Source organism: Candidatus Bathyarchaeota archaeon (assembly GCA_026014725.1).
Lineage (GTDB): Archaea > Thermoproteota > Bathyarchaeia > Bathyarchaeales > Bathycorpusculaceae > Bathycorpusculum.
Genome location: JAOZHV010000059.1, coordinates 115,343 through 337,557 on the forward strand (window position 1 = coordinate 115,343; position 222,215 = coordinate 337,557).

The 222,215-nt window shown below is 44.4% G+C and carries 228 protein-coding genes, 5 tRNA genes, 1 rRNA gene, 1 other RNA gene and 2 riboswitches (1 of these 237 cut by a window edge); of the genes, 94 read left to right on the forward strand and 141 right to left on the reverse strand.

Annotated elements, in window-relative coordinates; genetic code table 11:
• Positions 1 to 37, reverse strand: the beginning of a protein-coding gene (locus NWE95_12455) for a sodium-translocating pyrophosphatase (GenBank protein MCW4004712.1). 2,039 nt of this gene lie to the left of the window's left edge; only the first 37 of its 2,076 coding nucleotides appear in the window; it begins with the start codon at positions 35 to 37; its stop codon lies off the left edge, out of view.
• 141 nt (positions 38 to 178) lie between these two features.
• Here NWE95_12455 and NWE95_12460 point away from each other — a divergent pair, with 141 nt between their 5' ends.
• The 4 genes from NWE95_12460 (at position 179) to acs (ending at position 8,636) form a co-directional block, all read left to right on the forward strand.
• The gene (locus NWE95_12460) at positions 179 to 3,007 is read left to right on the forward strand and encodes a cation-translocating P-type ATPase (GenBank protein ID MCW4004713.1); all 2,829 of its coding nucleotides are present in this window, start codon (positions 179 to 181) and stop codon (positions 3,005 to 3,007) included.
• Between the two features lie 152 nt (positions 3,008 to 3,159).
• On the forward strand, positions 3,160 to 5,925 hold the full coding sequence (locus tag NWE95_12465) for a cation-translocating P-type ATPase (protein MCW4004714.1): 2,766 nt from the start codon (positions 3,160 to 3,162) through the stop codon (positions 5,923 to 5,925).
• Positions 5,926 to 5,983: 58 nt separating this feature from the next.
• Positions 5,984 to 6,580, forward strand: a complete 597-nt coding sequence (locus NWE95_12470; GenBank protein ID MCW4004715.1) for an acetate uptake transporter — start codon at positions 5,984 to 5,986, stop codon at positions 6,578 to 6,580.
• A 97-nt stretch (positions 6,581 to 6,677) separates the two neighbouring features.
• Positions 6,678 to 8,636: an acetate--CoA ligase gene (gene acs / locus NWE95_12475; GenBank protein MCW4004716.1), complete on the forward strand. Its 1,959-nt coding sequence runs from the start codon at positions 6,678 to 6,680 to the stop codon at positions 8,634 to 8,636.
• An 18-nt stretch (positions 8,637 to 8,654) separates the two neighbouring features.
• Here the strand turns inward: acs and NWE95_12480 are convergent, their stop codons facing one another.
• The gene (locus NWE95_12480; GenBank protein MCW4004717.1) at positions 8,655 to 9,599 is read right to left on the reverse strand and encodes an FkbM family methyltransferase; all 945 of its coding nucleotides are present in this window, start codon (positions 9,597 to 9,599) and stop codon (positions 8,655 to 8,657) included.
• 150 nt (positions 9,600 to 9,749) lie between these two features.
• Here NWE95_12480 and NWE95_12485 point away from each other — a divergent pair, with 150 nt between their 5' ends.
• The 3 genes from NWE95_12485 to NWE95_12495 all read left to right on the forward strand — a co-directional run bounded on the left by NWE95_12485 (position 9,750) and on the right by NWE95_12495 (position 13,041).
• Positions 9,750 to 10,631, forward strand: a complete 882-nt coding sequence (locus NWE95_12485; GenBank protein MCW4004718.1) for a hypothetical protein — start codon at positions 9,750 to 9,752, stop codon at positions 10,629 to 10,631.
• 393 nt (positions 10,632 to 11,024) lie between these two features.
• Positions 11,025 to 11,534, forward strand: coding sequence for a PH domain-containing protein (locus NWE95_12490; GenBank protein ID MCW4004719.1), 510 nt, complete (start codon positions 11,025 to 11,027; stop codon positions 11,532 to 11,534).
• A gap of 100 nt (positions 11,535 to 11,634) precedes the next feature.
• Positions 11,635 to 13,041, forward strand: coding sequence for a glycosyltransferase family 39 protein (locus NWE95_12495; GenBank protein MCW4004720.1), 1,407 nt, complete (start codon positions 11,635 to 11,637; stop codon positions 13,039 to 13,041).
• A gap of 33 nt (positions 13,042 to 13,074) precedes the next feature.
• Here the strand turns inward: NWE95_12495 and NWE95_12500 are convergent, their stop codons facing one another.
• On the reverse strand, positions 13,075 to 13,434 hold the full coding sequence (locus NWE95_12500) for a hypothetical protein (protein ID MCW4004721.1): 360 nt from the start codon (positions 13,432 to 13,434) through the stop codon (positions 13,075 to 13,077).
• 484 nt (positions 13,435 to 13,918) lie between these two features.
• Between NWE95_12500 and NWE95_12505 the strand changes: the two genes are divergently transcribed.
• Positions 13,919 to 14,071 (forward strand): hypothetical protein, encoded by a 153-nt coding sequence (locus NWE95_12505; GenBank protein ID MCW4004722.1) that lies wholly within the window; start codon positions 13,919 to 13,921, stop codon positions 14,069 to 14,071.
• Between the two features lie 285 nt (positions 14,072 to 14,356).
• Here NWE95_12505 and arsM read toward each other — a convergent pair whose 3' ends face one another.
• The 4 genes from arsM to NWE95_12525 form a co-directional block, all read right to left on the reverse strand.
• Positions 14,357 to 15,112 carry an arsenite methyltransferase gene (arsM, locus tag NWE95_12510; protein ID MCW4004723.1) on the reverse strand — a complete coding sequence of 252 codons (756 nt, stop codon included), beginning with the start codon at positions 15,110 to 15,112 and terminating at the stop codon, positions 14,357 to 14,359.
• Positions 15,113 to 15,222: 110 nt separating this feature from the next.
• The gene (locus tag NWE95_12515) at positions 15,223 to 16,500 is read right to left on the reverse strand and encodes an alkaline phosphatase family protein (GenBank protein MCW4004724.1); all 1,278 of its coding nucleotides are present in this window, start codon (positions 16,498 to 16,500) and stop codon (positions 15,223 to 15,225) included.
• A gap of 64 nt (positions 16,501 to 16,564) precedes the next feature.
• Positions 16,565 to 17,509, reverse strand: coding sequence for a hypothetical protein (locus NWE95_12520; protein MCW4004725.1), 945 nt, complete (start codon positions 17,507 to 17,509; stop codon positions 16,565 to 16,567).
• Between the two features lie 91 nt (positions 17,510 to 17,600).
• Entirely contained in the window at positions 17,601 to 19,052 is a 1,452-nt protein-coding gene (locus NWE95_12525; protein MCW4004726.1) for a M56 family metallopeptidase, read from the reverse strand.
• Between the two features lie 291 nt (positions 19,053 to 19,343).
• On the opposite strand from NWE95_12525, the gene NWE95_12530 reads away from it, so the two are divergent.
• Positions 19,344 to 19,724: a response regulator gene (locus tag NWE95_12530; protein MCW4004727.1), complete on the forward strand. Its 381-nt coding sequence runs from the start codon at positions 19,344 to 19,346 to the stop codon at positions 19,722 to 19,724.
• 27 nt (positions 19,725 to 19,751) lie between these two features.
• Here the strand turns inward: NWE95_12530 and NWE95_12535 are convergent, their stop codons facing one another.
• On the reverse strand, positions 19,752 to 22,154 hold the full coding sequence (locus tag NWE95_12535; protein MCW4004728.1) for a hypothetical protein: 2,403 nt from the start codon (positions 22,152 to 22,154) through the stop codon (positions 19,752 to 19,754).
• A 61-nt stretch (positions 22,155 to 22,215) separates the two neighbouring features.
• Between NWE95_12535 and NWE95_12540 the strand changes: the two genes are divergently transcribed.
• Positions 22,216 to 23,577 (forward strand): hypothetical protein, encoded by a 1,362-nt coding sequence (locus NWE95_12540; GenBank protein ID MCW4004729.1) that lies wholly within the window; start codon positions 22,216 to 22,218, stop codon positions 23,575 to 23,577.
• A gap of 42 nt (positions 23,578 to 23,619) precedes the next feature.
• Here the strand turns inward: NWE95_12540 and NWE95_12545 are convergent, their stop codons facing one another.
• Both NWE95_12545 and NWE95_12550 read right to left on the reverse strand, forming a co-directional pair.
• Positions 23,620 to 26,274 (reverse strand): hypothetical protein, encoded by a 2,655-nt coding sequence (locus NWE95_12545; GenBank protein ID MCW4004730.1) that lies wholly within the window; start codon positions 26,272 to 26,274, stop codon positions 23,620 to 23,622.
• A 27-nt stretch (positions 26,275 to 26,301) separates the two neighbouring features.
• Positions 26,302 to 27,195, reverse strand: a complete 894-nt coding sequence (locus NWE95_12550) for a hypothetical protein (GenBank protein ID MCW4004731.1) — start codon at positions 27,193 to 27,195, stop codon at positions 26,302 to 26,304.
• A gap of 326 nt (positions 27,196 to 27,521) precedes the next feature.
• On the opposite strand from NWE95_12550, the gene NWE95_12555 reads away from it, so the two are divergent.
• Both NWE95_12555 and NWE95_12560 read left to right on the forward strand, forming a co-directional pair.
• On the forward strand, positions 27,522 to 29,339 hold the full coding sequence (locus NWE95_12555) for a cellulase family glycosylhydrolase (GenBank protein ID MCW4004732.1): 1,818 nt from the start codon (positions 27,522 to 27,524) through the stop codon (positions 29,337 to 29,339).
• A 124-nt stretch (positions 29,340 to 29,463) separates the two neighbouring features.
• On the forward strand, positions 29,464 to 30,393 hold the full coding sequence (locus tag NWE95_12560; protein MCW4004733.1) for a ribbon-helix-helix domain-containing protein: 930 nt from the start codon (positions 29,464 to 29,466) through the stop codon (positions 30,391 to 30,393).
• 14 nt (positions 30,394 to 30,407) lie between these two features.
• Here NWE95_12560 and NWE95_12565 read toward each other — a convergent pair whose 3' ends face one another.
• From NWE95_12565 to NWE95_12585, 5 genes are all read right to left on the reverse strand, one after another.
• On the reverse strand, positions 30,408 to 30,887 hold the full coding sequence (locus NWE95_12565; GenBank protein ID MCW4004734.1) for a phosphopantetheine adenylyltransferase: 480 nt from the start codon (positions 30,885 to 30,887) through the stop codon (positions 30,408 to 30,410).
• Positions 30,884 to 31,819 (reverse strand): hypothetical protein, encoded by a 936-nt coding sequence (locus NWE95_12570; GenBank protein MCW4004735.1) that lies wholly within the window; start codon positions 31,817 to 31,819, stop codon positions 30,884 to 30,886. Before NWE95_12570 ends, NWE95_12565 begins: the two co-directional genes overlap by 4 nt.
• Positions 31,812 to 32,588, reverse strand: coding sequence for an ECF transporter S component (locus NWE95_12575; GenBank protein MCW4004736.1), 777 nt, complete (start codon positions 32,586 to 32,588; stop codon positions 31,812 to 31,814). Before NWE95_12575 ends, NWE95_12570 begins: the two co-directional genes overlap by 8 nt.
• Positions 32,589 to 32,678: 90 nt before the next feature.
• Positions 32,679 to 33,002, reverse strand: coding sequence for a pyrimidine dimer DNA glycosylase/endonuclease V (locus tag NWE95_12580; protein ID MCW4004737.1), 324 nt, complete (start codon positions 33,000 to 33,002; stop codon positions 32,679 to 32,681).
• A gap of 64 nt (positions 33,003 to 33,066) precedes the next feature.
• A complete protein-coding gene (locus NWE95_12585) occupies positions 33,067 to 33,408 on the reverse strand; it encodes a hypothetical protein (GenBank protein MCW4004738.1) in 342 nt (113 codons plus the stop codon).
• A gap of 568 nt (positions 33,409 to 33,976) precedes the next feature.
• Here NWE95_12585 and NWE95_12590 point away from each other — a divergent pair.
• Positions 33,977 to 35,350, forward strand: a complete 1,374-nt coding sequence (locus tag NWE95_12590; protein MCW4004739.1) for a hypothetical protein — start codon at positions 33,977 to 33,979, stop codon at positions 35,348 to 35,350.
• Here NWE95_12590 and NWE95_12595 read toward each other — a convergent pair.
• Positions 35,347 to 37,410: a PAS domain S-box protein gene (locus NWE95_12595; GenBank protein MCW4004740.1), complete on the reverse strand. Its 2,064-nt coding sequence runs from the start codon at positions 37,408 to 37,410 to the stop codon at positions 35,347 to 35,349. The genes NWE95_12590 and NWE95_12595 overlap by 4 nt on opposite strands.
• Positions 37,411 to 37,826: 416 nt before the next feature.
• Between NWE95_12595 and NWE95_12600 the strand changes: the two genes are divergently transcribed.
• The 3 genes from NWE95_12600 to nadX all read left to right on the forward strand — a co-directional run bounded on the left by NWE95_12600 (position 37,827) and on the right by nadX (position 41,546).
• Positions 37,827 to 38,192, forward strand: coding sequence for a hypothetical protein (locus tag NWE95_12600; protein ID MCW4004741.1), 366 nt, complete (start codon positions 37,827 to 37,829; stop codon positions 38,190 to 38,192).
• Positions 38,193 to 38,330: 138 nt separating this feature from the next.
• Positions 38,331 to 40,805, forward strand: a complete 2,475-nt coding sequence (locus tag NWE95_12605; protein ID MCW4004742.1) for a valine--tRNA ligase — start codon at positions 38,331 to 38,333, stop codon at positions 40,803 to 40,805.
• A 3-nt stretch (positions 40,806 to 40,808) separates the two neighbouring features.
• Positions 40,809 to 41,546: an aspartate dehydrogenase gene (nadX, locus tag NWE95_12610; protein ID MCW4004743.1), complete on the forward strand. Its 738-nt coding sequence runs from the start codon at positions 40,809 to 40,811 to the stop codon at positions 41,544 to 41,546.
• Positions 41,547 to 41,599: 53 nt separating this feature from the next.
• Here the strand turns inward: nadX and NWE95_12615 are convergent, their stop codons facing one another.
• Complete coding sequence (locus NWE95_12615) at positions 41,600 to 43,057, reverse strand: CdvA-like protein (GenBank protein ID MCW4004744.1); 1,458 nt, start codon at positions 43,055 to 43,057, stop codon at positions 41,600 to 41,602.
• Between the two features lie 412 nt (positions 43,058 to 43,469).
• On the opposite strand from NWE95_12615, the gene NWE95_12620 reads away from it, so the two are divergent.
• Both NWE95_12620 and NWE95_12625 read left to right on the forward strand, forming a co-directional pair.
• On the forward strand, positions 43,470 to 43,862 hold the full coding sequence (locus tag NWE95_12620) for a PadR family transcriptional regulator (GenBank protein ID MCW4004745.1): 393 nt from the start codon (positions 43,470 to 43,472) through the stop codon (positions 43,860 to 43,862).
• A gap of 59 nt (positions 43,863 to 43,921) precedes the next feature.
• Positions 43,922 to 43,999 (forward strand) — tRNA-Lys (locus NWE95_12625).
• A gap of 69 nt (positions 44,000 to 44,068) precedes the next feature.
• Here NWE95_12625 and NWE95_12630 read toward each other — a convergent pair.
• Both NWE95_12630 and thsB read right to left on the reverse strand, forming a co-directional pair.
• A complete protein-coding gene (locus NWE95_12630; protein MCW4004746.1) occupies positions 44,069 to 44,680 on the reverse strand; it encodes an Hsp20/alpha crystallin family protein in 612 nt (203 codons plus the stop codon).
• Positions 44,681 to 44,714: 34 nt separating this feature from the next.
• Complete coding sequence (gene thsB, locus NWE95_12635; GenBank protein ID MCW4004747.1) at positions 44,715 to 46,358, reverse strand: thermosome subunit beta; 1,644 nt, start codon at positions 46,356 to 46,358, stop codon at positions 44,715 to 44,717.
• A 291-nt stretch (positions 46,359 to 46,649) separates the two neighbouring features.
• Here thsB and NWE95_12640 point away from each other — a divergent pair, with 291 nt between their 5' ends.
• A complete protein-coding gene (locus tag NWE95_12640; protein ID MCW4004748.1) occupies positions 46,650 to 47,789 on the forward strand; it encodes an MFS transporter in 1,140 nt (379 codons plus the stop codon).
• Positions 47,790 to 48,303: 514 nt separating this feature from the next.
• On the opposite strand, the gene NWE95_12645 is transcribed toward NWE95_12640, so the two are convergent.
• The 3 genes from NWE95_12645 to NWE95_12655 are packed head-to-tail and all read right to left on the reverse strand — an operon-like array spanning position 48,304 to position 50,334.
• Positions 48,304 to 48,609: a hypothetical protein gene (locus NWE95_12645; GenBank protein ID MCW4004749.1), complete on the reverse strand. Its 306-nt coding sequence runs from the start codon at positions 48,607 to 48,609 to the stop codon at positions 48,304 to 48,306.
• A 57-nt stretch (positions 48,610 to 48,666) separates the two neighbouring features.
• A complete protein-coding gene (gdhA, locus tag NWE95_12650; GenBank protein MCW4004750.1) occupies positions 48,667 to 50,007 on the reverse strand; it encodes an NADP-specific glutamate dehydrogenase in 1,341 nt (446 codons plus the stop codon).
• A gap of 18 nt (positions 50,008 to 50,025) precedes the next feature.
• Complete coding sequence (locus tag NWE95_12655; protein ID MCW4004751.1) at positions 50,026 to 50,334, reverse strand: hypothetical protein; 309 nt, start codon at positions 50,332 to 50,334, stop codon at positions 50,026 to 50,028.
• Positions 50,335 to 50,537: 203 nt separating this feature from the next.
• Here NWE95_12655 and NWE95_12660 point away from each other — a divergent pair, with 203 nt between their 5' ends.
• Positions 50,538 to 51,029: an Lrp/AsnC family transcriptional regulator gene (locus NWE95_12660; GenBank protein ID MCW4004752.1), complete on the forward strand. Its 492-nt coding sequence runs from the start codon at positions 50,538 to 50,540 to the stop codon at positions 51,027 to 51,029.
• On the forward strand, positions 51,016 to 51,480 hold the full coding sequence (locus NWE95_12665) for an Lrp/AsnC family transcriptional regulator (protein ID MCW4004753.1): 465 nt from the start codon (positions 51,016 to 51,018) through the stop codon (positions 51,478 to 51,480). Before NWE95_12660 ends, NWE95_12665 begins: the two co-directional genes overlap by 14 nt.
• Positions 51,481 to 51,667: 187 nt before the next feature.
• On the opposite strand, the gene NWE95_12670 is transcribed toward NWE95_12665, so the two are convergent.
• Complete coding sequence (locus NWE95_12670) at positions 51,668 to 51,970, reverse strand: hypothetical protein (protein MCW4004754.1); 303 nt, start codon at positions 51,968 to 51,970, stop codon at positions 51,668 to 51,670.
• A gap of 340 nt (positions 51,971 to 52,310) precedes the next feature.
• Between NWE95_12670 and NWE95_12675 the strand changes: the two genes are divergently transcribed.
• From NWE95_12675 to NWE95_12690, 4 genes are all read left to right on the forward strand, one after another.
• Positions 52,311 to 53,084 (forward strand): creatininase family protein, encoded by a 774-nt coding sequence (locus NWE95_12675; GenBank protein MCW4004755.1) that lies wholly within the window; start codon positions 52,311 to 52,313, stop codon positions 53,082 to 53,084.
• 72 nt (positions 53,085 to 53,156) lie between these two features.
• The gene (locus NWE95_12680; protein ID MCW4004756.1) at positions 53,157 to 53,924 is read left to right on the forward strand and encodes a zinc ribbon domain-containing protein; all 768 of its coding nucleotides are present in this window, start codon (positions 53,157 to 53,159) and stop codon (positions 53,922 to 53,924) included.
• A 129-nt stretch (positions 53,925 to 54,053) separates the two neighbouring features.
• Entirely contained in the window at positions 54,054 to 54,389 is a 336-nt protein-coding gene (locus tag NWE95_12685) for a hypothetical protein (GenBank protein MCW4004757.1), read from the forward strand.
• A 118-nt stretch (positions 54,390 to 54,507) separates the two neighbouring features.
• Positions 54,508 to 54,936: a hypothetical protein gene (locus NWE95_12690; protein MCW4004758.1), complete on the forward strand. Its 429-nt coding sequence runs from the start codon at positions 54,508 to 54,510 to the stop codon at positions 54,934 to 54,936.
• A gap of 12 nt (positions 54,937 to 54,948) precedes the next feature.
• Here the strand turns inward: NWE95_12690 and NWE95_12695 are convergent, their stop codons facing one another.
• From NWE95_12695 to NWE95_12705, 3 genes are all read right to left on the reverse strand, one after another.
• Positions 54,949 to 55,596, reverse strand: a complete 648-nt coding sequence (locus NWE95_12695; GenBank protein ID MCW4004759.1) for a dienelactone hydrolase family protein — start codon at positions 55,594 to 55,596, stop codon at positions 54,949 to 54,951.
• Positions 55,593 to 56,291 (reverse strand): phosphoribosyltransferase, encoded by a 699-nt coding sequence (locus NWE95_12700; protein MCW4004760.1) that lies wholly within the window; start codon positions 56,289 to 56,291, stop codon positions 55,593 to 55,595. The genes NWE95_12695 and NWE95_12700 overlap by 4 nt, the downstream gene beginning before the upstream one ends.
• Positions 56,292 to 56,470: 179 nt before the next feature.
• Positions 56,471 to 57,604 carry a sodium:calcium antiporter gene (locus tag NWE95_12705; protein ID MCW4004761.1) on the reverse strand — a complete coding sequence of 378 codons (1,134 nt, stop codon included), beginning with the start codon at positions 57,602 to 57,604 and terminating at the stop codon, positions 56,471 to 56,473.
• Between the two features lie 143 nt (positions 57,605 to 57,747).
• A riboswitch (TPP riboswitch) is annotated at positions 57,748 to 57,860 on the forward strand.
• On the opposite strand from NWE95_12705, the gene NWE95_12710 reads away from it, so the two are divergent.
• Positions 57,852 to 58,385 (forward strand): energy-coupled thiamine transporter ThiT, encoded by a 534-nt coding sequence (locus tag NWE95_12710; protein MCW4004762.1) that lies wholly within the window; start codon positions 57,852 to 57,854, stop codon positions 58,383 to 58,385. (Overlaps the previous riboswitch by 9 nt.)
• Before the next feature lie 29 nt (positions 58,386 to 58,414).
• On the opposite strand, the gene NWE95_12715 is transcribed toward NWE95_12710, so the two are convergent.
• From NWE95_12715 to NWE95_12730, 4 genes are all read right to left on the reverse strand, one after another.
• Complete coding sequence (locus NWE95_12715; GenBank protein ID MCW4004763.1) at positions 58,415 to 59,293, reverse strand: RimK family alpha-L-glutamate ligase; 879 nt, start codon at positions 59,291 to 59,293, stop codon at positions 58,415 to 58,417.
• A 115-nt stretch (positions 59,294 to 59,408) separates the two neighbouring features.
• Positions 59,409 to 59,897: a hypothetical protein gene (locus NWE95_12720; protein ID MCW4004764.1), complete on the reverse strand. Its 489-nt coding sequence runs from the start codon at positions 59,895 to 59,897 to the stop codon at positions 59,409 to 59,411.
• Between the two features lie 41 nt (positions 59,898 to 59,938).
• Positions 59,939 to 61,891 (reverse strand): cation-translocating P-type ATPase, encoded by a 1,953-nt coding sequence (locus NWE95_12725; GenBank protein MCW4004765.1) that lies wholly within the window; start codon positions 61,889 to 61,891, stop codon positions 59,939 to 59,941.
• A gap of 103 nt (positions 61,892 to 61,994) precedes the next feature.
• Positions 61,995 to 62,978: a fructose-bisphosphatase class II gene (locus tag NWE95_12730; GenBank protein ID MCW4004766.1), complete on the reverse strand. Its 984-nt coding sequence runs from the start codon at positions 62,976 to 62,978 to the stop codon at positions 61,995 to 61,997.
• Between the two features lie 152 nt (positions 62,979 to 63,130).
• On the opposite strand from NWE95_12730, the gene NWE95_12735 reads away from it, so the two are divergent.
• Complete coding sequence (locus NWE95_12735; protein MCW4004767.1) at positions 63,131 to 63,982, forward strand: hypothetical protein; 852 nt, start codon at positions 63,131 to 63,133, stop codon at positions 63,980 to 63,982.
• 242 nt (positions 63,983 to 64,224) lie between these two features.
• Here the strand turns inward: NWE95_12735 and NWE95_12740 are convergent, their stop codons facing one another.
• The gene (locus NWE95_12740; GenBank protein ID MCW4004768.1) at positions 64,225 to 64,860 is read right to left on the reverse strand and encodes a TatD family nuclease-associated radical SAM protein; all 636 of its coding nucleotides are present in this window, start codon (positions 64,858 to 64,860) and stop codon (positions 64,225 to 64,227) included.
• Positions 64,861 to 64,974: 114 nt separating this feature from the next.
• The gene (locus NWE95_12745; protein ID MCW4004769.1) at positions 64,975 to 65,259 is read right to left on the reverse strand and encodes an Lrp/AsnC family transcriptional regulator; all 285 of its coding nucleotides are present in this window, start codon (positions 65,257 to 65,259) and stop codon (positions 64,975 to 64,977) included.
• Between the two features lie 142 nt (positions 65,260 to 65,401).
• Here NWE95_12745 and NWE95_12750 point away from each other — a divergent pair, with 142 nt between their 5' ends.
• Both NWE95_12750 and NWE95_12755 read left to right on the forward strand, forming a co-directional pair.
• Complete coding sequence (locus NWE95_12750) at positions 65,402 to 65,620, forward strand: ribbon-helix-helix domain-containing protein (GenBank protein ID MCW4004770.1); 219 nt, start codon at positions 65,402 to 65,404, stop codon at positions 65,618 to 65,620.
• A 10-nt stretch (positions 65,621 to 65,630) separates the two neighbouring features.
• Entirely contained in the window at positions 65,631 to 65,888 is a 258-nt protein-coding gene (locus NWE95_12755) for a type II toxin-antitoxin system RelE/ParE family toxin (protein ID MCW4004771.1), read from the forward strand.
• A gap of 154 nt (positions 65,889 to 66,042) precedes the next feature.
• On the opposite strand, the gene NWE95_12760 is transcribed toward NWE95_12755, so the two are convergent.
• Positions 66,043 to 67,308, reverse strand: a complete 1,266-nt coding sequence (locus NWE95_12760; protein MCW4004772.1) for a hypothetical protein — start codon at positions 67,306 to 67,308, stop codon at positions 66,043 to 66,045.
• Between the two features lie 71 nt (positions 67,309 to 67,379).
• On the opposite strand from NWE95_12760, the gene NWE95_12765 reads away from it, so the two are divergent.
• The 5 genes from NWE95_12765 (at position 67,380) to NWE95_12785 (ending at position 70,100) form a co-directional block, all read left to right on the forward strand.
• Complete coding sequence (locus NWE95_12765) at positions 67,380 to 67,541, forward strand: hypothetical protein (protein ID MCW4004773.1); 162 nt, start codon at positions 67,380 to 67,382, stop codon at positions 67,539 to 67,541.
• 120 nt (positions 67,542 to 67,661) lie between these two features.
• Positions 67,662 to 68,063, forward strand: coding sequence for a hypothetical protein (locus NWE95_12770; GenBank protein MCW4004774.1), 402 nt, complete (start codon positions 67,662 to 67,664; stop codon positions 68,061 to 68,063).
• Entirely contained in the window at positions 68,060 to 68,308 is a 249-nt protein-coding gene (locus tag NWE95_12775) for a hypothetical protein (GenBank protein MCW4004775.1), read from the forward strand. Before NWE95_12770 ends, NWE95_12775 begins: the two co-directional genes overlap by 4 nt.
• Before the next feature lie 14 nt (positions 68,309 to 68,322).
• On the forward strand, positions 68,323 to 68,670 hold the full coding sequence (locus tag NWE95_12780; protein MCW4004776.1) for a hypothetical protein: 348 nt from the start codon (positions 68,323 to 68,325) through the stop codon (positions 68,668 to 68,670).
• On the forward strand, positions 68,667 to 70,100 hold the full coding sequence (locus tag NWE95_12785; GenBank protein ID MCW4004777.1) for a terminase family protein: 1,434 nt from the start codon (positions 68,667 to 68,669) through the stop codon (positions 70,098 to 70,100). The genes NWE95_12780 and NWE95_12785 overlap by 4 nt, the downstream gene beginning before the upstream one ends.
• A gap of 1,432 nt (positions 70,101 to 71,532) precedes the next feature.
• Here NWE95_12785 and ffs read toward each other — a convergent pair.
• The 9 genes from ffs to NWE95_12830 form a co-directional block, all read right to left on the reverse strand.
• Positions 71,533 to 71,847: signal recognition particle sRNA (gene ffs, locus NWE95_12790), an RNA gene on the reverse strand.
• 67 nt (positions 71,848 to 71,914) lie between these two features.
• On the reverse strand, positions 71,915 to 72,718 hold the full coding sequence (trpA, locus tag NWE95_12795; GenBank protein MCW4004778.1) for a tryptophan synthase subunit alpha: 804 nt from the start codon (positions 72,716 to 72,718) through the stop codon (positions 71,915 to 71,917).
• Positions 72,715 to 73,911, reverse strand: coding sequence for a tryptophan synthase subunit beta (gene trpB / locus NWE95_12800; protein ID MCW4004779.1), 1,197 nt, complete (start codon positions 73,909 to 73,911; stop codon positions 72,715 to 72,717). Before trpB ends, trpA begins: the two co-directional genes overlap by 4 nt.
• Positions 73,908 to 74,684: an indole-3-glycerol-phosphate synthase gene (locus NWE95_12805; GenBank protein ID MCW4004780.1), complete on the reverse strand. Its 777-nt coding sequence runs from the start codon at positions 74,682 to 74,684 to the stop codon at positions 73,908 to 73,910. Before NWE95_12805 ends, trpB begins: the two co-directional genes overlap by 4 nt.
• Positions 74,677 to 75,735, reverse strand: coding sequence for an anthranilate phosphoribosyltransferase (trpD, locus tag NWE95_12810; protein MCW4004781.1), 1,059 nt, complete (start codon positions 75,733 to 75,735; stop codon positions 74,677 to 74,679). Before trpD ends, NWE95_12805 begins: the two co-directional genes overlap by 8 nt.
• Entirely contained in the window at positions 75,732 to 76,322 is a 591-nt protein-coding gene (locus NWE95_12815; GenBank protein MCW4004782.1) for an aminodeoxychorismate/anthranilate synthase component II, read from the reverse strand. The genes trpD and NWE95_12815 overlap by 4 nt, the downstream gene beginning before the upstream one ends.
• Complete coding sequence (gene trpE, locus NWE95_12820) at positions 76,319 to 77,686, reverse strand: anthranilate synthase component I (protein ID MCW4004783.1); 1,368 nt, start codon at positions 77,684 to 77,686, stop codon at positions 76,319 to 76,321. The genes NWE95_12815 and trpE overlap by 4 nt, the downstream gene beginning before the upstream one ends.
• A 273-nt stretch (positions 77,687 to 77,959) precedes the next feature.
• Positions 77,960 to 82,711 (reverse strand): hypothetical protein, encoded by a 4,752-nt coding sequence (locus NWE95_12825; protein MCW4004784.1) that lies wholly within the window; start codon positions 82,709 to 82,711, stop codon positions 77,960 to 77,962.
• 250 nt (positions 82,712 to 82,961) lie between these two features.
• Positions 82,962 to 83,282, reverse strand: coding sequence for a divalent-cation tolerance protein CutA (locus NWE95_12830; GenBank protein MCW4004785.1), 321 nt, complete (start codon positions 83,280 to 83,282; stop codon positions 82,962 to 82,964).
• A gap of 117 nt (positions 83,283 to 83,399) precedes the next feature.
• Between NWE95_12830 and NWE95_12835 the strand changes: the two genes are divergently transcribed.
• Positions 83,400 to 83,900, forward strand: a complete 501-nt coding sequence (locus NWE95_12835; GenBank protein ID MCW4004786.1) for a DUF5752 family protein — start codon at positions 83,400 to 83,402, stop codon at positions 83,898 to 83,900.
• On the opposite strand, the gene tsaA is transcribed toward NWE95_12835, so the two are convergent.
• On the reverse strand, positions 83,897 to 84,364 hold the full coding sequence (gene tsaA / locus NWE95_12840; GenBank protein ID MCW4004787.1) for a tRNA (N6-threonylcarbamoyladenosine(37)-N6)-methyltransferase TrmO: 468 nt from the start codon (positions 84,362 to 84,364) through the stop codon (positions 83,897 to 83,899). The genes NWE95_12835 and tsaA overlap by 4 nt on opposite strands.
• Before the next feature lie 193 nt (positions 84,365 to 84,557).
• Here tsaA and NWE95_12845 point away from each other — a divergent pair.
• A tRNA-Lys gene (locus NWE95_12845) sits at positions 84,558 to 84,635 on the forward strand.
• 6 nt (positions 84,636 to 84,641) lie between these two features.
• Here NWE95_12845 and NWE95_12850 read toward each other — a convergent pair.
• Positions 84,642 to 85,196, reverse strand: a complete 555-nt coding sequence (locus tag NWE95_12850; GenBank protein ID MCW4004788.1) for a flavodoxin domain-containing protein — start codon at positions 85,194 to 85,196, stop codon at positions 84,642 to 84,644.
• Positions 85,197 to 85,341: 145 nt separating this feature from the next.
• On the opposite strand from NWE95_12850, the gene NWE95_12855 reads away from it, so the two are divergent.
• The 8 genes from NWE95_12855 to NWE95_12890 all read left to right on the forward strand — a co-directional run bounded on the left by NWE95_12855 (position 85,342) and on the right by NWE95_12890 (position 89,407).
• Positions 85,342 to 86,265 (forward strand): hypothetical protein, encoded by a 924-nt coding sequence (locus NWE95_12855; GenBank protein ID MCW4004789.1) that lies wholly within the window; start codon positions 85,342 to 85,344, stop codon positions 86,263 to 86,265.
• 98 nt (positions 86,266 to 86,363) lie between these two features.
• Complete coding sequence (locus NWE95_12860; GenBank protein MCW4004790.1) at positions 86,364 to 86,741, forward strand: hypothetical protein; 378 nt, start codon at positions 86,364 to 86,366, stop codon at positions 86,739 to 86,741.
• 156 nt (positions 86,742 to 86,897) lie between these two features.
• On the forward strand, positions 86,898 to 87,482 hold the full coding sequence (locus NWE95_12865) for a hypothetical protein (GenBank protein ID MCW4004791.1): 585 nt from the start codon (positions 86,898 to 86,900) through the stop codon (positions 87,480 to 87,482).
• Positions 87,483 to 87,514: 32 nt separating this feature from the next.
• On the forward strand, positions 87,515 to 87,760 hold the full coding sequence (locus NWE95_12870) for a hypothetical protein (protein MCW4004792.1): 246 nt from the start codon (positions 87,515 to 87,517) through the stop codon (positions 87,758 to 87,760).
• A gap of 171 nt (positions 87,761 to 87,931) precedes the next feature.
• Positions 87,932 to 88,396, forward strand: a complete 465-nt coding sequence (locus NWE95_12875; GenBank protein ID MCW4004793.1) for a 30S ribosomal protein S19e — start codon at positions 87,932 to 87,934, stop codon at positions 88,394 to 88,396.
• 4 nt (positions 88,397 to 88,400) lie between these two features.
• Positions 88,401 to 88,730 carry a DNA-binding protein gene (locus NWE95_12880; protein ID MCW4004794.1) on the forward strand — a complete coding sequence of 110 codons (330 nt, stop codon included), beginning with the start codon at positions 88,401 to 88,403 and terminating at the stop codon, positions 88,728 to 88,730.
• Between the two features lie 2 nt (positions 88,731 to 88,732).
• Positions 88,733 to 88,891 carry a 50S ribosomal protein L39e gene (locus NWE95_12885; GenBank protein MCW4004795.1) on the forward strand — a complete coding sequence of 53 codons (159 nt, stop codon included), beginning with the start codon at positions 88,733 to 88,735 and terminating at the stop codon, positions 88,889 to 88,891.
• A 219-nt stretch (positions 88,892 to 89,110) separates the two neighbouring features.
• On the forward strand, positions 89,111 to 89,407 hold the full coding sequence (locus NWE95_12890; GenBank protein ID MCW4004796.1) for a 50S ribosomal protein L31e: 297 nt from the start codon (positions 89,111 to 89,113) through the stop codon (positions 89,405 to 89,407).
• A gap of 60 nt (positions 89,408 to 89,467) precedes the next feature.
• Here the strand turns inward: NWE95_12890 and NWE95_12895 are convergent, their stop codons facing one another.
• Positions 89,468 to 91,009 (reverse strand): ATP-binding protein, encoded by a 1,542-nt coding sequence (locus NWE95_12895; GenBank protein ID MCW4004797.1) that lies wholly within the window; start codon positions 91,007 to 91,009, stop codon positions 89,468 to 89,470.
• Positions 91,010 to 91,242: 233 nt separating this feature from the next.
• Between NWE95_12895 and NWE95_12900 the strand changes: the two genes are divergently transcribed.
• Together NWE95_12900 and NWE95_12905 are read left to right on the forward strand one after the other, a co-directional pair.
• The gene (locus tag NWE95_12900; GenBank protein ID MCW4004798.1) at positions 91,243 to 91,875 is read left to right on the forward strand and encodes a hypothetical protein; all 633 of its coding nucleotides are present in this window, start codon (positions 91,243 to 91,245) and stop codon (positions 91,873 to 91,875) included.
• Between the two features lie 71 nt (positions 91,876 to 91,946).
• Complete coding sequence (locus NWE95_12905) at positions 91,947 to 92,876, forward strand: trypsin-like peptidase domain-containing protein (GenBank protein MCW4004799.1); 930 nt, start codon at positions 91,947 to 91,949, stop codon at positions 92,874 to 92,876.
• Between the two features lie 163 nt (positions 92,877 to 93,039).
• On the opposite strand, the gene NWE95_12910 is transcribed toward NWE95_12905, so the two are convergent.
• A complete protein-coding gene (locus tag NWE95_12910) occupies positions 93,040 to 94,062 on the reverse strand; it encodes a hypothetical protein (protein MCW4004800.1) in 1,023 nt (340 codons plus the stop codon).
• Positions 94,063 to 94,124: 62 nt separating this feature from the next.
• On the opposite strand from NWE95_12910, the gene NWE95_12915 reads away from it, so the two are divergent.
• Positions 94,125 to 94,571 carry an HIT family protein gene (locus tag NWE95_12915; GenBank protein MCW4004801.1) on the forward strand — a complete coding sequence of 149 codons (447 nt, stop codon included), beginning with the start codon at positions 94,125 to 94,127 and terminating at the stop codon, positions 94,569 to 94,571.
• Between the two features lie 69 nt (positions 94,572 to 94,640).
• Positions 94,641 to 95,918 carry a winged helix-turn-helix domain-containing protein gene (locus NWE95_12920; protein MCW4004802.1) on the forward strand — a complete coding sequence of 426 codons (1,278 nt, stop codon included), beginning with the start codon at positions 94,641 to 94,643 and terminating at the stop codon, positions 95,916 to 95,918.
• Here the strand turns inward: NWE95_12920 and NWE95_12925 are convergent.
• The gene (locus tag NWE95_12925; protein MCW4004803.1) at positions 95,907 to 96,428 is read right to left on the reverse strand and encodes a class I SAM-dependent methyltransferase; all 522 of its coding nucleotides are present in this window, start codon (positions 96,426 to 96,428) and stop codon (positions 95,907 to 95,909) included. The genes NWE95_12920 and NWE95_12925 overlap by 12 nt on opposite strands.
• Before the next feature lie 89 nt (positions 96,429 to 96,517).
• On the opposite strand from NWE95_12925, the gene nucS reads away from it, so the two are divergent.
• The gene (gene nucS, locus NWE95_12930) at positions 96,518 to 97,315 is read left to right on the forward strand and encodes an endonuclease NucS (GenBank protein ID MCW4004804.1); all 798 of its coding nucleotides are present in this window, start codon (positions 96,518 to 96,520) and stop codon (positions 97,313 to 97,315) included.
• Between the two features lie 37 nt (positions 97,316 to 97,352).
• Positions 97,353 to 97,895 carry an inorganic diphosphatase gene (locus NWE95_12935; protein ID MCW4004805.1) on the forward strand — a complete coding sequence of 181 codons (543 nt, stop codon included), beginning with the start codon at positions 97,353 to 97,355 and terminating at the stop codon, positions 97,893 to 97,895.
• Here the strand turns inward: NWE95_12935 and NWE95_12940 are convergent.
• Entirely contained in the window at positions 97,870 to 99,474 is a 1,605-nt protein-coding gene (locus NWE95_12940) for a PQQ-dependent sugar dehydrogenase (GenBank protein ID MCW4004806.1), read from the reverse strand. The two genes, NWE95_12935 and NWE95_12940, sit on opposite strands and share 26 nt — an antisense overlap.
• Positions 99,475 to 99,619: 145 nt before the next feature.
• Between NWE95_12940 and NWE95_12945 the strand changes: the two genes are divergently transcribed.
• A tRNA-Pro gene (locus tag NWE95_12945) sits at positions 99,620 to 99,697 on the forward strand.
• 188 nt (positions 99,698 to 99,885) lie between these two features.
• Here NWE95_12945 and NWE95_12950 read toward each other — a convergent pair.
• Together NWE95_12950 and NWE95_12955 are read right to left on the reverse strand one after the other, a co-directional pair.
• The gene (locus NWE95_12950; GenBank protein MCW4004807.1) at positions 99,886 to 100,359 is read right to left on the reverse strand and encodes a shikimate kinase; all 474 of its coding nucleotides are present in this window, start codon (positions 100,357 to 100,359) and stop codon (positions 99,886 to 99,888) included.
• Positions 100,360 to 101,147: 788 nt separating this feature from the next.
• A complete protein-coding gene (locus NWE95_12955) occupies positions 101,148 to 101,282 on the reverse strand; it encodes a hypothetical protein (protein ID MCW4004808.1) in 135 nt (44 codons plus the stop codon).
• Positions 101,283 to 101,586: 304 nt separating this feature from the next.
• Between NWE95_12955 and NWE95_12960 the strand changes: the two genes are divergently transcribed.
• Both NWE95_12960 and NWE95_12965 read left to right on the forward strand, forming a co-directional pair.
• The gene (locus tag NWE95_12960) at positions 101,587 to 101,817 is read left to right on the forward strand and encodes an AbrB/MazE/SpoVT family DNA-binding domain-containing protein (protein ID MCW4004809.1); all 231 of its coding nucleotides are present in this window, start codon (positions 101,587 to 101,589) and stop codon (positions 101,815 to 101,817) included.
• The gene (locus tag NWE95_12965; GenBank protein ID MCW4004810.1) at positions 101,810 to 102,193 is read left to right on the forward strand and encodes a PIN domain-containing protein; all 384 of its coding nucleotides are present in this window, start codon (positions 101,810 to 101,812) and stop codon (positions 102,191 to 102,193) included. The genes NWE95_12960 and NWE95_12965 overlap by 8 nt, the downstream gene beginning before the upstream one ends.
• 5 nt (positions 102,194 to 102,198) lie before the next feature.
• Here NWE95_12965 and NWE95_12970 read toward each other — a convergent pair whose 3' ends face one another.
• The 12 genes from NWE95_12970 to NWE95_13025 form a co-directional block, all read right to left on the reverse strand.
• Positions 102,199 to 103,650 carry a terminase family protein gene (locus NWE95_12970; GenBank protein MCW4004811.1) on the reverse strand — a complete coding sequence of 484 codons (1,452 nt, stop codon included), beginning with the start codon at positions 103,648 to 103,650 and terminating at the stop codon, positions 102,199 to 102,201.
• Positions 103,568 to 104,017, reverse strand: a complete 450-nt coding sequence (locus tag NWE95_12975) for a hypothetical protein (protein MCW4004812.1) — start codon at positions 104,015 to 104,017, stop codon at positions 103,568 to 103,570. Before NWE95_12975 ends, NWE95_12970 begins: the two co-directional genes overlap by 83 nt.
• A 193-nt stretch (positions 104,018 to 104,210) precedes the next feature.
• The gene (locus NWE95_12980) at positions 104,211 to 104,510 is read right to left on the reverse strand and encodes a YhbY family RNA-binding protein (protein ID MCW4004813.1); all 300 of its coding nucleotides are present in this window, start codon (positions 104,508 to 104,510) and stop codon (positions 104,211 to 104,213) included.
• Positions 104,503 to 104,835: a ribonuclease P gene (locus tag NWE95_12985; GenBank protein MCW4004814.1), complete on the reverse strand. Its 333-nt coding sequence runs from the start codon at positions 104,833 to 104,835 to the stop codon at positions 104,503 to 104,505. The genes NWE95_12980 and NWE95_12985 overlap by 8 nt, the downstream gene beginning before the upstream one ends.
• Before the next feature lie 58 nt (positions 104,836 to 104,893).
• Positions 104,894 to 105,784, reverse strand: a complete 891-nt coding sequence (gene rfbD, locus NWE95_12990; GenBank protein MCW4004815.1) for a dTDP-4-dehydrorhamnose reductase — start codon at positions 105,782 to 105,784, stop codon at positions 104,894 to 104,896.
• Positions 105,781 to 106,788 carry a dTDP-glucose 4,6-dehydratase gene (gene rfbB, locus NWE95_12995; protein ID MCW4004816.1) on the reverse strand — a complete coding sequence of 336 codons (1,008 nt, stop codon included), beginning with the start codon at positions 106,786 to 106,788 and terminating at the stop codon, positions 105,781 to 105,783. The genes rfbD and rfbB overlap by 4 nt, the downstream gene beginning before the upstream one ends.
• 6 nt (positions 106,789 to 106,794) lie before the next feature.
• A complete protein-coding gene (locus NWE95_13000) occupies positions 106,795 to 107,325 on the reverse strand; it encodes a dTDP-4-dehydrorhamnose 3,5-epimerase family protein (GenBank protein MCW4004817.1) in 531 nt (176 codons plus the stop codon).
• A gap of 41 nt (positions 107,326 to 107,366) precedes the next feature.
• Complete coding sequence (locus NWE95_13005; protein MCW4004818.1) at positions 107,367 to 108,425, reverse strand: glucose-1-phosphate thymidylyltransferase; 1,059 nt, start codon at positions 108,423 to 108,425, stop codon at positions 107,367 to 107,369.
• 90 nt (positions 108,426 to 108,515) lie between these two features.
• A complete protein-coding gene (locus NWE95_13010; GenBank protein MCW4004819.1) occupies positions 108,516 to 110,099 on the reverse strand; it encodes a flippase in 1,584 nt (527 codons plus the stop codon).
• 162 nt (positions 110,100 to 110,261) lie between these two features.
• Positions 110,262 to 111,539, reverse strand: a complete 1,278-nt coding sequence (locus NWE95_13015; protein MCW4004820.1) for a hypothetical protein — start codon at positions 111,537 to 111,539, stop codon at positions 110,262 to 110,264.
• A gap of 136 nt (positions 111,540 to 111,675) precedes the next feature.
• The gene (locus tag NWE95_13020; GenBank protein ID MCW4004821.1) at positions 111,676 to 112,797 is read right to left on the reverse strand and encodes an acyltransferase family protein; all 1,122 of its coding nucleotides are present in this window, start codon (positions 112,795 to 112,797) and stop codon (positions 111,676 to 111,678) included.
• A gap of 125 nt (positions 112,798 to 112,922) precedes the next feature.
• On the reverse strand, positions 112,923 to 113,501 hold the full coding sequence (locus NWE95_13025) for a hypothetical protein (protein MCW4004822.1): 579 nt from the start codon (positions 113,499 to 113,501) through the stop codon (positions 112,923 to 112,925).
• Between the two features lie 346 nt (positions 113,502 to 113,847).
• Between NWE95_13025 and NWE95_13030 the strand changes: the two genes are divergently transcribed.
• On the forward strand, positions 113,848 to 114,351 hold the full coding sequence (locus tag NWE95_13030; protein ID MCW4004823.1) for a hypothetical protein: 504 nt from the start codon (positions 113,848 to 113,850) through the stop codon (positions 114,349 to 114,351).
• Positions 114,352 to 114,482: 131 nt separating this feature from the next.
• Here the strand turns inward: NWE95_13030 and NWE95_13035 are convergent, their stop codons facing one another.
• Positions 114,483 to 115,412, reverse strand: a complete 930-nt coding sequence (locus tag NWE95_13035; GenBank protein MCW4004824.1) for an SDR family NAD(P)-dependent oxidoreductase — start codon at positions 115,410 to 115,412, stop codon at positions 114,483 to 114,485.
• A 367-nt stretch (positions 115,413 to 115,779) separates the two neighbouring features.
• Between NWE95_13035 and NWE95_13040 the strand changes: the two genes are divergently transcribed.
• Positions 115,780 to 116,766 (forward strand): hypothetical protein, encoded by a 987-nt coding sequence (locus tag NWE95_13040; protein ID MCW4004825.1) that lies wholly within the window; start codon positions 115,780 to 115,782, stop codon positions 116,764 to 116,766.
• Positions 116,767 to 116,783: 17 nt separating this feature from the next.
• On the opposite strand, the gene NWE95_13045 is transcribed toward NWE95_13040, so the two are convergent.
• Positions 116,784 to 117,674 (reverse strand): hypothetical protein, encoded by an 891-nt coding sequence (locus tag NWE95_13045; GenBank protein MCW4004826.1) that lies wholly within the window; start codon positions 117,672 to 117,674, stop codon positions 116,784 to 116,786.
• A gap of 175 nt (positions 117,675 to 117,849) precedes the next feature.
• Between NWE95_13045 and NWE95_13050 the strand changes: the two genes are divergently transcribed.
• Positions 117,850 to 118,677, forward strand: a complete 828-nt coding sequence (locus tag NWE95_13050) for a hypothetical protein (GenBank protein MCW4004827.1) — start codon at positions 117,850 to 117,852, stop codon at positions 118,675 to 118,677.
• Between the two features lie 22 nt (positions 118,678 to 118,699).
• Here NWE95_13050 and NWE95_13055 read toward each other — a convergent pair whose 3' ends face one another.
• From NWE95_13055 to NWE95_13125, 15 genes are all read right to left on the reverse strand, one after another.
• Entirely contained in the window at positions 118,700 to 119,179 is a 480-nt protein-coding gene (locus NWE95_13055; protein MCW4004828.1) for an AIR carboxylase family protein, read from the reverse strand.
• Between the two features lie 53 nt (positions 119,180 to 119,232).
• A complete protein-coding gene (locus tag NWE95_13060; GenBank protein MCW4004829.1) occupies positions 119,233 to 119,721 on the reverse strand; it encodes a hypothetical protein in 489 nt (162 codons plus the stop codon).
• A gap of 116 nt (positions 119,722 to 119,837) precedes the next feature.
• Positions 119,838 to 120,035 (reverse strand): hypothetical protein, encoded by a 198-nt coding sequence (locus NWE95_13065; GenBank protein ID MCW4004830.1) that lies wholly within the window; start codon positions 120,033 to 120,035, stop codon positions 119,838 to 119,840.
• Between the two features lie 87 nt (positions 120,036 to 120,122).
• A complete protein-coding gene (locus NWE95_13070) occupies positions 120,123 to 120,401 on the reverse strand; it encodes a helix-turn-helix domain-containing protein (GenBank protein ID MCW4004831.1) in 279 nt (92 codons plus the stop codon).
• Between the two features lie 96 nt (positions 120,402 to 120,497).
• Positions 120,498 to 120,983: a hydrogenase 3 maturation endopeptidase HyCI gene (locus tag NWE95_13075; protein ID MCW4004832.1), complete on the reverse strand. Its 486-nt coding sequence runs from the start codon at positions 120,981 to 120,983 to the stop codon at positions 120,498 to 120,500.
• 73 nt (positions 120,984 to 121,056) lie between these two features.
• Positions 121,057 to 121,425: a nitrous oxide-stimulated promoter family protein gene (locus NWE95_13080; GenBank protein ID MCW4004833.1), complete on the reverse strand. Its 369-nt coding sequence runs from the start codon at positions 121,423 to 121,425 to the stop codon at positions 121,057 to 121,059.
• 102 nt (positions 121,426 to 121,527) lie between these two features.
• A complete protein-coding gene (locus NWE95_13085; GenBank protein MCW4004834.1) occupies positions 121,528 to 122,982 on the reverse strand; it encodes a Ni/Fe hydrogenase subunit alpha in 1,455 nt (484 codons plus the stop codon).
• Positions 122,979 to 123,965: an oxidoreductase gene (locus tag NWE95_13090; GenBank protein MCW4004835.1), complete on the reverse strand. Its 987-nt coding sequence runs from the start codon at positions 123,963 to 123,965 to the stop codon at positions 122,979 to 122,981. Before NWE95_13090 ends, NWE95_13085 begins: the two co-directional genes overlap by 4 nt.
• Complete coding sequence (locus tag NWE95_13095) at positions 123,962 to 124,855, reverse strand: CoB--CoM heterodisulfide reductase iron-sulfur subunit B family protein (protein ID MCW4004836.1); 894 nt, start codon at positions 124,853 to 124,855, stop codon at positions 123,962 to 123,964. Before NWE95_13095 ends, NWE95_13090 begins: the two co-directional genes overlap by 4 nt.
• Positions 124,845 to 125,408: a 4Fe-4S dicluster domain-containing protein gene (locus NWE95_13100; protein ID MCW4004837.1), complete on the reverse strand. Its 564-nt coding sequence runs from the start codon at positions 125,406 to 125,408 to the stop codon at positions 124,845 to 124,847. The genes NWE95_13095 and NWE95_13100 overlap by 11 nt, the downstream gene beginning before the upstream one ends.
• 228 nt (positions 125,409 to 125,636) lie before the next feature.
• A complete protein-coding gene (locus NWE95_13105; protein ID MCW4004838.1) occupies positions 125,637 to 126,842 on the reverse strand; it encodes an MFS transporter in 1,206 nt (401 codons plus the stop codon).
• Positions 126,843 to 126,900: 58 nt separating this feature from the next.
• Positions 126,901 to 127,212 carry a DUF190 domain-containing protein gene (locus NWE95_13110; GenBank protein ID MCW4004839.1) on the reverse strand — a complete coding sequence of 104 codons (312 nt, stop codon included), beginning with the start codon at positions 127,210 to 127,212 and terminating at the stop codon, positions 126,901 to 126,903.
• The gene (crcB, locus tag NWE95_13115) at positions 127,209 to 127,598 is read right to left on the reverse strand and encodes a fluoride efflux transporter CrcB (protein MCW4004840.1); all 390 of its coding nucleotides are present in this window, start codon (positions 127,596 to 127,598) and stop codon (positions 127,209 to 127,211) included. Before crcB ends, NWE95_13110 begins: the two co-directional genes overlap by 4 nt.
• Positions 127,585 to 128,421, reverse strand: coding sequence for a hypothetical protein (locus NWE95_13120; protein MCW4004841.1), 837 nt, complete (start codon positions 128,419 to 128,421; stop codon positions 127,585 to 127,587). Before NWE95_13120 ends, crcB begins: the two co-directional genes overlap by 14 nt.
• Positions 128,422 to 128,433: 12 nt before the next feature.
• Positions 128,434 to 128,502, reverse strand: a riboswitch (Fluoride riboswitch).
• A gap of 54 nt (positions 128,503 to 128,556) precedes the next feature.
• Positions 128,557 to 129,114, reverse strand: coding sequence for a YkgJ family cysteine cluster protein (locus NWE95_13125; protein MCW4004842.1), 558 nt, complete (start codon positions 129,112 to 129,114; stop codon positions 128,557 to 128,559).
• Between the two features lie 514 nt (positions 129,115 to 129,628).
• Between NWE95_13125 and cysS the strand changes: the two genes are divergently transcribed.
• Positions 129,629 to 131,029, forward strand: coding sequence for a cysteine--tRNA ligase (gene cysS, locus NWE95_13130; GenBank protein ID MCW4004843.1), 1,401 nt, complete (start codon positions 129,629 to 129,631; stop codon positions 131,027 to 131,029).
• On the opposite strand, the gene NWE95_13135 is transcribed toward cysS, so the two are convergent.
• The gene (locus tag NWE95_13135) at positions 131,026 to 131,811 is read right to left on the reverse strand and encodes a lipoate--protein ligase family protein (GenBank protein ID MCW4004844.1); all 786 of its coding nucleotides are present in this window, start codon (positions 131,809 to 131,811) and stop codon (positions 131,026 to 131,028) included. The genes cysS and NWE95_13135 overlap by 4 nt on opposite strands.
• Before the next feature lie 135 nt (positions 131,812 to 131,946).
• Between NWE95_13135 and NWE95_13140 the strand changes: the two genes are divergently transcribed.
• Positions 131,947 to 132,729 carry a sugar phosphate isomerase/epimerase gene (locus tag NWE95_13140; GenBank protein ID MCW4004845.1) on the forward strand — a complete coding sequence of 261 codons (783 nt, stop codon included), beginning with the start codon at positions 131,947 to 131,949 and terminating at the stop codon, positions 132,727 to 132,729.
• On the opposite strand, the gene rnz is transcribed toward NWE95_13140, so the two are convergent.
• From rnz to NWE95_13155, 3 genes are read right to left on the reverse strand one after another with little or no spacing between them, the layout of a single operon-like run.
• Positions 132,718 to 133,638 (reverse strand): ribonuclease Z, encoded by a 921-nt coding sequence (gene rnz / locus NWE95_13145; protein ID MCW4004846.1) that lies wholly within the window; start codon positions 133,636 to 133,638, stop codon positions 132,718 to 132,720. The genes NWE95_13140 and rnz overlap by 12 nt on opposite strands.
• Positions 133,635 to 134,684, reverse strand: a complete 1,050-nt coding sequence (locus tag NWE95_13150; protein ID MCW4004847.1) for a TRM11 family methyltransferase — start codon at positions 134,682 to 134,684, stop codon at positions 133,635 to 133,637. Before NWE95_13150 ends, rnz begins: the two co-directional genes overlap by 4 nt.
• The gene (locus NWE95_13155; protein MCW4004848.1) at positions 134,677 to 135,567 is read right to left on the reverse strand and encodes a ribose-phosphate diphosphokinase; all 891 of its coding nucleotides are present in this window, start codon (positions 135,565 to 135,567) and stop codon (positions 134,677 to 134,679) included. The genes NWE95_13150 and NWE95_13155 overlap by 8 nt, the downstream gene beginning before the upstream one ends.
• A 195-nt stretch (positions 135,568 to 135,762) precedes the next feature.
• Between NWE95_13155 and NWE95_13160 the strand changes: the two genes are divergently transcribed.
• Both NWE95_13160 and NWE95_13165 read left to right on the forward strand, forming a co-directional pair.
• The gene (locus tag NWE95_13160) at positions 135,763 to 136,845 is read left to right on the forward strand and encodes a hypothetical protein (GenBank protein MCW4004849.1); all 1,083 of its coding nucleotides are present in this window, start codon (positions 135,763 to 135,765) and stop codon (positions 136,843 to 136,845) included.
• Positions 136,846 to 137,250: 405 nt separating this feature from the next.
• Positions 137,251 to 138,567, forward strand: a complete 1,317-nt coding sequence (locus tag NWE95_13165) for a restriction endonuclease (protein ID MCW4004850.1) — start codon at positions 137,251 to 137,253, stop codon at positions 138,565 to 138,567.
• 55 nt (positions 138,568 to 138,622) lie between these two features.
• Here the strand turns inward: NWE95_13165 and NWE95_13170 are convergent, their stop codons facing one another.
• Positions 138,623 to 139,141, reverse strand: coding sequence for a YkgJ family cysteine cluster protein (locus tag NWE95_13170; GenBank protein MCW4004851.1), 519 nt, complete (start codon positions 139,139 to 139,141; stop codon positions 138,623 to 138,625).
• Between the two features lie 719 nt (positions 139,142 to 139,860).
• On the opposite strand from NWE95_13170, the gene NWE95_13175 reads away from it, so the two are divergent.
• From NWE95_13175 to NWE95_13185, 3 genes are all read left to right on the forward strand, one after another.
• Positions 139,861 to 140,031 (forward strand): chorismate-binding protein, encoded by a 171-nt coding sequence (locus tag NWE95_13175; GenBank protein MCW4004852.1) that lies wholly within the window; start codon positions 139,861 to 139,863, stop codon positions 140,029 to 140,031.
• A 120-nt stretch (positions 140,032 to 140,151) separates the two neighbouring features.
• Positions 140,152 to 140,814: a signal peptidase I gene (locus NWE95_13180; GenBank protein MCW4004853.1), complete on the forward strand. Its 663-nt coding sequence runs from the start codon at positions 140,152 to 140,154 to the stop codon at positions 140,812 to 140,814.
• A 67-nt stretch (positions 140,815 to 140,881) separates the two neighbouring features.
• Positions 140,882 to 141,442 (forward strand): TATA-box-binding protein, encoded by a 561-nt coding sequence (locus NWE95_13185; GenBank protein ID MCW4004854.1) that lies wholly within the window; start codon positions 140,882 to 140,884, stop codon positions 141,440 to 141,442.
• An 8-nt stretch (positions 141,443 to 141,450) separates the two neighbouring features.
• On the opposite strand, the gene pyrE is transcribed toward NWE95_13185, so the two are convergent.
• The 4 genes from pyrE to NWE95_13205 form a co-directional block, all read right to left on the reverse strand.
• A complete protein-coding gene (pyrE, locus tag NWE95_13190; protein ID MCW4004855.1) occupies positions 141,451 to 142,077 on the reverse strand; it encodes an orotate phosphoribosyltransferase in 627 nt (208 codons plus the stop codon).
• Between the two features lie 5 nt (positions 142,078 to 142,082).
• Positions 142,083 to 142,772: an MBL fold metallo-hydrolase gene (locus NWE95_13195; protein ID MCW4004856.1), complete on the reverse strand. Its 690-nt coding sequence runs from the start codon at positions 142,770 to 142,772 to the stop codon at positions 142,083 to 142,085.
• A 116-nt stretch (positions 142,773 to 142,888) separates the two neighbouring features.
• On the reverse strand, positions 142,889 to 143,608 hold the full coding sequence (locus NWE95_13200; GenBank protein ID MCW4004857.1) for a DUF996 domain-containing protein: 720 nt from the start codon (positions 143,606 to 143,608) through the stop codon (positions 142,889 to 142,891).
• Positions 143,609 to 143,660: 52 nt separating this feature from the next.
• Positions 143,661 to 144,689: a hypothetical protein gene (locus NWE95_13205; protein ID MCW4004858.1), complete on the reverse strand. Its 1,029-nt coding sequence runs from the start codon at positions 144,687 to 144,689 to the stop codon at positions 143,661 to 143,663.
• 190 nt (positions 144,690 to 144,879) lie between these two features.
• Between NWE95_13205 and NWE95_13210 the strand changes: the two genes are divergently transcribed.
• Positions 144,880 to 145,986, forward strand: coding sequence for a glycosyltransferase family 2 protein (locus NWE95_13210; protein ID MCW4004859.1), 1,107 nt, complete (start codon positions 144,880 to 144,882; stop codon positions 145,984 to 145,986).
• A gap of 370 nt (positions 145,987 to 146,356) precedes the next feature.
• Here NWE95_13210 and scpB read toward each other — a convergent pair whose 3' ends face one another.
• The 3 genes from scpB to NWE95_13225 are packed head-to-tail and all read right to left on the reverse strand — an operon-like array spanning position 146,357 to position 151,231.
• Entirely contained in the window at positions 146,357 to 146,995 is a 639-nt protein-coding gene (gene scpB, locus NWE95_13215; protein ID MCW4004860.1) for an SMC-Scp complex subunit ScpB, read from the reverse strand.
• Positions 146,967 to 147,680 carry a hypothetical protein gene (locus NWE95_13220; GenBank protein MCW4004861.1) on the reverse strand — a complete coding sequence of 238 codons (714 nt, stop codon included), beginning with the start codon at positions 147,678 to 147,680 and terminating at the stop codon, positions 146,967 to 146,969. The genes scpB and NWE95_13220 overlap by 29 nt, the downstream gene beginning before the upstream one ends.
• On the reverse strand, positions 147,680 to 151,231 hold the full coding sequence (locus NWE95_13225; GenBank protein ID MCW4004862.1) for a chromosome segregation protein SMC: 3,552 nt from the start codon (positions 151,229 to 151,231) through the stop codon (positions 147,680 to 147,682). Before NWE95_13225 ends, NWE95_13220 begins: the two co-directional genes overlap by 1 nt.
• A 210-nt stretch (positions 151,232 to 151,441) precedes the next feature.
• On the opposite strand from NWE95_13225, the gene NWE95_13230 reads away from it, so the two are divergent.
• Positions 151,442 to 152,155 (forward strand): glycosyltransferase family 2 protein, encoded by a 714-nt coding sequence (locus NWE95_13230; protein MCW4004863.1) that lies wholly within the window; start codon positions 151,442 to 151,444, stop codon positions 152,153 to 152,155.
• 14 nt (positions 152,156 to 152,169) lie between these two features.
• Here NWE95_13230 and NWE95_13235 read toward each other — a convergent pair whose 3' ends face one another.
• Entirely contained in the window at positions 152,170 to 152,535 is a 366-nt protein-coding gene (locus NWE95_13235; GenBank protein ID MCW4004864.1) for a hypothetical protein, read from the reverse strand.
• Between the two features lie 72 nt (positions 152,536 to 152,607).
• Positions 152,608 to 152,681, reverse strand: a tRNA-Thr gene (locus NWE95_13240).
• Positions 152,682 to 152,775: 94 nt separating this feature from the next.
• Between NWE95_13240 and thiL the strand changes: the two genes are divergently transcribed.
• The gene (gene thiL / locus NWE95_13245; GenBank protein MCW4004865.1) at positions 152,776 to 153,810 is read left to right on the forward strand and encodes a thiamine-phosphate kinase; all 1,035 of its coding nucleotides are present in this window, start codon (positions 152,776 to 152,778) and stop codon (positions 153,808 to 153,810) included.
• Here the strand turns inward: thiL and NWE95_13250 are convergent.
• The 5 genes from NWE95_13250 to NWE95_13270 form a co-directional block, all read right to left on the reverse strand.
• The gene (locus NWE95_13250; GenBank protein MCW4004866.1) at positions 153,800 to 154,363 is read right to left on the reverse strand and encodes a tRNA (pseudouridine(54)-N(1))-methyltransferase TrmY; all 564 of its coding nucleotides are present in this window, start codon (positions 154,361 to 154,363) and stop codon (positions 153,800 to 153,802) included. The two genes, thiL and NWE95_13250, sit on opposite strands and share 11 nt — an antisense overlap.
• A gap of 55 nt (positions 154,364 to 154,418) precedes the next feature.
• Entirely contained in the window at positions 154,419 to 155,099 is a 681-nt protein-coding gene (locus tag NWE95_13255; protein ID MCW4004867.1) for a TIGR00289 family protein, read from the reverse strand.
• A gap of 49 nt (positions 155,100 to 155,148) precedes the next feature.
• Positions 155,149 to 156,330, reverse strand: a complete 1,182-nt coding sequence (locus tag NWE95_13260; GenBank protein MCW4004868.1) for an ACT domain-containing protein — start codon at positions 156,328 to 156,330, stop codon at positions 155,149 to 155,151.
• 76 nt (positions 156,331 to 156,406) lie between these two features.
• Positions 156,407 to 156,685, reverse strand: coding sequence for a hypothetical protein (locus NWE95_13265; GenBank protein MCW4004869.1), 279 nt, complete (start codon positions 156,683 to 156,685; stop codon positions 156,407 to 156,409).
• A gap of 28 nt (positions 156,686 to 156,713) precedes the next feature.
• Complete coding sequence (locus NWE95_13270; GenBank protein ID MCW4004870.1) at positions 156,714 to 158,069, reverse strand: serine hydroxymethyltransferase; 1,356 nt, start codon at positions 158,067 to 158,069, stop codon at positions 156,714 to 156,716.
• 178 nt (positions 158,070 to 158,247) lie between these two features.
• Here NWE95_13270 and NWE95_13275 point away from each other — a divergent pair, with 178 nt between their 5' ends.
• The 3 genes from NWE95_13275 (at position 158,248) to NWE95_13285 (ending at position 161,375) form a co-directional block, all read left to right on the forward strand.
• Positions 158,248 to 158,961, forward strand: a complete 714-nt coding sequence (locus NWE95_13275; GenBank protein ID MCW4004871.1) for a metal-dependent transcriptional regulator — start codon at positions 158,248 to 158,250, stop codon at positions 158,959 to 158,961.
• Positions 158,962 to 158,981: 20 nt separating this feature from the next.
• Positions 158,982 to 160,940, forward strand: coding sequence for a ferrous iron transport protein B (gene feoB, locus NWE95_13280; GenBank protein ID MCW4004872.1), 1,959 nt, complete (start codon positions 158,982 to 158,984; stop codon positions 160,938 to 160,940).
• Between the two features lie 195 nt (positions 160,941 to 161,135).
• Entirely contained in the window at positions 161,136 to 161,375 is a 240-nt protein-coding gene (locus NWE95_13285) for a hypothetical protein (GenBank protein ID MCW4004873.1), read from the forward strand.
• A 10-nt stretch (positions 161,376 to 161,385) separates the two neighbouring features.
• On the opposite strand, the gene NWE95_13290 is transcribed toward NWE95_13285, so the two are convergent.
• Complete coding sequence (locus NWE95_13290) at positions 161,386 to 161,862, reverse strand: transcriptional repressor (GenBank protein ID MCW4004874.1); 477 nt, start codon at positions 161,860 to 161,862, stop codon at positions 161,386 to 161,388.
• A 69-nt stretch (positions 161,863 to 161,931) separates the two neighbouring features.
• On the opposite strand from NWE95_13290, the gene NWE95_13295 reads away from it, so the two are divergent.
• Positions 161,932 to 163,374, forward strand: a complete 1,443-nt coding sequence (locus NWE95_13295; protein ID MCW4004875.1) for a catalase — start codon at positions 161,932 to 161,934, stop codon at positions 163,372 to 163,374.
• 72 nt (positions 163,375 to 163,446) lie between these two features.
• Positions 163,447 to 163,680: a NifU family protein gene (locus NWE95_13300; protein MCW4004876.1), complete on the forward strand. Its 234-nt coding sequence runs from the start codon at positions 163,447 to 163,449 to the stop codon at positions 163,678 to 163,680.
• 243 nt (positions 163,681 to 163,923) lie between these two features.
• Here the strand turns inward: NWE95_13300 and rbcL are convergent, their stop codons facing one another.
• Positions 163,924 to 165,147, reverse strand: coding sequence for a type III ribulose-bisphosphate carboxylase (rbcL, locus tag NWE95_13305; GenBank protein MCW4004877.1), 1,224 nt, complete (start codon positions 165,145 to 165,147; stop codon positions 163,924 to 163,926).
• 91 nt (positions 165,148 to 165,238) lie between these two features.
• Here rbcL and NWE95_13310 point away from each other — a divergent pair, with 91 nt between their 5' ends.
• A complete protein-coding gene (locus tag NWE95_13310; protein ID MCW4004878.1) occupies positions 165,239 to 166,783 on the forward strand; it encodes an AMP phosphorylase in 1,545 nt (514 codons plus the stop codon).
• 11 nt (positions 166,784 to 166,794) lie between these two features.
• Here the strand turns inward: NWE95_13310 and NWE95_13315 are convergent, their stop codons facing one another.
• The 3 genes from NWE95_13315 to NWE95_13325 form a co-directional block, all read right to left on the reverse strand.
• On the reverse strand, positions 166,795 to 167,163 hold the full coding sequence (locus NWE95_13315; GenBank protein MCW4004879.1) for a DUF5518 domain-containing protein: 369 nt from the start codon (positions 167,161 to 167,163) through the stop codon (positions 166,795 to 166,797).
• Positions 167,164 to 167,296: 133 nt separating this feature from the next.
• Positions 167,297 to 167,668, reverse strand: coding sequence for a DUF5518 domain-containing protein (locus NWE95_13320; protein MCW4004880.1), 372 nt, complete (start codon positions 167,666 to 167,668; stop codon positions 167,297 to 167,299).
• Positions 167,669 to 167,717: 49 nt separating this feature from the next.
• Positions 167,718 to 168,416: a TIGR00266 family protein gene (locus NWE95_13325; GenBank protein ID MCW4004881.1), complete on the reverse strand. Its 699-nt coding sequence runs from the start codon at positions 168,414 to 168,416 to the stop codon at positions 167,718 to 167,720.
• A gap of 84 nt (positions 168,417 to 168,500) precedes the next feature.
• Between NWE95_13325 and NWE95_13330 the strand changes: the two genes are divergently transcribed.
• Positions 168,501 to 169,217 carry a hypothetical protein gene (locus NWE95_13330; protein MCW4004882.1) on the forward strand — a complete coding sequence of 239 codons (717 nt, stop codon included), beginning with the start codon at positions 168,501 to 168,503 and terminating at the stop codon, positions 169,215 to 169,217.
• Here the strand turns inward: NWE95_13330 and NWE95_13335 are convergent.
• Entirely contained in the window at positions 169,198 to 169,914 is a 717-nt protein-coding gene (locus NWE95_13335) for an NERD domain-containing protein (protein ID MCW4004883.1), read from the reverse strand. The two genes, NWE95_13330 and NWE95_13335, sit on opposite strands and share 20 nt — an antisense overlap.
• Positions 169,915 to 170,062: 148 nt before the next feature.
• Between NWE95_13335 and NWE95_13340 the strand changes: the two genes are divergently transcribed.
• On the forward strand, positions 170,063 to 171,001 hold the full coding sequence (locus NWE95_13340) for a LamG domain-containing protein (protein ID MCW4004884.1): 939 nt from the start codon (positions 170,063 to 170,065) through the stop codon (positions 170,999 to 171,001).
• Positions 171,002 to 171,024: 23 nt separating this feature from the next.
• Entirely contained in the window at positions 171,025 to 172,197 is a 1,173-nt protein-coding gene (locus NWE95_13345; GenBank protein MCW4004885.1) for a radical SAM protein, read from the forward strand.
• A 121-nt stretch (positions 172,198 to 172,318) separates the two neighbouring features.
• Here the strand turns inward: NWE95_13345 and NWE95_13350 are convergent, their stop codons facing one another.
• The 3 genes from NWE95_13350 to NWE95_13360 form a co-directional block, all read right to left on the reverse strand.
• Positions 172,319 to 172,795: a class I SAM-dependent methyltransferase gene (locus tag NWE95_13350; protein MCW4004886.1), complete on the reverse strand. Its 477-nt coding sequence runs from the start codon at positions 172,793 to 172,795 to the stop codon at positions 172,319 to 172,321.
• A 42-nt stretch (positions 172,796 to 172,837) separates the two neighbouring features.
• Positions 172,838 to 173,164 (reverse strand): hypothetical protein, encoded by a 327-nt coding sequence (locus NWE95_13355; protein MCW4004887.1) that lies wholly within the window; start codon positions 173,162 to 173,164, stop codon positions 172,838 to 172,840.
• Between the two features lie 112 nt (positions 173,165 to 173,276).
• Entirely contained in the window at positions 173,277 to 176,150 is a 2,874-nt protein-coding gene (locus NWE95_13360) for a DEAD/DEAH box helicase (GenBank protein MCW4004888.1), read from the reverse strand.
• A gap of 426 nt (positions 176,151 to 176,576) precedes the next feature.
• Between NWE95_13360 and NWE95_13365 the strand changes: the two genes are divergently transcribed.
• Entirely contained in the window at positions 176,577 to 176,867 is a 291-nt protein-coding gene (locus tag NWE95_13365) for a hypothetical protein (protein ID MCW4004889.1), read from the forward strand.
• 386 nt (positions 176,868 to 177,253) lie between these two features.
• Here the strand turns inward: NWE95_13365 and NWE95_13370 are convergent, their stop codons facing one another.
• On the reverse strand, positions 177,254 to 178,543 hold the full coding sequence (locus tag NWE95_13370; GenBank protein MCW4004890.1) for a tRNA (N(6)-L-threonylcarbamoyladenosine(37)-C(2))-methylthiotransferase: 1,290 nt from the start codon (positions 178,541 to 178,543) through the stop codon (positions 177,254 to 177,256).
• Between the two features lie 211 nt (positions 178,544 to 178,754).
• Here NWE95_13370 and NWE95_13375 point away from each other — a divergent pair, with 211 nt between their 5' ends.
• The 3 genes from NWE95_13375 to NWE95_13385 all read left to right on the forward strand — a co-directional run bounded on the left by NWE95_13375 (position 178,755) and on the right by NWE95_13385 (position 179,972).
• Complete coding sequence (locus NWE95_13375; protein MCW4004891.1) at positions 178,755 to 178,910, forward strand: ribbon-helix-helix domain-containing protein; 156 nt, start codon at positions 178,755 to 178,757, stop codon at positions 178,908 to 178,910.
• The gene (locus NWE95_13380) at positions 178,903 to 179,187 is read left to right on the forward strand and encodes a hypothetical protein (protein MCW4004892.1); all 285 of its coding nucleotides are present in this window, start codon (positions 178,903 to 178,905) and stop codon (positions 179,185 to 179,187) included. Before NWE95_13375 ends, NWE95_13380 begins: the two co-directional genes overlap by 8 nt.
• A gap of 74 nt (positions 179,188 to 179,261) precedes the next feature.
• On the forward strand, positions 179,262 to 179,972 hold the full coding sequence (locus NWE95_13385; GenBank protein MCW4004893.1) for a DNA alkylation repair protein: 711 nt from the start codon (positions 179,262 to 179,264) through the stop codon (positions 179,970 to 179,972).
• A gap of 656 nt (positions 179,973 to 180,628) precedes the next feature.
• Here NWE95_13385 and NWE95_13390 read toward each other — a convergent pair.
• Together NWE95_13390 and NWE95_13395 are read right to left on the reverse strand one after the other, a co-directional pair.
• Complete coding sequence (locus NWE95_13390) at positions 180,629 to 181,084, reverse strand: hypothetical protein (GenBank protein MCW4004894.1); 456 nt, start codon at positions 181,082 to 181,084, stop codon at positions 180,629 to 180,631.
• A 66-nt stretch (positions 181,085 to 181,150) separates the two neighbouring features.
• Positions 181,151 to 181,444, reverse strand: coding sequence for a hypothetical protein (locus tag NWE95_13395; protein MCW4004895.1), 294 nt, complete (start codon positions 181,442 to 181,444; stop codon positions 181,151 to 181,153).
• A gap of 170 nt (positions 181,445 to 181,614) precedes the next feature.
• Between NWE95_13395 and NWE95_13400 the strand changes: the two genes are divergently transcribed.
• Positions 181,615 to 181,842, forward strand: coding sequence for a hypothetical protein (locus NWE95_13400; protein MCW4004896.1), 228 nt, complete (start codon positions 181,615 to 181,617; stop codon positions 181,840 to 181,842).
• On the opposite strand, the gene NWE95_13405 is transcribed toward NWE95_13400, so the two are convergent.
• Positions 181,843 to 182,124, reverse strand: a complete 282-nt coding sequence (locus NWE95_13405; GenBank protein MCW4004897.1) for a hypothetical protein — start codon at positions 182,122 to 182,124, stop codon at positions 181,843 to 181,845.
• Positions 182,125 to 182,241: 117 nt separating this feature from the next.
• Between NWE95_13405 and NWE95_13410 the strand changes: the two genes are divergently transcribed.
• The 3 genes from NWE95_13410 to NWE95_13420 are packed head-to-tail and all read left to right on the forward strand — an operon-like array spanning position 182,242 to position 183,882.
• On the forward strand, positions 182,242 to 182,637 hold the full coding sequence (locus NWE95_13410) for a methionine-R-sulfoxide reductase (protein MCW4004898.1): 396 nt from the start codon (positions 182,242 to 182,244) through the stop codon (positions 182,635 to 182,637).
• Between the two features lie 56 nt (positions 182,638 to 182,693).
• Positions 182,694 to 183,506: a mechanosensitive ion channel family protein gene (locus NWE95_13415; GenBank protein MCW4004899.1), complete on the forward strand. Its 813-nt coding sequence runs from the start codon at positions 182,694 to 182,696 to the stop codon at positions 183,504 to 183,506.
• A 31-nt stretch (positions 183,507 to 183,537) separates the two neighbouring features.
• Positions 183,538 to 183,882: a cupin domain-containing protein gene (locus NWE95_13420; GenBank protein ID MCW4004900.1), complete on the forward strand. Its 345-nt coding sequence runs from the start codon at positions 183,538 to 183,540 to the stop codon at positions 183,880 to 183,882.
• On the opposite strand, the gene NWE95_13425 is transcribed toward NWE95_13420, so the two are convergent.
• From NWE95_13425 to lsrF, 3 genes are read right to left on the reverse strand one after another with little or no spacing between them, the layout of a single operon-like run.
• Complete coding sequence (locus tag NWE95_13425) at positions 183,879 to 184,493, reverse strand: nitroreductase family protein (protein MCW4004901.1); 615 nt, start codon at positions 184,491 to 184,493, stop codon at positions 183,879 to 183,881. The two genes, NWE95_13420 and NWE95_13425, sit on opposite strands and share 4 nt — an antisense overlap.
• 33 nt (positions 184,494 to 184,526) lie before the next feature.
• Complete coding sequence (locus NWE95_13430) at positions 184,527 to 185,555, reverse strand: zinc-dependent dehydrogenase (protein MCW4004902.1); 1,029 nt, start codon at positions 185,553 to 185,555, stop codon at positions 184,527 to 184,529.
• A 26-nt stretch (positions 185,556 to 185,581) separates the two neighbouring features.
• Positions 185,582 to 186,379 (reverse strand): 3-hydroxy-5-phosphonooxypentane-2,4-dione thiolase, encoded by a 798-nt coding sequence (gene lsrF / locus NWE95_13435; protein MCW4004903.1) that lies wholly within the window; start codon positions 186,377 to 186,379, stop codon positions 185,582 to 185,584.
• 187 nt (positions 186,380 to 186,566) lie between these two features.
• Here lsrF and NWE95_13440 point away from each other — a divergent pair, with 187 nt between their 5' ends.
• Complete coding sequence (locus NWE95_13440) at positions 186,567 to 187,001, forward strand: fasciclin domain-containing protein (GenBank protein MCW4004904.1); 435 nt, start codon at positions 186,567 to 186,569, stop codon at positions 186,999 to 187,001.
• Between the two features lie 23 nt (positions 187,002 to 187,024).
• On the opposite strand, the gene NWE95_13445 is transcribed toward NWE95_13440, so the two are convergent.
• Both NWE95_13445 and NWE95_13450 read right to left on the reverse strand, forming a co-directional pair.
• Positions 187,025 to 187,240: a hypothetical protein gene (locus NWE95_13445; GenBank protein ID MCW4004905.1), complete on the reverse strand. Its 216-nt coding sequence runs from the start codon at positions 187,238 to 187,240 to the stop codon at positions 187,025 to 187,027.
• 60 nt (positions 187,241 to 187,300) lie between these two features.
• Positions 187,301 to 187,843 (reverse strand): DUF4184 family protein, encoded by a 543-nt coding sequence (locus NWE95_13450; protein ID MCW4004906.1) that lies wholly within the window; start codon positions 187,841 to 187,843, stop codon positions 187,301 to 187,303.
• A 144-nt stretch (positions 187,844 to 187,987) separates the two neighbouring features.
• Here NWE95_13450 and NWE95_13455 point away from each other — a divergent pair, with 144 nt between their 5' ends.
• Positions 187,988 to 188,692, forward strand: coding sequence for a winged helix-turn-helix transcriptional regulator (locus NWE95_13455; protein ID MCW4004907.1), 705 nt, complete (start codon positions 187,988 to 187,990; stop codon positions 188,690 to 188,692).
• A 38-nt stretch (positions 188,693 to 188,730) separates the two neighbouring features.
• Positions 188,731 to 189,423 carry a Type 1 glutamine amidotransferase-like domain-containing protein gene (locus tag NWE95_13460; protein ID MCW4004908.1) on the forward strand — a complete coding sequence of 231 codons (693 nt, stop codon included), beginning with the start codon at positions 188,731 to 188,733 and terminating at the stop codon, positions 189,421 to 189,423.
• Here the strand turns inward: NWE95_13460 and NWE95_13465 are convergent.
• Both NWE95_13465 and NWE95_13470 read right to left on the reverse strand, forming a co-directional pair.
• A complete protein-coding gene (locus NWE95_13465; GenBank protein ID MCW4004909.1) occupies positions 189,370 to 190,131 on the reverse strand; it encodes a hypothetical protein in 762 nt (253 codons plus the stop codon). The genes NWE95_13460 and NWE95_13465 overlap by 54 nt on opposite strands.
• A gap of 132 nt (positions 190,132 to 190,263) precedes the next feature.
• Positions 190,264 to 190,488, reverse strand: a complete 225-nt coding sequence (locus NWE95_13470; protein ID MCW4004910.1) for a hypothetical protein — start codon at positions 190,486 to 190,488, stop codon at positions 190,264 to 190,266.
• A gap of 140 nt (positions 190,489 to 190,628) precedes the next feature.
• Here NWE95_13470 and NWE95_13475 point away from each other — a divergent pair, with 140 nt between their 5' ends.
• Positions 190,629 to 191,531, forward strand: a complete 903-nt coding sequence (locus NWE95_13475; protein MCW4004911.1) for a hypothetical protein — start codon at positions 190,629 to 190,631, stop codon at positions 191,529 to 191,531.
• A gap of 230 nt (positions 191,532 to 191,761) precedes the next feature.
• On the opposite strand, the gene NWE95_13480 is transcribed toward NWE95_13475, so the two are convergent.
• The 10 genes from NWE95_13480 to NWE95_13525 form a co-directional block, all read right to left on the reverse strand.
• Positions 191,762 to 192,181 carry a DNA-binding protein gene (locus NWE95_13480; GenBank protein MCW4004912.1) on the reverse strand — a complete coding sequence of 140 codons (420 nt, stop codon included), beginning with the start codon at positions 192,179 to 192,181 and terminating at the stop codon, positions 191,762 to 191,764.
• A gap of 102 nt (positions 192,182 to 192,283) precedes the next feature.
• Positions 192,284 to 194,899, reverse strand: coding sequence for a PQQ-binding-like beta-propeller repeat protein (locus tag NWE95_13485; protein MCW4004913.1), 2,616 nt, complete (start codon positions 194,897 to 194,899; stop codon positions 192,284 to 192,286).
• Between the two features lie 189 nt (positions 194,900 to 195,088).
• A complete protein-coding gene (locus NWE95_13490) occupies positions 195,089 to 195,880 on the reverse strand; it encodes a hypothetical protein (GenBank protein ID MCW4004914.1) in 792 nt (263 codons plus the stop codon).
• 321 nt (positions 195,881 to 196,201) lie between these two features.
• Complete coding sequence (locus tag NWE95_13495) at positions 196,202 to 196,951, reverse strand: ABC transporter permease (protein MCW4004915.1); 750 nt, start codon at positions 196,949 to 196,951, stop codon at positions 196,202 to 196,204.
• Positions 196,952 to 197,815: an ABC transporter ATP-binding protein gene (locus tag NWE95_13500; GenBank protein MCW4004916.1), complete on the reverse strand. Its 864-nt coding sequence runs from the start codon at positions 197,813 to 197,815 to the stop codon at positions 196,952 to 196,954. It abuts the gene before it with no gap.
• An 18-nt stretch (positions 197,816 to 197,833) separates the two neighbouring features.
• Entirely contained in the window at positions 197,834 to 198,592 is a 759-nt protein-coding gene (locus NWE95_13505) for an adenosylcobinamide amidohydrolase (protein MCW4004917.1), read from the reverse strand.
• Positions 198,589 to 202,359: a cobaltochelatase subunit CobN gene (gene cobN, locus NWE95_13510; GenBank protein MCW4004918.1), complete on the reverse strand. Its 3,771-nt coding sequence runs from the start codon at positions 202,357 to 202,359 to the stop codon at positions 198,589 to 198,591. Before cobN ends, NWE95_13505 begins: the two co-directional genes overlap by 4 nt.
• 12 nt (positions 202,360 to 202,371) lie before the next feature.
• Positions 202,372 to 203,193, reverse strand: a complete 822-nt coding sequence (locus NWE95_13515) for an ABC transporter ATP-binding protein (GenBank protein ID MCW4004919.1) — start codon at positions 203,191 to 203,193, stop codon at positions 202,372 to 202,374.
• A complete protein-coding gene (locus NWE95_13520; protein MCW4004920.1) occupies positions 203,190 to 204,266 on the reverse strand; it encodes an iron ABC transporter permease in 1,077 nt (358 codons plus the stop codon). The genes NWE95_13515 and NWE95_13520 overlap by 4 nt, the downstream gene beginning before the upstream one ends.
• Positions 204,263 to 205,201: an ABC transporter substrate-binding protein gene (locus NWE95_13525; GenBank protein ID MCW4004921.1), complete on the reverse strand. Its 939-nt coding sequence runs from the start codon at positions 205,199 to 205,201 to the stop codon at positions 204,263 to 204,265. The genes NWE95_13520 and NWE95_13525 overlap by 4 nt, the downstream gene beginning before the upstream one ends.
• Here NWE95_13525 and NWE95_13530 point away from each other — a divergent pair.
• Positions 205,194 to 205,397 carry a hypothetical protein gene (locus NWE95_13530; protein ID MCW4004922.1) on the forward strand — a complete coding sequence of 68 codons (204 nt, stop codon included), beginning with the start codon at positions 205,194 to 205,196 and terminating at the stop codon, positions 205,395 to 205,397. The two genes, NWE95_13525 and NWE95_13530, sit on opposite strands and share 8 nt — an antisense overlap.
• 93 nt (positions 205,398 to 205,490) lie before the next feature.
• On the opposite strand, the gene NWE95_13535 is transcribed toward NWE95_13530, so the two are convergent.
• From NWE95_13535 to NWE95_13560, 6 genes are all read right to left on the reverse strand, one after another.
• A complete protein-coding gene (locus NWE95_13535) occupies positions 205,491 to 207,500 on the reverse strand; it encodes a putative cobaltochelatase (protein MCW4004923.1) in 2,010 nt (669 codons plus the stop codon).
• 261 nt (positions 207,501 to 207,761) lie between these two features.
• On the reverse strand, positions 207,762 to 208,142 hold the full coding sequence (locus NWE95_13540; GenBank protein MCW4004924.1) for a hypothetical protein: 381 nt from the start codon (positions 208,140 to 208,142) through the stop codon (positions 207,762 to 207,764).
• Between the two features lie 22 nt (positions 208,143 to 208,164).
• Complete coding sequence (locus tag NWE95_13545) at positions 208,165 to 209,331, reverse strand: ABC transporter permease (GenBank protein MCW4004925.1); 1,167 nt, start codon at positions 209,329 to 209,331, stop codon at positions 208,165 to 208,167.
• Entirely contained in the window at positions 209,332 to 210,075 is a 744-nt protein-coding gene (locus NWE95_13550) for an ABC transporter ATP-binding protein (protein MCW4004926.1), read from the reverse strand.
• Between the two features lie 130 nt (positions 210,076 to 210,205).
• The gene (locus tag NWE95_13555; GenBank protein MCW4004927.1) at positions 210,206 to 211,099 is read right to left on the reverse strand and encodes a winged helix-turn-helix transcriptional regulator; all 894 of its coding nucleotides are present in this window, start codon (positions 211,097 to 211,099) and stop codon (positions 210,206 to 210,208) included.
• Between the two features lie 132 nt (positions 211,100 to 211,231).
• A tRNA-Gln gene (locus tag NWE95_13560) sits at positions 211,232 to 211,304 on the reverse strand.
• A gap of 381 nt (positions 211,305 to 211,685) precedes the next feature.
• On the opposite strand from NWE95_13560, the gene NWE95_13565 reads away from it, so the two are divergent.
• Positions 211,686 to 212,624, forward strand: a complete 939-nt coding sequence (locus tag NWE95_13565) for a transcription initiation factor IIB (GenBank protein ID MCW4004928.1) — start codon at positions 211,686 to 211,688, stop codon at positions 212,622 to 212,624.
• Here the strand turns inward: NWE95_13565 and NWE95_13570 are convergent.
• A complete protein-coding gene (locus NWE95_13570; protein MCW4004929.1) occupies positions 212,621 to 212,857 on the reverse strand; it encodes a hypothetical protein in 237 nt (78 codons plus the stop codon). The genes NWE95_13565 and NWE95_13570 overlap by 4 nt on opposite strands.
• Positions 212,858 to 212,897: 40 nt before the next feature.
• Positions 212,898 to 213,206, reverse strand: coding sequence for a translation initiation factor (locus tag NWE95_13575; protein MCW4004930.1), 309 nt, complete (start codon positions 213,204 to 213,206; stop codon positions 212,898 to 212,900).
• A gap of 260 nt (positions 213,207 to 213,466) precedes the next feature.
• Here NWE95_13575 and NWE95_13580 point away from each other — a divergent pair, with 260 nt between their 5' ends.
• From NWE95_13580 to NWE95_13590, 3 genes are all read left to right on the forward strand, one after another.
• Entirely contained in the window at positions 213,467 to 213,730 is a 264-nt protein-coding gene (locus NWE95_13580; GenBank protein MCW4004931.1) for an AbrB/MazE/SpoVT family DNA-binding domain-containing protein, read from the forward strand.
• 12 nt (positions 213,731 to 213,742) lie between these two features.
• Positions 213,743 to 214,132, forward strand: coding sequence for a PIN domain-containing protein (locus tag NWE95_13585; GenBank protein MCW4004932.1), 390 nt, complete (start codon positions 213,743 to 213,745; stop codon positions 214,130 to 214,132).
• A 187-nt stretch (positions 214,133 to 214,319) separates the two neighbouring features.
• Complete coding sequence (locus NWE95_13590) at positions 214,320 to 215,354, forward strand: DNA adenine methylase (GenBank protein ID MCW4004933.1); 1,035 nt, start codon at positions 214,320 to 214,322, stop codon at positions 215,352 to 215,354.
• Positions 215,355 to 215,367: 13 nt separating this feature from the next.
• On the opposite strand, the gene NWE95_13595 is transcribed toward NWE95_13590, so the two are convergent.
• Genes NWE95_13595 through NWE95_13605 form a run of 3 tightly spaced genes read right to left on the reverse strand, consistent with a single transcriptional unit; the run spans position 215,368 to position 218,552 of the window.
• The gene (locus NWE95_13595; GenBank protein MCW4004934.1) at positions 215,368 to 216,123 is read right to left on the reverse strand and encodes a hypothetical protein; all 756 of its coding nucleotides are present in this window, start codon (positions 216,121 to 216,123) and stop codon (positions 215,368 to 215,370) included.
• Positions 216,120 to 216,857, reverse strand: a complete 738-nt coding sequence (locus NWE95_13600; protein MCW4004935.1) for a hypothetical protein — start codon at positions 216,855 to 216,857, stop codon at positions 216,120 to 216,122. The genes NWE95_13595 and NWE95_13600 overlap by 4 nt, the downstream gene beginning before the upstream one ends.
• Positions 216,858 to 218,552, reverse strand: coding sequence for an ATP-binding protein (locus NWE95_13605; GenBank protein ID MCW4004936.1), 1,695 nt, complete (start codon positions 218,550 to 218,552; stop codon positions 216,858 to 216,860).
• A gap of 224 nt (positions 218,553 to 218,776) precedes the next feature.
• Here NWE95_13605 and NWE95_13610 point away from each other — a divergent pair, with 224 nt between their 5' ends.
• Together NWE95_13610 and NWE95_13615 are read left to right on the forward strand one after the other, a co-directional pair.
• Positions 218,777 to 219,463, forward strand: coding sequence for a diphthine--ammonia ligase (locus tag NWE95_13610; protein MCW4004937.1), 687 nt, complete (start codon positions 218,777 to 218,779; stop codon positions 219,461 to 219,463).
• Positions 219,464 to 219,495: 32 nt separating this feature from the next.
• Positions 219,496 to 220,254, forward strand: a complete 759-nt coding sequence (locus tag NWE95_13615; protein MCW4004938.1) for a serine/threonine protein phosphatase — start codon at positions 219,496 to 219,498, stop codon at positions 220,252 to 220,254.
• Between the two features lie 12 nt (positions 220,255 to 220,266).
• Here the strand turns inward: NWE95_13615 and NWE95_13620 are convergent, their stop codons facing one another.
• On the reverse strand, positions 220,267 to 220,992 hold the full coding sequence (locus NWE95_13620) for a hypothetical protein (GenBank protein MCW4004939.1): 726 nt from the start codon (positions 220,990 to 220,992) through the stop codon (positions 220,267 to 220,269).
• A 552-nt stretch (positions 220,993 to 221,544) separates the two neighbouring features.
• Positions 221,545 to 222,215, reverse strand: a 16S ribosomal RNA gene (locus NWE95_13625); the annotation flags it as partial.

Here is a 222,215-nt window from a genome sequence, read left to right on the forward strand (position 1 = left end):
TTAATGCAGCTATTGGTGCTATTAACCATGGTTCCAAATTTTTCACCTTATTTTATCGCTAGCTGTTCGTTTTTATTGTAAGTTGTTTATTAGCTTTTTTTAAACCTATCAAAAATATTATAAGTAGATAGCAAAGCAAAGCATTAGATAATAACTTGTTAGAGAGAGGAGAGCGCAAGTGGCGAAACAATGGCATGGTAAAACGCTTGAAGAAGTAACAGGCGAACTAAACGTTACAAATAAGGGATTAACTAGTCAAGAAGCACAAGAACGACTCAAGAAATATGGTTACAACGAACTCGTGGCAAAGAAACGCCGAACCGCTCTCCACATGTTCCTCGACGAGTTCAAAGATGTTTTCATTCTCCTTTTAATCGCTGCCACTATAATTTCGGCAGTTATCGGATATTACGACATACTTACTGGCACGGCAGAAGGCGTTTTAGAAGCCTTCGCTGACGCCTTAATTATCGGAATAATTGTGCTTTTAGTCGCCATTACAGGGTTTGTGCAGGAATTCCGCACTGAAAAAGCCTTGGACGCTATGAAAAAGCTAACGGCGCCCAAAGCGCGGGTAATTCGAGACGGGCAAGAAGTTATCATTCCAGCCAAGGAACTTGTTCCCGGCGACATTTTGGTCTTGGAATCAGGCGACCATGTGCCTGCAGACGCACGAGTTATGGAAGCCATTGAGCTTAAAACAAGTGAAGCCATCTTAACAGGTGAATCGACACCGGTAAATAAGGGCACAGCAGTTGTAAACGATGAAACTCCTATTTCTGAAAGGCGCAACATGCTGTTTACAGCTACGCATGTTGTTTATGGAAGAGGAAAAGCTGTTATAGTCAACACTGGCATGAACACGGAGTTCGGCAAAATCGCTGAAATGGTTCAAACAACCGAAGACGAGGAAACCCCCCTGCAGAAGAAACTCAACAAATTCGCAGGGAAACTAGCAAAGATTGTAGTTGGAGTTTGCGTCCTAATATTTGTCCTCGAAATCTTCGATGTCATCAGAACGGGCCAACTCATAATTAACGATTTCATCTTAGCCTTCATGTCAGCCATATCGCTGGCGATTTCCGCTGTCCCAGAAGGCTTACCCGCCATAGTTACGGTGGCTTTGGCTCTTGGAGCACGCGAATTTGCAAGACGTAACGCCATCGTTCGCAGACTATCCTCTGCTGAGAGCCTTGGTGCGGTGACAGTTATCTGCTCTGACAAGACGGGTACGATAACAAAAGGTGAAATGACTGTTCGAGAAGTATACGCTGATAACGAATTCTTAGAGCTTACGGGTGTTGGTTATGAGCCGAAAGGAGAATGTACACAGAACGGAGCCGCTGTTAAACCTAAACCTGAAGCAGAACTGCTCTTCAGAATGGGTGTCTTAAACAATAACGCTCAACTTCGAAAGAAGAGCGATAATAGTGGTTATGAAATCTTTGGCGACCCAACCGAAGGCGCCTTAATTACTGCTGCTGAAAAAGCATGTGTCCTAAAGCAAGAGGTTGAGAATGCTTATCCACGCATCAGGGAAATTCCTTTCACCTCTGAGCGCAAACGCATGACCACCTTGCATAAAACCCCTGAGGGCAAAGTTGTGGCTTACACGAAGGGTGCTCCAGAGACCATACTGGAGAGATGCAAGTTTATTCTTGAGAACGGTAAAGAAACGAAACTTACAAAGGCAAAAGCAGACAAGATTTTAGAAGCAAACGCAAAACTGGCCGGGGATGCACTACGTGTTCTAGCTTTCGCATACAAATCTTTGCCAGAGCAGAGTGAGGAAATCAGCGATGATGCGATTGAGCAAGACCTTGTTTTTGTAGGCTTACAAGGCATGATTGACCCACCCCGACAAGAGGCCATTGACGCAAACAAAACTTGCCGCAAAGCTGGAATAAAAACAGTTATGATAACGGGCGACCACAAACTTACTGCTGTTGCAGTTGCTCGTGAAGTAGGCATATTCCAAGAAGGCGACTTGGTCTTAACTGGAACAGAACTAGACCAACTCAATGATGAAGAATTTGCTGAGAAAGTTGAGAAGGTCTCAGTTTACGCACGTGTGTCGCCAGAGCACAAATTGCGTATTGTGAACGCATTAAAGAAAAGAGGTCACATTGTAGCCATGACAGGCGACGGCGTCAACGATGCACCCGCAGTCAAAGCCGCTGATGTTGGCGTTTCAATGGGCATAACAGGCACCGACGTAACCAAAGAAGCCTCCGACTTAATTCTGACAGATGACAACTTTGCCACTATCGTTAAAGCCGTGGAGGAAGGCAGAGTCATTTACGACAACATACGCAAGTACGCGCGTTTCCTAATCTCATGCAATTTCGATGAATTATTAGTCATCGGATCATTCGCACTCTTAGGCGGAATCTTCGGCAACTGGCTATTCCCATTGCCGTTGCTCCCTGCGATGATACTCTGGATAAACCTCGTAACAGATGGCGCCCCAGCAGTGGCTCTCGCAACCGACCCGCCTGATGTCGATGTCATGAGTAGACCACCTAGGAAACCTAATGAGGGCATATTGCATGGCATGGGCAGATTCATCGTGCTATCGTTTATTTTGCAGTCAATCGGAACAATTTTAGTGTTCAGTTTGGAATACTACATATTCCCGTCACACCCATGGATGATAAACGGTGTAATCGACGAAGCAGCAAGACAACTAACCTATGAAGAAGCGACAACAACAGCGTTCGTTCAAGCAGCCATGTTTGAGTTACTGGTTGTCTGGAACTGCCGCTCAGAAAAACGTAGTGTCTGGCGCATGGGAAGAGACGCGTTCAAGAACAAGTTCTTCGTCATTGCAGAAATAATCTCTATCGCTGCAACATTAGGCATATGCTACTTACCAATTACACAGCAACTCTTCCACCTTGTACCCTTGAGCATCACGGACTTAGCGTACGTAATCGGCATTTCAGCGTTGGCACTATTGGTGTTACCTGAATTTACAATGAACAAGAAGCTTTGGAAGTGGAGCTAGCGAAATAATAATCGCAAAGCAAATCGTTAAAAGTTCAATGCATTACTCCTTTTTCTTTTCTTGTATTTTACCATGGAAAAATCCAAGGAAACAAATATTAAAAGAGATGCCCTTTTTCAAAGGAGCGGTAATAATTAAGGGTTGGAAGTGCAATATCGAACGTTTGGCATTCATTTGAAAAAGAAGAGGCTTTAAGGGCGCTTAGCTCTGATGAGGCTGGTTTGGGTTTTGAAGAAGCAAAAAAGCGTTTAGCTCAATATGGACCTAATGAATTAAGGAAAGAAAAAGGCAAATCGCCGCTCAAACTTTTTGTGTCACAGTTCACCGACATTCTCATGGTCATTCTTATCCTTGCCATGCTCTTGTCTTTAAGTTTAGGCATCTACGAAAACTCAATGGAGGAAATATACGGTGCAATCATTATCTTCGCCATTATCCTTGCCAGCGCAGCATTAGGCTTCACGCAAGAATTCCGAAGTGAAAAAGCCGTCGAAGCACTAAAACGCATGACCGCTCCAACAGCCAGTGTTCTTCGTAACGGAAAAGAAACAAAGGTTCCTGCCAGCGAGCTTGTTCCAGGCGACATCATTGTACTTTACACTGGTGACAAGATTCCTGCAGATGCCAGGCTAATCGAGGCAGTTAACCTCAAAGTTGATGAAGCTGCATTAACAGGTGAATCAGCTCCAGTTGGTAAATCTACTGAAGCATTGCCTGAAGATACTGATCTAAATGACAGACAAAACATGGTTTTCACTGGAACAATCGTTGCTTACGGAAGAGCAAAAGCAGTGGTTACAACCACAGGAATGGCTACTGAATTTGGCAAAATCGCAACAATGGTCCAGTCAACAAGCCAAGAACAAACCCCCCTTGAAAGAAGAATGGGCAGTGTTGGCAAATGGATAGGCATACTAGCCATAATTGTTTGCATCAGCGTTGCCGCCCTTGGAATTATTCAACAAAGAGACATACTCACCATGATTCTGTGGGCAGTAAGCCTAGCCGTCGCGGCTGTCCCTGAAGCGTTACCTGCAATTGTAACTGGCGCTCTTGCAGTAGGTATGTATCGAATGGCTAGAGTCAACACCATCGTTAAACGTCTTCCAGCTGTTGAAACTTTGGGGTCAACGAGTGTAATTTGCTCAGACAAGACAGGAACAATGACTAAAGGCGAAATGACCGTTCAACGCATTTACATCAATGGCAGTTTCATCAAAGTTACAGGCATAGGCTACGCTCCTGTAGGCGAATTTCAATGCGAAGGAAAAACCATCTGTGCAGGTGACGAGTTAAAGATGCTTTTGCGAGCGGGAAACTTATGCAACGATGCCAAACTCCAAAAAGAAAAGGAAAAATGGACAATTAACGGTGACCCCACAGAAGGCGCTTTAATAGTTGCCGCCGCAAAAGCAGGTGTCTCTAAAGAAGAGCTTGAGGCGCAAGAGCCCCGAATAGCGGAGATTCCGTTTTCTTCCGAGCGCAAACGCATGACGACAATCCATGAAACCAAAGACAAGAAAAGAATTGCTTACATGAAGGGTGCTCCTGAGGTTGTGCTGGAAAAATGCTCAAGCATCCTCAAAGACGGCAAGGTTGTAGAGTTATCAAAGGAAACTCGTGTTGAACTGTTAAAAGTTACTGAAGCCATGGCGCTCCAAGCGCTGAGAAATTTGGGCTTTGCCTATAAGGAACTGGGTTCTGGCTCAAGCTTTGAAGAGAAGGATGAGCATGATTTTGTTTTCGTTGGCATTGTAGGTATGATTGATCCTCCACGTGACGAAGTTAAACAAGCCATTCATCTTTGCCGTGATGCCGGCATTAGAGTTGTTATGATTACTGGCGACCATAAATTAACTGCTACAGCGGTTGCTAGAGAACTCAACCTCGTCGGCGAGGACGATCAAGATAAAATCCTAACAGGTGCGGAGCTTGATAAAATTAGTGATGAGCAGTTAGTTGAGATGGTGGATAGGATTTCGATTTATGCGCGGGTTGCTCCTGAGCACAAGACCAAGATTGTTAAGGCTTGGAAGGCAAAGAATCAAGTTGTAGCAATGACTGGTGACGGCGTTAACGACGCTCCTGCGCTGAAGATGGCTGATATTGGCATTGCGATGGGGATAAGCGGCACCGAAGTCACCAAAGAAGCCTCAGACATGGTTCTTGCTGACGACAACTTTGCATCCATAGTTAAGGCTGTGCGCGAAGGCAGAGAGATTTATGATAACATCAAAAAATACCTAACTTACCTGTTGCGCTGCAACATTATGGAAATTATTGTTATGTTTGTGGCGGTGATTTCTGTACCTTACATTGCTGCTTTGGTTTCGCCAGGCGCAGATGTCGTTGCTATTGGTGAGGCTACTATTGCTTTAACTGCTGTTCAGATTCTGTGGGTTAACTTGACGACTGATGGTTTGCCAGCTATTGCTTTAGGTCTCGACCCTGGCGACCCAGATTTGATGCAACGTAAGCCTCGCGACCCAAAGGAGAGCCTATTCACACGTGATGTCAAGATTTACCTCACTGCTGCCCCGATACTGATGAGCGCATTGCTTTTGTTAGGTTACTTCATTTACAGACCGTGGGAGGGGGCTCAGCAATTGATTGAGGCGCGTACGCAATTGTTCACGGCAATTATCTTGATGGAGTTGGCTAATGCTTTGGCTGCGCGGTCATTGAAGTACCCGACGGTTAAGGTTGGCTTGTTCAAGAACAAGTTCTTGTGGTATGCGATAGCCTCGTCTATGGTGCTTCAGCTAATAGTACTCTATGTTCCTGGTGTTCAGGGTATCTTTGGTGTAGCGCGTCCAGAGTTGATGGATTGGGCATTGGCGATTCTGTTTGCAGGTATTGCGTTTGCCGCGCTGGAAATCGGCAAATACATTGGTTGCAGAAAAGCAAAGGCATGTTAGCGTTAGAAAGTGTTATATTGAAAAACCGTTACACACTTGGACTTAAAAGTGATTGACTATGACGTTAGTTGAAAAGTTAGCGAATCCTGCTCCTTTGGGGCTGTTGGGCTTTGGCTTAACGACGGTACTGTTAAATTTGCATAATGCTGGCTTGTTTGGGCTTGACTCGATGATTGTAGCTATGGGCATTGCTTACGGCGGTTTAGCGCAGGTTATCGTGGGCATCATGGAGTTTAAGAAGGGAAACACGTTTGGTACTGTTGCGTTTACGTCCTATGGGCTTTTCTGGTGGTCTCTGGTGACGCTTTGGGCTGTTCCGCGTTTGTCATTCTTTAATGCTGGTGGTTTAGCGCCAATCGGTGCTCCGTCGAACACGGCGATGGCGGCGTACTTCTTTATGTGGGGTTTGTTTACCTTTGCTATGTTCTTTGGAACGCTTAAGGCTAATCGTGCTTTGCAGTTTGTGTTCATGAGTTTGGCGGTACTGTTCTTTTTGCTGACGGCGCGTGAGTTGCTTGGCAACCCACAATGGTTTAACACAATCGTAGGAATTGAAGGCGTAATATGCGGTTCCAGCGCAGTTTACCTTGCATTTGCTGAAATCTTAAATGAAACGCACCAGAGAACGATTTTGCCGATATGCCCAGTTGACTAAAAAACAAACCAGTTTACTTTTTTATTTTATCTATTTCCTTGAAAAAACTTATATGCTCTGAGGCTTATTTTCCCAGCAAATTTAAGGTTGAATTATAATGTCCGAGGCAAGTTTACCTTTCGACGAGAAATATAGCCCAAGCATTGTCCATGTTTCGTTTGGAGACAAAAGGAAACAAGAATGGGAAAAATCAATCAATAATCCTCAAGAATATTGGAGTGAAAAAGCTAAAGCAATCGACTGGTTTAAGCCCTTCACCAAGGTTGTTGACGATTCTAATCCGCCATTTTTTAAGTGGTTCCCTGATGGCGAATTAAACATCTCATATAACACGCTTGATAGGCATGTCAAGACTGCCCGCAAGAACAAGCTTGCCTACATTTGGGAAGGCGAAATGGGTGAAGTGAAAACTTACACTTACTACCAATTGTACCGTGAAGTAAACAGGCTTGCTAAAGTACTCAAGGATTATGGTGTAAAGAAAGGTGACCGTGTTGCTGTTTTCTTGCCTGTTATCCCCGAGTTGCCGATAACTTTGCTTGCGACCGCAAGAATTGGCGGTGTCCATGCGGTTGTGTTTTCTGGTTTTAGCGCTGAAGCCCTCGCAGACAGGGTGAATGATTGTGGCGCTAAGATTTTGGTGACTTCTGACGGTTCGTTCCGTCGTGGAAAACCAGTTGCAATCAAAGACACAGCAGACCGCGCATTGCCAAACATGCCGGGCATCGAGAAAGTCATCGTTGTCAAACGCACTGGTCAGCCGATTCAGATGCAAGAGGGAAGAGATGTTTGGTACCATGAGGCTTTGGCGAACGTTGGCGCCAATGTGTATGTTGAACCAGAAAGCATGAAGTCAACTGACCCCTTGTTTATCTTGTACACTTCTGGAACCACAGGCAAACCGAAAGGTGTCCAGCATGGCACGGGCGGTTATCTGGTTTGGGCTTATTGGACACTTAAGTGGGCATTCAACCCCACTGACGAAGATATTTACTGGTGCGTTGCTGACATCGGTTGGATTACAGGACACACATACAACGTGTATGCCCCTCTCAGCCACGGTATAACCGCATTCCTCTTTGAGGGCACACCTGACTACCCAGCCCAAGACCGCTGGTGGGATATGATTGAACGCCACGGCATCACCATCCTGTATGGAACCCCGACTGCTGTGCGCATGTTCATGAAGTTCGGTGAAGAATGGGTCAACAAGCACGATTTGAGCACTCTGCGCGAGTTAGGCTCTGTTGGCGAACCCATTAACCCAGAAGCATGGAAATGGTACTACCGCGTCATAGGCAAAGAAAAACTCCCAATCATCGACACCTGGTGGCAAACAGAAACAGGTGGATTCATGATCTCCCCTGCAGCAGGCATAGAAATAACACCGCTAAAACCAGGTTCAGCCACGTTGCCCTTGCCAGCAGTTGACGCTGACATCTTCGATGAAAAAGGCCAATCAGTTCCACAAGGAACCAAAGGCTACCTAGTAATCAAGTCACCTTGGCCAGGAATGCTTCAAACCATCTGGAAAGACCCTGACCGATTCAAACAAACATACTTTGGCAGGTGGCCAGGAATCTATTATGTCGGCGACTACGCAATCCGTGACCCTGACGGCTACTTCTGGCTACTAGGCAGAGCTGACGAGGTTCTCAAAGTTGCTGGGCACCGCATCGGAACCGTTGAATTAGAAAGTGCGTTGGTTTCGCATCCAGCAGTGTCCGAAGCCGCAGTCATGGGCAAAGAAGATGCAGTGAAAGGCGAAGTCCCAGTAGCCTTCGTAGTGTTGCGCGGCGGATTCACGCCCTCAGACGAGCTTCGAGCTGAACTCATAAAACACGTGCGAACAACCATTGGACCAATCGCAACCCCAGACGCAATCGTCATGGTTAACAAGCTACCGAAAACACGCAGCGGCAAAATCATGCGCAGGCTCCTCAAAGCAGTATTGTCAGGCGCGCCATTAGGCGACACCTCAACCATCGAGGACGAAGGCTCAATCGAAGACATCAAAGCCACATACAACGAACTACGAAAGCAACTCACCAAATAAACAATTTTTTCTTCTTTTTTAATCTACTTTTTCGAATAGAATATTTGGGCTAGCGAGATGAGCATTTTCGTAAACGATTTTCTTTAAGTCTTGTATAGAAATATTGGATGCAACAAACGGCAAATTCTCTCCAGCTTTTCTGAAAAGAAGCCGTGAGACCAAGTTCTCTTCAACTTTACGCTCATATACAACAAACTTTGCCCTGAATCTATTTTCCTCAAGAATCTGAAACATTTTCTCAAGCTTTTCTGGTCTTAAATAGGATGGTAGCGGGTGGAGTTCTAAGAGGATATTTATTTTGTCTTTTAGAGTGTTTGGCATTCCCTTAATGATTTCATATTCATAACCTTCAACGTCCATCCGTATGAAGTTCGGGGGCGATTTATCCTTAACAAACTCATCCACCGTCATCACGGTTACATTTTGCAAGCCCAAGATTTCTCCGCCGACTGCCTCTTTATTCATGGCGCATAAGTTAGATTTGTCAGAAACAAAGATCTCTGCTTTGGTATTATTTTCGCCAAAAGCCAGCTGAAAAGTGGCAACATTACTGAGATTATTCAATTTCACGTTTTTTTCTAGCAATTCAAAATTGCTACAAACGGGTTCAACACCGTAGACTTTTCCCCCGTTTCCCACAAGGCGAGATTCAAGCAATGCATAGTAACCTATGTTAGCACCAATGTCTAATACAACGTCATTTTTCTTGATTACGCCTGAATTTATCAGGTAGTCAGTACAGAGCGGTTCCCGTTTTTTATATAAAAATAAGTCGGCATGAATAGCACCTTTTCTGGGAAAAACCATCATTTTAGACCGATTAATCTCTAAAATTATTTTTTCGGGACGATATTTTAGATGCTCTGTAATTGTTTTCAAAGCCGTTGCCAAAATCAAAGCAACGGTTTTGACTAAACCTTTCGTTTTTGTTTGTTTTAAAGTTCTAGAGAAAGGTATTCTCATCCATCATCCCTATTTAGGCTTTAACGAGGCATCCTCAAATTATACCTCAATTGAAGCTTTGTCAAAGCAGGAGAAAAAGTGCAGAATGTAAAATTTAAAAGGGTATAACGTACAGACTGCACGTACATTAGCCGCAGTTTTGGTTAAAATTTGGGAAAACGTTTAAACGCATTTCAAAAGGTAAACCCACCCGTGGCCTATGTGATCTACTCGAACCAAGAAAAAGTATTAACAAGTTTGGGGCTGACCATTTCACAGGCCAGAGTTTATCTGGCTCTTGCCTCCAACGGCCCTTCAAAAGTAGCGGCTATTTCGCAGATTTCGAGAATTCATAGGACTCACCTGTATGAAGTTCTGAAATTTCTTGAAAAACAAGGGTTGATTGAAAAACAGCTTGAGTCTGGAACATATGTGGCTATTCCTATTAAAGAAGCTGCTCAATTTTTAGTTGAACTCAGAAAAAAGGAAATTTTAAGGCTTGAAAGCCAAATTGAAGAAATTGCTGACACACTTCCTAAAAAGAACAGCGCGGTTCAGGTTAAACGTGAAATTCTGCTAACATCCAGCAAAGTCTACACTTTAAACAGAGGTAGGAAATATTTGGAAAAGGCAAAATTGCATGTTGATCTATTGCAGACGTGGAAACGGTTTACGCAGCTTTGGCAAAATTATGAAACAACATTTGAAGAGCTTATGAATAGAGGCGTGAAGGTAAGACAGATTGTTGAATTCCCACCTGACGGCATTCAAGGCCAAAAATTTTTAAATAAACAGTTATTCAAAAGCAACCAATTTGAGTTAAAGTTTATTCCTAAGACTGGAGGAAACTTGCTGATAATAGATGATGAAATGCTTCTGATAAGTACTACGCTGGAGAAAAACCTTGGAGAAAACCCCATACTATTTTCAAACTATGACGGCTTATTGGGATTGATGCAAAACTATTTTGCCTACTCGTGGAATCACGCTTACAACTGGAAAAAAGAGCCCTTATATGAACAACAAGAAAACGCAATAAGCACCCAACCATAAAACCCAACGTCTTTTATTAGTAGATCAAAAAAATAGCCGCTTTGCTTTTGTACAGTCCGCCACAACCAGCCAGCAGCCCGAAACAGACGCAAAAACAACAACAAACTGCACTGCCAAGCCCAAAAGAAGATGAAGAAACAAAGCCAAGTGTTTCTTCTTCTTTTAATAGAAAAACAAAACCAAACAAAAATCTTGATTCCTGTTATATAGGGGGATAGGGGTCTTTAGCAGAGCAACAGTTTTTCCAACATGTGTTTTCTATTAATGACCTTCATGTAAGTTAACCTGCTCTGAACTCATTTCAACGCGGGGCTCTTAAATTTTTTAACTGAGCGGTTGTAAAACACGCTTAAATACACTTTTTACCATGGTCTATGCTGGTGGGCTTTTTAGTTGTATTTTGATAAGCATGGTAGTGTTGTTTGGGTTAGTAAACCATGGATTGCCCCGGAAGCCATTGTTCGGACATTTTTTGTTGGGCTTATTGCTGTTTTGGTTTTCTGGTTCGAGTTCTCTTATAACATTGGCTTTTCTCAGTTTGCAGGGTTAACCCTTTTCGATTTAACTTTACTATTCTTCATTACAGTTTGGCTGATTGGCATAGTGCAATTGGTGATTTCTTGGGCTTCAAACACATATATTCTACGGCAAGACGAACTGGAAGTTAGACAGGGAATTTTAGCGGCGCGTTCGTTTACGGTCAATGCAAAAACTTTTGGCGAGTTAACTATTTACCAATCAATTGGCGGGTGGCTCTTTGGTTATGGCGATTTAATTGTTACATGCAAAGGTCAACCTGAAACCAAGTTATCACTGTTGCGTTCCCCTTTCTTAACGGCAAGCACTCTACGTCAGGTTATGGGTAAGCCTCTTGTGAAGATGAATAGCCACATAGATAAGTAGAACATTTGCAAAGTTTTATTTTCCAAGCGTTCCTTATCAATGAACGTAAACAAAACTCGCTCCTACAAGTATCAGCTCAACTGAAGAGGCAATAATTAGCATGTCGGGCAGGCACAGCTTCAGAAGAGTGCTGAGTAAATATTACCCTCTGTTAGCAATTATAATCGGCGTCATACTTGTATCTCTTATAATGGGTCCTTATCAAACACTCGATACAGAATTAGAATACAACACCACCCGTGGCGTTCTTCGATGGGGTTATCCGTACTTGGACAGGTTCGGCGAGCCACATCAAGATAGTTATGGCGACCTTTTCAACATGCCACCGTTAGGATTCTACACACAAGCTCTGTTTTTCCGCATTTTCGGTCAAGCCTTAGAGAATGGTATAGTCTTGATAACGCTATTTGGAATAGCCAGCGTGGTTATGGTGTATAAACTGGGAAAGGAACTGTACAGTGAAGCAACAGCGTTGTTTGCCGCTGCGCTTTTTGGCTTGGCACCATGGCAACTAGTACTTACTCGAGCGTTCCTTATAGATGCGCAATGCCTGTTTCTGAGCCTGCTTTACTTATATGTCGGAGTCTTGGCTATACGAAAGAACTCGATTAAACTTGCCGCTGTTTCAGGCGTATTCTTCGCCGCTGCCCTACTTACCAAGCAATATGCTGTTTTTATGCTGATTCCGTTATTGCTCTTGTATGTTTACCATAGACCAAAAAAACCAAAGATGGTGCCCAGTCAAGTAGTCGCTTTTAGTTTGCCAATGGTTTTTTCTTCGTTATTGTGGTACCAAATCATCCTTGGAAAGGAACTGTTTTACTTGTTTAATCATAATGATTTTAAGGACATAAACTTCCCAGAGGTTGTTCCCTCTTATTCTTTCATGTCTACTTTTTTGGTTGATTACGGCTTAGGAATCTTTTTTGTAGTTACATTTGTTTTTTCATTAATTGTTGGTTTTTGTTTTTGGAAACGCTTTCAGAAAAAATCAGTTGTTTCAGACTTGGTTTGCTTGGTAACAATCCTGTCAATTTTAGGTATAGTCATGTATTTGGCTGTGAATCTAAACTTAAAAGCACCCTACACCAGCGCCATCAAGTACGTTTATCATTCTTTGCCGTTCTTTAGCTTGGCCACCGCATCATTAGCCAGCAAAAGTTTTTCATTGCTAAAATTTGCTAAGCAGTCGGTTAAAGTTACAAGAGTCGTCCTGTTAAGTGTCGGCATCACAGGGCTTGTCTTGTTAGTAATGTCACTAATTGCCGACTTCTATGCTGCACGGCAATTAGCGACAGCCTCATTCCTTATTTTCCGAGTGCAACCCAACCAAGATGTAGGTTATTCTTTCCATGTCGCAGAGCCGCTGAGTCAGAATGACCCCTTGCTTGCCGTTCAGTTTATTGGGTTTATAATTTTGACGTCGGGAATTTTGTGGGCGAGTAGACACTTCACAGTTGAAGCGGTTAAATCGATTCGGGCTGAATTCAAGAAAATAGCAAGATAAACATGGTGCGTTAACACTGCTGTTGAAGTGTCGTTAGATATTACATGCGTTGAGGAACAGCCAAAACTCTTCTACACTGTAAATTTTGCGTAGTTCTAAGTATTCAGGTTTAAAGCTATTGCTTTCACCTGTTGATTCTTTAAAGTATCCTACTGTATGGGGATAGCCATTTTCCACTTCTTGGCTATCCAGAAACTCACCAAGCATAGTTGGCGGACAGTTTTGGTTTGCAGTTTCTGGCGTTTTAAGCTGCACTTGGTAGGTGCGGTATTTTCCTTGGTTACCTTGAGGTGGGAAGTAGATTATTTTGTTGATTTCTTGGAAGTGGAATTTTTTTATTTGAAGATTTTCTTGGAACAAGTTACTCTTCTTAGTATATTGATGATTTATCATTTAAGGGTTACATTGCTCTTCTATTGGGCTGTTTCTATTTGTTTAGTATTGCTTTCATTAATCGTTCATAAGTGCTAAAAAATTGCCATTTTACTTAACTTTTGTAATGTTTTTCTTAATTTGTATGAACAGTTCTCAAATCACTTTATATTAGCGATCACATAAGCTTGTTTAGAGCAAAAATAAAAGACGGTGAAATGGCGTGTTGGATTTAGCAATCCCGATATTGGCGTTAGGCTTGTTTGCCTTACCCTTTGTGTTTCTGGGGTATGTCCGCTTACAGGTTCAACGTGCGCTTAAAGTAGCTTTCAAACGAGGCGAGCTAACTTGTTTAGCACGATAGTGTTGGATTGCCAGACCAAAAACGCCATCCCCTGCTCGGAGGGCTGCATCGCCTACAAAACCTGCATCGCACGCAAGAAACGTTAGTGTCTGTATATACATGCATATTACATAATCTTATAAGATGATTTTCCTATGGTGCATGCCTAGCAAGGAGGCGAAAAAGCAAGTGCTAAGTAGAGACTGTGATGGTTGCAGTTTGCAACACATGTGCAGCGAACGCTACAGGCTTGTAGGCAAGAATGAGAAAGTGTACTGCCCAGATGGCACAGCACATCTCGTAGACCAAAACTAAAGTTCGCTATCTTTGTTTATTCCTTTTCTTGTTCATAAATCCTTAAAAATAATAGCCACACCAGAAAGCATGTTTCTCTATTTTTGTGCCTGCGCTCGGTTATGCGCGATTGACTCTAAACTTATTTGTTTGCTTTACCGTGACCCCCTATCCCCCCTATTTAAAGCATCGATTTTTCGGCATGCTTTTGGCTTGAGAAACCGCCACTACCCCCTATAGGTTTCAACATAGAACCACTATAGGCGGCAAATATGTTGAGGGGGTGATTATTCACTAATTTCTTTTCTATTTTAGTGCTTCTATTTTTATGCTTTCAAGCGGCAACCCGCCGTACTGGGTCTTGCTTATGTTTCTGTCTTCGCCTATGATGTTAACTGTGAATCCTGCCTGCCTAATGGCGTTAACGTAAGCGTCTTTTTGCATAGCGCCCGAAACACAGCCACAAAGCAATTCTTCGTCGTTTAGTTGTTCTTCCGTCAGCTTTCCAAGAAGGACAATGTCGGAAACGTACATTTTGCCGCCGCTTTTGAGCACGCGGTAGGCTTCCTTGAAAACCTTTGATTTGTCTGGTGCAAGGTTAATCACGCAATTGCTAATTATAACATCAACCGAGTTGTCCTCAAGCGGTATTTTTTCGATGTCGCCTAGCCTGAACTCAACATTTGAGTAACCGTGCTCTTTTGCAAGTATTCGTGCCTTGGCAATCATTTCTTCCGTCATGTCTAAGCCTATGACTTTGCCTGATTTACCAACTTTCCGAGATGCCAAAAAGCAGTCAAAACCAGCGCCACTGCCCAAATCAAGCACGATGTCGCCTTCTTTTATTTTGCTAAAAGCAGTTGGATTTCCGCAGCCTAAGCCAAGGTTCGCTTCAGGGGCAACGTTCATTTCTTCTTCAGAGTAGCCGATGCTTTTTGATATTCTTTTGGCGACTTCGGTGTTTGCGCTTTCGCAACCGCAAGAGCAACAGCAAGAATTGTTACTGGTTGCGATTTTTGAGTAGGCTTTTCTTACAGCTTTCTTGACGTCTGTATCCTTCAACTCTTTTCACCGATTACGCATTCAAATATATAACAATATATAAAAGTTGTTATAAATAAGCCACGATACTGATGAACTTCACTTCTAAAAACTAAAAGAACTTGGATAAGCTATTTTTTGAGTAGCTCCATCAGTTTAGGCATCAATTCGCATCCACGCTCCAAAACGCCAAGACTACCTTTAGCGCATTCCCTCTCAGAAAACTTGCCTGCTTTTCCGTTGCCAACTTTATCACCTGAAAGCAGCACTGGAACCATAGTGTCGCTGTGCACTTTCAAACTGCAAGGCGTCGCATGGTCAGTTGTGACGCAGACAAGAGTATCCTCCAGAGAAATCTGCTCCAGCAACGGACCAAAAAAGTACTTGTCAATGGCGGAAATAACCTCTGTCTTCAGCACACAGTTCCCATCATGCCCAGGTTCGTCTGGACCTTTAAGGTGAATGTAGAAGCAGTCATATTTCGGCAACGCATCAAGAAGCGCTTTCACTCTAACCGCCATGTCTTGTTGCAGGTTTCCTGAAGGCGGAGGGAGAAGGGAGGAATCCATACCTGCCAACTGAGCTATACCGCGTTCAGCGTGCATATCCGCTAAACAAGCAAAGCGCACCCCATATCGTTCATTGATGTTGAAGAATTTTGGCAGTTCGTGCCCAGCATCCCTTGTTAAGACAACGTTTGCTTTAAGTTTGCCCTCAGCGGCACGCTTTACGTTGATGGGATGACTTTCCCATAACTTGTGAGTTTTCTCGATAAACTCGTTAACCAAAGCGGCAGAAACCCTCGCAGCTTCAGTATCAACGACAGGTTCACAAGTTTTCAGAACCATGTCAACATCAAGCTTTGCTACGCCAAGACCATTAACAAGGATATATGCTGGGTCGCTGTTGGTTATTTCGCTTGAGAGAGGTTTAGCCTTACTCTTTATCAGCAGCACTGCACGGTGCCCCAGCGTGTTGCGGAACTCAAACGTCGCGGGGTAAGATTCAAGCTTGATTTCCTTGTTAGCGGCTTCCGCTAGCGTGGTGGCTTCTTCAGTTGTTAAGCTTCGGGCTACACGGCGGTCAAGTATGGCTTTTCCCTGACCTAGCGTGGCGAAATTACATCTTAACGCTAAATCTCCATCTTGCATCTTCAGGCCTACACCAGCAGCTTCAATGACGCCTCTGCCAGTGCTGTACATGAAGGGGTCATAGCCTAGAAGTGAAATAACCGCTACATCACTTTCAGGTGCCACACCCTGCCTAACTGTGTACATTAAGCCTGTCTTTCCGTTTTTGGCAAGGGAATCCAAGTTTGGCGTTTCAGCCGCTTCAAGGGGGGTTTTGTTGCCTAAAGATTCAATCGGCAAATCGCCCATACCGTCAATTGCAACGTAAATTAACTTCAAACCCTTTTTGTCTCCTTCAGGTTAGAGCTAAATAGTTTCCTTTATTATTTTTTGCATCCAAAAACTATGTTTCTAAAGAAAGAATCCTTCGAATCTCGCTCTGAGTCCGCTGAGGCGTATCAGTAGTGTTCACAAGGAAAACGCTACTTTGTTCGAAGAGCCTTCGAAAGAAGTTTTTTCTCAAAACGATTTTTCGGTTGTCTCGCGTCAATTGGTGAGGATTACAAAAATTATTCTCCAGCAAATATTGCACTGCTTCGTCCGTGTTCAGCGGTGTCACAATGTTCTTGTCTGATGAATCACGTTTAAGCATGATTATTCGCTTCATCGTTGTCAGAGGAATCACGCCGCCACTACCTACAATCCACCGCACGTTAACGATTGCCCTGCCACGGTTGTCAAATTGGGCTTTATCAACCAAACGTTCGTACTCATTCCAAATTTTGCCTATATCAGCTTGAATGTAACAGTTCTTTTCCGAACCAAACGCTAAGGGTTCACGACTACTGAGCCGCACGAAATACCAATCATCAGAAACCAAGCGCGCGTTCGGAATCCGCAACAAACCCCATGAATGCGTTGTCTTGCCTGTGCCTGAAGGCGCAATAATTGAAACACCCAAACAACTAATGTCAATTGCCGCACCATGCACAGAGTAGATTCGGTGCGCATCCTCCAAAATGTCACCAGCTACTGCAAGCGCAATGCTTTTCACCCAACCGTAATAGTCAACGTTAACCAAAAAAGCTGTTTTTGTGTAAGGGTCATATTTTACTGTTAAAGGTTGTTTCGGCTCGTTTATAACTATGAGCCTGCCATGAGAGCGCGTGTTTTCGTTCGCTGTGAAAAAATTGTCTTCCCACTTGTTTAGTATTTGCTCGGAGTCAGTCAATAGTTTTATGCAACAACCGTAAATGTCAGCTTTGTTCGTATAGAGTAATCTATGCTCGTAAGCTTCAAAGAGGCGGTTTTTTTCGTCAGCGTCAATCAACTGCACGGAGTAACTCATGCTAAAACATCTCTTGAGATAATTATCTGCCATATTTTGAATTAATCCTAATGCATAAGGATTTCTACTATCTAAAAAATGAAGCAGGATTTTAGCTTTTTAATGTGGCAATAAACGCGTTTGTCACATCTCTAATGGAACGAAGTAACGGATGCTTAATTTTCTCAGATGTGAGCTGCTCAAGACGATTCACTCTAAAGTAAATGGGCGGGTGGGGGTCAAGACCAATCCATTCTTGAACACGATAAGAAGGCGCCCGCTCAGACAGCAACCGTTGATAACCAATTTTCTCCAAAGACCTTGCTAAAACATGTGGGTTACCAACCAACATGGCGGACACTAAGTCTGCTCTAGCCTCAAAGAATTTAGCGATGAAAAATATCAAGACCATGACAGACCAGAAGTAAGCAAAAAACAAAAATGAAGAAAAAATCAGCGGAAGCAACGGAAACAGTACGTAGAACCTGAACAAAAACTCAGAGGAGACTAATGCGTACAAAATCAGCGGGTCTCGTCCTTTAAGATGCCCAAACTCATGGCCCAGAACGCTTAAAATTTCGTTCTCTTGGAGTTGAGCAAGAAGCCCCGTTGTTATCAAAACTAGCCCGCGTTTGGGGCTTGAACCTGAAGTAGCAGCATTAGCAACCATAGTATTGGACACAACAATCTTGGGCACGGGAAAACCAAACTTGTCAGCGACTTTTTTGACAAGTTCGTAAACGTTGACTTTTTTCACCTTCAGATTCTCCAGCTCGCAGGGCACACCATGTTTGAGAAAAATTTTTCCAGCGGCTTCAGTGTCAACTTGACCTTGCTTAGCGATTATTTCCTTGTAGATTTCTTTTTTTATTGTTGTCAACTTTTCTCGCGAATACTTTTTGTTAAAGTCGCTTTCACAGTCGGGCAAGAAATATTCTAAAAGATGAATAGTTGGGTTGGCTTGTGTAATTTGCCAATCAGCTGATTTTTCAATGAAGTGATTAGAGAAAAAAAAGAAACCAAACTGAAACGCTATAAGAATTAAAGGGGCAATCCAAAAGATGTCAGGTGATACTGTTGCTATGGTCAAAAATACAGTCATACCCAAAAAAATGAACACTGCAAAGAAGATAAGCTGCACCTCAAAAAGGAAATGATTGAAGGATTTTTTAGCTTTCATATAAGCCTCAGGAACTATTTCTTCGCCTTCACGCCATGCAAAGGAAACAGTTGAGTTTTTGGCGTTCTGGGAGAAGATTTGCATCGCAATTAGAACGTCCTGTTTTGCTTCATCAAGGGTTGACTGCGTAACTGAAGGGTCTATGGGAGTTACCTTCAATTCAAAGGGGTTGCCGCTTTTAACTTCCACTTGAATAGACCGCTTCTTCCGCATGTCATTAATAACATACGAGAGAAATTCACCTTGACTTGTCGTTTCTCTAGAAACATCTACAAATCGATGCTTCTGAGGAAGCACATACTGGGTATGAATAAAATCAAGTAGCTTATTGTAAAAACTATGCGGCACTTCTGGAGTATAACTATAAAAAATAGGCTCGGTCATCTCACTGACTCTGACCTTTTCGCCACTAAATCAAGAGCTTCTCCACGTTATAACGTTATGGTGTATCATGTTGGCACTACAAATGTCAGTTCAATTAGGCGAAATAGCTATAGCCATCAAGGAGGTTACGAAGAGGACAGCGTTTATAAATCTCGGAAAACATCTGTAGAGTTGCCGCAAGGTGGCAAGTCTTTGTTACATCAAATTAAATAATTGATGTTACGTTGACTTGACACTTCACCTTCCAGTGAAGCAAAAGGCGAGATATTCACAATAAAAGGATGTTGAAAAGTGTCGGAGCCCAAAAAAACAATACTAGTTGTTGATGACGACAAATCTATACTTCGCACCTTCAGCCGTATACTCCAAAAGAGCGGTTATGAAATTGACACGGCGGAAACGGGCAAAGAAGCTATGGAGAAAACGGAAAAACGCCACTACGACCTAGCCCTAGTAGACATCAGACTCCCAGATATTGATGGCACAGAGTTGCTTGCAAAACTCAAAAAGCCACTCCAGCAAACCGTGAAAATAATGATTACTGGATTTCCGTCGCTTGAAACTGGTGTCAAAGCCCTCGATGAAGGTGCCGATGCTTACCTAGTTAAACCTGTCAAACCTCAAGAACTGTTGGCTCTTTTAGAAGAAAAATTGAAAAGCCAAGAAGCATGAAGCTTAGTTTAGTTTTGTTGAGTTCGCTTATTTCCTTCTGGTTAAAATCAGGTTGTCTTTATCGAAGGCGAACTCGCCATACCTTTGCGTGTAATAGAGCCTCAGGTATTCTCCAGCGAATTGAGGCTGAAACGGCAGATCCCTTGGTGTTAACTTCTCTTTCTCTTTAAGTTGCTCCTCTATGGCTGCTTCCGCCAATGGATAATTGAGCAATAATTCTTTGCGTTCGCTGTAAACCGCCAACGTCTGCACAGCCTCATCCATGTAAGAGAGGTAAGTCGGCAGGTTCTCCATTATCTGGTTGATTTTGAATTTAGACGGATTGGAAAGCGTTTCAGTTGCTACCTTGAGGCGCTCGCGCAAGGTTCCATTCTTTTCCCAAATGTAATCCTTAGTTGGCAGCAAGCGTTCAATGGTTTCTTCCTCGCTGATTAATTCAGCATAAAGCATGGAAAGTACATCGTTTGACATAGCAAGAGAAGTTTGGACATCATCCTTAAATGCGAACAAATCCACCATGCTCAGTTCTTCCTTGGCGATTCTTTGCGCCGCTACACTCTTCATATCCTCAGCCTTCTTTGAATAAGCAAGCACTTTAGGGGTGTTATCACCAAAAACCCATGGCAAAACATCAGCTTGCCCACTCAAATAAGCCAGCGGCGACAATGACTTATGCAGATAACGCATAGACGCTCGGATTTCAGAGCCATACTGCCGCTTCCAATTATTGAGCGCATTATAGAGAGCTTCTATAGCAATCCAAGGTGCTTCATTAGTCTGCAACTTCTGAGAAGCAAACTCAACTACTCGGCATTTCTCTGGAAGCGACGGATCATACAATGGCTTAATTATGCCATAAAGTGGGTCTGCAACCACAATAACCTCTTGAGTAAGAGCACGCCCAGCCTCTAAAACTGCCTTGATAGCCACAACTCTCTCAGCCACAGAAAGCTCTTTGTGATACTCAGCGTTTAATGTGGTTTTGACATCCAAGCCAGCTTCCTTGAGTTTTCCAACCCAATTTGAGAATTCACAGTTGACAAAGACTTGGTACTCGGCCAATGTGGCGTTAAGCTCAGCCTCTGCAAATTCGAGGTCAGCGTTCAATTTGCCTAACGCATCAAAAGTGGGGTCCAGTTCTGACTGGTCGTAATTGTCGGTTTCTATTTTTTTGAACAATTCATCAAATGAATCCCCAATCACCAAAGCCTTGCCTTCCGAGGAAGCCATACTTACGGGGATATTCTCTTTGACGTTTCTTATTTGCTCGTTAAAGAGTCCTAGCCGTTCCTTGAGCGCTTGAGCTCTTTCCCTAACCTGAGTTATCGTCACTGTCTGCTTAGGCGTGACATCCATGAACACCACAGGCAAAGTAAACAATAACGTTGCTAAACTGCCAAACACAATCGTGCCAGCGCTGATGTCCGCCGTGTAAGCCAGCGGTCTCTCAAGAGTATCCAGCAAGATGAAGAACATGACTGCCGCAAACGTAGCAGTTAAACAGGGAAACAGTTTATCAGCAAGGCTTCCACTGCCGCCGCTGACCAAAAGGCGCGTAAAGAAAACTAATGCGAAAGCAAGCCCGGCCACCATAATTACAAACATAATGATGCCAGGAAGTGAATCAAGATATTGCGATAGCGCATCCTTAATGGTTCTCCCCACCCAATTAGGCTCCCAAGTAGTCTGCCCAGCAATATCATAAATAATCTTGGACGTATCGTACAAGCGAAACTGGCTCATCGCTGACGTGAGGTCTTTTCCGATTAAATTCAGTGGAACCATAAGTGGCGGAGCAGACCCAGGTTCAAGCCACCATTCTACCCGTTTAATCGGCAGGACAACGTAAGTGAAATACTGCATTATTTGCAATGGTATCGAAATTAAAGCATAATAAATGACGGATAGGACGCCGTTCTTCTTGAAAAACACGATAGAGGCTAAAAGCAACGGCACAGCCAAAAAATAGGTTGGTGCAAAGAATAGTACTGTCACCGCCAATATGCCGAAGTCAAAGGCAAGAGCACTTTTATAACTATTAAAAATCAGGGGTAAACCAATAAACATCGCCATCCAAATAATTATGAAGGTTATGCGGATAAGGGTGTCTCCCAAGAAGGAAATGAAGTATAGTTTTGCCAAATTATTTAGTAACCCTAAGCCGATGATGGCGCCAGCGATTGGCATTCCATACAAGGGTTTTATGAACGTGACAAACGCTATTAATATCGCGATTAAAATCGGCAATGGTTGAGGAAACAGCGGCAAAAACGTTGTGCCCAGCGCAACCGCAACCAAGGTAACAATTAACGTGACTATTTTGAGAAAGGGAGTCTCAAGAATACGCTCGCGCTCTGTTTTTTTCTTCCTCTGTTCCTTTCGTGTTTTATACCACCCGTTTAAGCGAGAAACCTTCGGAGTCTTCGTCAAGCAATCTACCTAAAACCTTATTTTGACTGAATTACTCTTAAAGCTTATGTAGGTACCTCTGATGACGACTAGCACAGGCTCTTTTAACATACTAGCAAGCATTGAAAAGCACGTTCAAGCCCTAAAACCGTTACTACCCAAACAAGCCATTGTATGCATCGGCGAATACCCCATTAAAATTCTTCTAAGGGAGCCGGGCATAACCAAAACAGACTGGATAATGCCGATTTTGATTGAAAAATCAAGCGATGAAATCTATGAATGGCTTCCAAAGGGCTTTAACCCCCACTTCATCTTAGACTTCGAAGATGCCAAAATCAAAATGCACTTCTGGTACAATGTCTTGCCGTACATTTCCAAGGATGAGTCTGTCCCTGCAAGTTTAAAGAAAAAATCTCTTGAAAGACTCCACGGCGCCCTAATTTGTGCGTCACTATGGGACGGAGTTGGCAGTGCTTCTCTACCAACATTGATATCTAAATTTAAAGCATTAAATATTGAGTCGTTATCTGTAGCCTTTTTGCCCTCGAAGTTGCAGTCTGCAGACGCCCACTTTAATTGTTATGCTTCTCTGCAGATGTGCTTGCGCACTGATGGGGCAGTGGTTTTGCTTTTGGATAGAGACCACCTTGAAAGCTATTCTGGTGTAAATCGACAGGGAGAGTCAATTAAGGGCAATGTGGTCGCCAATCATTTGGTTAACCTGCTTTTAGCTAAAGATATGCTTGTTGAAGAACTTTCAGAGTTATCTCGAACTTTCAACAGCAAGCTGTTCACTGCGCTTTTTGTTACGGGTGCAAGTTACAAGATTTACGGTTCTTTAGATAACATGCTAAAAACAGCACTGTTAAAGCCTCTATTAACGTTTGACTTGTCAAGCACTGCCGTGCTCTATGTTCTCTTGCGTATGCCCCTGAGCCTCAAAGATAAGCTTCCGAGAGCAAAAATTGAGTTAGCCATAGCTAGCTGGTTTGAGGACAAAGCAAACCTCAAGTCAATGTATATTACTGAACCTGTGTACACCGAAGACATGAGTGACCGAGTAGACATAGCACTTCTTGTTGGCGGTTTTGACACCACTGAAATATTTAACAAATTAGACAAAAAAGTAATGTCACTCAAGAATCAGGCAGTCGAGAAGGGTTTGATAACTGAAGATTGGCAAGTTATAACTAAAGAAAAGCCAGAGGTACCTACAAACGCAGTAGAGTCTCCTGCACCCCTTGAGTCTTTACCACTTATTGAAGAGCCAACAGTTGAGCGGGAACCCTTAGTTGCCAAAGAGAAAAGTGAAAGCACTCTTGAGAGCATCGCTGGAATCCAAAATATCGAGGAACAAAACTCCACAGTTGCTGAGAAAACAAGGGGTAAAAAGCCAAAAAGAGCACGTAAAACAAAAAGGCAAAAACAAGAAGTTAGTTAAAAAAATAAACAAGCATGAGTAGCAAAAACTGCTACCCTACGCTTACTTGCTTTTCGCGTTGATATTGTTGGGACCGTGGTTGTTTATGTCTCTGATGACTTGTGTAGCGTGCAGTCCATGTTCAAGCAGGTATGAACGCGAGAGGTACCTTTCGAAATCGTTTGATTTACTGTAGAGTAACTGCATTTCATCGTATGCTTCCATGTCTTCAGGTTTTCCTCTTCCACCGACTACCAGTATTTTGGTTTCCCATGCATCGCGTGATTCAATAACTCGCACTGTTATGGTTCTAGAAACTTCGCTGGTTACATATCCTGCTAGTGCAGTGTAGACTTCTTGGGACATATCCTCAGTCCACATGTTGGGCGGTGTAGAGACTGTTACCCAGATGTAGTCTGTCTTGTATGTGGGTTTGAAGCCCATGATGCTTGGTGTTTTGAAAGCTCTTACAACGCTTTTCATATAGTCTTTAAAGTGGTCCATGTCAAGGATTTGTTTGAATATGATATCTCGCGTTAGCGTGTCTTCTTGTTCCGTCAGTATTTTGAAGATTATTTTGAGTTGTTCGCCCTCTGTGAGGTCTGCACATTTTTCAAAGTAGCGTTTTGGCGCTGCAATAGCGGCAATTTTTTCTTTGTATTCTTTTTGCAATTCAACGATTTTGTTTAATCGTTTTCGGTATTCAGAGACTAATTCAAACCGTTTTCCTAATTTCTCGTAGAGTTTGATTGTGCTGTCAATTTTCTCGAGGTTTTCAATGGCAAAGGCTTCTTCTTGCTCTATGCGCTTGAGGTCACGCTCCAACTGTAGAAGTTGTTCTCGGGCATAGCGTTTACTGCTGAGGAACTTTCTTACTTGAGCTTCCATTTTTGATTTGTCGAATTCTTTGCGTTTCTTTGTCTCTTGGACTCGCAGGACTTCGTTGTCAAAATTGCCTCTCTTCTGCATTCTATTTGCCAAAATTCCGTTGATGTAAGCCAAGTGTTCATCAATCATTCTGGATTCGTCTGATGGCGTTCGAAGCATGAGCTGGATAACCAGGTAGATTGTTGCTAGTTCTGTTTGGATGTCTTTTAAATCCTCTAATTCTGCTTTGCATTCTGGAAGAACTTCATAGTATCGTATTAGCGCCTCAGTGAGGTATCTGGTTTCATCGTAGAATTTGAGGATTTTTAGTGATCTCTCAGCTAGCTCTGCGATGTTAACTAAGTCCTCTAAAACTTTCTTTTGTCTCAGAGTGAAAATTTGTGAGCTTGGAATCAACTGGTTTAACCGCTCGATGATTGTTGCTTTTTTGTTAGAGAAGTCTAAATGCGTCTTTGTCAGGTTCACAAGCAATGCTTCTAGGTTGTCTAATTTTCGTGAGCCCTCTTTACGCAATGTCAAGTTGATTATGGCTTCTTCGATTGGTCCAACTTTTCCCATTAATTTTATGGTTGAGAGAAACTGCATGATTTCGTTTAACCAGTTTTTCACTTGGATTTCTATTCCTTTAACATGTAAGGCTATGTCATCTTCAAGCCGCGGGTTGCTATTTATGACATTTTTTAGTTTCTCATCAAATTGTTCTTCATTGAAAGTACCCGTCTTGATAAGGTAATTTTTAAAGAGGTCGCGAGTGACATCACTGTCTACTTTTATGACATTGTTGATTTCATCAAGAATGCACAGTTTCTCTCTTCTTGACTCCTGCATAAGCTGCATGCCTTCGAAGTTCAGTTTGAAGGCTTGAAGGTAATCTTCCACTGGATATGTTACCTTCATCATGCCTAAAGTGTGCGCTGAATTGTTTGTTAGCCCTACTTCGGTGCCTATGCCGCCTAGGAGGTCTGCTAAGTCAAAGTCCATTAATAGGTATAGTAGGTCTACGACCATTTCGTCCATTTCTCTTCGGGCGCTAATGATGTTGCCGACCTTTGAGAAAGCAGGAAGCAAGGGCAGATAGATCAGGGCGTTGAGGGGATTTCGGTAGTAATCACCATATTCATTGCACACATATTCGTTGTAGTCTTTATTTAGTAAAAGTGAAAGCTCATTCATGGCTACGAATGCAGAGCAACCTTTTGCTGGTGGGTCATCTCCGCCACAGGGCGTGATGACAAATGCTATGATTGGTATGCCTGAACCTAGCACTTTTCGGAGGTGTCTTGCAAAGTCAAAGAATACTCCGCTTCCAGTGCCACCGCCCAAGCCATAGACTAAAACTACGGTTGGCGTAATTATGGAGGAAAGGGCTTGCTCTTTAAAGGAGTTAATGCAACTTCGAATTATACCTAGTTGATAATAGTTTAAAGCATAGATTGCTTTTGCTAGAGCGCGTCTTCTGCCTGCGCCGCCAGCCATCGGTGGAATAGCCATTGTTGATTCTAGCCATGGGTGGAAGTTAACTTTAGCTCCTTCTCCTACAAGGTATTCGCCGTATTTCTGGTTGATGAAATCAAACATTGCCTCAGCAGTGGGGAACTTTACTGATTGAGCAATGAGGCGCATTCTTTCGCGCGGTATACCTGCTTTAACCATTGATTTTAAAATTTGTTCATGGGTTTCTTGTAGAGCGCGGATTTCAGGGTCAGCGATGTCGATGGCTAAAAGAGAGAGCCTTGTTATGTCATTCTGCAATAGCTCTTTCGTTTTTCTGTTAGCCAAAAAAGCTTCAACAATGTTTGTACCGGCTGAACCGAGCCCTATCAATTGCACACTGTTTTGGTAGATTCGCGTTGGTTATCACATCCCGACTAATCTTTTGAGTCTGTCTTTTACTGATTCTAAGCTTGACGACATTGTTCTGTCAATTTTAGATGCACGAAGCGTCAAGCCTTCTAAATCCTTAATTTGGTCTTCAACCACAAGCTGGAAGTAACTTACTTTTCCTCTAAGTCTGAGGAACAGAACCGCAAACAGAACGGCTACTATGGCTGTGATTGCGATGATTGGTAGAAACATCATTTGCATAACTGAACCCGCTGGAGGATTGGCAACATCTATGCCATTTAAGAGGGCAATCGCATTTTCGACATCTCCACCATTAGCTACGTCTTGAGATATTTCGAGAACTTTTTCGAAGGCAGCAGTGAAGCCTGCATCAACACCGCTGTCTTTTAGTGATTGAAGTTTTTTCTCTTTCGCTTCATAGAGTGTTAGGTAATTAGACATCTCGGCGGTAGTTGCTGTAATTGTAAGTTTGTCAATCTGCTTTCCTGAAGGCCCAGCTAACGAAACAGCATCGATTGATTTTGCGCTACTAGTGGTGGATGGAACCTTTCCGTTCAAGGTGATTTCAAATTCGCCTGCAACCCAGTTAAAAGAAGTGGTTGCAGTATTAGGGCTAAAGGCAGCTCCTAAATCGTAAGTGTCGTCATAACTCCAATATGCGCCAGATGAGGGTTTTGCCAAATACGTCGTTAGTTTTAAGTTGCCTTCACCCGAGGCGATGACATTTACAGTGAACGTGATTTTAATGTCTATCCCAGGAACTATTGCGCCTAAACGGGTAGTTTCGTTTGTGGATGCGTCATACTCTAACAATACCTGATCTGTCTGAGCATTCACAACTTTGTAATCAGTTATCCATTCTGCATCTCCTGCAGCCTTTACTGGTGAAGCGGATATTACAATCATAATTGTTAAACTTAATAAAAGACCTAAAGTAAGGATTTTAGTTCTCGTTTTTAGTCCTCCCCTGAATTTTTCTTATGAAACCATACATATAACACTTGTGCTTATCCGCTTTAACAACCAAATTTTAAGACAAAAATGCCCTCTCACCCAATTGATTACCTGAAAACAACGAAGAAAACCTTGCGACGCTTGCCTGCTTTTCCTTTTTGTTAACTTGACTTTGCAAACCAACCGTTAGATTTGGCAATTCCGTTAATTGGTTTTTTCAAAAACTATAAAATAGGTTTCCATCGATAACGTGTTTTCAAATTCAGGAAGAGAGAGGTATGAATACAATCGACCTTGCAAAAACACGTCAGGCCCTAAACCTCAAAAAACTCGCCAAGCCAATCGCCATTTGCATCAGCGCACTATTCATCATAAGCATGATTTCTATGCTCTCAGCAACTTCAGTGCAAGCAGCCACAACCACATCCCCACTGCATACGTCGGGCCACTTAATCCTCGACGCTAACAATAACCCTGTTTACCTGCGAGGCATCGGCAGAGCAGGAGACATCGATTCCCTAAGTGGCATCTGGAGCGGCCCAGGCGATTCCGTTTATAACTATGGAAACAAATGGCAAACTGACTTCACTGTCCTAGCGCAAAAAATGGATGCAACATTTGCGTGCTACCGAGACGTTTGGAAAGTTAACATGATTCGCGTCTTTGTACCTGTTGACTGGTGGTGGGACGACAAAATAAACCCTGCACAAGCATACGGTGAAGGACCAAATCAGGTAATGAGTTACAAAAACTACATAGAACTCATCGCGCAAGAAGCAGACAAATACGGCATATACGTTGACTTCTGCCCCTATTCAGTGCTTAACTACTACAAAAACCAAGGCAACTGGGATGGAATCCCAGGCAGCTTGGGCACAGCAAGTTTAGCCTACATGCAGAAAATCAACCAGAATGAAATAACTGCATGGCGAATGTGGTGGACAAGCGTAGTTGAAAGGCTAGGAAAATATCCTAACGTAATCTTTGAAATGTGGAATGAACCCGACAATGACAAACAAGCGTACTACAACTATATGATAAACGCATACCAAGCAATCCGCGCAACAGGCAACACCAACCTGATTTTCATGCAATACTACCTCGGCTTAGTTCCAGGATACAATGAACTCACGTGGGTACCAGAATTCCACAACCAACTCAAAAACGCCCTCGGCAAAGAACCATTAAATGTTGCATACACCACACACCCCTACAGACGGGCACCATACCCCAACCTCGTATGGTCAACAACCTGCCAAGGCGTTAAACAACAACTCAGCGCAGCCACAATGATTCCAGCAACACGCTCAAACGGCATAGATGTTCCGTTGGTTTTCAACGAGATGGGAGTTATGCTTGAACCATCCATGTACAGCAACGACTACTTCCCAGACGCACAAAAACCCGAGAGCACTCTTACCGTGGAACAGAAGATGCAAAATGAATTAGCATTCTGGGATGCAATACTTCGCAACGCTTACGAAATGGACGTGGGCGTTTGCTCCTACTACTGGATGCAGACAGGCGTCTGGTGGGGTTCAGAAGCACTAATATCCCAAGCTAATTGGCCAGCGAATGCAGCGTCACCAACACCCTCACAAACGGGACAAATATTCATCAACAATTACGTGGCTAAAACACCAGTAAACCCGACACCAACCACTACACCATCACCAACCCCAAACCCGACACCAGTACCGATACCGACACCAGTGCAAACTCCAACGCCGACAGCAACGCCCACCCCAGAACCCACACCAACACCTACTCCACAACCAACACCAACCCCTTCATCAACTCCTATTCCGACACCAACACCAACGCCCACCTCGACAGCGCCAACTCAGTCGCCAGCGGAAACCCCAACGCCTCAACCAACACAACAAGCAAACGTGACACCAACATCTACAGAAAAACCAACAGCACAGTCACAAGAATCCAGTCCAAAGCCAACACAGACGCCGACAGAACCCCCAAACTCATCTGCAGAGCCAATACCAACATTCCGTATACAACCAACATATCGTAACCACTGGAGCGCATGGTACCTGTTTAAATGGGGTCGCTTTAACGCGTGGTTCTTTTACTTCCGCTAAAACCACCAACCAATTCCCTTTTTTGTTTTCAAGCACCTAAATTTAGTCACAGTTTTTAAGGGACAAACAATAAGACCTAAAACACACTACGATTGTAATACATGACATGCGGTGAATACAAACAATGGAAATCATAAATGTCCGTTTGCCCGATAAAGTCGTCTCAGACATAGATAAACTCGCAAAAAAGCATGAACTCACCCGCTCCGAAGTCATGCGCCAAGCATTAACCATCTATCTACACTTGACTGAAAACGTCGGCGCCATGCTAAGACCAATAGTTTTCCAAGTAAAACCCGCACAAATAACCTACACGCGAAGAGGCGACGTATCAATCCTGAAAATGCCGACAGGGCACGCCATAGTAGCTGGCTCAACCTCAACAGGCGCTGTGGGTCCTAAAGAAATGGATAAAGTAAAAGTGAACGGTCGGGTTCTGGGGAAGTTTCTGGGGAGGGTTGCTTTGATGGATGTGACAGCCACAGGTGCGTTTCCTCTGTTGTTGTCTGTAACGTTAGGTGTTGAGAGGGAACCCACAGGCAACGAAATTCTCGAAGGCATTAAACGCGAAGCCCGAAGCATCGGATTAGACCCCAACCAAGTGTTGATGGAGAACACTGAGGATAATTTTGAAACGGTGCAAACAGGTGCTGGGTTGACCGTCATTGGCTTAGCAAACGAGGACGAGCTAAGACTTGGAAAAACATGCCCAGGCGACTTAATCGTAGCAATCGGCAAGCCTAAAGTTGGAGACGAAGTAATTGCGGCAGAAGCCAGAGGCGAAATCGCCGACCTCAAAAACGTCACACAGCTCTCGCAGAGAAAGTACATTCATGATATTCTGCCTGTCGGAGGTTTCGGTATAGCAAATGAAGCAAAAATGATGGCATACGGGGTTGGCAGACAACTTAAACTTAACGATGTCCAAGGCTTGGATTTGAACAAGCCTGCAGGTCCAGCCACGGTAGTTCTTGCCACTGTTGATAAGGACAGGCTTGAGGATTTAGTAGCTTTGATTCCTAAACCCATCACTGTTGTGGGAGAAATATTGTAGCCTAAACTTGCAAACTATATTGCACTTTTTAGTAAGTGTCCATTGCGGTCGATTTCTCCACGGCGTATTCGAGTAGTAGAAATGGGAGTTTTATTTTCCGCTGGAACCATGTTTACAGTGAAAATTTTTAATGGCGGAAGCCCTGCGTGTTGGCGTCTCTGGTTAATAACAAGTGCTGTTTTTTCTGTTTCTTTGCTTACAACTAAGGCTTCTAAGCCCTCGCCAGAAATGGTTGAGCCGTAGGGGTCATGTAAGGGAACGATTTCAAATCTTCCAGCTAAGCCTAGACTTTCCAGAAAAGCCGTCAGCTCTCGGAGACGTTCACCGTAGGGTGCGGTCTTGTGGGGTTTGCCAAGTTTTGAGACGAATTCATCTGAAGTTAAGCCGATTACGACTTTTTCGCCTACCTCAAAGGCTTTGCCGAGCAGAGCTTTGTGTCCCTTGTGAAGTTCATCGAATGTTCCGCCAACCGCTACTTTTTTGAATTCTTTCATTTTAACAGCCTTGCGCCTTGGAAGTCGACTTTGCTAACTATCACCTGTTGTGTGGGTAACGCTTGTTTAAAAGCTTCTGCCACCTGCTCCACGTTTTCTTCAAGCACTAAAGCGTGTACTGCTTCGCCAAGCATGTTCTGTGCCGCGCCAACAGCGCCATTTTCTTTTGCTAGGCTTACGAGTTGATGGACGTTTTCTGTTGCAAACCCTGCCTTTTGTGCGAATTCCCAGCAGCTGTCCAAGAAGTTCTCTAGAGTTGGCTTTGCCAGAATGGCTTGCAGGGTTTTTCTGCCGTAAAGGTTGATTTGCTCTTTCCGCTGGGGGGATGATAGCACGTGTTTTTTTGGCATATTTGATTGACAAAAGCCAGCTACTATCATGTAGTTAGGGGTTATTGGTATGCGGTCGACTTGGCAAATACCCGGCGCGCCTGGTTCAACAACCAGCACGCATCCGCCGCTGAATGTTAACGCGCTTACTGTGCCTAAGCCTGTTTGGCTCTCAATCTCAGCTACATGTGCGATTTTTCCGATTTGATTGTATGTTAATGGCAATTCTAATGCGTGCTTTAGTGCTAAGCCAGTTGTTAATGCTCCACCTGCACTGGTTCCAAATCCTGCTCCGATTGGAACTGCGATTTGGTGTTCGATTGTAGCTGCGTATTTTTTGTTTGTTTGGGCTAGAAGTGTTTCTGCAACTTTTTTTGTCGTTTTTGCTTCCACAACAAGCTTCGAGTTGATAAAAACTTCTATACTACACTTTTCTGCTTCTTGAACGGTTACTTTGGTGTGCACGCCTTTCTCAAGCCCAAAACCTCCACCGACTGCACCCACTCTTTCTAAATCTGTTATGGGTTTGCCATTTTTTGTGTCGCAGACTTCAAAAAAGCTGGAGATTGCTCCTGGTGCGAAAGCTTGGGCAGTTCTAATCAATGGGGCCGCCTATTTTTTGTGGTTTTAACCTTTTATATCTGAGTGATGGGAATGCCTTGTAGCAAGCTTTGATGATAGGTGGACCCACAAGGAGGACAAAGGGAACTTCTGTTATAAACGTCCAAACAAAGAGGATTGGAATGAAAGTGGCTGGTAGAGCTTCTTTGACATATCCTGCTGGGTCAAAGAATAGTTGGCTGTATCCCCAGTAAGCAACGGAGAGTAATGCGGCTCCTGCAGCCATTCCCACCACGGATCCGACAGCGTATTTGCGCCATTCTTGCCAGCGTTTGGAGACAACCAAGATTACTATTAAGCTTAGCACGACTGTTGAGGTGAAAAGGGCAAGTATCTGTGTGGTGGAGAGCCTTGTTGCGGCAGCAAATTCGGTTGGGGCTATTATAGTGGGGACTAGCAATCCTAAAGCTACAACTATGCTTGCTAAGAGGGCGGTTATGATGAGTTTTCTTGTGTTGATATCTGTGAATGTGACGTAGCCGATGATGAAGAATACGATGAAGTTTGGTGGGACGCCTGCTGTTAAGCTGAGGAATGGGTTGCCGTGAAAGAGCATGTCTCGGATGAATATGCCGATGGCTGCGCCGAAACCTCCAACCCATGGTCCGAAAAGAACGGCGAAAACTGCGGGTACAATTACGGCTGGGTAGAAGGCTACTCCTAGAAAGTTGAGTCCGAGGTCTGTTAAGCGTCCGACTACAGCATATATTGCTGCGGAGATTCCGATTACTGCTATTGTTTGGGCTTTCAAGGTTGGTCACGTTGATAGAGCTAAAAAGTGGAAACTGAGCTTGCAATTAAGTATTCCGTATAGAATGTTTAAACATGATTAAACATGATTTTATCGCTTGGCTGGTTTCTGTTGACGTTTAGCTAGTTCAGCGTGGTCTCGCGTGTACTCTTCTTTTGTGCAAATGTAAGGTTGATTGCTCGCTGGCAACAGCGAGTTGTGTTTGTAGCCGCGTTTCTGCATCTCCTGCACCTGCTGTTCATGGCGAGTGTAGAGTTGTTCGATGCGGTCTTTAAAACGCAGGGTCTGGGGATGGTTTTGATAAGCTTTGTATTTGCCTTGCAGCGCGCCTACTATGCAGTGGAGTTCTGCGTGTTCGCCTAGGAGATGTTGGCGGTCAAGTTCCGAGACGGGAACGCACCAGATACGAACCATTCCTAAAACCTAATAATTTAAGAAGGAATCAAAGGGAAAGAAAGCTTGTGCCTTTATTTGGCGGTTACTTCTTGTGCCTTTTGATTCTGTCTTGCCGTTGCTCTTTTCTTCGCCAGTCCTTCTTTCGTTGTGTTTGGGGCATTGAAAATCTTTCTGGTCGCGGGACTTCAATTTTTCTGTAACTTGAGATGTTTAGGTAGAATGTTGCGGAGTCGATTTTGTTGTCTTTTAGGTCTTGGATGTTTTGGTTTAATGTTTTTCGGGCTTGTGGGTTGGTTGTTTTGTCGAATGTTTCTGAATAAACCATGTATGCGGCATGGAACTGGAAGTTTTGGGGGTTGTCGATTAAAAGTTTCTCGGTTTGTGGTTGGGTTTGGTTGTTTTGTTGGTTTGGTTCTTGCGTCATACATATTCAGCTTTGATGTGAAGCATGATTGTTTTTCCCTCTTTTATAGGTGTGCCTTGTAAAAGTGTTGTTTTTGTTGATGTTGGGTTGGTTTGGCGCTTGGTGTGCTTGTTTTTCCTAGTAGTTGTTGAGTAGCCCCTCCCCCTTACAACAACAATCAGCAGGTTGTTTTGAACGCGTTTTTTTGTGTTATGCCTGTTTGTGTTTTCAGTAAAAATTGCAGTTCTTAACAACGATTTTTGCTTTTTCAGTGGACCAAGTTTTAACCCGATTAAGCTTTGCCTAATCGCCCCGCGAGGGGTTTCGGTTGTTTACAGCCAACCGAAAGGTTGTTCTTGGTGCACTGCTGGGGAGATTGGATTGCTTTAGGGGTATTCTAAAACTGCGGCCCCAGTGTAGTATTACGTTTTTTTAAAAAAGTGTTACTTAGATATAAGCGTTACCCTGCTAAAAAGAAAAAACGAATAGTTGAATCTGCTTATTGGCATGTTTAGTTGTTTTGCCTCGGATTGCGTAAATTAAATAAGCCAACATTTGCACCTATCCAAGACCGCTTGGGTGCTGGCTGATGAACCGAAGGAAAATCATAGTAGCCGCAATAATACTCGTAGTGTTGATTGGCTCAGTTGTCGTTGTCAGTTGTATTTATTTGAAAGGTTCCAAACCGTTCTATGTCGGCGTTACCTACGGTGGAGACAACGTTGCCGACGCAAAACAGTTAATCGACAAAGTAAAAGACTACACCAACCTCTTTGTGTTGCTATCAGGGGAAATGCAGGACAACATAACCGCAATCAACGAGGTCGGCGACTACGCAGTTGATTCTGGTTTAAACTTCATGGTTTATTTTGGAACAGACAAAGCATTGCTATCAAAAAATTGGCTTGAGACCTATGATGGTCGCTGGAACGCAAGCTTTTTGGGATATTATTACGGCGATGAAATGGGCGGAAAAATGCTAGACAACGAACGACAATTCTATGACAACAAAAAACAAACCACTATTATGAAATTTGCTGATGGAAGAATTTCAAGCAGGATTGACGCTAACACGAGGGTTGATTACAAACCTGATGGCTCCATAGTAACGACGCTTAATAACCAGTCAGACCCTAAAGGTTGGTCATATACAACATATTACCCCAACGGAACCGTCGTTTATACAACTTCTATGTTCAGTGGTGAAGAAACCATAGAATACCTTACAAACGCGCCCTACACTTATGAAGAACTATTGAATGCTCGCCCCCTCCAGAATTTTAACGAAACTGCCGAAATATTTGTTCACGAAATCAATTTTGTAATAAACCGTTTTGGTCCAAGAGCCAACTTCACTTATCTAACATCAGATTATGCCCTCTACTGGTTTGACTACCTCGGAGGCTACGATGCAGTGCTTGCTCAGTTAGGCTGGAATCACACGGTGGAACAGGATATTGGGCTTGTACGTGGGGCGGCAAATCTGCAGAACAAAAGCTGGGGCACGATTATTACGTGGAAATACACTCAAGCGCCATACCTAGCGAGCGGTCAAGAAATTTACGACCAAATGCGCCTTTCATACGAGTGTGGCGCTAAATACGTTGTAGTCTTCAACTATGCCGATGACATGACTGGTCCCTACGGCACACTTCAGCCTGAGCATTTCCGAGCTCTTGAACGTTTCTGGCGTGACACGGTTCAAAATCCGTTTGTGTGGCATGGAACCGTTAAGGCTGAGGCGGCGTTGGTTTTGCCTAAGGATTATGGGTGGGGTATGCATAAGCCTGATGACACGATTTGGGGTTTATGGAGCGCAGACAGCACTTCAGGGCAGATTTGGACGCAACTGCAAAGCAAACTGCAACAGTACGGCTCAAAACTAGACATTGTTTACGATGACCCAGCATATCCAGTGGCGGGAAAGTACTCCAACATTATCTACTGGAACCAAACAGGCTAAACCCTGCTCTTCCGTGCCGTATCAATTCTGTTAGCTATTAGGCTGTGGCCGTTCGCTGGCACGTTTATCAAGGTTTCAAATTCAACTTTGCATTGAGGTTCAATTGGTAAAGTCACAGTGAACACTGAGCCTTTGCCTAGTGCGCTTTTAACCGTGATTTTGCCGCCGTGTGCTTCCACGAAACGCTTGCATACAGCTAAACCGAAACCCATGCCCTGCGCTTTAGTCGTAACCAACGGCGTGAAAAGCTTGCTCAACTCCTCTTTAGGTATGCCCACTCCAGTGTCAGTAAACGAAATTCTCACACAATCACCTCTGCGAGCGCTCTTTACCTTCAATGTCCCGCCTTGTGGCATTGCTTCAAACGCGTTCTTGGTGAGGTTGATGAAGACTCTTAATAATCGGTCTTTGTCAGCGCTAATCAAGGGTTCTTCCAAAGTTTCATCTTCGATTCTTACGTTGTTGGGAACCTGCAGGTGAGAAAGTGCCTCTTTTAAGATTGATCGTATTGAAAATTCTGTTATTTCTAAGTGGATTTCATGCGAATAATCGAGAAGGTCATTTATGATTTTGTCTGAGCGTAAAATGGCGTTGTCTATAGCTCCAAGCATCTCCTGTTTTACGCGGTTAGAGATAGTGTCCTGTTTAACTCGAAGATAGTACACAGCGTTTCTGATGGCTGACAATGGATTACGCAAGTCATGCCCAACCATCCCTGCTAACTCACCAATCGCCGCAAGCTTCTCAGCTTTAACTAGTTTAGCCTGCGCCTGCTGTAACTGCTTAGTTCTTTTTGCGACCAGCTGTTCCAGCTTCTCTGAATACATTTTCAGTTTGTTTTCCAAAAGCTTCTTTTCAGTTATGTCAACAGTCAATTCTAAAGCCGCTATAATGTTTCCAGACTCGTCTTTAAGTGGAGTAACAATAAGCTCAGCCCACATTGGACTGCCATCTATACCTATGAAAGCATATTCATGCCTATCGAAACTAACGCCGTTTTCAAAAACCTTTCTAACTCCACAATCAGGACAAATAGTATCTAATTTGTTAAAAGTTGAATAACAAGGCTTGCCTTCGCAGCCTGGATTATACTTCTTTAGGTAACTGTTCACCCACATTATCCGATAGTCTCTGCCGATAATTCCAAGTCCAGCTCCAACATTATCTGTGACGGCTTCCAGCTTGTCACGTTCAAGTTTAAGCGCAGTTTCAAGTTTCTTCTGCTCGGTAATGTCACGCGTAATAATATGGAAAAACTTCTTTCCCGAAAGCTCGATTACCTGCACCGTGTTTATGACATCTCTGATTTCCCCGCTCTTGGTTCGATGCTTTGTTTCAAACTCTTCTCTGCCTTCCCTCAAGATTCTTTTTATACGCTCTCTTGTTTTTTGGGGAGTTTCAATCACTTCATAATCAGAAACACTCAGCTTTGCAAACTCTTTGCGTGAATAACCGAGTTGCCGATGGGCTTCATCGTTGAATTCTACCGCCTTAGTAGTTTGTAGGTCTAGTATTAGAATGCCCAACGGTGCCTGATCAAACAGAGCCCGATAACGTTTCTCCGCCTCTCGAATTTTTAGTTCTGCTTGCTCGCGTTTAGTAACAGCTTCTCTAATGTCTTTGACTTTCTCTTCGACAAGTGCTTCCATTCGCTCAGCGTATTCTTGAAGTTTCCGCTCAGTTTCTTTTCTCTGTGTAACGTCATGAAAAACCACAAGGTCAGCAGGTTGACCATCAAAAGTTATTCTTTTTCCTTTTATCTCCACAACCTTTTTTTCGCCGCTTGGCACGCTAAAATAAACTTCATAAGGGTCAACACGGCTACCGCTCAATCTCTTAGTAAAGTTTTCCAACATCATTTTTTTACTTTGCTCGGTCAAACAGTCAACCGTTAGGAATAATTTTCCAATCAGATCCTTTCGGTTTAGAGAGGTGACTTTCCAAAACTCGTCATTCGCCATAATTATAATACCGTTATGGTCAATTATCATTGCAGGGTCAGATAGCAAGTTTAAAAGTATTCGAACTTTGCCTTCAAGTTTGGGGCTTTTCATGGTCATTTTGCAATCCTCCTCGGCAATTGAATCTGTAGTTTAACCCTCACAAGTTTCGGAAAAACTCCGTTTTGCCACCCAAGTGTTCCAAAAAGCTGATGCTGACGTAATCTTTGGAGAGACCATTTACGCCTACATATTGCTTCGTTAACGTAGACTGCTATGCTTTGGACATTATTTTTATCGTAGCGTTGTTTAGCCAACTCTCGTTGGGCTCCTGCCCTGTTTACTTCTATCTTCGATGCCGATGGTACCTTTATAGGTGTACGAAGCTGCCATAAAGGACTTATGAATCAGTAATCTTCATCGAAAATTAAAGGTTAAAACATGTGAAATATCGAATGGAAATACTTGAAAGTGTTTTTTCCAAAAGGTAAAAAAGAAAAATAACATGCAAACTAATTAGCTAAGAGGTTACCGATGTGAAATGTGAACGTTGTGGTGTCGCATTACAGGAATCTGAGGTTTGCACTTTTCAAGGCAAGGTTCTATGTGAAGACTGCTGTTTTGATTTGATGAATCCACCTAAAGTTTGCGACCCAACCGCCGTGTCCTCAACATTAACCATACGCAAGCAACTAGGTCAATCAGGCACCGAAGGCTTAACAGAACTGCAAAAACAAATCTATGAAACCGTAGTTGCCAAAGGTAAGATTAGCAGGCAAGAACTCATGGAGTCATTAAAGTTAACGCCTCAGGAGTTAGAGAAACAGTTTGCGGTTCTTAGGCATTGTGAACTGCTAAAATCCTTCAAAGAAGGAAACACCATCTACCTAACAAAATACTAACCCGCTTGCCCAACTGCTACGGTTTCTTTTCAAATATAGCAATCCTTTGCTGTGAGTCAGGGTAATGTTTTTAGGTGCTTCCTTAGTTTTGCATAGTCAAATAGTAATAGTAGTAACAGTAATCAAGGATTGATATGCATGCAGCCTATGCCTAAAGAATACAACTTCACAGAAATCGAACGCAAATGGCAAGCTAAATGGGAAGAAATGGGCATCTACCGCTACGACTGGAACGACAAAAAACGCACACCCTACAGCATAGACACGCCTCCGCCCTACCCCTCAGGCGAACTCCACATGGGCAACGTCCTAAATTGGACATACTTTGACATGGTAGCAAGATACAAACGCATGCAAGGCTACAACGTGCTCTTCCCCCAAGGCTGGGACTGCCACGGCTTAGGCATAGAAATCCAGGTGGAAAAACAAAACAACATCCGCAAACGTGACTTGCCGCCTGACCAGTTCCGCAAGTTGTGCATGGAGCTGGTTGAAAAGTACATAGCCATGATGAAAGACGGCATTTTAAAGCTTGGAACCAGCATAGACTGGACCACCGAGTACCGCACCATGGACCCCGATTACTGGCGGCGTACTCAGCTCAGTTTTATTCTTCTGCAAAAAAGCGGCTACATGTACCGAGGCACACACCCCGTGAACTGGTGCCCACATGACGAAACAGCCATAGCCGACGCCGAAGTTGACCACATAAAACGCGAAGGCACCCTGCACTACATACGCTTTCCACTAGAAGGCGGCAGTGAATACTTGCTCATAGCAACTTCACGCCCAGAATTCATCCCAGCATGTGTTGCCGTAGAAGTCAACCCCACAGACGAGCGCTACAGCAAATACATCGGCAGAAAAATCTCAGTGCCTCTGATGAACCGAGAGGTCACCATCATTGCCGACGAAGCCGTTGACCCCCAGTTTGGCACAGGCGCAATGCAGATTTGCACCTACGGCGACAAGGAAGATGTGAAAACCGTCATAAAACACAAACTCCCAGTTATCCGACTCATAACTGAGAACGGTAGAATAAGCGAGGCAGGCTACAAATACGCTGGATTAACCATTAACCAGGCAAGAGCCGCCATAGTTGAAGACCTCAAAGCGGCTGGTCTGCTTGAGAAAAGTGAGAAAATTCAGCAAGAAGTTGGTGTTTGTGACCGATGCAAAACACATGTGGAAATTCTTGAGCAAAAACAGTGGTTTATGGATACACGCAAATTAACTGATGATGTTGTGAAAGCTGCTAGTGAAATGGTTTGGTATCCTGATTACATGAAAAACCGCTTAATCGACTGGGCAAAGGCTCTAGATTGGGACTGGGTGATAAGTCGCCAACGATTGTTTGCCACCCCGATTCCAGTTTGGTACTGCAAAAGCTGCGGAGAAGTCATCGTTGCCCAAGAGAGTTGGGTGCCAATTGACCCTAGAATGGAAAAACCCCGAATTGACAAATGCCCCAAGTGCGGCGGAACCGATTTTATGGGAGAAACAGACGTCTTTGACACATGGATGGACTCCTCAATCACTTGCGCAGTTCACGCAGGCTGGCCTGACCGAGCTGACTGGAAACACCTGTTCCCCGCCAGCATTCACCCCTCAGGCACCGACATCATCCGCACATGGGCATACTACCTCATAGTACGCCACTTAGCACTCTTTAACGAGAAACCCTTCCACAGTGTCCTCATAAACGGCATGGTGCTGGGCTCAGACGGTAGAAAAATGAGCAAATCCCTCAAAAACTACGCCGCCGCACCCGAAGTCCTCAGCAAAAACGGAGCTGACGCCACACGGCAATGGGCCGCAGGCGGAGGAGCAACAGGCTCAGACATCCCCTACCGCGCACAAGACGTCGAGTACGGCAGGCGCTTTTTAGTTAAACTGTGGAACGCTTCAGGATTTGCCAGCAAACTCTTAGCCGACTACAACCCCCAAACAAACGCAACCATCAAACTCCAATTACTTGATGAATGGATAATTAGCAAAACAGAAAACCTCACAAAAAAAGTCACCGAAGAATTCGAAAAATGCCAGTTCAACGTCGCAGTCGAAGACATCCGCAACTTTACTTGGCACGTTTTCTGCGACAACTACTTAGAAGCAGTAAAAGACCGCCTCTACCGCCCTGAAGCACACGGACAAGACAGCAAACTGGCAGCACAATTCACTCTCTACGAAGTGCTATACCGCATACTGCAACTTTTAGCACCCATCACGCCACATGTAACTGAGGAGATTTACCAGCACATGTTTGCTGAAGGCAAAGGCTACAGTAGCCTGCAAATCACGCCTTGGCCAAAATTCAACCCGCAACTGGCAAATGACGAAGCCGAAGTACACGGCGATTTAATCGTGGCAATAATAAGCGAAATAAGACGCGACAAAGCAGAAAAGAAACTGCCCCTCAACACTCCAATCCAAAACCTAACAGTCTACGCTGTTGACCCTCACACAGCAGAGGTCGTTGAATCCGCATCCGCTGACATAACCTCAACCATGAAAATCGACAAAATCAACATCTTACCACAAAAAACAGAGCAAGGCAGACAAGTGGGACAAACTGGCGTTTACATTCAAATCAAATACTGCGGAAGCGAATAATCCTTGACAAAAAAGGTCGGTTTAATTGGCTGCGGTGCCATCGGCACGGTTCTGGCAGAAGCTATAGAACGCAAAATAGTCGTCTGCGATGAACTTGTCGTGTTCGATGTTGACCCATCCAAAGCCCAGAAACTGAAGAAGTCGCTTAATTTTCCAGTAACCATAGTCGCAAACGTAGACGAGTTACTAGCTACCAAACCCAAAGTAGTTGTTGAAGCCGCGTCTCAGCAAGCAGTGAAGGAATACTGTGAAAAAATCCTGTCTCAAAACATAGACTTAATCGTCATGAGCACAGGCGCGCTCCTTAGCCTCAACATCCAAAGCCCCAAGCTTCATTTTCCCTCGGGCGCAATCGGCGGATTAGACGCACTCGCAAGCACCACCAACGCGGGCATAGACAAAATCACCTTGGCTTCTCGCAAAAACCCCAAAGCGCTGGGGAAAACCAACACGCAAGAAAGCATCATCTACGAAGGCTACGCAGAGGAAGCCGCCAAGCTTTTCCCCAGAGAAATGAACGTCGCCGCAACCTTGGCATTAACCGTTAAGCCTGCAAAAGTTTTGGTGCAAGTCATCTCTGATCCAGCGGTAAAGCGTAACACTCACGAAATCCAAGTGAAATGGCGCTATGGTGAAATGTTCTTGCGCTTTGCCAACGACCCACACCCAGACAACCCGCACACCAGCGCGCTAGCAGCATGGTCAGCAATTAGACTACTTCAGACATTACTACAAGACTAAAAACAAAAAAATCAGTAAAGATTAAAAAAGAAAAAAGAAGATTCTGTTTCTGTTTACTCAGTTGTGTTTTCGTCGTTTTCGTCTGCTTGGGAAGTGTCGCTGCTTTGGGCTTCGTCCATTTGCTCCAACGCTATTTCGGTAGGCGCCTGATGAGGCGCTAATGAAGGGTGGGCCGGGGGGGCTAAGTCCTCCACTATTCCCTGTTCAACCGCGGGTTCAAGTGTTTGCTGTATTGCAACTTCTTCTGGCGCAACTTCGAAGTCTTCGCTTACTTTGACAGTTTCAACTGGTTGCTCCGTCTCTGGAACAACCTCTGGAACGGCGGCTTCTTCGATAATTACTGGTTCCTCAGGTGTTGACTCTTCAATTTCTAGTTCTTGAGGTGCAATCTCAGGGGTGGGTTCGTTTATTTCTTCTACTTCTGGTTCAGGGGGGACTATCGGAGCGGTTTCCTCTTCGGTTACTAGCTCAACAGCCTCTGCTTCTTCTGGCTCAGCCTCAATTGGAGCTTCCTCAATGGCTACAGGTGCATCTGTGGCTTCTTCAACTGCAACTGGCTCATCTGCAACTATTTCAACTGGCATAGCTTCTGTTGGCGTTTCTTCAATTGGAGCAGCGGCTTCTACTGTTGCCTCTTCGATTGTGGGCGTTTCTTCCATGGCTTCTGCTGTTTCAATAGGCGCTGACTCTACTGGGGCTTCTTCTACGGCTGGAGCAGTTTCAAGCGGAGCCTCGACTATTAAAGGGGCTTCCTCTACCTGCGTGGCTTCTGCTGGCGTCTCTTCTATGGGCACTGCTTCTTCCATGGGGGCAGCTTCGGTGGTCTCAATTGGAGCGGTTTCCTCTGGAAGGGTTTCAATGGGTGCTTCGGCTGGAGCTGGTTCAACTGATGGTACTTCTGCTGTCGCAGTTTCGATTGGAGGAGCTTCAACTGGAGCGGGTTCAACTGGCGCTGGTTCTACAATTGTTTCTGCAGGAGCCTCTTCAAGCACTACTGTTTCTGCAACAGTTTCTACTGGAGCTTCAACTGGAACTGGTTCTACTGGCGCTGGCGCAACTTCCGCCTCGATCACTGGAGCAGCAACTGGTTCTGGAGCCGTTGGAGCTTCTAAGGGTTGAGGTGACGGATAAAGCTCGTTGACGGCTTGCTTTATCACGCCTAATTCGATTCTTGTCGTTTCCAAGCTGGTTACGAGGAGATTTATTTCTCGTTGGTAAATATCGTCATCGATTTCTCCGACAACATGTTGAATTTCGTAGTTAGCGAGGAGGGATTCGAGGGTTTTTATTTGGTTTTCCAGCTCTGTTGTTTTTATCTGCATTTTGTCTGCTAGTTCTTTGCGTTGTTTTTCAATCTCTTGGATTGCTGCGGTAATATCGCCTGTGAAGGAGTCGCGAGTGGCTTGAGAAATTTTTCCTGTCTCGAAAAGATTGTCAAGAGCTTGCTTCTTCTTCTTGGCTATTTCATATTCTTCGTTTAATCGTTTAAACGTATACTTCCATGAAATCACGTTTAGGCACCGTTAGGTGTGTAGCGCAAAATTAAAGATAACATTTGTTAACATGCACATATATCGGTAAGTATTAAAACCAAACAATAGAGCAAAAAAATAGAATTTTTAGAATCAACTATCATAGGGATTCTCTAACTTTATATATACAAACAATGTAATTTTTCTTGAAAATATCCCTATGATATTTACAGTTTTATGTAAACTCCCGCTAGCAAATCCCTGCATTATGGCATTATATGTGCAAAAAGTCTGGGCTTGTTTGTTTTCATTTTGCTGTTGGCGTGGTGGCTTAGTCGCGTAGAAAGCTACATAAGTTTATACTTTTTAATCTTTGTTACAACTTTCTATTCGAAATCTGAATAATACTTATATATCTAAACAAGAATAAACATTACTGAGCGTGCAAAACATGGTAGCCCTAACAATTACAGTCAACGGCGAAAAGTCAGAAGCAAGAATAATCAAAAAAATGAATGAACGAGTAATCAAAAGCTTCATGGACACAATCATCCTGGCAGAACTCCAAAACGGACCCATCAGCGGATACGACGTAATTACATACATACACCACCGCTTCGGCTTCCTAGTCAGCTCAGGCACCGTCTACTCACTTCTCTACTCGCTCGAACGCAACGGCCTAGTTGAAGGAATCTGGATTGAACGCAAACGAGTCTACAAACTAACCGAAAAAGGCGCAAAAACCATCGAAACAATCATCAACTCACACGACAAAATCAAAAGCTTCCTGTCTACAATCCTCAAAACGCCGACAACCACTAAACCTACACTTTTTTGCCACTAATTGAATCGAAATACTAAAAAACCCCTTCTCATTTTCCTATAGCCGCATCGAATCTTTGCGGGTCCGTAGCTCAGTCAGGCTAGAGCACCGGACTTTTAATCCGGGGGTCGCGGGTTCAATTCCCGTCGGACCCGCCAGGGTTGGGGAAGTGAACCTCGGACGAAAGTGTACCCCTGAACGTGGTGTTTATAGTGGATTTTAAAAAACTAGTCAATCTTTATGGATACGCCTTTGGGTTCGTCCTTGCTGTACGTTGGTAAAGTTACTTCAAGTACACCGTTCTTAAAAGTCGAGCGCGCCTTTCTAACATCAACTTTTTGCGGCAACTTAACTTCCTTATGGTAACTGCGCTCAGGGTTGTCTACAGAAATTGTTAAAGAGTCTTCAGTGCCGTGAAGTTTTATGTCGCTTTTGTCAGCGCCAGGTAGTTCAGCTACGACTTTAACGTCGCCATTTACGACTGTCACGTCAATTAATGGTTCTCTTTCCTTTTTGACGTTTATGGTGGCTTTGCCGAGTTGAGGTTGCCGTTTGATGTTACCGAATTCGTGGATTTCTGGCTTACCGTCTTGCCCAATCCTCACTGAGTACCCATAGACAAAGGGTCCCCACTCTTCGACTTTGGTTCCATCAGGCAGCACGCGAGTTTTGTGCAAGTCCTGTGGAGCGGCTTTAGTAAGCTCGTCTAATTCACGTTGCATGCGTTCATGCATACGCATGACTTTCTCTTCAAAATCGTCGAAAAAGCTTCTGCTTGGGAATGGGTAGCGCCTCCGATTGAACCAGCTTGGCATCCAATCGTCTTCGTCTCTAAACATGTTTTTTCACCTCCAAAAAAGAAAAGGGTGGTGTTTAATCGTAGCTTGGCATTTCATGCGATTTTTGCCCTTTCGGTTCTTTGTCCATGCCTTTAGCTGCGATTAGGTCGTCGATTTTCAGTATCATGTTTGCAGCTTCAGTGGCTGATTTGATTACTTGTTGCTTGACACGGACTGGTTCTACAACGTTAAGTTCAAGCATGTTCTTGATTTTGCCAGAGAAGACGTCGACACCAAAGCTTGGGCTGTGGTTGCTTTCATGTTCCGCTCTCAACGCGACCATGATGTCTATGGGATCTAAACCTGCATTTTCAGCCAGCATCAGAGGAATTGCTTCTACAGCTTCAGCATAAGCCTCTATAGCCAGTTGCTCTCTTCCGCCAACTTTAACAGCGTAGCTTCGAAGTTGCCTTGAGATCTCAGCTTCTGAAGCACCGCCCCCTGGAACGATTTTGCCATCTTCAATAGCGTTGCGGACCACGCAAAGGGCGTCATGAAGTGAACGCTCGGCTTCAGCGGTAACGTGCTCTGAGCCGCCTCGGATAACGATGGTTACCGCTTTGGGATTCTTGCACTCTCGGACATAAAGGAGTTTATCGTCGCCGATTTTTAGTTCTTCAACTGCTTTTGCTGTGCCTAAAGCATCTGCTGTTAGGTCTTTAATGCTTGCGATGATTTTGGCGCCTGTAGCGCGTGCGAGTTTCTCCATGTCGCTGCTGCTTACACTTTTCACTGCAAGTATTCCTGCTTTTGCCAAGAAGTGGAGTGCCATGTCGTCTATGCCTTTTTCGCAGAATAGAACGTTAGCCCCTGCGTTGCGCACTTGTTCTACCATTTCTTTAAGCATGCGTTCCTCTTCATCGAGGAAGAGCTTCATCTGGTCTGGTCTTTCGATGTTGATTTTAGCGTCAAACTCGGTTTTTTCTATCTCAAGTTTAGCATTGAGCAAAGCAATTTTTGCGTCATGTATATGCTTTGGCATTTGGCTGCTAGCAACTTCTTTGTCGATAACCATGCCCTTGACAAGTTCAGTGTCTTCTAGGCTCTTGCCATGTTTCTTTACTACTTTAATTAGGTCGATGTCGGCTTTGATTTTTCCATCCCGCTCTTCAGCGACTTGTTTAACTGCGTCTACTGCCAGCCTTGCGAAGTGTTCTTTTGAGCCAGTTATGCCTTTGCTGCCCATAGAAGTCAGGGCGACATTCAATAAAACTGAGTCGTCTTTCATACTAACAGGCATTGCTATATTGTTTAGGACTTCTTGGGCTTTGTCGCTTGCTTTCTTGTAGCCATCAATGATTACTGTTGGGTGGATATTGTCGTCTAAGAGGCTTTCAGCTTTTGACAATAGTTCCCCTGAGAGAATCACGGAGGATGTAGTGCCGTCTCCAACCTCGTTGTCCTGCGTCTTTGCCACTTCGACTAGCATTTTTGCTGCTGGGTGCTGTACATCGAGTTCTTTGAGGATAGTGGCACCGTCGTTGGTAATGGTAACGTCGCCGATGCTGCTGACCAGCATTTTGTCCATACCGCGTGGTCCAAGGGTTGTTTTCACGGTTTCAGCCACAATCTTGGCTGCCATAATATTGTTTTTTTGCGCTTCTTTTCCAGTTGTTCTTCCTGTACCTTCCTTTAAGACGAGTACAGGTATGTTTCCTTGTTGAGATATAGCTGCCATGTTAAATCACTCTCCTACCAAATTTTTTAGGTTCGCTAGAAGCGAAACTCAACACAGCAATTTTATCGAAATGGCAGAAAAAAAATAAAAATTTTTCGGAGATTAATTGCGGAAGCATGCATCTATTTTTGTACCTTAAAACTAAATAATAAAGATGGAAAGATAAAAGTACGTGTTGGCGGGCAAGTGCTACTGGTTGCAAAAGGTGAATAGATATCCTAAAACTCGACAAGCAACGCAATTTCGGTCAAGCTTTCAACACTGAAGAGGAAAACGGAGCCGCATAATTGTTTGATACGAATTAACGTTATCTCTTTCCTAAATTACCTGGTGTCTGGCGCATTAACCCTTCTTATTCCCTTATTGCTGATTGAACGAAAAATGAACATTGCAGAAATCGGCATGATACTCTCAGTTCTTCCACTGGTCTTTCTCGTTGCTCGTCTCTCTTTTGCCTCAATCGCTGACTACGTAGGCTGGTCACATATTTTTCTATTTGCCAATTGGCCGACCTCTGTAGGCTCAATAATTATCTATTATTTCGCAACTTCATCCCCTATCTTTCTTGCTGGAAAAATTGCGGAGGGACTAAGAGAATCATCGTATTGGGCAGTAATCCGCACAGCCATTTATCAGGTTGCGCCCCAGAAAGCAGCAAAAGAAGCAACAAAAAATAACGCCATCCTTTGGATTGCCACTGCAGTCGGCAGTGCAGTAGTTGGATTGAGCATCGGTTACATTGGTTTTTCACTATCGCTTGCTGTTTTAGCTTTGATTTCCTTATTCATTGGCATCCCAGCATTGATGCTTTGGAAAAGTAATAAAAAAATCGATGTATCAAAAAATGGGAAGGCTTTCGCTGCGCTTATCCCAAAAGGGAGAACAAAACTTTTCTGGATAGGGTCGTTGGCTTTGATGTTTAACAGTTTATCTGCGTATCCGCTGGTGACGCTGTTGCTTCCAGCGTATATGAATCTAAATTTGGGATATGATTACCTGACCATAGGTTTGCTTTTCTTGTTTTATAATGCCGTGGCAGGGGTAGCTGCCTTCTTTAGTCTTAGAAAGCCATTGAGTTCACGACTGGCGTTAGCATTAACGGTGCTTAGTATTGTTGCGTCTGTTTTTCTAACTCTTTACAGCATAGCTTTCACCATAGCACTTTTGGTGTTGGCGTTCGTGCGTGGATACGGTATAGGCTATTTTGAGTACACGATAATCAAGGTGACAAAGAACAGCAGCAACATATCCGTTGACATAGGCTTAATCCACATGCCCCAGAGAATCGCAGAATTCGCATCGCTCATGTTTGCAGGTTACCTTGCACAAACCATAGGTTATGCACCAGTCTTCGTTGCCCTAGGGAGCTGTTTTGGTCTCTACGCGTTAATTGCACTCTACGTCATTAGAAGAAGCGATGTCGCTCATTGACAGAAAGCCATCAACAACAGCCACAAAATTGTAAGGCGGCAAGATGAAGTATTTTTTCGGTGTTCTTTCTTACATTGCTTACCTTAGAAAAACTGATTTTTTGAGCTACTCCTCTTTAGCCCAGTATGCTATTTCGTTTCTGTAACAATCAAGACACAATTGTCTATCTTCAAGGACGTATTCAGGATTTTTTTTACTACACCCAGCGCACTCGTTAATCCTAACAGCGCTAACGCAAATAGCCCTCTTACGTACTTGCACATGTTTACTGTTTTCTGTTTTTTCCCTAGAAATTCTTTGTGCCAATTTTTTCAACCAATTTCAATTGTCCAAAAATAGAATAAATATTTATCCAAAGTTAAATACATATAAATATACGAAACATTTATCCGCTCGCTGTTTAGCTGGCGAATGACTGTTTGTTAATTATTCTTCGACAAAAGTGTTAGCAATAGACCGCTCAGAGAAGGTTTTTCAGCTAAAAGATGTACATACTTGGCTGTTCTTGTTATGCTCATTTGTTTTCCGATTGTTGTTTGCTCGTATTTGCATGCTTACAGTAAACATTGTTTAGCATGTTTGATACGTCGAATTGATATATTAGAGTACACCTGCAAAGGTGACCTACTTCTTCTTGAACCAAACTGCCTTCTGCCGCAGGCCTTGTGTCATAAACTGGGCCATAAAGGGGGTGAATTAGTTGTTTAGGAAAGGGGTCGCCAGCATGTAAAATCCATGTATACCCTTCCAGTGCCTTGCATATGGGGCATACTTGTGAATCTTCTTGTGTTTTCCAAATGATTCTAAGGCTGATAGACATAAACTGGCTCCCTTGTTTTTAGTTATGTATTTTTTGGCAGGACATTTCTCTCATCGATTAGACGATACCTTGGTCCAGCATAGCGTCTGCCACTTTAACAAAGCCGCCGATGTTTGCACCCTTTACGTAGTTGATGAAGTCGCCTTCTTTGCCGTATCGCACGCAGGTTTGGTGAATCGATTTCATGATTAAACGGAGTCGTTCATCTACTTCCTGTCGAGTCCACGATAGTCGCATGCTGTTCTGAGACATTTCCAGCCCCGATGTCGCTACACCGCCTGCGTTCGCCGCCTTTCCTTGACCATACAATACTTCGTTTTCAAGGAAAACTCTGACGCCCTGAGGTTGGGTCGGCATGTTAGCGCCCTCACATATGCAATAGCAATCGTTCTTTATGAGAGTCTTAGCATCTTCTCCGCTGATTTCATTTTGGGTAGCACAGGGCAATGCGACATCGCATTCGATTTCCCATGGCTTTTTGCCTTCCAAGTAGTCTGCGCTCTTGTATTTACTTATATACTCCTTTATGCGCCCCCGCTTGTTATTCTTTAAATCCATTACAAACGCAAGTTTTGCACCTGAAATACCGTCTGGGTCATAGATGGTTCCATCGCTATCTGATAAAGTAACTACTTTGCCACCGAGTTCAGAAACTTTTTCTGCCGCATATTGGGCAACATTGCCCGAACCAGATATGACAACAACTTTGCCCTCGAAGGTTTCTTTTCTTGTCTTGAGCATTTCTTCAGCAAAGTACGTAACACCATAGCCTGTGGCTTCTGGGCGGATTAAGCTGCCGCCCCAGTTAATGCCTTTGCCAGTTAATACACCCGTGAATTCATTTTGAATTTTCTTGTACATCCCAAATAAAAATCCGATTTCTCGCCCGCCAACTCCGATGTCACCTGCTGGAACATCAGTATCTGCACCTACATGACGTGAAAGTTCGAGCATAAAGTTCTGGCAAAAACGCATCACTTCAGCGTCGCTTTTACCTTTCGGGTCGAAATCTGAACCGCCTTTGGCACCGCCCATAGGCAGGGTTGTCAGTGAATTCTTAAACACCTGTTCGAATGCGAGAAACTTTAGGACACTAAGATTGACACTTGGATGGAAACGCAAGCCGCCTTTGTATGGGCCAATGGCGCTGTTCATCTGAATTCTGTAGCCTTTGTTTACTTTAATTTCGCCTTTGTCGTTAACCCAAGTTACCCTGAACATGATTGTTCGTTCAGGCTCAATTATTCGCTCTAGAATGTTGGCTGATTGGTATTTGGGATTATTTTCAATTATTGGCCAAACAGAAGTTATGACTTCCTCAACTGCTTGGTGGAATTCAGGCTGATGTGGGTTTTTTTCTTTTACATATACCATAAAGTCTTCAGGGGATTTATACATGGTCTAATCACTGCTCGTTTAGGTTTTTCTGACTATACGTATACCATCAAAGCTCAATGGTGCATCTTGGGCATCGTTGGAAAAGTTAATTTCATACGCATCCTTAGAACCGCACGCAGGGCAAGACCTGATTCTGTATTTACAGTTTTGGCAGACTTCAGATTCCATGCCCAGCTGAAAATACATGTCTTCTTGACCATCTATGTTTCCAGCAAATAATCCAACTATTTCAACCCAAGTCTTACCACAGTGGGCGCAAGCAAATCTCTTCTTGAGACCGACCTCAAAGTTATGCTCGACTTGATCAAACACTTTTTCTAGTCGCATGTGTAGCAAACCCATTAGCCTAAGATAATTGAATTGGTATATAAGATTTTGTAGAATAAATAAAGAAATAAAATCCAAACTTTCAGATACTATTGCTGAAAATAGCGCTGATTTCGACGCGCATCTCCAACCTTATCAATCACAAATTTTGTAAACAGAATTATATATGAATCAACTACTAACTAGCTGGTGAAGAGCTAAACATGGGTGCAAAACTCGACGAGGTAGACATTGCTATTATCAGGGCCCTGCAAAAAGATGCCCGAGCTAGCTTTGCTGCAATCGCCAAAAGCTGCAATGTCTCTGTTGACACAATAAGTAAAAGATTCAAAAAAATTGAGAATTCAGGCGTTGCAAGAGGAACAACTGTTCTACTGAACCCTAAAAGTTTTGGTTGTGACTGCATGGCAAGTTTTGGAATAAGAGCCGACTTTTCTCACATAGAAGAAATACTTCGGTTTCTTAAAAAAATGCCTGATATTATTTTCTCTACTCAAACAATGGGGAGGCATAGCATATTTGCATTAGCCATTGTTAAAAATGTTACAAAACTCAATCAAGTTAAAGAGGCAATTAAAGGGCATCCCATGGTTAGGGAGGTAACTACGAGCATATGGGTTAGCGAGATACTGTTATGCCCTGAGAACTTCGAGTTGCAAGCAACTACAGGAGACCGCCTAATTGGACAACGTTGACCTCTTCATAATTGAGGCATTGACCAAAGATGCTCGTACCTCCTTCCGCCAAATTGCAATGAAATTGAACGTTTCACCCGATACTATCATTGACCGCTACAACGCTCTTCAAGAAAAAGGGGTTATTCGTGGGTCAACAATTGTGCTCAACCCTAAAGAAATAGGTTACAATGCAATGGCAGTTTTTATGATTGACATTTCACCAGCAGAGGACAGCAAAAACCGCTTTGATTCTTCAGCGATTTTAGAGACTATAATAAAAATGAAAAACATAATCGTGGCTTCCAAAACTGTTGGAGACCATGATTTGATGGCTATTGGAGTAGTGAAGGATTTTCGGCATTTGTTTGATGTAAGAAACGAAATTGCCGCCATTCCAGGCGTCAAAGATATGGAAGTATCTTTTTGGAGCGAAATAACTGAACTTTCCCCTAAGTACTTTGTCATTTAACCCTCTTATGCATGAGTTAATGGTTCGATGCTTGCATGTAACCCTTCCATACAGAGATTGAATAATCGTTAGACGTTTTCTTTGTGCGTATGCAATAGTAGGGCGGCGGCTACTGCCTTAACTTAAAGCGATTTTTCAGATAAGTGTTGTAGCAGGTAGCCAAAGAAAAAGGAGAGATTAAATTTTATCAAAATAAGGTGGGGTCACTTGCTTTTTGTAAGACTTGTTGAGCTAATTCTAGACGAATTTGTATAGCTGTATGCTGCTGAAGAAGAGTATTATCTTTTAGCATTTCTTTATGGTTTTTCACATGGTTTTCAATAGCCTCGTTCATCTTTCTCAATGTTGGAATCATGAGAATTTCTTCGCCACAATCTGGACACTTAATGAATCCCTTTCGCGGGCAATCGTTTGCTCCTGTGACTACTTTTAGGTACATTTCTTGGAGATTTTCGTTGCTGTTTAGTTCTTTGATTTGAATTTCAGCCATTTCATCCAATCCCCTGTCGTGATACTCCTATAACAAATCTGAATTAACAATACATATTATAAAATAATTCATAATATCAACGTATATACGTGCCAATGATGACTACGCGTATTTCAGAGCATAAATCGGTTGCAAGTGGTAAAGAAACCTTAAATTATGCACCATTCAATGTCCTTGTTTTGCATCGTTTATGGTGAATATTTTTTTATGCGTTTTGAGCTAAACTTATCCACCTTCTGCTAGATTTTTGAGTGGAACCTAAAAAATTTGAACATGCAAACGGCAAAGAGGTTTGCCTCTTGCCATAAGATAGAAAAAGAGCTTCTGCTGACTTATAATTATGACAAAGACGCACAAAGCCCCAAAGCAGTGCCTGTGGCTTGACCAATTAAGCACCAAAGAAGCCGCGCCAGCTACAAAAGATGGAGCAGTTGTGATTTTCCCAATTGGAAGCGTCGAAGAGCACGGCGACCATTTACCCTTGTGCACAGACAGCATACAATCCGAATACATCGCGCTTGAAGTTGCCAAGAAAACAGGTTGCTTAGTTGCGCCCCCGTTGAGGTATGGCATCTGTAATGCAGGGCGCAATTTCGCTGGAACAATAACGATAGAATTCGATACGCTGTACAAGTTAGTGCACGACGTTTTGTCAGAGCTGGTTCGCAATGGCTTTACCAGAATTATCGTTTTGAGTGGGCATGCGGGGCAGTCGCACATGGTTGCGCTGAGACTAGCGGCACAGAACATAGTTGTAAAAAATGATGAAGCAAAAGTAGAGCCGAAAGTGCGAATTATGGTTCTCTCTGACTTTGATTTTGCAGAAGAATTAACGCCCAAGTATGCTTCGCCGAAGGACGGACATGCAGGCACCATTGAAACCTCTCGGGTGATGGTCATTGCGCCTGAACTAATCAAAGCAAAGGGCACGGCTAGTTTTCCCAAGATGCCGCGCTTCGAAGTTGTGGCGCATCCTGAACTGTTTTTTCCAAGCGGAGTCAACGGTGACCCAACCGCAGCATCGGTGAAGAAGGGGCAAGAAATCAACCAGTACATCATTGAACAGTTGGAGAAATTGGTTAAAGAGTTAAAACAGCCATCTGATTATCCTTGAGAAACGTTCATGTGTCAAGATAGCTTTAAATCGTTAGCAGAACAATCGAATTACATTTAGGGGAAATATTTCATGCCTTATTGTGAAAACTGTGGATCACAAGTAAATCCGAACGCAAAATTTTGCGGCAATTGTGGTGCAGCCCAAAATCAACAAACCGCAAGCCAGTCTCCAGTTAATGCTCAACCAAAACCTCAGCAGCCTTCCTACTACTCGCCGCCTTCCACCAGCGCCTTTGCTCCGCCTCCTCCACCGCCTCCGATGATGCAAGCTCCACCTGCCCAAGAGCACCCGAAAATCCCACCAGCGGCAGCAGCACCTGCTCTCCAGACCAGTTCCGAAAGCACCATTGGTGTGATTCTTTTGCGGAAGCCTAAATCTCTTGGAAGATATGACACTTACACTGGCGTATTGACCAATCAACGAGTGATTTTTGCTCAAATGACCAGTGAAATGCTCACGCAAGCGGCGCAACAAGCAAAAGAGCAAGCTAAAGCAGAAGGCAAGGGCTTTTGGGGGCAATGGTCTGAACAGCTTAAGGGTACGTTTGGCTACACGAAAAAGTACTTAACTATACCGCCTCAAGCGATTTTGGCTGAAACACCCGGCAACTTTGCATTAAACAACAACGCCATAAACGAAGTTAAAGTGCACTTGAAGGGGGCAAACCAGCAAAACCAGAGACGAGAACTCGAAGTTGAATTCTGCTCAAACTCAGGAAAGCATGTGTTTCGCATGGACGAGAACAGCGACTTTACAGGATTGCTAAAGCAGGTGTACGGTGATAGGGTTAAGATGCCCTTTGGGTACTTCTCAAAATCTATTAACATCAAATTGTGAAATACCCCTTTTTTGTTTTTATCTTGCAATTTGCGCCTCAAGAAGCCTTTGACTGTATGCGCTTATGATGTGCGGCGAAACAAAGCTTATATTTTGAACGGTAGAAATAGAGCGCTTGGAGATTGGAGTATGAAGGGAGCAATAGTATTCTTAGCTGTCTTTGCTTTGCTAGTGGTGCTGACTTTAGGAAACACTTCGATTCCACCTGGACAGGCTATATACAATGCGTTTTTGCCTGGCACTGAAGCGGCTTCAGGTTATCTCATTGCTGGTAGTTCTGTCGATGCTGTCACAGCGATAATTGCGGTATTCAACGGCGTAATCTATGGTTTCGTTGCGTGGCTAATATTCACCTTGTTGATGATGGGCAGAGGAAAAGACAAGAGACCGCAGAACATTCAGCAAATCGTCAACGTCAATGTCGGCGAGAAGAAAGAGGAATCGCCTCCACCGCCACCCCAGTAACCTAAGAGCTTTGAGAGCTTACGAGCCCTGATTTTTTTCTTTTCACTCGCTAGCTGTTGCTATTGACGAATAGAAACAGTTATAGCTTTTGAAAAGAATAGTTGAACAGTGATTTGTTATGCAGTTTTTTACAGTTACAGATGAATCTAACATTAAACATAAGGTTCTTGTTATCCCGTTAAGCCAAACAGAAATGAACCGCTTGGTAGGGCAGTGCGAAAAATGTTTACCCTCAATCTCCATCTCTTCTTTGGTTCAAGCTGGTCATCCATACGTGATTGTTGACTTCGGTGCAGATGCGTGGAAAACAGCCATACCGCTTGATGAGGAATCCGAGGATGGGCACAAGATTGGTGATGAACTGGCGGTTGGAGATGTTTTGAATGTGATTTTAACGTCTGATGCAAAAGCCATGAGGGTTTCAAGAGATAAAGTGTACATGAATGTGCCCTTGGAGAGCATTTTAGCCTTTAGCTTTCTCTACACTGCGGATATAGCTGAGAACTATGCGCTGTTCAAAATGTACAAGCAGCCCAAAGCCGAATAAGCCAACGCAGTGTTAACGCAGGTACCGCAAAAACCAATCTTTCGAGAGCGCGGCAACCTCTTCTAACTTACCCCTTTCCTCAAAAAGATGAGTCGCGCCAGAGATGAGGACGAGTTTGTTTTCGTTTTTCATCTGTGCCATGGCTTGACGGTTAAGCTCAATCACGACTGTATCTAAACTGCCTACCAGCAAAAGCGTCGGTGCCACCACTTGCGAGAGGTAGCCTTCTGCTAAGTCAGGTCGACCTCCACGCGAAACCACAGCTGAGATGTCGTTTGGAAGTTTCGCCGCCGCAATCAGTGCCGCAGCTGCCCCTGTGCTTGCGCCGAAGTAGCCGAGTTTGTAGTTTTCTGTGGTTTGGTTGTTTCTGAGCCATTTGGTTGCTCCTATGAGGCGTTCTGCCAGCAGGGGAATGTTGAATCGGTATTCTGCTGTGACTATGTCTTCCTCTTCCTCCTCTGGGGTAAGCAAGTCAAACAGCAAGGTTCCGATGCTTGCTTTGTTGAATTCTTTTGCGACGTATTGGTTTCTTGGGCTGAATCGGCTGCTTCCGCTTCCGTGCGCAAACAGCACTATGCCCTTGGCGTCTGAGGAAACTGTTAGGTTTCCTTCGACTTTCACGTTGCCTACTGGGATTCTGACAGCAGTCTCTTGCATCATACTGCGGTTACTCCTGACTTTTGGGCGAGGTTTTGCCTGTTTTGTTTTAGCAGTTGAATTACTTCTTCGTCGCTGGTTTGGCTAAAATCGTCGTAGAATTGCCCTATGGCTTGGAAGTATTCAGGCGTATAGGGACAAATCACGCGGTCTGCTTGGTTTTTTAGTTCTTTGATGGTTGAGGGTGGACCCACTGGAATCGCTACTGTTATGCTTGCGGCACCCTTGTTTCGGACTGAGGCTAGTGCTGCTTTCATGGTTGAGCCTGTAGCTATACCATCATCCACAAGAATGACCCTCAGTCCCGTCAGGTTGGGGTAGGGCGCGTCTTGCCTGTAGAGTTTGAGCCTGCGCTGGATTTCCTTTTTTTGCCGTTCACTTTCTTGTTTGATGTACTCTTGGCTCACATTCATGTAAGCGATTAAATTGTCGTCTAAGAACGTGGTGCCGTCTTCCGTGATTGCGCCGATGGCTAATTCAGGATTGTATGGTGCACCGAGCTTGTGCGGAATAATCACATCCAAAGGCAAGCTCAGAGCATTGGCTATCTCGTAGCCAACGACCACTCCGCCTCGGGGAATCGCCAGCACTATGCCGTTTTTTCCAGCAAAATCCCTAAGTTCCAAGGCTAAGCGCTTTCCAGCGTCAACGCGGTCAGAAAAGTAAGCCATCTGCCTCATTACCTCGCAATCTACCATTTTATTAATGCGTTGGAACTGATATAAGAAGTGGTTGCATCAGCGTGTACTCACAAAACTTTATGATGAGCCTCTGGAGAAGCCGAGGTGCAACGCTGTAAAGGCTTTGGGTGATTAGGCGGTTAGAGCGATACTCCCTTTGCATTTTGAAAGAGCAGAGCAATGATACTCCAGACGGGTTAGACCAAGCCCAGTGTAGCATACAAAAACAGCCCATACACAACCAGCAGTACTATGCCTTCTTTTTTACTTAACCTCTTTTTAGACAAGAAATAGAGCAAAAGCAGGTTAGTGACAAGTGAAAAAGCTGCCAAGTAAAGCAACACTCTTGTGTCTATCTGTATTGGCGAACCTGCAAGCGCAGAAACAAAGAAGGCAACCCCTAAAACAACAGTGGTGTTAACGAAACTGCTGCCGGCGATGTCACCAAGAGCAAGGTCGGAATGCCCTCTTAAAAATAACTTCATATCTAGAACAAGTTCAGGCAAACTAGTGCCAAACGCAACCACCGTGGCACCAATCACTGCTTGCGCAACTCCAACTGACTGTGCTATAAAAACTGCTGACTCCACGAGAAAATATGCACTGCCCGCCACACCAAGAATACCCACCATTGTAAAAAGCAGGTACCGTTTCAATCTGTGCTTCTCTTCAACTGAGACGGTTTCGCAGTTTTCAGGGGGTACTCTAACTCTTGAGAGGCGATAGGTATAGACAACAAAAAGCAGTATCAACGCCAAACCCAAAAGCCAAGATGCTGACGAAACAAAAAGCAGCAGTACTGGCACTGCACAAGAAACTAGAAGCCCAAAACGTATGCTGCTTAATTCAGGCTTCGCAAAACAAGGCACCACATTACACCCAGCAGATGCTCCTGCACCGTCGAACGCAACCGTTTTTCGGCGCTTCATCAAAAACAGGACAAAAGGTGCTAAACCTAAAATGACGCAGACTATTGCTATGTTTGCGCCTAAAACGTTCCCGACAGAAATTGCCGCGCCCCCGCTCAATGCTGCTATAAGGGCGACGGTTAATTCGGGCAGGTTAGTTAAAAAGCCAACGAGGCTAAAGCCGATTATGGTTTTTCCAAGGCGTGTTATGTCGGCTACTTTGCAAGCGTTTTTTATCGTAAGGTTGCTTGCCCAATTGAGAATAACAAAGGATACGCCCATAACTAATACGCTTAAAGCAATTTGGGTAAGCAACACCAACATCCTCTGAGGGTCTTTTGGAAGCTCTATTCTTTCAACACACATAAAGTATACGCTGGCTAAGAGCTGCACTTTGCAACAAATAATGGCGCTCTCTGCCACAAAGTGCACCGCTTATACAACGTCCACAAGAAACCAAAAACCAACGCTCACACACAAACCCCTGCTTGTTGTTGCAAGGGGGAGAAGGAGTTGCACACAACAACTAAAGAAAAAACTAATATGCAACATAGCCGCATTACTCTTTTCAGTTCTTGGGGAGCTGGGAAACGACCCGGCTGAGAGGACAGTACCTTCTGTCGACCCGATGAACCTGAACCAGGTAATACTGGCGGAGGGAAAAAACAGTTTGAACACCACTAGTCAACTTAAAATAGAGTCTAAAACCCGAATACTAGCCGAAGCAACAATATTTATCGCACTGTCAATCGTGCTTAAAGACGTTCTGCCACCAATATTTGAGATGCCGCAAGGAGGCGCAATCACTATCGCAGGTCTGGTGCCGCTACTGTGGTTTGCGCTCCGCAGAGGACCAAAATACGGAATGCTCGCAGGCTTCACATACGGCTTAATACACGCAATCCTTCCAGGCGCATACATCATAAACCCACTACAAGGCTTTCTTGACTACCCACTGGCTTTTACTGCGTTAGGCTTAGCTGGCTTCATAAAAAAGATACCCATAGCAGGAATCGCTCTCGGCATAGTCGGCAGGTTCCTCTGCTCGTTCACTGCAGGCATAATCTTCTTCACAACACTCGACCTTGACGGCGTCGCAGGCTCAGCAATCTACAACGGCTTCTACTTAATCCCAGAATTCATCATAACAACGGTTGTCATCTACATACTGCTGAAGCGAAAAATACTCTACATATACATGTAAAAAGCTTCGCTAGCACCATTTTTCTTTTTTTATTTCTTTATTTCCGAGAGCACAAACTTGACGATTTCATCCGCGATATTAACGTCGGTAACTACCTGCAAGCCTTTCCAGCCTGGCTGACTGTTCACGTCAACAATTCGTGGCCCCTCTGGCCCTTCCAAGATGTCGACACCTGCAACTTTGCAACCCACCGCCTTGGCGGCTTTTATGGCTATGTCTTCGAAGTCTTTGCTGATTTTTGTTGGCGCGGGTTTGGCTCCTTGGCTGTAGTTGGTTTTCCAGCCCTGAGCAACGCGGCGCATCGAGGCGACGACACGGTTGTCTATGACGAAGGCGCGTATATCGCTGTAGCCGTGCTGCACGAATTCTTGCATGTAAATAACCCCGTGGTGGAACGTTATGGCTTTGAAAATCGTGTCTGCTACGTCTATGTCGTTGACGCGTGTGGCGCCTTGTCCGCGTGAGCCAAAGATGGGTTTTACGACTATGTCGCCGCCGAGTTCGTTGAAGGCTTTTATGGCTTCGTTAACGCTTTCAGTGGCTAATGTACGTGGTATGGGGACACCTGCGTCTTCGAGGATGGCTAGTATGTCGTATTTGTCGACGCAGTGCTCGATGGCTTCAGGCGGGTTCACCATGTAGAAGCCTTGGCGCTGGAGCTTGTAGAGCATGTCCATGCGGAAAACCAGTTCTTCTAGGCTGCCGCGTCCAATCGGGCGAATGATAAGCGCGTCTAGGTCTTCTAGGATGCTTGTGCCGTTGATTTTGAAGTAGGGTTTGTATGCTAGGCGTGCCACGAGCCGCGGGAAAGTGAAGCATTCGTATTGGATGCCGCGTTTGGTTAGTGCTTCACGGACTTGCGTGCTGCTCCATGCTTCCGGGTTGCGCGTCATGATTCCAAATTTCATTGGTGCGTTCTTCCTTGCCGAGTCTTTGAGAAAGTGCTGAGTGATTTGTGTTCTTAAAGCTTATGGGGAAAATGAAGAGGATTAGCGCCAATAAATCCGTGATAGCAATCAGGGTTTATTCTTGGTTTCTGCCGAGGTATGCTTGCACACTTTTGTTTCTACCTATCAATTCGCCGATGAAAGCTCCAATGGTTAAGCAGATTGCTAAGCTGGTAACTGCAAAGAACTGCTCACCCAGAGAATTCACTATTTGCGCCATAATTCCAGCGGAGTTTAGGTTAAGCACGATTGCTGCCCAGATGCTAAAGCCGATGATGGATGCGCCGACAATGAGGAGAGCAGCGCGCTTGCCAAGTGACAGCTTTGAGGGGGTGACTCGGATGAAGCCTACAAAACCAATCAGCACCACAACCGTAAGCACTAAAAAAGCTGTTTGCGCCAAACTGATACCCATCACCACTCCGAAAACCGCAGACACAACAGCCAACACAGTCGTCAGAGTTATCCAATAGGATTTCTTAGATGCAAAACTCGGCGTCTCTGGCTCCGCTTTGCCTTTGGGCTTGGCTTTCTGCTTAGGACGAGACTTAACAGACTTAGGCATAACGATTAATTTCAGGTTCAGCCCTAATTAACATTTCACAGCTACTTTACTCTTTCAAGCCGTAGTGTGTTGAGCAAAAGAAGCATTGTGACGCCGTCGTCGCCTGCCGCCACCGTGAACCACAACGGCGTCAAGCCAAGCAAGCCTAAAGCGCCCAAAACGAACTTGACGATTAGTGAGCCCGCAATGTTTTGTTTAGCAATAACCATGGTTTTCTTGCTCAAGTTGATTAAGTAGGGGATTTGCGCAAGCTCATCTTTCACCAGCACCACGTCTGCCGATTCAAGGGCTACATCGACTCCGCGTGCGCCCATGGCAATTCCGACATCGGAAGAGGCAAGCGCGGGAGCATCATTAACGCCGTCGCCGACCATGGCTACTAAGCCTTCTTTGCCCTTCATTTCCTCGACAATGCGCAGTTTGTCTTCAGGGAACAGTTCCGCATGCACGTCATCAATGCCCAGCGACTGCGCAGTATCTTTAGCAATGTCTGCCTTGTCGCCCGTCAACATGGCTGTTCTGATGTCTGCCCGTTTGAGGGCACCTACTGCTTTGAGAGCGTCTTCCCTAACCTCGTCAACCACACAGACCGCGGCTAAACCTGTCTTGCCAACCGAAACACAAACCGCAGTGTGAATGTCGCCCTCGGTGATTTCGAAGGCTTCGGTGCAGTCGCAGCCCAACTCACGCATGAACTCGACGTTGCCGATGGCTACGTGTTTATCGTTCACTATGCCAACAATGCCTTTGCCTGGCACCTCTACAACGTCAATAACTTTGACTTTGCTTAAATCGATGCCTCGCTCTACAGCTTTACGCACGATAGCCTGAGCAATGGGATGGTTAGAAAACTGGTCAAGCGCCGCGGCGTAAGTCAGCGCTTCATCTTCAGCCTCCGAGACGTGGACTCGCCGCACTTCATGAACCGCTTGCCGCCCAAGCGTTAACGTACCTGTCTTATCAAAGACTACGGATTTTACTTTGGCTAGTTTTTCGATAAAGATTCCGCCTTTTATTATGACGCCTCGTTTTGCAGCGATTGTTATAGCGATGAAGACGGTTGCGGGAACAGAAATAATGAATGCACTGGGACATGAGACTACCAGCAAGATGAGGGAGCGGTAGAACCAAGTTTCAAATGTTCCGCCTAAAAGAAACGGCGGCACCACAGCGGTGAAAACTGCAAGTGTAATGACGATGGGTACGTAAATTTTTGCGAACCTGTCAACTAAGCGTTCTATGGAGGCTTTACGTTTCTGTGACTCAACAACAAGCTCAACGATGCGTGACACTAAGGTTTCTGTTGCCTTCTTAGTCACCGCAATCTTGAGCACGCCGTTCATGTTCATTGTGCCAGCGAATACGCAGTCGTTAACTTTTTTCGGCACAGGCACCGATTCACCCGTGACCAGTGCTTGGTCAACATGTGAGAAGCCTTCAATTATGTTGCCGTCTAGGGGGATTCTTTCGCCTGGCTTGACGAGGATAACTGCTCCTGATTCCACTTCTTTCACGTTTACGGTTTTTTCGGTGCCGTTTAGCACGCGTGCTGTTTCGGGGATGACTTTGGATATTTTTTCCACGGTTCTTCTTGCCCTGTCTTGGATGTAACCTTCAAAATACTCTGCCAGCGTGTAGAGAAACAGGACTGTCGCTGCTTCGAAGCGGTAATCCAAAAACAGTGCGCCCAGACCCGCGACAGCCATCAAAAACTCAACGCTGAAGCGTCTTTCAATAAACAGTTCTTTTAAACCGATGACTCCGATGTAGACGGCTGAAGCAAGAATTGCTGTATAGTAGAGAACCATTGATACGCTTGCTTCCACGTTGATGACGGGTACTGTGAAGCCAAGAGGGATGCCTTGCACAAACAGGTCCAGCAAACCGCTGATGACGATGGTGAGGATTAGCCAAATGCCCAGCCCAATCAGCACTTTCTTATGTTGCTCTTCTTCGGTTGATTCTTTTTTCGGTTTCTCTTCACATGCAGCCATTCAGCCTCAAGACCGTGGTATCGTAGAAAACTCGCTTGATAATACTCTTACTGAGAGTAGAATGGTAAGACGCATTAAAAGTCTTCTAAAAAAGAAGAGAAAATTAGGGTAAGAATTGCTTGTAGACGGGGTGCCCTTTGAAACGCAGAATAGTCTCAGATTTCTCGATGGTTCCGCTCGGTAGCCGCATACAAATTGACTGCACAATTGCGCCATCACGAATTAAGCGTACGCCGTCTAATAGTTCGCCTTTTGTTACACCTGAAGCGGCAAACACTAGTTCTTGCCCTTTCGCCAGCTCATCTTGGTTGTAGGTTTTGTTTACATCCACGCCTGCTTTAGTTAAGCGTTCCATGCGTTGGGGGTCTTTTTTGTCATCCCAAACTTTCACAAGCATGGTTCCGCCCATACACTTGACTGCTGTTGCAGCTATAGTTGCTTCTGGACCTGCGCCTGCACCTATGAGCAAGTCAACACCTGACTGCGGGAAGCATGAAACCACTGCGGCAGCGATATCTCCGTCGGGGATTTGTATTATTCTTACGCCTAGTTTTCGTAATGTTTTTAGAATTTCGTTGTGTCTTTCACGGTCCAACATGATAACGGTGAAGTTTTGTAGTGGCATGGATTTTTCGCGTGCTACTGTTCGCACGATTTCTTCGATGCTCATGTCCATTGATAGTTTGCCGATGGAGTGGTGGTCTGTTGCGATTTTAAAGTAGTAGCCGTCATCTGGTAGGACTTGGAAGCATCCTGCTGGTGCACAGGCAAGTGCTGATATGGCGTCTTTTCTGCCTTTGCTGGCTGCTGTGGTGCCGTCCACTGGGTCTACGATGAATTCTACTTTAGGACCTTTTTGTGTTCCGACTCTTTCTCTGAAGTTGAATGCTGGTGCGTGGTCTTTTGGTCCTTCACAGCAGATTACTTCTCCTTCGATATCTGTTTGTGCAAGAACGGCTCTTGAGAATTCAACGGCGTTTTTATCAACTAAGTCGCAATCTCCTTGTCCGACGTGAAAGGCTGCGCCTACTGCTGCGGCGATGGTTATTCTTGTTAATGATGGGGCTAATGCTCTTAGAGAAACCAAATTGTTTTCCTCATTAGCTCTGATGTGCTGTATTGAGTTAGGCAACTGATTATTAAGTTTGCGCGAAAAAAACCAGAACTTTTCATTGGAAGACCGATGCTTCTCGGGAGTTAGCAAAGGGATAAAACCAACCTTTGACCATAGATTTTTTAATGAACCAAAAGTCTGCAGTAACTTTCATCTTGGCACTTTTGTTTTTAGCGTTAGCTACAGTGCAGTGCGTCGGTTTTGCATCTGCCAACCCCACTGGTTCAAGCCTCATGCTTTCCATGCCAGCGGAGCACATTAATTACACTATCACACGCATCAACGGGACTCTGTGGGCAAAAATCGACGGCAACTACCCCATCAGCATCCAAACCGAGCCAGACTGCGAAATCGGCGGCGACTTGCCCATGGTTTACCCCATGCCACCACAAACCACAAATATTCACGTGTGGCTGGGCGACAGCGAACTCACTTGGAGCAATTACACGCAAGCGTATCCTGAAGCTTTGCATCACACTGCCCTTGGAGACTGGTGGATGATTTACACTGTTCTGCCAGACGTTTCAGACTCTTTTGTGCTCAAAATTCATTATGAGCATCCGCTCCAGAGAGTCAACAACAGCTACGTGTTTCTCTATGACCTAAACATCAGTCCATACCTTTCGCCAGAAAACAGCGTCTCCACCGCTTATTTTACTGTGCGTATGGAAGCAAACACCACTGACGTGCGGGCTTACACTACAGGCATGTCTGATGCGCCAAGCGACTGGAATCCTGCAGACTACGCTGTTACAAAACAGGATGGCTGGGATGTTGTTGCGATAGAGTTACGTTCGGAATACAATAATTTGCTGGGAGATTTAGTAGTGGTGTTTTCTGACGCTGATGAAATACCTGAATTCCCCCTGTGGGCTCTGGCGATTTTGGCTGTGACTTTGTTGCTGCTTGCGGTTGTGCTTTATGTTAACAGGCGAGCGGTTGGCGCTTCTTTTAGTTTGAGAAAAACATCTATCTAAAACAATCCCAAGGTTTGAGGCGCCTTAGGGATTGCGGGTTTATCGTGGTTCTTTGTGGTAAAAAGCGAGTCCGATTGGGGGTTTTCTGTAGCGTGGAACTTCGAACTCGAAGAGCGGAGTTTTTTTCAGTTTTTTTCTCTCCAACAAATGGCATGGTTAGTGTTGCTTTATAACTTTTTTGCTCTGCCTGTAGTGTTCTGCAAGGGAAACTTGGCACTAAACAGTGTTTAAGCACGATTTTTTCAGAAGAAGCAAGGGATGTACTCGCGCACTCTAAACGGCACGCCTAAATCGTCGGCGACTTTTTGCACGCGGGCTATGTCAACTTCGGGCAAGCGCACTGCCGTCACCTCAACGTCAAGCATTGCTTTGGCTTTTTTGATGAAATCAAGAACTGCCTCGTACGCGTTGGGGATTGCGGGTTTGCAGATTTCCTCATACGTTGCCCTGTCAGGCGCGTTGAGGCTCACGTTAACCTTGTCCACTCCTGCCGCCTTGAGTTCAGCCGCCACAGCTCTGCCCTTGTTGAGCACGTAGCCGTGCCCGTTAGTGTCGAGGCGAATCTGTAGCGGTCTGCCATAGTGCGCTCGCACCCACCGCGCCACCTCCAAGAGCACATCCAGCCGCTGTGTAGGTTCGCCGAAACCGCAGAAGACCAGCCCATCCCAGCTTCGCATGTGCAAGACTTTTTCCAGTTCAGTTGTGATTTGCTCTACTGTAGGTTCGGCTGTGAGTTTGAGGTTGAAGCCTCCGACGCCTTGGCGGTAGCGCCGCAGGCAAAAGTAGCAACTGTTGCTGCACTGGTTGGTGACGTTTAGGTAGAGCGTGTTGTCTAACCAGTAAACTGTTGCTGGGGCTTTGTTGTCTTGTTGTGGCATATGTTTTTCTGAAATGTACCTAAGGCTGAGATTCTTTATTTAGTGTTTGCGGAGTAGCCGCTTTTTGCAGAGTAAAAGTGGCAGGGTTGGTGTGAATAGAAAAAGTGGGTTTGATTATTGTTTTGTGTAGTCTTTGATGGGCGAGATTGGAATCGTTAGCGTTTCTAGGACGCCTTCGACGAGGCGGATTTTGTCGCCAACAAAATGCAGTGCGGCAGCGTTAGAGTCGGCTTCGAAGAGGATGGCGAAGTCCCATCTGCCAAACACTTGATACGCCTCTTGGAGGCGTACGCCTTCGATTGGTTGGGCTTCGAATTCCATGAGGGGCTCGTAGAGTTTTGCTGCCATGTTGGGGCTGATTTTGATCATGGCGAGGTATTTTTGTTTAGAATGAGCCAACTTTGTTTTTCACCAAGAAGTGTATTGTGGGGTGGGGTATAAAACGATTTTCTGTTTTTTTGGTGTGGTGCGTGTTGGTTTTGTGTGGGGGTTGGGGTAAGGTTTAAGTGTGTTGTAAACATTTCTGTTTACGGTGAACTTCGTGGCTCAAGTGCAACTTAGACTCCCAGAAAAAACTCTCGAGCAAATTGATGCGTGGGTAGCTGAAGGCAAATTCAAAAGCCGAAGCGATGCCATAAAAACCATAATCAGCCTTTATGAGGAACGGGAAAAAACCCGCAATTTCTACGAGATGCTGCAAAAAGAGAGCCAGCAAGCCAAAGAGCACCCTGAAGAGCTCATCCCCTTAGAGGACCTCTGACTTGTATAGGGTGCTTCTGCGACCTAAAGCGGCGAAGGCATTCCAAAAAATAGATAATAAAAACCAAGAACGCATAAAACAAGCACTCCGAGAGCTCGCCGTTGATCCCTATAAAGCTGGAGAACAATTACACCCAGCCCACTTTTGGAAAACAAGAGCAGGCGATTACCGAGCCATCTACGAGATAAACAAAGACAAAAAAGAGGTAATCGTGCTATTTGTGGGACACCGAAAAAACGTGTACGGCAACTTCACAAAAATACTCTAACAAACACAAACCTTCCGCGCACGCCGTACCCCAGCCCCAAGCCCTGCCACACACTAAACCCTTCCACAAAAAACCCCAAACCGTCATCTTACATTACAACTAAAACTAATTAAAGAAAAAGCAAGTGAGACACTAGAGCATGGTTCGTTGAACACTAATAGTTTTTTGTCTTTCGATAGTACTTTTTCCATTTTTCGGTATACCGCTTAAGAATGATGTCAAAACTCCCGTATTTTGGCAATTGCATTTTAACCCATGGTAAAATACGGAGTTTATCGTAGTCCTGAGGCGGTAATCTTGCTGAATGCATCAGTTTTTCTGCCACCATGCTTTCATAGCTTTTCTCTTCCTCACGCATTTCTCTCCAAATTTCTTTGCCCAATTTATCTTCTGGTTCTTTGATTGCCCAAGTCATCGCTTCATAAAAAATGTGCTCAGGAGTATAATACTGGTTCATCGTTGCAGGATGGCGTGTGAGTATAACCGCAAAGTCCTCCAAATTAGTCTCAAGAGCCTGTACAGCCATGACAACTTGCGTTAGAATTGCCATTCGATAAGTATGTTCAAGTTCTGATTCTTCCTTGCTGTAGGAGAAACCATTATTTTCTTCCAACTCTTTTTTGTGTTTCTCCTGAATATTTCTTTCAATTTTAACATATTTATCTTTCAATTGCCCAATATCATATTTATCGATATCTAAATGAGCAACAGTTTTGAGATATTTTTTATTTTCTTCAACATTCTCAGTGAGGATATCAAAAAAGATATCGTCACCTAATTCGTTGTCGATGTTGTTGCTTTGTCGTTTGTTTGCCAACCATAATTGATTAATTGTTTTTTTACTCTCTGCATCTAACGACCGAGTATACTCTTTAATTATATCTTTAACGTCTTTTCGGTGCATATCCCTTAAAGCGAGACCTACTATCGTTTCTTGAAGTACGTCTACAGGCAGTGAAAGGTGTTCGAGCCCACATCTTCTTTTAATTATCGTATTTCTTAGGTAAAATAATGCTGAAAATAATTCAGCTAGTCTTACTGTGAGGATATTCATTGAGATTTTTTCATCAGAATTTCGTACTAAAGTTTCATCGAAGTTAAGATAAGTAAGCGCACTTATATGTGAAAAAAACTCGCCGACTTCTCCCTCATAAATATTCTTGTTAAATTTTTGTCTTAAGTCATTAAGGTAATCGAAAACATGATACTCATTAGGCTTTGTCACCAAAGCATAACCTTCGGAGGTTTTTTCTAAAATGCCTTCACCGACTAGCTTTCTTAACCATCGGGATAGCGATCGATCATTTGTCTTAGTGATAATTTCTTTGCTGACTAAATATTTTTTAATTTGAGAATACGCGAGCACTTCACCCTCTTTCTGCCATGCAGAGACTATGGCATCTACTTTAGTAGTTTGCATAGTTGCTATTTAATAGCACAGTTTTATTTAATTCTGCCTTTTTGATAACATAGTGACAGAGAGGTGAAAAAATGCTACAAGCAATAATAAAAATATTCGCCAAAAATCCACCAAGCATAGCAATTGCCCTCGCAGGGACTTTAGCATTGCTTGGTCGATATAGCGAAGCCACTAGCTTTCTCTTTGGTGGAATACTGTTGCAGGTACTTTGGCTCTTCCTAAGACGCCACTAACTTTAGAAATGACATGTGCATTCCTCGCTCGTTTACCAATTGGTAAATTTTGCAATTGGTGAATTTCGTGAGTATTTATATATACGATATGCACTCCCTTCCCTCGGAGGAAGAAAGGCTTTGAAGGAAGCAATCAGTCAAGTTAAAAGTTTAGTTGCAGGCGACCTCGTCTGCATAGAATGGTCAGACGCCAGCATAGGCAAAAGCCTAAGCAACGGCATAGGTGGCATAGACGTGCCTGTCAAGAGTTGGGGCGTGTTCATCGGCGTCTTGGGCAAAAGAAGGGAGCATGTGATTTTAGCTCAAAACGTGTTTTGTTTTAGTGATGGGCTTTATGACATAGACTACACTGCCATCCCTCTGCCGTGGGCGACAGGCGCAACCGTTGTCGAAAAAGCGCATGTCAATGCAGAGGAAGCCAAAGTTTTGTTGCACAGTTTCACTATCAACGAGAAGGCAAAGAGCGAGAAAACTACGTACAACCGTTCAAGATGTAGCCAGCGGAGGCTTAGAAACCATTGACCGATTGGGTAAAACGTGCGCTTACAAGCAAGAGAAACGGCAAAAAAGGTTTGGCAGAGGCTGTGGAGCCCGATGAACGGTTAGTGCTGGGCACAAAAGTCGTAATTGCGTTAACCTTTAGTTTAACTGCTTTGGAGATTGCACATTTAGCGATTTTGGGTACTTGGAACAGTGAAGTTTTCGCGGCAATAACGGGCTTGATTGGAACTATCACAGGGATACTGATTTCTCAGAAGGCGAGTTGAGGAGACGAACATATTTGGAGCCTATTAGAAACTCTATGCACAAACCTATAGGGGGTAGGTCAAAACGCCGCTCCACACGTTTCATAGAAAAGAGAATCTCCAACTTAACCGAGAGATTTGATGGCAATACACAACGGATGCGTGCTCAACTAATAATGGAACTTAAAGCACTTCAGGAAACGGCTGTTGACCAAGTTCAGTCAACACGCGGCAACAAAACAGCCGAACAACAGAACTGGGCTAGACTCGCAACTTACATTAGCCAAGTTATCAACAGCATAACCAAAACTTACGATATTAGCCAAATCAAGGATGAACTTGAGGAGCTAAAGAAGATTGTTGGGGAACTTGACAAGCAGTGAGTATCTCGCAGTTCAAGCGGGATATTAAAAAAATAAAGCAAACAGTCGCCTCAAAACAAAAATTCACTGTTTCGCCTGACCCGCTAGTTTTCTGCAAAGACACCTTAGGCTTCACACCAACAACATACCAAACAGAACTCATAAACCAGTTCCAAACAAACCAGTTCATAGCCGCAAGGTGGGCACGCCAAACAGGAAAAAGCCACACCATAAGCGCACTTCTGCTCCATTATGCGCTAACACATCCCGACACAAACATCGGCATAGTTGGTCCAAGCTGGAGACAAACAAAACTAATCATAAAACACATCAACAACTTCCTATCAAAAATCCCAAAAACTCAATACAAAAAACCCCAAAAAACAACTGTAACACTCACCAACGGCAGCAACATCGAAGCCTACCCAAACAACCCCGAAACCATCAGAGGACCAAAACTCCACATCGTATACGCAGACGAATTCAACTTCATACCAAACGATGAAGAACTCTACGACGCCATGCTCTTCACACTGGGCACAACAAACGGCAAATTCATCGCTACAAGCACACCATGGCACACCGATAGCATCTTCTACAAAATCTTCCACAACCCAACCTACCAAGACTACGCAAAAACACACGTAACATACCAACAAGCACTAGAACCAAACGGACCACTAAAACAACAAATCCTAAACCGCATAAAACGCCAACTCGAAGGCGGCCCCAGCCGATGGCAACGCGAAATGCAAGCAGAATGGTCAGAAAACCAAAACGTCTGGCTAACCCAAGCCCTAATCACCCAATGCATCGAACACACCCTCGACTACATCAACTTTGAAACAACAGTCAGAGGCACTTTTTACGCTGGATTAGATTTAGGTAAACACCAAGACCCAAGCGTGCTAGCCATCGTAAAGGCAGACCAGCAACAACTAAGCCTCGTCCACCTCCACAAGTTCCCACTAGAAACACCCTACGCAAGCGTCATCGGCTACGTCAAAACCATCAGCGATAGATGGCAAACCATCAGAAAAACACTAGTCGACCAAACAGGCGTAGGAGAATACATCACCGAAGACATGAAAAACACAGGACTCCACAACACAGAAGGCGTAACTTTCACACCAGAAACCAAACAGGAAATGGCACAACACCTAAAACAAGCCATGACCGAAAAACGCCTCCAAATCCCCTACGACAGCCAACTCATAGCAGAACTAAACCTAGAAACCTACGAACTAACCAAAGACGGCAAAATCCGCCTTAACCACCCACTGGGAACACATGACGACCGCTTCTGGGCACTCGCCCTAGCAACTTACGCCGCAAGAACACCGCCCACACCAAAACTCTGGATAGTAAACAAAACCTTCAGAGCAAAAAACACCCTGCGCGGTCTGCGGCAACGACTACAAACCCACAAAACAGGAGGTGAAACAAGATGAGACACCGAAGACCCGAACATTTCCACATACGCAGCCTCAAACGCACCTATAATCGGCAAACCAGCACATTCACAATAGACATCAGCTACACCACAGCACCACCCATACTAACAGAACGCACAAAAGAGGTTGCAGAAGCATTCGGGCTCGGTGCAGACCAAACAAGAAAATTCACGCTATTCGACAGCATCAGCATTTGTATAAAACCAACAGACATCGTGCTAATCACAGGAGACAGCGGAAGCGGAAAAAGCGCACTCCTAAAAGCCATCAAAGCCGACCTCGGCACAGAAGCCCAAGACACAAAAGACCTACAAATCAACCACGACCAACCCATCATCGAAACCATAGGCAACAACACCACACAAGCAATCCAAGCCCTAAGCCAAGTCGGACTAAACGACGCATTTCTATTCCTACGACCATACAAACAACTAAGCGACGGACAAAAACACCGCTACCAAATCGCACTCCTAGCAGCACAACAAAAGCCGTTTTGGCTCCTAGACGAATTCACAAGCACACTAGACCGCGACACAGCAAAAATCGTCGCCTACAACCTACAACGCACAGCACGCAAAATGGGCAAAGCAGTCATCGCCGCAACCACACACAAAGACATCCAACGCGACTTCGCACCAAACGTACACATCCACAAACGCTACGGCAAAGAAGTCACCGTAACATACCACCCAAAAGCCACAGCAAAACAATGCACCCTAACAAAACAAATCAAAATCCAACCCGGCACAAAACAAGACTACCAACAACTAAGCCAATTCCACTACCGCACCACACGGCTACCACCAACAAGAAAAATCTTCACCCTAAAACACAAAAACCAACTCTGCGGAGTAATCGTCTACAGCTACCCCACACCCACAAGCTTCGGCAGAAGCAAAGTCTGGAAAGGCAACATAAAACAACTCCAAACAGAAGTCAGCGCAATCAGCCGCGTAATCATCCACCCAAAATACCGAAGCATCGGCTTAGGAGAAAAACTCGTACACGACACACTACCGCTCGCGGGAACACCGCATATCGAAACCGTAGCAGTTATGGCAAAATACAACCCGTTCTTCGAAAAAGCAGGCATGCAAAAAATCGCACAAAGCACACCCAACAAACACGTCACAAACGCGCTACAAGAACTAGAAAAACTCGGCTTTGACACAGCACTCATGGCATCAACAAACTACAACCAACAAAAAATCCAGCAAACAGGCACACAACCAATCATCAACATCCTAACAAACCTCTCCAAACACGACCCAACCATACGCAGAAAACTCGCACCCACAAAAAACATCTACCCAAAACACCAAGAATTCACACAAAAAATCCAAACCCAAACCACCACACAACTCGCAGAAACACTAAAAAAACTCAGCTTCACAAACCAAACAAAAACCTACCTACACTGGCAAAGTAGCGATGGACCACTGCGGTTCGACGCCCAGAATCCACCTACGTCTCCAAACCCTACACTCATACCCGCACCCCCTTGAGCGCATAACGTCCAAACTTAGGTTGCTCTCTCCCGAGCCTAGCCAGATTCGCCTGCCAAACGATGAAACAACTCCCCTACGGAAGCTACCCACCGACCGCCAGCCCCAAAGGACGGATACTCAACGCTTCGGAAATGAAGACCCAAGCGGCCACGAACGCCTCATCCGCAGATGTCAGCCCGTCATGTAGAGGATTTACGGAAGTAATGGACCCCTAACCCACCGCCTAAGATCCATCGCCGCACATAGAAGGCTCAATCAAACTTTAAAACCTTCCCGAATAAACCGCCACCATTTCGGGGTGTTCTACAACTTTTCAGAAGCAACCTTTAAGGTTCGAGCAACTGCTTCCAACTCGCTTAGCATAGTTTTACTGTTTTTCTGAATAATTTTAATGAACGCACTCCCCACGATGGCTGCATCCGCACCTGCCGCAATCACAGTTTTCACATGCTCAGGCTTGGAGATGCCAAACCCAACCGCCAACGGAATCTTCCCCGCCGTAAAAGGCGCAACACGCTTAATCAGCTCAACCGTAGACTCCTCAACAGTTGTTTTAGCGCCCGTAACGCCGTAATGCGAAACCAAATACAGAAAGCCCGATGAAGCGTTAACAATCTTAGTTAAGCGCTCGTTGCTCGTGGACGGCGTAGCCAAAAAAATCGTATCCAACCCATGCGCTTTCGCGGTTTTCTTGTATTCATCGGCTTCTTCCACAGGCAAATCAGGCACAATAAACCCATCAACCCTATGCTCCCTTGCAACACCCAAAAACTTGTCCAACCCAATCCGAAACACAGGATTATAATACGTCATCACAACCACAGGCGCATCATGCCCGCTCTTGATTTTTTTAGCAATTTCCAAAACCTTCATCGGCGTGGTTCCCGCATTTAGAGCACGCAAACTCGCAGCCTGAATCGTCGGCCCATCCGCAATCGGGTCAGAAAACGGCAACCCCAACTCCAAAATATCCACTCCCCCACGAAGGAGCGCATCAGCGATCCGCGGCGTTTGCTGTGGCGTTGGGTCACCAGCAGTAATGTAGCCAATAAGCAAACCGTTCCCGCGATTTTTCGCTTTGTGGAATGCTTTTGCTATCGCATTCATATTTTTTCACCCATAAAATCAGCGATTGTTTCCACGTCCTTGTCTCCGCGCCCAGACAGGGTAATAACAATCGATTGGCTCTTTTTCATTTTTGGCGCAAGCTTCATCGCGTACGCTACGGCATGTGCAGATTCCAACGCAGGCAAAATCCCCTCTGACCTGCAAAGAGCCAAAAAAGCCTCCACAGCTTCCTTATCAGTCACAGAAGAATACTGCGCGCGCTTGGAAATTTTCAGAAAAGAATGCTCTGGACCAACGCCTGGGTAGTCTAAGCCTGCAGAAACGCTGCTGGTAGGCTGAATCTGCCCGTTGCTGTCTTGCAGCACGTAAGTTAACATGCCATGAAAGACGCCTTCTGAACCTGCACCAAGCGACGCAGCATGTTTGCCTGTTTCTAAGCCTTCACCCGCAGCTTCCACCCCGTAGAGCGCCACCTCCTCGTCATCCTCAAACTGGTAGAACGTGCCCATTGCGTTGCTTCCGCCGCCCACACAAGCCACCAATGCATCAGGCAACCTTCCTTCTTTCTGCTTAAACTGTTGCTTGAGTTCCTTGCCGATTACGCTCTGGAAATCACGAACAATCATCGGGTAAGGATGAGGCCCAACCACTGAACCAATCAAGTAATAAGTGCATTCAAGGTTGGTTACCCAGTCGCGGAATGCCTCGTTAATCGAGTCCTTGAGCGTTTTGGAGCCCGTTTCCACAGGATGCACCTGCGCGTTCAGCAACTTCATGCGGAAAACGTTAAGCCGCTGGCGCTCGCAGTCTTCGGTGCCCATGTAAACTTCAGCCTTCAACCCCAAAACAGCACATGCAATCGCTGTTGCCACTCCATGCTGCCCAGCACCAGTCTCGGCGATGACGCGAGTTTTGCCCATGCGCTTGGCAAGAAGCGCTTGCCCGATGGTGTTGTTGATTTTGTGTGCTCCGCCGTGCGCGAGGTCTTCACGTTTAAGGTAGATTTTTGCTCCGCCAAGTTGGCGTGTGAGGTTTTCTGCAAAGTACAGTGGTGTTGGTCTGCCCACGTATTCTGAGAGGTAGTAGTCTAGTTGTTTTTGGAATTCTGGGTCTTTTTTGGCGTTTATGTATGCTTCTTCAAGCTCGTTGATTGCTTCCATGAGGATTTCGGGGACGAACCTGCCGCCGTATTTGCCGTATTTTCCATCTACGGGGTAATTGCTTAGTTTCATGCGTTCACGAACTCCGCAACTTTTTCCTCAATATTTTTTGTTAGCATGATGCTTGAGCCGATAAGGAAAGCTGAAGCGCCATACTCGCCCAAAAACTTCAAATCCGAAGGCTTTTCGATGCCGCTTTCACTTACAACCGTTAAGCCCCTAACACTATTTTTCTCAAGGATTTTTTTAGTTACGTTCAAATCAGTTTTAAGGGTTGCAAGGTCACGATTGTTTATTCCAATCATGTCAGCATTGGTCGTTATTGCAGTGCTGAATTCGTTTTCTGTGTGAACTTCGAGCAAAACCTCAAGACCATGACTGTGAGCCAGTCTAATCATTTCTTCTAGGCTGGTTTCGCCGTAGCCTCGGTCAAAAAGCGCTTGGATTAGTAAGATGGCGTTTGCTCCAATCTGCTCGGCAGTCTCTATCTGCATGGGGCTTAGGATGATGTCTTTCATAAGAATGGGCAGCTTCACCGCTAGTCGCGCATCTATAAGCGCAGTTAATGAGCCGTTGAAGTGTTTAGGCTCCGTTAACACAGAAATACCAGTTGCTCCACCTCTCGCCATCGCCAAAGCCACCTCACCTACATCAACGCTCTTTCGGATTACCCCCAGCGAGGGGGAAGCAGTCTTAATCTCGGTGATAACTGGGTTCTTTTTGCATGCAAGGATGGCTTTCTTTAAGCTCACATAAAAATCGTACACTGGTGTAAAGATTTGATAGTAACCACTACGAATGGTTTCTTTTGCGTCAACTGCAAGTTTATCAAGGAAGTCACTCATATTTGGCTTCTAACTCCTCAAGCTTCTGCAGGTTTCCGTCACTCGCTTTCACCAAAGCTTTGAGTTTCGCGAGTGCTAGTCCGCTTTCGATTGATTCTTTGGCGCACTCCATGGCTTCCAAGTAATTATGTGCTTTTCCGCCTATAATAATTCCTGCGGCGCTGTTAACAAGTACAATCTCGGCTTTAGCCTCGTTAGTTATATTGCCGCACAGGATTCTAAAGAGTGTCTCAGCGCTCTCATCAGAAGCTGATAACTGCAAATCGGTTGCTGTTGCTTTTCTTATGCCGAAATCGCGTGGATGGGTTTCTTTTTTGATTATGTTCCCGTCTTTTACGTGTACAATCAGGGTTTTGCCAACCGTTGAAATCTCATCTAACCCATCAAACCCATGAACAATCATAGCCTCTTCACAGCCCAGTTTAGCTAGAGCACAAGCCATAGAAACTGCCATTTTTGGGTCGTAAACGCCCAACAGTTGAGTGTTGGCACAGGCGGGATTTGTTAATGGTCCAAGCATGTTGAATACTGTGCGGATGCCGATTTCTCGTCTGGCTTCGGCAACGTATTTCATGGCTGGGTGGAAAGCTGGCGCGAACATGAAGCCGACACCAACCCGTTCGATTATACGTTCTACCGCTTTTGGTTCTAAGTTGAGGTTTAGCCCCAACTTTTCTAGTACGTCTGCGCTACCGCTTTTGCTTGTGACTGCCCTGTTGCCGTGTTTAGCTACTGATATTCCAGCGCCAGCGATGACGAAGGCTGCGGCTGTGCTTACGTTGAAGGTTTTTAGTTTGTCGCCTCCTGTTCCGCATGTGTCAACTAGTCGTCCTTGTACGTGGGGCTGGATTTGCTGGCAGTTTTTTCTCATGACAGAGGCAAAAGCGATTAGTTCTTCTGGTGTTTCGCCTTTCATTCGCAGAGCCGTTAGGAAAGCGGCAGTTTGGGCATTTGTTGCTTTTCCTGTCATGATTTCGTTCATGATTTGGGCTGATTCTTCGTAAGTTAGGTTGTTGCCTTCGATTATTTTTTGTATGCCTTCGCGTATCATCTGCCGTCTTTGCCCTCCAAGAAGTTTTTGATTATCAGTTTGCCGTCTTCGCAAAGGATTGATTCTGGGTGGAATTGTACACCGTAAATTGGATACTTCACGTGCCGTATACCCATGATTTCTCCATCATCTATGGCTTCAGCTGTAATCTGTAGGTTTGGCGGAATGGAATCTCGCTTGCCCGCTAGCGAGTGGTATCTCGTTGCAGAGAAGGGATTGCGGACACCTTTGAAGATGCCTTTTTGGTCATGTTTTATGATGCATGTTTTTCCATGCATGAGCTTTTTTGCATGAGTGATTTTTCCGCCGAAAGCGTGGATTATGCCTTGGTGACCTAGACAGACGCCTAATGTCGGTATGCTTGGGCTTAGGGTTTGCAGTATCGCGGTGCAGACGCCGAAGTATTTTTCGTCTTCTGGTGTGCCTGGACCTGGCGAAATCACGATTCTGTCGGGTTTAAGTTTGATTAATTCTTGCAGGTTGACTTGGTCGTTTCTGTAAACGATTGTTTCTGCGCCAAGTTCGCCTATGTACTGTACGAGGTTGTAGACGAATGAGTCGTAGTTGTCGATTATTAGTACCTTCATGTTTTTGTGTCTCCTGCGGCGTGTTCAAGCGCTTTCATTAGTGCCTTTGCTTTGTGGTCGGTTTCAAACCACTCTTTTTCAGGTATTGAATCAGCTACTATGCCTGCGCCAACTTGAATGTAAGCTTGGTTGCCTTCTGAGAATAGCGTGCGTATGGTTATGGCAAAATCAGAGTTGCCGTTGCATGAGAAGTAGCCGACTGCTCCAGCGTAAGGTCCACGGCGTGTTGGCTCAAGTTCTTCTATGATTTCCATTGCGCGAACTTTGGGTGCACCTGAAACAGTGCCAGCTGGGAACACCGCTTTTAGGGCGTCGAAGCTTTCTAACTCGTCTTTTAAGTCGCCGATAACTTGGGAAACGATGTGTTGGACGTGGCTGAACTGGTGGACTTGCATGAAATCGGGAACGTTTACGGTTCCGTATTTGCTGATTCTGCCCAAATCGTTTCTTGCTAAATCAACCAGCATAACGTGTTCTGCACGTTCTTTTTGGTCTTTTAGCAGTTCTCTGCCAAGACGCAGGTTTTCTTGCGGGTTTGTCGTGACGGGCGTTGTGCCAGCGATTGGGAAAGTTACGACTTTTCGGTTGTCAACACGAACCAGCATTTCTGGGCTGGCACCGACGATTTGGCGTTTGTCGGATTTGTAGAAGAACATGTAGGGTGAGGGGTTAATCTGGCGCAGACTTTTGTAGAATGTCAGAAGGCTGCCTGTATATTTGAATTGGAAGCGTTTTGATAGGACAACTTGGAATATGTCGCCTGCAGTGATGTATTGTTTGGCTTTTTTTACTGCTTTCTGGAAAGCCTGTTTTGTTGTGTTGACTTCGGGTTTGGTGTAGGTGAACGGTTCTTCTTCTACCGCTGGCTCTTTGAGTAAATCTTGAATTTCTTTGAGCCTGTTTTCACTTCTAAAATAGTAGTAAGCTTGATTTTGTGCGTGGTCAAAAACAAAACCATCCTCAAAAATGCCCATTTCCACATCAGGAAACTTTAGATCGTCTGGTTTTTGGCTGGGCAATTTTTCGATGTATCTGATGGCGTCATAGGATATGTATCCTAATGCTCCACCGACAAAACGGAAGTCAACCATGTGGTTTGTGTAGGGTTGCAGGTGCTCTTGGATTAGTTTGAAAGGGTCATGGGTTTGTTGGGTGGTTGTTTGGTTTGTTTTGGTGTTGGTTATGGTGACTGTGCCGTTTTTGGCTGATATGATTATTTTTGAGTCGAACCCTAAAAATGAGTAACGGGCTAGTTTTTGTGGTCCTTCGATGGATTCGAGGAGGTATGCGGTTTTGTATTTTTGGTGGAGTTTTGAGAATATTTCTAGGGGTTGGTTTGTGTAGTTGAATTTAACATAGTTTATTGGATTGATTGTGAGTTGTGTTTGTGTTGGCGTTTTGCCAAAGATGATACCCCATTTTAATCATGCTCCAAATTAGTTCACAACAATACAGCAATGACTTATTTAAGGCTTACTTGTACAAAAATGTACATTAAATCTGATTTGAACCTGAACCCGACCACAATCAGCAGTTTTGAAAATATTCAGGTTCAAACCACAAGGTCATCCTCAGAAGGGTACTCAGGCTCGGGTCGGTGCCTGCATAGTGAACTGGTAAAAACATTTGCGACGTGTTTACTTCTTTCTTCGTAGAATGGTAAGGAGTGCCATGACAACGATAACTACGACCACACCCCCAATAATGTAGAAGGCGTACTCATGTGATCCATTCCCTGCAGAAGATGTAGTTCCGATTGTGGAAGTAGGCGTAGTCATGCCTGTGGTGGGCGAGTTTATAGGGGCGGTTGGAGTTGGGGTTGGGTTTGCAGTTGAGGGCGCGGTCGGTGTAGGTGAAAGGGTTGGAGCTAATGTGGAGGTTGGTGTTGGCGATGGCGGGGGAGTGAGAGTAGTGGCTGTCCAAACAGTAGTCACGACCTTAGGAGCGTCCATTAGGACGTTTACAGAAGTGGACGATGAATTCACAGCCCCAGTCCATCCTTTGAATACCATCATGAGTGTGGAGTTAACGACGACAACCGTTTCCTTGATAGAGATTGACGCGTTTGACCCTTGGTTATACCAGTCTGAGCCAGAGGCTGTGCCGAACTGAGAAACAACCATCAAATAGTATTGTCTAGTCCAACTTTCGGTCAGATTAAGTGGTGCGTTAACTCGTATAGTCATAGATGCAGTGTCACCCCCCGCACCCGTCCAGCCAGCAAATACATCGCGGGTGTTATTATCGATCTGCATAATTGACTGGAAAAGAGTAACGGTTGATCCCTCGTCATACCAGCCGCTACGACTGGTATTGTCATAGGTTGACAATATGGAGACAAAGAACTGAGTTCGGTATGTAGCCTGAAGCGTTCGGTTCTGATATAACCTCATGGACTGTGAGGATTGATTTCCCCCATTGAAGGATTCGAACTTCAGCCTGATGTTGGAAGAGATTTGAACGTATTGTGGGAGGGTGATATTGTAGTTCGAAAAGTAGCTCAACTTTGCCAAGAGATTTCCATGAACATCTGTGTTGAACTGGTTGCCGTTGATGCTTAAGGGAACGTTTGGAACGTTGGTTTTTAACGTGAGCCAGACGTCTACAAATCCTCCATTTGGCTTGACTAAAGGATAGTAATCAATGCCGTTTGGGTTTATGGAGTATGGTATGCCTCCGACGCCATCTCCCATCTCAGTTCCCATGTAATCACTCCAATAATTCCCCCTTCCAGCCCAGTTCCACTGGTTAGCTTGGCCTCCGTCGTATCCATTAATAAAGTTGTTGAAACTGTTCAAAGTAATGACATTACCATTTCCAGAGACAGATATTCCGAAAGTGCTCTGTGAAACATTATTTGCTCTGACCCAGTTATAGCTAGCTACACCAAAGATCTGAATGCCAGTCGAGTCGGAACCTGAAACCATGTTGGCTTGAATGAAGTTATGTTCAGAGTCCTTGACAGCTATGCCCCAATAGTTTTGCGACATCATGTTTCCGTCAATACCTGTACCAACATAATTTCCTGTGATGGAGTTGTAGTTAGCGAAACCCGTTATGGTCACACCTACGCTACCTCCAACAATCAAGTTCCCCTCGCCCGAAGCAATGCCACCGATAAAGTTGTGATAGGATCCAAAATCCAACCTGATGCCCTTCTGCGAGCTTTGCAAGACCTTAGTCCCAGTGATGTCACTTCCAATATAATTCCCTATTACGATATTACCAGTTGCTATAGGCCATTGTACGAAGCTAATACCGTCGTTAGTGTTTCCACTTATCACATTTCTATCAGAAGGAGAGACCCCTCCAATTAAGTTAAATGATTCAAAAACCACAATGCCATCGTAGTTACCCAACACTTTGGTGCCAGTCACATCCGTGCCAATAAGATTGCCTGCCACAACATTCCCTTCTGCACCAGCGTCGCCAATCGTAATTCCTGCCGAGTTTCCGCTGATTACATTGTTGCGAATTGCGTTACGTGGTCCGCCCTCTATGGTGATGCCAGTACCACGGTTTCCCAAAACTGCCTCACCTGCCGCGTCTGTACCAATATAGTTTCCTACCACTTTGTTATCGTGACCCCATAGGATGCTTATGCCCGCTCGAACATTACCAGCTATTACATTCTTGTATCCCGGCGACATACCTCCTATCGTGGTATGCGAGGCTTTATCAAGCCAAATACCAATACCCTGAACACCTAGCGTGCGCTCCCCAGTAAAATCTGTCCCTATGTAGTTGCCGAGGATCCTGTTGAAGTCAGAGACGCCCCTAATGTTATTGAAAGGGATATCTGTAGACAGCGCCTGAATATTTTCAACAATACTAATGCCAGCAATCACGTTGCCACTGATGACGTTGCCCTCGCCAATTGTATGATTACCGCCTATGACGTTGTAAGAGCCGTTAGCAATACCTATTCCAACCGACGGGAAATCTACAACCTGTAATCCCATTATGACATTATGGTCAGAAGTGATTACCAATCCGTTGCTCCTCGAAGGCATGTCTGTTCCGTTGAGAATCACTCCTGCCCCGACTGCGCTGATCATGATGCTTCCTTGGCTGATTAGGGGAAAGGCAGTCTTAGGCATTATCGTAGCTGGATTTGTCGGCTGGAATACGGCAGGATCAAAAACAATCTTGTCTCCGGTTTGAGCATGTTCAAGGGCCCACCTGAGTGTAACAGGGCTACTGCTGTCAGCTGTGCTGTTTACAATCCATGTCGTGCGACCGCCAGTCGCAATAGTCTGTGAAGATGCGGCGATGCCACCTGCCAAGATTCCTGTCTGTGACTCCACTATTGTCAGTGGCTCTTCTGCGAAACTCTGGAGTGCAGCAACATTGTAGTTTGCATTGAATTGCCCACTTGAGAAGCCGGTGGCAGCATGGTTTGGAGCGCCAACAACGAACAAGCCTTCCTCACCGCATCCAACGTAAACAGTGCCGGATTCAACTGCCACGCCTAAAGCTCGACCGTGCAACGCAATGGACTCCGTAAGAACTGGGTTGGCGGGGTCTGTGATGTCTATGATCTGGAGACCTTGGCCTCCTGCAGCTATATACAGACTAGTTCCGTAGATTGCTACACCACATCCCTCACCAGGGATCTGCAACCTAGACACCTCTTTTGGCTGATTGGGCTTCGAGATGTCAATAACCATAATATCCCCTGCAGGGCCTATGAGGTAGAGAAAATTACCAGTGATAAAGGAAGACCACGCTCTTATGAAACCTGACAGTTCGTAGGCCGAAATTATGCTTGTCCTCGTGGGATCGGAGACATTTATCGAGTAAAGTATTCCGTCGCAAGTTCCGTAAGCTACGCCGTCAGAGGCGGTAACCGAGCCTGGAACAAGGGTCTGATTAGCTCTTCCGAGCCCTCCTGTGAAATCATGCAGTGTTCCCAAGAATGCTGGTGCTGCTGGATTTGTGACGTTAACCATCTCCCAATCGTATTCGGTGGTGACGTAGGCGATACCGTCGCAGATGTTCATTCGAGCAGTAGGCGAATATACGTCTACTGTAGAAAGGAGAGCCGGTGCCGATGGTGTGGAAATGTCAAAAATCATAATTGCGTTCGGACTGAGCAGATACGCAATGTTACCTTTGACCTCGATTCCTCGGTAATTTTCTGCGAACCTTATAGGAGAATTGTAAGTGTACGATATTACACTTGGATAATAAGGGTTTGTTAGATTCACCACCTTGAGAGGGGCATCTCCTGCCGTGACACCAACCACGTAGCCATAATTTCCAGAGACTCCAATTTCGCCTGCATAACCAAACTCACTGAATAAACCGATCTGCATAACGCCACTTGGCAACCGTGAAATATCTATTATCCGGAGGCCGAGCGTTCTGTCGGCAAGGCAAACTGCGTTTCTAATCAAAGCTAAGTCTACCGCTTGTCCCATCCCCCTGCCTCCCTTCTCATGAGGGCCCTCGCCAAAGATTTGTGTTGGATTAGTTGTATTGGAAACATCAAGCACAGTCAGTCCAGCGAATTCATCAGCCACATAGGCTCTATTGTCGCTGACGATAACTCTCATAGCCCAGCCCTCTGTTGGAGTCGACCCTAATGTGTATGGTTGAGCTGGGTTGGACACATCGGCGATATGAAGACCTGCCCAGCCGTCAGCGATAAATGCGGTGCTATCTAAAACAGCGATTCCATATGAATAGCCAGGTGTGTCCAATGAACTTATCTCGGATGGGTGTGTCGGAGCTGAAACGTCAGCGACGAGCAGTCCAGCCCCTCCAGCGGCAACATACACGTAATTGCCAGCCACAGCCACGTCGAAAGCATAATCGAGAATGTAGGCAGAGCCGACCTCACGTGGGTGAGTGGGGTCAGAAACATCTATTACTCGGAGCCCGCTTGGGCCATCAGCGAGATAGGCAAAACGTCCTGATACTGCCACTTTCTCGGCATAGCCAGTGGTGGTGCACTTGCTTATGATATTTGGATTGGTCGGGTGAGAGATGTCCACGAGGTACAATCCGCCCACACCATCAGCCACATACGCAATGCCGTTTGAGATTGTTATTCCTTCCACATCAGATGCCAGAGGAGCAGTCATCGCTACTTCTGCAGGCTGCGAAGGATTTGAGAGGTCTATCACCACCAATCGCAAACCGATTCCAACGTAGGCATAGTTGCCGTGGACCACTACTGACTGGGTTGGTCCGCCAATCTGACCTACTATCGAGAGGTTATTTGTAGAAGATGAGAACGATGCTGAAGAGGGAAAAACCGCCCAGAGAGATTGCCTCGTAACAGTGTCCAGGAAAAAGGGAGATAACACCATGAGCACAATGAAGGCATAAGGTACACTTACTCGCTGAATTGTACTGAACGCCTTTTGTACGCGCGTTTTCATGCACCCCGAACTGTTCAAGAAGGTAGGTGTTATGTCTGCTATTACAAGGAGCGTTATTTATAATTTACCTGCAAGATGACTTGAGAATGTGAGATTTGGGTTTTTGGTTTGCTGGCAATTATGATGAAGAGACTGATTGATCATATAAATGACTAAGTAGAATGCCTGAGAAAAAACCTAACTTAAAGCATCGTTATGATTGAACCTAGCAATATCACCAAAATAGACCCATAACACGCAATATGCATTGCTACCTCAGGATGCTGCCTATCCATGATAAATAACTCTCAGAACCTTCCACTATTGGGAGTGCAAGGATTTCAGGCACTTCATAACTGTGCAGGCTCTTAACACGGTCAGCTAATTCCAAAAACAAGTCCGCACGCGATTTCATAATTACCAAACATTCCTCTGCTTGGTCGATTTTGCCTTGCCAGTGAAAAAACGAAGTTACTGGAGAGATTATGTTTGCGCATGCAATCAGTTTGTCTTTTAGTAGCGCTTGAGAGATTTTTTCGGCTTCTGCCCTGTTTGCGGTTGTAACTAAAACAATAACGAAATTAGTACTCATGGTCGTTTCACAATTTAATGTTGGTTTGTGGGAAATAAAACCTTGCCATGCCACAGGGAAGCGTTAATACATTTAAATTCCCATGTACAAGTATAAAGTATTGTTGAGGTGGCACTTTTGAAAGAGGAACAATTCAAGATTCTCAAAACTATGAGTGAAGCAAAAAATCGTATGGACCTAAACATGTTTGCGCAAGCCGTAAACTTAAGTCCTGACCAAGCGATGGCTGAAATTCAGGAACTTGCAAAAGAGGGCTTTTTACGCAAGGTCGGTAAAGGGTATAGCTTGACAGTGAAAGGCAAGAGTTTCCTTAAAGTTTTTCAGATTGTTTCAAGTGAAATGAGCTTTCAATTCTACGAGCGCATGGATAAGCCACTAGGGTTAACTGCCAAGTCAATAGAAGAGTTCTACAAGGCAATCAAGCAAGTGTGCACTGATTCGCTGGAGTTCCACCTGTGCAGAGGCGACTTTGAAAGGTGGCTGAGCGATGTTTGCGGGGACAAGAAATTAGCCCAAGAAATCGCAGCGCTAAAGACTGATGAGTTGAAGGGTGAAGAACTAAGAACAGCCTTGCTAAAAACCATCGACGCAAAATACGCCATCGAAGAATTCCTCTAGGCTTTTTTCCGCTCTGACTCTAGTTTTTTCCACCAATCGGGAACTTTCGCATCAGCAGCAATATCCCACATATCAAACGGCTTAACATCCAACACTGGAGTATCATCGTAAGCATCTAAACCCTTAACCGTCAAAACGTTACCTTCCACTTTCAAAAGTTCAACCAACGTCAAGGCAATAGGGTTTGGTCTGAGCATGGTTCGGGTGGCGAAAACTCCAAGCAACGGCAAGTCCATTCTGCCTCTGAGGTGAACCTTTAGGGTTTTTCTTTGCTCGCTTGAGAGTTGGTTTAGCCAAAACAGCACAAACAAATGTGAAAAACCATCAATACTCTCTAAACCATCAACCAACTCACTGTTAAGGATAATCTGTGAGATGGCGGTTTTATCTTTAATTTCATCGCCAACAGCGCTGGTTTTGACATAACCAATCGGTTGCAAAACAACTTTTTCTCCAATAGCCATGTGTTTTCACCAAACTTTTGATTGAATAAACCAAACATATAAGCCTTCAATCTATCGCTCAGAAAAAACTATACCCACCTTATTTATACTCCCACAGTTGCCCGTAATTGAGCTTTGCCTGCATCAAGCCACAACAACAAAAACCGCAATCTCTATATTACTCCATGAAAACTTTCTCAAAACAGCCACTTGCGGGCCCGTAGCTCAGTCAGGCCAGAGCGGCGGACTCTTAATCCGTAGGTCGCGGGTTCAATTCCCGTCGGGCCCGCCAAACAACTTAGATTTTAGTTGCGAGTCCCTCTGCCCACTTTTGTATTGCTTGAACGTCTCTTGTGTCATAAACGTCTGGTTCAGTTTCTTTGTAGTTTGCGGCAAGTTTGGGGCGTTCATTCTCCATGCCCTTTTTCATAATCCAACTCATCGTGTTAAAATTGTATATTGCCCCAAAAAAGCCCAATGCAACTGGTTTAAGGTTGTACTTGGCTACTTTTTCGTCAAGGTATTTTGTTTTTGCGTTTGTTGCTATTTCAGGTTTATCAGGGTTCATCTTTTCAGCGGCAGAACCGCAATTGACAAACAACGCCACCTTCTTTGTGCTTAGCTCTTTTTGGAACTTTTTAAGAAAATCCTCTGGCTCTCCAGTCCAGCGTCCAACCTGAATGCCGCTGCCCACAATAATCAGGTCATACTCGGCGATGGATTTGATTTTTTCTTTTTTCGCATTCACAACCTTGGCTTCTACGCCTTGCTTTTGAAGTGTTTGGGCGATGTCTTGGGCGGTTACCGCGGCTGTTCCTGTTCTTGTTCCGTATACAATCAAAGCTTTTGACATGAAATATCCCTTTTTTAGTATAGTTCAGAGGTGTCTAATGTATTTTGGCATGCTTGATTTATACGCGCCTGAGCAGTGCATACTTGCCAGCGTCTCGACCAAGAGTACAATTTTTTAAGAAGAAAGAAATAGTTATTGAGTTAAGATGAAAGCAAAAATCTTTCTGCTACTTGCAATGGTAGCATTGTCTTTTCAAATCTTTGTAGCGCCCGCCCAAGCTCAAGATTGGCTGAGCATCCAAAATGAATACTTCATAGTCAAATACCATTCTGGCTATGAAGCAGACGCTAATGTCACGCTAAATACAGCCATGATTGTTCGCAATATCACTCTTGAAAAATACCCTCATGTGCTTAGCTCAAAAGTCGTGATAGAAATATACGCTAACCCGCAAGAACTAGGATACCCCACAGCAGTTGCAGTGGTAGACGCACATAATGCGACCATTAAAATCTTACGACCATCTTGGGAAGGAAGCTGGGGTGGTTATGAACAACTCGATAACCCTTTTAGAAGGGTGTTAAATCATGAATACGTGCATGTCCCATTTTACATAGACCTCTACTCAAAGCCTACAGGATACGATAATCCGCCCTCTTGGTTCAGCCAAGGAATCGCTGAATACATAAGTCAAAATTACCTCCCCATCTATGAATATAGGGTTCGAGAGGCTGTAAAGAACAACAAATTCACCATAGAAGAACCCTACTCATGGGGGCTCTACATTCTTGAATTCATGTACCACGAATATGAGCAAGAAAAAATCGTCAAACTAATCAAAAGCAACGCATTAACCTTCGACGACGCGCTAACCAGAGAATTAAATGAAACAACATCAGAATTTGAAAATAAATGGAAAACATATTTAATGGAAAAATTCCAAGTTTCGCCAACGCCAAGCTCTACACCAATAATACCAGAAGCGCCACCATTTGTTGCCGTTGCAATATTAGCTACTCTAACTTGCATTATTGCATTGATGCGGGCTAACCGAAAATATCGTAAAAATTTTTTTCCAGCGCAACTTAACGCTTTCATAGCGCTGATGATGATTCTCCAAATGTCTTGAGTAACAGGTTTAAATGCCGCATTTGATTCACAAAAGTCTGTGCTTATGTAAAAGTTAAAAAAGACAAACAGCGAATTATAAGATGGGGAGGCAGTGCGTTGAGCGAGCGCAAAGAACTGCTGAATATGCTCAGAGTCATGTGGAGGAAAGGCGACTCGCCTCTTCGACGGATTTATTCCTCTTGGGAAGAATTGGAAAGCAACACAGAAATAATGCTATATAAAAACGAGCCAAAAGAGGTGTCAGCCCGTAAGTCTTGCCCTTACTGCGGTGCACTGCAGAAAATTGTAAAACCAATTGACGAGCTGTTTCCATACGGCGATTGTGAATCATGCAAACAGACATTTCATATCAACAATAATTTAAGCGTCAGAAAATTAACCGAGGAAGAGAAAGAAAACATGCCTGCTGAATGGGTGCGGATACTGGAAGACCTAAAAAACAAGAAGTTAGCGATAGTGTTCAAGTTAGACTAACACTTGAGCTTCTCTCTAAACAGCACTAAAAAGCGATTTTAAACCCCTACTTAGGAAAACACCCTACAGACATAGTCTTTTAAATGATATGCGAGGTTCCGCCAACTAACAAAAATATTATTATCAAAAAGCAGCAAGTACTTAGCGAGTGCTAAAATGAAGAGAAAAACGGTCGCGCTGGCAGTTGTCTTTGCGTTATATGCCTCATTAGTGTTCGGAGTGCAGACAAATGACGCGGTGAGAGCAAATCCTATCAACACACACCTGATACCTAGCATAGAGATTGGTTTTCCTGATACTTCAATCGGCGGCTACGTCAACAGTACCGTCGGATTCAGAATCTACGTCTATATGCCCATCGAATCTCCAGCACTCAACAGTATAACCTACATCCTAGACGGAGGGTCATCGACTAACATTCAAGACTTAAAAGTCACCAAAAATCACGATGATGGCGCTGGGATTGATTACAAAACGTACACAGCGCACATCACCTTAACAGGCTTATCTGAAGATACCCATTCACTGGTAGCTTACGCTGGAAACATGTCTGATTCTAGAGACTTCACTGTAAACTCTTTTTACCATGTTACAGCACTTTATGTCGTTTCACCAAATAACCAAATATACTCCACGACCGTGCCATTGACATTTACTTTTACTGGGGAAATAAAGAATGCTCATTACTACTTGTATAATGGTAAGAAAATAGTTTCTGAAAACCTCTCAGCGGAAACATAACCTTAGACAACCTTCCAGATGGAAGTTACACCATGTACCTGTTTGTGACAACACAGTATGGACAGGATTCAAAACAAGTGCATTTCTATATAATTAGTAACTATACGCTCACAATCGTTGCAATTGTACTAGCATTACTTGCCATTTCGATTTGCGTGTTGGTTTACTTTAAAAAGTTTAGACCGAAAAGTGTTGTAACAAACGCCACAACCAGCCTGCAACGCACCTCAAACGCTGACACAAAAAAGCAGCTCGCCGCTAAACCCACTGGTAGATGATGAATAAGGGCGACACTCTCTTCTTCTACTACTAGAAAAAACAAAAAACTGTGGCAAACAGGAGCGCTTTAGGCTAAGGCGACCACTAATGTTTGCTTTTGACGCCAGAGACATATTTATATTAGGCTTCATTGTTTTACTGCAAGGAAAAACTAAAGGGATAGAGACTCTTTGACTACTCCTCACGACGTTCCAGCATCAAAATTCATCGACCGCTTATCACGGTACATTAGGGAAAACATTGACGAAGTTCAACCGCCTACATGGGCAACCTTCGTCAAAACAGGCACACATGTCGAGAAACAACCCCAAAACCCTAACTGGTGGTACACCAGAAGCGCAAGCATACTCCGCAAAGTCTACGTTCACGGGCCAATCGGACTGGAGAATTTGCGCTCTGACTACGGCGGAAGAAAAAACAATGGTGTTAAAAAGAATCACGTCACCAAAGCAGGCGGAAGCAGCATCCGCAAAATCCTCCAGCAACTTGAAAGTGCTGGTTTAATCCAGACTGTCAGGCCCAAAGGCAGGGTTATGACTCCTAAGGGTCGAAAGCTTATGCAGGAAGTTGCTGGCGACTTAGCAAAAGAAATGGTTAAAACTGCCCCTGAACTCAAGAAGTATCAAGGCGAATAACGCGATGTCGGATGATGAGCTTGAGCAAATTCGTAAACGAAAACTTTTGTCGATGCAAAATCGCCTAAGCGAGGAGCAACGGCAAGCTCAAGTTGAACAACAAATAGAACAGCAAAAACAGGCGCTCTTAGCAAAGATATTGTCGCCTGAAGCTCGGCAAAGACTAAATAACCTTAAAATGGTTAAACGTGAGTTCGCTGAGCAAATCGAGTTGCAACTCATCGAGATGGCGCAATCTGGAAGGTTGCCGATGCCGCTGTCGGATGTGCAGCTCAAACAAATCCTAATTCAGCTTCAATCAAGGAAGCGAGAAACAACAATCAGAAGGATATAAACATGGCACGAGTAAAACCAACCGCAAAGAAACTCAGGTTAGCTAAAGCTGGCAGAGAATCACAGTCTGTTCCAACATGGGTTATTGCCAGAACTGACGGTAAAGTTAGAAGCAATCCTAAACAGCGCCGCAACTGGAGAAGCAGAAAAATAAAAGCATAGGAGAACCAGAAAACCATGGCTAAAGAAACTAAACAAGAAGAGCAAATACCTGAAGATGAAGAATTAGAAGAATTAGCAGACTTACCTGACGAAGAAGCAGAATTGGAAGAAACTGCTGAACAAGAGCAGGCTCCAGTTGAAGAGCAACCAGTAGCCGAAGAGGAAGAAGCGGCAGAAGAAGAGAAAGGAAAGCCTGCGAAAAAGAAAAAAGAAGAAGAAATCGTAGAGGAAAGATTCTACACAATACCGCTACAAAGGGCATTGGTGCGTCCACCCAAAAAACGTGCTCCACGTGCAGTACAACTGATTAAAGCATTCATAAACAGACACATGAAGGTTGAAACACAGGTTTCCGAAGAAGAGGAAGAAGAAGAGCTATCCCGACTGATTATAAGCGAAGAAGTTAACGAGAAAATTTGGGGAAAAGGCATAGAGAAACCTCCACGCAGAATTAAAGTGCGCGCAACCAAAGATAAAGACGGCAACGTAACAGTCTACTTAGCCGAAAACCAGTAAACCTTTACAACTCTCTATCCTTCACATCTTCATTTTTTTTAAATACTATCTCTAACAGTTTTAGTTATAATGCCTTTTAAGCGGAATCTCGATTATAAACGTCGTTCCTTCCCCAACAGTGGTTTCGAAGCTTACATTTCCATCCAAGGCTTCGACTAGCTTCTTCACAACCGCCAAGCCAAATCCTTGACCTTTAGACTTAGTCGTAAACAAAGGCTTGAAAATTCTGCTCTTGACCTCCTCAGTCATACCTTTACCAGTGTCTGAGACAGCTATGATTACAGCATTTTCTCTTCGGAAAGCGCTTATGGTGAGGTTGCCACCTTTCTCTTCCATAGCTTGTATGCCGTTACGAACAAGATTAACTAATATACGCTTCAAAAACGAAGGGTCAACTTTAAGCATTGGAAACGACTTCTCTATTTTATAGGACACGCTAACGTTTTCGGGCGCATCTAACTCCGAGAGTACGTCTTGGATTATTTCTTCAAGGCACGTTTCTTGGATAGTTGCAGTTAAGGGTTTAGCGTAATCCTGCAGGTCGGTTACGATTTTGTTTATGTACATTGTTTGTTTCTCAATACAGTTAATGCTTGATGTCAAGTTCTTTCTTGCTTCGCACTCAGGCAACCCGTTTATTTCTTCTTTCGCTAAAAACAACTCGCAAATAATCGTCTGCAACGGATTACGAATATCATGACCAACCATACCTGCGGTTTCGCCAATAGCCGCTAAGCGCTCAACACCTTTCATCCTCTCAGTTCGGATTTTTATTACTTCTTCAAGGCGCTTAGCATACTGCTCCAGCGAGTCTTGAAGCTTCCTGCGTTCGGTTACATCTTTCAAAAGCACTGATATTCCATCGCCTGTGGGGTAAACTTGAATTTCAAAGAAAAACTCTCCATCACAATTGGGTAGATTGCCAACCCATGTGCGCGGCTTTTTTGAATGCATAGTGGAAAGAAAAACCTTAACAAACTTTTTTGTCGCTTTACTTTTTCCGAAAACATCAAAATAATGCTTATTCACAGCTTCTTTAATGTCGATTCCAGTTAGTTTCTCAATTGTCTTATTCCAATAGTTAATCTTTAAACTTGAATCCAACGCAAAGAAGGGGTCAGTGATGCTCTTTGCTATTTTTCTGTACTGCCTCTCGCTTTGCCTTAGCGCTTGCTCAGTTCTCTTTCGTCCAGTTATGTCTTTGATTATCATTACGAAATGGTCTTTTTCCGGGCAATAAGCGCTAATCGAAAACCATCTGTTGAGTGCTGGGTAAGCGCTCTCAAACGTTAAACTTTTACCTGTATGGGCTACTTTGCCACATTTTTTAATCCACTTTAACGGTTCACTTTCCAGTGTGGAAAATAGCTCCGTAGCTTTTCTGCCCACAACAGGTTTATGCAGACGTGCAAGTTTACGACATAGTTTATTCATATCATAAAAAACGTAATCCTTAGCGTTTCCAAACTCATCAAAAATGACCTTGCAATAAGCAAACCCGTAATTCATGTGCTCAAATAACCCATCATACACATTTTTACCAAGCGATGTTAATGTGGAAAGAACCTCATCGCTTAGTTTGGCATCTTGCATTTGAGGCATATCTAACATCCAAATCCTTCTCCATTTTTAAGCAAAGAAGCACTCTACAATTAGACCTACACAGCTCTCCTGAATTAGCTGTACAACCTACTTATCACTAGTAATACAGGGTTCATTAAGCTTTTCTCTTAACGAAACTTGTCAATAACAAGCCAAACGTCTCCATTGTCCATGTTATTTTTTACATAATCGGAGTAACATTCAAAAGCGACCCTTACGCAAACATTAGAATAATGATACCTGTTCTGAACGTTAATTGGCAAAGCCTACCATCCGACTACTCGCCTAGCGAACGCGATGCAGACGTGCTGGCACTCATCGAAAACGAAGACTTAGCCACGTTCACGTTTGATGGCCTCAAACGCAGAACAGGTTTACATCCAGAAACACTCTCACGCATCCTGAACCGACTGGAGCAGGAAGGCATCATCAAAAAAGAACATGAAGGCTACCGTGTAACCCCAAAAATAACTAAACTGAAACTGCATCAGCCAAGCAAAGAAACACCTACAACCCCGCTCATACAAACTTTCTTGCCCTCAGACTTAATTACGCCACAGCTTATTTTGGGGCTTAAGGGCAAATGGTTCGGCTTGCTCCGCTGGGTAGGCATTTCTGAAAACGCTCAAGGCGTCACGCTAAAATGGATAACCGAGGACGGTGGAATCCAAATATCCGCCCACATCCAAGGCACAGCCCTAAACATTGAAGCCAAATTCTTAACCAACAACAACCTCAACTTGGCACTGAAAGCTTCCTACCAACTGATGTCCCTCATCGGCAGACTGTGCATAACTTCGCAGTCACAAAGACATGCCGTAGCCCGAAACGTAGCTTACTTTGGCGACTTTATGTTGCCATCATAAGTTTGTGACTAACTATGGGCATTCCTTAGTCAACAAATACTATTTTGCCCATTTAGTCTTCTGTGAAAAATATGACTCAACTAGTTAACTCACTTGAAATCCTAAAATCAGTCTCAGAAGCAACCAGCAACCTAATCAAAAAAGCTTCAGAATCAGTGGTGGCAGTAAAAGCGCAGATGTCACGGGGCACAGGCGTGGTTTTAACCAGAGACGGTTACATCGTCACCTGCAACCACGTTCTTGCAGGATGCAACACCGTCAAAATAGGACAAGGAGAGAAAACGCTTAACGCAAAAATCGTGGGCATCGACCCATACAACGACATAGCCTTACTTAAGGCAGAGAGAGGCGAATTCACACCCATAGAAATGGGCGATTCAGAAAAACTAAACGTAGGACAATACGTTTTAGCATTAGCTAACCCATTCAACCGCCAGCAACCAACCGCCACCAGCGGCATGGTCACAAGCGTAAACAGCACTCTGCGCGGATGGCGCGGAACACACATGGAAAACATCATCGCCACCGACGCCCAGCTAAACCCAGGCTTCAGCGGCGGGCCACTCATTGATGTTGATGGCAAACTCATCGGCATAAACACTGCTTACGTTTGGCAAAGAGGCATCGCCATACCTATAAACAAAGTCAAAACCATAGCTGACCGCTTAATGACTGGACGCAGCGCTCAACGCGGATACTTGGGCATAATCGCTAACACAGTTGCCATACCGCAAGAAATCGCTGACCAAATCGGCTTAGATCAAGAAACAGGCGTCATGATATTCTCAGTCGAACCAGACTCCCCAGCACGCAAGGCAGGATTAGCCATGGGTGATGTGATAGTCAAATTCAACGGCAAACCCGTCAACGACTTCTACGACCTGCCAAGCCTGCTCGCTGAAGACGTAATCGGCAAAGAAACCAAACTAACCATCATACGCAGAGAAAAACTCCTCGAAGGCACAATTACTCCAGCAACTTACGGAGGCGAAGAAGACTGATTAGCAAAATTCCCTTAGAACTTGAACCGCCCTCACCGATGTCGCCGCCGCCACTGCGCAGACGCCCCAGCCCGATGCCGCAAATCAGCATGACCCCAACCGAAAAGCCAACGCTCAGACTATTCTTAAACGAACGATGGAACTAAACCCAACAACTTTTTCTTTAGGCTTCTTTAACTGCTTTAACAGTTCGCTTTAACAATAATTCCGCTACTTCTTGGCTTGGCCAGCTTCCTAAGCCGCAGTCAGGCCCCGTAAACGTCATGCGCTCGCCATATTTTTCTTTAGCAAACCTGTAGCGTTTTTTTATGGTTTCCACTGTTTCAACCAACTGTTCATTTGTTGGTTTTGTGATGCCTCTCTCGTAGAGTTCAGCCCATATGGTGTCGATGTCTGTTCGGGTGATGCCGACGCGGATTTGTTTGTCTGCCTTCTCAAGCATGCTTTTTGATACAGCTTCTATGTTTTTTGGGGAGGCGCCGTACTCAAACGATAAAACATCAAGCCCCCTAACAGGAAGTAAATCGTGAATTGCTGTGCTGAAGTGAAGATGAATCTGTTTGATTGGTCCTTGAAAGTTATAGGCTGTTTCAAGCGTTTCACGAATCAAGTCAGGTGTCGCTGAAAGGTTGGTGTGTCCAAGGCTGGGTTCATCTATGGAAACCACTTTGGTTTCTATGTACTTGTTATTTAAGATGGAATTCTTCGCAAAGCGGTTTATCGTTTGGGCAATCCCATCCAACACATCTGGGAAAGCTGTTGTCCCAACCTGTTGCAGGTACTGTTCGATTGCGCCAAAAATGGAAACCCGCAACTGAATTTTCTTGCCGAATTCTTCGCTTAGCTTTTTTGCTTCTTGGTTAATGACGTATATTTCTGGCAGAACGGCTTTTTCTTGGTCAACAATAAAAGAGCCCTTTTCCATCGCGATGTGAATCATGTCGCCGACTTGTCTTATTCCACTGTATTGCTGAGGAAAGTTGACGACGTCAAGACCTGAAGCAATTTTTTTCTTAAACGAATCGATGACAATTGAGCAGAAGTTTCTTTGGATGAATTCGTCTTTTGAGGGGTCTTTGCCGTTGATTATGGCTTGTCTTGCAAGTTGATAAGCTTCGCTGAAGCGGTCTCTGTTTGTGTTGGGCGGCAACGGGAAGCTGCCTATGTCGTCGATTAAGGTTTCCATACAAGCTATTGAGTCGAGAAAAGTCTATTAAAGCTAATCCTACCATTAAACCGCTGAAAGGTATGAAATCAACAACTGAAAATTGTATATTCTGCAAAATCATCCGCAGAGAGGCACATGCAAGTATAGTTTACGAGGACGAGCAAGTCATTGCTTTTTTGAGTAACCACCCTGTTAATGTGGGGCACACGCTGGTGGTTCCCAAAAAACATTATGTGAATATTTTCGATATTCCAGAGGACGAAGCCGCCTACCTGTACAAAATAACAAAGAGAATAGCTCATACCGTCAAAGACGCAACAGATGTTGCTGGCATCCGAATCGTGCAGAATAACGGTGAAGCCGCTGGTCAAGTAATTTTTCACTTGCATGTCCACATTATCCCGATGAAACCACACAATCAAAATAGTCATGATGGCGCTTACCGCGACAAGACAAAACCCCGAAGCAGCGAAGAACTGGAAAGCGACGCAGAAAAAATAAGACACGCCCTCATGCGACCTAATTGAGTGCAAATGATGCTTATCAGAACAAGTTTTAATACAGTTCCATAACAAAGTAACACTCAGGTGTGTTCCATGGCTGAGTCAGAAGAAGAAATTTACTCAATTATGTTCACATCGCTTAAGCATCCAGTTCGCCGCAAAATCCTGCGAATGCTTGCCGACAAACCTATGACTTTCATGGAACTGGTTGAGTACATCGGCCTCTCCAGCTCACACTTGACTTACCATTTGGAAAGTCTCGGCGAACTTGTCTTTAAAATTGAGGATGGCAGATACAAGCTCTCAAGCTTTGGTTATGCTACCGTCACAGCCATGAAAGGCGTGGAAGAAGCGCCCGAAATCGAAGTTAAACGCCGCATAAAGCTTCCTTTCAGGTGGAAATCTATAATTGCAACGTTGTTGGTTGCTGTTGTGCTTTTGGCAACTTTTTCTGCATTGCAATTTGCGGCTTTAAATCAAGTCACAGCCAACCAAAACAAATTGATAGCGGAAAATCAGCAGTTGCTGTCATGGGGTTTAGGCACAAATAAAGTCGCCACCCTACTTCGCGATGTTGCTCAAATTGACACAACCAAATACAAGATTACTTTGTTGAGTAACACGGTTGAGCAGCGGCAAGACTTCAATGTTGCGGAAGAACTTTTAAAATACTCCCTAACCAGCCCCACAAGCAACTTAGACGCAAGCTTCCGCTTCCGAGACAACCACCTCTCACGCTACCAACTCAACCCAATCGAAAGCCAGCCAATCTACACCAGAACCCAACCAGGAGATGTTTTGGAAAATGCTAAAGCAACGCTTAGCCGATACAGAGACTACTCAGGCGATGCGTACCTTGACCAGATGGCTAACCTGATAGTGCAAGTTAACCAACTTGAAAACACTGAAGTAACAGAGGGCAACATGAAACTTAAAATCACTATTGTAGGCGGCACTGTTGACTTTCTTTGGATGTACACGGATAAGGGCATTGATTTCTCAGCTAAAAGCCTGCGCATGACCTTTCAAAGCAACATCCTAACTACCTTAACGGATGGGTACTTCCTCTTTACCATCGGCAACACTAACCTTGCAATCAGCCAAGACCAAGCCGTAACCATCGCCAAAAACCACGTTAAAACCTTAACGTGGAACATAGACGGTAAACAAACCAGCGGCTTTAACGCTCAAGACACGCCAGTTTCAGTGGAGCTTTTGCCTCATCCGAGGGGTGATTCAGTTGCGCTTGTTCCTTATTGGTACGTGGTACTGAGGCTTGATAAAGTGTACGCTGGCGGCATAAACATAGTAACTGTCGGCGTTTACGCTGACACCGGAGAAATCGCTGACGTCCAGATGCTAAGCGGCTAAAACCGCGACGTAACAGTTCACGTTTTCCTCATCCACGAAAGAAACCAGTCGCAAGCCCGAATCCTCTAAAACATCCATGAAAACCTCAAGCGGAAAAGCCTTCTTTAACCCCGTTACCACAAGCCACCCGTTGTTTTTTGCAACCCTTTTTAGCTCATCAAGTGTCTGTGTGGGTTTAGGCAGGTTCTGAAGCACCGTAAAAGCGAAAACAGCCCCAAAAAAGCTGTCTCTAAAAGGCAGGTGGTCAGCGTCAGCCTGCACAACAAACACGTTACTCAAAGCCTTCGTCTGTTCTTTTGCCAAAAGCAACAGTTTACGGGAAATGTCCACACCAATAATCAGGCTTGCTCGCATGGCAACTTCGCCAAAGAAAAGTCCTGAACCACAGCCCACATCTAAGACAAAAGCATTTTCAATATTGATGCTTTGCAGTGCTTTTTGATATTTCATTTTCTGTTCTTGTGCGTATCGCTCCTCGTAAATGTCTGCTGTTGTGTCGTAACGTTGCATTATTTTGCGCTTGCTTTTCCATGCTGACAATGCCTGTGCCTTCGAGAACTCTTATGTACCATTGGCTAATTAATAGTTGGCTGAACCAGATGCAGCAACCAAACAAAATTACGGTACTCACAGAGCCAACGTTAGCGGAAGCGGCAAGGCTTATTGAGAAAGCTTTCTCGCAGAGAAAAACCCTCATCGTTGCTGGCACGTGTAGCGTGCGTTATGTCGGCAGAGCAAACTCAACGCTTGAACTCGGCGAACGCCTCTTAATAATAAAGTCAGATGGCGCGCTTCTTGTTCACCGCCCCGTGGGGTATGAACCTGTGAATTGGCAGCCGCAGGGAAGCGTCTTTCACGTTACGTTAGGCGAGGAAAATCTTGAGGTGCATGCGGTCAGGCAGAAGCCCAGAGAAAACGTAAAAATCCGTTTCAACAGTGTCCTTATGGTTTCAGCTTTGAGTTTGGATGATTCAGGCGAGTTTTTGCTTCATGCCAGCGAAGTAGACATGCACAGATCTATTCTGATTAAGCCTTCACTTTTTGAGGAGGGATTCAAGCCAATCAGTTATGAAAAGAAAGTGGAGCCTGGCTTTGTGGACGTTTACGGAGTGGACAAGAATGGCAAGCTCGTGGTGATAGAGGTGAAGCGTAAAACCGCCAGCAAAGAAGCCGTCCTGCAGCTTGCCCGCTACATCGAGGCGATAAAGGAAAAAGCCAACCGTGAACTCCGCGGCGTGTTGGTTGCGCCTAGTTTGGGTAAAGATGTGCAGCGGTTGCTTGTGACGATGGGGTTAGAGTTTAAGGCGTTGGACCCAAAAGAGTGCGCTCAGGTACTCAAAAAGGCGGAGAATGCACGGCTGGAGAAATTTTTCGGAGATTCAGTTGGGAAGCCTTAAATTATTCCCTTGCTTTTGGCTTGTTTGGAGTGTGTAAATGTTGAATTTGTGGAAAAGTATCCCAGCGGGCGATAATCCGCCTGAACTACTAAACATGGTTATCGAAGTCATGAGCGGTTCTCGGGACAAGTACGAGTACAAATCTGATTGGGAAGCCTTCGTTTTAGACCGCATTATCCCTTCCTCAGTTGTGTTTCCAGTTGAATACGGATTTGTCCCTAGAACATGGTACATTGACGACGACCCATTGGACATTATGACCTTGTCCTTTGAGCCCCTAGAAGTTGCCAGCATTGCCAAGGTACGTGTGATTGGCGCTTTAATGATGGAAGACGAGAAAGGACCAGACGCGAAAATTCTCTCAGTGCTTGTAAACGACGCACGCTTCGAAGGATACAACGACATATCTGACATACATAAGCATGAGCTGGTTGAAATTCAAGAGTTCTTTGAAACTTACAAGCGGCTTGAACCTCACAAGTGGACTAAAGTAAAAGGTTGGAAGAACCAAAAGGAAGCCAAAGCCATCGTCGCTGAGGCGATGGAAAGATACCTCAAGCTTGCTGGCGATAGGCCGTAAAACCACTTTTTCTTTTTCGAATTTTTAGAGCCATAACCGATGTAGCGATTAATAATCCTGCCAGTGCTAACAATGATGGAGATTCAGGAACAACCGTGTATGTATAGAATGCCCCCAGATTATCTTTAACTGTAGTGTTGTTAGCGTTATCAGTTGCGATTATTCTGTAGCCAACCGTCGTCTGATTCAGCATAGCTGGTATTGCGGCAGAATACGTGCCGCCGCTGACATGCGACATTGTTAAGTTATTCCACACGGTATCATTGCTGTAAGACAGAATTACTTCCTTAATTCCACTGACAGCATCAGTCACATTAACCATAACGGTTACTTCTTGATCAGGCAACGGTTCCAGCGGTATCTGGACTGGGTCACCTACAACTGGCGGTGTAGATTCATTTACATGCAAGCGATAAATTCTACCGTCTAATGCGCAAATGTAGAGTTCATCGTTTTCGTCAACGCCGAACGAAAGAATATTCAAGTTCGTATCAACAAGCTCAGAATTAGCAGCATCTCCATTTGTATGATACTCTAATGCCCAAATTCGCCCTGACCCAAAATCACCATAAACATATTTCCCAACGAGTTCTTTTAGGTTTGAACCATGGTAAACAAATCCTCCAATCACGGAGATGCCTAAATCACGCGAGTACTCCCAAACGGGTAACTCAAGACCTGACAGATCAGCTGAATCAGGCTCAAAAGGCAGGCTTCCCTCCATTAGGCTCCAGCCGTAGTTTTTGCCCTTCTCTACAATATCAATCTCTTCTATTCGGGCTTGCCCCACGTCGCCGACCCACAAGCGACTTGTTTCGAAGTCAAAACTAAAACGCCAAGGGTTACGGAAGCCATACGCATAAATTTCCTCACGATAGCCAAGAGTGTTGCCTTTGAACGGATTGCCGCTTGGGATAGAGTAGTTGGTGCCTGAAACGTCAATGCGCAAGATTTTTCCCAGCAGGGTTCCAAGGTCTTGTCCTCGCTTATTAGGGTCGTTGCCTGGTCCGCCGTCGCCTAGCGCAATGTAGAGGTAGCCGTCGGTTCCAAAAGCGATTTGTCCACCGTTATGGATGGCGGTAGGCTGTAACACTTCCATGAGAATAGATTCACTTTGGGCGTTCGCTTGGTTGGGATTGGTCGGAGATGCTGAGAAGCGAGAGATTATTGTCCTGCGCGGGTTATCAGCGACATAATTAACATAGAACTGTCTGTCACTTTCAAAGTTTGGAGAAAAAGCTAAGCCAAGCAAGCCCTGTTCACCTCCAAAAAGCACGCGGTCAGTAATATCAAGAAAAACACTGCTGGAGGATATGCTGGGTGTGTTTTCAAAAACACGGATAATGCCTTGCTGTTCGACAACAAAAAGCCTGTTTGTGCCATCCTCAGCCGCGTAAAGACCTACAGGAGTGTTGAATTGAAGGTTTGGGAAAGCAACGCCAACATTATAAGTGCCCTCAAGAGCAGAAGTAGTCTGTAGTTTAAACCAATTGCCAAGCGGGTCTTTAAGTAAAACAAAAGCAGCCACGACTAATAGCGAAATCAACAGTAAGGACAAAATTAACCGTTTAAAACTCATAACTTTCACTTTGGATTATAACTAGTTTACGGATTAACTAATTTATGCATTATGGAGAAATAGCCTTGTCGAATTAATTACCGCTAAAGTTAAAGCTAAGCACAATTATTGTATGAAATCGCGCGCCTCATCTGGCTTGGCAATTGGGGCTTTCGGCTAGCTTGGTCCAGGCTTGTAGCCTCGGGCGCTATAGACCCCGGTTCAAATCCGGGAAGCCCCACCAGTGTTATTTTCTAGTAGTAGAAGAAGAGAGTGTCGCCCTTATTCATCATCTACCAGTGGGCTTAGCGGCGAGCTGCTTTTTTGTGTCAGCGTTTGAGGTGCGTTGCAGGCTGGTTGTGGCGGATTCCTCAAGTAGAAGGAGCTTTTCTGGCGTTGGATATTTGTCTGTGCCGTTGAGTGTTGCTTTAGTTACAAAAGTTGCTCAATAATCCTGTCCACAGCAACCTTATCGCTAAGACCTGTCACGTCAATGGTTACATCGGCATACCGCCTGTAAAGCGGCTGCCTCTCCAAAAAAAGCCCATCCAACCCCTTCTCCCTTAAACCAACAACCCCTCTAATCGAAAAATTTACTCTACGCCGCTTAATCTCCTCCAAAGAAGCATCCAAAAACACCACTCTAGAGATACCCTTCAAAAAACCCATCGCTCTCGGCGAATATATGGAGCTACCTCCTGAAGAAATAACAGAATCACACACCGCACCTATGCCCAGTATGGCATTCTCCTCTAGCTCCAGAAACTTTTTCTCACCCAAACAATCGATTAAATCCTGCAATCTCTGGTTAGTATCCTGTTTAATAATCCTGTCAATGTCAATAAAGCGATAACCCAACCGCTTCGACAAAAGCAACCCTACACGACTCTTCCCCACACCAGACATACCAATAAGAGTAACATTCATAACAAAGAATATAGGTACACACATTAATTTCATTTTTTGAGGCAGATTGCAGACTGGTTGTATAGCAAACCGCAAGCAGATGCACTGTTCTAACGCTAAATACTTCGCCTGTTAGATATTCATGAATTCTTCGATAACAACCGAGCTTTTCTAAAAAAATCTTGTAACCCTTTTATATGGAAAAACTATTCAGTTCTGGTACCTTAACGGTTGATTCCATAAGGCTGTTACTTTTCGGTTGATAAAAAATCTGCAAACTTATTGGTTGCTTGTGCTAAAGTTTCTCGATTGCCTTTTTCCCTAATCTTTCAACCATGTCCTTCCGTTTTTTCGCATCCAAGATTCTGTGCTCCTTTCCAGTAAGATGTTGCTCAAAATTATGTAGCCAATGATTTTTAGAAATTCCCTTTATACTCTTGTTGCAACTACCACCCAAAGGACAGAAAATTTCGATGCTTCTTTTTCTTTCCAAGACCTATCCCTACCTACTATTAGACTGCCTTTGGAGAAATAACCCTTTTGCCTTACAGTAAAAGAAGATGAGGCTTGAAACAGATTAAACTTCATCTTTCAAGTAGCTTGCATTTTGTATCAGTGTTTTCCATCTACTTTCTCTTCTATCTGTTTCCGCAAGCCTCTGATGGTGTCTTACCGTTTAATGCTTCGTGAGGTCGTATATAATTGTGGTAATTTTGCTATACTGTTAGGGTTTGTTCTGGTTGCATGTTTGCTGCTGCATATATGGTCAGGTCGTCCGAATAAGTGATTTAATCTTGCACTTTCAGTTCATCTTCAGCAGTAAATGAACCCACGCCTTTTAGGGTTCCAAAGCCTTTATTACGCTTCTTGCTTCTACTTTCAAACGTTCTTTTTTTCACTCTGACTGGCTTTTTGGGCAACATTAATCCTCTAATGAATTTTGTTGTTGATCTTTAGCAGATATCCAGAGCGAGATATACCTGTTATTAGAGGTCAGATGAGATATTTTTGTGCTATTCTCTTGCGGCAACCGCTAAGAAGGGGCAGGATCATATCAGCAGTTGCGTACACAGTAGGGATAGCTCCAGAATACATCGTCATATGGTACCTTGTGATGCTAAGAAACCGATGTTTTCTACAGTTAGACAGAGACAGGACTCTATAATGAACTGCCGACAGTCATGTTTAAAAGCGTAAGAATATCTTTGAGTAATACGTGAGTAATGTATGGAGTCAGAAGTGGTAGTAACTAAGAAAGGTCAGACAACCATTCCTGCAAGACTGCGCAAAAAGTTCAAGATAGAAGAGGGAACACGCTTAGAAGTCGTCGAAACAGAGGAAGGAATCCTGTTTAAACCCAAAAAATCCTTTTGGGACCTGATTGGGTCAGGGGCACCATACGCTACTGTCGAAGAGGTAAAGAAGGACTTAGACAAGATGCGGGCTGAAGATGTCTAAACGAGTCTACGATACGCGTTTTCTTGCGGAGGCTGTGTACTCCAAAGACTCCAGTTTTCAAAGAAGGGCGGAAGCAGAAAAGAGGAACCATGAAAGATACATTTCTACAGTAGCAGTGCATGAACTTTACCGGTTAACGTTAATGCGTGAGGGCAGAGAAACCGCCAAGCTTCGAATATCACTGTTAACGAAAACCTTCAAAGTTATCCCTGTTGACGAGCAAATTGCGGAGAGTTCTGCTGAATTGAGACAAAAATATCAGCTTTCGATGGGCGACAGCATGATAGCTGCAACAGCAGCCATGTTGGATGCGGTTTGTGTTTCCGATGACCCACACTTTAAGCAAATTAAAGAAATACGCACCGTTTGGGTGTAACATTATTATCTGGGAATAGAAGCAAAGAAGGGCTCTTGTCCCATTTCTGCAGTTGCATAAACCGCTAGTGCCACCGCCCAGAATACGTCGTCATGTGTTCCTTGTGGGTGGTGGTAGCCTATGGTGCCGTCTTTGTTTAGGCTGTAGCGTTCCACGTTAAGTTCATTGCATATGTCGCCTCTATACGGGCGCTCCCAGCTAAGTAGCGGGTAGAAGAATTGGTGGTTTGCCATGCGCTGTTTAAGCAGGCTTGCCATCTCGCTCTTGCGCGGCACGCTAAAGTTTACGCCTTCAGCGTTGTAGATTTTGGCGTTTTGCATGTCCGCTATGATGCTTGGACCTTCCCTTGTGAAGTCCACTCGGATACGCTCGAATTTGCCCCAGCGGTCCTGCAACGCTTTGAGGTAGCCCAGCACAGTTGCGTAGATGGTGGGTTGCTGGAAAATCTTGAGGTGGCGCAAAAACAACCGCTCATTTTTACGTTCAACCACAGCAAGAACACTGTAATCGCGAGTCTGCGCCAAATCCAGCCCAGCATAAAATTGTCCTCGACGCTCTGTTTCTGGATTGTACTCTTTTAGGTCTTCACCACACGTTGCAGTTGTGCCAATGCAACTGGCGATTAGGCTCTGGGTTAGCCATACGTCTTGGTCTTCTGTCCACTCAGCCTCCATCTCCCTTCGCCAGCGGATTGGGTCATCGCCCATCTGCGTGCGGATTTTCTGTATGATGCTGGGTTTTAGTGGTCCGTTGGGTTCCATCGCTTGCTCCACGGTGACGTGGGAGGTTTTGTAATCGGCGAAGTCTTTGTGGGTGAACATTTTGTAGAAGACGCTGTCGGTGTGCCAAGGGGTGCTGGTGCAGACAAATTTGCCGTTAGTCGTGCCCAAGGTGTAGAGGATGGCATCGTAGAGGGCTTGGTCGTTGGCTACAAAGTTGAATTCGTCAGCGTAAACCACATGCAAAGTTGGTCCTCGGATAGTTTCAGGGTTATTTGGGAAAGCCTCAATCACGCTGCCGTTAGAAAAGTGAATTTGAGTGCGCTGAGGCGCAAAAACCAATCCTGATGGAAGCTTGCGGGAAAGGGAGCCTATGCGGCTGAGGATACGTTTGGTTTGACGGTAGGATGGACCAACGATGCCGATGGCGCTGTCTGGATGCGTGATTGCGTACCAAAGCAACAACGCGGCAACTATGAAACTTTTACCGCTCTGCCGACTCCACCGCGCAGCAATAAACTGGTTCTCAACAAACAGTTTGATAAATTCTTCTTGATAGGCGTAGGGCTTAAATTTCAAAATTTCCCTGCAAAAATCAACTGGGTTAGCGCTGAGTCCCTCAGTTTTCTCAAGTGCCAACTCTTCAGCTAGCAAGTTACTGCGCTGGACTTTTTGCCACTGAATTAGATACTTGTTGGGGCGCATTGTTTTGGCTTTTACCCTCAAGGAGCGCGGCATATTTTGCCTCCATGTCGTTTAGTTTTGCTTCAACCTCTCGGTAGCTCAGGTAATCGGCTAGAATTTCCTTGTAGGTTCGGGCTAACGTGGCGATGGCTTGTAGGCGCTGAACTTCCACTTTGTTTAGCCCCGGTTCTTTTGCTGCTTTGAGTGCACCCGCCAATTCCTTGAGCGTTTCTTCGACGCTGGGTAACTCGTCGGGCAGAGGCAGATTGGCTTTGGTTACTTGTTCGGATGGTACTAAGCCGAGGCGCTGGCATTTCAGCAGGATTGCGGTAGGTGTTCGCTTTAGGGTTGAGGCTATTACGTCTATGGGGGTGTTGGCTTCTATGAGTTTTTTGAGTTGAATTTCTTCTCGACGTTCCAAGGGATTCCTTTAGTCATAGGCTTTCACAACAGTGCAGTGAGCAAGCTTGCTTTTGAACTATTTTGCGCTTAAAAAAGTCTGATTTACAAATACTTTTTAAATAATTGTACCTTAGAGCTCAAATTTAGTCATATTATTAGCAGTAATGGATCACGAAAAATCTCTCATTGAATTCTCTGCAAATAAAAAATAACTATTTTGGCGACTCCGCAACTCTGCGTTTTCTAAAGAGAATAAACACGTGCCCCCTAACCTCAACCAAAGCAGCGCCAGTCGCCTCAGCAGCACGAACCGCAATCACCTGCGCAGTAACCTCACCCACCAACGCCGCAGGCAAAACCCGCACCTTCACCATCTTGTTCTTCTGAAGTTGTTTTTCAATTTCAGCTACCGACTGAGAAGTCAACCCATCCTTGCCAACCCAAATCGTCGGACCCTCATCTTTCAGAACATGCCTAACATGGCGCTTCATCCGAGTAGTTATCTTACTCAAGCTTCTTCTGCTCCTTTTTCGCCTTCAACAATATACGAGTCTGATTACCACAATTTAAACACGTCACTACAACATGAGGCTCCCTTTTCTGCCTTACCCTAACCCGACAATTAACCCCATAAACAAACAAACTATTACAGGCTTTACACGTCTGACGCCTAAACTCAACAGGCAAACGAACCTTCGCCCCCATAGCAATCCGCCGAGCAGACGCAACATACTGCACAGCCAGTTTAGGGTCAGTCCTGCCTACTTTCCTTGCCTGCTCAAACAACACCGCAATCCTCTGTTTAGCTATCTGTCTAACACTAGTCTGTTGCTTCATCAAACCTTACCAAACAAGCAAAAGAACACAGCATCAATACATAACACTTGCGTTCAAACTACCAGCTTCTCTGCGAAAGCTCAGACCGCAACCGCTCCAACGCATCCCCAAGCCCAAGCGGCTTAACCCTCAAATCTTGCTGAGCCTTCGAAGTATCAAGTGAAGAATCCCTCGGACGCTTAGCGACCCACGAAAAAGATGAAGATTCAACAGGCTCAATCAAACACTTATCCAAACTAAAAGCATCAGCAAGCAGCTCAGCAAACTCAAACCTGCTAACCCGACTTGCACCACATAAATGATACGTTCCCGTTAAACGACACTCAACAACCTCTAACGTCATCTCAGCTAAGTTCGTATTCAACGTCGGCGTGTTCCACTGGTCAGTGATAATCTTAACCCTCTCACCTTTCCGTAAGGTTTCAATAAGCCAAAGGGCAAAGTTGACTTTCCCAGCCGCTGGGGTCGAACCGAAAATAACACTTGGGCGCGCAATAAAATACTCGGTTAGGGTTTGAACGATTTCTTCCCCTTTAAGCTTCGTGAGCCCGTAATAGTTGATTGGTTTAGGCTTATCTCCCTCAGTGTAGCATCCAGCTTCACCGCTGAAAACATAATCAGTTGAAATGTAAATCAAAAAAGAACCAGCACTTTTAGCCGCCTCAACGATATTTTTTGTACCTTCAACATTTACCTTCCAAGCAAGCTCCTGATTCAACTCACACTTATCAACATCCGTAAGCGACGCCGCGTGAACAACAACATCAGGCTTAATGCTTCTAAACGATTCTTCAACCATACTCCTATCAGTAATATCCAGTCTAACGAAATTACTGCAAGCTGACAGGTTTTGGACATCGCAAGAGTTAACCTCAAAATTTCTCGCCAGCGCCAGCTGAGCCAGCTTTGAACCGTAAAGTCCACTCGCACCTGTAATCAACAGTTTCAACGAAAGCCACCAAGCTTCCAAGGCGTAGGATGCAAAATTACATCAGTAGCAAACGGCGACCACCAATGCTCATTATCAAGATACCACTGAACCGTCGACTTCAAAGACTCCTCAAAACTAAACTTAGGCTTCCAACCCAACTCAGACCTAATCTTAGATGAATCCAAACTATAACGAACATCATGGCCAGGTCTATCCTCAACAAAGGTAATTAGGCTTTCAGGCTTATTCATTTGAGCCAGGATTTTTTTAACAATATCGAGGTTGGAAACCTCATTGCCAGCTGAAACATTGTAGATTTCACCAGCATTGCCCTTCTCAAGCACGGTGCATACTGCTTCACAATGGTCTTCGACGTAAATCCAGTCTCGAATGTTGGTTCCTTTCCCGTAAATTGGGATTGGCAAATCCCTCAACGCACGAATAACCGTTTTAGGAATTAACTTCTCAGGCAACTGGTAAGGACCGAAATTGTTGGTGCACCGTGTAATAGATGCTTTCAAACCAAACGTCCTATGATAAGACAGAACAAACATGTCAGCAGCCGCCTTCGAAGCAGAGTAAGGATTAGACGGCTTAGGCGGCGTGCTCTCGGTGAAAGAACCCTCAAGTGCTTCGCCGTAAACTTCATCTGTCGACACCTGCAAAAGCTTAGCCTTATGGTTATGTTTGCGTATAGCCTCCAAAATAGTGAAGGTTCCCAACGTATTGTTCTGCAAGAACACGTTTGGATCAGCTATGCTGCGGTCAACGTGCGTTTCAGCGGCGATATTTACCACGGCATCGACTTGATGAACTAACCTGTTAATGAGTTGAGGATTACAAATGTCACCCTTAATGAAAGTGTAACGCTTGTTATTCTCTAAATCACGCAGGCTAGTCGGATTAGAGCCTATACCCATCTTATCAACGTTAATCAGCTCGTAGTCTGGATGCTTGGCAAGAACATGTCTACAGAAGTTGCTTCCGATGAATCCTAAACCGCCAGTAACTAACAATTTCATAATTCATCACTTATGTGGCGGATAGTTCCAATCCCAAGGTTTACCAACACGCGGATCATCGTTTCTTCCGTTGATAATTTTTGGAATGAGTGTTGGGTCATTCCACTCCCGGCGTTGCTCGTCTGGGTCTGCTGGGTTATACAAATTAGTGGTAAAATACAGTAGCATGGCAGGTTCATTGCCAAGTGCTTTGAAACCGTGCCAATAATGACCAGGCATACGCACAATCTGCATGTCCAAAGCGTTTGAAACTATTTCATTTAGTTCGTGTGATTTGTCATCAAAGGCACAGATTTTTATCATCCCTTTCAGCGCCAAGAAATAATCGGTTTGTCCCCTGAGGTGCCTGTGCCATGCACGAATAATACCAGGGTAAGTAAACGAGATATTTGACTGTGCAACCGTGTCTTCGCCAAAAAGTTCAGTCCAGTCTTTACGCATGACTTCTGTAAAAAAGCCTCTCTCGTCAGATAAACGCTTTATCGGTTTAATGATTATTCCTTTCAGCATGAGTAATTCCTTGTTTCCATCAGTCATTATTCTTCTAAAAATGTTTATAATAGTTACCTTTTTTGACCCTAAACTTCTACTTCCGAGTAATCGCCAACATGTAACTTTATAGTCCTGTTCCGCTGATTCCGAGTAACTTTAGCGTTTTTACCAATCAAACTGTCTTCAATCCGCTCCACATCACGAACAACAACATCTTCTTGCACAACGCAGTATTCCATGTTAGAATTCAAGACCTTTGAGTTATCGCCGATGCTTGTGTATGGTCCAATGAACGAGTTCTCAATCAACACGTTCCTTCCTATCACACATGGTCCTCTGACCGTGCTGTTTATGATTTTTGCTTCTGAATCCACCTTTACTCTGCCATCTACTGTGCTGTTGGTTACCGTTCCATTAACCTGGCGCTCGATGTACTCGTCTAATATTTTCGCGTTAGCCGATAAGATATCGTCTTTTTTGCCAGTATCAAGCCACCAAGAATCCAAAATTTCAGCCTTAACTGAGAAGCCCATTCTAATCATTTCTTCAATGGCATCCGTTATCTCCAATTCACCTCGCCAAGACGGCTTAATCCTTTCAATAGCTTGGTGAATCTTGTTAGAAAACAGGTAAGTGCCGATAATAGCAAGATTACCCATTGGGGTCTTAGGCTTCTCAACCAAATGGACAATATTACCTTTCGCATCCAACTGTGCGATACCGAAACTAGAGGGGTTCTCAACCTCTTTTAGAATAATTAGCGCGTCAAGGTGCTCACTTTTAAACTTCTTGACAAACATGTTCAAACCTTGACCCGTCAAGTTGTCACCTAAACACATGACAAACGAATCCTGACCTAGAAAACGCTTGGCTGTTTTAACAGCATGAGCCAGACCAAGCGGTTCCTGCGGAATATAAGAAACTTTGAGGCTCCAGCTTGAACCATCACCAACATAATTCTCCACATATCTGCCAGTCTCAGGCGCTGTAATAACGCCCACCTTTCTTATGCTCGTCGTCGCAATTTGGTCAAGAACATACCCCAAAATGGGTTTGTTAGCAACTGGAATAAGCTGTTTAGCGCATGTGAAAGTTAAAGGTCTAAGCCTCGTTCCTTTGCCGCCGCTTAAAACAAGTGCTTTCATGTTAATCCCTGAGTAGTTAGGCACAGCTCGGTATTATTATTTGCTGTTTTGAAATCAAGATAAAGGTCAAGCCACACATATGTTTAGTTATTAGTGAACAAGCTCGACTAATTTTTCGACAATATCTATTATAATATTTAGTGGTTTTCGCAAAGGACCAAGCGCATTAACGATATCTCGGACATTGGTTATATCGGCCTTGTTTAGGGTTCGGGTAAGTACTGACATGATGGTGAAGACAAAGACGAACACGACTACACCTATCGCTAGCTCCAATGGAGCTGGGAGGGCTAGAAGTAAAATCAGCAGATATGTTAAGACTGATGCTACTGCGGATGAGAATAAGATTTTAGCTGAAGAAAGCCATTCTACTGAGACACTGAATTGTTTCTTTATGAATATCAAACTAATGAACAGGCCAGGTAAACTCACGACTATAGAAGTTATTATTAAGCCTACCACTCCGTAGTTTGAGATGAGTATGAAGCTTAATGGGAAACCTATAACCGCTGTGAGTATGGCTACTTTGATGTTGAATTTTGTGTATCCTTGACCGTTTATGAGGTTGCTCACACTCAGGCTTCCAAAGGCTGTGAAGAGGTAACTTATTGAAAGTAACGCCAGAAAGAGAGGTGCTTGAGAATAGTCTGTTTGGAATATTGTGATAATGGCCGGTTGTGCAAGTGTCATGACAATAGCTGTTACTGGAACAACTATCAATGAGGCGTATTTGACGGAGTATTGGAAGACGTTTTTTAGGGTTTGCTGGTCTTTTTGGGCATCTAGTTTGGAGAAGGCTGGCAACATCATAGTTAGTACAGGTGTGGCGAAGAACGTTATTAGGACCACGAAGTTTAGGGCTACGCTGTAGTTACCTATCGCAGCGTCACCAGTTTGTCCAGTGACGTAAATGTTCATTAGATAACTATAGAATTGCCCTAAAAAGCCATATAGGATTGCGCCCACTGATATTGGGGCGCCGTACTTTAGCATGATTTTGGTTGTGGATAGGATTTCTAGTTTGCTATTGGGTGTTTTTGGAAGAGACTTGTACATTGTATAGGTGAGCAGTATGCCAGTTAGTCCTGCTATTAAGGCAGCGGTTATGTAACCCCATACTGCGCCTGCTGTGCCAAAACCTAGAAGCACAAGTGCTATTATGAGACCCGTTTTGACTGCGGCTTGGACAATGAGCATTATGCTGTTTAGGTGCATTTTTTCTAGCCCTGTAAAAGCAGCTGTTGCTGTGCTGATGAGTGCACCTGTTAGGATAACGATTGAGGATATCTGGATTAAAGGAGTTATTAACGGTCGGCCAAACAAGTTGGCCAAAAAACCTGACAAAGTGAAAGAGATTATTGTAAGTATAATACCAAGGGTTAATTCGAAAATTAGTCCAGATAGGATTGTGCTTTTGATTTTTTCTAGTTGGTTTTGGCTGTTATATTGTGCTACGTATCTTGTGATTGCTGTATTTATTCCCCAGTCTCTGAAGGTGGCGAATAGTACGGGTGCATTTACAGCTATGGTGTATAGTCCGTAGTTTTCGTCGCCCAGAAGCTTGGCTATGAATATGGTGCCGACTGCTGAGATGACTGTGGAGAGGATTAGTCCCCAGAGTAGGTGTACGCTGCCTTTGGCTGTTGTTTGCGCCATTTGTGCTGCTTTGGTCATTTGCCTGAGTCCTTGTGTTTTGAGGTGTTGGTTGGTTTGTTGTTGGTGCGGTTGTTCTTTTGGTTTGTGGTTGCTTTTTTATTTTATCAGGGTTTGCGTGGATTTATGTTATGAGGGTTGTTGGATTTGCTCTTTTTTTTAAAGTGGAAAATAACAAATCCACTAACTAAATGCCGTTGATACTATAATTGTGGTTATGAGGAGCGCTGTCAGAGAGAATTCTGTTAATGGGTTATCAGGTGAAGCAGTAGGTGTAGGAGTTGGCGAAGGCGTGGGAGAGAGTGTCGGGGAAGGCGTTGGCGTTGGGTCGTAGGAATTCCAGTAGATAAGCTGATTATATCCGTTGCTGCCTTCTTGCAGACCATCGTTGTAGAGGATGTCGAGTCTTGCTCCGTATTGCTTTAGTAGTGTACCAACGCTTAGGCTAATGTTGCCTGTGAGCTCATCTGCTTCCCACACTCCCCAGATGTGGTCTTTTGGCCAACGGAAACCAAAGCCATAAGCATCGGGAAGAACAAAGGCGGTTCGTTGGTTTTTAGGTATGATTTTGGGCGGGTTGTTTTGTGCGTAGTTCCAGAAGCGTTGCATTGCATCGTAATGCTCTGCTTGGAGGGTGCTGTGGCCATTTTCGTCGCTGTCAAATACTATTATGTATTTTGCGCCATTATCGTAGGCTAACAGCATGTCGTTGTAGAGTTGCTCGCCACTTTCTAGGAATGGCGGATTGGTGTAAGTCCATGTTATGATGACGCCCCAATCTTTGTTTTGCTTTTCAGCTGCACCCCTGCAGAGGGCAATGTTTATCTCTCTACTGTAGTTCCAGCCAAATTGGGCAAAAACTGTGTCGTAACCAGCTTTATAATCATACCAGTAGAGAGCGTAGTCTGATGTGAAGGTTTCATAATAAGCTGGCGGTCGTTCGTAGCCTAAGAAATTAGAAACGCCCTCAGTAAACATATTTGCCGCATTAACATAACTGCTTGGATAACCAGTAAAATTGTTCCAACCATACTCGGCAGTTCCATCTAGCTGTTTGCCGCCTGGCTCATCTAGAATATAGAACCCTAATAGTCGTTCTCCCCAGCGATTCTGTGCCATAGAATACCATTCAGTTTCGTTCAGCCCCTCTGTGGTGTATTGTGGAAGAGCTGGACGTAAGCTTATGATTGACAAACCCCTGTCATAGGCGTACTGGAATGTCTCATTTACTCTGTCCTGAAACCAAGTCACTTGTGTACTGCCAAAAACAACGAGGTTAGTGTAGCTGCTGACTTTATCAATCGCTAATTTGGCTTCTTGGGTTGCTCCGTAAGCAATATCGATGCCGACATAAACATTCGGTGTTGCTTGTGCATAACTGTCGGAGATAAAAATTTTATTTGGAAGAAACTGAATAGCCAGCAAGGCAAAAACAACTATAGCGAGCAGTCTAGTTTTCAACAGAGTTTTCCCTCGAACACTTATTTTAGCCCTCAATGAGGAACGGCGGTATTTATTTCTACACCATAGAACGCGTGACTTGTGCATCGTGTTGCCTGTACTGATTTGAGTGCTTGAGTTTTCCAGACTTTTTTAGTCAACCAATCAGTTTTGCTACATAAGATATCTTCTTTAGAGGATAAATGATGGCGGCTGATAACACAAATGTAACAAGGGCAATCAGCGGCACATCAAACAGCAGGTTGTTTGTGTAAGGAAAACTGAAGCCTAAAAGTCCAAGATGAAGCGTCTCCAAAACGATAACGTGCACCAAATAAAGGGGCAAAGTATTTTGCTCAATCCAGCGGATTAGGCGGTTGACGGTTGCGTTGCCGTTTTCAATGCGGCTCTTTGGAATACTTATTAGAATAAGAAAAAGCGCGGCTGAAGCAATTATCATATTGAAACTTAAATATCCGTGGAAATAACCTGTAGCCTGTTCGCCCATGTTGGCAGTGAGGAACCATTCGCCAAAGATTGCCACAAGCAATCCAAAGGCTAAGCCCACATATGCCACGGCTGAATGTATCTTTGTGTTAACAAGGTAGATGCCTAAGAGGAAAAATCCGACCCAATCAGTGATTACAAACATGAAAGGGTCAAAGCTCAAACTGGTGAAAGTACGGATTATGGGAACTGAGATTGTGCCGACAAACCAAATGGCAATTAAAAGCGTGAATTTGTTGCGGTCGATATGCTTGACTAAAATGCGCAGGATGGGCGTCACAGCGTATAATCCTACAAGCAAGTAAAGAAACCACAAAATTGGGTATGAACCAGAAATTAGACCTTGCCCTATGCTGGAGAACGTGACTGGCTTATCGTAAACAGTAAAACTCCAAATAAAATACACCACAGTCCAAAAAATAAGCGGTAAACCAATGCGGTGGAAGCGTTTTTTGAAGAACTCTCCCATTGGCTCATCAGCCTTAGCTGGGTTCAGTAGCAGGGCACCGCTCAACATTACGAATAGTGGCACTCCCAAGTATCCGATGGCACCATAAACATCAGCGGTGAACCAGTTTATTATGACAGCGGAGGTGATTTCACCGGGGATTTTGTAGGGGAAAAATGAGGCGTGAACGAGTATGACCATTAGAATTGCGATGGTGCGGATTAAGTCTACTGGATAATTTACGTTGACTGGCTTTGACTGCAATGGTACTTTAGAGTCTTGCGCATTAAGCCCCTCGCATTCGGAACGGATTACACCACTCATGCAAAACTGAGTAAAAAAAGTTGGGGCTTTTGGGCTAAAGATTCAAAGGTCATTATAAGTCTTTTTTAAGTTTTTATCTGATTGTTGAGCAAAGAATAGCCAGAGAAAAATTGGAAGTTTGATTGTTAGTCTTTCCACTCTGTTTCATCAAAATCTTGAGTTTTCGCTTCTTCGTCGTCGATGGAAGCGCTTTCTGTTGAGCTTTCCGTAGAAAACATATTTTTTGATTTCAGCAAAGAAAATATCGCTACAAGCGAAAGACCAAGCGTGGGAATTCCCGTCGTTATGATTCCATCAGAGAATCCTAATTCATATAGCCAAACTATGACAAATGTGAAGATCACTGAAGCTATTAGCAGCATATTTCCGATTACAGTGAAGTTAAAGTGCTTTCTCTTTAGCGAAGATAATGCTGCGATGAACCCGACTGTTGAAGAACCGAACGCAAAAACTACAAAAAGCAAGAATCCGATAGCGTTAGAAGTATCGTAACCATAGGCAGTATAGTACGCGATATACGATTGATAATACACTATACCTAGGAATCCTAACGAAACAGTAAGAGTTGAGGCGATGAGTGCTAAAAGTCCTACATTATTGTTGTAATCTGATGTTTTTGATGACGCGTCAAGTGTAGCGCCACAGTATGCACAGAAACTGCTTTTTTCGTCGAGTATTTGTTTTCCGCATTTTTCACAATTCAAGTTAGATTGCCTTCGTTTGGAACGTTACTTAGTAGGCACTCTACATTTAACTCTATTTCCAAATTAATCCCAAGTTGAAACGTGACTATCGATTGACCATCTTCTATGTCTGGAAAATGTAAGTGAAAGTTCTTTAACGATAAAGGGGGTACTAGACTTAAGTATTGACGGGTTGCGCAAAATTGTGCGCTGGGATTTTGGGTTAATTTTGTATTAATTTGGGTTAGAATCTGTTACATTTAGGGTTGAATTTTGAAAAATTGCTTAATAATCGTTTAAACTCTTGGGGTTTCGTTGGAACGGAGGTGAAAAAATCGACAAAAAAACAATTGCAATTAGTCTAATAATGCTGACGATACTTGCTACGGCAGTAGGGGCTTTCACAATGATGGCGTTTGCGTCAGCCAACGAAACAAACTCGACAGATACCACCACAGATACGACACAAACAACTCAGACAACTGACCATTTTCGGGGTGATGACAACATGATGATGGAAGCTCAATGCTTTGGTGGATTCACTGGTAGGCGAGGCGGTCATGGCGGAATGGGAGGCTACAGCACTATCGAAGTTAGCTCCGAGTACACAGATAACATAAATGCAATACTTAACAGTGACAGTGACGTGCAGAACCTAATTTCCCAAGGCTACAACGTAACATCAATTAAACCTATAATCAAGAACGTAATCGAAGGTGACGGAACCCTAACCACCAAGGCAACCACAGCAACGGTGATAATGAAGAACGGAGAATCAGGCTATGCAACCATCAGCGTTGACGTCGCAAACGAAAAAGTTACTCAAATAGTTACGATAACAAGAACAGTCATTGACAAAACAAGCAGTTAAACGATATAACGCGGCGTACGAGAGCATAAAGCTTGCAAACCTTTCTCTATCTTCCACCTTTCCTTCTATACTTTGATAAGCACGTAAGCTCTGGCATTAAGACAGGTCTTTAACTTAACTATTCCATTTTTTTAAATTAATTCTCGTAAACCATCTTTCAAGCTAACCTTAGGCTCATAGTCCAACAGCTTTCTAGCTTTAGAAATATCTGCTAAACTGTGCTTGATGTCGCCAGCTCGATGGTTTTCATACTTAATCTCCACGTCTACGTTGCTTAACTCTAAAACCGATTTAGCTAATTCGTTAATGGAAGTGGATTTGCCAGAACCGATATTGAAAACTTCGCCCTCAGCCTTCTCGCTTTTCATGGCAGCCAAGATTGCGTCAACGATATCATTCACGTTTACAAAATCTCTTGTTTGCGAGCCGTCACCATAGATTATCAAGGGTTCTTTTTTCTTTACTCTGCTGATAAAGCGTGTAATTACTCCGCTGTAGTCATTCACACCCTGCCTTGAGCCGTACACGTTAAAGAAGCGCAAAACAACTGTTTTCAATAGCTGTCTTTCGTAAAAACTTAGACAATACCGTTCGCCAATAAGTTTGGAGTCAGCATATGGAGAAATTGGATTGGTTTTTATGTCTTCAGTAACAGGATTGACCTCCGGGTCACCGTAAACGGCGCAACTAGATATGAACACAAATTTGCCAACACCTTCTTCTGCACAAGACCGCAAAAGGTTTAGTGTGCCGTGGAGATTTACGTCAAAAGTCAATTCTGGGTTTTCAACCGAAAAGGGTACACTGATAATTGCAGCCAAATGAACAACGAAATCAATGCCAGCAACATTTTTTCTAACTAATGAGACATCACGAATGTCGCCTTTAACAAAATCAACTCTATTAGTGTGCAGGTGATGTTGAATATTTTCTATCTTGCCGCTTGACAAATCGTCAATTATCCTAACAAAATAACCTTCAGCCACCAGCCTGTCAACTAAGTGGCTTCCGATAAAACCAGCCCCACCAGTAACCAAAATTTTTTTCTCAACTTCAGTCATATTAAGGCGCAGCTAACGATTCATATATCGCAATTTACACGGCTGAAACAATTATAAAGTTATTCCTATACCAAATTATCTATTGGTGATTTCCAAAAACTGCTCTTATTTTTTGGGACGGGAGCACACTTAGCAACTGTGCATTAATCATGTACGTAGTAAAAACTAAACAGCCCGCTTTTAAATTAGCAGAGGACGAGGAAATTACAAAGCGACAACTGTAAGACTTTTGACTAAGTCATTGTAAAACGATATAGTCGCTAAAAGTCAGGTGTTTAACTTAACCATAGTAAGAATACCAAGTGTGAAACGCTCGTTTCAAAATAGTCCTTAACTATGAGTTCCATAATAATTATAGTGATTAAAAATGGAAAAGCCAAAAATCATCGCTTTCGCAATAATAATTCTGCTAGTTTCAACGGCACTTCCAGCGATGGTTTTTGTTAGTGGGCAAACAAACCAAGTCATTGAAGAAAAAATTGTCAGGTTAGCTGAAGAGGCAGGAAACCAAGTTCAAAGCCTAATTACCCGTATTTACTCAGATGACGATGCTCTAGGAAAAATTGAGAATGTCACTCTCACAAATCAACTCGAGAGCAACATCACGCTATACCAAACAGATGGCTTGAAAAAACTAGAGGTCGCCAAAGAGGCTTTGGCAAATTCCCAGTATGATGTTGCCGCAGATTCAGCCCTTGAAGCGTTACAAATCTTCAGAGACATTTACAGCTCCCTACAAGCCATCTTGAAAGCTGCAGATGTCCAATTTGATGGGGTGATGGGTAATCAAGAGTTATCTGATGCCATTACTCGTGAGTTACAAAGAATAAGCACACTCAAAGACATCCTTCCAACGGACACAACGCAAGAAATCCTCAACCTTCTTGATGACGCGAATGGCAAATTGCTTGAAGCCAAAGCTCTGTTGCTTGATGGCAAAGTTGATGAAGCCAAATCACTGTTCCTTGAGGCGAAACAAAACATAGCTCAAGTCTACCACTACCTAAAGAATCAAGCTGAAGAATCAAACAATTGGCGCCTCAACGCCTACTGCCAAAGACTTCAGCAAAGAATCCAAGAACGCTTCGCGTACGGAAATCAGCATGGCATAAACTTTAACGCGGTCCTAGAAAGTCACGGATACCAGAGCGAAAATCAATTCATGCAGACACTCCAAGGCAGAATACAAAACGCTCAGTCGCAAACAAACCTGCAAAACGCCATTCAAGAATGTCAATCAATTAGCCAAATGGTCCAAAGTATGGAACAAGCACTGAATCAAGAAATTAACCGTCAACAAGGAGGAAGCGGAGCTGGCGGTGGCAACGGTCCAGGCGGTAATGGCGGCAGCTAAAACGACCAGTTTTCAGCCTATTTTTTGAGAACCACTTGGTTTTCTAAACCAATCTTTTTTACTTCAACTATCTCCAGTTTCTCAAGACGCTTAACTAATCTCCACAGGCTTGTTCGGGGTACATCAGGGAACCGTTCTCGTATTTCAGCCTCAAAAGCCGCGCCGCCTTTTTCAGCCAAAAACTGAAGCACTTCACGGTCTTCTTTCATTAACTGTGGGTTTTCGTTGAATGTTTTCTTTAGGTTGAATCGTCGTTTTCGCTTAAACGCTAATACTACGACCAAAAGAAGTGTTGCCAGTACAATGCCTGTTATGGCGCCTATGTACTCGAAAGGAAAGCTAAAGATGCCGTGAGGAACTGGAGTTTGACTATTTTGGTCTTCTGTTACCAACTGCAAAAGGTAGCTGATTTCCCATTGCCCCGAATTCAAGCGCAGGGAAACCTGATTATTAGTGGTGTCTATTTCAGTTGGTGCGTTGCTTAGATAGATAATGGTTGAGTTAACAGGGAAAACCACTGAAACACTGCATGGATTATTCATGGTTAAGGTCCAGACCTCGTTTTCCTTGCAAGTGAGGGCGTTAGTGTCATATTGGACCTGAAGTTTGGCGGCACCTAAAGAATAGATAACTAGGTTTTTTTGGTTAAGTTGGTAATCAACCGCTGTCAGATTGTCGTCCAAAACAACCAAGTTTTCAACAGAAGCAGACAACAATGGAATAGTAACCTCGGCTGAAAGTTCATCTACAAGTAATGTCTGGGTAACATGGGCTAAGCCGTCTCGGTAAACTCTAACGTCGGTTGATTCAACTTCAAACGGCAATTGAGCGGTGGCAGGAAAAGAAAAGATAGCTACAAGTAATATTGCAAGGAGCGTGATTTTCCAGCTTCCGCTATGCTGTCTCATGATACGTCGCAATAAAGTCTGCTTATGCAAAAATAAGGTTTGTGCACATTTAAGCAATGTTTACTGCTCATTTTGACTTTAATTTACCGTTAAGTAATGCTATTTCAGGTTTGAAACGATTGTTTCACAGTGTCCCTTATGTCTTGCGTTAGCATACTCTTTTTCGGGTGATAAAATGAATAAACCAAGCAACCTAAAAAGAATCAGTGGACTACTACTCGTATTGTTGATTATCGGGTTAGTAGCGCCTCTATCTACGGCAATTGCAGGCAACCAGAATGGGCAAGGGCAACAATCTGAAACAGGAAATAACAGCCCTGAAACGCCAAGCACGAACGCAAATCAGACTGGCCCCAATTTCCCAGATAATGCAAAGCAGTACAACCGAACTGACCTAACACCTGTTGCTCAAAGAGAACAAGTCCAAGCAAGAGAACAAACACTGTTCAGGTATAGAAACATGACTATGCTTATGAACTGCTCCCAAAACTGTGAAGTAACCTTTACTGCTGATGAAGAAGTAACACCCAAAATTTTTGGGTTAACAGTTGAGCCAAACCAAACAATGTCGCTAGTGATGAACCTGTCTAGGTCTCCGCTGCAAGGTGCAATGGTTAACGAGCGAAGCCTAAACTTCTACTTAGGAATAGAACCCAACGCCACGGTGCAACTGCAAGCGCAAATAAGACTATACATCAACCAGACAGAACTCAACCAAAACCTAAACAGAGAAGTTAACGCTTCAAGATTAACTTGGATGTACTGGAACCAAACCAGAGCGCAATGGGAGGCGGTTGAAAGCTACATGGACCAGAATGGCTACTTGGTGTGCAATACCAACCACTTTTCCACTTGGACAGTGGCGGAAATTGAGCCTGAAGCAGAACCCTCCACCGAGCCAACAGAAGACAATAACATACCAACAGTATACATCGTTGCGATAGTGGTAGTCGCAATTGTAGCAGTCGCTTCAGGACTAATTGCATATAAGAAGCGTAAGTAGCCAATTTTTTTCTTTTATTTTCTTATTTCAATTTTTTAACTTGCTCGTTCGCAGTTTCAAGCTCTTTCTTTTTGCTCTCTTGGTAGCTCTTGACTTTACCTTGCAATTCAGCATTTTCCAAGCTCAAGATTTTCGCTGCCGCAATGGCTGCGCCTTCAGGCTCAATCGTCACAACAGAGCCTATTCCGCTTGGAACTCTAAGAGAAGAATAAATGTCTGCACCGCCGAACTTTTCGCTGTAAGGTGGACAGGCGATTACGGGTTTTGTGGTGTTGCCGTCGACAAAAGCGCTTAAAGCGTTCGAGCGCCCTGCAACCGTGATGTAAACAGCTTTTTCTTTTTCAAATTCCTTGATTATGGCAAGGACTTTCTCGGGCGTCTTGTGTGCTGAAGCAACCCTGAACTCGTAGTTTATGCCTAACAGTTTTAGGTATTTTGATATTTCACGGGAAAAATCTAAATCCCGCTCTGAACCCATAATTATTACTGCTACGCCAACCATGCAAGTTTCACTGTACACTTTAATGAGCAAGTAGCTAATTAATTTTTAATGTTTTAAGGTTGATAGGTTGCTACAGGTTCCAATTCCCAGCTTGTAATTTTTCCAAGCGAAGTCCAAGCTGTAAAGCGGCGGGTGACAATTTGATGCGGTTGTAGAGTGCCGATTATGTCTTCTTTAACGTCTGTACCGTTACTCGTATGCAACGTGTACCTTAATCGCACATTGAAAAGTGTTAAATCTCCAACGTTTTCAACTTCGCCAGTTACCCAAAGATAATTAGCGTTCCGTTGCCCCTCCATTAACTTGATTCCAAGGCGTGTCTCAATTTTGGGTGATAATTCGCCATTTGCGTTTGCCCCGAAGAGATTCAGCAAGTCGGAATAATTCCGTTTAAGAACCTCCAACTCGCTGTTTGTTTTTTCCAGTAACTCTAGCAGTTCATGATTACTTTTTGTTAAAGCTACTTGCTGATGGAGCAAGACTCCGGTTGTTATCAACAGCACAATGACGATTGTGACTGTTATTATCGTCTTCTTGCTCATTTTTTATAGACATTCTCCTATATTTTAGCCAGATATAGAAGGGATATTTTACTCTTCGAGGAGAACAAACTGTTCCTCTAAAAGAACACTAAATCTAACACGAAAAAGAGAAAGAACTATCCTTCTCCAAAGAATCTTTGTTCAAACCTCTTAAGCCACGGCGGAGTTTTAACCAATGCATAAATCAGCATGCCAAGAATGCTTGCGCCTATAGCCACCAATATTGGGAGAAGCACGTAAACTATGACTGGCACTCCCTCGCTTATGGCTATGTAACCAAGGAATCCCCATACGCCAATGAAAACACCTACCATAGCAATGTTGATTATCAGAATCGCTTTAACTATAGGTTGAAGGCTGCTCTTTTGAGATAACGCGGCAATTTTGACATATTTCTCATCTTACATGCTTGTTCTTTGTTGAATAAGGTTTAGGTGCTCGACGGCTTTTTCTCCAAAAGATGTTAAAACGTAGTAGTTGCTACTATTTTTTTCAATTAACCCCTTGAGCTGTTCTAAATGATAGTTAAGCTTTCCAGTAGATAAACCAAGTTCAGTAATAAGTTCGGTATACGATATGCCTTGCTTTCTTGACTGAACAATTCTAATTATCGTCCGACGCGTCTGATGAGCTAAAGCTTGGAAGGTAACATTTTCAATCTGCTCACTCTTAGTCAACATTTACTTATCCTCAAAAATCTAATGAACAAGAACCCCTTAAATGACTTTTTAACAACTTTTCCTTGACAAAAATTCCGTCGCTTAAAAAAAATAAACCTAACCAAACAAGCCAAGCAATACTTCAGTTAACTTTTTTGCGGTAGCTTGAACCTCAGAACTTAACCCTTCACCAAACTCCATGTTTTTGGGCTCAACCAGCAACAAACCAATTTTTGCACCCGTTGCCTGCTTAACATACTCACAAAAAAGCCTCAAAGGCAAAATATGCGTTGTAACAGCCGAAAAATCCACAATCGACTCAGCATCCACAAGACGAACCTGCCCAGGTTTGAGCCCTAAAAAAGCAGCATCAACCAACAATACATTCGTAGGATTGAATTCCTCGATGTCCAAGAGGTAGCTTTCTGGAACCGTCTCACACTCCAGCAGGAGAACATTTTTTGAAAGCTTGTTTTTGAGGTCTTCAACGATTTTCAGTCCGATGTAATCGTCTTGGCGTATGGGGTTGCCAATTCCAGCTATTACAACCCGCTTTGCGCCGTCTAACCAGTCTTTGAGTTTTTTTTCGATTTTATCAGGCATGGAAACACCGATGCAGAGAAAATAAGCGTGTACCTAGAAAAAGTTTACCACGGCATATTGCGGTAAGCCATGTCTATTCATTGCTAGGCTGTTTCCTCTCTAGCCGTGGAGGTTTCCTACGACCATCCCACACATGATGCAACGCTAAACTTGGATGATGCAGAAGCATTCGTGGACCAGAATAACGCATTACTTTCTTGACTTGCTCTTTCATGTCTGGTCGGTAACAGTGAATTAGGCATTTGCCGCATGTGCTTTTTTTCTCTTGAAAAGGGCACTTATCCAGACGCATAAAAGCGTACTCTTGGAACTGTTTGCATTCAGGGCAAATCTCTCCATGAGTGCTGTGGTGGTTTTTGCAGTAGATTTCTACCATGCACTGTATGGTTTTTTTCTCGCGCTTCATTCTCTTATGATTGGGGTTGGGAGGTTGCGGTTGCATTCAAATCGTGCCCTAATGTAAGAAAGAAACATGTGTTTTTCACATAAAGGTTTACCCTAAAACATTAGGGATTATTGATGCCCTGAAAGAAAGCGAGCTAAGTTAACGGCTAACTTTGCTGACTAACTGTTTTTGAGCGTTAAAGACCTCAACAGTTAGGGGCATTTGTCCAACTGCAGCATGTGTTGCGCAGCCGAAGCATGGGTCGTAGGCTCGGAAAGCCATCTCAACCATGTTTAGGATGCCGTTGTCGACTTTGCCGTCGTGGATTAAGCCTTTTGCTGCGTCGCGGATGCTCATGCAGATGGCTGGGTAGTTGTTGGTGGTTGCCACGATTAAGTTAACGTCTTTAACGAGCGCGTCTTTGTCTAGGACGTAGTGGTGGATTAGTGTTCCGCGTGCTGCTTCGGTGATGCCGACTCCTTCGCCTGGTTCGCCTGGCTTGTTGCGCACGTTTTTGCTTGTGATTTCTGGGTCTTTAACTAGTTCCATCGCACGTTCAGTTGCGTAGAGCAATTCGATGAGTCTTGCCCAGTGGAAAGCCAAGGTGCTGTGAACTGGTTTACCGCCGAGCGTCTTGTACATGACCTCGTATTCTGCCTGTGCAAGCGGAGTTGCCATACCATCGGAAGCATTTAATCGTCCAAGTGGACCGACACGGTAAACACCGCTGTCTGCGCCTGGAACTTGTCCTTTCCAGCCGATTGCTTTGAGGTATGGGAATTTGCTGTATGTCCATGGTTCCACGTGTTCGCCGATGTGTTTTAGGTAATCTTTGGGTTCAAACTTTAGGAACTCTTTACCTTTGGGGTCAACAACTCGAATTTTGCCATCATAAAAGTTTACTTTATTGTTTTTATCAACTGTGCCCATATAGTAGGTTGGCATTGTGTAAGCATCACTCTTGATTAGGTCAACGTATTTGGTGTTGCCTAAAACTACATCATGGAACAGTTTAAGCGTGAATTGCGCAAAGTTTACGCATGAAGCAGCCATTCTCTCGATTTCTTGCCTGTTTTCTTCGCTTAGCGGCTTTGACATCCCGCCTGGTAATCCACAGACTGGATGAGTGGCTTTTCCCCCGATGATTTCGGTCATTTTTTGACCGTAAGCCCGATGTTTTATGACTTCTTTTGCAATGTCTAAGCCTACTTTCTCGATGACGCCGAGAATGTTGCGTTTTTCTGGTGGCGCATCTGGTCCGACAACGAAATCTGGTCCACCAAGATAATAGAAGTGTAGTGTATGGTCATAAATGTAGTAGGCGCTGTACATTAGTTCTCGAAGCTTCTTTGCTGCCGAAGTTGGTTCTACGTTGAATGCTGCGTCTAAGGCTTTAACTGCTGCAAAGTGGTGGGCAACTGGGCAGACACCGCAGATTCTGGTGGTTAGTTGAGGCATGAGTTCGGCTTTTCTGCCGATGCAGAATTTTTCGAAGCCTCTTAGTTCGGGGATTTTTAGGTAAGCGTTTTCTACTTCGCCTTGGTCGTTTAGGAATATGGATACGTTTCCGTGTCCTTCAAGGCGTGTGATTGGGTCAATTATTATTTCTTTCATTTTTTAATCACCTTTCTTTTAAGGATGGAAGCTGGAAGACTGTACATGTAGAAGGTGCCAACTGGATCTTTAATTTGGCTGATCAAGTCTTCAATCTCCTTCTCAGTATATTTTACTTTGCCTGGCTCGCCGTCATATCCGAGAATGGACGCTAATGCAGATATCATTGCTGCGCCTTGTTCTGGCACGCTGGGGGCTGGTCCACCGCAACCTGTGCAAGGCATGTCTACTTTTAGGCATTGTGCGCCACAACCGCTTCTGGTTGCAAGCCCCATGCATAAGATGCCTTGTTCGAGGAGACACTTTTCTGGTTCAGGAGCCTTTTCGTAGACTCGGTAGAGTTTACCGATTTTTTTGTTTTCGCGTTTGCGTTCGCATTCGTCGCAGACTGCTTTGAGGGGAGCTAGCACTGAGCCTTTTGGCGGCAACTGATTGCTTGCGATGGCGTCTACTGCGGCGGCAATTAGTTTAACTGGGGGTGGGCAACCTGGCAGGTAGTAGTCAACGTCAACGGTTTGGTCGAGGGTTTTTACTGTGTCGTAGAATTCTGGGATTTTGAGGGTTCCTTCAGGAACCTTGGTTACGGTTTGAGGAGCGGTTGAGGCTGGGTTAATGTTGGACTTGTCTTTAATGTAAACCTGCTCAAAAATTTCATTCTTATTATGCAAGTTTGCAAGCCCTGGTATGCAGCCTTCGTGGGCGCATGAACCGAAAGCAACCAGAGTTTTTGATTTTTGTCTTAGAAGTTTTGCCATATGTTCTTGTTCGCTGTTGCGGATGGAACCGTTGAAGAATGTTATGTCGATGTGTTTGTCTGGGAGTGCTTCGACATCTTTGTATTTGATGTCCATGGCGACTGGCCAGAAAACTATGTCGGCGATTTTTACTACGTCTAGGATTTTCTCGTTTATGTCTAAGACGGCTATTTCGCAGCCGCCGCAACTTGCAGCCCAATAGAAGGCTATTTTTAATTTTTGACTCATGGTTTGTTTGCTCCTTCGGCTATTTTGTTTAAGAGTTTTGAGGTGTTTACTCTAAGTTCGTTGAATGCTAATTCTTCTGGTTTCATACCCATGGCTAACCCCAACAGCTGTGGGTAATGGAGTATTGGAATGCCATAGGTTTCATTAAACATTTTCTCTATTCTAAGCTCGTTTGTATCATACATTATGTGGCAGAACGGGCAAATCGTGATGAGCGCTTGCGCGTCAACTTGTTTTACGTGGTTTAGTTTGTCTCTTGCGAGTTGCAGGGCAACTTTGTCGCTGACTCCAACGCTTGGTGCTCCGCAGCATTCGGTTTCGTCGATGTAGTCGAGGCATGTGGCGCCTGTGGCTTCGATGAGCATTTTTAGTGTTTGCGGGTCTTCGGGGTCGTCAAAGCCGATGTATTCTTTTGGTCTCAGGATGTGGCAACCGTTGTGTTCAGCAACTTTAATGTTTGTTAGTGGTTGAATGACTGCGGCTTTTATTTTTTCTACGCCAACGTCTTCTTTGAGGACTTGGAGAAGGTGTTTTGTTTCGATGGCGCCTTTGAATTCTAAGCCTGCTTCTTTTAAGTGCGCATTGATTTGGTCTTTGAGGGCTTTGTCTGCTTTGAGGGTTTTGTTGACTTTCTTTAGGGTTCCTGCGCATCCTGGACAGAGGGTAATTATGTTGAGACCTTGTTGCTCGGCCAGTGCAAGGTTTTTGGCTGCTAAAATAAGCATGGTTTCGTGGCTGACTGGGTCAAGGGGGAGACCACAGCAGTTGAATTCTGGCATTTCAACCAGTTCAATTCCAAGTTTGGCGAGAATTTTGCGTGCGCTGATTTCGTAAGCAGAAACTCTGTAGGGGATTGCGCATCCGAGGAATATTAGGAATTTATTGCCCACTTTGAGTTGCTCCTGTTGGTTGTTTTATTCGTTCAATGAATTTTACTCCCTTTAGGGTTTTTTGAACGTTTTCAGCGTTGCCTTTGGGCAGTGGTGGAAGCCCTTGGCTTTCGCGTTTTTTGATTCTTAATTCTGGGATTTTGTAAGCGTAACCTGATTCAAGTACAGCTTGGGTTTGGTCTTTGAAGACTTGCGGTATGCAACCCTTTTCCACAGCGAGATTGCGGAAGACGCGGATGACGTTTGCGACTTCGACGTCTTGTGGGCAACGGTCTGTGCATGTGAAGCATGCCGCACATAACCATAGTGTGTCGCTGTTTAGCACGCGGTCTCTTAGACCCAGTTGTGCCATGTGGATAAGGGTGCGTGGTCGGTAACTGTCGCTGTACCTTGCCACTGGGCAGTCTGATGTGCATGTTCCACACTGGAAACATTTTAGGATTTTTTCGCTTCCGTGGATTTTTTGTAGTTCATATTTGAATTTGGGGTCGAGTTCGGAAGCTTTTATGGGCTCTTGGCCTTTTGTTGTGGGGGGTGCTGCTGTCTCAGTCATAAGGTTTTCACTTTGACAGATTAATTTTGAGCACGTGCGTGCTTAGTTACTCTCAAATCCCATAACAACTACATAAAGCTTGAGCCAAATCATGGATGATTCTTCCATAATTTCTAAGCCATTAAAATCATTGAAAACTTAACTGAAATCGCCACAACTAAGCTTCCGAACCAGCCATCAAAAACATCCAATCTTTGAAACTAAAGCTTGATTTTTTCTATATCCACTTTATATTTCTACAATCGGCAATTTTTTGAAATATTGCTTGTTGCTTTGCCATAGTGTTACGATGGCGATTGCTTGCAGTACTAAAGCAAACACAACCATTACCGTTGCTGAATATCCGCTTTCGATGAAAAAACCAAAAATGACTCCGCTTGCCAACGTACCTATGCCCAGAATAGTGTTAAAGACACCATACGCTGTGCCTCTCCTTCCAAGTGGAACAAACGCGCACACGGCAGCGCGATAGATTGATTCTTGCATGCCCAGCACAAGGCCAAACATTACGCATGCGGCAACGATGCCTGCTAGACCACCCAGAGAGACAAAAAGGATGGGAAACACTGACAGCGTAAACGGTAAGGCAAGAAGCTTGATTCCCAGCTTATCAAACAAGTGTCCAGAAACTAAAGCCATCGGCGCATCTACACCTTGCACAATTACATACAATAGAGGCACTATCCATGCTTGACCTAGAGGTTGGAGAATTAAAGACCCAGAGAAGAGTATGAGTGCAACTGGAATAAGCCCTAAAGTGTTTAAGAAAACTGCAAGGCAATATAACCAGAAGCTACGAGTGAGCGGTGCGCGTTCTTGTTTGGCGTTTTTTGCTTCGGCTTCAACGTTTTTTCCAACTTTTCTATAGGTGTAGGCTATCACTATCATCATTAAAACGTAGGGAATTATGAGAAGCCCAAACGCCACTTGATAATTATTTGCGGTGAAAAACAATACGGCGGCAAAGAGCAGGGGACCTAAAATGCCGCCAATTTGGTCTATTGCTTCGTGAATTCCGAATGCTTTTCCCGAACCAACGTTCTTGCCGATTACAGAAACAACCGTGTCTCTTGGTGGCGACCTCAAAGCTTTCCCCAGTCTTTCTAGCAGAATGAGAACGATTACTAGTTCAAGGCTGTAGGTTAAGCCTATGAGCGGTATTGCAAGGATTAACCCGTATCCTGCGAATATGAAGACCCAATAGGCTTTGCTTTTGTCCGCCAATGTTCCGCTGATTAGTCTTGCACCGTAGCCTAAGAATTCTCCTGCGCCGCTTACGATGCCAACCATAACCGCTGAGGCGCCAAGAAACATTAAGTAGTCAGGGGCGATTCCTCTGCCTGACTCATAAACAATGTCTCCCAGCATGCTCACAAGCCCTAATGTGAGGATGGCGAGGTAGGCTGTTCTCTTAGAAATTTTAGTATCAGCCAAGCATACCCCGCCTTTTATCATCTTTAGTTTGAGTCATTTTATCAGAAACAAGCTTTGTCTATACAACATATATATCTTGAATGCTTACTATCCCGTTGTCTCCTACAATATGTTTTAGTTCAGGCAGTAACGGTTCAAGTTTTGACTGCTCATCTATGACTTCGATAATCAGGGGCATGTTTACTGTGACGCCTTCCAGTTTTAGAGCGGACTTTCCTCGTTTCCCAAACCCGTTTACTCCAGTCCAAACGGTAGCGCCAGCAACCCCTGATTTCTGCAATAAATCCATTATTAGTGTTTGTAGACGTTTACCGCCGACTTCATCATTTTTCTTGAATACAATTTTGACGCTCCACATTTTCATTCTCATTTCAACACAAGCTCCATCATACCTGTACCTAACAATCTGCCACCGATTACAGCTACAAAAGATAAGCCAACATTGGCCGCCATGTCTAAAGCCGCAATACCTAACCTGTGGCTATCAACCAGATTAACAGTCTCAAGTTCGAAGGATGACATGGTAGTGAATGAACCGCAGAAGCCCACAGCCATGAATATTGAATAGCGCGAGTCCAAATTAAAAGCAATCGAGAGCACTGAGAAGAGCCCCAAAATGAAACTGCCTAACACATTGACAATCAATACATTAACTGGCAGAACGCCTATTGTTATTGGAGATTCAACCATCCTGTAACGTAAGTATGCACCGATTATAGCACCGATTGCTAAAAGAAGAAATTCAATTCCCTTCATTGCTCAAAATCCTCATTATAGCCACTACTTGATAGGTATTTTCGAATGTTGATATTCCAAGCGTTGATCGCGCAAACCCGCCGTTTCCGTTTTGGCATTCAAGTAGAAACTGCATTGTTTGCGTAGGATATTTACTTTGTTGACCAAGCAAGCTCAGACTCATTATTCCGTGATACGTGTATTCGACGTAAGGCATAAAATTTATTGGAATTGCTGTAAAACCACCGTTAGGTTTTTCGCAGGCTCTCAGGAACATCAGAGCACTGCTGAGAGAGGTTAAGTCATAGCGCAGGTAACTTAAAGATTGAATGGCATAAAATGTAGAGGTAATGTTAGATTTGCCTTTTGAACCAAATCCGCCGTCATGTGGATTCCTAAATTTCAGAATCCAATCAGCCACCTTGCCGTCATTTGTGTGGATGTTGAAGAGGCGCGCAAGCTCAAGAGCCATGGCTATTGGTGTAAATTCAGACGAGGCTTCTGAGAAAATGTCTGTTGAGTGAATGTAGTTTGAGGGGTCACCAAGTGTAAGTATTTGTTCTTTGAGAAATTGGTCGTTATCTACCCCGCACAGCAACTTGGATTTGGTTACATAAAACAGCGAGTAAATGGTGTCAACTTCGAGTTGATCTAACCACTTAATAGTTTTTGCCTTATTAGGAAATTCTGCATCCAACCATTGTAAAATTGAAAGACCATAAAAAGTGTCTTGAGCGTTTGAGTGCCCACCTTGACAAAACGTGTATCCGCCATCATCGTTCTGTCTATCGACAACATATTTTATGACCGCCTTTGAATCTAAGCCAGTTAACCGCTGTGTCATGTTCTCACTTTCAATAGTATAGAAGCCATCAGCCTTTAGTTAAAAGGCGGTTAATCGGCGAGCCTCATCGCCTTAAACTTGAAAAATACAAAATCAGCATAATAAGGCTTCTTCTCGCGCCGCGCAAGATTTATGCTACTCATTAAAACAGTGGAAAAGGGCTAGTTCATCTTCAGTTATGCCTGCTTGGCGCAGTTTGGTGATGCATGTTTGGTATTGTTTTTGTGTAAACCTTGAGGGCTCAAGGGAAGCGCCTTTGCTTGTGAAAAGGCAGGTTTCTTTGGCAACTCTGCCTTTTTTGAGGACGAACAATTGTTTTTTGAATCGGTTGAGTGCTTGGCAGTTTTGGGTTAGCATGCCAAAGGGGGTGTTGGGGAATTGTCGGCATCCGCTGGGTCGAAACTCGTAGATTGTGCAGGTTTTGTTTTCAAGAAACGGGCAGGGGGTCTGCGTGATGTATTGGTCGTAGTTTGCTTCGTCTGCTTCCCAAAGTTTGCCTAGCTCTTCGTAGAGGGCTTTTGCTTTAGCGCAGACTTCGGGGTGTTCTTGTGGGTTTGCGTTGATTGGTCCAGCAGTCAAGAAATCATCCAGCGTGCAGCAGACGCCACATTGGTTGCAGAGAAACGGCAAATTAATTGACCAAACGCCGTTTTTGGTTTTGAATTCTAAGTGGACATAGAAGGTGTCAATCATCTTGCATTCCGAACACGATTCAACTGTTTGTTTGTTGCTTTCAACTTTTCGCTCTTAAAAATTTGTATTATCAACCAACTGCAGCTTAACGAACTTAATTACAAGCAACCCAGCAACAAAAAATACAGCAGTAAACCATACCACGGCTAATCCTAAGTATACAAAGTTGCCAGTCTGAGCAAATAAAATAATTAGTATGAATATGAAAACACTGCCTATCGCGCCTCCAGCGCCCCCAATAGCGCTATTAATCTCTTTGTTTTTTACTCTAAGCTTTGAGGCACAAACTTGGCACGTAATTGAGTTAAGGTTAGTAAGCCGTAACATTTTTCGTGCTTGAATTTTATTACCGCATTTGGGGCAATCGGTCATTTTTAACCAAGATTAAATGAGTGCCTTCGGATATTAAGTTTGAGGTTGCACCTTAAGAGCTAAAATGTACCTTATGTAATGCTTAAATAATTTCGGCTCTTGTATTTGTTCGGCTGAGAAAGTGACACTTACACAACAGAAAATTCGCTTTTTTAACACACTAACCCGTAGAAAGGAAGAGTTCAAGCCGTTGGAACAGGGCAAGGTGAAGATGTACACTTGTGGTCCAACAGTCTACGATTTTGCGCACATCGGCAACTTCCGCGCTTTCCTCTTTGAAGACTTGCTTAAACGCTGGCTGATTCAGCGCGGCTACAAGGTTACGCACGTCATGAACCTAACTGACGTGGATGATAAAACCATTAAGGGCAGCCAAAAGCAGGGTTTGCCACTTAGGCAATTTACTGATTTTTACGTGAAAGCCTTCTTTGAGGATATTAAAGCCCTAAACATCATGCCTGCAGACGTTTATCCAAAAGCAACCGACCACATACCCGAAATGGTCACAATAATCAAAACATTGATGGCTAAAGGTATCGCTTATCGAGGCGAAGACGGTTCAATCTACTATGCTGTCAGCAAGTTCCCAGACTACGGCAAACTATCCCACATAAAAGTCGGCGAACTCAAGGCAGGCGCACGAGTCAGCCAAGACGAATACGCCAAAGAAGAAGCCCAAGACTTCGCCCTCTGGAAAGCATGGACACCAGAAGATGGCGATGTATTTTGGGAGACGGAACTGGGCAAGGGCAGACCAGGCTGGCACATCGAATGCAGCGCCATGAGCATGAAGTATCTGGGCGAAACCTTTGACATTCACTGTGGCGGCGTAGACAACATGTTCCCGCATCACGAGAACGAGATTGCGCAAAGCGAAGCCGCAACGGGCAAGAGGTTTGTGAATTACTGGTTGCACAACGAGCACCTGCAGGTAGAAGGCAAAAAAATGGCAAAACGCTTTGGCAACTTCTACACTCTACGCGACCTATTAGCGAAAGGCTACGACCCTATCGCGATTCGCTACTTGCTGTTGTCAACGCATTATAGGCAACAATTCAACTTCACCTTTGAGGGCTTAGAAGCCGCAAAAAGCGCTGTTGAACGCTTAAGAAATTTTGTTAGGCGCCTGCACGATGCAGACGGAAAAGAATGCAAAGAAGTCTCAGCCTTAACAGAGAAGCTTGAGGCGTGTTTTGGCGGCTCAATGGATGATGACTTAAACATCAGCGTGGCTTTGGCGTCACTTTTTGATTTCGTCCGCGACATAAACAACCTGCTGGATTCCAACAAGGTAAGCAAGGCAGAAGCGGCAGACATCCGCGGGTTGATGATGCGCATTGACGAGGTTTTAGGCGTCATCGGCAAAGTGGAATCCGAAGAGGTACTGCCCAAAGATATTGACGCAATAGTGCAGAAGCGCGAGGAAGCACGCAAAGCCAAAAACTGGAAAGAAGCCGACGCCATACGAGCGCAACTAAAAGCCATGGGCATCGTGCTTGAGGACACAGCGCAGGGTGTGCGGTGGCACAGAGAGAAAACTTAGGCAGTTTTACCTGTTAAGTTCCATTCTGAGGTCGCGTACTTTTCTTTGCAGAGTTTTTTGGCAAGCTCAACCTCGTAAGGCAACAATGAGCCTGGTTCAAGCTGGATTTTCAGCATAGCTCTAAAGCCCTGTGTAAGCGCGTTGACAGCGGTTTCTGGCGAAATTGGATGCCTCAACTCATTTTCGATACTAGTGATTTTCCGCTGTGCAATGTCTGTTGCTTGAGCGCAGGAGAGGCTTTTGAGTTTTAGAAGCGTGAACATTTTGGGCAAATCCGCCTTCAACAGTAAGGTGCCGTGTTGCAGTACAATGCCACGTGTGATAGTTTGGCTACTGCCGCTGATTTTTTTGCCATTCACCGTTAGATTCGGGCAGTTTTTTGCGTCGCCGCTGCTGAAATCTGCAGGTACACCCAAGAGCCGCAGGGCGTCGGTTATGGCTTCATAAATTTTGAAGTAGACAGTTGTTATGTCTGCAGTTCCTAAATCACTCACTTTTGCCACCACGCTGTAAGTAACCTCGCCTTCGTAGTCGTGGTAGACGGTGCCGCCGCCGCTGATGCGCCTAACAACATCCACGCCCAGTTTTTTGCAGTTGTCAAGGTAGAGTTCGTTTTCTGGGTTCTGGTTTTTGCCGATGCTTGCGGCTGAGGGCTGCCAACGATAAAACCGCAAGGTGTTGGGCACTTTGTTGGCTGTTCGTGCGGTTAGGATGGCTTCGTCGATTGCCATGTTCATTGCGGCAGTGTTAGTTTCCAGTGGGAGTAAACGCCAAGTGTCCATTATTGTTCAGTCCTTGCCAATGAAAAATTGTGTTAGACTTAAAACTGTTATGCAAAACTGTCTGTTTTTGGGGATTAAGTTATTTAGATGCGCTTAACTTTAAACCAGAAACAATCAAACAAACGAGGAAATTTCATGCCTAAAGCTAAAGTCGGCGTTTCAATGCTCTACTGCCTTGGCGAGCCATTCAACCGCATGGTCAAACGCTTAGGCAAATTGGACACACACTACATAGAGATTTTAGATGACGGCACACACGAACTAAACAAGGCGCGCATTGCACTACTCAAGGAAGCTGCAAAACGCTACAAACTAGAATATTCCCTGCATGCACCGTTCGCAGACATCAACATTGGTTCGCCCATCAAGCCGATGCTGAACGCTTCGATGAAGCGCTTAAAGCAGTCTCTGCAAAATGCCAGCGACATGGGTGCTAAACTCTGGGTTTTCCATCCTGGCCAGCGCACGGGCATCGGGCAGTTCTATCCGGGCGCGGATTTTCGGCAGACTTGCCAGAGCATCCAAGAACTCTACGAGATAGCAGAAAAGCTTGGCGTGAATATTGCTTTGGAGAATTTGCCTGCAAAATACTGGTTTTTGATGAACACTCCTGAAGAGTTCATGAAAATGTACCGTGAAACTAAGCTGCCAGTCGGCATCGCCATGGACCTTGGGCACGCCAACTTGGAGGGGCAAATTAAGCCGTTCTTTGAGTTGTTAGCGGACAAGATTGTTCACGTTCACGCCAGCGACAACGACGGTTCAGACGACCAGCACCTTGGTGTGGGCGATGGCAAAATTGATTATGAGTGGTTTGCGGAGACGTTGAAGAACAATGGCTTTGACAAGATGGTTATGGTTGAAGCCATGACGCATGTTTCAGAGAGCCTAAAGAAACTGCGGGCGCTACTCGCTTAGCGGCAACTCCAGCTCCAAGAAGTCCTCGGCTAAAATGGTGTTTGGAAAAAATTTTTGTGCCTGCTCCAAAAGCAACCTTGCATCTGGGTACCGTGCGCTGATGTGAAATAGGACGAGTTGTTTTGCGCCTGCGGCTTTGGCTTGGCTTGCTGCTTGGCTTGGTGTTGAATGGCAATCGGTGCCTGCTTTTTCAGTTAACGCATCGTCGAAGGTGCAGTCGTGAATCACCAAGTCTGCGCCTTGAGCGAATTTTGCGAAGGTTTCGAAGGGTTTAGTGTCGCCTGTGTATATGATTTTGCGTCCAGCACGCGGTGGACCCATAACGTCGCTTGGTTTCACGGTTTTGCCGTTGGGGAGCGCGATTTCTTCGCCGTGTTGGAGCTTAGACCACAATTCGCCCGCGGGAACGCCAAGCGCCAAAGCCTTCTGGGGGTAGAATTTTCCTGGGCGCGGTTTTTCCACGAACGCGAAGGCGTAGCTTTCTATGGCGTGGTTTGATTTCGCGGCTATAACTTGGTACTCTTCTTCATCGCAAACGACTCCTTCGGCGAGGATCTCGTTGATTTCGACTGGGAAGGTTAAGCCGAAGTTGAGGGTTTCTTTGGCGCAGACAAGGAACTCTTTTAGTCCTTTTGGAGCGTAGATTTGTACGGGTTCTTTTCTGTCCATCAGAGCCATGGTTTGCAGTAGTCCTGGCAAGCCCAGAACGTGGTCGCCGTGCAAATGCGTGAGGAAGATTTTGAGTTTTTTGTGGAAGCTTACTTTGGCTTGCATCATTTGGCGTTGTACGTTTTCGCCGCAGTCAAACATCCACTGGTCTCGGGGGCACTGCACCACCACAGCGGGTAGGCTGCGTTTGAGGGTTGGGACGCTGCCGCTTGTTCCTAAGAATACCACGCGAATGCTCACTTGTTGGTCACCTTTTCGAATACTGCGATTTCCCGCGTTAGCGTCCTGTGAACGTAGGCGAAGTGTGATTCCACATGCCGAAAGCCCAAGCGGGCGCCGATACGGGATATGTTTAATGTTTTAGGGGAAGCTATACAAATCCGTTGCCCCGCGCCGAGGAGTTGCCAAGATGAAGCCAGAACTTCTGTGACTAGTTGTTTGGTTGTTGATTTGAGGGTGCTTGCTGAGCGTCCGTAAGGGGGGTCAGTAACCACCACGTCTACTCGTGTGAATGGGAGTTTGCGTGCGTCAGCTAAAATCAGTCCCTCGGCTGTGATGTGGAAGTATGCGAGGTTTTTTTTAGCGCCCAACACCATCCGTTTCTGTGCATCAACGCCGATTGCGCGGCAACCGATGTATGTGGCTTCGATGAGGGAGCTGCCTGTGCCGCAGAACGGGTCAAGCACCAAGCTTTCTGCTTTTGCGTGTGCGAGGTTTACCATGCAGCGTGTGAGTTTTGAGGGCATGGCTGATGGGTGGAAGAAGGGTTTTTTTCGTGGTCTGCGTTCGCTGAAGGTTTTGGTTTGGATTTCGGTTAGTTTTAAGCCGAAGATGAGTTTTTCGTTTGTGATGATGCCGATGAAGGTTTTGTCTGGGTTTTTGAGGTTAACTTTTGTGCCTTGGGTGCGTTGGAGGATTATTTTGCCTAGTTTGCCTTCGAGGGTCATGGTGTTTATGTTTTGGTCGGCGTAGTTTTTTATGCGGTTTATGCGTACTGAAAAGGTTTCGCCTGTTTTGAGGACGGCGGAGTAGTCTGTTTGGTTTGCGGTTTTTGTGATGTCGGTTTCTGTTGCTTGTGAGATGAATAGTTCTTGTGCGCAGACGCGTGTGAATGCGGCTCTTATCTGCACGGGCTCCACGCTTGAGAGGTCGGCTTCTAAGCGCAGGGTTTGGTCTAGCACTTCAACGTTTGAGTAGGCGTAGCCTTCGGCTTCAAGGATTGCTTTTACTTCTGCGGCTGGCAGGGTTTCGTTTTCGCCTGAGAGCAAAAAGAAGAGTTTAGGCACTCGGATTTGCGCCTTTGAGTTGTTTGCTAATGAGCGGTGCAAGCGAGACTTTGCTGTAGGGTCCTGGCACGCTGTCTGTGCCCACGATTTCTTCTACGCCAGCGTCTAGGATGCGTTTTGCTGCGTCTCCGATTAGCAGTGGGTGGACGCATGCGGTGAAGATGTGTTTTGCGCCTTGTTCTTTTAGGATTTTTGCTGCGCCAACGATTGTGCCGCCTGTGCTGATGATGTCGTCGAGGATTATGACGGTTTGGTCTTTTACGTCTAAGCCTTTGCCTGTTTGTGTGGTTTGTCCAGTGTAGCGGTCGCGTTGCTTGTCTAGGTGTCCTGCGTTGCCGCCTAAAACCTGCTGGGCTTCGTAGGCGATGTACATTGCGCCTTTGTCGGGTGAGAGTGCGTAGGCTTTCTTGTAGCCCTTATCAACAAAATACTGTGCCAAAAGTGGTATGGCGCTTGTTGTTTTGGCTGGGAAGGGGAATTGTTTGAGGGCTTTTTCTGAGTGAATGTTAACGGTGAGTAACTGGTCGATTCCTGAGGCTTTCAGCATTCGCGCGACGGTTTGGACGCTTATGCCTTCGCCTGACAAAAACATCTTGTCTTGCCGCGCATACGCTAGATAAGGTGTGACTGCTGTGATTTTGGTTGCGCCAGCGCGTTTTGCCGCGTCAGCCATGAACGCTAACTGCATTAGTCTGCCGTCCTGCATGGGTGGACAGGTGGTTTGCACTATGGCTACTTCTTCGCCTTGGACGTTGCCTTCTAAGCGAACGTAGGATTCGCCGTCTGGAAAAATTTTGGCTGAAACTGGCACGTTTTGGAAGCCTGTTAGCTCTGAAACTTTCTCGGCTAGTTCTTTGGACGCTGGACCAGAGACAATCTTCATTGTGTTTCCTCTGCCTTGTTAGGAAGGCACGTTTAGGTTTTAAGCCTTATCCAACGACTAATAATCAAAGATGCGAAAGAAGCGCTCAGAAAAAAGCTATACCCCATTTTATAAACTGATAAAGGGGTTCTGTTGCTTCTTCGGTTGACGTGACTTTTCGTTAAGGTTGTTACTTTTTGGTTAATGTGATTTATATTGCAAATCTTTAAAACCCGATTAACACAATACGAGATAGAGGGTAAAATGATGTCGGCTATAACAGCCTTTGACTCAAAGGATTTCAAGAGGTCAAATAAAGTTGGCGACCTCAAGTTCTTCTCACCTTTAGGTTGCGGAGTAAAGGTAACTAAGATCAAAGAGTTCCAAGACCTTTACATCGAAAAAATGACCAGAATTTTAACGGAGTTTGGCGTTTCCCCAGTATGTGGTTGTTTAGCATCTTCTGAATTTTTTCCCTCTGCTGGCTTCTCAAAAACCTACAAAATGGCGGATAACTTACTTAAAGAAATACAAGATTTAGTAGATTCAGTTTTTATCTCATACGTTATTCTTCCTTCTGCCACAATACCTAAGGTTGAAGTGGGTGGGTATAGAAGCCCTAAAAGAGAAATAGCGACATTTGATTTTCTCAGAACCCTTTCAACCTATTTTTCCTACATTACAGCATGGACTTATCTTAATCAACGTAAAAGAGAAAACGAGCAAATATTTGTGGATGGATTTAGAGGTAAAGTAACCTACGCTTGGGAGGACTTGTTAAGTAAAACCTCTCCAGTTGTATATCCCCACGGTGATGAATGTAATGTTTTTATTTCAACCGCTGATATGATTGCTTCTCTAACAGATAAAAAATTATATGATAACTATTTACACTTGAAACCAGAAGATATTACACGTATTTGGGAAGAATACGCTTTTGATGTTGAGGTTCGTTTTCTTGACTCAAACACTCTTTCACAAATAAGATGGATAAGCGATGAATTGATCAACGTTTCAAATCAACACGCTAAACCAACAATTTTTCTCAAGGCTGACGGGTACACGACCGATGATATAAAAAAGCTTTCGATATATCCAGACGCAACATTATTGGCTAGAAAGCTGAATGGTTGTTTACAAGGATTTAACAAGAAAATAGACACGGCAAAAATAAGAGATGGTGATGTATTCATTTATGCAGGAAAGGAAGCAGAAGAAAACGCCATGACACTTAAAGACATGTATAAACTACAGATAATGCCATTCAAGGAATTAAAAGAAAGAGTTAAACCACCTTAACACTTTTCATTAGTAGTTGACGATGGCACATGATGCCGATGTGGGATCATACGCAAATATCCTCTTACCAAGATTAGATATATAAAACTTGTTCTGAAACACTATGTACTAGCAAGTTGTAGTACACATCTATACTGAATTTTGTCGAGCATTTTGTATGAGTTATCTATCTTTCCTTTTATATTCCACATGCCTCTGAAGGTGTTTTGCCGTCTATTGCTTCATGTGGTCTTATGTAGTTTGGTACAATTGATAGCCTTGAAAGATAACTATATACCAGAATTAACGCTAAATTGAACCGATTAGACCATACAAGTCACAAAGAAAAGCCTGAATGGAACAAGCGTTCATAAATTTAAAATAGATGCTATTTCGAAAATAGAATAAAGACTTAGAGGTCTTCCAGTGATTGAAGGCACGACAGTTCTCTTAGATAAGATGTCAGGATTTGATTTTGAAGAGCTTGTTGCAGACATACTAAGCAAATTAGGTTATGGGCATGTCGAAAAAATACTATACACACAAGATGGCGGTAGAGACATACTGATTCATTCTTCGAGTGGGTTAATTGTTATAGAATGCAAACACCAACCAAAAAGTAGTATCGGTCGTCCAGTGGTTCAAAAGTTACATTCGGCAGTTGTCACTTCGAAAGCTACTAAAGGCATTCTTGTTACTACAGGGCGCTTTACAAAAGAAGCATTGGAGTATGCCTCAAAACTTGCAGGTTCCACAACACCGATTGATATGGTAGACCGTCCTATTCTCATCGATATGGCATCTCGCGCTAATGTTATCTTAGTTAGCGGTAAACAAAAATTGAGCGTTTGGTCTTATGCTCTTCCATCAAAAGAGGAAACAATTAATGCCATATCATCGCGAGTCGCTTCGTTTTCCTTTAGCCATCCTCGGCGTCCTTCTGAGTTATTAAATAATTTGAGCAGAATTGTTTCGTATCGACCCGTCTATTCCATAACTTACAGTATAAATAGTGTCTTTGAAACATCAATCGGAATTATCCATCGAGAAAACACTTCGAAAGCTCGAATTTTGCTTGATGGAAACACTGGGCAATCATATGCCGATAATGTTAGTGCCTTCTTGGAAACAGAACAGCAGTATGCATTTAATCAGCCACATGAAGATTTCAAAGGGAATTTACCTACATTCAAAATCGATGGTTCAACAATGCAAAGAAGCGCTAAAAAATTAATCATAGAAAAACATTCCAGAAATGTTTCGTATTATGGTCGTAACAATCGGAGATATGTTAAAAAATGCGTTCCTAGTGAAAGGGACATTTATATTAGTGACATACGCCAGCTTTACCTTCCTTTAACTAGGTTAGATTTCAAATTAGGCTCAACAAGTTATTATTCTGAAGGAGCACAAGCGCAATCAGGGCGTCTTTTGTCATTAGCTGATAATCTCACAGCGTGTAGAATCTGTAACAAGAGGATAACAGAAGGCGCTATTATTTGTGATACTTGTGGCAAAGTGACACATTCTGGGGGTTTTTTGATAAGATCAATTCATGGGTTTAGATGTAAAAGATGCGGTCGAACCACTTGCAGGGAACACGGATTCTGGAAACGAAGATATTTAATTTTTAAGGAAATGCTATGCCCGAGTTGCTTTGAAGCATCTGGACATGAGAGCACTACATTTAGACGATTTGATCCGTTCAATGCGTTATCTCTATGGGAAAAATTGTTTGGTTAATCTAAAGCTATTAGAAAAATATTTACATACAAAGTTTATAATTGAATGCTTAGAATTATGGGAATCTTAGTTGTCTTTCCCATTGGTTTTGCCAAGGAGTAACCGTTCTAGTAGTCTTATACTGTACCTGCCTAACTCCAAGCGCTAGCTCAGCAAACTCCCTTACAGTAGTGTAGCGGAAATCCCATGTTGGCGCACCATACCTCAACCCGCTGCACATGGTGTCGGCGTAGATGTAGAGTTTGTTTCCTCGATAATCGAAGGCGGCTTGGTTTGGTTCGCCGTATTTCGGCTCAGAGAGCACTTTAAACGGCCACAGCTTGCACGCTTCAGGCTTCATGCTTTGCAGTCCACAAAAATAGTTGCGCGACGTGTTGCACAGAAAAGCGCAGGAGCCGTCGGTTGCGCGTTTTATGTAGAAGCGGTCTAAGCCTGCCACGGTGGTGTCTAACCCGAAAGTCTTTGTGATGTGCAACCATTCGGGGAAGGCTAAGACTACGCTGTAGAGTTTGCAGCAGATGCCGCATGCTTTGCAGTGCCAGTCGGCGATGTTTTGCCATGGAACAAAGTGCACTCATCAATCACAACAGCAAAGAGAACAGAGACGAGCAAATAAATTTTCCCACCCCATTCAGCAAACACTAACATCATGAACATATTTGAATCCAATAGTGGTTCTATGTTTAAACCTATAGGAAGTAGGTTAAAAAAAATCTCCTAAGGGGTAGTAGGTGCTATTGGCGGTTTCTCAACTCAAAAGCATGTTGACTTACTGCGACCATACGCTACTACGACCATTACGGAGCTTTTGCCTTAATGTGTTGGTCGTGGTAAAATTCTCCAAGGCACCCCTAACCGACTATTTAATGGTCGCAGTAAACACCGTGCAGTTTATCAACATCCAAACTGCTTTTTATAGGAGGAGAGGGTAGCCAAAAAAGCAACAGAAGCGTTGCGGCTTGCATGTTTGGTGGTTTCTGCTTGAGGAATCGTCCACAACCAGCCTACGCCTTTTAGCTAACGCTGACGCAAAAACCCAGTCCGCTACAAAGCCCACTGGTAGATGATGAGTAAGGGAGCTACTCTCTTCTTCTACTATTAAAAAAACAAAAAGGCTTAACCCCCCTATAGGGGGATGGGGTCTATTGCAAAGCAACAAACCGCAAACCGACAACATTAACAAAAAAATGCCTAAAACAACCATCAACAAAACCAATATCCAAACAAAAACTACGGAAAGTCTTTTATGCTATCAACATAAAACCATGGAAGCGATAACACGGAGGAGAAAAAATGGCGAAATGTCCAAAATGCGGAACCGAAGTTTCAAAACCCAAAAAAACATGGAAAATGGCTGGACGCCCAGACAAAGCCGGCAAACGCATGCAACTAGAAATCGGACTCTACGAATGCCCAAAATGCGGCAACGTATTCCGCGAAGTCCTAAACAAACAAAAAATCTAAACCTAACGCTCGCCCAAACAACCCACATCACATCTCTACTTTTCTTTTTTTATCGGTAGTTTTAAAGGTCGGAAACCCGTTATCAACACGAACATTCCCAACCAACACAGAGGCAAAAATGTGCAAACACTCAAAAAATTATGGAAAAACGAATACATCAAAACAATTGTCGCCATCGCACTGATTGTCGCCATAGTTTTTGCCTTCTTCTTCGGATTACAACTTGCACTAGGCACACCAGTTCCCGTACGCGTCGTAGAAAGCGGCAGCATGTGCGTCCCCTACGGCAGCAGGTGTGACGGCTGGACAAGTATACTGCACCCCTTTGAACACACCCTACACAAAGGCGACATACTAATCATCCAAGCCGTAGACCCAAAAGATTTGAAAACCGATTACCCCAACAGCGACATAATCATCTACAAAAACCCAAAAGGAGTAACACCTATCGTTCACCGCATCGTAAGCTCCCAAAACATCAACGGCACATTATACTTCAAAACAAAAGGCGACGGCAACGGACCCATACTTTGGCCAGACGAACCCAACTACTACGATAACATCCCTGACGCAAACGGAGTCCCCGAAGACCTAATTGAAGGAAAAGTCATCATGCGAATTCCATGGTTTGGCTGGATTACCCTTTTCATGAGAGACAATAACTGGGGATTACCCATAGTAATTTCACTCATAATACTGTTAATCATTATCGAATTTGTCATCCCAATTCTAAGAGAAAAAAAGAAACCTGAACAACAAATCAGCGCCAACCCACAGTTATAGATGTCTTTATAAATAGAATCCTTGATAAATGGGTATCCGAGGGCGGTTTGAACAGGAGAGGAATCAATTGCCAAAAGTTAAAGCCACAATAAGCATCGAAAACGTAGTCGCATCCGCAACACTCAACCAAAAAGTTGATTTAAACGCTGTAGTAAAAGGTTACCCAGGCGTCGAATATCGCCCTGAACAATTCCCAGGCCTAGTTTTTAGATTAAAACGCCCAAAGACAGCGACTTTAATTTTTAGTTCTGGAAAAATGGTCTGCACAGGCGCTAAATCCGAGAAGGAAGCCAAAAGAGCCGTCATGAAGGTTGTTAAAGAACTCAAAAAAGGCGGAATCATAATCATCAGCAAACCAGAACTTAAAATCCAAAACATCGTTGCCTCAGGCGGTTTAGGAGGCATGATTGATTTAGAAAAAGCAGCTTACACTTTGGGGCATGCTATGTATGAGCCTGAGCAATTTCCAGGCTTAATCTACCGCATGGAAGACCCAAAAGTTGTGATTCTGCTTTTCGCCAGTGGAAAGCTTGTTTGTACGGGTGCTAAAAAAGAACAAGACGTCTACGACGCAGTTGGAAAATTGCATACGCTACTTGAAGAAACAAGCCTTATCTTTTATGATTAGGCACAAACTTACTGTTTTTTAACTTGTTTTTTGATTACTTTCAAGTTTTCCTCGTCAATAGCACCTAATTCAAATAACGTGTTTGCTATTTCGCTAATTCTTAACAGAGGATAAAGTTTTATTCCATTTTTCTCCAACAACTGTCGCCCCCCTTCTTCCCTGTCAAGGAAAGCGACGGCTTCGGTAACTATGCCGCCCTCTGCTCTCACTGCATCAGCTGCATTTTTAAGCGTTAAACCAGTTGTGACTAAATCGTCAATAAGCAAGACTTTTTCTCCTGAGACTAGAATGCCCTCTACTCGACGTTCTCTTCCATGAAGCTTGATGTCTTTTCGCACATAAAGGAAAGGCTTTCGCAGGTTGTAGGCGATTTGGGATGCAAAAATAATTCCTGCCAGCGGAACCCCTGCAATTCGGTTGAAGTTTTTTAAGCCAATTTGGTCAGTTATGAATTGGGCGTAGAAGTCGCAGATTTCTCTAAATGAATCTGGAAAGCTTGGAATTACCCGCAGGTCTATGTAATATGGGCTTGCTTTTCCGCTTGAGAGTCTGAAAACTCCGAATTTAATAGCGTCAATTTTAAACAGTATGCTCGCCATCTTTGCTTTTTTGTCCTCGTTAATTTGAGCTTTCATTTCTATCACATCCTTTTTGAAACCTGATAAATTTTGTTTTGTTCAGGAATCAAGCATACAGTCCGAGGAAGTTCTTTCTTTAGCAGTTCAGCGAATTCCTTTTGGCTCTGTGTTGTAGCTGTGTGGTAAGGGACTGCAATTAAGGGTTTGGTTAAACGCGCGATTTCAAAGCCACTCTGCGGGGTTGCTCCTGGAGCTATGCCAACGGTGCAGAAGACAACATCAAACTGTTCTCTTTGTCCGATAGCCGCTAATTCTGGAAACGGAAGACTGTCTGCGGTATGATAGATTTTAACGTGGTCTTCACTGGTTATTATGTAAGTCACTGGCGCCAGTGCTTTATGGTTACATTTTTCTGCCTTTACTGAGACTTCGCCTACTTTGATTTCTTGGCTTGGACGAATTTCTTTGAGCATTTCAGGAGGAATGGCATGTTGAATTTTTCTTGCGGAAGCCGGGTCGGCGATTATAATGCAGTTTGTCTCTTTCTGAATTTCCGTTAGAAGTCGTGGATCAAAATGGTCATAATGTTCATGCGTTATAAGCAGTGCGTCAATGTTTCGGAGACTTTTAGGTCTTACATCAACGGGATCTATTGCAAGAGTTTTTGAAGGAGTTTTGATGAGGATTCCGGCGTAGTTGTTGAACCATACGAAGAAGACTGTGTTTTGTTCAGGCGTTTTCTGGATGGACATGACTTGATTCCTCAACGATTATTATGCAGGGTTTGTTTTAAAGAAGTTGCGTAATTGATACGCCGTTATTGTATGAGAATAACAGTCGCTCAATGGAACAGCGCCTTTTTTTGAGCTTATGTTTCATTTCTGAATGTCTGGGTATGCAACGGTAATGGTTCTATTCTAAAGAATGCCCTAGCTACTAGCACCCAGGCGATGTATTGGACTAAACCGCCAGGCAGAGCCACTAATGCAATAGTGGTAAAGCCCGTTGAAAGGTTAAACGCTAGAACTGTGAACACCACACCAACAACAATGTTAACAAATGCACCTATAACGAATATTTTAGCGGCGCTTCTAAACAGGTAAACGCCAGTCTTGTCAGCTAACAAGTTGTAAGCCTTATAGTTGAATAGTATCCAAACAAGCATAACAACAGAAATGACCGTCACGAAAGGGGCATAGTACGGTGTAAGTAACGATTGAATTTGAGATGACAGGTTAGGCACGGGATTTAGGCTCCGAATTACATCAAACAAGTTAAGCATGATGTATGCGGTCAAAATTACTCCAGCCACCACAGCCGAAACAATAGTGCCTATTAACCCGTAGAGGATATAATTGAAAATTTTGTGTTCACCATAATCCCTTGAAAAACCGTACATTGCTATAAAGAACAGAATGAACCCAGCAAACGATATGATGCCAACAACGCCGCTGATCCCAAGAATCGCAGGATTCATCATTAATGCGGGATAAGCATATTGGATTATAGATAAAATGGTGCTGACTAAACCTGTCAGTGTTAAGCATGCGCCTACTCCGCCAAGGGTTCGGTTTGTTTGAATCGTCACGTTTCTAACCTTGAGAAGTATTATGGATGGTTTAGGGAATAAGTTTTTTGTCTTAGCATACAGCGGCTTTTTTGGTTTTGGTGACAGCGTTGCCGACACGGAGGTTATCTACGTCTGGTCTTTGCGGCAGTGTTACGGTGATGGCTTGGTTTAGGTTGTTTTTGCCGTATGCAACTTTGGCTTGGCTGGTTTTGGCGTCAGAATAAAAGGCTGTTAGTTGAGCGGCTGTTTCTATTGCTTTTTTGGTTTTTTGTCCTTGCAACAGAGAAATTGGACCGACAATATCAGGTAACTCAAAAAAGTAGTCGTTTGTATCTTTGTTGGCGCTGAGAAACTTGTTTTCTGCTTCGTTTCTTCCCACGATTATTTTATTTTTTCCTACCCTGAAGTGTCTGCCAACCCTTAGTAGCGCTATGTCTTTTGTTGTTATGCGTTTTTTGTTGGTTAGGAGGTCTTGTAGTTTTTTTGTGTATTCTTCGCAGGTAAGCAAGCATCCGCCTGCGGGAGAAGGATACGTTTTGATGCCGAATTCTTTGGCGAGTTCAAACTGGGGTTTTCTTGACCTTCCTTGAATGGCGAGCAGTTTGTTTCTGTCAACTAAACCTTTCTTTTCAGCTTCTGTTTGGGGTAATAGTTTGGCTGAGAGTGGTCGTAGAAGTTTGCCTTTTAATCCTGCTTCTTTTTCAATGATTTGTAGTGCTGGGTAGTGTTGTGACATGGGGCGTTCGCCTAGGACTTCGCCTGTGAAGAGGAAATCTGCACCGATTTCTTTGGCGTATTTTTTTGCTTTTTTAAGTATGAAGATTTTGCAGTCTATGCAGGGGTTTAGGTTTTTTCCGTAGCCGTGTTTTGGGTTGCGTAGCATTCGGACATAATCCTTGTCTACGTTGAGGATTTTTAGGGGTATGTTGAGTTGGGTTGCAGCTTGTTGTGCTTCGCTTGCTCCGTCTTTTTTTGGTATGCCAAAAGGTGTTTTAACGTTGAAGGCTATTACTTCGATGCCTTGGCGGCGGATGAGTTCTGTGGCAAGGATGCTGTCTAGGCCGCCTGAAAATAAGCTTACTGCCTTAACTTTGGTCATTATGTGATAGATGGCTTTTTGGGCAAATAATAATTTACCTATCAAATGTGGGGGAAATTCGAGGGGAAAAATTGTTTCTGCATTATTAAATATGTTGAGAGGTAAGCGTTTTAGCCCTTGATGACGAATACTTTAAAAAGGCATCAGACAATAAAACCAAATAGTTTGTTCCAACTCGTTGAGGATTACCTTGGATATCAGCATATTCATCCCGGTGTACAAAGAGTCAGACCAATTAGCTGAACTGTTAGCTGATTTGGGTTCGCAGAATGTGTCTAAGGAGATTTTTGTTACTGTTGATGAGCCGACTGATGGTTTTTTGGAGGAGATTGGGCATTTTGAAGGTGAGGACGTAAAGTTTATTGTGAATAGGGAGCGAGTTGGAAAAGCAAACGCGCTCAACAGTGCTGTTGGGTTGTCTTCTGGTCGGGTTTTGTTGTTTTTGGATGCTGATGTTCGCGTTGGCAGGGATCCTGATTATCTTAGAAAAATTATTATGCAGATGCAAAATGTTGAAGTGCTTGATATTAAGAAGAAAGTGAAGAAGGACAAGGCGTTTTTGTCTAGGATGGCGTATTATGAGTATTTGTCTTTTAATATTAGTGCGTGGATTTCTTCGCGGTTTTTGCATAAGTGTCCTGCTGTGAATGGTGCGGCTTTTGCGATTAGGCGTGAGACGTTTTTGAAGGTTGGTGGGTTTGACAGGGTTGTTGCTGAGGATATTGATATTGCGACTAGGGCGTTTTTGAAAGAAAGCAGTTTTGCTTACACGACTGATGTTGAGGTGGAGAATGTTGTTCATTGTGAGTGGGGGAAATGGTTTAGGCAGCGGCGACGTTGGGCGATGGGGCAGGCGTTGTGGCTTGTGCGTTGGTATAAGGATTTAGCGCGGAAGTTTGTTCGTAAGCCTCAGGTGTTTTTGCCGGGTTTGTTTTTCTTGTATCCTTCGATTACTGTGTTTTTTTTGAGTGCGGTTATTCCGAGTTTTTGGATGTATAATTCGTTGCTTGTTTTTTCGTTGTTTTTGACTGTGAAGTTTAATGTTGCTTTGCCGATTTTTTTGGTTTCGTTGGCGACTGCGGATGTGCTTAAGGTTTTGCTTATTTCGTTGTTGGGTTTTACGTTTACGGCTGGTGTGTTTTATGGTTTTTCCAGAAAGCTTGGGTTTGAGATAAAGTTGCATGAGTTGTTTGTTTACTACTTTTTCTATTCGCCGATTTGGATGTTGCTTATTGTTGCTGGTCACATTCAAGTGATTGCGCTCAAGCGCAAGGTTGCTCCTGACTGGCGAACATGAACCATTCAATTGCGATTTTTGGCTTTGTTTGCTTTGCGGTTGACCCTATCCTCCTATTTAAAGCGAGTTTGGTGAGGGTTTTGTGCGGGTTACTACGACCATCAAGGAGTTGTCTAGCGTATCCTTAGCGTTTTTTACCACGACCATTCCTAAAGGGCAATAGCTCCGTAATGGCCGTAGTAAAAGTCAACATGCTTTTGGCTTAAAACTGCGCCAATACCATAGACCCCATCAGGTTACTGCATACCTTGACTAATAGAATCCAAATATGCTTGCCACAACTGTGCAAGCGCAGAAAACACCTACCCCCTTAGGTTTCTGCAATGAGTTTCTAATAGGCGGCAAATAGGGTAATGGGTCGCATCTGCTGTTATGTTTTGTCAGTTTCTTGTGGTCTTGTAGGCTCTGCTGCTTGGGCTTGTTCTTCCTTTAGAGCTTCTCCGAAAATCCTGCGTAAATCCCTCTTTAGAGTGGAAGTATCCTGAGTCAACCCGAAGTAGTCCGCAAAGTAATCCGTGGTTTTCAGCGCCAAAGACCGCCCGCTTCTTTCAGCCGCAATCAAGCCCATGTCCTTGAGTAGCTTTACATGTCCGTAGGCGTGTTGACCCCGCACTTCGATGACTCTTTTTTGGGAAATTGGTTGACGATAAGCAATGTACGAGAGCGTTTTGAGTGGCCCAGATGACAGCAAGGGACGGTTAACCAGCTTCTTGATTAGTGGGGTAAATTCGGCTTTCACCTGCAAAACGTACCGTTCATCTTTCAGCGCTAAAATCTCAAGTGCCGTATTTCTGGTAGCGTACTCCTCCTTGAGAATTTCCGCGTACTTCATGGCTCGCTTCTTTGAGCGGCTCCCAAGAACTTGGCACAGCTCATTTAGGTCTAAGGGGCGACCTGCCACGTATAGGGCAGCCTCTACCAAAGCCAAACGGTGAGCTCTTCGCTCTACTTCCTGTGCTTTTGCAGCTTCAAGGTCTGCGTCAACTGGTTGGTTTTTCGGCTCTTCCAATGTTCAGTTTCCCTACTGCTATGTACAATTCTTCGGTCTCTTCATTTTGCCACAGGTTAACCAAGCCATCCTGCGCAAGGAATAAGAGGTAAATAAACATTCTGAGCGCTTCGATGCGGGTTGCATCTTTTGTTAGTGTTGTGAAATCGATTATGCCTTGACCATGCACTTTCTCGCATAAGAGAGCATACAGCTGGTCAACCTGTAGCTCAATCTCAGCCATGAACTTGTCAAACTGCGGTAGCAAATCGGAAACCGCTGGCAAAACAGGATGCTGCTCAACCGCATGAGTGAGATGCAACAGTTTTTCACCCTTCAAAACGTCATCTAAAACCTCGAGCAAATGCTGAATAGTCGTCGAAGTCAACTCATGTCTCAGCGGCAAAAACAAGGGCGGTGGAACAAAATCGCGCGGGCCCTTAGCTGGAACTGAAGGCGGCTCCTGCAATGTCAGCAACAACTTTGATTTCATTAAGTAAATTAAAGCGGAAGAATCCAAAGCTACTCCTGAAGCACGGAAATCAACCTTTTGTGAACGCTCCATCTCTACGAGGAACGACCTTAACAGGTAAGCTATGTTCACATTCCATGGCGTGAGTTTTTCAAGTTTGTTGATTTCAAACAGAATGTTCCACGGCGGACGCAAGTAGAACGGTCTTCTAGTCGGAGATGAAGTAGTTGACACTATTTTGCCCCCTCCGCTGGGAACTTTGCTGTAATTACGTTCGAGATTCCATTGCGTTCGTAAACACCGTAGACTTTCTGGGCTTTGTTAACCATTTCGGGTCGCAAACTGATGACTATGAACTGGATTTTTGATGCTTCCTCAAGCAACACTTCCGCGAGCTTGGCGGTGTGGAAAGCGTCCAAGTGTGCATCCACTTCGTCGAGTATGTAGAATGATGCTGGCGTGAATTCTTTGAGCGAGAAAATGAAACTGACCGCTGCAACGGAGCGTTCACCGCCGCTTGCTCCGCTCACAACGATTGAAGGCTTGTTAGGGAACTGCACAAGCATGTCTATGCCACCAGCGAACGGTTCATCAGGATTCTCCAGCTTAAGCGTTGCTTCGCCTCCACCCGTGAGTTTTGAAAAGTAACTTTTTAGGCTGGCGTTAATTTTGTCAAACGCATCCATGAACACCTTGCGCTTCTTAGCTTCAATCTCATCCATGAACTGCACTATTGCTTGTTTTTCACGCTCTAACTCGTTGAGACGCACCGACAACTCCCTATAACGCGAAATCTGCTCATCATAATGCGAGAGCGCAAGCTGGTTGATGGCGCCGATTCGTTCCTGTTCAAACTGCATCATGCGAATGCTTGTCTCTGCCTCCTGAACCTGCCGCGGATTAGTCTCCAATGGTTCCTCATAACCGTACTGCCGAAGCAAAGTTTGCTGTTGTTGGAGGCGCAACTGAAGGGTCTGCATGCTCAGTTGAAGTTGATTTAGCAGTCTCTCTGCCTGCTCGTACTCTGAATCCAACACTCGCAACTCAGCATCGATAGCGTCAATTTGTGAAGTGAACTTCTTGGCTTCTTCACGGGCAGACAAAACAACTTTTGATAGTTCAACGCGGCTTTTCTCTTGCTCATCTATTTCTTTGTTGATTACATCGCGCTCTTGTAGTGCCTCAGCAATTTCCTTCTCAAGCCTGCGCTGTTGTTGCTCCACTTTTGAAAGCTGAATCTTGATGTTCTGGTAACCCACACGCAAAACTCTGTCAAACTGTGACTGTCGCGTAGAAATCTCGGTTTGGCAAGAGCCTAAATGCTGACGCAACGTGTTTAGGGCTTCAGCCGTTTTGTCCCGTTGCACTTCAAGTGCTTGAATGTGTGAAACGTCAGTTTTCAACCTTAAGCTCGCAATTTCAGCATGAATCTTTTTGAGGCTAGCTTGGATGGAGTTACGCTCGTTACGGAACATGCTCATGCGTCCCTTGAAGGCGGCTGCTTCACGTTCGAGCTTTCCACCCAGCTTGTCTATGTGCCGAATGTTACCTTGGGTGCGCTTTATGCTACGTTTAATTCTTACCAGCTCTCTATCCAGTGTAGCAATGGATTCGGAGAGGCGTGCGATTTCAATCTTGGTGCTCTCAATTTCCTCATCGATGCCTGAAATATCTGAGCCTCGTTGCTCCAAATGTGTCTGCAGTGCTTTCACTGCTTCGTCTAGGCTTTTTAGAGCATTCTCGCTGGGAATTATTGTGGAAAAGTCTATGGGGGCACGGTAGTAGCCACTTTCAAAAGCACCAGCCTCATACAGGTCACCGTTGACGGTTACGGCACGGTAGCCTTGGTTTGAAAGCGCAAAAGCCGTCTTATCATTAGAAACCACTACAGTGTCTCCGAAAACGTAATTCACTGCAAACGCGTATTCACCGTTATACTTCATAAAGCTTACAAGCGGTCCTACCACGCCTTCCCGCTTGGGCGCTTCCTTATTTTTAGGGTTGATTGCACCGCTAAGGGGAATGATTTTGATTCTGCCAAGTTTCATGCGCCGCAATGTTTCCGTGCAAGTAAAGGCTGAGTCGATGTCTTTTACGACCAAGGCGTCAAGCCAGCCTGTCGCTGCTGCTTCTATGGCTTTCTTGTAGTTTTTGTCAATTTTGATTAGTTTGCGCAATCTACCGTAGATTCCTGATATGGCGCCTACATCGCCCATCTCCTCAATACTGCGGAGGGCTTTTTCTTCAGCCGCTATTGTGGCGGCAAGGTCTCTTTGAGTAGCAAATTCAATAACTGCGTCCTTGGCGGAGCCTGCGATTTTTTCTGCTTCAGCAATTTCTTTTTCAACAGTTTCTTTTTGAATCAGCTTGCGCTCAATGGTGTGTTCCAGATTCTTCATCTGTGCTTTTTGGTCTTTTTGTACTTGCTCGAGTTCAGAGAGCGACTTTTCGATTTCAACTAGGCTTGCTTGGAATTTTTCTTTGCGGACATTTAGGCTTTTGAGTCGCCCAGTGCATAGCCGCAACGCCGCTTTGTCCTGTTTGTATTCTGAACGCAAGTACGCAAGACGCTTAACATGGCTTCCAACTTGTGCGCTCAAAATCCGAATCTGCTTATTGTTATCATCTAAACTTTCCCAAAGCTGAGCCGTTTCCTTGGCTAAGGCTTCATGTTCCGCTTGTTTTTCGGTTATTTGGGCTTGGATTTTCTCGAATTCGCTGCGGTTTGCGCGGATTTTTAGGCGGTTTTCTTTTATTTCGTTCCTGATGTTTTCATGTTCAGTAAGGCTGTTTTCTCTAACACGCTTGAGGCTTTCAAAACTTGCTTGCGCAGAACTAATCTTGGTCGATAACTCGGTCAGTTTGGATTTTAATTCGCCAATCCTTATTTGAACTTTAAGGACTTCTGAACCGCCCTGCTCAAGGTTCTCCCCGCTAAGTTTGCGCCAGTCACCCTCAATTTCATGGCGCTTGGACCTGCGCAGGTCACGTTGCACTTTTAGCTTGTCAACTCTTTCCTTTACTTTTCCCATTTGAGCAGTATTTTCCTTCAACTGAGTGTTTAACTGGGTGATTTCGCTTGAGGTCTTTATGGCTTGGAACTTTTTAATCTCATTCTGAATGAAATTGTACCTCAGAAGTTGATTTCTTTCGCGTTCAAGATCATCAAGACGCTTTTGTACCTCGTCGATTCTGCCCATGGCTGTGCGAATTGAAATGTCAGCCGCCCGCAGTTTCTCTTCCGCTTCAGCCTTCTCAGAATCATACTGCGCGATGCCGATGAGGTCTTCTATGATTTTTCTTCGCTCAAGCGGAGTGATATCCGTCAACCGTGTAATGGTGCCCTGCGGGATAATGTTTTGGCTCATACTACTAATGGCAGCCATCGAAAGCGTCTCAGTTATATGTCCGCGGGACATTCTGCGTCCATTTAGGCGATACACGCTCTGCCCGTTGCGGTAAACCTCACGGGAAATCGTAACCGTGGTTGTGTCGACAGGCATTACACCATCAGAATTATCAAATTGAACAACAACCTTTGCCATTTTGGCTTTGTCTAGTCCAGCCTTCTCCGAACCGTGAAAAATTAGCTTCGCAGAGTTCTCCGCACGGAGCCTACGAGTGCTGAGTTCTCCAAGCGAGAAAAGCAGAGCATCCATAATGTTGGTTTTGCCGCTTCCGTTGGGACCCGTTATGGCGGTGAAGCCCTTGTCTAGGTTTACCTTAACTGTTTGCGGTCCAAAAGACTTAAAGCCTTTTAACTCGATTTTTTTTATGTACGGCATTTAGTCTTTAACCTCACGGAAACGAAACTGTTTTCTTTTTTTAACATCATCACCAAACGTATAAAAGCTTATACATTAAAATGATGTGACTGTGTAATGACAATAACAACGGCTTATTACCGCCAAAGGAGTTAGTGCTTGTTAGGAGAAGGCTTCAATGAGTAGTATTGCTAGTTTGCAATTAAAAGGGGTTATTTCAAAATAATAGGGGTGGTAGATTTACAAAACTTCGGTTTTAATGATGTTTCCACTCAACTTATTGTGGCAGCTCTAAACGAGGAGGAGGGCATAGGTGCTACTTTAAGGGAATTTAAGGGTATTATGGGTAATATGCCAATTCTAGTTGTTGATGGGAACAGTCAGGACAGGACGGTTGAGGTTGCCAAAGATTTAGGGGCTGACCTTGTATTTCAGGATGGCTCTGGTAAGGGAGACGCAATCGCCAAAGGAATCAGCCTTATTGACGATAAAACGAAATATGTTGTCTTGACTGATGCTGATTACACTTACCCTGCTGAATATGTTCCAGGTATGATTGAAGTTCTGGAGCGAGAGCCCGAGGTAGGTATGGTTTGCGGGAACCGATTCGGTGGAAAAACTGCTGATAAATCATTTCATCGTCAGTTCTATTTGGGTAATAAGATGCTTGCATTTGCACATAATTTCTTGATCGGAGCCGCACTTGATGACCCGCTAACTGGACTGAGAGTAATCAAAGCAGAGATTCTAAAGAATTGGAAAATAAAATCAAAAGGGTTCGATATTGAAGTTGAACTTAACTCTCAGGTCTTAAAACAGGGCTATCTTATTGTTGAGGTCCCAATTAAGTATCGTGCAAGGCTTGGAGAAAAGAAGTTAAAAGTACGAGATGGCACAACAATTCTTAAAAGAATAATTTCAGAAAGCAGCGCTCATTTACTTTAAACCCTAATATGGAACTATTTCTCTTTCCTTCGGATGTCGCACTGCAGCACTTTGGGACACACCAAACATTCATCCAGCAAGCCATCAGAGGGAGCATTCAACAACCCGCTAAAATGAGCACATTTAGCAGGAGAATCAAAAACCATAGGATACTCAATTGGCTTCACAGAAACAATCTTGTTTTTTTCCGTGGTGATTTCAAGCTTGGACATGCAAAACGGGCAAGCATAATGCGTTGCGCGGGGAATCACAGTGTCATCTGTAATAACGGTAGGTTTGTCAAACCGTTTCTCACACCCCTTGTATGGGCAACGTAGCTTTTCCTCTGAACCGTGCGGAAAAAGCCGCATGTATATCACTCTTCCAAACAAAGTTTTCATGTATCGCAACATTTAATAAACCTTGCCACTCCAACAAGCAACCAAACACCCGCTCAACACAAATACAAAAGAAGCCTCGAGCGGGCCTTGATCCCGCGGCCTGCTGCTTACGAGGCAGCCGCTCTACCGGGCTGAGCTATCGAGGCGCAGCATATGCTTTCAATTGCGTATCTGAGTGAGATTGGTATTTTTAAATGTTGGTTTAGATGTTGACTTTGTTTTTGGGGGTGTTTAATTTATTTGGGTGAATGCTATGTTGACTTTAGAGGGCTGAACAGGTTGGCTGATGAAGGCTTAGGCGAACATGACATAATTCGGCTGATTCAGAAGCGTTTAACCCTCATGCCAGACATGCCTGTGCCGTTTGGCGACGACATATCCGCGGCACCGCTCTTTGAAGGCGAAGTGGCAGTTTTAAAGACTGACATGCTTGTCGCAACCACAGATGTGCCTGCTGGAATGAGCCTGTTTTCTGCTGCTCGCAAGGCAGTTGTTATGAACATCAGCGACTTTGCAGCCAAAGGCGTCATGCCGTCAGCAGTTTTGGTGGCGCTTGGTTTGCCGAAGGCTTTAGCCACACAAGGAGCTGTGACGGAAATTGCGGATGGATTAAACGCGGGGGCACGTGAATATGGCACGTACATAGTCGGTGGCGACACAAGCGAAGCATCCGACCTAATAATCAGTATTTCATTATTCGGTACTGCTAAGCCAAGCGCTTTAATGTTGCGCAGTGGCGCTAGAGTCGGCGACATCGTTGCGGTGACGGGGCTGTTTGGCAAAACAGCCGCTGGGCTCCGCTTGCTTGTTGGCGACTACAAAGCTTCAGCAAAACAGCGCAGCGTACTGGTTGATTCTGTTTTTAATCCTAAAGCTCGGTTGCGTGAGGGCTTGGCACTCAGGGGTTATAATTATGTTTCTGCCTCGATTGATTCCAGTGACGGTTTAGCTTGGAGTCTGCATGAGCTAGCACGAATGAGCAACGTCGGCTTTCTAATCGATAAAGTGCCCATCGCGTCTGAGGCAGAAGAGTTTGCGCTGAAAAATGGTTTGGACGCGGTGGAGTTGGCGTTCTATGGCGGCGAGGAATACGAGCTTGTGCTCACGGTTAAGCCCGAGAAGTGGGGTGAAGCAAAAGCGGTAGTCGACGCAGTGGGCGGTTGTTTAATTCCTATTGGCAAGGCAACCTTTGAGAAACAGGTGATGCTAAAAAAAGACGGCAAAAAGAGAGCTGTTGAGGCGCGCGGTTGGGAGCATCTAAAAACTAAGCTTTAGTTTGCTGGTCAAGAGTGTAGTTGATTATTGTTATGCAGGACGCCGCTAAATACGGGGTTTTTCCGAGACTGATTTTTTCTCCAAAACGCAATGCAAATGCTTCGGCTTTTTTGGGGAGCCCAACGTGGTCGCCAAGAACAAACAACGAGTTCTCTGCAAGCTGAGTTTCATCGAGGTTTTTTCCGCCTTCTTCCAGAACATAGATGCTGTTGTTTTCGGCTTTTGTTTTGAGAAGCGCTTCAAAGCTTACTTTATCAATAGTGATGCCGGGGTGGCTTTTTCCAGCGATTGTTTTCTTGAGGATATGTTGCCATGTTTCCATGTCAGTGCGCACATCATAGAGTGCTCCCCCGTCAATTTGAATGTGCAGAGGCGGGTTTGGTGGACCGTTGAGGATGGCGTGGAAGGTTACGTCTCTGCGTAACCCGTGGGAGAGAAAAAGACTGCTGATTATGCATTCGTGAACGATGTCTAATCTGCCTGCGTCATGCAGGTTGCTGAAGTTGGGTTCGGTTCTTCCCATGCGCGAGAACAGGACGAATTGTCTTGGCAACAATCTCACTGCTTAGTGAGTATGCTCTCTTCACTTTAAAGTGCTTTCTAATGCTTTATTTAGCAACCAGCTTAGCCTGCTTTATTATGAAGACCCCAGAGTTGCCTTTTGCCTCAATGGAGTGTTCAAGAATTTCAATTCTTTTCTTAAACATAGGCGCATCGAGAACTGTTGTCTCAATCTCTCCGCCCTCTCCTGAAGGGCTAATGCCAAACTTTTGCTGTAACTCTACCAGTCTGTCTATGATTTGTGTGTCTATTTGTTTTCCAAGCCATGACTCATCGAGCGGATAAGCGAAAATCCCGGAAATTATAACGTTAAACCGTTTCTTGATAAGCGTTTCTAAGAGGGCTTTTTGGTTGTGTTTCCATAAAGGGTTGATGCATCTAAGGTTTAGGCGGTCGCAGATACGCTGTATCCTTGTCGCCTGATAGACAGATTCTACCGCACCGGTGACTATGCCGTCTATGTTGAATTGGCCCCTAGCCTGTGTGATGGCTTTCTCTAAGTCGGCAAGTTCCTCTTCTTTTCTGCCTTCTGTTTCCACCGAAATCATCGGTAACTCTAGAGCTTCTGCTTGGAGGGCTGTTATATTGATGTTTGGGGTATGGAACATGTAGCTTTCTTTGTTCTGCGAAACAAGTGTGATTAGACAAACAATCTGGTCTGTTTCGGCTGCAAAATGTAAGGCAAGTGTTGAATCCTTGCCGCCTGAGAATAGCACACCTAATCGCATGATAGTGTAAAAAGGAGAATGCTATTTATATGCGTGCTGAAAGGTCTGCTTAGACTTTTACACTGCAAATGTTGGGGATGGCTTTTAGTTTGTTAATGATTTCTTGCGGCACTTTTTTATGGAGCACGTAGACTGAGATGGCGAAGCCTTTTCCGATTTGCCGTGAATAGTTGGCTCTAATGTTGATGTCGCTGTCGGCTAAGACCTTGTCAATGTTTGCAAAGACGCCTGGAACATCTCGGTGGTGAATAAATAATGTGTAGACAGGGATTTCTTCAACTTCGATGCTCTCGCCTGCGTTGACGGCGTTGATGAAGTCGCCGCCTAAAAGGTAGCCTGAAACAACTCGGGCAATCTCGATGGATGTTTCTCGTTGTGCTTCTATTGTTGATGCACCCAAGTGGCAACTAAAAACCACGTTATCGAGTTCTAAGAGTTTGTTCTTGAATTCTGCGCCTTCAACTTTTGGCTCTTCAGTGTATACATCCAAGGCGGCGCCAGCTATTTTTCCCTCTTTGAGCGCTTTGTAGAGTGCTTCCTCGTCTATGTTGCTGCCTCTAGAAGTGTTAATTAGATAAGCGGTTTTTTTCATTTTAGCTAACTCTTTTTCACCAATTATAACTTCTTTACCGCCAGTATGAATACTAACATAATCAGCTTTCGCTAAAACCTCATCTTTCGACATGAACTTTATACCTGAATCAAGAGACGGTTTTATATCGTAACCTATGACTTCCATGTCAAAACCTCGTCTGGCTATCTGAGCGACTTTTTGACCAATTCTACCGCAACCCAAAAGACCCAGCGTCTTGTAGGCAAGCTCAGTGCCTTTTAACCTGTCTTTTTGCCAAACACAACTCTTCAACGAGTGAGTAGCCTGAGAAGTTTTCCTGGAAACGTCTATCATTAAGCCGATGGTTAATTCGGCAACGGCATTGGTGCTTCCGTAAGGAGCAGATTTCACAACGATGCCAAATTCAGAAGCAGCCGCAACATCAATGTTGTCATAACCGACTCCGGCACGACCAACAATTTTGAGTTTTCCTTTGGCGCCTGCTTCTAAAACCTCGCGTGTAACTTTTGTAGCACTCCGCACAACTAACGCGTCAAACTCTCCAATCTCTGACACCAGAGCTTTTAGGTCTCTTTTTTTAGTGTCTGTTTCTATGCCTGCTTCTTGGAAGAGTTTTAAGCCTTCCTTCTCTAAGCCATCGTTTAACAGTACTTTCATGCCAAGAGTCTCCATTGAACGTTAAAACTTGATTGCGGACGTGTATTATAAAGTTCTCTGAAAAACAAACCAGTCTTTACGTGTTCGGCTTTGCTTTTGCCATGGTGATTCGGGTAGAGGCGATTTCAAACGTTGACAACTCGTTACAGTAGGGGCAACGAAGACGACGCTTGTTACCATAACACAATGAGGTTAGGGTAGCACCTAATACCCAGTGAAAATAAAAGTTGCGTTTGCATTGTGGGCAGGTTAGCTTTGAAGTGTAGCGTGGTCCATACTTCTTGGGAAGCAGAATGAAAAATACAATGAAGCCTAAAACGGTGATTAGGCTGAGGACGCCTATAATTTCAATCAAGGTCAAACCAGCATTAGGAAAGGAGAGCTTAAGCTTTTTTGATGTAGCTTAAAGCTTCTTCTACACTTTGGAACCCGTATTTTACGCCGTTAAACTCTTTCTTAAGCGCTAAAACGTCCTCTTTGACTTCGGCAGGTTTGCGTTTGCCCTTGATTACGTCAAGCATCAAATCACAGAGGTGTTTGATGTCGCCTTCACGGAAGCCGCGTCGAGTTACGTCTTGGAAGCCAATCCTCAAGCCTGACGGGTCATCCTTACCGCTCTGGTCATCATAAGGCAGCAAGTTCTTGTTTAGGATGATGTTTGCATCTTCGAGATCTTGAGCAATTTTCTTGCCGCCGCCAAAATTTCGGATGTCCACGGCGATTTGGTGGCTTTTTGTGAAGCCCTTCTTTTCAGCGAGCACTTTCACGCCGTTCTCACAGAGATACTGCCCTGCAGTCTGAGCATTCTTCACTATTTGCCTCGCTAACTCTGCTCCGAAAAGCTTCATCTCCAAGGCAGCTATGCCGAGCGCTGGCAACCTGCCCAAATGCGTGCTGGAGGCGCTGAGTGGGAAAATGGCGAATTGAATCTTTTTGACTGCCTTTTCAAGCGCGGGGGTAGTTGGGTTGCCCATGACGACGCCGCCTTGGGGTCCTGGGAAGGTTTTGTGAGTTGAAGAAGTGATAAAGTCTGCGCCCTCTCGCAAGGGGTCTTGGAACTCGCCGCCTGCGATCAACCCAAGAACATGGGACGCATCGTAGGCTACATACGCGCCAACTTCATCGCATACAGCTTTGAGCTCTTTTATAGGGTGAGGAAACAGGAAGAGGCTACCGCCGAACGTGACGATACCTGGCTTTGCTGCGCGAATCACGTAGGCTGATTTTTCTGGGTCAATGTTGAACTCGTCGACGTCATAAACATGGTTTATGTTATCTAAACCAAGGATGTTGCCTGCTAAGCCCGTGTAATCATGGCTGATGTGGGCGCCGCAACTCAGTGGCGTTACAACCATTTTGTTGTTTTTTGCGGCTAACGAGAGACCTTTAAAGGTAGAGAGGTTTGCATGGGTACCTGAAACCAGACGCACGTCTGCCCAAGTGCTCTTGAAAAGGCTCTTCATTATGTCAGCTGCTAAATCCTCAATTTGAGACATGTACTTTTGACCTTGATAGTAGCGTTTTTTAACGTGTCCTTGAGCATCGTTTTCGCCTTCGGCATATCTGGCAGCAAGGTCGTGTGAGAGGTTGAGCATTTGGTTGACTGCGGGTGATTTGAGCCCTTCGCTTGCAATCATGTTTATGCATTCTTTGTCGCGGTACTGTTCATGCTTTCGGGTTGCTTCAATTAAATCTGCGACCAAGTTTGGCAAGTTTTCCATTCTTTTTTCTTCTCCCACGCTTGAATCATCAACGGAATTGTGCTTTGCAGTATTTAGCCGTTACTGGAAGCAAGAGAGGTTTAAAGGTTAACTGCTCGAGTTCCATGAGTTAAAAAATTTTAGGTATACCTAAACCTTTATTAGGTCGGTTGCTAAATTTAGGTATACCTAAAATACCTAAAAAGGTGAACGTGAAATGCCTCCAAGAAGCGTTGAAGACTACCTCAAAGCCATATACGACCTATCCAAAAACGGAAACCCAGTCAGCACCACAGACCTCTCCAAAATGCTTAACGTAGCGCCAGCCAGCGTCACAGAGATGCTCAAAAAACTATCCGAGAAAAACTACATCCAGTATTCACCATACCATGGCACCACCCTAACGAGCGCTGGAAAACAAATTGCTGAAAAAATGGCAAGAAAACATCGCTTACTCGAGCGCTTCCTATCCGACGTACTAAAAATAGACAAAGTGAAGGTTCACAGTCAAGCTTGCGAAATGGAACATGCCCTCTCAGATGACGCAGAAGAATCACTCTGCAGATTCCTAAAACACCCAGAGAGCTGTCCTGACGACGGCAAAATTATCCCGCCCTGCGACCTACAAATCGGAAGCTGTGCAGAATGCATACACCTTCATAATCAAGGCTTAGAGGAAGTTGGCAAACGCAAAGAAAACCTTGTCGCTCTAAGTGAGCTAAAAGATGGGCAAACAGGAAAAATCCAGTTCATCAGAGGCGGCCACAATGTGCTCCAGCGCCTCTTAGACATGGGGCTCACGCCAAGCACAAAAATAACCCTAATCAAAGCAGCACCCTTCGAGGGGCCAATCCAGGTTTCTGTGCGGGGTTCAAAATTGGCGCTCGGCAGAGGTATAGCGTCAAAAGTCTTTGTTGAAATTCAGGATTAAACTCGGAAGGTGTTTGGGCTGTGTCGTCAGATAATAAAAATAACGAATGTAAGCAGTTAACGGTTGCTTTAGCAGGCAATGCGAACGTTGGCAAAAGTGTACTCTTTAACCAGTTAACAGGTTCGAATCAGATTATCGGTAACTGGCCAGGAAAAACCGTTGACCGCGCCGAAGGCACGTTGCGCTATGAGGGTTATGATATTAAAGTTATTGATTTGCCAGGCATTTACTCTTTTTCTACTTTTTCGATGGAGGAGCTTGTTTCCCGCGACTACATAGCCTTGGAGAAACCTGATGTTGTGATTAATGTTTTGGACGCGTCGGTTCTTGAGCGAAACCTGTTCTTCACAATCCAACTCATCGAGATGGGAGTACCCCTTGTTATTTGTTTAAACCAAGTGGACGAAGCCAAGAAAAAAGGCATAATCATCGACAAAGAAAAACTGAAAAACACGCTCGGTGTACCCGTCGTATTTACTGTTGCTATTCGCGGCGAAGGCATCTATGAACTAATGGGTGAAGCAGTTAACGCTGCCTTGGACCCCCCTAAAACTAAGCAATTGAGATACCGAAAAGACGTTGAGGAGAGTATCGGAAAACTCCAGCACATCATCGAAAAGGCGAATCTTGACATTCACTATCCAGCCCGCTGGCTCTCCATTAAGTTGCTTGAGGGCGACACTGAAATAATCAAGCTGCTTTCCGAAAAGTCCCGCGAAATTGTTGATGCAGCAGTAGTCATATCCCAAGAATTGGCGAGCACTTGTCAAGAGCCTTGCTTTTCAGTAATTGCTTCGGAACGATATTCACTTGCTAGCTCAATTGCCGCATCAGCACTCCAGCAAAGCGAAATCAAGAGCACTTTCTCTGAAAAACTCGATTGGTTAACCACGCACAGAGTCTGGGGGTACTTTACTTCGGCAGGAGTCATTGCAGGTTTGTTGCTTTGGACGTTTTTTGTAGGAAACGCGCTCTCAACCCTAATCGCAGATGGCTTAAACCTTATTCAACCAATTGACCCAGCGTTGTCTGCAAGCCAGCCAATTCTAAGCATTATCCTCAACGGTGTTTGGGGCGGATTCACCGCTGGCGTCACTTTAATCATTCCTTTCGTTATCCCGTTCTACTTGTTACTAGCTATAGTTGAGGATTCAGGGATACTAACACGGGTAGCGTTCATGATGGATAGCGCTATGCACAAGATAGGCTTACATGGCAAAGCCTTGATTCCGATAATTCTCGGTTACGGCTGCAACGTGCCAGCAATTCAAGCATGCAAAATCATGGAAACACGACGCGAGCGGCTCTTGGCAGCGTTCGCCATCACTTTTGCGCCTTGCTCAGCCAGAACCATAATACTGTTCGGCATGGTGGGACTATTTGTTGGTATTCAATGGGCGCTTCTGCTGTACGTAGTTGACATTGTGATAATCTTTGCTTTAGGAAGGGTTGCAATGAAAGCAGTTCCCGGCAAATCAACTGGCTTAATCATGGAGATGAGCAGTTTTAAGATGCCCGCGCTCAATGTCGTCTTAAAACAAACTTGGACGCGCACAAAATCCATAATCTACGTTGTGTTCCCCATATACATAGTCTTCAGCGCGCTTATCCAAGCACTCTACGCCCTAAACCTGCTGACGCCAATTAGCAACGCACTGGCACCGTTAACGGTAGGATGGCTGGGCTTACCAGTAGCAGCGGGGGTACTGCTAATATTGGGCACGGTTCGCAAAGAATTCATACTCGTTGGTGCAGTTGCAATCCTTGGCACCACGAACTTGCTGGTCGGCTTTACGCCAGTGCAGTTGGTCGTGATGGCGCTGGTGGCAATGCTCTACATTCCATGCGTGGCAACTGTGGCAATCTTGGGCAAAGAATTCGGTTGGAAAGCAACAGCAGTCATAACAGCATCAAACATTGGGGCTGCATTGTTAATCGGCGGCTTAGCATTCAGGTTGCTGACGCTTTTGGGACTCTAACCCCTCCTCATTTCTTTGCAAGCCTAAAAGCAAGCAACCATTATATTTGATTCAATGGTTAGTTTGGTTTATGTCAACAACAGCGCCACATTGTCCCTGCCCAAAAAGAGACTGCCCACGCCATGGCAACTGTGAAGAATGCGTGCGGCACCACAAAGAAAAGGGCGAGTGGCCATACTCTGCAAGGTGAATAATATGGCTAAGCCGTCAGAGCGTGAAGCGCAAAAGAAACGGGAAAATATACAGAGGTATTTTTGGGATATTGTTGGTTCTGTTGAGCATATTTCTTTGCCTAAGCTGGAGGACGCAGTTAGGAAAGAGTTCAACTGTCAAGACGACAGGTTTGTTCAAACGCAGGTCAATCTGATGCAGACTGAAGCAAGAATCAGAGTGCAAAGCAACGTCAAAGTATGGATAAAACAGCCGCCAACCTGAAAAACGGCCCTTAGAGGTCTGATTGTGAAGTTCTTTGGGGCTTTTTCGTCAATTTACCTTTAGCGCAATACTCACAAGTACCGTAGATATCTATTCGTTGACCGCTGGGGGTGAATTGAACTTTTCCAGTTGCTTTTTTGACAAGTTCTTTTGAGGCTTGGTCGTCTAAATCTTGGATTTTGCCACATTGCAAGCATATCAGGTTTATGTGTGGTTCTAGGTAAGGGTCATAGCGTGTTTGTCCTTTAGGAAAATTAAGTTCTTGGATTAATCCGCTGTCTTTTAGGATATTTAGGGTGCTGTAAACAGTGGCTAGGCTGACTGTTGGATTTGTCTTTTTAACTGCCGTGTAGATTTTTTGTACACTCGGATGCTCGGGGCTTCCCAGCGCGATTTTACAGACGGCTATACGTTGAGGAGTGGCTTTGTAGCCTTTGCTGCGAAGTGCATTTATAATTGATACTTCAGTTTTCTGCGTGGACTGCATAACTAATACTAGGTAATAATAATTCTTAAATAATATTGCGGTGAAAGTTAATAGCAAGGAAGAATTTTTATGAAAGAAAATTTAACCACCAATCAAGGCTCATCTGTTCCTGACGACCAAAATTCTCTCACTGCTGGAAAAGACGGGTATGTGATGCTCCAAGATGTCCATTTGATTGAGAAGTTGGCGCACTTTAACCGTGAACGCATCCCTGAACGCGTCGTCCATGCCAAGGGCGCTGGTGCAGGAGGCTACTTTGAAGTAACCAAAGACGTAACCAAATATACAAAGGCTAAATTTCTCTCAGAAGTGGGCAAACGCACCGAAGTCTTCGTACGATTCTCCACAGTAGGCGGAGAAAAAGGCTCAGCGGACGCTGAACGCGACCCCCGCGGCTTTGCAGTTAAATTCTACACAGAGGATGGAAATTACGACCTCGTCGGCAACAACACACCAGTATTCTTTATCCGCGACCCCCTCAAGTTCCCAGACTTCATCCACACTCAGAAACGCCACCCTGGCACCAACCTTAAAGATGCAAACATGTTCTGGGACTTCCTATCTCTAACACCTGAGTCTGTGCATCAAGTAACCATTCTGTTCTCAGACCGCGGTACCCCACGCTCATATCGCCACATGAACGGCTACAGCAGCCACACCTACAAATGGTACAATGAATCAGGAGAAGTATTCTGGGTAAAATATCACTTCAAAACTGACCAAGGCATACAAAACCTAACACGTGAAGAAGCAGAACACATAAAGGGAACAGACCCAGACCACGCCACCCGTGACCTCTTTAAAGCCATCAAAAACGGCAACTACCCCTTTTGGACACTACAAATGCAAATTATGCCTGCCAAAGACGCCGAAACCTACCGATTCAACCCCTTTGACGTTACCAAAGTTTGGCCCCACGGCGACTACCCGCCAATTGACATCGGCAAAATGGTGCTCAACCGTAACCCATCCAACTATTTCGCTGAAGTTGAACAAGCAGCCTTCTCGCCAGGCAACTTTGTACCAGGCATTGGAGCTTCGCCGGACAGGATGTTACAAGGCAGACTATTTGCTTACCATGACGCGCACAGGTACCGCTTAGGACCCAACTACCTGCTGTTGCCAGTTAATCAGCCTAAAGGCGTGAAAGTCAAGAATTACCAACGCGACGGCTACATGCGTTTTGACGGAAACTTTGGCGACGAACCCAACTACTACCCTAACAGCTTCGGTGGACCCGAACCCAACCCAGAAGCGGCGGAGCCAGCCTTTGAGATTTCAGGTCAAGTTGCACGCCAACCATACACGCACCCCAACGACGACTTCGTACAGCCAGGCAACCTCTACAGGAAAGTCATGACTGACATTGACCGCGAACACTTAATCGGCAACATAGTATCACATCTGTGCAATGCTAACAAGGACATCCAGCAACGGCAAGCAAGAATCTTCTACAAAGCAGACCCTGAATATGGCCAACGAGTAGCAGAAGGCTTAGGCATAGAACTCTAAGCCCATTCTTTCTTTTTTAACAGGAATCTTTTTTATAATCAATTTGTTTCTTCAATGTGAAAGTGAAACAATATGCCTGAATCAATCGAGAAAAGAGTACAACAAGCCCTTGACGATATTAGACCGCAAATCCAAATGGACGGCGGAGACGTAGAACTAGTCGCTGTGGAGGGAAAAACTGTCAAAGTCCGCTTAGTTGGGCATTGCGCAGGTTGCCCCATGTCGCAAATGACGCTTAAAAACGGCATTGAAGCACACCTTAAGTCAGTGGTTCCAGAAGTACAAAAAGTCGAAGCGGTACATTAAGTCAAACAACACTCAATAATCATTAAATTTTATATTTTTTTGTTTAGGGCAAATCTGTATTTAGCCTTCATAAAGTTTTAGAAATAAAATTAATTAATGTTTAATTGGGTTAAGAGGGAATGCATTGATGGCACGTCCATCACACTTGCATATCCACACAACTCTTAACCCCTTGCTTCAATTCTAAAAAACAGTCACTAAAAATTCAAGAAGTAGATTGAAAACTAAAAAAAGAAGAAAGATTCAGCTTTTCCAGTGCTCTAAGGCAAGAGCCAGCTCCCTGTGGCTTTTTGCATATTCACCAAGCGTTTTGCCCTCCAGAGTCGCATCGACTGCTTGGCGCATCGCTTTAGCGCCTGCCACTGTTCCTTGTGGATGTCCATGAATGCCGCCGCCAGCCTGAAGAACCACATCAGCTCCAAAGTTTTCCAGCAATGCAGGCACAAGACTTGGATATAGCCCGCCGGATGCAACAGGCAACACAGGCTTCAATCCGCTCAGTTCGGTCTTGCAGGCTTCAATGTTTTCCAACACTTCCTCTTTTGTCTCTGACATTTTGCCTACAACTGTGCCAACGTGCAGTTGGTCAACACCAATCACCCGCGCGACTGTCACTATGGGCTTCATAGCTATACCGTGCAGGGGATTTTTGGTGAAGGCTGCGTGTCCAGCGCGGTGCGCGTGAAGGACAAGTTTGAAATTTTGGTTTCTAAGCGTTTGCAGAGCTGACCAGCCGCAGGTTAAAATGTCTATCATGAGGTATTCTCCGCCTTGGTCAACGACGGCTTGGGCGCGTTTGAGCAGGGTTTGGGTTTCAGCGGTGATGTTTACCATGTAAACTTTGTGTTCACCAGTCTCGCTCTGAGCTTTGTCTCGGCTCTCCAGCGTCTGCACCAAACGTTCCTCAAAGGGGTTAAAAGCTTGGCTACTGAGGTTCTCATCATCTTTCACGACATCGCAGCCACCCAGCCATGCTTCGTAAGCAACTTTGGCGTGGTCTTTAGTTTTTAAGCCCAATTTAGGCTTGATGATGGCGCCTACAAGCGGGCGTTTTGGCACGTTTAAGAGTTTGCGGATTCCGTCTATTCCGTAGGCTGGACCCTTAAAACTGGAGATTAACGTTTTAGGAAGGTGTATGTCGAGTAAACGCAGGTTCTTGAGCGCTTTTAGCCCGAAAACATTGCCTGCAATGCTGCTTAGGATGTTTGGCATGTTGGCTGGCTCAAAAAGTTCAATCGGATAAGCAATTTTTATCGTGTTACCGTGGATGCTGTACACGTGGGCTGCCAGTTGCTTAACGTAGGGCTGTTCGGTTGTTAGCTCAGTCCATGTGCCAACAGAGCTTTCAGCGGCAACGCCGCCTGCGGCTTCGTTTAGGCTTATGCCGTCAGGTTCAACGCTAAATGTGCAGGTTAAGTCTGTTTCTTTTGGTTTATAGTTTAAATCAACAAAGTCTAGATACTTCAAAGAGAAACCTCTCACTGAGTATTGTGAACTGCTTTTTCCTTAAAATCTTTAACTATAGCCACAGCAATCAAATAGTATCGGTGGCTTTGCAGTGGAGCTAAAAGTTGAACTCTTAAACATCACCACAGGCGGAAACCGAATTGCCCTCTTAAGCGAAGAAACCGCCAGCCAGTTAGGCGTGCACAGTTCTGACAGAATAAAAATTACGTATGGCAAAAAAGAACTGATTGCAATAGCAAACATTGCAGAGCACTTTCCAAATGACCGCATCGGACTCTTCGAGGAAACCGAAGCAGCACTGCAAGTTAAGGGTGACGAGATTGTCCAAGTTCATTTAGCTTCGCTTCCAGAGTCACTTTTTAGTGTGCGTGCCAAACTTCATGGGGAGCGCCTTCGTGAAAAGGACATTATGAACATTGTAAAGGACGTTGTTGAGCGGCATTTGAGCACGGTTGAAATCGCCGCGTTCCTCACAGCCCTCAGCATCCACGGATTAAGCACAGCTGAGAACGAAGCTTTATCAAGAGCTATGGTTGCAACAGGGAAAACGCTTCATTTTGGCAAGGGACCAATTCTAGACAAGCACAGTGTCGGCGGCATCCCAGGCGACAAAACCAGCATGCTGGTCGTGCCCATAGTAGCAGCTGCAGGATTCACCATACCCAAAACCTCCTCGCGGGCAATCACGTCTCCAGCTGGAACTGCTGACAGAGTAGAAACCCTCTGCCCAGTCAACCTTTCTATTCACGAAATTCAAAATGTTGTAGAAAAAACTAATGGGTGCCTTGTTTGGGGTGGCTCTCTTGAGCTTGCACCAGCCGACGACCTGTTCATTCAAGTAGAGTATCCGTTGGGGATTGACCCGATGTTGTTGCCTTCTATTCTGAGCAAGAAGAAAGCCATCGGCGCCACCCACGTTGCTGTTGACATTCCAACAGGGATGGGCGCAAAAATTAAGACACGGACAGAAGCGTACGTTTTGGCTTCTGATTTTGTGGATTTAGGTAAACGTTTAGGCTTAAATATTCAGTGCGCCCTGACTTTTGGTGACCAACCGTTAGGATGCACCATTGGACCAGCGCTGGAAGCCAAAGAAGCGTTGATGACTCTTATGGGGCGTGGTCCACCTGACTTGCGGGAGAAAGCCGTGAGCCTTGCTGGGATGCTTTTTGAGATGGTTGGGGTTGAGAACAGCCGAGTTGTGGCTGAGGAAATGGTTGATTCTGGCAAAGCTGAAAAGAAACTGCGAGAAATCATCGCGGCTCAGGGTGGAAACCCAAGGGTTAAACCTGAAGATTTGCCTGTTGGTTCCGAATCTGCTGTTGTGCGTTCGGATAAAGCTGGCAAGGTCCTGTGGCTTAGCACTGAAGATATTGTGCGCATCGCTCGTGAGGCAGGAGCACCAAAGGAAAAAGGCGCAGGCGTGGTTTTACATGCCAAGTTAGCGGATAGTGTACGTAAAGACGGCGTCTTGTTTGAAATTTTTGCGGAACGAAGTAGCAAGTTGTCTTCTGCTTTGGAGTTGGCTAAACGGTTGTCACCTATTGTGCTGAGCAAAAAGCCTGAGGAAAAAATGATTCTAGACCAGATACCTGAAAAAACAACCCGTGAAAAAACTTTCATGCTTGACCGATGAAAGCAATTGGTTTAGTGATGTCTGATTGCTCCACCAATCAAGCCTCCGATTGCTGAAACGATTCCTGCGAATACCGCAAATAGAATCGCTATAACGCCAACTGCCAAACCAGCTAAGCCGCCGAACAAAGCGCCCGCAATGCCCTCTGCGATTCCGCCCATTACTGCTAGACCTACAAATGCTAGTATAGCTATTATGATGCCGCCGAAGATGCCTGCTAAAAAACCAGCCAGTGCTCCTCTACCGATACCTGTCGCGATGAGTCCAGCAACAAGTCCGCCGATGAATCCACCGATTAAATGCCCCAGTCCTGGAAAGAAAAAACCAAGGAGCAATGTTACCAAAAAGCCTACAAAAGCGCCCAACCATATGCTTCCCAACTTTTATTCACCACCTTTACAAGTAATTTCTCAGTGAATGCAAAAAATAAACACTAAACAATACATGGGTTGTTTAAATAATGGTTTGTTGGTGTAGTTACGCAATCACAATGCTTTGGAAACGGAAAACTGCTTATCTTCTCGTTGCAACTCCGCCTATTAAGCCGCCTATGGCTGAAATCACCGTGACAAGAATCCCTAACAGTAAGACCATTATTCCAACTGCCAGTCCGGCTGCACCGCCGAACAACAAACCTAAAAAGCCATGGGTTATGCCGCCATAAACTGCAAAGCCCAAAAATGACAGGATTGCCAAGACTATCGCACTGAATATGCCCGACACGCATCCAGCGATTGCCCCGCCGATAATGCCTCTTGCCAAAAGTCCAGCTACTACACCGCCGACGAAACCGCCCAGAATGTAGCCTATGCCTGGGTAAATCACGCCAAGTGTTACTGTTATCGCGGAACCTGCCAAGATGCCTAAGCCAATTCTGCTAAACATTGTTAACCCAAGCGGTTGAAACTAAAAAAAGGAAGATAAAGGTTGTTCTTTAGCGAGCCCTTGACGAGCGTACTTTTGGTTCAAGCAGGGTCCAAAGCCACTCGGTGAATTCTCGCAGGTTCTTGGTTTGAATGTAAACATCGCCTGGACCTGTAATTTGCGTGACTAAGCCTTCGCCGCTGAGCAAGGTTTCTTTTAAGCCGCCGAATCGTGTGACTTTGTAGCTGCAGGATTGGCTGAACCCAACGAGGTGGAAGTTGTCAACTATGAGCGTTTGTCCTGATTGTAATGTGTGCACGTCTATTGCGCCGAATGTGTTGATAAACATCTGCCCGCTTCCTGTTGCTTTAATCATGAATAAGCCTTGTCCAAAGAGTCCTTTTGTGAAGCCTTCCCATTTCACATCCAAGTCTATGCCTTGTGTGGAGGCTATGTAGGCGGATTTTTGAATTACATAACCGCTGTTAGGTGCAACATCAAGTTGTTTTATGTCTCCGACGGGAGCAGCAACAAATGCTGCTTCGCCGGTTCCGTTGTTGGCGGTGTAGTCGTTTACCCAAAAAGATTGTCCGCCTATGATGCTTAAGCCTAAGCTTCCTAGCAGACTTTTTTCTCGTTTTCGGGTGTGCACTTCAATGTTTGGTGTCATGTATGTGAGGGCGCCTGATTCGGCGGTGATGGTTTCGCCTTGGTCTAAGGTGGCTACTAGCATGGAGTATGAGGGTTTATATTTAATTTCGAACTTCATTTTTTTCCCTTTCTTGCGTTACTTATAAAAACATGATTACGCAATTGAGCTTATAAAAATTTAAACAAGGGCTGCTCTGAGGGCTTGACAGTTACTAGTTCCGCTAAAGTAATCCTGAAGAAAACATTTAGTCTAACTTTGATATTCAACGCTCTGATTACCTTAGGTTGCGTTGCAGGGATTCTGTTGGGCTTTTATCGTTCCATGCCGAATTGGAAACCTTTTGCACCATACCTTATCGATGGTAATCTTTTTTGGCTGGTAATCGTAGCGGCGTTAATCAATATTTTTCCTAGTGCAAGTATTGGTCGCGTTTTGCATACAGGAAGATTCTTGTTTCATCATTACGTCTATGGTGCTTTCCTGCTAGTTGGTTCATCATTACTTATTGTTGCTTTCGCATCTGTTCCACTGCACAATATTTTCTTTGTAGATGACAGCAGCATAGAAATCAACGCTGGAAGAGTGTTTATTTTGGCTGGTTTAACCTTATTCATAGATGATCTTCCTGATGTTTCGAAGAGAATTGAAGCTGGCTTGAACTGGTTTAAGTCAAAAGCGTATAAGGTAAGAAGAGCCATACATGCGTTGCAATTGCTTACAGGTGTTGTCACATTCTACTGTGGGATTTCCGCTCTCTTATGTACATTGCAGTATGGTGGGCGTGTCGTGCCTAACTCCATTTTGATTGTATCGCTTTTCATAACTAGCTTCACATCTTTCGCTTTAGTTAAACGGAAGGCTTGGCTAAAAATTACACCGTCGCCAACACGGGAACCTGTTAATGCTGTGCTTTTATGATTTCTTTCCCGATTGCCTCTAATTGTTGACGCGAGTAACCGCTAGAATTTTTGTGTGCAGCTATGTAGTTGGCAAGTTGAGGCAGCTTTAGGATTGGAACTGTAGGATTGTTTATGTGAAGTACAGCATGCTTGTTTGTGAAGACTACTATGCCTTCTACCCAGATACCGAACTGCCTTAGATTTGGTGAACTGTCGATTACTTGCTTGATTCGCGCAATGTTTCTCTTTAGCTGGCGACTTGGACTTGAGTCAACATGGCGTTTGTTATCCCGTTGCCACTCATCTCCGTTACAGGTAATGTTTCCGCTCCAATTCTTTGTCTCCAAAACAAACACGCCGTTTGGACCGAGGACAATATGGTCGATGTCTCCACCGCCATTACGAAGAGAAAGAGCATTTATGAGGTAATAATCGTTGTTTAGTTTGTTGTTGAGTAGTTTGATTACTTGTTTTTCACCTTGCCATCCACCACTGTAGATGTGGTACTTGCGCAGGTAATAATAGAAGGCAATCAGCGGCGCAAGCGAAAAGATTAGGGCGATATACTCAAGGGAGGTCACCTGCCATGTAGAGAGGACTCTGTATGCCACAACGAAGAAAATTAAGAACATCAATAGAATGCAAAGGGCTGCTTTGGCAAGGTTTTTTATAGTCTGGTTCTTGAGGTGACTGCTTGAAGCTTTTAGCCGACGCATACACAGTCATAGAGCCTGAAACTAATATTATTTTATGGCATTCAAACAGCGTTTAAAACATAATCGCATTGTTCTTTTAGCGGAACAGGCTGTTCTCGGAAAAGAGCTAATAGTAACTCTCTGTACTTTTCTGCTTAGTGAAAAAAAAATGTCCGCTAAGCAATACTCCACAAAGTTCAAAATAGCTATGATAAGCGTGCTCATCGCAAGCTTGTTAAGCGTACCCTTTTTGATAACGGTAAATGCTCAGAGTTCAGGGGTTACAGTTGGATACTGGTCCTTAGACGAAGTGAAACCAAGCGGTTACAACACCATAACCCCTGATGCGGTAAGCGTGAACGCTGGCATCGTAGCAGGCGACCCTGAGCCGACGCTGGTGGAAGGAAAATTTGACAAGGCTATGAAGTTTAACGGTGAAGGTTTCGTTTATGTTCCAATCAAATTTGTTATTGGCTTTCCACCTACGCCGCAACCAATCTATATGCCAATCTCACCCAACCTTGACGTGCAAAAATACATTGCTGTTGAAGCTTGGATTAAAGTTTCAGAATTCACGCAAGCAACTTACAACAACATCGTTGTTAAATGTGACCATCCAGACCAAGCCTGCGCGTGGCAGAACACCATTAGAGTACTTGGGTTATCAATAAGAGCAGGTGAACTTGAAAACGGCGTCGTCGAAGGTGCATTAAGCGGTTTTGTGTTAACGGACAGTGATGGCTTTAATGAAATTGTGACAACACAACCCATTCCGCTAAACCAATGGATCAACGTTAAGTTTACTAGGACTTCCACAGGGATGCACCTCTACATTGATGGGCATGAACAAAGCGTTAACGTGATTCGCGGTGTCCAAAATCCAAATGGCAATATTGTTAATGGCACCGAGTACTACTTTGGACATGACGGGCTAGCAACCATAGACGAAGTTCGCATCACGGATTTAACTCCACCAGAAATTAGCGAAGATGCCTTTGACATAGGTCCTAACATGTTGATTGCAATAATAGCCGTCGCGGTCATTTTTGCTGTGGCTTGGCTTTTGCGCAGAGCCATTCAACTGTGGATTATTCGACCTAAAATGTAACTCCGCCTAAGGAGCGTAAAAGTTTGGGCACCACGCTGAAATTGCTTGAGTTAATGCTTCGCCAAAAACTCTTAGGGCAGGGACTAAAAGGAGAAACCAATACGCCCCTCATCGTTTCTTTTGCCGTAACACGAGCCTGCAACCTACAATGCCTTCACTGCCACGTCTCAGCCAGAGAAGCCATGCCAGACGAACTTAACTTAAAAGAAGCTATGCACGCGATTGACGAAATGGCAAACCTGGGCACTGAAGCAGTGATTTTCAGCGGCGGCGAACCCCTGCTAAGAAAGGACTTTGTGCTGCAGCTTGCCCAGTACTGTGAGGACTATGGCATCATAACCGCCATGCTTTCAAACGGACTGCTAATATCGCCTGAAACTGCCTTACAACTGAAAGATGCAGGCATCAAAGCAGTAGGCATACCCATTGACTCTATCATTCCTGAAAAACATGACTGTTTAAGAAACCGCCCAGGCACCTTCAAAGAAGCTGTCTCCGCCATCCAAACCTGCTTAGACATAGACTTAGAAGTAGTCGTAACCACCATGGCGCTCAAAGACACATTCAACGACATCCCAAAACGCATAGAATTCCTATCAAACTTGGGAGTTGATGAAGTCGCGGTTTACGATTTAGTTCCAGTCGGCAGAGGCAAAGACGTAATGGACCAAGCCATGAGTCAAGAGCAACGAGTCAGTCTGATTCGGTGGCTACAGGGAATGCAAGAAACCACAGAAATGGTTTTTGCAATGTCAGGCGGACTACCGCTCTATCCTGAAATCGCCATGGAAATGCATAACTCTCACGGCACCAAACCCAAAGACCTTCTAATCAAGGAGTTCTGGATACACAACAACGTCGGTTGCCACGCAGGGATCTTCTACTTTAGCTTACGACCAAACGGAGACGTTTACCCCTGCACCTTTTTACCAATTAAAGCTGGAAACATCCGAGAGCAAAGCTTAACCGAGATTTGGCGCAACTCAAAAATCCTAAACACACTTCGCCAGCGACAAACGCTAAAGGGAGAATGCGGAGTCTGCCAGTACCGAGAAACATGCGGCGGATGCAGAGGCAGAGCCTACGCCTGCACAGGCGACTATTTGGAAACTGACCCTGTGTGCCTGAAGGAACTGATGATACAGGAGAAGGTTTCGCCAGTTGACGTGAAACGCTTCGGATGGTGCGTTGGGTAGCGCTAGATTTAGAAGCATATTTGCCGCCTATTAGTGGTTCTATGTTAGAACCTATAGGGGGTAGGTGCTATTGCCGCTTTTTCAACCCAAAAGCATGTTAAAAAATCAAACGCTTTTTATTTCAAACTTTTCGATACAAGTAAATGGTGTGTGACGGATAACCCAGCTGTGGATTTTCACAGAAATTCTCAACCTTCTCAGGACGCCAGCCAATAATCTCGTAATCATGCGAAACAACCCGCGCACCCTTTCGCAAATCCTTTTCAAGCTTAGGCTTAATCTTCTCATTCGCGCTCGTCGTCAAGTATAAGTAGACAACATCAGCCGCCGACAAATTTACATTAAACATGTCACCATTCACAATGGTCACGCGGTCCTCAAGACCATTCTCATGAATAGCAACCATTGCTTTCTTTGCCAAATCCTCACGTAACTCAACCCCAACTCCACGCGCGCCAAAACTCTTAGCTGCCATAATCACCGTTCTACCATCGCCCGCACCCATATCAAAAAGAACTTCGCCAGCTTTCAACCCCGCCAGCTTAAGCATGTACTCTACAACAACAGGCGGACTTGGAACAAACGGCGCGATAAACATACAAGATACATCTTCCTAAACAGAGATTTAACTCATACTCTATTACGTCACGTAAGCATCCTTCTTGGGCAAAGGTCTCCTTGCCTCACCGCATTTAACACAACTCTGCGCACACAACTCCAAATACTTTGCTTCATCACGCGAACCAACAGCAGTAGCCGCCTTCATGCACAACTCGCTTGGTTCATTGCAGCCTTCTTCTTTGCATAACTTGGAAATGTACTGGCAAATCTCCTGCACATCTTTGGGCTCTAAAACTGCCCGATTCGTACGCACAAGCAAACACAGCTCCCGCGCCATAACGCAAGTTTTGACGTATTTGATTCGCTCAAGAACTTCTTTTCGCAGATTCTTTCGGCTTATTTCCACATTCAACCTCTCCTATGGCATAACAAGCAGACAGCACCAATAAGCTGTTTTACACTTAAAAAGATGCTGTTAAACCTAACATATCTTAAACCGTCAAGACGAAAAGCAATAATTACCTAAACCGTTTGCTTAGCGCCTTGCGCTCTGCTTCCAAAATCAACTCAAAAAAGCTATCTGAGAGCGCGTTTTCCTTCTCCAGAATGCTTGCGACATCAGAAACTGAAACTCGCCGTGCACTCAACGCAACCGTAGCCACTTTACCATACTTTTCAATCAACTTCGCAGTCTGCTTGGCATTAACTTGCATCTTCTCTTCGCCCTTAGCGAGGTGTTCACCTTTCTTTTCAACTAGCGGTAAAGCCTTCTCCTCCTCAACCTTTAGCATGCCAATCGCAAAGGAGCCGCATCGCGGGCATTTGGGCTTATCAGGCAGGTCTTTGATGCGTATCATTTCCATCCAGTCCCAACACTGAGTACACACAAAGTTGCCTGTCTCATTGAGCAAACGCGCCTTGGCAGACTCAACCAGCACCGCACGCATCTTTTCAGGCGGAATCAAATCAGTCTTCATACTAACCCGCTCGATGCCAACACGGGCAACAGGAGTCGCATTGCCACCAGTGTCAACCACCTGCAACCGAACTAAACCGTCACGCAACCGTCCAAGCACAAAAACCAACCCGTCAGCATCAAGGTCTTTAGAGAAAACCTCCTTGAGCCCCTCATCATAAATCGGTGTGCCCTCAAAACTAGAAATAAGCTTCTGCAGGCTAACGTTGCTAAAGTCAGCCCACTTCTTGAGTGCCCCAAACCTGCGAGCCACTTGGATGACTCGGCGCTTAAACAACCCCGTCTTCACCGTAGACAACACCAACGTATCTCGTATGGTTTGCTCACTCATGCCTTTCATTTCGTTTAGCACCTCAACCAGCCGCTCGGCGCTCATGGCGCCCATAGTTTGCACGAAAACTCGGTAAGGGTCATGCTGCACAACTATGCCGCGTCCAAGCTTGTCAGAGAGCACCTGCCCAAGCAACTGCGCAAAAGCTCGATTGGTGAGCGAACCAAAGTTTGAGTGCACAATCACGAATTCGCCCCACTCTTCAACTACAATTCGGCTTGGTGTTGGGACAGGAAAGCCGCTGTGCATCTGCTCCAGTGTCTCAGCCAACGCATTCCTAATCGTTTCCGCGTCAGCGGGGTAACGTTCAGAAAGCATAGTGCTAATCTGTTCGGCAGTGGCTCCACGCTGGTTTTGTTCTTCAGCAAACCCTCGAATCTCCGCTACTTCCTGCGCTATCTCATACGGAACAGGAATCTCCTCGCCAATCCAGCTTGGAATTGAACCAGTGGGGTCATCAACGGGGCGAACGTAAACTTTGTCTTCGGTTGCGTGCATTATTTGCCACGGACTGCCGCGGATGATGAATTTGGTGCCGGGTTTGCCGTACTCTGCCATGAACGCTTCATCCAACACGCCGATTGAAGAATCGGATGATTCGTCAATGACTAGAAACTGTTTTTCTTCAGGAATCATTGAGAGATTATCAAAATAGTACTCAAACAACGCTTTTGTCCGCTGAGGCTTAAGCACAACTTTGTCCTCGAAGGAAGTCCAAGCTAAACGTGGAAAACGTGAGTGCATGTATTTGAGCACTTTTTCCACATCGCTCAAGGTTACATTCTCAAACGGGGCTGCGCTTTTCATAAGGTCACGTATTTCCTCAAATGTCAAGCGTCTGTTTTTCAAAAGCAAGCCTGCGATTTGGTGAGTTAAAACGTCATAGGGTTTGTCTGGAACCGATACAGGTTCAAGTTGTTCTGCTAAAGCTCGCCGAGCAATTGCCAGCGCTTCAAGTGTGTCATCAGAGTCCATGCCGATGATTATGCCTTCAGACACGTTGCCGTAAGTGTGTCCTGCCCTACCGACACGCTGAATCAATCTTGTAACTTGCCGTGGACTCATGTACTGGATGACAAGGTCGATGTGTCCCACATCGATGCCGAGTTCAAGGCTGCTTGTGGCAATTAAGCCTTTGAGAGCACCGCGTTTGAGCCCTGTTTCCGCCGCAATTCGCGAAGGCTTGGCCAGCGAGCCGTGATGAATGGAAACTGGGAAATCGACATCCCAAACTTTGAAACGCGAAGCCAAAACCTCGGAGACCGAGCGTGTGTTAGTAAACAGTAGGACGGATTTGCGTTTGCTCATGTAATCGCGGATAATGCGTAGCCTTGCCGCTACTTCGGGGTGAGTGTAAATTTTGGAGGCGAAGCGAACGTCTTCTTCGGTTGGTTTAGGATAAAGCACCTGCAACTTCACCATTTTGGCAACGGGAACCCGCACGATTTCAACGGGGCGGTTATCGCCGACAAGGAACTGGGCAACCTTCTCTGGAGACCCAATCGTAGCCGACAACCCAATCATCTGGAACTCTTTACCGATTAAGCCTCTCACACGTTCCAGCGCCAAAGACAGTTGGCTTCCACGCTTGCTATCAGCTAACTCATGCACCTCATCGATGATTACCCAGCGGAGACTCTGCAAATGCTGGCGCAGTAGCCATCCCGACAAAATAGCTTGCAACGTTTCAGGAGTTGTTATTAAAATGTCGGGTGGACTGTGAGATTGGCGTGTGCGCTCTTTGGTTTCTGTATCTCCGTGCCTCACAGCGAGTTTTATGTCTAGGTTGTTGCACCACCACTGCATCCGCTCAAGCAAATCACGGTTTAGCGCCCGAAGCGGCGTAATGTAGAGCACTTTTATTCCAGGAGTCTTGGGCTGTTGCAGGAGCATACTGAGAACTGGCAGGAACGCGGCTTCAGTTTTGCCTGTGGCGGTCGGTGAAATCAAGAGGACGTTTTTGCCGTCGAGAATTTTTGGGATAACCATCTGTTGGGGTTCAGTTGGTTTTGTGAATCCTTTTTGTTCAACGAGCCTTCGCACTGGCTTTACGAGCAACTCAAAAGCGGACTCAGAATCTGCCATCAATAAGGAGTAACCTTCGAGATAATAGAATGCTTTGTTCGTGGTATAAAAAATGTTAGGCGACAATAATGCAGATTGCTGATGTTTTAGACGGAATACACAATGCACGCCTAACCGGGACTCCACTTGACTTAACAATGTTTAAACCGCTTCTTTTCGTTTTTTATGAATCCATCTTCAAGCTTTCCTTATCAAAAATCTGGTATGGATTTCACTGGAGACTTGAAAACAGGTCTAAAAGGCTACATAATCAGCGCATTTAGAGATATAGATGATATAACCAAAGTCGATAAAAAAAAGAACATAATAATACAAAACAAGAGATAATTATTCCAAATATGACCAAGGAAGGGAAAGCATGACAGGCGAACATGAAGTAGAGTTGGTCATGAAATATCTAAAGAAGCAAGGAAAACCCCAATAAATATGAGTAGAGTACGCAAGTCAGGCTGTGACATAAAGTGCGGTGACCAACTCATTGAAGTTAAGAAAAGAGACTTGGAAAATTACAGCTTTATTTTCCTGACCCATAATGAGTTTGATAAATTCCTAAAAAACAAGAGCATGTGTTTGTACGTTGTATATAGAAGGGATGGAAAGGAAAAGCTAAAAATTTTTGATAGAGACACAGTAATCGGCAACTCTAAGGAATCGATAAGATACAGGATTCTATTGAGGAAAGCAATCAAAGAAGATGCTAAGGAAATAGAGCTTTAGAACTGGCTTGTTTTGTTTGCGGGGTTTGTTTATTAGATGTGAGTTGGTGAACTGTTTAGTTTTTGTATTAGACAGTAGTGTGTTTGTTGAGTTGTTTTGGTTTTTTATGAAGGAGCAAAAGCCTTGTTGGCACGCCGACCTCATTGGCAAGTAGATGTACGCAATTTTGCGTAGCTTACCGTCTATTTGGCGTCTATTAGGAGCATATTTGGATGCTATTAGAAATTCTATGCAGAAACCTATAGGGGTAGGTGAAATTACCGCTTTTCAACGCCAAAAGCATGATGAAAAATCAGCGCTTTAAATAGGGGGATAGGATCTACCTGCAAAACAAACAAAACCTCTCTTATTTATAGTATAAATAAGGGGGTATAAAAAAACTGCAGCTATCTTTCCAATGCTTCGCCTTTAAGATAGGTCCCGCAAGCTTCAACCACGCGAACCAGCACACTCTTGCCAAGAATATTCTTTTCGCTTTGAATGGCAACTGGCTTGTAGGCGAAGTTGCGTCCAACCCAAGACCCCTCAAACTTACCACGCTCATCCACCAAAACCTCACCACACCAGCCAACCCAACGCTGATTCCGCTCAGCCACAAGACGCTTCGCCAACGTCGACGCAACAGCGCTTCGCCGCTTAATCTCTTCCTTCTCGACTAAGCCATCCTGCATGCCCCACGCCGCTGTTTTGGGTCGAGCAAAAAACTTTGACACATTAACCACATCAGGCTTAACCTCTTCTAAAAGTTCAAGCGTATTCTCAAACGCCAAAACGCTCTCACCTGGGAACCCAACAATAACATCAGTCGCCAACGTTAAATCAGGGAACACAGCCCGAAACGCATGTACGATGTCTTTGAATTGTTTAGCTGTGTAGAATCTGCGCATGCCACGCAAAACTTCGTCGTCACCGCTTTGCACAGGCAAATGCAAAAATTTGAAAACCTTCTCACTGCGAAAAGCATCAATCAGGCGGTTTTGTATGTCAAAGACCCAGTTCGGTGTCATCATGCCAACTCGGATGCGAAAGTCACCCTCCAAACCAGCCAGAGCCTCTAAGAGTTCCGCAAGGTTTGTGCCCAGGTCTCTTCCGTAGCAAGCTGTGTCTTGTGAGGTTACCCAAAACTCTCTTGCACCAGCCGCATAATCACTCTGCACATGCTTGGAAATCTCATCTATACTGTAGCTTTGCAGGTGTCCACGCGCAAAAATCACGCAGCAGTAAGCGCAACTGCCCAAACAACCATAATTAATCGGGACAATGCTGACGACTGGGTTTGTGCGTTGCCTTGGAAGACTAAGTTGCGGCATCTCCGCAACTGCTTCGGTCTCCACCACTGTTTCGCCAGCCATAACACGCAAAACCACATCCACAATCCGCTTGCCGAATGCTGGACCCACCACGCCGTCGAAACGCACTTCGCGGCACAAACGCTCAAAACTAATCTTCGGCAAGCAACCGGCAACGATAATTTTCTTGTCCTTTGGCGCATGCTTTAACGCGTCGATTATGCGGTTCTCAGTTGGCCCCTTTACGGCGCAGGTATTGTAGATTAGTACGTCAGCGTCAGCTTCGCTATCTGCCAACTGGAACCCTGCTTGGGCTAAGCAACCAGCTAAGACCTCGCCATCTGCAGTGTTTGCGGAGCAACCAAAGTTTTTAACTAGAACCTGCAAGCTTATTGTTCACTTGTATGGTAGATGTTGCAATTACAGATAAAAACGTAGAGGTTCATATATGGGATTTAAACAGGAACATGCAACATAACAAATTAAATGCTTTTAAATAAATACACGAATATGTTATGTACATATTTAATGCATAATATATAGAAGTATAACGTTCAATCATTGTTGTGTAGTCATCTAACAAGGGAGAGATAGCCCGATGAAGCTAATAACTCTGTATCTGCCTGAAACGTATATAAAAGCTTTGGACCAGTTGGTTGACGAGCGGTTCTATCCGAATCGTGCGGAAGCCATCCGTGTCGCAATCCGTGATTTGATTAGTGCTGAAGTTTGGAGGCGAAAAGGCGTTGACTAAGCATGTACATGATGAGTTGAAGTGTAGTTTGTCGATTGAGGATGCTAAGGTTGAGGTTGCGCCAGAAATCATTGATAACAGCGTGGTCATTGCTGGTCCACGAATTGTCCGCAAACCTAAAGGAAAAGTAAAGGTAAGGATGGTTAAGGCGAAAGTGACCGCGAAGAAAAGCGGGTTGGAAAAAGCCACAAGCCAACTCTACGACCTTGAAGAAGAGTGTGTGCCAGAAAAGCCGCTCAACATCGATTTTGGTCTCTACCAAATGGAAGACTACTAAGCGTCTTCTTTTTCTCTTTTTTTGTGTTTGTTTTTTAGAAAGGCTATTATTCTCAAAAGCACGATTGCGCTATCATGAACAGCATTTTAGAGCAGATTAGGGCTGATTTGAAAGCGAACACAGATGAGAAAACAAGACAGAGCGCTCAGCACTTCTTTAAAGAGCAAATCAAGTTCTATGGCGTTAAGACTCCAACTGTTGCAAAGATTGCTAAAAAACATTGGCCTTCTGTCAAGGTGTTAGGTAAGCCTGAACTTTTTGGTCTTTGTGAAGAGTTGTTGCGTTCTGATTACACTGAGGAAGCGTTCATTGTTTCGGCTTGGTTACCACAATATGTCGACAAGCTTGCACCAGCGGATTTGGCGACATTTAAGCGTTGGATTGAGAAGTACATTAACAATTGGGCAAAGTGCGACAGCTTATGCAACCACACTGTCGGCAACTTAATCCAAAAATATCCTGAAACAGTTGTGGAACTTGTGGGTTGGGCTAAGAGCCAGAACCGTTGGCTGAAACGTGCTGCGGCTGTTTCGCTCATTATTCCAGCGAAGAAGGGGCTTTTTCTGAGAGAAGCTTTGGAAATCTGCGACATATTGCTTTTGGATGCGGATGATATGGTGCAGAAGGGTTATGGATGGCTACTCAAAGAGGAAAGCCGCAAGCACCAACGTGAAGTGTTTGATTACGTGGTTAAACACCGAAAAGTAATGCCTAGAACAGCGTTGCGTTATGCGATTGAGTTGATGCCGAAAGAACTCAAGGCAGAAGCAATGAAGAAAGATTAGTGACAAAACAAAAAACGCTAAGCTCTAGTTGTGATTCTTTTCTATAGCCCCTTATTTATCCTAAACAGGCACTGTGCTGAAAAAGCTGTTGCTCTTCAGCTACCCCCATCCCCCTATTCAGTGGATTAAAATTTTTGGTTGGTTTTTGTTTTTTCTAGTAGTAGAAGAAGAAACGCTTGCCCTTGTTCATCATCTTCTTGGGAGGTTGGCAGTGCGGCTTGTTTTTGTTTTGGCGTCTGTTTCGGGTTGCTGGCTGGTTGTGGCGGATTGTACTAAAGCAGAGCGGCTTTTTTTGATCTACTGATAAAGCAGGTTGGGTGCGGTAGCTGTGCGGTTACTGCGACCATCAAGGGGCTATCGAACGTAGCCTTGGCAGCTTTTACCACGACCAATTTCGCATCTTAGAATTCGATTTGAGCTAGTGGCGTAACGCCGAATGTAAGCGAGTATGGCGGGGTTGTTGGTGGTCTGACTGAAACAGGCGCAACCGTTAATGGGGCAGTAACTAAAACATGTGAAATTAGTCGTTAACGCTTGAGAACCGATTTCATGACCGAAAACTCGACAGAATTTTATAAGTAAAAGAAAAAAAGCGTTTAAAATTTTTAACTATCTTTTTTAAGATGTTATCATGACCGATGATATATCAAGCCTAACTATTTGATAGGAAATCTTTGGGAGACTGATGTTTTTCCTTCGGGCGCATGAACTGTGAAGGTTCCAAAGTTTTCTGTATATAGAGTCGTGCCTGAAGTCATATTGCCATGGATCGAAACGATCAAGTAATAACCTAGGGTTACACTGTAGGTGTGTCCGTTTTTCAAGGTGACTGAATAATTCCCAGAGCTGTTAGGGCTTTGCGGAGGAAACTGGAAGTTATAAGAGGTCTTAGTTCCTGTTTGAGTGTCAGTGAACTCTAGTGTCTGCAGACTCGTTGGAAACATAGTAAAAACACCCGTGCTGACAACTTTGCCTGACACTATAACATTGTCTTTTTGGTTGGAGTCGTTAAGAAAAAATAGTGTTACCATTACAATAGATGAAACTATAAGTGTTATGACCACTACTGAAATGATTAAAGTGTTCTTTCTCTTGGTTGAAGTTTGAGTCATTGTTACTTACTTCCTCTTATTACAGTGGAACCCCACAAATAAAAAAGGGGTGGTAGGTGCTCAGGGTCAGTCATATTGATGAGCAATAGGGTGGAACAACTTTTCTTGTTGCAGTTGGTCTGAGGGTATGAGGTCGTTGTAGAGAAAACCGCTTTCATAATTGGCAAGTTGTGTCATGTCTTTCGGAGCACTGGTTGATGGGTCTTCAAAGATGGTGACTGAATCGTCTGCTATCGTTATGTAGCCAATTCTATAAATAGTAACTGAGACGGCATCTGGTTTTCCTGCACTAAATAGCCCAAACGAACTGGTGTCTGAGCTTGTTAGCGATTCGGATATTCCAGATGCTAAAGTGCTCAATATGATCAAGCGTGCGGAGGTTACTTTGGAGCTGGAGCTTTCGTTTGACGTTCGATTATTTGAACTGCACTGTGTTCGTGGTTAGTCAAGAAAGTTTGACTAAAAAATCAAGAGTTTAGTCAAGAAACCCTGACAAGAACGCTTTTAAAAAGAACACAACGCAGTAAAAAATGGTGAAGCCTATAAAGAGAATAATAGTCCTGCTAGTCGTTCTCGTCTTGGTAGCGGCAGCTTGTCTAGTTTTAATTTCTACCGTTGAGGACACGGCGCTTCCATCACCGTTTCTTATAGCTGGCTTAATAGTTGCTTTGGTGATGATGGGTGGCACCATTTTCTCGCTTTACATTGAAAAACGCAGCAAAAGCCGAACGGTTGACTTCAGTGTAGGCAAACAATAGTTATTCTTTGCATTCTCTTAGATTTAGCAATTCACTCACAGTTTTGTTTAATATCGCTGTGTCCCCAATTGTTTTAACTTCAGAAACAGGCAAACAAACTATTACTTTACCAAGATAAGGGTGCTTAAACCCCAACGCCTTTGTTGCTTCATCACCGAGGGCCACAAAGAAGTTGGTCACTTGCCAAGTATCCATGTTTACCTCCGCACTCTGAATCTCACCAAGCACAACAGCATCCGAAGTAATGGCCTTCTTCCAAAACAACCTTGTTATTTCAACCAAACAAAAACCTCACCATTAAGTAAACAAGCCGTTCTTAATATCTCTTGTTTTGCAAGCCACAGCCCCAGCGAGCAGAACACTTTTTTATCTTGCAAGACCCATAATACTTTGGTAATTATGACGGTTTCTCAACAAGACAAATACAGACAACTCACTCCTGAGGAAGAACAAGTCATAATAAACAAAGGCACAGAAATGCCCTTCACAGGCAAATACTACGCTTTCTGGGAAAAAGGCACCTACGTCTGCAAGCGTTGCGGAGCAAAACTGTACCGTTCAGAGAGCAAATTTGAATCCAACTGCGGCTGGCCAAGCTTCGACGACGAAATCCCCGGCGCAGTAAAACGCCTCCCTGACCCTGATGGCGCGCGCACGGAAATCCAATGCGCCAACTGTGGTGCCCACTTGGGCCATGTTTTCGTTGGAGAGCGTTTTACTGAGAAGAACACTCGGCACTGCGTGAACTCAATTTCAATGGATTTTATCCCCGACAAAAATAGGACTGCCCCTTAGCGCGAAAGAGTTATACATAGGTTAGTGACAGATGCACATGCAAGTGAAAAAGCAGAATGTCCACCCCTGAACCCACAGCAACACCTCAGCCACCAGCAAGTTTCTTTGGCGTACCTTTCGAAATATTATTTAACATAATCATCATTGCCGTCATAGCCATAACCCTTGAAAGACTCGTAACCCGATATTTATCACGCTTTGCCAAACGCACAAAACTTGAACCAAACGTAGCAAACAACCTCGCACTAACATTTCGAATTTTAGTGTTAATAGTTGCTGTAGGCTTGATAAGCAGCATAAGCGGCGTGAACTCAACATGGATTGTCTCAATCTCAGCTATCGGCGCGGCAGCAGTAGGATTCGCATCTCAAAAAACCATCGGCAACATCATCGCAGGCATCTTCCTCATAGCAGCAAAACCCTTCAAAGTCGGGGATTACGTGCGCATAGGCACAGTGGAAGGCATAGTTTCAGAACTATCCATAAACTACACAAAAATCCTAACAATAAACAACAACACAGTTTCAATAAGCAACCTGCAGATTTTGGACCGAGAAATAACCAACTACCTCTACGAATGCACCAACCACACGAAACTGTACTGCTACACCTTCGAAGCAGGCTTTGATCACACTGTTCCAAGCAAAAAAATAACAGAAATATTCAACCAAGTCTTCGAAAAATACACCAAACAACTCCCCAGAAAACCAAGCTTCACACTAACACGCTCAACCGCTACCGAGAGAGTCTACACAATTTACCTCTACGTCACTGATCCAAAAGAAGTTTTTGACCTTCGACCAAAGATGGCTCAAGAAATATTCGAACACTGGGACGCTGAGAGAACACTTATACTAAAAGATAATTAGCGGCACCGCCCAAGTTACGGTGTGATTGCTTATGATTAACAATAGCGAAAATAAGTCCACTCAGCTTAAAGCCAAAGCCTCAAAACTCTCAGACTTAATCGAATACCAAGAAGGTGCAGTGGTAAGCCGAACAATCATAGACAAACCCGCTGGAACCGTAACCGTTTTTGCGTTTGACCAAAACGAAGGCTTAAGCGAACACACCGCACCCTATGACGCCATGGTCTACAACATCGAAGGCGAGGTCCAAGTAACCATAGCAGGCAAACCTGTCCAACTAAAGGAGGGCGAAATGACCATCATGCCAGCCAACAAACCCCATGCCTTAACAGCAAAAACAAAATTCAAAATGTTGCTCGTTATGATAAAATCCTAAAACTCCTTTTCCCACTCATCCACAAAACAATATTCACTAATCGCCTTTCTTGTTGGAACAGGCGGTGCCTCTGCAGGATAACCCATCACGACCAACGATTGGGGCTCCACCGCCTCAGGAATTTTCAAAACTTCCCTAACGATTTCTTTGCAAAAACTCGGGGCACAGAACCAGCAAGCACCCAGTCCTTTAGCATGCGCCGCCAAAAGCAAGTTCTGCATAGCTGCAGCCAAACTTTCAACAGCCAAATCATGTTCGCAGTTTTGCCGTTTTTCATCAGGAAAATTGTGCATGCCCTCCATGGTAACGCAGGCAAGAATGAGCGCAGGAGCGTTTGCGAACCGTTCTCTCCGCTCAACACGTTTGGTTTCTTCGGTTGTTATGCCATCCCGTGCCAAGTCATCTGCCCACGCTTGAGCCATCTTCTCGGCTAACTCACGCTTAACTGCGGCATTTTCTATGATGATGAACCGCCATGGTTGAGAGTTATGCGCCGACGGCGCCCAGCCAGCCGCTTCTAAAACCTCCAAAACCACTTCGCGTGGAACCGCGCGTGTCAGGTATTTTCTGATGCTTCGCCGCTGTTTTAGGGCATCAAACAAGTCTGGCATATTAGTGATTATGTTTGGGTTTCTTTTTATTTCTTATTCGCGATTTGGCTCCAAAATAACTTTGAGCGATTGCCCAGCTTCAGCCATCAACCTAAAACCCTCTTGCGCCTCCCGCAAATCGAGCCTGTGCGTAATCATGTCTTTAATGTTCAAGCAACCAGTAGCCAAAACCTTCAGCGAGTCTTCCAAATCAGCGGGCGCTGCACCATAGCTGGTTTTCATGGTTATTTCGTTTCGCCAAAAATCATTAATCGGCACAGGCAACTTCACAGACGGGCCAGGCACAGCAAAGAACAGAACTGTTCCACCGCTCTCCACGCAGTCCAAAGCCGTCAAGGCGGCTGAGGTTGCGCCCGTGCAGACGACAACTTGGTCAGCCAGTCGCCCATCATTTACTTCTTTGAGCGTCTCTGCCAGATTCGCTTTGGCGTCTAGTGCGTGGGTTGCGCCGAATTTTTTGGCAAGCTCCAGCCTGTAGGGGTTAATGTCAGCGGCAACAATGTTTTTTACACCTTTGAACTGGGCAAGCTGCACGTGCAGAATCCCTGAAATGCCGCTTCCGATAATGAGCACGGTATCGTCTTTTTGCAGGTTCGCAAGTCGCTGACCTCGCGAAACGCATGCCAAAGGTTCAATGAATGTGCCTTCCTCAAATGACATGCCGTCTGGCAACTTGTAAATACCCAATTCAACGTTGATTTTTGGGACGCGGATGTATTGTGCGAAGCCGCCGGGGTAATAGTTGGTCGTGTGCAGTGTGTGGCATGCTGTGTGGTGGCCTCGTCTGCAGTGGCGGCACTGGTTGCAGGGAACATGATGGGAAACGAAGACGCGGTCTCCGACTTTTACATTTTTGACTTTGCCGCCGACTTTACTGATGACACCTGTGGCTTCGTGCCCCAGCACTCGCGGTGCCTTAGGAACACGATACCACTCGATAACGTCGCTTCCGCAGATGCCGCTTGCCATAACTTTTAGCAAAACTTCGTCTTCGCCAATGTCTGGCACTGGCATCTCTTGGATGCGAACGTCATGGTTGTTGTAGTAAACGGCGGCTAACATAGCTGATCACAAAAAAGGAAAAGCTGTTAGGCTTTGCCTGCTATGACTTGGTTGTAGAGGTCTTCGGCTTCTTGGGCAGTGTAGTTTTCGTGGATAATGGCTCGGATGGCTCTGATTGAAGCGACGGGATACTGGGTTTGCCAAATGTTTCTGCCCAAGTTAACGCCTATGGCGCCTTTCTGCATGCCATCATAAACGAAATCGAAAACCTCTCTTTGCGTTTCAGCTTTTGGTCCACCAGCGATTACTATTGGAACTGGGCAACCCTCAACGACTTTTTCGAAGCGTTCCTTGCAATAGTAGGTTTTGACGACGCGTGCACCGATTTCCGCTGCGATTCGTGCAGATAGCGCAAGGTAGCGTGCTTCCCGTTTCTCGAGTTCTTTGCCAACTGCACAGACCGCCATAACTGGGATGCTGTAATCTTCGCATTCATCGACAAGTTTGGCGAGGTTGCTTAGGCTTTTGTTTTCGTATTTGCTTCCGACGAAAACTGACATAGAAACGGCAGAAGCGTTTAGTCTGAGGATTTCTTGGATGGATGTGACCAAGCTTTCGTTAGCTAAGTCTTCCCCAACCACTGAGACCGCGCCTGAGACGCGCATGATTATTGGTTTCTCAATCGCTGGGTCAATGCAGTTGCGCAAAACGCCGCGGGTCAGCATTAAGGCGTCTGCATACTGGTAGATTGGTTTGATTGTTTCTGCGGGCTTCTCAAGGCAGTGTGTTGGTCCTTGGAAGTAACCATGGTCAATGGGTAAAAACAGGGCTTTGCCGTCTTTTTGGATGAGTCTACTTAAGCGATTCTTCATTCCCCAATCCATAATTCATTACTCCGAGGAAGCTTTTGGTTTAAGAATTAAATAACCTTATCTATTCCTCTATAAAGAAACCAGTTCCAGCATCATTTCTGCGGTAAATAGACGATTGTTGTTATCTGTACACAACCACATACTCTTATGTTAACGAGCAAACTATGAAAGTGTAACCAGATTTGTGAGGTGAAAAGTTATGGCTGATATTATTGATTTAGCAGTATCTGCGGGCAATTTCAAAACACTTGTTACTGCAGTCCAAGCGGCAGGTTTGGTTGATACATTGAAGAGCCCAGGACCATTCACTGTTTTTGCGCCAACAGACGAAGCCTTCGCAAAATTACCTCAAGGAACCGTTGAAAACCTTCTACAAGACATTCCAAGACTGAGAGCAATTTTAACATATCATGTGGTTCCTGGCAAAATAACTTCTGCAGACGTGGTTAAACTCAAAACCGCCAAAACCGTTGAAGGCGAAGAAGTAAAAATCGATGCTTCCAGATGGCATGGTCATAAAATGCCGAAGATTAACGATGCTGAAATAGTTCAAGCTGACATCATGGCGGATAATGGCGTCTGTCACGCTATTGATAAAGTTCTGATGCCACCGATGAAAATGACAACAACTTAACAAACAAATTCATACTGTGTCTTCTATTTGGAACTGGCTTTTACAATTAAGTAACCTTTTTCTATGAGCCAATGATGAAACTGCCAAGTCGTATAAAGGCACGCAGTGCCACATTTCTTGCGAACTTGCTCATACTCTGGCGAACCCTCAGCGTGCTTGTTTAGCTCCATTTGCACTGGGCACTCTACATCTTTGCAGAATTCTCTGCGCTTATATTCAACGTAACCTTGCGGAATCATGCTGCATCGGGCTAAGTTTTTGGTTCAGCCTTAATAAGCATTCCCAGAATCTAGTGCAAGTTATCCGACTAGTAAGTGTTCCCAGAAATTGTTCCGCTTATTAAAAAACAATCCAACAAACAGAAGCACCATAGCCCCATGCACAATTAAGGAAGCTACTCCTGCTCCACCAATAAGCGGCACGATTGGGCTTGGCGTTTGATACATCGAAAGAAACGGCCACAGAATGGGATTGTAAGTGTGGTTTGTAATATCTAACAGCACATGGGAAAGAACACCGATAAGGCATGAAAAGACCAGCCCAAGCGTCAAACGACATTTCTCCGCAACCCTCAGCTTGTTGATAGGAAAAATAGCGCTCGTTAACCGAGGATAAACAACAACCGTAATCGCCACCGCAATTAATGTCCCAACAGTTACGCCTCCAAGGAGACTGTGAAGCACCATCCTGTCAGGCGCTTCAGGTCCAAGTAGCAGAGCCATCACTGGAATTTCAAGGTCAGGCACCATGGCACCCACAATCAGCGCTGGCAAACTCAACGATGAACTTCCAAGCTTGCTAAGTATGTAGGCTACGGGGTAGTGGAAAGGGGTAACTGGCAATCAACGGTCACTTTAAAGCATGAACATGGCTCTTGTGCAATTTATTATTTCGCCCCCTAAACCTGAGTTTTGATTAGTACATTTGTTTACAAATACAGTTAAAAACAACAAATACACAAAACTTGCTTAGTGAGGACACAATCTTTGAATGCAAAACGAGTGGTTACTGCGTGGGCTACGTTAGCTTTAGTCTTTATTGTCATCGGCTCTTTTGCAGCACTGCTTTATCAGCAAAAAAACTTTAGCTTCACCGCTACAGAGAACAGCCCCTGCAGAATCACACTTCACTCAAACATGATAACGTACCGAGCAATAACCATAGATAAAATCTGCACACTCGCGGTTCTGCCTGCGCTGTCAGTTCAAGCACCCAGCCCAGCACCAGTTCTCGCTACAAATTCGACAAGAGCACAAATCTACAACTTTGTAAGCGAGAACCCCGGCGTTCAGTTTAGAGGAATATGTGCAGTTCTTTGTCTTCCAATCGGGCTAGCAGAATACCATCTGGGCGTGCTCATCAAGTCTGGTTTGGTTTCGTTTGTTCGTGATGGACGTTATAAACGGTTCTTTGTTGCCAACAAATTCTCAAGAAAAGACATGCTGATGATTTCTCTTCTTCGCCATAGCAGAGTTAAGAGGATTGTGGAAGCTCTCATTAACAATGGGGAACTGTCACATGGCAAGTTGGCAGGTGAAGTCGCAATTACTTCGCAAGCCTTAACATGGCAAATGAAAACACTCAAAAACACAAAGTTTGTGTTGCAAGTAAACGACGGAATAAAAACGATTTACTCATTGGATAAGAATTCAGCGTCAACACTCAAAAGATACTTGGCAGTTGTAGGGTAACGTACTCTTTTAATTGCTGTTTTCAGTTTAGGGCTATTATGCCAAAACTGTACCTTTTAGGCGGAGAAAACGTCTTTAGAAGAAGCGCAAAACAAGTAAACCAAAGAGCCTTCCAAGACGCTGGAGAACCGCTTAACGTTTTAGTGTTGCCTTGGGCAAGAGCATCCTTCGACAACAAGTACCTGCGAAGAAAGCGGCTTTTTGATTACTTCATAAGCTTAGGCGCTTGCGCGGTTAACTTTGTTGAGTATTCCGACTCCGCCCAAACGATTGCACAGAAAATGGCTGGCTCCACTTTGGTTTATTTAACTGGTGGAGTTCCAAGCGTTCTCATCGAGCGCCTGAAAAACACAGGAGTTGACGACTTACTTAAGAATTACAAAGGCGTCATCGTTGGGAGAAGTGCAGGTGCATTGGCGCTTTGCAAAAAATGCGTAATCACTTGCCACAGCAACTCAAAAGTCAAAATTGTTGACGGCATTGGCTTAGTAGATGTTACTCTTAAAGTGCATTATATGCAGGAAAAAGCCAGTATCCTACAAAAACTTTCAACCCAACAGAATATTTATGCGGTTCCTGAAGGGTCAGCACTGATTTATGACAACGGCAATTTCTCAGCCATCAACAAAGTTTACGTTTTCCAAAACGGCAAGCAACAAACATTGATGGAAAGCTTCCTAAGCAAAGAACTTGCGAACATAAAATCGGGACTTAATGATAATCGGCGTTAGAGTAACAGTAAGTATTGTGCCTAGTGTTGCGAGAACTATTATGTCTCCAAAGACCCAGCCAAAGAAAACCGTGGGAAAACTCGCCACTGGAATGTTACCGAATGCCGCCATAGCGCCCACGCCGAAAACGCCTGAAACGATGCTAGCAAGAATAACTCCCACGGGCAACCAAGTTAACCATGTTTTATGGTCTTCAACGACTCCCTGAATTAGCACAAGCACGATAGCAAAAACAAAGCTTGCGATAAAAGCCCACGTAACAGAGTAAACAAGAGAAAACGCTGAACCAACAAGCACCAACGCGAGAAGCCCATTTATCCCGTAAGTGAGCTTTGGACGCTTCAAGCCAAGAACAGGTTTAGTTTTAAGTGAACGGTAAATCATCAAGGGCACGAAACCTTCAAAGAAATCAGCTAATGACCAAACAAGCACAAACGGCAGAGGCAACCCAAGAAAAATGCCCATGAAAACACAACTCAGATAACCCGCCAAGCAACCCCAGACGCCAAACCAGAGCGCCAAGGGCACATAAACTGCCGCGGCAAAATAGAGCCCTGAAACACCCGTCACTGCTCCTGCAGTTGATTCAACTGGAGCTAAAACAACTGCGTAAATAGCCAAAAGCGTACAGATCACGGTTGCCACGATGAAGACAACGGGTTGCCTCCAAGAGATACGGGAAGCAGGTTTAGGGTTAATTTTTTGCATGAGAACGCTGTATAAGCGTATTTTCAATATAAGGTTTAAGATTTAGAAAAACATCAATATTCGGATTGGAAGAAAAAAGGAAATAGAGCAGCCTTTGATTGTGAAGAATCAGTTGCAATTCTGGTAAAAAGTTTAGGATTTCTTTGCAAGCACCGCCACAACAATCGTACATAAAATTAGTTCCAACAGCACCGCCCCCAGAGCAAATAGCGGAATCCTAAACACAAGTTCGTTATGGTAAACAGTTGTAGTTGGTAATCCGCCCAAGTATGCAACCAAGAAAAATGCGAGAAACACGATGCCGACGCCTTGTGTGATAGAAAGAAAAGCCGATAGACGCTTATCACTTATTTCCAAGCAAAGCCCTCTTACACCTAAACTCTAGCGTAATTAGCTATTTAACACTAACCATTTGCAAAACGTTGCACACTCGCTCAACCACAAATGTAATATACATAACGCTTCGAAATAATTTCAGGCAAAAGCAGGAATTTTATTTGGAGCAGAAATTTATTAATCCTCTAAATGCAGTAGGGATAGCCGCAGTAGTAACCGCTTACTTCTTATTCACATTCCACGCCATGTTCACGCTTTCATGGATTGGCGAGTGGGAAGGACTCTCAGAACCTATTGCTTTCGCCATTTTCGTTACCGACGTTACAGCTGGTTTCTTCCTTGCTTTCAGATTAATAGCCAGCATAATCGCCATCACAACAACAATCCTCTACTTTACAAAAAAAAGACTATCTCCCTCAACAACAAATAAACTACTACAGTGGATTCTTGTTTTCGAAGCACTATACTGGATAGGACTACTGCCCTCAGGAATCTGGGGAATGCTATCAGCAACCAACATAGTATTTTTGCTGAATACAGGCATACCCTGCTTGATAGCTTCGATAGGAATACCTATAGCGCTGTTCAAGCTTGCGTTTAAACTGAGACCCAACAAGCCGCAAAGAGAAGCCATAAAATGGGCGTTAATTGCAGGCGTGCTCTATATCGTTGCATTTTGGCTTAACAATACAGGCATGTGGATAACAACGGCTTCACAACTTGGAATTGAGCAACTCATCGCACAGCCTGAACTTCTGGTAAGTTTTGGCTCTACAGTGTTTGGGTTGCTTGCACTGGCAATATTTACAGGATACTTTGCCAAGAAATCAATAGGAATCGAAAGTTTGCATGAGTTTAAAATAAGAACAGTCGGGGCTATTCTGGTAGCTTTAGGTTTGTTTTATTTATGGAACTATATGACGTGGATTTTCTTCGGTGGCTGGAATCAATGGTATGCATGGCTGCTGGGGCATAACTTGGACTTGTGGATGCTTTCACTGCCGCTGCTTGGTTTACCATTACTCTTTCACAGCAAGAGTAACACGGAACAATCCGTTAAATAACGCATAGCTCAAAAAATTAGAAAAACGCAATAGCCGACTTCTCGGCGAAACGCAAGCACTATCTTTTTACACATTTACCCGTTACAGGGTCATAATGGTTCGTATCAGAATAGTCGCAATTTTTACAATCATCCTTTATATCAAAGCCAAAGGGGCAATCCTTCAAATCAGCCATCCAGAGCACCTCAACTGCTTGATACCTATCGCGTTGTAATATAAAAGTGAATTCTTCACATCTCCCAAAGGGACAAGCCAGTTTGCACGTCTTTTTTGCGTTCGACCTTTTGCCCCAGTAATTCCGTCACATGAACTTCGGCTGCGAAGACTTTGCATTCAAGCAGGTGCCCACCTTTCGTGTTTCCGCTTTCGTCAGCTAAAACAGCATGTGCGTGAACGAAGGGCTCGCCTTCTTTTAGGGAGATGTTGCCTATGCAACTGGCTATTTCCTGAGGATAATCCAGCAGATTTGTTAAGTATTCGTGGTTTGTTTGGTCGTAAAATCCAAGCTTTGCAGATTTCACAGCACCTACAGCGGTAAAGTTTGCCAAAAAGATTTGGTGCTTTTTTGCCTGTTTGGTTATGAACTCTATGAGGTCAGAATCGTATGGGGCACGCAAAAGAAACGCTCGACCGAAAGCCAAGTTAGCCAACTATCTTATCTCCGAAAAAAATAACGCCAGTAAGCCTAAAAAAGTTTTGAAGATGCATAAAACAAAAAAAGAGGAAGGGAAATTAGTTTTCGGATGGTTTTCTCATGGTCGCTTTTTCATCATCATTAGTACCATTAGGACTAACAGGATGATGACTAAGACGAACAAGCCAGCGATTGCAGGAACAAAGTATAGATCAGCCATTGATGGCTCTTGTGTAGGTTGCGCTGTAGCTGCAGCAGGTGCGTCAACTGCGTAGAATGATGTTTCAGCATACGACCCATAGTAAGAGTTGGAGCCAGTGAATGATGCGATAACAGTGTACGAGCCAGGTATGTCAGGTGCCCAAGCGTAAGTGAACATGCCGCTTGCGTCGCTGGTGGTGGTGCCTATGTTTCGGTAGTTGCCGTTGGCGTCAATCACGTCCAGCGAGACTTTGACACCTTTCGCATCTGTCGGTTTTGATTTCTGCATGTAAACGTATTCCATCCATGCACTCATGCTCTCGTCCGCAACACACGCAACGCCATTGGGGAAACGTGCAGCTTGCTCATCCTGTGTGGTGCCTGCAGCAATGTCGGTTACAGTGCCTCTTATCACGATAGGCGTGCCAACGGTAGTAGCGATGTTTGGCGCCGTTACAGTCATAGCACTGGGTCCTTTGCCAATAGAGTAGACTTTCATGTCATAGGCGTTGAGGTAGGAAAGTTGACCATCAGCGATTGGGAAGCCGAAGTCAGCAAAACCGCCCACGCAAGCCCAACTGTCGAGAATCCATAACTCTTCACCAGTTGTAGCGTTGAGGCATCGTAGTTTTTCGTCTCTGTAGAGTGGCGTGTTTGGAGAGTGTTCATTGCTGTAAACGTAGATTTTTCCGTCAGCTATGGCGCCGATGAAGACTGGATATAGACCCCAGGATGTTTCTGCACCGCTGTTTGTGCTATTACCTTCACCGCCACCACCATAAGACCAGAGTAATTTACCAGTTGTTGTCTCATAACAGAAGACCTCGCCGCCGTAACCGCCAACATAGAGTTTGCCGTAAGCTACGTAGCCTATTTGAGCGACACCACCGCTTCCGACTGTTGGATAGTAGTTGAATGCACGTGTGTTACCAACTGGACCCCATTTCTGATTTCCACTGTCAAGGTCGTAGCCGTACCACTGCATAGTTTCTTTGGTGCTTACAAAGAACATGCGGTTTTTTATATCCACGGTGCCAAGTTGCAATGTAATGTTGCCTGGTGGTACTTGAATATCTTTAGTCCATAACAGTGTGCCTCTTGAGCCTGGCTTAAGGCTGACCGCCCATACAGTGCCGTATGCTGTGCTGGCAGCTGCAACGCCGCCCCAAGTAGGTTGACCGAAGCTGGACCGCATGTTAGCGTAGCCTAGCAATAAGTCGTCATTGATTGCCCAGCCTATACCAGCATTAGATGTTGGTAAAGTTGGCAGGGTAACGTTCCAAGAGTATGACAAGCGAAGTGTTGTGTTGAATACGTTGCCTACTGGTCTGTATCCAGTGCTGAGTAACGCATTTATTGGTCCATTACTTACGACGCTGGTGAAGTTCCATAGCGCTAACCATTTGCTTGCGAGATTGATTTGGTAAATGATTGGTTCGCCGCTGGGTCCATAACTCATGGTTCCTGATGGAACGTTGGTTATGTTGAATACCCAATTTCCATCCCATGGATCGTACATCATCCAAGTTGTTACTTGACTAACTGTTTGGGTAGCAATCAAGTATGAGATAGCACCATGCTGGTTGGGTGTCTCCACGTCTATAACTGCGCCGAATGATGGGTTGACTGTGTAGTTTTGTCGCCATATCTCTTTACCAGTGCGTAAGTCAACGCAGATGTATCCTCCTCCAGAGCCTGCGTTACTGCGCGGTAATCCATAGTAGAGTCGTCCGCTGATGATGATTGGAGTGTTGAATTTGGTTTCATATGAAAGGCCTGTGTAGTACGCGACTCCTGTGATTCCTGTTTCGGAGGAGGGCGAGTTTGGTCCAGCATATTCATTGTTTCCACCGACGATTCCGCCAAACGTGATTGATTTACTCCACATTATATGTGAGTTGTCGGGTGCTGTGCCATCTGGAACGTATCGAACTGAGCCGAAGCTGTAGGCTGCTCCGAGGGGGTAGAGATAGTTTGAACCTATTGTGTACCAGTTCGAGTTCTGTCCTTCTATTGGTCTTGTCCAGTACTCAGTTGGCAGGGGGGTGAATTCACCTTCTGAGACTGGATCCTCTTGAACAGTTAAAGTTGTTGTCGCTGAACTGGGCAGATAGGTGTCATTTACAAATGCAGAAGTGGGGCTGTATTCGTAGTCAGTGTATTTTTGTCCAGGAAAAGTAAAGTTGAAAGTGTAGGTTCCAACTTGGTCAGGGACGAATGAAGTGAACGCTGAAGAGGTAGTGTCGGTTACTACGTCCCACGTCTTTGTTTCTGTTTTGCCGTCTGGTGCAGTGATTACGCATTTGTAGTTGTGGAATCTAATGTTGTTAGTAATTGATGCGCCGTCAGGTATTTTGTCGAGCCAAACCACAATTAGAGCTTGTTGACCTACGCCTACAGGGTTTGGTGCAACGTTGATGAAAGCGAAAGTCGGGATATTCCATGGTGGGGTATGGGCTCCTACTGTAGGTACGAGCGCGAGCCAACTGCTCACGGCAAGTATTATGCATAATGCAATCGCAATAGTTTTCACTTTATTCTCTGCTTTGCTCATTAAATTTGTCGTATTTTTTATTCTCCTATTATTTGGTAATCACTCAGTTTATAGCGGATAATTTTTAAGAAAATGCGTATGTTAGCTACAGCAACAAGGAGTAAACTGAAACCTCAACAGCTAACATGAAAACCCCTTAAACAATGGAAATTAAACAAAGAAAGCTCATTAGAGTAACGGTTTAGAATTGCGCCAAACCATTTCAAAATATTCTCGGATTATTCCAACAATTCCAGGATTATTCAACCATAACCCACCAGAATCCCCGTGGGGAAGAGTTGGCGTGACACTCAGGAATGCTTCCTTTCCATCAATTATAGATAAAGTAACTTTGGGTGGTGTTGACGTTTTTCTTATTTCAAATTGCTCATATTTTTTAAAACTTTCAATTTCTTTTGGTAACCTTTCTTTTTCCTGTAAGAAAACGATAACTCGCATTTTTACGCCTTTTAGCAACACCGTTCTCCACATTGAGACAACTTCACTTATAAGCGGTTCAAAGTCTTTCCAATAAATGATAATTTCATGTGCCGTTTTGTTTGAGTCAATCATTTCAGCGACTTTTCGTTTAGTTAATTTTCCGTCAGGAATTATGGCGAACTGACATTCATTTTCAACCGACGCCAAGTCGTTTTTCTGTTTATATGTTTTCAATAATTCTTTCGCTTTAGCCTTTACCTCCTCATGTTCCACCTCTTTGTGTTCCAGCAGCATTAGTATACCTTCATTCATCGGCAACGCTTTGAAAAGGGTAGGGGTCGTCAATAATTTTTCAACGAGATTGAGTTCTTGTAATCGACCCATTACACGATAAATGTTGGCTCTATCTATTTTTGAGACTGAAGAAAGCGTTTTTATTGTTGCTTTGCCCATTTTGGAGAGTGCGACATACACTTCAGCCTGAAGAGGAGTCAATCCAAGACTCGTTAATACTCGGATGTCGTCATATGAATTCTGCATTATACTTTACATACATATACATTTACAATATAAATATTTAGAAAACAGAAACAATAACCTCTACAAAAGACGTTGAAATTAAAAAAATAAACAGCAGGGTAAAATTAAATTTTAACAAGAAACAAATTTCAAAGATAAAGCCTCATAAGATTAGAACTAGAAAAGTCGAAAATGCTTTGCCTCAACTAAATGCGAGATAACAAGCAACCCACAGTCATTTTGAACCATTAATTCTCATTTGTCCTTAATCATTTCTTTCACTGAATTTTAAATGAAAAATTATGAAAAGAAGTTATCTCCCTTCTTTCCAGTAAATCGTCCCTACACACTGGTTTTCTTCAACGCGATGAGGCACCCTGCGAAGAAAACAAAGCCAAAGCCCAGAAGAGCTATAAACGAAAGCCATGGGAAAGGTTGAGCTAAAGCTGCCGCTCGGAGACATGTGCTTGAATGTGTAAGGGGCAAGACATACAAAACTGCTTTGGCTGCATCGGGCATTTGGCTCAAAGCAAAGAAGGTGCCGCATAGGAAAGTCATCGGCAAAATAACCAACGTGCTGAAAGTGCTCATGCCCTGATGTGTATTAATCAGCAAGGCAACAAGTACACCAAAGAGCGCAAACACAAAACAAGAGATAAATAAAATAATCACAAACAACGGACTTACAGTTAACGTGGGGGCAAGGACTAAACCAACAATCAATATAGCTACTGAGCTAATCAAGCCTCTCACCACACCAATTAAAGCTTTCCCGACAATAATCGACTCCAAGCGAACAGGAGCCATCAAAAGCTCATCAAAGCTTTTGTAAAAAAACTTGTCCACCTGAAGTTTGGCAGATGCACCACTAAAACTAGTCGAAAAAGCTGTCAACGATACAATACCTGGAACAACAAACGCAAGGTAATTAACTCCATCAAGACTCATATCGCGCCCCAAACCGTAGCCGAAAGCCACTAGATACAGAAAAGGCAGAACAAGACTGGTAGCAATTGTGGAACGCCAATGGCGCCGCATGTTCCGCAAATCCACCCACAGGACAGAATACACATCACTCAAAACTGTCAGCATTTAGACATCACCAACCTTCTCACCAGTCTGCTCCAGAAAGACATCCTCCAAATTTGAATCGCGGATTATGATTGTTTTTGCATTAGGTGATAAATTTTGAACGTAACGGGTAGCTTCTTCTCTGTTTGCGAAAAATTGATAGTGTGTTTCCTTATTGTCGACAAGTGTCTCAACAGTAACTAAACCCAACTTTTTACGAAGCTCAAGCAGCTTATCAAGAGCAATTAAGCGTCCATGATGCATAATCCCTACACGGTCGCATAGAGCCTCAGCCTCTTCGATGTAGTGTGTTGTAAGAAAAATCGTTGTGCCATCACGGTTTAAACGGCGCATTAGATCCCACATGCGGCGCCGAGCCTGAGCGTCCAAGCCAACTGTCGGTTCATCCAAAAATAACAATTTAGGCTGATGTATTAGACTGCAAACAATGGCCGCCTTCTTCTTCATTCCACCCGAGAGTGTATCAACCATTTTGTCGGCGTATTCGGTTAGTTCAACGTATTCCAACAACTCAGCTATGCGTTGCTTACGCTTGGAAGAATCTAAATGATGTATACGGGCATGAAATTCCATGTTTTCTCTAACAGTCAAATCGCGGTCTAGACTCAAGTGTTGTTGCACAACTCCAATTACTTTTTTCACTTTGTCTGGTTGATCTTTAATATTGTAACCGCCAACCGCTACAAAACCAGAGGTTGGTCGGGTTAGAGTGGTTAAAACACGAATGGTTGTTGTTTTTCCTGCTCCGTTGGGGCCTAGGAAACCGAAGATTTCGCCATCGTGTACGCATAAATCTAAATTGTCTATTGCTTTAACGGTACCGTAGTTCTTCGTTAAATTCTCCGTGTAAATACAATCTATCAACTTTTTTATTCCTCCAAATTAATTATCATGCTTCTTTAACGCCTCTGTCACAGCATTTTTGGCAGTAAAACCAATCAATTCACCCATCTTTGTATGTCCACCAGCATGGTGAATGACGATTTCGGGGTTCACACCAGAAACAACAATCATGTTGTCCGTTCCAGTGCCAGTTGCTTGAACATGAGGAGAAGGAGTACTCATGTAGTTTAGGTCTTGGAGTGCCGCAGTTTTGGCTTCTGTAGCAGTCATTATAACCCGTGCCATTGCGCCAACGGTTAAAGAAACGTTTGTTAAAATCATGATGTTTATGGTGCCAGAAGCACTTTGGAAACGCGTTTCTGTCTCAACCCAATCTCCAAAATCTACACCCATTCGCAATGCGTTGTTTCTTGCGCCACCTGTGGCAATGCAGTAAACTTTGAAGTCACAGTAGGATTTTTGGCACACTGCCACTTTTTCCATGTCAACAGCTGTGCTCATAAAAGTGATGTCGCGGCAGCAGATTCCAAGTGTCGCAGGTAATTCCCGTTGAAATTTCGCGTAGCTTCCTAAAGTCATATGTTTTGTTGATAAGGGGTTTGGAACATACACGTTGCCTACGTGGGGAACATGTTTTAGCCCGTCCAAAGTGGAGAGCACCCTACGTTTTTCACTAAAAGAAACAAGCGTAGTATTTAGTTCAACACCATTGTATTTGTGGTAGACTACTCTTGCGTCTACCCCTTTTAGTTCCACGTTCAATTTATTTTGTTTAAATATTGTTACATTTGACTTCATTGTGTTTTTCTCTCCGTTTTTTGTTTATTCTCTCCTGATTCTTCAAGCAAGCCTTCCACGCTTAGATAGAGCCTTTGGAGCTCGTTTTTCATTTCTTGGGAAGCTTGCCACATGTTACGTTCAATTGCCTCCAAAAGCCGTTCTAGCATGTTCTGAAGAGCGTACGGATTTACGTCTTTTAGCCATTCTTGCATTGCCTTGTCTAGGACGTATTTTTTAGCTAAATCCTCGTACATCCAATCCTCAACAACTTCCACGGTGGCATCCCAGCCGAGAACGAAATCTAATGTTCGGGACAGGTCAGCTGCACCTTGATAACCGTGTTTTTTCATGCTTTCGATGTATTTGGGATTTAGAAGGCGGGAGCGGAAAACGTGACAGGTTTCTTCGGCTGTGCTTCTAACTTTTACTCTTTGGGGGTCAGAGCTGTCTCCGCAGTAAGAGCGGGGTGCTTTTCCACCTATTATTTTTACAGCGTTAATCATGCCGCCGTGAGCGTCATACCAGTCATCGCCGTCCAAGATGTCATATTCTCGGGAGTCTTGGTTTTTCACTGTAACGTTAATTTTGCTTAGTCGGCGCTCAAATTGTTCAGGCACTTGGCGTCCGTAGGTTTTGCGGGTGTAAGCATAGCTTCCCCAATTGACGTAGATGTCGCTTAGGTCTTTTTGTTCTTTCCAGTTCTTGGAATCTATGGCTTCGCTGACTCCACAGCCGTAAGCACCAGGACGGTCGCCGAAAACGCGGTAGAGAGCTTCTTCATAAGCCGTGGCAGCATCTGCGCCTTTTGCGGTCTGCTCAGCCACTTCGAGTTCTACGTGCTTAGCGATGAAATTCTGTTCAGGAGGTTCCTTCAACTGAGCAGTTAAGCGGACAGCGTCATCGAGAAGATGAACAACATTTGGGAAAGTATCACGGAACAAACCGCTCATTCGCACAGTAACGTCAATGCGGGGGCGCTTCAACTCTTCAAGTGGTATAGCTTGGACGCCGATGACGCGACCACTGGAGCGTTCCCACACGGGTCTCACACCCATCAAATATAGAATTTCAGCAATGTCATCGCCCTTGGTTTTCATCGTATCCGTTGCCCAAATCACTATTCCAACGCTCTCAGGGTATTTGCCTTCTTCTTTGAGGTAACGCTCTAACAAAACATCGCCCAGTGCCATACCGACCTTCCAAGAAGCGCCTGTTGGAACGGTTCGTGGGTCGACAGAGTAAAAGTTTCTGCCAGTAGGCAAAATATCAGCCAATCCACGGGTTATTGAGCCTGAGGGGCCAGGCGGAACAAATCCTGCAGAGCATGCAGAGAGAGTGTTGGTTAATTCGTCAGTGGTGGCAGCCAAAGCAGGAACAAGAAAAGTCACTATGTAAGAGAGGACACTGTGCACTTTGGGGTTGTCTTCGCCGATAACCTCAGTAAGTATTGTTGGAATTGCTTGTTCACTGAACCCTTGGGCATGTAGTTTCTTTATGAGTTCAAGCGAGATGCTGTATATTTCTTTGAGGCGGTCGCCGTTGGTTTTGCCGTCGCTGCCAAGCTTACCTCGGTGCGCCAGCAAGTCTTCATAGTCGTAACCTTTGAGTTCAGCAAGAGACTCACGCAGAGATGGCACATCGCCGTTACTTAAACGGGTTAAAGTGACAAGGAATTCGTCTAAACGCTCATCTTTAGGGGCTTCACCTAAAATGTGCAATCCATCACGAATCTGGGCATCAGATAACTCGTTTATGTAGCCATGAAGCCTCTCCAAGAAATCATCGAACGCACCGAAAGCGGCGTCTTGGGTAACGTTTAGGTCTTTGTCAAGTTTTGCCTGAACCACATTTTCCCAAATTAGGTTTCGATAAACGGGTAGCTTGTCTGGGTCAACGGTCTTTGCGTGGTAGTACTCTTGGAGTTGAACCTCGAGTTTGGCTAGTTCCTCGTAGGTGTCAGCGTTGTGCATGACAGGAACCAAGTATTCTATAATGCAACAGTAGCTACGTCTCTTTGCCTGAGTCCCCTCGCCAGGGTTGGTTATTACGTAGGGGTAAATGTTGGGCAAGTCCGAGATGGTTATGTCTGGTGAACAAGAAGCCGAGAGACCGACTGATTTGCCTGGCAACCACTCCAACGTGCCGTGAGTGCCGATATGCATAATTACGTTGGCTTTGAAAACATCCCGTATCCATCTGTAGTAGGCGTGATAATGGTGAGGCATAGATATGTCTGGGCTGTGGTAGAGTTTTGAATAGGAGGTTTCCAAGTAGCCGCGTGGCGGCTGCATCCCGATAAAGACGTTGCCATTAATTATTCCTGCGACCAGCAATTTCCCGTTGAAGGTGAAAATTTTGCCTGGACGCGGCCCCCAGTCTTGATCCATTTTGTCTGAGACATCAAGTGGCAGTTCGTCGAACCATTTCTCGTACTGCTCGCTAGAAATTTTATCTAAGGCTCGGTCTGAGAGCTCTTGTGGGCTTGCCCATCTGCGGTCGTTTGTTAAGCCGTTGATTATAGTATCCATGAGTTTTTGGCTACTTTCAGGCAACGCCTCCAGCGAGTAACCCTGCTGCTTTAGCCCCTGCAAAATATTCATAACAGAAACAGAGGAGTCCAACCCAAAGGCGTGGCCAATGGTGTCATTTCGAGGGGGATAATTGTGGAAGATAATTGCAACCTTTTTTTCGCTGTTAGCTAACCGCCGAAGTTTGCCCCAATTAATGGCTAAATTAACCAGTTTCTTGGTTCGTTCAGGTATGGTTTCAAATGTGATTAGCCGCGTTCCAGTAGAGGGGTTAATTTGGCAACAATCCATAGCAGCAATCGGCACAGTTATGAGGGCACCGTCGAATTCAGGCATTGCAACGTTTGCAGGTATATCAATTATACTTAAACCCTGAATTGAGTCTCGCCACTCTTCAGCCGTGTTGCAGGTAAGTATAGCCTTGATTATGGGAACATTGAGTTTTTTGAGAACCCCTGAAGCATCTGCTCCAGAGAGGCAAGTCGTGAACGAGAAAGAAAACAAGCTAATGACAACATCAACAATCGGTTTACCATCTTTTAAGAAATAATTATCAATCACCCATTCCAAGCCATTTATGCCAAGCTTCTGGTTTTTGGAGCCGCTAAAAAACACGGGCAACACGTTTGCGCCTTGTGCTTCGATTTCATGAATTGTACTGTCCAAGAAACTTGTGTTGCCACCTTGCCAGTGACTTTGATGGAGCCAAATCCCCACCGTTAACCGTTTAGCGTCAATTTTCTTTTCTATATACTCCGCCAACGTGGGAATAGAATCAAAGTCGGGATGGTAGATGCCTTCCCAAAGCGGTTTTGTTGGCGCTTCAAATTCATAGTTGGCGCCTGTGAAGCGGTTAGCAAGATAATACATCAAGTTTTCAAAGTTCTTTTTTCCGCCATAGTTGAGGTAGAAAAAGATTTTTTGGCGGTCCTCCGCTTCCACAGTGGATAATTTGTTGTATTCCTTGGCTCCGAAAAAGGAGGCAGAAACCATAAGCGGTACTTTCGCGGGTTTTAGTGCCTCAACGAGCCTTTCCAGTTCAGGCAGGTCACCCATCAGGTGCACAATGACTATGTGAGCGGTCTTTGAAAAATTAATAAAATCGTCCAGTGTACCAAAATCTCGAAAGTCTCCCCCTGTACGCAGATGAAGTTCAACGGCGTTAGGGAATTTTTCGTTTATCGCCTTCGCCGCGGCTATCGCTGGAATAGCATCGCTTGGAATAGTTGTTACCAACGCTATTTTTAGTCGGGTCATACTTTTTTCCTGTCAATGTTTTTGTTCGATAAACGGCGATAATTTAGCATTCAAGTAAAGGTCGGTTTCATTCACTAACGGAGTAACTTGGGGCTTACCGACAAATGAGGCTGACACATTTGCCTTAATGCCATAGACTGCTTCTATGTTTTTTTCAGTAAGCACCTCCTCAGGCGTACCGAGGGCGTAAATGCAGCCGTTTTTAAGCATAAGCATACGGTCAGAGAATCGGCTTGCCAAATTCAAGTCATGCATAGAAACGACAACAGAACGCTCTTTGCTTTGCGCCAAACCTTTGAGCATACAAAGTATCTCTAATTGATGTTTAATGTCAAGTGAACTGGTAGGTTCATCAAGCAACATGAGTTTAGGCTGCTGAGCGAGAGCACGGGCTATGATAACTTTTTGCTGTTCCCCACCGCTGAGTTCATTGAAGTGGCGCATAGCCAGATGACCGATGCCCAAGAAATCAAGCATTTCAGCAACTATATCGTTGTCACGTTCACCGATGTTCCAGTGAATGTATGGCTTTCTTCCCATCAAAACCACGTCAAAAACGGTAAAGGGAAAAGTGCTTGTTGAGTTCTGCGGGACATACCCCATAAGCATGGATAACTGCTTAATAGTGAGTTTGTTTGCATCTTGACCATCAATTAGCACAGTATTCTGTTTTGTTTTCAAGATGCGATTAAGGCATTTCAGCATAGTACTTTTGCCAGAGCCGTTTGGGCCAACAATGCTCAGCATTTCGCCTAGCCCCATTTCGAACTCTATATTTTTCAGAATTGGAACTGAAGCATAGTTGAATGAAAGTTTGTTTATGGTCAGTTTCAACCGAATGTTCTCCTCCTTTTACTTATCAGAAGATAAATGAAGAATGGGACACCAAGCAAAGAAGTTAAAATTCCAACCGGAAGCTCGGTAGGCATGATTACAAGCCGCGCCACAGTATCGGAAGCAAGAAGCATAAATGCACCAACACCAACGCTGCAAGGGATAAGGTATCGGTGGTCGCTGCCAAGAAACATTCGCGCAATATGGGGAGCAATCAAATCTACAAAACCTATGATACCAGTGAAGGCTATTATGCTGGCTGTGGCGATTGTCTCCAAAAGCATATTTATGGTTAGAACACGCTTGGAGTTGACACCTAAACTTGTTGCTACATCTTCACCCATGCTCATGATATTGATATTCCAAGATTGGGTCATCATAAGAACAATCGCGATTGCCACGATTGGCAAACAAATCATGATTTTTTCCCAAGTTGCCGTATAGAGACCGCCTAGAAGCCAAAAGACAATGGCGCTTACAGCTTTATCCTCAGGTGCTATATACTGAATCAGAGATAGAAGGGCAGAAAAGAGAAAACCAACAGCAACACCAGCCAAAATTACTGTTTCTGAGGACATTCCACGAATGCGGGCGATTGAATAAACGATTATCATAGCAAGTAAACAGAACATGAAAGCGTTACCGATAACCAAGTATCCGCCGACAAAGGAGATTACGCCTATTCCGAAAACTATAGCCAACGCAGCGCCGAACCCTGCTGCTGAAGAAATTCCCAAAACATAAGATGAAACAAGGGGATTACGCAAGACGCCCTGCATGGTCACTCCTGCGGCAGCAAGCCCTGCTCCAGCTATTAATGCTAATACAATACGTGGAAAGCGTATATCCCATATTATAGTCTGAGCTAAAGGAGAACCTGGGTCGAGGTTTAAAAACGGAAAAGTATGTGAAACAATAACTTGGAATGCTTCGGGCAGACGCGGAGAACCTGCGCCAAAGCTTATTGAAACAATCATTGTGATAATAACTGCTATAAAAACAGAGAAAATTGCAAGAAGCTTCCGCTTCTTACCTTTATTGTAAAGTTTCTTGAGTTCTGTTTTTGTGGTCATGGATACGCAAACGTCCCTGCTATGCTAGTTCCGAAAAACTTTTGATTAAGCTCTTGATTAACAGTTGCTGGGTCTATGTCTGAGAAAAGGCTTGGTTGAAGCCACTTTGCCCAGTAGAGGTAGCCGACTATGCCTCGCACACCGCTTCTGGCGTAAAAGTCACAGATGTAGACCCGCCCATACTTAATTGCGTCAACGTTTTGAAGTGCTGGTCTGCTGAGTATCTCGTTTCTTGCCGCTATGAAGTCATTTATATTATGCGACGGACTGAAAATCATAGAAATCATTACTGAAGGATTTTGCTCTACAATGAATTCAATACTTAGCGTGGGGGAGTAAACTGTTTGGTTTTCAGCAATGTTGATTCCACCAGCTTGGTATACGCTCGCAGTAACAAAAGTTCGGCCATAGTCGTACCAGTCAAGCCAGGTTTTAACTAGTTGGGCAGAGGATAAGGAGAATATGCGGTCTTTAACGAGTTTGTTATAATACTGCGCCCATTCTTTGTATTCGGTTACCTTGTCTTGGTGACCCACTATTGGAACAAGGTCTTGCATTAATTTGCAAGTGAAGTCTATGGCTGTTGGCGAATCATACAGTTCTTGTTTAGTCATCTGGGAAGGATTGGTGGGCTCAGGTGTTGTTGTGTCAATAATGTAAACGGGTATTCCAGCGTTTTTAAGCTGCGCATAAGAGGTAGGATTGTACGGTAACATTGAACTGGCAAATATGACATCGGGGTCAAGTGTTATAAGCGCCTCGACGTTTGGTGCATAATCATTCTCGCCAAATGAAGGCACGCTTAGAATAGATGGCGGCATTGTGCAACTGTCAGTTCTTCCGACAATCAAACTTTGGGCGCCCATGGCACAAAGAATTTCTGCGGTACCTCCATCAAGCGCAGCAATACGTTTCACTGGAAGCTGTATGGTCATAGTGTTTCCCGCACCATCGGTAACGGTGACATTTGTAGGACTTGGTGTAGGTGATGCTGTGGGGCTCGTGGTTGGCGAAGCTGTCGGCGAACCTGTAGGGCTCGGAGTAGGGCTTGAGGTAGGTGTTGACGTAGGCGTAACTGTGGAACTTGGAGTTGGTGTAGGTGACGGCGAAGAAGAACCATTTGAGAAATAGAGGCTGTATGTGCCGTAAGCGGTAGCAGATAAAATTAATGCTATAAGAACTATTGCGATAATTGTAGTATTTCTGTTCAGTTTCTTCACCTCCTTAGTCATTGTTCATGATAAGTGGTTGATCGCAAAACAGGTTGGTTCGAACCGCTGAAGCAATAGGTGCAGCGCTTAATTCTTCTAAACGAAGATATTTGCCACGCATTTCTGTGGAGATTTGCTTGACTAACCCAAAGGATATGAAGGCTTGTTCAGTATCCAAAGATAAAGATTGGATACCAGCAGAAGCGATTTCACGAGCGATACTTTTTGCTTCTTCAACTGGATCTCCGCCATAAAGGTTCACGTTTGCGCGTCCATCAGAAACCAGAACTAACAAAGGAACCGCTTCTTTGTCTCCTCTAACATAGTTTTTGATGGTTTCCATACCAAGCTTTAATCCGTGAGCCATAGGAGTACGCCCGCCTGTTGGTAAAGAAGAGAGATACCTTTGTGCTAACTCGACACTGTTAGTGGGCGGCAAAACCAGTTCGGCTGTTTCTTTGCGAAACACCACCATGCCAACTCGATCACGACGTTGATAAGCATCAAGCAGTAATGATAAAACCGCTCCCTTAGTTGCAACCATCCGTTCTTCGGCACCCATAGAACCACTGGCATCAACCACGAACACGATTAAATTACCAATTTTTCTCTCCCGCACTTTCTCCCGCAGATCATACTTTTCTAACAACAAACCATTTGGGCAGCCACCATTAGTTGCCTTACGTTGAAGCTGAAACGGTGCAGCCGCCCTCAAGGTTGCATCAAAAGCTAAATCCTCAATTTTGCCCTTCGGAAGGGTACTATCTACATATCTGCCAGTCTTGGAAGCACTCAGAGTTTTTGACCGCCTGCCTGCCCCACTGCGTTGAACTTCATCTAAAACGGGCACCGAGAGAGGCTTTACCGCATATGGAGAATCTGCCTCAAAAACCTGCTCTCGCCCAGAATCCTCTTCCTCAGACCTCTCTTCAGGAGTGTTGTCGTGGTTGTCGCTTGGAGGAACAGGATTCTGGGGAGAGTTTTGTTGCGGTTTCTGTTTGCTTTGATTCCATTTTTGTAAACTTTCTTGGATTTGCTGTTGCTCGAGCTTTGGTTCTTCAAAAGGCTGACGACGATGGCGGTGTGGAAGCGCTAACTCAGCTGCCTCTTTGATGTCCTCTTCAATAACTTCTGATCGTCCCTTGTAAGCAGCGATGGTACAAGCAGTCTTGTATAGCGTTATGTCAGCTCGATGACCATCAACTGCAAAGTCGATACAGATTTGAGTGATTAAATCAAGCATTTCGTCACTTAATTTAACCTTAGGTAAAAGGTGACTAGCTTCCACAATCTTTTGACGAAGCTTTTCCTGAATACCGCGTTGAGACTCAACGAAAGCTGAGGGGTCGGTTTCGAAGGCAACACGTCTTCTCACTATTTCCGCTCTAGCCTCACGATATGGAATGCCTTTAACTTCAACCGAAAGCGCGAAACGGTCCAACAATTGCGGACGAAGCTCTCCCTCCTCAGGGTTCATGGTGCCGACCAAAACGAACTGTGCTGGATGTCTAAAGGAGACACCTTCGCGCTCTACAAAGTTAACGCCCATGGCGGCGGCATCAAGCAAGACATCTACAAGGTGGTCGTCAAGCAGGTTTACTTCATCGATGTACAGGATGTTGCGATTGGCTTTTGCAAGAATTCCTGGGTCGAAATGCTTCTCGCCTGTTTTGATTGCTTTTTCTATATCAATTGTGCCTACAAGTCTGTCTTCTGTGGCGCCTACAGGTAGCTCCACTACAGTCACTGGGCGTTTAGTTATTGAAAGTTTTTCGCCTTTGGCTACTTTAGTGCTACAAGAATCACACATGTCCTTTATATGTGTAGGGTCACAGTGGAAAGGGCAGTCAGATACTACATCAATTTCAGGCAGGAGGTTAGCTAAGGCACGAACAACCAGCGATTTGCCTGTTCCTTTTTCTCCTCGCAAGAGGGCACCGCCAATTTTTGGGTTGATAACGTTTAGAACCAGCGCCAGTTTCATTTTTTCTTGGCCAACAATGGCACTGAATGGGTAAACCATTTTGTCTTGCACTTTGATTTTCCTCGGTTGGTTGGATTATCCAAGGTTGATTAGCCAATTTATCTAATAAACTTTGGTTAAATTAAAGTTAATATCAGGTTGATAAACCGAGGTTAACTAGTAGCACCTAATGCTTGCAAAATACAACAATCGCCCGTCCAATTCCCGTCTCTTGGAAATTTCTCTTGGAGAACTTGCCTGTAGTTTTAATATTTTTGTTATTTACCAACAAAAAGAAAAAGGAAGAAACAAAAAACGAGTTTACGCTACATTTTCCAGTTTTTTCACCGTAATGCACGCGACTTTGAGCTCTTTTTGCAGTGCTTTTTCGGATGCGACTTTTTCGCACAGGATAGTGTTATCGTCTTGGCATGTTAGTGTGTAACCATTCTGCTCAAGCTTTTTTAGGCAGGCCAAGGCGCGTTCAAGGAAGACGATGTCTACTTTGCTACAGGCTGGGCACATGTTAATGATGACTTCAACAAAAAAGGTTGGCTGTTGAGCAGACGGCGAAGATAATCGTGCGCCTACACCTACTCGGCACTTGACGGTTTTGGTTATGGGTTGGTAAGCTTCTTTATGTTCAGAAGCTTTGGCTACATTTATCAGGATTTTAGTGTTGATTTTCTCGTTTAGCACCATGTTTTTGCATCTCAACGACGGTTTAGAGCTTGAAGTACTTGTCGTACAGCACGATGCCGACTGCCAAGATAGCTACACATGAAACCGACACGACCGTGAAATCGAACAGTACAGTTTGGCTGGTGATTGCGGCGCCCCGAAGGAACAGTGACGTTAAGGCGTCTGTGACGTAGTAGCTGGGCACGAACTTGCCTGCCATCTGCGCTACGCCAGAGAGTGATGCGCCGACGAACGTGCCAAGGAATAGCTGTGGAAGCACGAACAGGAAGCTCAATCCAGTGGCTGCACCTGACGATTTTGAGATGGTGGCGGTGATTAAGCCAAAGCCCACGTTTGAGAGGCTGAACAATAACACCAGCATGAAAGCTACTATGTAGGCGTCTGCGCCGATTGTTGGTCTAAAGCCCATAACGTAAATCATTGCGAACACTAAGACCGCTTGAATCAACGCTATCACCATATAAGAGATAACTTGGCTTGCCATGAACTCTGTAGGTGAGGTCGGAGTTATGCGGATGCGTTTCATCATGCCGTTTTCGCGGTCGGTGGTGAAAGATTGGGCAACCATCATGATGAGGAATATTGACGCGAATGTAAACATGCCTGGAGCGATGAAGTCAAGGACAGATGACTGCTTTTCAACTTCCACAAGTGAAGCAGTTTGTAGTTGTACTGGGCTTTGGGGTGCTTGCTGAGCGGGATTTACTATGCTGCTCAAAACCTGCTGGATGATTGGTGGCACAGCTTGGGTTGCAATCATTGAGCCTTTATCGAGGTATAGTGGAACGGTTGTGTTAACCCAACTGGTGGGAGTGTTTGGCGCTGCTTTATAGGATGCAATGCTGTTGCTGAAGTCAGCTGGAACCACTATTATGGCTTGGATTTTTCCTTGGCTTAAATCCAGCTGGGCAGTCTGATTGTCACCGTAAACACTAAGGTTAATGATTGACATATTCGAGAGTGCATCAGTGAATGCTTGCGACCACTGCTGATTGCCGCCTGCATCAAGGTTTACAACACCAATTTGATAAGTTACCGTTTGCTCTCCACTGAAGCCGCCGCCAAATGATGCACCAAACGCAAAAACAAACACTATAGGGAACAGAAATATCATGAAGAGGACTGCTGGGTCACGGATGGTTTTCTTCATTTCTTTTTTGGTTAACGCTAAAACTCGTTGCAGCTTCATTTAGATTTCCTCCCTCATGTTGCGTCCCGTGAGTTGAATGAAGACTTCTTCGAGGTTTTTGACGCGGTTTTCTGCTATAAGCTCTTTAGGCGTGCCCAGCGCGATGAGTTTGCCGTGATCAATTATGCCTACTCTGTCGCAGAGTTCCTGTGCTTCTTCCATAGCGTGGGTAGTTAAGATGACGGTTTTGCCCCTGCTTTTTTGGTCTTTAATAAAATCCCAAACGGCATGGCGCGACTGCGGATCCATCGCTACCGTGGGTTCGTCTAAGAAAGCGATTTCTGGGTCATGAATCAACGCTAATGCAAGGCTTAGTCTGCGTTTCATTCCGCCGCTGTACTTGCTGGCTTTGCGTTTTGCGTCCTCTGCTAAGCCCATTTTGTCTAGTAGCATGTCGCGTCTTGTTTTGAGGGTTTTTTTGTCTAGCGTGTGCAGGTTGCCGAAAAGCTCAAGGTTTTCAACTGCGGTAAGGTATGGGTAGATTGCTGTTTCTTGAGTGCATACGCTGATGAGTTCTTTGACTTTGGCTGTGTCTTTTTGTACGTCGTAGCCGAGGATTTGGGCTGAGCCACCTGTGGGTTTGATGAGTCCACAGAGAATGTTTATGGTGGTAGTTTTGCCTGCTCCGTTTGGTCCAAGTAGTCCGAAAAGTTCGCCTTTGCTGATTTGCAGTGTAAGGTTGTCTACGGCAGTTTTGTCTTCAAATTTTTTTGTTAAATTTTCTATTATTAATGCAAATGCCATTTTGAATCCCTGATAGAGTATAAGGCTGTTTGTGAATTTAGGTTCTTGTTTACCTGTTGCTTGAAGAAAATGAATGCAGAAGGCTAAGAAAGTCTCTTTTTTTCACTAACTAATTAAAGAATTGAACAAGCTATAGGAATTGGTCGCGCCAATAATTAAAAACATAACCTGTGTAGATGACGTTTGGCGCAACCGATTGCACCGTGGGTTCCTGCTCCAAGCTTTCCCGAAGTTCTTTAACTTCTTTGCTGGTTGGACACCAAGTCATAAAAAGGTATTCGTTGGGTATATTGCTAAAGCCCCAGTAAAACAGCGTGTTTGGGTAATACTTTCCCAGAATCAGATTTGATATGTTCTTGTCAACGTCAGGCTTCAACTGTACATGAAAAGCGCTAATTATGTCGTTGGACGCGTCAGGGTACCACTCGATGGATAATTCAATCAGGAAATTCTTTATCATGCGGTCAAGTCTACGGCGAGCTGTTTTAGCTGAAACTCCAATTTCCTCGGCGACATAAGCTATGGGTTTACGGGAGTTATCTTTTAGGCTACGGATGATTTTGTAGTCCAAGTTACAGAGGTCGGTTTCGATTTCAAGAGCTTTCAGGTTTGGCGGCATGGGTGAAGTTGTTATTCCCACGTTTGGTTCAGGCATGTGGGCGGTTTGTTTGATGAAGTTGACAAGCGGTTCGAGTTCAGCTATGTGTTTAAGGTAAGCGCCGATATAGAGGACGTTGCCGCCGCCTACAGCGAACCAGTAGATTGAGCCGTGGTTTTCAAGTTTAGGTTTCAAATTGCGGATGGAGTTGGCCCTTGAAGTGCCGATGAGTAAGATGTGGATTGCGTTTTGCACCAAGATGCTTGGTCTTGCAGTGAACTTGCGTATTATGCCCCTGTCGATTAAGTCTTGGATGCGGTTGTGAACAGCGGTTACTGAAAGGTTCAGTTTCTCTGCCAATTCACGATAGGAGAGCCTAGAGTTCGCAAGCAACATCATGCATAGTATAACGTCTGTTTTGTCCACTGTTTTTAGCCTAAAATCATTTTATATAATCACTACTTAAAGACTTAGCGTAAATAATACAAATCTGAGTAAGACATTAACGTTCATTATGGTAAATAGCCACAAACAACAAAAACCCACGAGAGTTCTCAGTAGCCCGGGAGAGATTCGAACTCTCGTCGGCGGGTCCAAAGCCCGCTATGCTTGACCACTACACCACCGGGCTGCAGTGTTTGTTTAAACGGTTCTTTTATTTATTGTTAGATGTTTAACGGAGCTTTTTTTCCTAATAAGCGTTCCCCACATCTGCCTGTAAATCAAATAATTTATGTCGCGCTTCTTTAGCAAGTAAGGGTGGCGATGTGTTTTAGCCATGTTATGGTTTATGCGCGCACTTAAGCATTTTTTTACACTTTTTTCCATCGGGCTTTTTTTAGAGTTTTTGAGATTTAGAAACCATTGTGTGCAATAGGTTTAATAAACCACAAATCTTAAATATTAGGTCTGTTCCTTTGCTTAGTTTGCGCGGGCCGAATGTACTATTTCTAGCCAGATTGGCCTATGGTGACGGTTCTACGCATGTTGATTAGAAGAGGTAGATGAAAGGTTGAGTAAAAAGGAAACACGGACTGCACAGCGTTTAGCTGATAAGTGTCCAGAATGCGGTAGCGATAATTTGGTTCATGATTACGATACTGGTGAGACGGTTTGTGGCGATTGTGGTTTGGTTTTGTATGAACAGATGATGGATAAAGGACCTGAGTGGCGTGCGTTTACGCAAGAAGAGAAAGCATCCAGGAGCCGTGTTGGCGTTCCCACGTCTTATTCGGTTCATGATAAAGGTTTGTCTACGGCTATTAGTCAAGTGGACAGGGATGCTTTTGGGCGCAAGTTGCCGTTGTCTACGCGTTTGCAGATGTGGCGGCTTAGGAAATGGCAGATTCGAAGCAGGGTTCATTCCTCTATTGATCGGAATCTTGCGCAAGCCATGGCGGAACTTGACCGTTTATCTGATAAAGTTTACATTCCACCACCGATTAAGGAGAAAGCTGCTGTAGTTTACCGAAAAGCGCTCGATAAGGGTCTTGTTCGTGGCAGGTCTATTGCTGCGATTGCTGCGGCGGCGTTGTATGCTGCTTGTCGTGGAAGCGGAACACCTCGGACTTTGCGAGAAATTGCTGAAGCCAGCCTTGTTGATAAAAAGGATGTGGCGCGATGCTATCGGTTGTTGTTGCGTGAGCTTGAGGTGCATATGCCGATTGCTGATCCCTTGACGTATGTTTCAAAGATTGCTGAGAAAACTGGGATTTCTGGTAAGACTCAGGGTGCTGCGATTCAGATTTTGCGTGATGCAAGACGTAAGCGTGCTGCTGCGGGAAAAGACCCGATGGGGTTGGCTGCTGCGGCGCTGTATATTGCTTGTTTGCAGAATAACGAGAAGAAGACTCAAAAAGACATCGCTGAGGCTGCTGGTGTGACTGAGGTTACGGTTCGTAACCGCTATAAGACACTTAAGAAGCAGTTGAATTTGGAGTTGCCTGATTAAGGCATTTTTTTCTTTTTTAAAATTGTTTTTTCTTGGTTTTCTTTTTCGAGTTCCATTACGATTGTGCCTACGTATCCGCATTGTTCGCAGTAGTATTGTCTTGGTGTTAGCCCGATTGCGAGTGTGCTTGTGAGTTGTATTTTTGGGCTTGCGCATCTTGGGCAAAATATTGCAGTTGGTTTTTTGTGGTTTGTGTTTTTTAGGATTTCGCGGATGGGGTCTAGTTTTTTCATGAGAAGGATTGCACCTTTTGGTTTGGGTTGTTTTGCGGGCTTACTGGAGTTCGATGTTTTCTTGTGGGTAACCGATTTTTATGAGGTAGTCTTTGACTCTGTCGCGGTGGTCGCCTTGGAGCATGATTTGCCCGTTTTTGTGGGTTCCGCCACATGCGCAGTAAGATTTGAGTTTTTGTGCGACGTTGGATAAGTTGGAGTTTTTGTCGTCCATGCCGTCGATGATGGTTGTTGCTTTGCCGAATTTTCGGGTTTCGAGGCGTATGCGGATTCGTTGTTGTTCTTTTTCAATTTCTCCGCAGACGCATAGGTCTTTTGGTAGTCCGCATGTTGAACAAACTTCAGCCATGATATTGTCATCAGTGAATTGGTGTTGGGTGTATATAAGAGTTTTAGGTGTTTTTGGTTTGTTTTTTTCTTATAGTTTGTTGTTGAGTGGGGTTCTTAGTACAACATCAACCTGTGGGTTGTTTGGAACGTTGTTTTTTATGTTGACGTTTGGTTTAGGGCTACTTGTTGGTTGCGGGTTTGCACAAGCAGTTCTGTTAGGCTTGGGGGCTTTGTATTGTAAATTGGTAGTACTTTTTATTTTGGTAGGAATTTGTTTATATGGTAGTGCATGCATTTCTATTGCAGGGAATCGTGATGCAGAAAACAGTTAAAGTCACAAGAAAAGGGCAAACAACCATCCCCGCTGAAATCAGAAAAAAGCTCCAAATAAAAGAAGGCGATGTTTTGGCAGTGGAAACTGTTGATCAAACAGTGATGTTTAAACGTGTACCCAAACTGGAGGAACTCGCAGGAGTTTTCGCGGGAACAGCTGACATTAATGAGATAAAGAAAGAATTAGATAAGCTACGTGAGGAATACTAGTTTTTGAAGCAAGTGCTAGACAGTCGCTTTCTTTTAGAGCACTTTTACTCTCAAGACACAGAAATGCGGCAGAAAACTAACCAAAAAATGAGGGAGTTAACGCAAACCGCCAAGGGAATCATCCCAGCGATAGTAATCCTTGAAGTAATCCAGTTTATTCACTCAAGAAAGGGCAAAGAAAGCGCAGAAATGGTTTATCGCTCAATCAATGCAAGCGGATTAAAAATAGAAGGGTTAAGTTCATCCATTGCTAAGGAAGCAGGCTTCCTAAAAAGCCTCTACAAACACGTTCCAATAGGCGACTGCATCATAGCAGCCACAGCCATAAAAAACCAAGCAAAAATAATCTCCGACGACCCGCACTTCGACACAATAAAAGAAACCAAACGAATCTGGCTCTAGCATGCATCCAAAAAGTATGCCGATACTTGGACTGACAAATCAATGTCAGGATGGTTTATTATCAAACAAAACAGAAAAGCAACCACCAAAAACGCAACAATTATCTAACGGTTGTTTTTATTAAGCAAAAGAACACTTGGTTCCTAACCGAAAAAGAGATATCTTGGAATAGTGCTATAAGGGATGTGTGCTTAAAGAACCTGAATTTCCCTCGACTAGATTCATAGGTAGCAAGACGAAGATTCTTGATTGGATATGGCAGTGCATCCAAGACTTAAATTTTGAGAAAACGCTCGAACCTTTTGGAGGAACAGGGGCGTTTTCTTTTTATGCGAAGAAAAAGAGAAAAACCGTATATTACAACGATATACTGACATATAATTACAATTCTGGTCTAGCCCTAATAGAGAACTCTAGCATTCGACCCTCATTCTTTGAAATAGAGAATTGCTTAAAGTTTAACGCTAATCAAAAATATTCTTGTTTCATAAGTAAAACTTTCCAAGATATTTATTTTACCAATGGAGAAAACGCGTGGTTAGATGTCGTTGTTCAAAATATCAACCTTGTCGAAGATAAGTACAAGAAAGCCATACTGATAGCCGCATTAGGTCAAGCATGCCTTATTAAAAGACCGTTCAATCTTTTTCATAGGAAAAACCTTTATTTAAGGTTAAATAATGTGGAAAGAACTTTCAATAATAAAACTTGCTGGGATACTAATTTCGAATTTTACTTCAAGAAATTTATTGATCAATATAATAATGCCGTATTTTCAAATGGAAAATGCAACAAGGCTACAAATCTAGACGTGTTTGACCTTTCTACCGATTTTGATCTTGTGTACCTCGATCCGCCCTACATGTCTGGGCACGGGGTAAATTACCTCGAGATGTACCACTTTCTCGAGGGGATAGTGAGTTATGATAATTGGTCAGAAAAGATTGACTACACGAGAAAGAACAGAGCCATGAGAAAAAATCCAAAAATCGATGCATGGACTAGGAAAGAAAATATTCCCCACTTGTTAGAAAAGGTAATAGAAAAATTCTCGGGCAGTAAAGTCATATTATCGTATCGAGGCGATGGATATCCATCCAAAAGAAAAATCTCCAATTTGTTTTTGAAATATACGGGCAAAAAACCCGCGATATATTCAATCCCTTATAAGTATGTTCTTAGCGAAAGAAAAGTAAGCGAAATTCTTTTTGTGTCAGAGTAAATTTAGAACTATATTAGAGCCCAAGACGCTCTCTCAATTTATCATTATAAAAGTCGCCAATAGCAACATCTAATATTTTAGATTTATCACCTGTTTGCATTTTTTTAAAAGTGGTGGTAAACCCTAAAGTTAGCAAGATGTTCAAGTATGTATTAGTTTGACAAAAGAAATCTTTCCATTCTATATATTTTGCGCTGTCATATTTTGGTGAATACCCTGTGGTTGTCTGCAATCTTTTCGCATGAGTATGAATTGAACCTGAGAGGTTTCTATACAATTCAGTTACCCATTTCCGATTAAACTTGAAAAGATCCATATCGTCCATAGCACATAATTGCTCAAAATCCAAAAAAAGGGTACCAAAATAATCCCATCCACCCCAAACATCATTTCTCTCATCTTGACCAAATTTTTGCCCAAGTTTCCACCAATTATATTCCGTCGGATGGGTGGAAAAATAAATTAAACGAAGACCAGTTTCAAGAGCACTTCGTAAAGACATGTTTGCATGCTTATAAAGACCCATATTTGCAAAGGTTATTGAAACGTAAATATCCATCCAAACCTCAGGAATCAACTCTTTAGCGGCGGGCACGCTTTGAAGCTTATTATTCCAAATATAAAGTGCGCTAAGTTGCTCTAATAATTTTTCAGTCTCGGATGCATGTTCATCCAATGATTTACACCAGTTTTTTCTACTCCAATCACGCTGGTTCTCATAAATTAACCGGGTGGCCTCACCAAGATCTCTTAATACCAACCGCTTCATAGTTGCTCACATGGTTTAAATATACCACAGACAGAATATAGTTTTTGTCCATTCAATAAGTCAGAAACCTTTCTTCTCAAATCCACTGTGAAATTAAACTTTAATGCAAATTGCATTAAGACATTTTCAATAATAGAAATTTTATCTTTAGCTTCTACCGTATTTGTAGGGAGGTCAATTACAGTTAAACCAGCCCAATTTTGAAAGTGAATATTATCTGACGCCTGCTTTATGATTTCGCAATTCAAGGTTTGTGCGTCTATAACTGTTGTATAAATGAATACAAAAACGATATCTTCTTTTCTTTGTTTTTGTGCTACAAGTAAGTGTTCTATGCAAGTGATCTCTTGTTCTAAACGTGTTTCTGTGTCTATTGAGCTCTGACGACTAAAATCAATAATCAAAGCATCGAACGGCAGGTATGGCGCTAAATTTTCTGTATTCTGCAGTGGAGAATCCTGAAACCGAGATGCGCCAATGATCTTTATCGGACAATATGTCTCTAATCGTGCAGCCTTTGGAAAAGTCTCTGTCCAAGCAAAAATTTCTTCTTTATTTGTTAATCTTGAATTTATATAAGCAGTTATTTCTTTATTGCCATTTTCATCGGTAAATACAAGAATCTTCATTTTTTTGTTTCTTCTTAAAGGATAAAGTTGGGCTCCGCCCTCCCGTAGCAAAGGTAGCCATAACTCATCAAGAAATTCTCTTCTAACGGTTACGACGGAAGCCAATTAGAACCCTTCTTTTTCATCCTCTCCGCTAATAAACACTTTCATCAGCAATTTCTCAATTTGAGTGAGAATTTTTGGGTCCTTTTCATATAGTATTAGGTATAAACCAAGCGATAATTCTTTGACCACTCTTTCACTTAACCCGCAATTGAATAAAGGATGTGAAAGATTGAAGAAAACAGTGTTATCCGCAAGTTTACAAATGCTCGGTGTAATATCTATGTTCCAGTTTGAATATTCCACACGAAAAGTCCTGTTCAGGACGTTGACCTTTTCCGTAAAAGCAGGGTGCCTTTCATAAATAATCACACTTTTTTTGTCATGGCTTATCTCTATTGGCGGTTTATTTTCATCAACTTCAATCTGTTCAGCCTTAACTTTTATACCCTTTTCTTTTGTTAGAACCTCCTTCATTCTAGAAACAGGTGATGCCGATTCATGTCGTCTTCTTTTACTTCGGGAGATTGCATCTTTCGAAATCCTAAGACGCTCTTTTGGAAATTGAATTATTTCGGCTTTTTTGAGTTCCTCTAGCACTCGATCACTATCTTGTGTAAAAAGAAGACCTTCATAGATCTCCTTGTCTTCACGAGACTTATCTTCAAGTTTTTCATTCCATTCAGCCAGTTTTTTTCTGAAAAATGCTTGCAAATCAGCGACTTCTTTGGTAAAAGAGAAACTATCCCTATCAATCATTAAGGAGTCTGCTAATCCTTCAAGGACGTGAATTTCACCTGTTAAATAATTGAGTTTCCCAGGAACTTTACCGGTTAATTTCGTAATTTCAAAGTCACTAGGCAAACCGATTCCGACATCACGTAATCTTATTTGAAAACCCTTTGCTTCTTCAGGTCGGACTGAGGCAAAAGGGCACATTATTGCGTATTTAACTCGAATCTTACCAAATTTCTCCTCACCCTTTTCAAGAATCCGTGCATTTTCGGCAACATTTCTAAAAAGTTCCTCGCCATCTAACCAAACTCGAAGCGGTTTTCTGCCTTTATACGCAAAAAAATCCCTAAGGTCTTGATGCTCCTTTGGGTAAAGCAACGGGCAATATTGACTTAATGTCCATTTAAACTTCTCATAGCCGCTATATTCCTTTAGGCTTGAGCCTCTTAATTTCTTTGGTTCCCTTAATTCATTAAGTATATGCTTTTTGATTCCCTCGAGAATAATGATTGTTTCTCCTTGATTGTGAGGCAGGTCGCTCAAAGTAATTTTATAGGGAAACTCTGCAGTTTCACCAATGCCAAGTTGGAACGTTCCGCCCTTAAAAAATCTGCTTGAATCAATATCTAGCTGAATATTTTTGTCACTTTTTCGCTTTTTTGTAATTATGGTCACTTTTTCACAATACGGAAAAACAGCAACAGAACCTATTCCGAAAGTTCCAATTCTCTTTCTTCCTAACTCGTCAATTTCTTCAGATAAGGGTGTTGGACCACCTACGACCAGATACTTTTCTTTCAAATCACCGAGATCCATTCCTTTTCCATTATCCCTTACAATGATTCTACCACTCAAAAGGTCAAGCCTAATTCTTACTTCAGTTGCTTGTGCATCATAAGCATTTGAAACTAGTTCCTTAACTGCTCTCGCGAAGTTTTGGTAAAGACCAATACTAAAATATTTTATTACCTCACTCGCAACAGTCATCGGCAGTTTGCCTGTTTCTATTTCTTGTCCATCCATGATCAAACAACCTCAAACTAATTTAGAGAAATATCGGTAATCTCCACTTAAAATTTTCCCATAATCCCAAATATCAGATAAATTAAGCTTTAAATCAAAAGATAAAATGTTTCAAGCATAGCCCTATATCTGGGACGCGTCGAAAAAATCGACTTTTCAAAGTTTTAGTTAGCGCAAAATTTTATTACTTACCGCTCCAAGTCTTTCTCCGATAAGGTGAGTTCATGAAGGTTGTTGTTCATTGGGGCGGCGGCAAAGACAGTTGCTTTGCGTTGCATAAGGCTGTAGAGCGCGGTTTAGATGTTGACCGCCTTTTAACGTATGTTTATCGTGAGCCCTACATTTTTCATAGTTTCAAGCTCATGGAGCTCCAGTCCCAAGCGCTGGGCATCCCTCAGCAGAAAGTCAAAATCAAAGATGCCATGAAAGACGTCTACAACGCGCTGGCACAGCTAAAGCGCGAGGGCATCGAGGGGTTGGTGACAGGCGACATCGCCAACATAAACCACAAGCCATTCTACGAGAACGCCTGCAAACAAATCGGGTTGGAACTGATTACGCCGCTTTGGAACCCAACGGGCAACCACGCAATCCTGCTCAACGAAGAACTCCAATCGGGCATCAAATTCATTTTTGGCTGCATCGACACCAAGTACGCCCGTGACCTTGACGGCTTTGCAAAGAAGTGGCTGGGGCACGTATGTGACAGCGAATGCCAAAGGGAACTGTTAGCGGTCTGCGCCAAGAACAAGCTCGACCCATGCGGAGAAACGCCGACGGCGTGGTATCACACGATGGTTGTTGATGCTCCGCTCTTTAAGCAACAAATCGAAGTGGGCAAGTTAGATTTGAAAAAAGAGGGCAAAAACCGCTACATCGACATCAAAGAGGCAACTCTAAAACAAAAATAGCCCATACACAGCACATGTAAGTAGGCGAAACCTTGAATTCTGCGCTGGTTGTTGTTAATCCTAAAAAATATGATAGGATTGGAGTAGTCGGCGATCTTCACGGAGACTACAAGGCATTGGACGCTCTGCTTGGTCTTGTTGATTTAAACAGGGATCTGCTGGTTTTTTTGGGCGATTATGCTGACCGTGGGGCGTTTGGTGTGGAAACGATTCGGCGGGTTGCAGCGTTGCACAAGGAGCATCCAAACAATGTTGTTGCGTTGATGGGTAATCATGAAGACTACACGAACTATGGCGAACCCAAGTTTTCGCCAGCCACCCTCATAAACGAGGCAGAAGCTAAAGTTGGAAGCTGGAACCGCTTCTTTAAAGACGAATTCAAACCCTTCATTGACAGCCTGCAACTGTCAGCGCTGATACAGGGCAATGCGTTGCTGGTTCACGGCGGTGTCTCAAGCAAACTCACCAAAATCGACGACCTCAAATCTCCTTCAGCGGACTTGCGTTTAGACATCTTGTGGTCTGACCCCTTCGACGGCGAGGGCGAGCGCCCAAACAGGCGTGGTGCAGGCGTGGAGTTCGGCGCTGACGTTTCAGCTTCGGTTTGCAGGGCGCTTGGTGTTGAGAGAATCATTCGAAGCCATCAACCCATGATTGCAAAGAATAAACCTCACTATGCACATGGCGGCAGAGTTGTTACGGTGCAGGCGACATCGGTCTATGACGGAGTGCCCCTTATTTATTTTATCGACCCAGTGTCGTCTAAAAATGATTACTATATTAAGCGATAACATCAACGAAATCTAGGGACCATTTATCCATTTAGGCCCCTCGTAGGTCCAAGCGAAAAGTTTGAAAGGTGTGTTTGGCTGCTCAACATAAAACACGGTGAATCTTAGGTCATAGTGGTGCGTTTCGGTGAAAACAACCGTATCATAGATGTATTCGTAAATCACTGATGTATTATAGTTGCGGGCGTTCAGAATTAGATTAGACCAACCTACGTAGATAAAGTCTGTAAGTATAGGTAACTCTCGTGGGCCATAGTATTGTTCTATTGTAACGTTGCTCCCTTTTTGAATTGTGAAGCCTTGAGATGTTAAATCATTGATTGCTTCTGCGCGTGTCAGGGATTGCTGCTCAAATTTTGGGGACCGAACCTCGAAATAGACAGTTCTGTACTCTACAAGTTTGCTTGTAGTGTCGAATGCATAAAAGATAATGTTGTGACTGCCGTCGCCTGCCCAAATTGTTTTATTTTCGGAAAGAGTCCAATTCTTTCCTCCATCAAGACTGTACGTAATTTGTGCAATTCTGTTGCTTACTGTAACGTTTAGGTGAATCTGTGTCTTCTCATAAGTTCTATTCTTAGGGAAGGATATCTGCAGGTGTGAGAGTGGAGTAGGTGCGGTTGTGGACTGCGATATACCGGAGGGCACGCCTTTTTGATAAGATCTATTGGCTAAATTATAGTAACCGGCTGTAATGGTTAAGCCTATAACTACAGGAACTAATATCAGAAGAAACAAAATTTTCGCCTGCTTTAGTTTGACCGTGTTCTCACAACCGATTTGATGCCAACGTCTTTTCTCATCGTTAATTCAGCAATAAGTATACAACAACCTCCTCATTACTCTCTCAGCGGAACGGAGCGTTCTCCTAAAAGAACAGCATAATTCTTCAAATCAATAATACCTTGGTCTTTGTCATAAAAGACATTACAAGAATTATTGCACGGAAAAAGATTTTATATTGAAAAGTCCTCCGCAAAGCCAACAACACAAAGTCTAACAAGAGCGATAATAACCATATTCAAGTGAATTGAACGGAAAAGTTTGACCTGAAAAACTCTCCACCTAAAGCAAACGCAGAAACAAAACACAGGCTAGAACGCAATGCAAGTGTTGTGGAAGGAGAGGAGCGCGACAACAACTAAATATAAAAACTGTACATTGAAAATAAGAAATTTGAAACCCATTCTCTTCAGCTTTAGATTGCTAAATTCTGGGCTTTGACGTATACCTGCTACATGTTCTCCTTGCTCCTCCAATCAAGCACGCAAACGCGAAACGTGTTTTCTTAGGAGGTGATCCGGCCGCAGGTTCCCCTACGGCCACCTTGTTACGACTTTTCCCTCCTTGCGAAACTTAGATTCGATACCGCCTAGAAGACGGCACCTCACCCAAGAGTCGCTCGGATGGAACGACGGGCGGTGTGTGCAAGGAGCAGGGACGTATTCACCGCGCGCTAGTGACACGCGATTACTAGGGATTCCATGTTCACGAGGGTGGGTTTCAACCCTCGATCCCAACTACGGCAGGCTTTCGAGATTGCCTCCCCCTTTCGAGGTCGGAACCCATTGTACCTGCCATTGCAGCTCGCGTGTGGCCCGGGAGATTCGGGGCATACTGACCTGCCGTGGCCCGCTCCTTCCTCCACTTTATCAGTGGCGGTCTCCTCAGTGTGCCCAGCACAAAGCTAGTAGCAACAGAGGACGCGGGTCTCGATCGTTGCCTGACTTAACAGGACACCTCACGGCACGAACTGGCGACGGCCATGCACCTCCTCTCAGCTCGTCTGGCAAGACCTTCAATCTGGCCTTCACACTGCTGTCGCTCCCGGTGAGATTTCCGGCGTTGACTCCAATTAAACCGCAAGCTTCACCCCTTGTGGTGCTCCCCCGCCAATTCCTTTAAGTTTCAATCTTGCGATCGTACTCCCCAGGCGGCAGGCTTAACAGCTTCCCTGCGGC

What these genes read in the sequence shown, in the direction of transcription:
- NWE95_12965 (MCW4004810.1), top strand. Translation starts at nt 101,810, where the DNA reads ATGTCTAAACGAGTCTACGATACGCGTTTTCTTGCGGAGGCTGTGTAC.
- NWE95_13045 (MCW4004826.1), bottom strand. Translation starts at nt 117,674, where the DNA reads ATGAGACAGCATAGCGGAAGCTGGAAAATCACGCTCCTTGCAATATTA.
- NWE95_13285 (MCW4004873.1), top strand. Translation starts at nt 161,136, where the DNA reads ATGGCTAAGCCGTCAGAGCGTGAAGCGCAAAAGAAACGGGAAAATATA.
- NWE95_12735 (MCW4004767.1), top strand. Translation starts at nt 63,131, where the DNA reads ATGAACCAAAAGTCTGCAGTAACTTTCATCTTGGCACTTTTGTTTTTA.
- NWE95_12700 (MCW4004760.1), bottom strand. Translation starts at nt 56,291, where the DNA reads ATGGTAGATTGCGAGGTAATGAGGCAGATGGCTTACTTTTCTGACCGC.
- NWE95_13385 (MCW4004893.1), top strand. Translation starts at nt 179,262, where the DNA reads ATGAACAGCATTTTAGAGCAGATTAGGGCTGATTTGAAAGCGAACACA.
- NWE95_12680 (MCW4004756.1), top strand. Translation starts at nt 53,157, where the DNA reads ATGCCTTATTGTGAAAACTGTGGATCACAAGTAAATCCGAACGCAAAA.
- NWE95_13410 (MCW4004898.1), top strand. Translation starts at nt 182,242, where the DNA reads ATGACGGTTTCTCAACAAGACAAATACAGACAACTCACTCCTGAGGAA.
- NWE95_13445 (MCW4004905.1), bottom strand. Translation starts at nt 187,240, where the DNA reads ATGATTCCGCAAGGTTACGTTGAATATAAGCGCAGAGAATTCTGCAAA.
- NWE95_13005 (MCW4004818.1), bottom strand. Translation starts at nt 108,425, where the DNA reads ATGAAAGCACTTGTTTTAAGCGGCGGCAAAGGAACGAGGCTTAGACCT.
- NWE95_13155 (MCW4004848.1), bottom strand. Translation starts at nt 135,567, where the DNA reads ATGAAGATTGTCTCTGGTCCAGCGTCCAAAGAACTAGCCGAGAAAGTT.
- NWE95_13035 (MCW4004824.1), bottom strand. Translation starts at nt 115,412, where the DNA reads ATGACTGAAGTTGAGAAAAAAATTTTGGTTACTGGTGGGGCTGGTTTT.
- NWE95_13535 (MCW4004923.1), bottom strand. Translation starts at nt 207,500, where the DNA reads ATGGTTTACCCATTCAGTGCCATTGTTGGCCAAGAAAAAATGAAACTG.
- trpD (MCW4004781.1), bottom strand. Translation starts at nt 75,735, where the DNA reads ATGATACGCGAAGGCATACAAAAAATAATCGAAGGCAACAACCTAACT.
- NWE95_12555 (MCW4004732.1), top strand. Translation starts at nt 27,522, where the DNA reads ATGAATACAATCGACCTTGCAAAAACACGTCAGGCCCTAAACCTCAAA.
- NWE95_13085 (MCW4004834.1), bottom strand. Translation starts at nt 122,982, where the DNA reads ATGAAAGAAATAATAATTGACCCAATCACACGCCTTGAAGGACACGGA.
- NWE95_13325 (MCW4004881.1), bottom strand. Translation starts at nt 168,416, where the DNA reads ATGAAGTTCGAAATTAAATATAAACCCTCATACTCCATGCTAGTAGCC.
- rfbB (MCW4004816.1), bottom strand. Translation starts at nt 106,788, where the DNA reads ATGAAATTGTTAGTTACTGGCGGTTTAGGATTCATCGGAAGCAACTTC.
- NWE95_12585 (MCW4004738.1), bottom strand. Translation starts at nt 33,408, where the DNA reads ATGACGCAAGAACCAAACCAACAAAACAACCAAACCCAACCACAAACC.
- NWE95_13090 (MCW4004835.1), bottom strand. Translation starts at nt 123,965, where the DNA reads ATGAGTCAAAAATTAAAAATAGCCTTCTATTGGGCTGCAAGTTGCGGC.
- NWE95_12715 (MCW4004763.1), bottom strand. Translation starts at nt 59,293, where the DNA reads ATGAAATTTGGAATCATGACGCGCAACCCGGAAGCATGGAGCAGCACG.
- NWE95_12685 (MCW4004757.1), top strand. Translation starts at nt 54,054, where the DNA reads ATGAAGGGAGCAATAGTATTCTTAGCTGTCTTTGCTTTGCTAGTGGTG.
- NWE95_12865 (MCW4004791.1), top strand. Translation starts at nt 86,898, where the DNA reads ATGAAGAGAAAAACGGTCGCGCTGGCAGTTGTCTTTGCGTTATATGCC.
- NWE95_12620 (MCW4004745.1), top strand. Translation starts at nt 43,470, where the DNA reads ATGGTAGCCCTAACAATTACAGTCAACGGCGAAAAGTCAGAAGCAAGA.
- NWE95_13545 (MCW4004925.1), bottom strand. Translation starts at nt 209,331, where the DNA reads ATGAAGCTGCAACGAGTTTTAGCGTTAACCAAAAAAGAAATGAAGAAA.
- NWE95_13505 (MCW4004917.1), bottom strand. Translation starts at nt 198,592, where the DNA reads ATGAAGTCAAATGTAACAATATTTAAACAAAATAAATTGAACGTGGAA.
- NWE95_12805 (MCW4004780.1), bottom strand. Translation starts at nt 74,684, where the DNA reads ATGAGTGACTTCCTTGATAAACTTGCAGTTGACGCAAAAGAAACCATT.
- NWE95_13540 (MCW4004924.1), bottom strand. Translation starts at nt 208,142, where the DNA reads ATGGTGCTAAACGAGAAAATCAACACTAAAATCCTGATAAATGTAGCC.
- NWE95_13110 (MCW4004839.1), bottom strand. Translation starts at nt 127,212, where the DNA reads ATGAGAATGAAAATGTGGAGCGTCAAAATTGTATTCAAGAAAAATGAT.
- NWE95_13495 (MCW4004915.1), bottom strand. Translation starts at nt 196,951, where the DNA reads ATGCTGACAGTTTTGAGTGATGTGTATTCTGTCCTGTGGGTGGATTTG.
- NWE95_13320 (MCW4004880.1), bottom strand. Translation starts at nt 167,668, where the DNA reads ATGTTTAGCAGAATTGGCTTAGGCATCTTGGCAGGTTCCGCGATAACA.
- NWE95_13055 (MCW4004828.1), bottom strand. Translation starts at nt 119,179, where the DNA reads ATGGTTGGCGTAGCAGTAATAATTATGGGTTCAGAGCGGGATTTAGAT.
- NWE95_12935 (MCW4004805.1), top strand. Translation starts at nt 97,353, where the DNA reads ATGTTGAATTTGTGGAAAAGTATCCCAGCGGGCGATAATCCGCCTGAA.
- NWE95_13350 (MCW4004886.1), bottom strand. Translation starts at nt 172,795, where the DNA reads ATGTTTATCGCGCCGTTTGTTCCAAGTCCGCCTGTTGTTGTAGAGTAC.
- NWE95_12950 (MCW4004807.1), bottom strand. Translation starts at nt 100,359, where the DNA reads ATGTCTGGTGTGGGGAAGAGTCGTGTAGGGTTGCTTTTGTCGAAGCGG.
- NWE95_13530 (MCW4004922.1), top strand. Translation starts at nt 205,194, where the DNA reads ATGGTCATAGTGTTTCCCGCACCATCGGTAACGGTGACATTTGTAGGA.
- NWE95_12675 (MCW4004755.1), top strand. Translation starts at nt 52,311, where the DNA reads ATGACAAAGACGCACAAAGCCCCAAAGCAGTGCCTGTGGCTTGACCAA.
- NWE95_13050 (MCW4004827.1), top strand. Translation starts at nt 117,850, where the DNA reads ATGAATAAACCAAGCAACCTAAAAAGAATCAGTGGACTACTACTCGTA.
- NWE95_13425 (MCW4004901.1), bottom strand. Translation starts at nt 184,493, where the DNA reads ATGCCAGACTTGTTTGATGCCCTAAAACAGCGGCGAAGCATCAGAAAA.
- NWE95_12740 (MCW4004768.1), bottom strand. Translation starts at nt 64,860, where the DNA reads ATGCCACAACAAGACAACAAAGCCCCAGCAACAGTTTACTGGTTAGAC.
- trpA (MCW4004778.1), bottom strand. Translation starts at nt 72,718, where the DNA reads ATGAATGCGATAGCAAAAGCATTCCACAAAGCGAAAAATCGCGGGAAC.
- NWE95_12955 (MCW4004808.1), bottom strand. Translation starts at nt 101,282, where the DNA reads ATGTTGCCCAAAAAGCCAGTCAGAGTGAAAAAAAGAACGTTTGAAAGT.
- NWE95_13260 (MCW4004868.1), bottom strand. Translation starts at nt 156,330, where the DNA reads ATGAAAGTACTGTTAAACGATGGCTTAGAGAAGGAAGGCTTAAAACTC.
- NWE95_13465 (MCW4004909.1), bottom strand. Translation starts at nt 190,131, where the DNA reads ATGCAAAAAATTAACCCTAAACCTGCTTCCCGTATCTCTTGGAGGCAA.
- NWE95_12560 (MCW4004733.1), top strand. Translation starts at nt 29,464, where the DNA reads ATGGAAATCATAAATGTCCGTTTGCCCGATAAAGTCGTCTCAGACATA.
- NWE95_13030 (MCW4004823.1), top strand. Translation starts at nt 113,848, where the DNA reads ATGCTGACGATACTTGCTACGGCAGTAGGGGCTTTCACAATGATGGCG.
- NWE95_13290 (MCW4004874.1), bottom strand. Translation starts at nt 161,862, where the DNA reads ATGCAGTCCACGCAGAAAACTGAAGTATCAATTATAAATGCACTTCGC.
- NWE95_13205 (MCW4004858.1), bottom strand. Translation starts at nt 144,689, where the DNA reads ATGACCAAAGTTAAGGCAGTAAGCTTATTTTCAGGCGGCCTAGACAGC.
- NWE95_12595 (MCW4004740.1), bottom strand. Translation starts at nt 37,410, where the DNA reads ATGACCATGAAAAGCCCCAAACTTGAAGGCAAAGTTCGAATACTTTTA.
- NWE95_12645 (MCW4004749.1), bottom strand. Translation starts at nt 48,609, where the DNA reads ATGTCTATCAGCCTTAGAATCATTTGGAAAACACAAGAAGATTCACAA.
- NWE95_12720 (MCW4004764.1), bottom strand. Translation starts at nt 59,897, where the DNA reads ATGCCTAAGTCTGTTAAGTCTCGTCCTAAGCAGAAAGCCAAGCCCAAA.
- NWE95_12830 (MCW4004785.1), bottom strand. Translation starts at nt 83,282, where the DNA reads ATGAGTACTAATTTCGTTATTGTTTTAGTTACAACCGCAAACAGGGCA.
- NWE95_13140 (MCW4004845.1), top strand. Translation starts at nt 131,947, where the DNA reads ATGCCTAAAGCTAAAGTCGGCGTTTCAATGCTCTACTGCCTTGGCGAG.
- NWE95_12915 (MCW4004801.1), top strand. Translation starts at nt 94,125, where the DNA reads ATGAAATCAACAACTGAAAATTGTATATTCTGCAAAATCATCCGCAGA.
- NWE95_12885 (MCW4004795.1), top strand. Translation starts at nt 88,733, where the DNA reads ATGGCACGAGTAAAACCAACCGCAAAGAAACTCAGGTTAGCTAAAGCT.
- NWE95_13605 (MCW4004936.1), bottom strand. Translation starts at nt 218,552, where the DNA reads ATGGATGGACAAGAAATAGAAACAGGCAAACTGCCGATGACTGTTGCG.
- NWE95_12970 (MCW4004811.1), bottom strand. Translation starts at nt 103,650, where the DNA reads ATGCCGCGCTCCTTGAGGGTAAAAGCCAAAACAATGCGCCCCAACAAG.
- NWE95_13040 (MCW4004825.1), top strand. Translation starts at nt 115,780, where the DNA reads ATGGAAAAGCCAAAAATCATCGCTTTCGCAATAATAATTCTGCTAGTT.
- NWE95_12855 (MCW4004789.1), top strand. Translation starts at nt 85,342, where the DNA reads ATGAAAGCAAAAATCTTTCTGCTACTTGCAATGGTAGCATTGTCTTTT.
- NWE95_13595 (MCW4004934.1), bottom strand. Translation starts at nt 216,123, where the DNA reads ATGAAGCGGTTGGTATTAAGAGATCTTGGTGAGGCCACCCGGTTAATT.
- trpB (MCW4004779.1), bottom strand. Translation starts at nt 73,911, where the DNA reads ATGAAACTAAGCAATTACCCCGTAGATGGAAAATACGGCAAATACGGC.
- NWE95_12925 (MCW4004803.1), bottom strand. Translation starts at nt 96,428, where the DNA reads ATGCAACGTTACGACACAACAGCAGACATTTACGAGGAGCGATACGCA.
- NWE95_13580 (MCW4004931.1), top strand. Translation starts at nt 213,467, where the DNA reads ATGGTAGTGCATGCATTTCTATTGCAGGGAATCGTGATGCAGAAAACA.
- tsaA (MCW4004787.1), bottom strand. Translation starts at nt 84,364, where the DNA reads ATGGCTATTGGAGAAAAAGTTGTTTTGCAACCGATTGGTTATGTCAAA.
- NWE95_13610 (MCW4004937.1), top strand. Translation starts at nt 218,777, where the DNA reads ATGAAGGTTGTTGTTCATTGGGGCGGCGGCAAAGACAGTTGCTTTGCG.
- NWE95_13135 (MCW4004844.1), bottom strand. Translation starts at nt 131,811, where the DNA reads ATGGACACTTGGCGTTTACTCCCACTGGAAACTAACACTGCCGCAATG.
- NWE95_13060 (MCW4004829.1), bottom strand. Translation starts at nt 119,721, where the DNA reads ATGAGCAAGAAGACGATAATAACAGTCACAATCGTCATTGTGCTGTTG.
- NWE95_13100 (MCW4004837.1), bottom strand. Translation starts at nt 125,408, where the DNA reads ATGACTGAGACAGCAGCACCCCCCACAACAAAAGGCCAAGAGCCCATA.
- NWE95_12495 (MCW4004720.1), top strand. Translation starts at nt 11,635, where the DNA reads ATGTCGGGCAGGCACAGCTTCAGAAGAGTGCTGAGTAAATATTACCCT.
- NWE95_12905 (MCW4004799.1), top strand. Translation starts at nt 91,947, where the DNA reads ATGACTCAACTAGTTAACTCACTTGAAATCCTAAAATCAGTCTCAGAA.
- NWE95_12920 (MCW4004802.1), top strand. Translation starts at nt 94,641, where the DNA reads ATGGCTGAGTCAGAAGAAGAAATTTACTCAATTATGTTCACATCGCTT.
- NWE95_13440 (MCW4004904.1), top strand. Translation starts at nt 186,567, where the DNA reads ATGGCTGATATTATTGATTTAGCAGTATCTGCGGGCAATTTCAAAACA.
- NWE95_13420 (MCW4004900.1), top strand. Translation starts at nt 183,538, where the DNA reads ATGATTAACAATAGCGAAAATAAGTCCACTCAGCTTAAAGCCAAAGCC.
- NWE95_12660 (MCW4004752.1), top strand. Translation starts at nt 50,538, where the DNA reads ATGGGTGCAAAACTCGACGAGGTAGACATTGCTATTATCAGGGCCCTG.
- NWE95_12470 (MCW4004715.1), top strand. Translation starts at nt 5,984, where the DNA reads ATGACGTTAGTTGAAAAGTTAGCGAATCCTGCTCCTTTGGGGCTGTTG.
- NWE95_12655 (MCW4004751.1), bottom strand. Translation starts at nt 50,334, where the DNA reads ATGCGACTAGAAAAAGTGTTTGATCAAGTCGAGCATAACTTTGAGGTC.
- NWE95_13490 (MCW4004914.1), bottom strand. Translation starts at nt 195,880, where the DNA reads ATGCAGAATTCATATGACGACATCCGAGTATTAACGAGTCTTGGATTG.
- NWE95_13020 (MCW4004821.1), bottom strand. Translation starts at nt 112,797, where the DNA reads ATGAGTGGTGTAATCCGTTCCGAATGCGAGGGGCTTAATGCGCAAGAC.
- NWE95_13340 (MCW4004884.1), top strand. Translation starts at nt 170,063, where the DNA reads ATGTCCGCTAAGCAATACTCCACAAAGTTCAAAATAGCTATGATAAGC.
- NWE95_12630 (MCW4004746.1), bottom strand. Translation starts at nt 44,680, where the DNA reads ATGTTTAGAGACGAAGACGATTGGATGCCAAGCTGGTTCAATCGGAGG.
- NWE95_13375 (MCW4004891.1), top strand. Translation starts at nt 178,755, where the DNA reads ATGAAGCTAATAACTCTGTATCTGCCTGAAACGTATATAAAAGCTTTG.
- NWE95_13225 (MCW4004862.1), bottom strand. Translation starts at nt 151,231, where the DNA reads ATGCCGTACATAAAAAAAATCGAGTTAAAAGGCTTTAAGTCTTTTGGA.
- NWE95_13525 (MCW4004921.1), bottom strand. Translation starts at nt 205,201, where the DNA reads ATGACCATACAGCTTCCAGTGAAACGTATTGCTGCGCTTGATGGAGGT.
- NWE95_12550 (MCW4004731.1), bottom strand. Translation starts at nt 27,195, where the DNA reads ATGATTGTAATATCCGCTTCACCAGTAAAGGCTGCAGGAGATGCAGAA.
- NWE95_13175 (MCW4004852.1), top strand. Translation starts at nt 139,861, where the DNA reads ATGGCGAAATGTCCAAAATGCGGAACCGAAGTTTCAAAACCCAAAAAA.
- NWE95_12670 (MCW4004754.1), bottom strand. Translation starts at nt 51,970, where the DNA reads ATGGCTGAAATTCAAATCAAAGAACTAAACAGCAACGAAAATCTCCAA.
- NWE95_12870 (MCW4004792.1), top strand. Translation starts at nt 87,515, where the DNA reads ATGTACCTGTTTGTGACAACACAGTATGGACAGGATTCAAAACAAGTG.
- NWE95_12725 (MCW4004765.1), bottom strand. Translation starts at nt 61,891, where the DNA reads ATGGCTGCATGTGAAGAGAAACCGAAAAAAGAATCAACCGAAGAAGAG.
- NWE95_12540 (MCW4004729.1), top strand. Translation starts at nt 22,216, where the DNA reads ATGACGACTAGCACAGGCTCTTTTAACATACTAGCAAGCATTGAAAAG.
- NWE95_13070 (MCW4004831.1), bottom strand. Translation starts at nt 120,401, where the DNA reads ATGTTGACTAAGAGTGAGCAGATTGAAAATGTTACCTTCCAAGCTTTA.
- NWE95_13365 (MCW4004889.1), top strand. Translation starts at nt 176,577, where the DNA reads ATGAGTAGAGTACGCAAGTCAGGCTGTGACATAAAGTGCGGTGACCAA.
- NWE95_13300 (MCW4004876.1), top strand. Translation starts at nt 163,447, where the DNA reads ATGCCTGAATCAATCGAGAAAAGAGTACAACAAGCCCTTGACGATATT.
- NWE95_13460 (MCW4004908.1), top strand. Translation starts at nt 188,731, where the DNA reads ATGCCAAAACTGTACCTTTTAGGCGGAGAAAACGTCTTTAGAAGAAGC.
- NWE95_12895 (MCW4004797.1), bottom strand. Translation starts at nt 91,009, where the DNA reads ATGCCTCAAATGCAAGATGCCAAACTAAGCGATGAGGTTCTTTCCACA.
- NWE95_12590 (MCW4004739.1), top strand. Translation starts at nt 33,977, where the DNA reads ATGAACCGAAGGAAAATCATAGTAGCCGCAATAATACTCGTAGTGTTG.
- NWE95_13120 (MCW4004841.1), bottom strand. Translation starts at nt 128,421, where the DNA reads ATGACACAGCGGTTAACTGGCTTAGATTCAAAGGCGGTCATAAAATAT.
- NWE95_12960 (MCW4004809.1), top strand. Translation starts at nt 101,587, where the DNA reads ATGGAGTCAGAAGTGGTAGTAACTAAGAAAGGTCAGACAACCATTCCT.
- cobN (MCW4004918.1), bottom strand. Translation starts at nt 202,359, where the DNA reads ATGACCCGACTAAAAATAGCGTTGGTAACAACTATTCCAAGCGATGCT.
- NWE95_13390 (MCW4004894.1), bottom strand. Translation starts at nt 181,084, where the DNA reads ATGACTCAAACTTCAACCAAGAGAAAGAACACTTTAATCATTTCAGTA.
- NWE95_12900 (MCW4004798.1), top strand. Translation starts at nt 91,243, where the DNA reads ATGATACCTGTTCTGAACGTTAATTGGCAAAGCCTACCATCCGACTAC.
- NWE95_12985 (MCW4004814.1), bottom strand. Translation starts at nt 104,835, where the DNA reads ATGAAGCAACAGACTAGTGTTAGACAGATAGCTAAACAGAGGATTGCG.
- NWE95_13575 (MCW4004930.1), bottom strand. Translation starts at nt 213,206, where the DNA reads ATGGCTGAAGTTTGTTCAACATGCGGACTACCAAAAGACCTATGCGTC.
- NWE95_12580 (MCW4004737.1), bottom strand. Translation starts at nt 33,002, where the DNA reads ATGGTTCGTATCTGGTGCGTTCCCGTCTCGGAACTTGACCGCCAACAT.
- NWE95_12815 (MCW4004782.1), bottom strand. Translation starts at nt 76,322, where the DNA reads ATGAAGGTACTAATAATCGACAACTACGACTCATTCGTCTACAACCTC.
- NWE95_12605 (MCW4004742.1), top strand. Translation starts at nt 38,331, where the DNA reads ATGCAGCCTATGCCTAAAGAATACAACTTCACAGAAATCGAACGCAAA.
- NWE95_12765 (MCW4004773.1), top strand. Translation starts at nt 67,380, where the DNA reads ATGCTACAAGCAATAATAAAAATATTCGCCAAAAATCCACCAAGCATA.
- NWE95_13235 (MCW4004864.1), bottom strand. Translation starts at nt 152,535, where the DNA reads ATGAAAACTTTGTTTGGAAGAGTGATATACATGCGGCTTTTTCCGCAC.
- NWE95_12565 (MCW4004734.1), bottom strand. Translation starts at nt 30,887, where the DNA reads ATGAAAGAATTCAAAAAAGTAGCGGTTGGCGGAACATTCGATGAACTT.
- NWE95_13000 (MCW4004817.1), bottom strand. Translation starts at nt 107,325, where the DNA reads ATGACTGATGGAAACAAGGAATTACTCATGCTGAAAGGAATAATCATT.
- NWE95_13010 (MCW4004819.1), bottom strand. Translation starts at nt 110,099, where the DNA reads ATGACCAAAGCAGCACAAATGGCGCAAACAACAGCCAAAGGCAGCGTA.
- NWE95_12910 (MCW4004800.1), bottom strand. Translation starts at nt 94,062, where the DNA reads ATGGAAACCTTAATCGACGACATAGGCAGCTTCCCGTTGCCGCCCAAC.
- NWE95_13075 (MCW4004832.1), bottom strand. Translation starts at nt 120,983, where the DNA reads ATGCCTGATAAAATCGAAAAAAAACTCAAAGACTGGTTAGACGGCGCA.
- NWE95_13080 (MCW4004833.1), bottom strand. Translation starts at nt 121,425, where the DNA reads ATGCAACCGCAACCTCCCAACCCCAATCATAAGAGAATGAAGCGCGAG.
- NWE95_13275 (MCW4004871.1), top strand. Translation starts at nt 158,248, where the DNA reads ATGCCTCCAAGAAGCGTTGAAGACTACCTCAAAGCCATATACGACCTA.
- NWE95_13125 (MCW4004842.1), bottom strand. Translation starts at nt 129,114, where the DNA reads ATGATTGACACCTTCTATGTCCACTTAGAATTCAAAACCAAAAACGGC.
- NWE95_13065 (MCW4004830.1), bottom strand. Translation starts at nt 120,035, where the DNA reads ATGGTAGGTGTTTTCATTGGCGTATGGGGATTCCTTGGTTACATAGCC.
- NWE95_13400 (MCW4004896.1), top strand. Translation starts at nt 181,615, where the DNA reads ATGGTGAAGCCTATAAAGAGAATAATAGTCCTGCTAGTCGTTCTCGTC.
- NWE95_13295 (MCW4004875.1), top strand. Translation starts at nt 161,932, where the DNA reads ATGAAAGAAAATTTAACCACCAATCAAGGCTCATCTGTTCCTGACGAC.
- NWE95_12690 (MCW4004758.1), top strand. Translation starts at nt 54,508, where the DNA reads ATGCAGTTTTTTACAGTTACAGATGAATCTAACATTAAACATAAGGTT.
- acs (MCW4004716.1), top strand. Translation starts at nt 6,678, where the DNA reads ATGTCCGAGGCAAGTTTACCTTTCGACGAGAAATATAGCCCAAGCATT.
- NWE95_12760 (MCW4004772.1), bottom strand. Translation starts at nt 67,308, where the DNA reads ATGCAAACTACTAAAGTAGATGCCATAGTCTCTGCATGGCAGAAAGAG.
- NWE95_12940 (MCW4004806.1), bottom strand. Translation starts at nt 99,474, where the DNA reads ATGAGTTTTAAACGGTTAATTTTGTCCTTACTGTTGATTTCGCTATTA.
- NWE95_12880 (MCW4004794.1), top strand. Translation starts at nt 88,401, where the DNA reads ATGTCGGATGATGAGCTTGAGCAAATTCGTAAACGAAAACTTTTGTCG.
- NWE95_12520 (MCW4004725.1), bottom strand. Translation starts at nt 17,509, where the DNA reads ATGAGTTACTCCGTGCAGTTGATTGACGCTGACGAAAAAAACCGCCTC.
- NWE95_13195 (MCW4004856.1), bottom strand. Translation starts at nt 142,772, where the DNA reads ATGTCCATCCAGAAAACGCCTGAACAAAACACAGTCTTCTTCGTATGG.
- nucS (MCW4004804.1), top strand. Translation starts at nt 96,518, where the DNA reads ATGCAGCAACCAAACAAAATTACGGTACTCACAGAGCCAACGTTAGCG.
- NWE95_13570 (MCW4004929.1), bottom strand. Translation starts at nt 212,857, where the DNA reads ATGAAAAAACTAGACCCCATCCGCGAAATCCTAAAAAACACAAACCAC.
- NWE95_13430 (MCW4004902.1), bottom strand. Translation starts at nt 185,555, where the DNA reads ATGTTAGCCGCCGTTTACTACAACAACCATGACGTTCGCATCCAAGAG.
- NWE95_12525 (MCW4004726.1), bottom strand. Translation starts at nt 19,052, where the DNA reads ATGACCGAGCCTATTTTTTATAGTTATACTCCAGAAGTGCCGCATAGT.
- NWE95_13415 (MCW4004899.1), top strand. Translation starts at nt 182,694, where the DNA reads ATGTCCACCCCTGAACCCACAGCAACACCTCAGCCACCAGCAAGTTTC.
- crcB (MCW4004840.1), bottom strand. Translation starts at nt 127,598, where the DNA reads ATGAAGGGAATTGAATTTCTTCTTTTAGCAATCGGTGCTATAATCGGT.
- thsB (MCW4004747.1), bottom strand. Translation starts at nt 46,358, where the DNA reads ATGGCAGCTATATCTCAACAAGGAAACATACCTGTACTCGTCTTAAAG.
- NWE95_12480 (MCW4004717.1), bottom strand. Translation starts at nt 9,599, where the DNA reads ATGAGAATACCTTTCTCTAGAACTTTAAAACAAACAAAAACGAAAGGT.
- NWE95_13360 (MCW4004888.1), bottom strand. Translation starts at nt 176,150, where the DNA reads ATGGCAGATTCTGAGTCCGCTTTTGAGTTGCTCGTAAAGCCAGTGCGA.
- NWE95_12825 (MCW4004784.1), bottom strand. Translation starts at nt 82,711, where the DNA reads ATGAAAACGCGCGTACAAAAGGCGTTCAGTACAATTCAGCGAGTAAGT.
- NWE95_12850 (MCW4004788.1), bottom strand. Translation starts at nt 85,196, where the DNA reads ATGTCAAAAGCTTTGATTGTATACGGAACAAGAACAGGAACAGCCGCG.
- NWE95_13550 (MCW4004926.1), bottom strand. Translation starts at nt 210,075, where the DNA reads ATGGCATTTGCATTAATAATAGAAAATTTAACAAAAAAATTTGAAGAC.
- NWE95_13335 (MCW4004883.1), bottom strand. Translation starts at nt 169,914, where the DNA reads ATGCGTCGGCTAAAAGCTTCAAGCAGTCACCTCAAGAACCAGACTATA.
- NWE95_12505 (MCW4004722.1), top strand. Translation starts at nt 13,919, where the DNA reads ATGCCTAGCAAGGAGGCGAAAAAGCAAGTGCTAAGTAGAGACTGTGAT.
- NWE95_13520 (MCW4004920.1), bottom strand. Translation starts at nt 204,266, where the DNA reads ATGACCACAAAAACAGAACTCAAGAAACTTTACAATAAAGGTAAGAAG.
- pyrE (MCW4004855.1), bottom strand. Translation starts at nt 142,077, where the DNA reads ATGAAAGCTCAAATTAACGAGGACAAAAAAGCAAAGATGGCGAGCATA.
- NWE95_13255 (MCW4004867.1), bottom strand. Translation starts at nt 155,099, where the DNA reads ATGCGATTAGGTGTGCTATTCTCAGGCGGCAAGGATTCAACACTTGCC.
- lsrF (MCW4004903.1), bottom strand. Translation starts at nt 186,379, where the DNA reads ATGGATTGGGGAATGAAGAATCGCTTAAGTAGACTCATCCAAAAAGAC.
- NWE95_12695 (MCW4004759.1), bottom strand. Translation starts at nt 55,596, where the DNA reads ATGATGCAAGAGACTGCTGTCAGAATCCCAGTAGGCAACGTGAAAGTC.
- NWE95_12500 (MCW4004721.1), bottom strand. Translation starts at nt 13,434, where the DNA reads ATGATAAATCATCAATATACTAAGAAGAGTAACTTGTTCCAAGAAAAT.
- gdhA (MCW4004750.1), bottom strand. Translation starts at nt 50,007, where the DNA reads ATGTATAAATCCCCTGAAGACTTTATGGTATATGTAAAAGAAAAAAAC.